The sequence below is a fragment of the Lysobacter sp. H21R4 genome (assembly GCF_015277535.1).
Lineage (GTDB): Bacteria > Pseudomonadota > Gammaproteobacteria > Xanthomonadales > Xanthomonadaceae > Novilysobacter > Novilysobacter ciconiae.
Genome location: NZ_CP063772.1, coordinates 2023141 through 2248050, shown reverse-complemented (window position 1 = coordinate 2248050; position 224910 = coordinate 2023141). Strand labels below are relative to the sequence as shown.

The 224910-nt window shown below is 67.9% G+C and carries 204 protein-coding genes, 10 tRNA genes, 2 other RNA genes, 7 pseudogenes and 2 riboswitches (2 of these 225 cut by a window edge); of the genes and pseudogenes, 130 read left to right on the top strand and 93 right to left on the bottom strand.

What is annotated here, in order from left to right; translation table 11 throughout:
* On the top strand, positions 1-80 hold the 3' end of the coding sequence (gene sufT / locus INQ40_RS10275) for a putative Fe-S cluster assembly protein SufT (RefSeq protein WP_194034136.1). Its footprint begins 478 nt before the window's first position; the window shows 80 of its 558 coding nt (coding positions 479-558); its start codon lies off the left edge, out of view; its stop codon occupies positions 78-80.
* Between the two features lie 73 nt (positions 81-153).
* Positions 154-726, top strand: a complete 573-nt coding sequence (locus INQ40_RS10270) for a hypothetical protein (RefSeq protein WP_194340350.1) — start codon at positions 154-156, stop codon at positions 724-726.
* Here INQ40_RS10270 and INQ40_RS10265 read toward each other — a convergent pair.
* From INQ40_RS10265 to INQ40_RS10250, 4 genes are read right to left on the bottom strand one after another with little or no spacing between them, the layout of a single operon-like run.
* Entirely contained in the window at positions 710-1354 is a 645-nt protein-coding gene (locus INQ40_RS10265) for a uracil-DNA glycosylase family protein (protein ID WP_228481993.1), read from the bottom strand. The two genes, INQ40_RS10270 and INQ40_RS10265, sit on opposite strands and share 17 nt — an antisense overlap.
* Positions 1351-2730, bottom strand: a complete 1380-nt coding sequence (locus tag INQ40_RS10260) for an FAD-linked oxidase C-terminal domain-containing protein (protein WP_194340349.1) — start codon at positions 2728-2730, stop codon at positions 1351-1353. The genes INQ40_RS10265 and INQ40_RS10260 overlap by 4 nt, the downstream gene beginning before the upstream one ends.
* A 19-nt stretch (positions 2731-2749) precedes the next feature.
* Entirely contained in the window at positions 2750-3127 is a 378-nt protein-coding gene (locus INQ40_RS10255) for a YraN family protein (RefSeq protein WP_194340348.1), read from the bottom strand.
* Entirely contained in the window at positions 3114-4472 is a 1359-nt protein-coding gene (locus tag INQ40_RS10250) for a penicillin-binding protein activator (protein WP_194034132.1), read from the bottom strand. The genes INQ40_RS10255 and INQ40_RS10250 overlap by 14 nt, the downstream gene beginning before the upstream one ends.
* 183 nt (positions 4473-4655) lie before the next feature.
* Between INQ40_RS10250 and rsmI the strand changes: the two genes are divergently transcribed.
* From rsmI to lpxC, 17 genes and pseudogenes are all read left to right on the top strand, one after another.
* A complete protein-coding gene (gene rsmI / locus INQ40_RS10245; protein ID WP_194340347.1) occupies positions 4656-5483 on the top strand; it encodes a 16S rRNA (cytidine(1402)-2'-O)-methyltransferase in 828 nt (275 codons plus the stop codon).
* 237 nt (positions 5484-5720) lie between these two features.
* Positions 5721-6099: RNase P RNA component class A (rnpB, locus tag INQ40_RS10240), an RNA gene on the top strand.
* Between the two features lie 402 nt (positions 6100-6501).
* Entirely contained in the window at positions 6502-6948 is a 447-nt protein-coding gene (mraZ, locus tag INQ40_RS10235) for a division/cell wall cluster transcriptional repressor MraZ (RefSeq protein ID WP_193984280.1), read from the top strand.
* Positions 6945-7898 (top strand): annotated as a pseudogene (rsmH, locus tag INQ40_RS10230) (16S rRNA (cytosine(1402)-N(4))-methyltransferase RsmH); the annotation flags it as partial. The gene mraZ and the pseudogene rsmH, both read left to right, overlap by 4 nt.
* Positions 7899-7918: 20 nt before the next feature.
* Positions 7919-8182 carry a cell division protein FtsL gene (ftsL, locus tag INQ40_RS10225; RefSeq protein WP_193987335.1) on the top strand — a complete coding sequence of 88 codons (264 nt, stop codon included), beginning with the start codon at positions 7919-7921 and terminating at the stop codon, positions 8180-8182.
* A 131-nt stretch (positions 8183-8313) separates the two neighbouring features.
* Positions 8314-10119 carry a penicillin-binding transpeptidase domain-containing protein gene (locus INQ40_RS10220; protein ID WP_228482203.1) on the top strand — a complete coding sequence of 602 codons (1806 nt, stop codon included), beginning with the start codon at positions 8314-8316 and terminating at the stop codon, positions 10117-10119.
* A gap of 44 nt (positions 10120-10163) precedes the next feature.
* Complete coding sequence (locus INQ40_RS10215; protein WP_194342519.1) at positions 10164-11636, top strand: UDP-N-acetylmuramoyl-L-alanyl-D-glutamate--2,6-diaminopimelate ligase; 1473 nt, start codon at positions 10164-10166, stop codon at positions 11634-11636.
* A complete protein-coding gene (gene murF / locus INQ40_RS10210; RefSeq protein WP_194340344.1) occupies positions 11633-13063 on the top strand; it encodes a UDP-N-acetylmuramoyl-tripeptide--D-alanyl-D-alanine ligase in 1431 nt (476 codons plus the stop codon). The genes INQ40_RS10215 and murF overlap by 4 nt, the downstream gene beginning before the upstream one ends.
* The gene (gene mraY, locus INQ40_RS10205; RefSeq protein ID WP_194340343.1) at positions 13053-14135 is read left to right on the top strand and encodes a phospho-N-acetylmuramoyl-pentapeptide-transferase; all 1083 of its coding nucleotides are present in this window, start codon (positions 13053-13055) and stop codon (positions 14133-14135) included. The genes murF and mraY overlap by 11 nt, the downstream gene beginning before the upstream one ends.
* Positions 14135-15490, top strand: a complete 1356-nt coding sequence (gene ftsW / locus INQ40_RS10200) for a putative lipid II flippase FtsW (RefSeq protein WP_194340342.1) — start codon at positions 14135-14137, stop codon at positions 15488-15490. Before mraY ends, ftsW begins: the two co-directional genes overlap by 1 nt.
* Positions 15487-16611 (top strand): annotated as a pseudogene (gene murG, locus INQ40_RS10195) (undecaprenyldiphospho-muramoylpentapeptide beta-N-acetylglucosaminyltransferase); the annotation flags it as partial. The gene ftsW and the pseudogene murG, both read left to right, overlap by 4 nt.
* A 20-nt stretch (positions 16612-16631) precedes the next feature.
* Entirely contained in the window at positions 16632-18074 is a 1443-nt protein-coding gene (gene murC, locus INQ40_RS10190; protein ID WP_194342517.1) for a UDP-N-acetylmuramate--L-alanine ligase, read from the top strand.
* Positions 18071-19054, top strand: coding sequence for a D-alanine--D-alanine ligase (locus INQ40_RS10185; RefSeq protein WP_228481992.1), 984 nt, complete (start codon positions 18071-18073; stop codon positions 19052-19054). Before murC ends, INQ40_RS10185 begins: the two co-directional genes overlap by 4 nt.
* Positions 19051-19773, top strand: coding sequence for a cell division protein FtsQ/DivIB (locus INQ40_RS10180; RefSeq protein WP_194340341.1), 723 nt, complete (start codon positions 19051-19053; stop codon positions 19771-19773). Before INQ40_RS10185 ends, INQ40_RS10180 begins: the two co-directional genes overlap by 4 nt.
* Positions 19757-21007: a cell division protein FtsA gene (ftsA, locus tag INQ40_RS10175; protein ID WP_043958191.1), complete on the top strand. Its 1251-nt coding sequence runs from the start codon at positions 19757-19759 to the stop codon at positions 21005-21007. The genes INQ40_RS10180 and ftsA overlap by 17 nt, the downstream gene beginning before the upstream one ends.
* A 109-nt stretch (positions 21008-21116) precedes the next feature.
* A complete protein-coding gene (gene ftsZ / locus INQ40_RS10170; RefSeq protein ID WP_194340340.1) occupies positions 21117-22352 on the top strand; it encodes a cell division protein FtsZ in 1236 nt (411 codons plus the stop codon).
* A 234-nt stretch (positions 22353-22586) separates the two neighbouring features.
* Positions 22587-23504, top strand: coding sequence for a UDP-3-O-acyl-N-acetylglucosamine deacetylase (gene lpxC / locus INQ40_RS10165; protein WP_194340339.1), 918 nt, complete (start codon positions 22587-22589; stop codon positions 23502-23504).
* Positions 23505-23696: 192 nt separating this feature from the next.
* Here lpxC and INQ40_RS10160 read toward each other — a convergent pair whose 3' ends face one another.
* Positions 23697-24155, bottom strand: a complete 459-nt coding sequence (locus INQ40_RS10160) for a DUF721 domain-containing protein (protein ID WP_194340338.1) — start codon at positions 24153-24155, stop codon at positions 23697-23699.
* A gap of 82 nt (positions 24156-24237) precedes the next feature.
* On the opposite strand from INQ40_RS10160, the gene INQ40_RS10155 reads away from it, so the two are divergent.
* The 3 genes from INQ40_RS10155 to INQ40_RS10145 all read left to right on the top strand — a co-directional run bounded on the left by INQ40_RS10155 (position 24238) and on the right by INQ40_RS10145 (position 29043).
* Positions 24238-25071, top strand: coding sequence for a M23 family metallopeptidase (locus INQ40_RS10155; protein ID WP_228482202.1), 834 nt, complete (start codon positions 24238-24240; stop codon positions 25069-25071).
* 159 nt (positions 25072-25230) lie between these two features.
* Positions 25231-27975, top strand: a complete 2745-nt coding sequence (secA, locus tag INQ40_RS10150) for a preprotein translocase subunit SecA (protein ID WP_194340336.1) — start codon at positions 25231-25233, stop codon at positions 27973-27975.
* 75 nt (positions 27976-28050) lie between these two features.
* A complete protein-coding gene (locus INQ40_RS10145; protein ID WP_194340335.1) occupies positions 28051-29043 on the top strand; it encodes a Nudix family hydrolase in 993 nt (330 codons plus the stop codon).
* 122 nt (positions 29044-29165) lie between these two features.
* On the opposite strand, the gene coaE is transcribed toward INQ40_RS10145, so the two are convergent.
* From coaE to pilB, 6 genes are all read right to left on the bottom strand, one after another.
* Complete coding sequence (gene coaE, locus INQ40_RS10140; RefSeq protein ID WP_194340334.1) at positions 29166-29786, bottom strand: dephospho-CoA kinase; 621 nt, start codon at positions 29784-29786, stop codon at positions 29166-29168.
* An 85-nt stretch (positions 29787-29871) separates the two neighbouring features.
* On the bottom strand, positions 29872-30735 hold the full coding sequence (locus tag INQ40_RS10135) for an A24 family peptidase (RefSeq protein WP_194340333.1): 864 nt from the start codon (positions 30733-30735) through the stop codon (positions 29872-29874).
* Between the two features lie 13 nt (positions 30736-30748).
* Entirely contained in the window at positions 30749-32008 is a 1260-nt protein-coding gene (locus INQ40_RS10130; protein WP_194340332.1) for a type II secretion system F family protein, read from the bottom strand.
* A 221-nt stretch (positions 32009-32229) separates the two neighbouring features.
* Entirely contained in the window at positions 32230-33459 is a 1230-nt protein-coding gene (locus tag INQ40_RS10125) for a type II toxin-antitoxin system HipA family toxin (protein ID WP_194340331.1), read from the bottom strand.
* Positions 33456-33758 carry a helix-turn-helix transcriptional regulator gene (locus INQ40_RS10120; protein WP_228481991.1) on the bottom strand — a complete coding sequence of 101 codons (303 nt, stop codon included), beginning with the start codon at positions 33756-33758 and terminating at the stop codon, positions 33456-33458. The genes INQ40_RS10125 and INQ40_RS10120 overlap by 4 nt, the downstream gene beginning before the upstream one ends.
* 97 nt (positions 33759-33855) lie before the next feature.
* Positions 33856-35586, bottom strand: a complete 1731-nt coding sequence (gene pilB / locus INQ40_RS10115; RefSeq protein ID WP_194340330.1) for a type IV-A pilus assembly ATPase PilB — start codon at positions 35584-35586, stop codon at positions 33856-33858.
* A gap of 46 nt (positions 35587-35632) precedes the next feature.
* On the opposite strand from pilB, the gene INQ40_RS10110 reads away from it, so the two are divergent.
* A complete protein-coding gene (locus INQ40_RS10110) occupies positions 35633-35815 on the top strand; it encodes a hypothetical protein (protein WP_228481990.1) in 183 nt (60 codons plus the stop codon).
* A 180-nt stretch (positions 35816-35995) separates the two neighbouring features.
* Here INQ40_RS10110 and INQ40_RS13180 read toward each other — a convergent pair.
* The 9 genes and pseudogenes from INQ40_RS13180 to INQ40_RS10070 form a co-directional block, all read right to left on the bottom strand.
* Positions 35996-36076: pseudogene (locus tag INQ40_RS13180) on the bottom strand (hypothetical protein); the annotation flags it as partial.
* A 58-nt stretch (positions 36077-36134) separates the two neighbouring features.
* A complete protein-coding gene (locus tag INQ40_RS13095; protein ID WP_228481989.1) occupies positions 36135-36461 on the bottom strand; it encodes a hypothetical protein in 327 nt (108 codons plus the stop codon).
* Between the two features lie 57 nt (positions 36462-36518).
* A complete protein-coding gene (locus INQ40_RS13090; RefSeq protein ID WP_228482201.1) occupies positions 36519-36845 on the bottom strand; it encodes a Fic family protein in 327 nt (108 codons plus the stop codon).
* Between the two features lie 464 nt (positions 36846-37309).
* Positions 37310-37600 carry a NadS family protein gene (gene nadS / locus INQ40_RS10095; protein ID WP_194340329.1) on the bottom strand — a complete coding sequence of 97 codons (291 nt, stop codon included), beginning with the start codon at positions 37598-37600 and terminating at the stop codon, positions 37310-37312.
* 2 nt (positions 37601-37602) lie between these two features.
* Positions 37603-37917, bottom strand: a complete 315-nt coding sequence (locus tag INQ40_RS10090) for a type II toxin-antitoxin system RelE/ParE family toxin (protein ID WP_194340328.1) — start codon at positions 37915-37917, stop codon at positions 37603-37605.
* Between the two features lie 146 nt (positions 37918-38063).
* Positions 38064-38360, bottom strand: coding sequence for a hypothetical protein (locus INQ40_RS10085; protein WP_194340327.1), 297 nt, complete (start codon positions 38358-38360; stop codon positions 38064-38066).
* A 164-nt stretch (positions 38361-38524) separates the two neighbouring features.
* The gene (locus INQ40_RS10080; protein ID WP_194340326.1) at positions 38525-39022 is read right to left on the bottom strand and encodes a pilin; all 498 of its coding nucleotides are present in this window, start codon (positions 39020-39022) and stop codon (positions 38525-38527) included.
* Between the two features lie 232 nt (positions 39023-39254).
* On the bottom strand, positions 39255-39815 hold the full coding sequence (locus tag INQ40_RS10075) for a hypothetical protein (protein WP_194340325.1): 561 nt from the start codon (positions 39813-39815) through the stop codon (positions 39255-39257).
* Positions 39776-40129, bottom strand: a complete 354-nt coding sequence (locus INQ40_RS10070; RefSeq protein ID WP_194340324.1) for a hypothetical protein — start codon at positions 40127-40129, stop codon at positions 39776-39778. The genes INQ40_RS10075 and INQ40_RS10070 overlap by 40 nt, the downstream gene beginning before the upstream one ends.
* A gap of 120 nt (positions 40130-40249) precedes the next feature.
* Between INQ40_RS10070 and INQ40_RS10065 the strand changes: the two genes are divergently transcribed.
* From INQ40_RS10065 to INQ40_RS10025, 8 genes and pseudogenes are all read left to right on the top strand, one after another.
* Positions 40250-40507: a type II toxin-antitoxin system Phd/YefM family antitoxin gene (locus INQ40_RS10065; protein ID WP_194340323.1), complete on the top strand. Its 258-nt coding sequence runs from the start codon at positions 40250-40252 to the stop codon at positions 40505-40507.
* Entirely contained in the window at positions 40495-40797 is a 303-nt protein-coding gene (locus INQ40_RS10060) for a type II toxin-antitoxin system RelE/ParE family toxin (protein ID WP_194340322.1), read from the top strand. Before INQ40_RS10065 ends, INQ40_RS10060 begins: the two co-directional genes overlap by 13 nt.
* Positions 40798-41048: 251 nt before the next feature.
* Positions 41049-43643: a type VI secretion system Vgr family protein gene (locus tag INQ40_RS10055; RefSeq protein WP_194340321.1), complete on the top strand. Its 2595-nt coding sequence runs from the start codon at positions 41049-41051 to the stop codon at positions 43641-43643.
* Between the two features lie 503 nt (positions 43644-44146).
* Positions 44147-47347: a peptidoglycan DD-metalloendopeptidase family protein gene (locus INQ40_RS13085; protein ID WP_345776520.1), complete on the top strand. Its 3201-nt coding sequence runs from the start codon at positions 44147-44149 to the stop codon at positions 47345-47347.
* Entirely contained in the window at positions 47341-48126 is a 786-nt protein-coding gene (locus INQ40_RS10040) for a hypothetical protein (RefSeq protein ID WP_194340320.1), read from the top strand. Before INQ40_RS13085 ends, INQ40_RS10040 begins: the two co-directional genes overlap by 7 nt.
* 62 nt (positions 48127-48188) lie before the next feature.
* Positions 48189-48380 (top strand): annotated as a pseudogene (locus INQ40_RS10035) (IS5/IS1182 family transposase); the annotation flags it as partial.
* A gap of 50 nt (positions 48381-48430) precedes the next feature.
* Positions 48431-48919, top strand: a complete 489-nt coding sequence (locus INQ40_RS10030; protein ID WP_194340319.1) for a hypothetical protein — start codon at positions 48431-48433, stop codon at positions 48917-48919.
* A 426-nt stretch (positions 48920-49345) separates the two neighbouring features.
* Positions 49346-49840 (top strand): hypothetical protein, encoded by a 495-nt coding sequence (locus INQ40_RS10025; RefSeq protein WP_194340318.1) that lies wholly within the window; start codon positions 49346-49348, stop codon positions 49838-49840.
* 874 nt (positions 49841-50714) lie between these two features.
* On the opposite strand, the gene INQ40_RS10020 is transcribed toward INQ40_RS10025, so the two are convergent.
* Positions 50715-51818 (bottom strand): M23 family metallopeptidase, encoded by a 1104-nt coding sequence (locus INQ40_RS10020; RefSeq protein WP_228481988.1) that lies wholly within the window; start codon positions 51816-51818, stop codon positions 50715-50717.
* Positions 51800-52936, bottom strand: a complete 1137-nt coding sequence (locus INQ40_RS10015) for a phytase (protein WP_194340317.1) — start codon at positions 52934-52936, stop codon at positions 51800-51802. Before INQ40_RS10015 ends, INQ40_RS10020 begins: the two co-directional genes overlap by 19 nt.
* 127 nt (positions 52937-53063) lie before the next feature.
* Positions 53064-53185, top strand: a riboswitch (SAM riboswitch).
* A gap of 66 nt (positions 53186-53251) precedes the next feature.
* Here INQ40_RS10015 and INQ40_RS10010 point away from each other — a divergent pair.
* The 3 genes from INQ40_RS10010 (at position 53252) to INQ40_RS10000 (ending at position 56762) form a co-directional block, all read left to right on the top strand.
* The gene (locus INQ40_RS10010; protein ID WP_194340316.1) at positions 53252-54307 is read left to right on the top strand and encodes a homoserine O-succinyltransferase; all 1056 of its coding nucleotides are present in this window, start codon (positions 53252-53254) and stop codon (positions 54305-54307) included.
* On the top strand, positions 54304-55557 hold the full coding sequence (gene metB / locus INQ40_RS10005; RefSeq protein WP_194340315.1) for a cystathionine gamma-synthase: 1254 nt from the start codon (positions 54304-54306) through the stop codon (positions 55555-55557). The genes INQ40_RS10010 and metB overlap by 4 nt, the downstream gene beginning before the upstream one ends.
* Positions 55558-55682: 125 nt before the next feature.
* Positions 55683-56762, top strand: a complete 1080-nt coding sequence (locus INQ40_RS10000) for a homoserine dehydrogenase (RefSeq protein ID WP_228481987.1) — start codon at positions 55683-55685, stop codon at positions 56760-56762.
* A 400-nt stretch (positions 56763-57162) separates the two neighbouring features.
* Here the strand turns inward: INQ40_RS10000 and INQ40_RS09995 are convergent, their stop codons facing one another.
* On the bottom strand, positions 57163-58545 hold the full coding sequence (locus tag INQ40_RS09995) for an L-serine ammonia-lyase (RefSeq protein ID WP_194340313.1): 1383 nt from the start codon (positions 58543-58545) through the stop codon (positions 57163-57165).
* A 106-nt stretch (positions 58546-58651) separates the two neighbouring features.
* Complete coding sequence (locus INQ40_RS09990; protein ID WP_194340312.1) at positions 58652-59059, bottom strand: hypothetical protein; 408 nt, start codon at positions 59057-59059, stop codon at positions 58652-58654.
* 74 nt (positions 59060-59133) lie between these two features.
* Here INQ40_RS09990 and INQ40_RS09985 point away from each other — a divergent pair, with 74 nt between their 5' ends.
* The gene (locus tag INQ40_RS09985; RefSeq protein ID WP_194340311.1) at positions 59134-59367 is read left to right on the top strand and encodes a glutaredoxin family protein; all 234 of its coding nucleotides are present in this window, start codon (positions 59134-59136) and stop codon (positions 59365-59367) included.
* Positions 59368-59428: 61 nt separating this feature from the next.
* On the opposite strand, the gene INQ40_RS09980 is transcribed toward INQ40_RS09985, so the two are convergent.
* The 5 genes from INQ40_RS09980 to INQ40_RS09960 all read right to left on the bottom strand — a co-directional run bounded on the left by INQ40_RS09980 (position 59429) and on the right by INQ40_RS09960 (position 63742).
* A complete protein-coding gene (locus INQ40_RS09980; protein ID WP_194340310.1) occupies positions 59429-59872 on the bottom strand; it encodes a hypothetical protein in 444 nt (147 codons plus the stop codon).
* Positions 59873-59906: 34 nt separating this feature from the next.
* The gene (locus tag INQ40_RS09975) at positions 59907-61682 is read right to left on the bottom strand and encodes an N-acetylmuramidase domain-containing protein (RefSeq protein ID WP_194340309.1); all 1776 of its coding nucleotides are present in this window, start codon (positions 61680-61682) and stop codon (positions 59907-59909) included.
* 124 nt (positions 61683-61806) lie between these two features.
* On the bottom strand, positions 61807-62403 hold the full coding sequence (locus tag INQ40_RS09970; protein WP_194340308.1) for a YceI family protein: 597 nt from the start codon (positions 62401-62403) through the stop codon (positions 61807-61809).
* Entirely contained in the window at positions 62403-62984 is a 582-nt protein-coding gene (locus tag INQ40_RS09965; protein WP_194340307.1) for a cytochrome b, read from the bottom strand. The genes INQ40_RS09970 and INQ40_RS09965 overlap by 1 nt, the downstream gene beginning before the upstream one ends.
* On the bottom strand, positions 62981-63742 hold the full coding sequence (locus INQ40_RS09960) for a YceI family protein (protein WP_194340306.1): 762 nt from the start codon (positions 63740-63742) through the stop codon (positions 62981-62983). The genes INQ40_RS09965 and INQ40_RS09960 overlap by 4 nt, the downstream gene beginning before the upstream one ends.
* A 223-nt stretch (positions 63743-63965) precedes the next feature.
* On the opposite strand from INQ40_RS09960, the gene INQ40_RS09955 reads away from it, so the two are divergent.
* Entirely contained in the window at positions 63966-67574 is a 3609-nt protein-coding gene (locus INQ40_RS09955; RefSeq protein ID WP_194340305.1) for a hybrid sensor histidine kinase/response regulator, read from the top strand.
* A gap of 383 nt (positions 67575-67957) precedes the next feature.
* On the opposite strand, the gene hemE is transcribed toward INQ40_RS09955, so the two are convergent.
* The 4 genes from hemE to INQ40_RS09935 all read right to left on the bottom strand — a co-directional run bounded on the left by hemE (position 67958) and on the right by INQ40_RS09935 (position 71118).
* On the bottom strand, positions 67958-69031 hold the full coding sequence (gene hemE / locus INQ40_RS09950; protein WP_194340304.1) for a uroporphyrinogen decarboxylase: 1074 nt from the start codon (positions 69029-69031) through the stop codon (positions 67958-67960).
* Between the two features lie 99 nt (positions 69032-69130).
* Complete coding sequence (locus INQ40_RS09945; RefSeq protein ID WP_194034091.1) at positions 69131-69385, bottom strand: WGR domain-containing protein; 255 nt, start codon at positions 69383-69385, stop codon at positions 69131-69133.
* Between the two features lie 63 nt (positions 69386-69448).
* Positions 69449-70570, bottom strand: coding sequence for a 3-dehydroquinate synthase (gene aroB, locus INQ40_RS09940; RefSeq protein WP_194340303.1), 1122 nt, complete (start codon positions 70568-70570; stop codon positions 69449-69451).
* Positions 70567-71118: a shikimate kinase gene (locus INQ40_RS09935; protein WP_194340302.1), complete on the bottom strand. Its 552-nt coding sequence runs from the start codon at positions 71116-71118 to the stop codon at positions 70567-70569. Before INQ40_RS09935 ends, aroB begins: the two co-directional genes overlap by 4 nt.
* A 123-nt stretch (positions 71119-71241) precedes the next feature.
* On the opposite strand from INQ40_RS09935, the gene INQ40_RS09930 reads away from it, so the two are divergent.
* Both INQ40_RS09930 and pdxH read left to right on the top strand, forming a co-directional pair.
* Positions 71242-71445 carry a dodecin family protein gene (locus INQ40_RS09930; protein ID WP_193984187.1) on the top strand — a complete coding sequence of 68 codons (204 nt, stop codon included), beginning with the start codon at positions 71242-71244 and terminating at the stop codon, positions 71443-71445.
* Positions 71446-71505: 60 nt separating this feature from the next.
* Positions 71506-72108: a pyridoxamine 5'-phosphate oxidase gene (gene pdxH, locus INQ40_RS09925; RefSeq protein ID WP_194340301.1), complete on the top strand. Its 603-nt coding sequence runs from the start codon at positions 71506-71508 to the stop codon at positions 72106-72108.
* 59 nt (positions 72109-72167) lie between these two features.
* Here pdxH and INQ40_RS09920 read toward each other — a convergent pair whose 3' ends face one another.
* From INQ40_RS09920 to proC, 3 genes are read right to left on the bottom strand one after another with little or no spacing between them, the layout of a single operon-like run.
* Positions 72168-72962 carry a cobalamin-binding protein gene (locus INQ40_RS09920; RefSeq protein WP_194342512.1) on the bottom strand — a complete coding sequence of 265 codons (795 nt, stop codon included), beginning with the start codon at positions 72960-72962 and terminating at the stop codon, positions 72168-72170.
* A gap of 11 nt (positions 72963-72973) precedes the next feature.
* A complete protein-coding gene (locus tag INQ40_RS09915; RefSeq protein WP_194340300.1) occupies positions 72974-73450 on the bottom strand; it encodes a DUF4426 domain-containing protein in 477 nt (158 codons plus the stop codon).
* Positions 73451-73493: 43 nt separating this feature from the next.
* Positions 73494-74357, bottom strand: a complete 864-nt coding sequence (gene proC / locus INQ40_RS09910; RefSeq protein WP_194340299.1) for a pyrroline-5-carboxylate reductase — start codon at positions 74355-74357, stop codon at positions 73494-73496.
* Between the two features lie 303 nt (positions 74358-74660).
* On the opposite strand from proC, the gene INQ40_RS09905 reads away from it, so the two are divergent.
* Complete coding sequence (locus INQ40_RS09905; protein WP_043957729.1) at positions 74661-75698, top strand: type IV pilus twitching motility protein PilT; 1038 nt, start codon at positions 74661-74663, stop codon at positions 75696-75698.
* A gap of 58 nt (positions 75699-75756) precedes the next feature.
* Positions 75757-76911: a PilT/PilU family type 4a pilus ATPase gene (locus INQ40_RS09900; RefSeq protein ID WP_193984178.1), complete on the top strand. Its 1155-nt coding sequence runs from the start codon at positions 75757-75759 to the stop codon at positions 76909-76911.
* Between the two features lie 141 nt (positions 76912-77052).
* Here the strand turns inward: INQ40_RS09900 and INQ40_RS09895 are convergent, their stop codons facing one another.
* Positions 77053-77880, bottom strand: coding sequence for an META and DUF4377 domain-containing protein (locus tag INQ40_RS09895; RefSeq protein WP_194340298.1), 828 nt, complete (start codon positions 77878-77880; stop codon positions 77053-77055).
* Positions 77881-77916: 36 nt separating this feature from the next.
* A complete protein-coding gene (locus tag INQ40_RS09890; RefSeq protein ID WP_194340297.1) occupies positions 77917-78534 on the bottom strand; it encodes a DNA-3-methyladenine glycosylase I in 618 nt (205 codons plus the stop codon).
* Between the two features lie 2 nt (positions 78535-78536).
* Between INQ40_RS09890 and INQ40_RS09885 the strand changes: the two genes are divergently transcribed.
* The 3 genes and pseudogenes from INQ40_RS09885 (at position 78537) to INQ40_RS09875 (ending at position 80616) form a co-directional block, all read left to right on the top strand.
* Complete coding sequence (locus INQ40_RS09885) at positions 78537-79103, top strand: YqgE/AlgH family protein (RefSeq protein ID WP_194340296.1); 567 nt, start codon at positions 78537-78539, stop codon at positions 79101-79103.
* Positions 79100-79573: pseudogene (ruvX, locus tag INQ40_RS09880) on the top strand (Holliday junction resolvase RuvX); the annotation flags it as partial. The gene INQ40_RS09885 and the pseudogene ruvX, both read left to right, overlap by 4 nt.
* Positions 79574-79665: 92 nt before the next feature.
* Positions 79666-80616, top strand: a complete 951-nt coding sequence (locus INQ40_RS09875; protein ID WP_194340294.1) for an aspartate carbamoyltransferase catalytic subunit — start codon at positions 79666-79668, stop codon at positions 80614-80616.
* Between the two features lie 127 nt (positions 80617-80743).
* On the opposite strand, the gene gcvP is transcribed toward INQ40_RS09875, so the two are convergent.
* The gene (gcvP, locus tag INQ40_RS09870; protein WP_194340293.1) at positions 80744-83641 is read right to left on the bottom strand and encodes an aminomethyl-transferring glycine dehydrogenase; all 2898 of its coding nucleotides are present in this window, start codon (positions 83639-83641) and stop codon (positions 80744-80746) included.
* 112 nt (positions 83642-83753) lie between these two features.
* Positions 83754-83863: riboswitch (glycine riboswitch) on the bottom strand.
* A 328-nt stretch (positions 83864-84191) separates the two neighbouring features.
* On the opposite strand from gcvP, the gene INQ40_RS09865 reads away from it, so the two are divergent.
* The gene (locus tag INQ40_RS09865; protein ID WP_255524320.1) at positions 84192-85394 is read left to right on the top strand and encodes a multidrug effflux MFS transporter; all 1203 of its coding nucleotides are present in this window, start codon (positions 84192-84194) and stop codon (positions 85392-85394) included.
* Here the strand turns inward: INQ40_RS09865 and INQ40_RS09860 are convergent.
* From INQ40_RS09860 to INQ40_RS09835, 6 genes are all read right to left on the bottom strand, one after another.
* Positions 85391-87397 carry a M2 family metallopeptidase gene (locus INQ40_RS09860; RefSeq protein WP_194340291.1) on the bottom strand — a complete coding sequence of 669 codons (2007 nt, stop codon included), beginning with the start codon at positions 87395-87397 and terminating at the stop codon, positions 85391-85393. The two genes, INQ40_RS09865 and INQ40_RS09860, sit on opposite strands and share 4 nt — an antisense overlap.
* A 50-nt stretch (positions 87398-87447) precedes the next feature.
* Positions 87448-87936, bottom strand: coding sequence for a hypothetical protein (locus INQ40_RS09855; RefSeq protein WP_194340290.1), 489 nt, complete (start codon positions 87934-87936; stop codon positions 87448-87450).
* Positions 87937-88036: 100 nt separating this feature from the next.
* Entirely contained in the window at positions 88037-88303 is a 267-nt protein-coding gene (minE, locus tag INQ40_RS09850) for a cell division topological specificity factor MinE (RefSeq protein WP_194340289.1), read from the bottom strand.
* A gap of 2 nt (positions 88304-88305) precedes the next feature.
* A complete protein-coding gene (gene minD / locus INQ40_RS09845; protein ID WP_194340288.1) occupies positions 88306-89115 on the bottom strand; it encodes a septum site-determining protein MinD in 810 nt (269 codons plus the stop codon).
* A gap of 154 nt (positions 89116-89269) precedes the next feature.
* A complete protein-coding gene (minC, locus tag INQ40_RS09840) occupies positions 89270-90055 on the bottom strand; it encodes a septum site-determining protein MinC (RefSeq protein ID WP_228481986.1) in 786 nt (261 codons plus the stop codon).
* Positions 90052-90657: a GNAT family N-acetyltransferase gene (locus INQ40_RS09835; protein ID WP_193984155.1), complete on the bottom strand. Its 606-nt coding sequence runs from the start codon at positions 90655-90657 to the stop codon at positions 90052-90054. Before INQ40_RS09835 ends, minC begins: the two co-directional genes overlap by 4 nt.
* 169 nt (positions 90658-90826) lie before the next feature.
* Between INQ40_RS09835 and INQ40_RS09830 the strand changes: the two genes are divergently transcribed.
* The 4 genes from INQ40_RS09830 (at position 90827) to INQ40_RS09815 (ending at position 94508) form a co-directional block, all read left to right on the top strand.
* Positions 90827-92023 carry a sensor histidine kinase gene (locus INQ40_RS09830; RefSeq protein WP_194340287.1) on the top strand — a complete coding sequence of 399 codons (1197 nt, stop codon included), beginning with the start codon at positions 90827-90829 and terminating at the stop codon, positions 92021-92023.
* 31 nt (positions 92024-92054) lie between these two features.
* On the top strand, positions 92055-92720 hold the full coding sequence (locus INQ40_RS09825) for a response regulator transcription factor (protein WP_193984151.1): 666 nt from the start codon (positions 92055-92057) through the stop codon (positions 92718-92720).
* A gap of 119 nt (positions 92721-92839) precedes the next feature.
* Entirely contained in the window at positions 92840-94009 is a 1170-nt protein-coding gene (locus tag INQ40_RS09820; protein WP_193984149.1) for an SRPBCC family protein, read from the top strand.
* Positions 94010-94121: 112 nt separating this feature from the next.
* On the top strand, positions 94122-94508 hold the full coding sequence (locus INQ40_RS09815) for a DUF423 domain-containing protein (protein WP_194340286.1): 387 nt from the start codon (positions 94122-94124) through the stop codon (positions 94506-94508).
* Between the two features lie 18 nt (positions 94509-94526).
* Here the strand turns inward: INQ40_RS09815 and INQ40_RS09810 are convergent, their stop codons facing one another.
* From INQ40_RS09810 to INQ40_RS09785, 6 genes are all read right to left on the bottom strand, one after another.
* Positions 94527-95354: a M15 family metallopeptidase gene (locus INQ40_RS09810; protein ID WP_194340285.1), complete on the bottom strand. Its 828-nt coding sequence runs from the start codon at positions 95352-95354 to the stop codon at positions 94527-94529.
* Between the two features lie 59 nt (positions 95355-95413).
* Positions 95414-96802 carry an alpha/beta fold hydrolase gene (locus INQ40_RS09805; protein WP_194340284.1) on the bottom strand — a complete coding sequence of 463 codons (1389 nt, stop codon included), beginning with the start codon at positions 96800-96802 and terminating at the stop codon, positions 95414-95416.
* 1 nt (position 96803) lies between these two features.
* Positions 96804-96983: a DUF4177 domain-containing protein gene (locus INQ40_RS09800; protein WP_194340283.1), complete on the bottom strand. Its 180-nt coding sequence runs from the start codon at positions 96981-96983 to the stop codon at positions 96804-96806.
* Between the two features lie 5 nt (positions 96984-96988).
* The gene (locus tag INQ40_RS09795) at positions 96989-97165 is read right to left on the bottom strand and encodes an Arc family DNA binding domain-containing protein (RefSeq protein WP_194340282.1); all 177 of its coding nucleotides are present in this window, start codon (positions 97163-97165) and stop codon (positions 96989-96991) included.
* A gap of 6 nt (positions 97166-97171) precedes the next feature.
* Positions 97172-98035: an SPFH domain-containing protein gene (locus tag INQ40_RS09790; protein WP_194340281.1), complete on the bottom strand. Its 864-nt coding sequence runs from the start codon at positions 98033-98035 to the stop codon at positions 97172-97174.
* Between the two features lie 157 nt (positions 98036-98192).
* Complete coding sequence (locus INQ40_RS09785; RefSeq protein ID WP_194340280.1) at positions 98193-99128, bottom strand: hypothetical protein; 936 nt, start codon at positions 99126-99128, stop codon at positions 98193-98195.
* 108 nt (positions 99129-99236) lie between these two features.
* Between INQ40_RS09785 and purT the strand changes: the two genes are divergently transcribed.
* Positions 99237-100466 (top strand): formate-dependent phosphoribosylglycinamide formyltransferase, encoded by a 1230-nt coding sequence (gene purT, locus INQ40_RS09780; RefSeq protein WP_194340279.1) that lies wholly within the window; start codon positions 99237-99239, stop codon positions 100464-100466.
* A gap of 45 nt (positions 100467-100511) precedes the next feature.
* Positions 100512-101045: a hypothetical protein gene (locus INQ40_RS09775; protein WP_194340278.1), complete on the top strand. Its 534-nt coding sequence runs from the start codon at positions 100512-100514 to the stop codon at positions 101043-101045.
* A gap of 39 nt (positions 101046-101084) precedes the next feature.
* Here the strand turns inward: INQ40_RS09775 and INQ40_RS09770 are convergent, their stop codons facing one another.
* The gene (locus INQ40_RS09770; protein WP_228482199.1) at positions 101085-102251 is read right to left on the bottom strand and encodes an endonuclease/exonuclease/phosphatase family protein; all 1167 of its coding nucleotides are present in this window, start codon (positions 102249-102251) and stop codon (positions 101085-101087) included.
* Between the two features lie 119 nt (positions 102252-102370).
* Positions 102371-103123 (bottom strand): arginyltransferase, encoded by a 753-nt coding sequence (locus tag INQ40_RS09765; protein WP_194340276.1) that lies wholly within the window; start codon positions 103121-103123, stop codon positions 102371-102373.
* Between the two features lie 163 nt (positions 103124-103286).
* Here INQ40_RS09765 and INQ40_RS09760 point away from each other — a divergent pair, with 163 nt between their 5' ends.
* A complete protein-coding gene (locus tag INQ40_RS09760; protein WP_228481985.1) occupies positions 103287-103982 on the top strand; it encodes an EF-hand domain-containing protein in 696 nt (231 codons plus the stop codon).
* Positions 103983-103988: 6 nt separating this feature from the next.
* Here the strand turns inward: INQ40_RS09760 and INQ40_RS09755 are convergent, their stop codons facing one another.
* The 3 genes from INQ40_RS09755 to INQ40_RS09745 all read right to left on the bottom strand — a co-directional run bounded on the left by INQ40_RS09755 (position 103989) and on the right by INQ40_RS09745 (position 106472).
* Complete coding sequence (locus INQ40_RS09755) at positions 103989-104873, bottom strand: hypothetical protein (RefSeq protein ID WP_194340275.1); 885 nt, start codon at positions 104871-104873, stop codon at positions 103989-103991.
* A 9-nt stretch (positions 104874-104882) separates the two neighbouring features.
* Positions 104883-105782 carry an acyl-CoA thioesterase II gene (gene tesB, locus INQ40_RS09750; protein WP_194340274.1) on the bottom strand — a complete coding sequence of 300 codons (900 nt, stop codon included), beginning with the start codon at positions 105780-105782 and terminating at the stop codon, positions 104883-104885.
* Between the two features lie 102 nt (positions 105783-105884).
* Positions 105885-106472 carry an N-acetylmuramoyl-L-alanine amidase gene (locus tag INQ40_RS09745; protein ID WP_194340273.1) on the bottom strand — a complete coding sequence of 196 codons (588 nt, stop codon included), beginning with the start codon at positions 106470-106472 and terminating at the stop codon, positions 105885-105887.
* Between the two features lie 94 nt (positions 106473-106566).
* On the opposite strand from INQ40_RS09745, the gene INQ40_RS09740 reads away from it, so the two are divergent.
* The 7 genes from INQ40_RS09740 (at position 106567) to INQ40_RS09710 (ending at position 114060) form a co-directional block, all read left to right on the top strand.
* Positions 106567-107121 carry an alpha/beta fold hydrolase gene (locus INQ40_RS09740; RefSeq protein WP_194340272.1) on the top strand — a complete coding sequence of 185 codons (555 nt, stop codon included), beginning with the start codon at positions 106567-106569 and terminating at the stop codon, positions 107119-107121.
* The gene (gene rlmKL, locus INQ40_RS09735; protein ID WP_194340271.1) at positions 107118-109307 is read left to right on the top strand and encodes a bifunctional 23S rRNA (guanine(2069)-N(7))-methyltransferase RlmK/23S rRNA (guanine(2445)-N(2))-methyltransferase RlmL; all 2190 of its coding nucleotides are present in this window, start codon (positions 107118-107120) and stop codon (positions 109305-109307) included. The genes INQ40_RS09740 and rlmKL overlap by 4 nt, the downstream gene beginning before the upstream one ends.
* Positions 109308-109462: 155 nt before the next feature.
* The gene (locus INQ40_RS09730) at positions 109463-110146 is read left to right on the top strand and encodes a response regulator transcription factor (RefSeq protein WP_043957384.1); all 684 of its coding nucleotides are present in this window, start codon (positions 109463-109465) and stop codon (positions 110144-110146) included.
* Entirely contained in the window at positions 110133-111527 is a 1395-nt protein-coding gene (locus tag INQ40_RS09725) for a HAMP domain-containing sensor histidine kinase (protein ID WP_194340270.1), read from the top strand. Before INQ40_RS09730 ends, INQ40_RS09725 begins: the two co-directional genes overlap by 14 nt.
* Positions 111528-111597: 70 nt before the next feature.
* Positions 111598-113004: a glutamate--tRNA ligase gene (gene gltX / locus INQ40_RS09720; RefSeq protein WP_194340269.1), complete on the top strand. Its 1407-nt coding sequence runs from the start codon at positions 111598-111600 to the stop codon at positions 113002-113004.
* 51 nt (positions 113005-113055) lie between these two features.
* Positions 113056-113547: a transcriptional repressor gene (locus tag INQ40_RS09715; RefSeq protein WP_193984111.1), complete on the top strand. Its 492-nt coding sequence runs from the start codon at positions 113056-113058 to the stop codon at positions 113545-113547.
* Between the two features lie 9 nt (positions 113548-113556).
* Positions 113557-114060 carry a GNAT family N-acetyltransferase gene (locus tag INQ40_RS09710; protein ID WP_194340268.1) on the top strand — a complete coding sequence of 168 codons (504 nt, stop codon included), beginning with the start codon at positions 113557-113559 and terminating at the stop codon, positions 114058-114060.
* 7 nt (positions 114061-114067) lie between these two features.
* Here the strand turns inward: INQ40_RS09710 and INQ40_RS09705 are convergent, their stop codons facing one another.
* Complete coding sequence (locus tag INQ40_RS09705; RefSeq protein WP_228481984.1) at positions 114068-116344, bottom strand: TonB-dependent receptor; 2277 nt, start codon at positions 116342-116344, stop codon at positions 114068-114070.
* Positions 116345-116442: 98 nt separating this feature from the next.
* Here INQ40_RS09705 and INQ40_RS09700 point away from each other — a divergent pair, with 98 nt between their 5' ends.
* Together INQ40_RS09700 and INQ40_RS09695 are read left to right on the top strand one after the other, a co-directional pair.
* Entirely contained in the window at positions 116443-116850 is a 408-nt protein-coding gene (locus INQ40_RS09700; RefSeq protein WP_193984105.1) for a MerC domain-containing protein, read from the top strand.
* 135 nt (positions 116851-116985) lie between these two features.
* Positions 116986-117177 (top strand): 30S ribosomal protein THX, encoded by a 192-nt coding sequence (locus INQ40_RS09695; RefSeq protein WP_193984103.1) that lies wholly within the window; start codon positions 116986-116988, stop codon positions 117175-117177.
* 93 nt (positions 117178-117270) lie between these two features.
* On the opposite strand, the gene INQ40_RS09690 is transcribed toward INQ40_RS09695, so the two are convergent.
* Positions 117271-118482 (bottom strand): dipeptidase, encoded by a 1212-nt coding sequence (locus INQ40_RS09690; protein ID WP_194340266.1) that lies wholly within the window; start codon positions 118480-118482, stop codon positions 117271-117273.
* A gap of 78 nt (positions 118483-118560) precedes the next feature.
* Positions 118561-119853 (bottom strand): imidazolonepropionase, encoded by a 1293-nt coding sequence (hutI, locus tag INQ40_RS09685; protein WP_194340265.1) that lies wholly within the window; start codon positions 119851-119853, stop codon positions 118561-118563.
* An 88-nt stretch (positions 119854-119941) separates the two neighbouring features.
* Here hutI and INQ40_RS09680 point away from each other — a divergent pair, with 88 nt between their 5' ends.
* Positions 119942-121279, top strand: a complete 1338-nt coding sequence (locus INQ40_RS09680; RefSeq protein ID WP_194340264.1) for a formimidoylglutamate deiminase — start codon at positions 119942-119944, stop codon at positions 121277-121279.
* A gap of 62 nt (positions 121280-121341) precedes the next feature.
* On the opposite strand, the gene INQ40_RS09675 is transcribed toward INQ40_RS09680, so the two are convergent.
* The 3 genes from INQ40_RS09675 to INQ40_RS09665 form a co-directional block, all read right to left on the bottom strand.
* The gene (locus tag INQ40_RS09675; protein ID WP_194340263.1) at positions 121342-121794 is read right to left on the bottom strand and encodes a hypothetical protein; all 453 of its coding nucleotides are present in this window, start codon (positions 121792-121794) and stop codon (positions 121342-121344) included.
* Between the two features lie 149 nt (positions 121795-121943).
* Positions 121944-125483 carry a transcription-repair coupling factor gene (gene mfd / locus INQ40_RS09670; protein WP_194340262.1) on the bottom strand — a complete coding sequence of 1180 codons (3540 nt, stop codon included), beginning with the start codon at positions 125481-125483 and terminating at the stop codon, positions 121944-121946.
* Positions 125484-125532: 49 nt separating this feature from the next.
* Positions 125533-126084 carry a GNAT family N-acetyltransferase gene (locus INQ40_RS09665; RefSeq protein ID WP_193984091.1) on the bottom strand — a complete coding sequence of 184 codons (552 nt, stop codon included), beginning with the start codon at positions 126082-126084 and terminating at the stop codon, positions 125533-125535.
* Positions 126085-126225: 141 nt separating this feature from the next.
* Here INQ40_RS09665 and INQ40_RS09660 point away from each other — a divergent pair, with 141 nt between their 5' ends.
* Positions 126226-127146 (top strand): cation diffusion facilitator family transporter, encoded by a 921-nt coding sequence (locus tag INQ40_RS09660; protein ID WP_193984089.1) that lies wholly within the window; start codon positions 126226-126228, stop codon positions 127144-127146.
* Positions 127147-127182: 36 nt separating this feature from the next.
* On the opposite strand, the gene rlmJ is transcribed toward INQ40_RS09660, so the two are convergent.
* Positions 127183-128040 carry a 23S rRNA (adenine(2030)-N(6))-methyltransferase RlmJ gene (gene rlmJ / locus INQ40_RS09655; RefSeq protein ID WP_194340261.1) on the bottom strand — a complete coding sequence of 286 codons (858 nt, stop codon included), beginning with the start codon at positions 128038-128040 and terminating at the stop codon, positions 127183-127185.
* Between the two features lie 182 nt (positions 128041-128222).
* Between rlmJ and INQ40_RS09650 the strand changes: the two genes are divergently transcribed.
* The 3 genes from INQ40_RS09650 to mdoH all read left to right on the top strand — a co-directional run bounded on the left by INQ40_RS09650 (position 128223) and on the right by mdoH (position 132611).
* Entirely contained in the window at positions 128223-128873 is a 651-nt protein-coding gene (locus tag INQ40_RS09650) for a GNAT family N-acetyltransferase (RefSeq protein ID WP_194340260.1), read from the top strand.
* A gap of 121 nt (positions 128874-128994) precedes the next feature.
* On the top strand, positions 128995-130599 hold the full coding sequence (locus tag INQ40_RS09645) for a glucan biosynthesis protein G (protein WP_194340259.1): 1605 nt from the start codon (positions 128995-128997) through the stop codon (positions 130597-130599).
* Between the two features lie 80 nt (positions 130600-130679).
* A complete protein-coding gene (gene mdoH / locus INQ40_RS09640; RefSeq protein WP_345776548.1) occupies positions 130680-132611 on the top strand; it encodes a glucans biosynthesis glucosyltransferase MdoH in 1932 nt (643 codons plus the stop codon).
* On the opposite strand, the gene INQ40_RS09635 is transcribed toward mdoH, so the two are convergent.
* The 5 genes from INQ40_RS09635 to INQ40_RS09615 all read right to left on the bottom strand — a co-directional run bounded on the left by INQ40_RS09635 (position 132586) and on the right by INQ40_RS09615 (position 140107).
* Positions 132586-134112 carry a Ppx/GppA phosphatase family protein gene (locus INQ40_RS09635; RefSeq protein WP_194340257.1) on the bottom strand — a complete coding sequence of 509 codons (1527 nt, stop codon included), beginning with the start codon at positions 134110-134112 and terminating at the stop codon, positions 132586-132588. The two genes, mdoH and INQ40_RS09635, sit on opposite strands and share 26 nt — an antisense overlap.
* 14 nt (positions 134113-134126) lie before the next feature.
* Positions 134127-136235: a polyphosphate kinase 1 gene (gene ppk1 / locus INQ40_RS09630; protein ID WP_194342509.1), complete on the bottom strand. Its 2109-nt coding sequence runs from the start codon at positions 136233-136235 to the stop codon at positions 134127-134129.
* A gap of 59 nt (positions 136236-136294) precedes the next feature.
* Positions 136295-137665 (bottom strand): phosphate regulon sensor histidine kinase PhoR, encoded by a 1371-nt coding sequence (gene phoR, locus INQ40_RS09625; RefSeq protein ID WP_194340256.1) that lies wholly within the window; start codon positions 137663-137665, stop codon positions 136295-136297.
* A gap of 29 nt (positions 137666-137694) precedes the next feature.
* Positions 137695-138402 (bottom strand): phosphate regulon transcriptional regulator PhoB, encoded by a 708-nt coding sequence (gene phoB, locus INQ40_RS09620; RefSeq protein WP_194340255.1) that lies wholly within the window; start codon positions 138400-138402, stop codon positions 137695-137697.
* A 133-nt stretch (positions 138403-138535) separates the two neighbouring features.
* Entirely contained in the window at positions 138536-140107 is a 1572-nt protein-coding gene (locus tag INQ40_RS09615) for a M48 family metalloprotease (protein ID WP_228076568.1), read from the bottom strand.
* 275 nt (positions 140108-140382) lie between these two features.
* On the opposite strand from INQ40_RS09615, the gene grxC reads away from it, so the two are divergent.
* The 3 genes from grxC to INQ40_RS09600 all read left to right on the top strand — a co-directional run bounded on the left by grxC (position 140383) and on the right by INQ40_RS09600 (position 142177).
* Positions 140383-140658: a glutaredoxin 3 gene (gene grxC, locus INQ40_RS09610; RefSeq protein WP_194340254.1), complete on the top strand. Its 276-nt coding sequence runs from the start codon at positions 140383-140385 to the stop codon at positions 140656-140658.
* Positions 140659-140720: 62 nt separating this feature from the next.
* Positions 140721-141056 carry a carboxymuconolactone decarboxylase family protein gene (locus tag INQ40_RS09605; protein ID WP_228482198.1) on the top strand — a complete coding sequence of 112 codons (336 nt, stop codon included), beginning with the start codon at positions 140721-140723 and terminating at the stop codon, positions 141054-141056.
* A 113-nt stretch (positions 141057-141169) separates the two neighbouring features.
* On the top strand, positions 141170-142177 hold the full coding sequence (locus INQ40_RS09600; protein ID WP_194340252.1) for an isocitrate dehydrogenase: 1008 nt from the start codon (positions 141170-141172) through the stop codon (positions 142175-142177).
* A 142-nt stretch (positions 142178-142319) separates the two neighbouring features.
* Here INQ40_RS09600 and INQ40_RS09595 read toward each other — a convergent pair whose 3' ends face one another.
* Positions 142320-143075 carry a Bax inhibitor-1/YccA family protein gene (locus INQ40_RS09595; RefSeq protein WP_194340251.1) on the bottom strand — a complete coding sequence of 252 codons (756 nt, stop codon included), beginning with the start codon at positions 143073-143075 and terminating at the stop codon, positions 142320-142322.
* A gap of 146 nt (positions 143076-143221) precedes the next feature.
* Here INQ40_RS09595 and INQ40_RS09590 point away from each other — a divergent pair.
* From INQ40_RS09590 to INQ40_RS09525, 14 genes are all read left to right on the top strand, one after another.
* A tRNA-Pro gene (locus tag INQ40_RS09590) sits at positions 143222-143298 on the top strand.
* Between the two features lie 33 nt (positions 143299-143331).
* Positions 143332-143408, top strand: a tRNA-Arg gene (locus INQ40_RS09585).
* Between the two features lie 61 nt (positions 143409-143469).
* Positions 143470-143546: transfer RNA gene (locus INQ40_RS09580), tRNA-His, on the top strand.
* 38 nt (positions 143547-143584) lie between these two features.
* Positions 143585-143660, top strand: a tRNA-Lys gene (locus tag INQ40_RS09575).
* A gap of 99 nt (positions 143661-143759) precedes the next feature.
* A tRNA-Leu gene (locus INQ40_RS09570) sits at positions 143760-143844 on the top strand.
* A gap of 178 nt (positions 143845-144022) precedes the next feature.
* Entirely contained in the window at positions 144023-145321 is a 1299-nt protein-coding gene (gene tig, locus INQ40_RS09565) for a trigger factor (RefSeq protein WP_194340250.1), read from the top strand.
* A gap of 117 nt (positions 145322-145438) precedes the next feature.
* Positions 145439-146065, top strand: coding sequence for an ATP-dependent Clp endopeptidase proteolytic subunit ClpP (gene clpP, locus INQ40_RS09560; protein ID WP_193984070.1), 627 nt, complete (start codon positions 145439-145441; stop codon positions 146063-146065).
* 205 nt (positions 146066-146270) lie between these two features.
* Positions 146271-147563, top strand: a complete 1293-nt coding sequence (gene clpX, locus INQ40_RS09555) for an ATP-dependent Clp protease ATP-binding subunit ClpX (protein ID WP_194340249.1) — start codon at positions 146271-146273, stop codon at positions 147561-147563.
* Positions 147564-147795: 232 nt separating this feature from the next.
* Entirely contained in the window at positions 147796-150240 is a 2445-nt protein-coding gene (gene lon, locus INQ40_RS09550; protein ID WP_194340248.1) for an endopeptidase La, read from the top strand.
* A 226-nt stretch (positions 150241-150466) separates the two neighbouring features.
* Positions 150467-150739 carry an HU family DNA-binding protein gene (locus INQ40_RS09545; RefSeq protein WP_043957630.1) on the top strand — a complete coding sequence of 91 codons (273 nt, stop codon included), beginning with the start codon at positions 150467-150469 and terminating at the stop codon, positions 150737-150739.
* A 43-nt stretch (positions 150740-150782) separates the two neighbouring features.
* Positions 150783-150857, top strand: a tRNA-Val gene (locus tag INQ40_RS09540).
* 27 nt (positions 150858-150884) lie between these two features.
* Positions 150885-150961 (top strand) — tRNA-Asp (locus tag INQ40_RS09535).
* A gap of 98 nt (positions 150962-151059) precedes the next feature.
* Positions 151060-151136 (top strand) — tRNA-Asp (locus INQ40_RS09530).
* Positions 151137-151321: 185 nt separating this feature from the next.
* On the top strand, positions 151322-153292 hold the full coding sequence (locus tag INQ40_RS09525) for a peptidyl-prolyl cis-trans isomerase (RefSeq protein WP_194340247.1): 1971 nt from the start codon (positions 151322-151324) through the stop codon (positions 153290-153292).
* A 167-nt stretch (positions 153293-153459) separates the two neighbouring features.
* On the opposite strand, the gene INQ40_RS09520 is transcribed toward INQ40_RS09525, so the two are convergent.
* The 3 genes from INQ40_RS09520 to gloB all read right to left on the bottom strand — a co-directional run bounded on the left by INQ40_RS09520 (position 153460) and on the right by gloB (position 156088).
* Positions 153460-154254, bottom strand: coding sequence for an enoyl-ACP reductase (locus tag INQ40_RS09520; protein ID WP_194340246.1), 795 nt, complete (start codon positions 154252-154254; stop codon positions 153460-153462).
* 74 nt (positions 154255-154328) lie between these two features.
* On the bottom strand, positions 154329-155315 hold the full coding sequence (locus INQ40_RS09515; RefSeq protein WP_194340245.1) for a lytic transglycosylase domain-containing protein: 987 nt from the start codon (positions 155313-155315) through the stop codon (positions 154329-154331).
* On the bottom strand, positions 155312-156088 hold the full coding sequence (gene gloB / locus INQ40_RS09510; protein ID WP_194340244.1) for a hydroxyacylglutathione hydrolase: 777 nt from the start codon (positions 156086-156088) through the stop codon (positions 155312-155314). Before gloB ends, INQ40_RS09515 begins: the two co-directional genes overlap by 4 nt.
* Positions 156089-156168: 80 nt before the next feature.
* Between gloB and INQ40_RS09505 the strand changes: the two genes are divergently transcribed.
* Genes INQ40_RS09505 through dnaQ form a run of 3 tightly spaced genes read left to right on the top strand, consistent with a single transcriptional unit; the run spans position 156169 to position 158118 of the window.
* Positions 156169-156903 (top strand): methyltransferase domain-containing protein, encoded by a 735-nt coding sequence (locus INQ40_RS09505; RefSeq protein WP_194340243.1) that lies wholly within the window; start codon positions 156169-156171, stop codon positions 156901-156903.
* Positions 156904-156910: 7 nt separating this feature from the next.
* Complete coding sequence (gene rnhA / locus INQ40_RS09500) at positions 156911-157399, top strand: ribonuclease HI (protein ID WP_194340242.1); 489 nt, start codon at positions 156911-156913, stop codon at positions 157397-157399.
* Positions 157399-158118, top strand: a complete 720-nt coding sequence (gene dnaQ / locus INQ40_RS09495; protein ID WP_194340241.1) for a DNA polymerase III subunit epsilon — start codon at positions 157399-157401, stop codon at positions 158116-158118. Before rnhA ends, dnaQ begins: the two co-directional genes overlap by 1 nt.
* A gap of 27 nt (positions 158119-158145) precedes the next feature.
* On the opposite strand, the gene INQ40_RS09490 is transcribed toward dnaQ, so the two are convergent.
* Both INQ40_RS09490 and INQ40_RS09485 read right to left on the bottom strand, forming a co-directional pair.
* Positions 158146-158850, bottom strand: a complete 705-nt coding sequence (locus INQ40_RS09490; RefSeq protein ID WP_194340240.1) for a PP2C family serine/threonine-protein phosphatase — start codon at positions 158848-158850, stop codon at positions 158146-158148.
* A 136-nt stretch (positions 158851-158986) separates the two neighbouring features.
* Positions 158987-159077 (bottom strand) — tRNA-Ser (locus INQ40_RS09485).
* Between the two features lie 137 nt (positions 159078-159214).
* On the opposite strand from INQ40_RS09485, the gene INQ40_RS09480 reads away from it, so the two are divergent.
* Positions 159215-159622, top strand: a complete 408-nt coding sequence (locus tag INQ40_RS09480) for a DUF6165 family protein (RefSeq protein WP_194340239.1) — start codon at positions 159215-159217, stop codon at positions 159620-159622.
* Here INQ40_RS09480 and INQ40_RS09475 read toward each other — a convergent pair.
* Positions 159598-160683 (bottom strand): glycosyltransferase family 9 protein, encoded by a 1086-nt coding sequence (locus INQ40_RS09475; protein ID WP_194340238.1) that lies wholly within the window; start codon positions 160681-160683, stop codon positions 159598-159600. The two genes, INQ40_RS09480 and INQ40_RS09475, sit on opposite strands and share 25 nt — an antisense overlap.
* 22 nt (positions 160684-160705) lie before the next feature.
* Between INQ40_RS09475 and INQ40_RS09470 the strand changes: the two genes are divergently transcribed.
* Both INQ40_RS09470 and INQ40_RS09465 read left to right on the top strand, forming a co-directional pair.
* The gene (locus INQ40_RS09470) at positions 160706-161455 is read left to right on the top strand and encodes a 3-deoxy-D-manno-octulosonic acid kinase (RefSeq protein ID WP_194340237.1); all 750 of its coding nucleotides are present in this window, start codon (positions 160706-160708) and stop codon (positions 161453-161455) included.
* Position 161456: 1 nt separating this feature from the next.
* Positions 161457-162215, top strand: coding sequence for an MBL fold metallo-hydrolase (locus tag INQ40_RS09465; protein WP_194340236.1), 759 nt, complete (start codon positions 161457-161459; stop codon positions 162213-162215).
* Between the two features lie 30 nt (positions 162216-162245).
* Here INQ40_RS09465 and ffs read toward each other — a convergent pair.
* Positions 162246-162342: signal recognition particle sRNA small type (ffs, locus tag INQ40_RS09460), an RNA gene on the bottom strand.
* Between the two features lie 25 nt (positions 162343-162367).
* Positions 162368-162460 (bottom strand) — tRNA-Ser (locus INQ40_RS09455).
* A gap of 236 nt (positions 162461-162696) precedes the next feature.
* Between INQ40_RS09455 and dnaX the strand changes: the two genes are divergently transcribed.
* The 4 genes from dnaX (at position 162697) to INQ40_RS09435 (ending at position 166079) form a co-directional block, all read left to right on the top strand.
* On the top strand, positions 162697-164595 hold the full coding sequence (gene dnaX / locus INQ40_RS09450) for a DNA polymerase III subunit gamma/tau (protein ID WP_194340235.1): 1899 nt from the start codon (positions 162697-162699) through the stop codon (positions 164593-164595).
* A 121-nt stretch (positions 164596-164716) separates the two neighbouring features.
* On the top strand, positions 164717-165037 hold the full coding sequence (locus INQ40_RS09445; protein WP_043957642.1) for a YbaB/EbfC family nucleoid-associated protein: 321 nt from the start codon (positions 164717-164719) through the stop codon (positions 165035-165037).
* 40 nt (positions 165038-165077) lie between these two features.
* Complete coding sequence (gene recR / locus INQ40_RS09440) at positions 165078-165674, top strand: recombination mediator RecR (RefSeq protein WP_194034014.1); 597 nt, start codon at positions 165078-165080, stop codon at positions 165672-165674.
* Positions 165675-165725: 51 nt separating this feature from the next.
* Entirely contained in the window at positions 165726-166079 is a 354-nt protein-coding gene (locus INQ40_RS09435; RefSeq protein WP_194034013.1) for a histidine triad nucleotide-binding protein, read from the top strand.
* Between the two features lie 15 nt (positions 166080-166094).
* On the opposite strand, the gene INQ40_RS09430 is transcribed toward INQ40_RS09435, so the two are convergent.
* The 4 genes from INQ40_RS09430 to INQ40_RS09415 form a co-directional block, all read right to left on the bottom strand.
* Positions 166095-166580 carry a Slp family lipoprotein gene (locus tag INQ40_RS09430; protein WP_194340234.1) on the bottom strand — a complete coding sequence of 162 codons (486 nt, stop codon included), beginning with the start codon at positions 166578-166580 and terminating at the stop codon, positions 166095-166097.
* Positions 166577-168529, bottom strand: coding sequence for a DUF3488 and transglutaminase-like domain-containing protein (locus tag INQ40_RS09425; protein ID WP_255524251.1), 1953 nt, complete (start codon positions 168527-168529; stop codon positions 166577-166579). The genes INQ40_RS09430 and INQ40_RS09425 overlap by 4 nt, the downstream gene beginning before the upstream one ends.
* A 46-nt stretch (positions 168530-168575) precedes the next feature.
* A complete protein-coding gene (locus INQ40_RS09420; protein WP_194342507.1) occupies positions 168576-169517 on the bottom strand; it encodes a DUF58 domain-containing protein in 942 nt (313 codons plus the stop codon).
* Between the two features lie 75 nt (positions 169518-169592).
* Complete coding sequence (locus tag INQ40_RS09415) at positions 169593-170519, bottom strand: AAA family ATPase (RefSeq protein WP_194342506.1); 927 nt, start codon at positions 170517-170519, stop codon at positions 169593-169595.
* Positions 170520-170673: 154 nt separating this feature from the next.
* Here INQ40_RS09415 and INQ40_RS09410 point away from each other — a divergent pair, with 154 nt between their 5' ends.
* Positions 170674-172602 carry a glycosyltransferase family 39 protein gene (locus tag INQ40_RS09410; RefSeq protein ID WP_194340232.1) on the top strand — a complete coding sequence of 643 codons (1929 nt, stop codon included), beginning with the start codon at positions 170674-170676 and terminating at the stop codon, positions 172600-172602.
* Between the two features lie 26 nt (positions 172603-172628).
* Here INQ40_RS09410 and INQ40_RS09405 read toward each other — a convergent pair.
* Positions 172629-173204: pseudogene (locus tag INQ40_RS09405) on the bottom strand (nucleoside triphosphate pyrophosphatase).
* Positions 173205-173206: 2 nt separating this feature from the next.
* Positions 173207-173569 carry a hypothetical protein gene (locus INQ40_RS09400; protein WP_194036257.1) on the bottom strand — a complete coding sequence of 121 codons (363 nt, stop codon included), beginning with the start codon at positions 173567-173569 and terminating at the stop codon, positions 173207-173209.
* Positions 173570-173737: 168 nt separating this feature from the next.
* Between INQ40_RS09400 and INQ40_RS09395 the strand changes: the two genes are divergently transcribed.
* From INQ40_RS09395 to INQ40_RS09335, 13 genes are all read left to right on the top strand, one after another.
* Positions 173738-174274, top strand: a complete 537-nt coding sequence (locus INQ40_RS09395; RefSeq protein WP_193984025.1) for a YceD family protein — start codon at positions 173738-173740, stop codon at positions 174272-174274.
* A gap of 82 nt (positions 174275-174356) precedes the next feature.
* A complete protein-coding gene (rpmF, locus tag INQ40_RS09390; RefSeq protein ID WP_043957651.1) occupies positions 174357-174551 on the top strand; it encodes a 50S ribosomal protein L32 in 195 nt (64 codons plus the stop codon).
* 211 nt (positions 174552-174762) lie between these two features.
* Positions 174763-175743: a beta-ketoacyl-ACP synthase III gene (locus INQ40_RS09385; RefSeq protein ID WP_193984023.1), complete on the top strand. Its 981-nt coding sequence runs from the start codon at positions 174763-174765 to the stop codon at positions 175741-175743.
* A gap of 120 nt (positions 175744-175863) precedes the next feature.
* Positions 175864-176802 carry an ACP S-malonyltransferase gene (fabD, locus tag INQ40_RS09380; RefSeq protein ID WP_194340231.1) on the top strand — a complete coding sequence of 313 codons (939 nt, stop codon included), beginning with the start codon at positions 175864-175866 and terminating at the stop codon, positions 176800-176802.
* Positions 176803-176848: 46 nt separating this feature from the next.
* The gene (fabG, locus tag INQ40_RS09375; protein ID WP_194340230.1) at positions 176849-177595 is read left to right on the top strand and encodes a 3-oxoacyl-ACP reductase FabG; all 747 of its coding nucleotides are present in this window, start codon (positions 176849-176851) and stop codon (positions 177593-177595) included.
* Between the two features lie 167 nt (positions 177596-177762).
* The gene (gene acpP, locus INQ40_RS09370) at positions 177763-178002 is read left to right on the top strand and encodes an acyl carrier protein (protein WP_036192674.1); all 240 of its coding nucleotides are present in this window, start codon (positions 177763-177765) and stop codon (positions 178000-178002) included.
* Positions 178003-178157: 155 nt separating this feature from the next.
* Positions 178158-179411 carry a beta-ketoacyl-ACP synthase II gene (gene fabF / locus INQ40_RS09365; RefSeq protein WP_194340229.1) on the top strand — a complete coding sequence of 418 codons (1254 nt, stop codon included), beginning with the start codon at positions 178158-178160 and terminating at the stop codon, positions 179409-179411.
* A 62-nt stretch (positions 179412-179473) separates the two neighbouring features.
* Positions 179474-180892: an aminodeoxychorismate synthase component I gene (locus INQ40_RS09360; RefSeq protein WP_194342505.1), complete on the top strand. Its 1419-nt coding sequence runs from the start codon at positions 179474-179476 to the stop codon at positions 180890-180892.
* Positions 180893-180896: 4 nt separating this feature from the next.
* Positions 180897-181817, top strand: a complete 921-nt coding sequence (gene pabC, locus INQ40_RS09355) for an aminodeoxychorismate lyase (RefSeq protein ID WP_194340228.1) — start codon at positions 180897-180899, stop codon at positions 181815-181817.
* Complete coding sequence (mltG, locus tag INQ40_RS09350) at positions 181814-182896, top strand: endolytic transglycosylase MltG (protein WP_228481982.1); 1083 nt, start codon at positions 181814-181816, stop codon at positions 182894-182896. The genes pabC and mltG overlap by 4 nt, the downstream gene beginning before the upstream one ends.
* Positions 182893-183531, top strand: coding sequence for a dTMP kinase (gene tmk, locus INQ40_RS09345; protein WP_228481981.1), 639 nt, complete (start codon positions 182893-182895; stop codon positions 183529-183531). Before mltG ends, tmk begins: the two co-directional genes overlap by 4 nt.
* Entirely contained in the window at positions 183528-184568 is a 1041-nt protein-coding gene (locus INQ40_RS09340; protein ID WP_194340227.1) for a DNA polymerase III subunit delta', read from the top strand. The genes tmk and INQ40_RS09340 overlap by 4 nt, the downstream gene beginning before the upstream one ends.
* A gap of 4 nt (positions 184569-184572) precedes the next feature.
* A complete protein-coding gene (locus tag INQ40_RS09335; RefSeq protein WP_193984015.1) occupies positions 184573-184926 on the top strand; it encodes a PilZ domain-containing protein in 354 nt (117 codons plus the stop codon).
* A gap of 75 nt (positions 184927-185001) precedes the next feature.
* Here the strand turns inward: INQ40_RS09335 and INQ40_RS09330 are convergent, their stop codons facing one another.
* On the bottom strand, positions 185002-187077 hold the full coding sequence (locus INQ40_RS09330; protein WP_194340226.1) for a 3-hydroxyacyl-CoA dehydrogenase NAD-binding domain-containing protein: 2076 nt from the start codon (positions 187075-187077) through the stop codon (positions 185002-185004).
* 232 nt (positions 187078-187309) lie between these two features.
* Here INQ40_RS09330 and rpoE point away from each other — a divergent pair, with 232 nt between their 5' ends.
* The 9 genes from rpoE to recO all read left to right on the top strand — a co-directional run bounded on the left by rpoE (position 187310) and on the right by recO (position 196145).
* On the top strand, positions 187310-187915 hold the full coding sequence (gene rpoE / locus INQ40_RS09325) for an RNA polymerase sigma factor RpoE (RefSeq protein ID WP_194340225.1): 606 nt from the start codon (positions 187310-187312) through the stop codon (positions 187913-187915).
* Entirely contained in the window at positions 187915-188907 is a 993-nt protein-coding gene (locus INQ40_RS09320; protein ID WP_194340224.1) for a sigma-E factor negative regulatory protein, read from the top strand. The genes rpoE and INQ40_RS09320 overlap by 1 nt, the downstream gene beginning before the upstream one ends.
* 30 nt (positions 188908-188937) lie before the next feature.
* Entirely contained in the window at positions 188938-190452 is a 1515-nt protein-coding gene (locus tag INQ40_RS09315) for a DegQ family serine endoprotease (RefSeq protein WP_194340223.1), read from the top strand.
* Positions 190453-190568: 116 nt separating this feature from the next.
* Entirely contained in the window at positions 190569-192362 is a 1794-nt protein-coding gene (gene lepA, locus INQ40_RS09310; RefSeq protein WP_194340222.1) for a translation elongation factor 4, read from the top strand.
* 41 nt (positions 192363-192403) lie between these two features.
* A complete protein-coding gene (gene lepB, locus INQ40_RS09305) occupies positions 192404-193189 on the top strand; it encodes a signal peptidase I (protein WP_194340221.1) in 786 nt (261 codons plus the stop codon).
* Between the two features lie 140 nt (positions 193190-193329).
* Positions 193330-193710, top strand: a complete 381-nt coding sequence (locus INQ40_RS09300) for a DUF4845 domain-containing protein (RefSeq protein ID WP_193984008.1) — start codon at positions 193330-193332, stop codon at positions 193708-193710.
* Positions 193706-194383: a ribonuclease III gene (gene rnc, locus INQ40_RS09295; protein ID WP_228482197.1), complete on the top strand. Its 678-nt coding sequence runs from the start codon at positions 193706-193708 to the stop codon at positions 194381-194383. The genes INQ40_RS09300 and rnc overlap by 5 nt, the downstream gene beginning before the upstream one ends.
* A 73-nt stretch (positions 194384-194456) precedes the next feature.
* Positions 194457-195362 (top strand): GTPase Era, encoded by a 906-nt coding sequence (gene era, locus INQ40_RS09290; protein WP_194033992.1) that lies wholly within the window; start codon positions 194457-194459, stop codon positions 195360-195362.
* Positions 195363-195410: 48 nt separating this feature from the next.
* Positions 195411-196145 carry a DNA repair protein RecO gene (gene recO, locus INQ40_RS09285; protein WP_194340219.1) on the top strand — a complete coding sequence of 245 codons (735 nt, stop codon included), beginning with the start codon at positions 195411-195413 and terminating at the stop codon, positions 196143-196145.
* Here recO and INQ40_RS09280 read toward each other — a convergent pair.
* On the bottom strand, positions 196142-196888 hold the full coding sequence (locus INQ40_RS09280; RefSeq protein WP_194340218.1) for a response regulator: 747 nt from the start codon (positions 196886-196888) through the stop codon (positions 196142-196144). The two genes, recO and INQ40_RS09280, sit on opposite strands and share 4 nt — an antisense overlap.
* 112 nt (positions 196889-197000) lie before the next feature.
* On the opposite strand from INQ40_RS09280, the gene INQ40_RS09275 reads away from it, so the two are divergent.
* From INQ40_RS09275 to INQ40_RS09235, 9 genes are all read left to right on the top strand, one after another.
* The gene (locus INQ40_RS09275; protein ID WP_194340217.1) at positions 197001-199022 is read left to right on the top strand and encodes a hypothetical protein; all 2022 of its coding nucleotides are present in this window, start codon (positions 197001-197003) and stop codon (positions 199020-199022) included.
* Between the two features lie 45 nt (positions 199023-199067).
* Complete coding sequence (locus tag INQ40_RS09270; protein ID WP_194340216.1) at positions 199068-199703, top strand: DUF1318 domain-containing protein; 636 nt, start codon at positions 199068-199070, stop codon at positions 199701-199703.
* A 129-nt stretch (positions 199704-199832) separates the two neighbouring features.
* Positions 199833-201161 (top strand): 23S rRNA (uracil(1939)-C(5))-methyltransferase RlmD, encoded by a 1329-nt coding sequence (rlmD, locus tag INQ40_RS09265; protein WP_194340215.1) that lies wholly within the window; start codon positions 199833-199835, stop codon positions 201159-201161.
* Between the two features lie 3 nt (positions 201162-201164).
* Positions 201165-201683 (top strand): CYTH domain-containing protein, encoded by a 519-nt coding sequence (locus tag INQ40_RS09260; RefSeq protein WP_194340214.1) that lies wholly within the window; start codon positions 201165-201167, stop codon positions 201681-201683.
* A 52-nt stretch (positions 201684-201735) separates the two neighbouring features.
* Positions 201736-202731 carry a beta-N-acetylhexosaminidase gene (nagZ, locus tag INQ40_RS09255; protein WP_194340213.1) on the top strand — a complete coding sequence of 332 codons (996 nt, stop codon included), beginning with the start codon at positions 201736-201738 and terminating at the stop codon, positions 202729-202731.
* Positions 202728-203288 carry a hypoxanthine-guanine phosphoribosyltransferase gene (locus tag INQ40_RS09250; RefSeq protein WP_194340212.1) on the top strand — a complete coding sequence of 187 codons (561 nt, stop codon included), beginning with the start codon at positions 202728-202730 and terminating at the stop codon, positions 203286-203288. The genes nagZ and INQ40_RS09250 overlap by 4 nt, the downstream gene beginning before the upstream one ends.
* Positions 203289-204068 carry an S-methyl-5'-thioinosine phosphorylase gene (locus INQ40_RS09245; RefSeq protein WP_194340211.1) on the top strand — a complete coding sequence of 260 codons (780 nt, stop codon included), beginning with the start codon at positions 203289-203291 and terminating at the stop codon, positions 204066-204068.
* A gap of 102 nt (positions 204069-204170) precedes the next feature.
* Positions 204171-204377 carry a cold-shock protein gene (locus INQ40_RS09240; protein ID WP_043957320.1) on the top strand — a complete coding sequence of 69 codons (207 nt, stop codon included), beginning with the start codon at positions 204171-204173 and terminating at the stop codon, positions 204375-204377.
* A gap of 120 nt (positions 204378-204497) precedes the next feature.
* Positions 204498-206210 carry an acyl-CoA dehydrogenase family protein gene (locus INQ40_RS09235; RefSeq protein WP_194340210.1) on the top strand — a complete coding sequence of 571 codons (1713 nt, stop codon included), beginning with the start codon at positions 204498-204500 and terminating at the stop codon, positions 206208-206210.
* Here the strand turns inward: INQ40_RS09235 and INQ40_RS09230 are convergent.
* From INQ40_RS09230 to INQ40_RS09210, 5 genes are all read right to left on the bottom strand, one after another.
* Positions 206194-208293, bottom strand: a complete 2100-nt coding sequence (locus INQ40_RS09230; RefSeq protein WP_228481980.1) for a TonB-dependent copper receptor — start codon at positions 208291-208293, stop codon at positions 206194-206196. The two genes, INQ40_RS09235 and INQ40_RS09230, sit on opposite strands and share 17 nt — an antisense overlap.
* An 80-nt stretch (positions 208294-208373) precedes the next feature.
* On the bottom strand, positions 208374-208847 hold the full coding sequence (locus tag INQ40_RS09225; RefSeq protein ID WP_194340209.1) for a DUF2946 family protein: 474 nt from the start codon (positions 208845-208847) through the stop codon (positions 208374-208376).
* Positions 208848-208994: 147 nt separating this feature from the next.
* Positions 208995-210440 (bottom strand): MATE family efflux transporter, encoded by a 1446-nt coding sequence (locus INQ40_RS09220; RefSeq protein WP_194342501.1) that lies wholly within the window; start codon positions 210438-210440, stop codon positions 208995-208997.
* Between the two features lie 56 nt (positions 210441-210496).
* Positions 210497-212287, bottom strand: coding sequence for an ABC transporter transmembrane domain-containing protein (locus tag INQ40_RS09215; RefSeq protein ID WP_194340208.1), 1791 nt, complete (start codon positions 212285-212287; stop codon positions 210497-210499).
* 40 nt (positions 212288-212327) lie between these two features.
* Entirely contained in the window at positions 212328-212939 is a 612-nt protein-coding gene (locus INQ40_RS09210; protein WP_194340207.1) for a YigZ family protein, read from the bottom strand.
* Positions 212940-213206: 267 nt separating this feature from the next.
* On the opposite strand from INQ40_RS09210, the gene INQ40_RS09205 reads away from it, so the two are divergent.
* Positions 213207-216044: an EAL domain-containing protein gene (locus tag INQ40_RS09205; RefSeq protein WP_228481979.1), complete on the top strand. Its 2838-nt coding sequence runs from the start codon at positions 213207-213209 to the stop codon at positions 216042-216044.
* Between the two features lie 66 nt (positions 216045-216110).
* Here INQ40_RS09205 and INQ40_RS09200 read toward each other — a convergent pair whose 3' ends face one another.
* Both INQ40_RS09200 and trxA read right to left on the bottom strand, forming a co-directional pair.
* A complete protein-coding gene (locus tag INQ40_RS09200; protein WP_194340206.1) occupies positions 216111-217547 on the bottom strand; it encodes an aldehyde dehydrogenase family protein in 1437 nt (478 codons plus the stop codon).
* Positions 217548-217627: 80 nt separating this feature from the next.
* Positions 217628-218509 carry a thioredoxin gene (gene trxA, locus INQ40_RS09195; protein WP_194340205.1) on the bottom strand — a complete coding sequence of 294 codons (882 nt, stop codon included), beginning with the start codon at positions 218507-218509 and terminating at the stop codon, positions 217628-217630.
* 136 nt (positions 218510-218645) lie between these two features.
* Here trxA and INQ40_RS09190 point away from each other — a divergent pair, with 136 nt between their 5' ends.
* Together INQ40_RS09190 and INQ40_RS09185 are read left to right on the top strand one after the other, a co-directional pair.
* Positions 218646-219275 (top strand): hypothetical protein, encoded by a 630-nt coding sequence (locus INQ40_RS09190; RefSeq protein WP_194340204.1) that lies wholly within the window; start codon positions 218646-218648, stop codon positions 219273-219275.
* A 26-nt stretch (positions 219276-219301) separates the two neighbouring features.
* Positions 219302-219505 (top strand): helix-turn-helix transcriptional regulator, encoded by a 204-nt coding sequence (locus INQ40_RS09185; RefSeq protein WP_228482196.1) that lies wholly within the window; start codon positions 219302-219304, stop codon positions 219503-219505.
* A 52-nt stretch (positions 219506-219557) separates the two neighbouring features.
* Here INQ40_RS09185 and INQ40_RS09180 read toward each other — a convergent pair.
* Positions 219558-220625 (bottom strand): annotated as a pseudogene (locus INQ40_RS09180) (amidohydrolase family protein).
* A gap of 439 nt (positions 220626-221064) precedes the next feature.
* Between INQ40_RS09180 and leuS the strand changes: the two are divergent.
* From leuS to holA, 3 genes are all read left to right on the top strand, one after another.
* On the top strand, positions 221065-223839 hold the full coding sequence (gene leuS / locus INQ40_RS09175) for a leucine--tRNA ligase (protein WP_194342499.1): 2775 nt from the start codon (positions 221065-221067) through the stop codon (positions 223837-223839).
* A gap of 74 nt (positions 223840-223913) precedes the next feature.
* On the top strand, positions 223914-224558 hold the full coding sequence (lptE, locus tag INQ40_RS09170; RefSeq protein ID WP_194340202.1) for an LPS assembly lipoprotein LptE: 645 nt from the start codon (positions 223914-223916) through the stop codon (positions 224556-224558).
* Positions 224559-224560: 2 nt separating this feature from the next.
* Positions 224561-224910, top strand: the start of a protein-coding gene (gene holA, locus INQ40_RS09165) for a DNA polymerase III subunit delta (RefSeq protein WP_194340201.1). The gene runs 694 nt beyond the window's last position; 350 of the gene's 1044 nt are visible here — the first part of the coding sequence; its start codon is at positions 224561-224563; its stop codon lies off the right edge, out of view.

Sequence of the window (224910 nt, the reverse complement as noted above, 5' to 3'; positions counted from 1 at the left end):
ATGTCGAACTGGTGTTTGAGCCGCCGTGGACGCAGCACATGATGTCCGAGGCCGCGCGGCTGGAAGTGGGGATGTTCTGAACACGCCCCACCGGCGTTCACTTCCCTTCGGGCATGATCGGCCCCTGACCCGCTGCAAGGATTGGAGGAGCGCATGCATGCCACGAATGCCCATTTCCCGAACCGGCGAATCGCCGCATTGCTCGCCATCGCTGCGGTGGTCGCGATGAGCGGCTGCGCGGCCGCTGGCGACAATTCTTCCGGCAAGGCGCCGGCAACTGCACCGGCCGGGAGTGCAGCACCGGCAGCTAACTCGCCAGCAAGTGCATCGTCGGCAGGTCCAGCCACGGCGGGTACTGCGGCAGCGGCGCCCGGCGCTTCGGACGGCGCGGCGACACCAAGTCACTTCGATCAGTTGCCGGCGGACAGCCAGTTCCAGCGCTTCATCGTCAAGTACCGGGACGGAACCGCGCCCGGCCGGGACGCCGACGCCGCCCGCGAACGACTGGACGCGATGCAGGACCGGACCGGCATCGAGATGGAATGGTTGCGGCGCCTTGGCGTGCAAGCCGATGTCTTCAAGACCGACCGTCCGCTGGACCGCAAGGCGGCGGCGCAACTGATGGACCGCTTCTCGGCCGATCCGGATGTCGAGTACATTGAGGTCGACGGCGTCATGACCATCCGCACCGGTGTGAAAGTGCCGCCGGTCAAGCCGCTGAAGTAGGGCTGCTCAGCAGCTGGCGGACCTGTTCGCGAAGCTCCGGCAGCACTTCCCCCTCGAACCACGGATTGGCCTTGAACCACGCCACGTTGCGCGGGCTGGGGTGGGGCAGCGGGAGGTAGCGTGGCAGGAAATCGCGCCACTGGCGCATCGTCGCGGTGAGGTTTCCCGGCCGGCTTGGCCCGAGGAAATAGGCCTGCGCGTACTGGCCGATCAGGATGTTGAGGCGGATCTGCGGCAGCAGCGGCAGCAGGCGCGGATGCCAGGTGGCGCGGCATTCCGGCCGCGGCTGTGCATCGCCGGAGCCGGCCTTGCCCGGGTAGCAGAAGCCGATCGGGACAATCGCCACCTGCGTCGGGTCGTAGAAGGTTTCGCTGTCGATCCCCAGCCAGTCCCGCAGGCGCGCGCCGCTGGCGTCATCCCACGGAACCCCGCTCATATGCACCTTGCGGCCCGGCGCCTGGCCGGCGATCAGCAGGCGGGCGCTGCGCGCGGCCGTCAGTACCGGGCGCGGTCCCAATGGCAGGTGGACCTCGCAGATCCGGCAGGCGCGGATGTCGACCAGCAGTTCCTCCAGCGCGCTATCGGTCGTGGTCGCGCGCGGTGCCCGCGGGTCGATGGGATGGGTCACGGCGGCAGCAGCTTGCCGGGATTGAGGATCCCGTCCGGATCGAATGCGGTCTTGATCTGCCGCATCAGCGCCAGGGTGGGCGCGGTGATCGCGGTAGGCATGAAATCGCGCTTGGCCAGGCCGATGCCATGCTCCCCCGACAGGGTGCCGCCGAGCGCGACCGCCAGCGCAAACACGCGCGACATCGTCGCGGCAGCCCGTGCGGCCTGATCGCCGTCGGCCGGGTCATACATCAGGTTGACGTGCAGGTTGCCGTTGCCGGCGTGGCCGAAGCAGACGATGGGCAGCCCGCATTCGACGGAAAGCTGCTGCACGCCCTGGACCAGTTCCGGGATACGCGAGACCGGCACCACGACGTCCTCGTTGATCTTGCCCGGCGCCAGCGTACGCAAGGCGGGCGAAAGTGCCTTGCGCGCGGCCCAGAGCTGCGCCCGAGCGGTCTCGTCGGCTGCGTCGTCGAGCGCGACAAGCCCATCGCCGGAGGCGGCGCGCCGCAACGAATCGATGTCATCGGCAAGGTGCGCGGGATCGCCGTCCGCCTCGATCATCAGCAGCGCCCCGGCGGATTGAGGAAGATCCGCGCCGCCGATTTCGCGGGCCAGTCGCACGGCGCTGGCGTCCATGAACTCGAGCATCGAGGGCGTGACCGGCTGCGCCATCAACCGGGCCACGGCCCGGGCGGCGCTGTCGACATCGCGGTAGACCGCTCGCAGCGCACGCCGCGCCACCGGTGTCGGGGTCAAACGCAGCGACGCCTCGACGATCAGGGCCAGGGTGCCTTCGCTGCCGACCAGCAGCCGCTGCAGGTCGTAGCCGGTCGAGCCCTTGGTGGTGCGCGTTCCGCAGTGGATCAACTCGCCCGCGCCGGTGACCGCGGTCAGCGCCAGGACGTTGTCGCGGCTGGCGCCGTACTTCACCGCCCGCGGGCCGCCGGCGTTGCAGGCCAGGTTGCCGCCGATGGTGCTGAACCCGGCACTGGTCGGGTCCGGCGGCCAGAACAGGCCATGCGCGTCGAGGGCGGTCTGCAGGTCGCCGTTGATCACGCCGGGCTGGACGACGGCGCAGCGGTCACCGGGCGCGATGTCGATGATCCGGTCCATGCGCTCGAACGAGACCACGACGCCGGCCTGGATCGGCACCGCGGCGCCGGTGGTGTTGGTGCCGCGGCCGCGCGCGATCACCGGCACCCGATGGCTGCGGCACGCGCGCACCAGCGCCTGCACCTGCGCGGTGGTGGTCGGCAGTGCGACCGCATCGGGAAGCGCAAGCCGGCGCGAGTTGTCGTAGGCGTAGGCGAGCCGCTCGCTGTCATCGATCCGCCAGGCGTCGCCGAGCAGATCCGCCATCTCGCGCTGGAGTGCGGCAGGCAATGGCATCACGCGCTCCGCGTAGACATCAGCAATCGTCGGCGCGGAACGCGTCGCGCAGCCAGTTCAGACGGGGCGCCGCCGGTTTCCCTTCGGCTTCGACCACGTCGAAGCGGCAGGGCCCGTCGGCATAGCGCGGGTGGCGCTGCAGGAACAGCTGCGCGGCCCGCACCAGTTTGCGCTGCTTGCGGAAATCCACCGAGGCCGCGCCCCCACCGAAGCGGTCGTCGCGGCGGTAGCGCACCTCGATGAACACCAGGGTGTCGCCGTCGAGCATGACCAGGTCCAGCTCGCCCAGCCGGTAGTTGGCATTGGCGGCGACCGGGCGCAGTCCCGCATCGATCAGGTGATCGCGGGCGGCGGCCTCGACCGCCGAACCGAGACCACGGCGGTCAGTTGCCGGCACTGGCCAGCGGAGACGCGTACCCGCCACGGAAGGTCGACCACGCCGGCGTGCGCAGAACCTTGCCGGAAGCATCGATGGCCAGCCCGCCGGTCGCGCCGGCGACATGCGCATCCGGGGATTGGGCCAGCCGCTCCAGGTAGGCGGTCAGCAGCCAGGCGTCGTGTCCGAATGCGAACAGACGTGCCGCCGCGCCGCGCGCGGTCTGCAGTCTTGGGCTGACGCTCGCGGCGGACGGCAGACCGGGAACGTGGCGTCCACTGGTCCAGCTTTCGGCCGGGAAGGCGATGCCGTCCAGTACGCGGTCCTCTTCGGCGTCACCGGTACCGGAAAGCAGTTGCGAGGTCGCCACCAGCGGCTTGCCGGACAGTCCGGCCATCGCCAGGCGCGGCATCAGCTCGCGCGCGGCGGGCCCGCGCATGGCCAGGTAGATCGCATCCACTCCACCTTCCTTTTGCGCGAACGGCGTCAGGTCGGCGATGCCGGCGCCAACCACGTCGGTCACCGTTCCACCTAACTCGGCCAGACGCGCACGCAGCGCGTCGGTGGAACGACGGGCATTGTCGTCACCGGCGTTGATCACCATCACCCGGCGCGCGCCGCGCTCGACGAGCAGGTCCGCGGCCGCCACGCCTTCCTCCTCCGGCGAGAGCGAGAAGCTGACGTTGCCCGCCGGTGGGTCGACGTTGCCCTGGTTCAGCGCGAGCATCGCGACCGGCAGCGAGCCGCGACGAAACAGCGCGTCCACGCCTTCGCGAGAGAGCGGACCGACGATGAAATCGTTGCCGGCGCTGGCAGCCTGGTCGTAGGCGGCCAGTGCCCCCCCGGCAGTGCCATGGGTGTCATAGAACGCGATGTCGGGGCGTCGCCGTGACTCGGCGTAGTAGGCGGTGAGGAAACCGTCGCGCACCGCGGCGGCGGGTGCCGCCATGTCGCCGCTCAGCGGCAGCAGCACGCCCAGCTTGACCGGCGGCCGGTAGCCGTCGCGGTCCGCCGGCGGGCGTCCGTCGGCGTCAAAGCCCCAGGCGGCGCGGTCCATCGGCCTCGGCAGCGCCAGGCCGCGGGCCAACAGCGCCCGCGCCATGTGGTTGTAGAGCGGATCGCCTTCCGGCAGCGCCGCCGCCTGCGCGGCCAACGTGGCATCGTCCAGTTGACCGAGAAGGGCGGCCACCTGCTGCGCGTCGGCGCCGCCAGCGAGCAATGCAGCGGCCTGGCTGACAACCGGATCCACGCGCGACACGGATGGACCGCGGACCGGTTCCATCGTGGTGCAACCGCCGACCAGCAAGGCCGCGGTGGCAAGAGCGAGGAACCAGGCGTGCAGCAGACGTCGAGTAGGAGCATTCATCGGCAAGCGCTCGCCGCGAGGCGGCGTTTACTGTGGAGTTGGGCCGATTCTACCTGTCGCCGCGGCCGGGGAATGTCTGCAGCGTGTGTGGGATTTCCGCCCTCCGCGGGATCGGGCGTGACGGGATCAGGCGCGACCTCCCCAAGGGCGACATCCGCGTCGCGCATCCCTACCATCGGTGCGATGGACAAGCCCGGCACCCTGTACATCGTCGCTACGCCCATCGGCAACCTGGGCGACATCTCCGCGCGCGCGCTGGAGGTGCTGGGCAGTGTCGACGCCATCTGCGCCGAGGACACCCGCCACACCCGCCAGTTGCTGTCCCACTTCGCCATGGAGCGGCCGCTGCTGGCCCTGCACCAGCACAACGAGGAGGCCCAGGCGGGCCAGCTTGTCGCCCGCCTGCAGTCAGGCGACTCCTTGGCACTCGTCTCCGACGCCGGAACGCCGCTGGTAAGCGATCCCGGCTTCCGCCTGGTGCGTGTCGCCCGAGCTGCCGGCATCCGCGTCTCGCCCGTCCCCGGTGCCTGCGCCGCAATCGCCGCCCTCAGCGTGGCCGGCATCGCCTCGGACCGTTTCGCCTTCGAAGGCTTCCTGCCAGCGAAGTCCGGTGCGCGCCGCGAACGCCTGGCCCGTCTCGCCGCCGAGCCGCGCACCCTGGTGTTCTACGAGTCCGCCCACCGCATCGAAGAGTCGCTTGCCGACATGGCCGCGGCATTCGGCCCTGATCGCCGCGCCATGCTGGCGCGCGAGCTGACCAAGCTCTTTGAGACCGTCCTTGATGGCGGCCTGGCTGAACTGCTCGCCCGTGTGCAGGCCGACTCCAACCAGCGCAAGGGCGAGTTTGTTCTGGTGGTCGAAGGGGTCGTCGATGAGGCCGAGTCGCAGCTGATTGAAGGTCGCCGTCTGTACGGCAAGCTTTCCGCCCACCTGCCGCCCTCAGCCGCTGCCAAACTCGCTGCCGAACTCAGTGGCGCTCCCCGCAAAGCCCTGTACGGCGGCGATAGCTGACAGACGCCCGCTGCCGATCGCAGCGTCGCCCGCAATCTGCTGGCTTTGGCCCGTCTTTCGGCCACCGAAATGTCGCAGGGCGCCTGCCGGGTGTCCCGCTCACCAAGCGAATATCGTGGAGCGACTGAGCGGGATTCCCGGCAGGCGCTGTCCCCGCGAATCCTCGCTGAACCCAGGCGTCATTCGGAACCCAACAACGCACCGAAGCACCCACGCAAGCGGTAAACTGCCCGAGGCGGAGTCGGCCAGACAGTCGCGTCATCGCAGCGGAGCAATCCGTCGCGGTGCCGAGGAAAGTCCGGGCTCCACAGGGCACGGTGCCAGGTAACGCCTGGGCGGCGCAAGCCGACGGAAAGTGCAACAGAGAGCAGACCGCCGAACGGTCGGGTGTTCGCAGGAATGCGCGATGCGTGGCAAGGGTGAAACGGTGCGGTAAGAGCGCACCGCGAGTCTGGCAACAGACCGGCATGGCAAACCCCACCGGGAGCAAGACCAAATAGGGACTCATGGCGCGGCCCGCGTCGGGTCCGGGTAGGTTGCTTGAGCGTATCGGTGACGATGCGCCTAGAGGAATGACTGTCCACGACAGAACCCGGCTTATCGGCCGGCTCCGCCACTTTCTTCTTTCCTGGTGCCCCTTGACGGGAAACGTGCCGGCCAGGTCGTGCGCACGGCCGTGGCGCTGTTCATTTAGCGCGGGTCCTGCATTGCAGCATTAAGGCTTTGTGAAGGAGGAGTTTGAACTCCGTTCGCTTGTCCAGAGCGCTGCGTCTCAAAATATGAGACGAAACAACGCTTAGTGGCCAAGACTTGAATTGAACTCTCAAGTGTTCTGCAAGCCATTGATCCCGTTGGTGAATTTGCCCCTGAAAGTCGTTGACATCGCCAGGGGCGCTCCCTAAGGTGGTGATCAGTGGGAAAGCCGGGTTTTTTGTGGTTTTCCTTGGCTGCAGCCGGGGAGCCCCGGTTGCCCGACCGGTAAACCGTCCTCCGAGGCGGGCCAAAACCAGGGTGCGCAATGTTCCAGGGCGAAACCGCCATCACGATCGACGAGAAGGGCCGGATGGCGGTGCCCACCGCCTTCCGCGACGACGTCGCGCGTGACTGTGGCAACCGCCTGGTGATCACTTACAACCCGTTCGAGGTTGGCTCCCTGTACCTCTACCCGGTCGAGGCCTGGGAGCGCGTGCGCGACCAGGTCAACAAGCTGCCCAAGGCCAAGCGCGTCAACCGGGCCATGCAGCTCAAGCTGGTGGGCGCCGCGGCGTTCGTCGAGCTGGACGGCAACGGCCGCCTGACGATTCCCGCCAGCCACCGCGCTGCGGTGGGGATCGAGCGCAAGGCCGTGCTGCTGGGCATGGGCGAGAAATTCGAACTCTGGAGCGAGCAGGCTCACCACGCACAGATCCGTCAGACGGTGTCCGACGATGATCTGAGCGAGGACCTTCTCGACCTGCAGCTATGACGGCCGGTGGCGTGGAGCGGGCAGCGCCCTCCGGCCACCTCCCCGTGATGTACCGGCAGTCCCTGGACGGTTTGCAGGTCAACGGGAAGGGCACGTATCTGGACGGCACCTTCGGTCGCGGCGGGCATGCGCGCGGCGTGCTCGACCTGCTCGGGCCCGACGGCCGCCTGCTGCTGATGGACAAGGATCCCGACGCGATCGCGGTGGCCGAGCGCGACTTTGGCGGCGACCCGCGGGTGTCGATCTTTCGCGGCAGCTTCGCGGCGATGGGCAGCTGGGATGCGGCCAACGCCGGTCTGGATGGCGTGTTCCTTGATCTGGGCGTGTCCTCGCCGCAGCTGGATGTCGCCGAGCGCGGTTTCAGTTTCAGCAAGGACGGTCCGCTGGACATGCGAATGGACCCCGACAGCGGGCAGAGCGCCGCGCATTGGCTGGCCAGCGCCGATGACCAGGAGATCGCCGATGTGCTGTGGACCTACGGTGAGGAGCGCCAGTCCCGGCGCATCGCCCGCGCCATCGTCGCCCGCCGCGCCGAGGAGCCGCTGGTAAGCACCGCGCAACTGGCCGAGCTGATCGCCGCGGTGATGCCGCGCGGCAAACCCGGCTCCGACAAGAGCCGGATCCATCCGGCCACCCGCAGCTTCCAGGCGATCCGCATTTTCATCAACCGCGAGCTGGCCGATCTGGAAGCGGGTCTGGATGCGGCGCTGGACTGCCTGAAGGTCGGCGGCCGGCTGGTGGTGATCAGCTTCCATTCGCTGGAAGACCGCATCGTCAAGCAGTTCATCAACCGCCACGCCAAGGCGCCGCCGTCCAACCGCAGGCTGCCGGTGGAGATCGCCTTCGCCCCGCGGCTGGCCGCCATCGGCGGCGCGCAGAAGGCCGATTACGCCGAGACGTCGGTGAACCCGCGCTCGCGCTCGGCGGTGCTGCGGGTCGCCGAGAAGCTCGCCGTGCCGGAGGCCGCATGATCCTGCGCCTGCTGCTGACGGTGCTGGTGGTGGCCAACCTGGTCACCGCGCTGGGTGTCGTGCATGCGCGCCATCGCCACCGCGTGCTGTTTGTCGAGCTCAACCAGCTGGACAAGGCGCGCGATGAGCTGGACATCGATTTTGGGCGGCTGCAGCTGGAGCAGGCCACCTGGTCGGAGAGCAACCGCATCGACCAGGTCGCGCGCGATCGCCTCGGCATGAAGTTTCCCGAAAGCGAGGAAACCGTGGTGATCCGGCCATGAGCCTGCGCTCCAGCAAGCGCGTGCGCGACGGCGATGCCGGCGGCACTGCGTGGAGCCGTCTGCGCGAGCGTTTTGGCCTGGGCGCCAGGACCCGCCTGCGCGGTCGCAGCAATTACAACATCCGCCATCGCATGGCCCTGGTCGGCGGCGCGCTGGCGCTCTGCTCGGTGGCGCTGGTTGCGCGTGCGCTGCACGTGCAGGTGCTCAACAACGACTTCTACGTGCGCCAGGGCGATGCGCGCTCACTGCGCGAACTGCCGATCCCGACCTCGCGCGGCATGATCACCGACCGCAACGGCGAGCCGCTGGCGGTCTCCACCCCGGTGGATTCGCTGTGGGCCAATCCGCCGCAACTGCTGCAGCATCCGGACCGCATCCCCGAGCTGGCGCAGGCGCTGGGCGTGCCGGCCGATGAGTTGGCCCGCAAGCTCAGCCAGCGCGCCGACAAGGAATTCATGTACCTGGCGCGGCGGATGAACCCCGAGCGCGCCAAGCAGGTCCTCGATCTGGGCGTGCCGGGCGTGTTCAACCAGCGCGAGTTCCGCCGGTTCTACCCGCAGGGCGAGGCGATTGCCCACGTGCTGGGCTTCACCAACATCGACGACCGCGGCCAGGAAGGCCTGGAACTGGCCTTCGACAGCTGGCTCAGCGGCGTGCCGGGGGCGAAGCGGGTGATCCGCGACGGCCAGGGCCGGATCATCGAGAACGTCGATTTGATCCGCCCCGCCGAGCCCGGCCACGACCTGACCCTGACCATCGACCGCCGCGTGCAGTACCTGGCGTTCCGCGAGCTGCGCCACGCGCTGCACGAGGCCAAGGCCTCGGCCGGCTCGGCGGTGGTGCTGGACGTGGACACCGGCGAGGTGCTGGCGATGGCCAACCTGCCCAGCTACAACCCCAACCAGCTCGATGGCGGCGGTGGCGACACCCGCCGCAACCGCGCCGTCACCGACGTGGTGGAACCGGGTTCGACCATGAAGCCGATCACCGTCGGCGCCGCGCTGACCGCCGGCACGGTCAGCCTGGACACCGTGGTCAACACCAACCCCGGCACCATGCGCAACGGCCGCTACACCATCAGCGACTTCCGCAACTACGGCGCGCTGACCGTCACCGGCGTGCTGACCAAGAGCTCCAACGTCGGCGCGGCCAAGCTGGCGCTGGCGCTGCCGGATGCCGGTTTCTACGAGTTCATCCACGGCTTCGGCTACGGCAACAAGCCCGGCAGCGGGTTCCCGGGTGAAGCCTCCGGGCTGCTCGCCGCGCCGGGCCAGTGGAGCGGCACGACCAAGGCCACCATGTCGTACGGCTATGGCCTGTCGGCCACCCCGCTGCAGATCGCCGTCGCCTACGCGGCGATTGCCAACGGCGGCCGGGTGATCGCGCCGACCTTCGTCAAGGGCCAGCGCAACGAATCCACCCAGGCGATGAGCCCGGAAGTCGCGCGTCAAGTGCTGACGGCGATGCAGACGGTCACCGAGACGGGTGGCACCGCCACCCTTGCGGCGATCCTGGGTTACCACGTCGCCGGCAAGACCGGGACCTCGCGCAAGTTCAGTGGCACCGGTGGTTACTCGCGCCAGTACATCGCCCTGTTCGCCGGGGTGGTACCGGTGGAGAACCCGCGGTTCGCGATGGTCGTGGTGATCGACGACCCCGACGCCAGCAAGGGCCACGGCTACGGCGGCGGTGCGGTCGCCGCGCCGGTCTTCAAGAGCGTGATGGAAGGCACGCTGCGCCTGATGGACGTGCAGCCCGACGATATCGAGACCTGGCTGGCGGCCCAGGCGGACGCGCGTGACAAGCGGATTCGCGCCAATGGTGGCAAGCCGCTGGCGGGTGTGCCGGTGCTGCCGCAGGCGGCGCAGGAGCCCGAGCCGCCGGTTTACGAGCCCGCCGACCTGCCGGCGCCGGTCAGCATCGGAGTCGCGCCATGAGCGGCATGCCGAAGCTGCGCGTTCCGCAGGCGAATCTGCGCCGGATGCCACTGGCTGAACTGCTGCCGGACGTGGCCGGGATTCCGGCCGGGCTGGAGATTTCCGGGCTGGTCCAGGACAGCCGCGAGATCCGCGCCGGCGACGCCTTCGTGGCGATCGGCGGATTCGGCACCCACGGCCTGAAATTCGTTGAGCAGGCGCGCGCTGCGAACGCGGCGGTCATCCTGTACGAACCACCCGCCAGCGCCGACACGCCGGCGCCGGCGGATGCGCTCCCCGTGCCTGGCCTGCGCTCGCGCATGGGCGAGATGGCCGACCGCTTCCACGACCGGCCCAGCGCCGCAATGCGGATGGTCGGTGTTACCGGCACCAACGGCAAAACCTCCACGGTCCAGTTGCTGGCCCAGGCCTGGCAGTTGCTGGGCGTGCGCGGCGCCAGCATTGGGACCCTGGGCGTCGGCTTCGACGGTGCGCTGGTGCCCACCGGGTTCACCACGCCGCTGGTGCTCAACGTGCACGAGTTGCTGGCCGGCCTGCGCGACGGCGGCGCCGAAGCGGTCGCGATGGAAGTCAGCTCGCACGCCCTGGACCAGGGCCGTGTCGATGGCGTCCATTTCGACGTGGGCGTGTTCACCAACCTCAGCCGCGACCACCTCGACTACCACGGCGACATGGACACCTACGCGGCGGCCAAGGCGCGCCTGCTGGCCTGGCCGGGACTGCAGTCGGCGGTGGTCAATCTGGACGATGCGCACGGAGGGGCGATGCACGCGGCGCTTCCCGCCAGCGTCAACGCGATCGGCGTGAGTTCGCGCGGCAATGCGTCGGCAGCGGTCCGGGCCGAGGACGTGCAGCTGGACAACGCCGGCGCCACGTTCGAGCTCGTGTTCCACGCGCAGCAGGGCGCGCAGCGCTTCCCGGTGCGCTCGGCGCTGCTGGGTCGCTTCAACGTCGACAACCTGCTGGCGGTCGCCGGCGCGCTCCTCGGGCTGGGGGTTGCGCCGCAGGACATCGCCGCGACGCTCAGCCAGTTGCGCCCGATCCACGGCCGCATGAACCGGCTGGGCGGCGCGCATGGCAAGCCGCTGGTGGTGGTGGACTTCGCCCACACGCCCGATGCGCTGGAGCAGGCGCTCGCATCGCTGCGCGACCACGCCACCGGCCGTCTGTGGTGCGTGTTCGGTTGCGGCGGCGAGCGCGACCGCGGCAAGCGCCCGCAGATGGCGGCGATCGCCGAGGCCGGCGCCGACGCAGTCGTGGTGACCGATGACAACCCGCGCCACGAGGACGGCGACGCGATCGTGGCCGACATCCTCGCCGGGTTTACCGAGCCTGCGGACGCGGTCGTGCTGCGCGACCGGGCCGCTGCGATTGCCCATGCGGTCGGCCGGGCCGGCGCGGACGACATCGTGCTGATCGCCGGCAAGGGCCACGAGCCCGACCAGGACATCGCCGGCGTAAAACACCCATTCGATGACACGCAGGTCGCCCGCGCGGCACTGGAGCGCCGGGCATGAAGCCGCTGCAACTATCCGAAATTGCCCGCATGGTCGGCGGCCGCCTGCACGGCGACGACGTCGTGGTGGACGCGATAGCCACCGACACCCGCAAATTGCCGGGCGGTGGAAACGCGCTGTTCGTCGCGCTGAAGGGCGAGAACTTCGACGGCCACGAGCACGTCGCAGCGGCGGCGCAGGGCGGGGTCGCGGCGGTGCTGGTGTCGCGCCTGCTCGAGGTGTCCGTGCCGCAGGTGCTGGTCGCCGATACCGAGCGCGCGCTGGGCGACTTCGCCGCTGCCGTGCAGCGCCAGCGCAGCGGCCACGTGGTCGCGATCACCGGCAGCAACGGCAAGACCAGCGTCAAGTCGATGCTGCTGGCGATCCTGGAGCGCGTCGCTCCCGCCTACGCCAACCCGGGCAACTTCAACAACGAGATCGGCCTGCCGCTGTCGGTATTGGCCGCGCCCGAAGACGCGCGTTTCTCGGTCTACGAGATGGGCGCGGGCAAGCCGGGCGACATTGCGTATCTGGCGGCAATCGCTCGGCCTGACGTGGTCCTGGTCAACAACATCGCGCCGGCCCACCTGGAGCGGATGGGCAGCCTGCTCGGCGTGGCCGATACCAAGGCGGCGATCTACGACGCGCTGCCGCCGCAGGGCGTGGCGGTGATCAACGCCGATGACGCCTTCGCGCCGTATTTTGCCGAGCGCGCACACGGCCGCCGGCTGGTCCGGTTCGGCCTGGATGCCAGCGCCGATGTGACCGCGCGCGACGTCGTTGCGGGCGTGGACGGCTCGCGTTTCATCCTGGTCACGCCGGACGGAACCGTTCCGGTGACGCTCGCGCTGCGCGGGCGTCACAACGTGCGCAATGCACTGGCTGCCGCGTCGCTGGCCGTCGGCCTAGGCGTGTCGCTGGAGGCGATTGCGCAAGGCCTGCAGGCCGCAGTGCCGGTCGACGGCCGCATGGTCGCCCGGTCGTTGGGCAACGGGGCCACCTTGATCGACGACAGCTACAACGCCAATCCCGGCTCGCTGGCAGCCGCGATCGACACGCTGGCGGCGATGCCCGGCGCGGGCTGGCTGGTCATGGGCGACATGCGCGAGCTGGGTGCCGATGCCGAGGCAATGCACGCCCAGGCCGGACGCCAGGCACGGGCCGCGGGCCTGCAGCGGCTGTTTGCGCTGGGCAGCCTGAGCGCCGCCGCGGCTGCGGAATTCGGGGACGGCGCCAGCGTGCATGCCGACCACGCCGCATTGGCCGACGCGCTGGCCGCCGCGCTGGCGAAGGACGCGCTGGTGCAGGACGCGCTGATACAGGACCAGGGCACGCCGGTGAACGTGCTGGTGAAGGGTTCTCGCGGCAGCGCGATGGACAGGGTCGTGACGGCATTGCTGTCGATGCAACGCCCCACGGGGCCGGAGGACGATACCGATGCTGCTTGAACTGGCGCGTTGGCTCGAGCAACTGGACAGCCTGTTCGGTCTGTTCAACTACCTGACATTCCGGGGCATCCTGAGTGCCTTGACCGCGCTCGCCCTGTCGCTGTGGTGGGGGCCGGCGGCGATCCGCAAACTGGCCCAGTACAAGGGCGGCCAGCCGATCCGCAGCGACGGCCCGGAAAGCCACTTCTCCAAGGCCGGTACACCGACCATGGGCGGGGGGCTGATCCTGCTGACCGTGCTCGCCTCGGTGCTGCTGTGGGGCGACCTGCGCAACAAGTATGTCTGGGTGGTGCTGGCGGTGATGGTCGCCTTCGGCGCCATCGGCTGGTACGACGACTGGATCAAGATCGTCCACCGCGATCCCAACGGCCTCAAGTCGCGCTGGAAATACCTGCTGCAGTCGATCTTCGGGCTCGCGGCCGGTGTGGTCCTCTATATGACCGCCGATGTACCGGCGGCGACCACGTTCTACATCCCGATGTTCAAGTCACTCGCATTCCCGATGGGCGCGGGGCTGATCGTCGTGGCCTATTTCTGGATCGTCGGTTTCTCCAACGCGGTCAACCTGACCGACGGGCTGGACGGCCTGGCGATCATGCCGACCGTGCTGGTCGCCTGCGCGCTGGGCGTGTTCGCCTATGCCTCGGGCAACGCGGTGTTTTCCGAATACCTGCAGATCCCGCCGGTGCCGGGGGCGGGCGAACTGGTGATCATCTGTGCCGCGATCGCGGGCGCCGGACTGGGTTTCCTCTGGTTCAACACCTACCCGGCGATGGTGTTCATGGGCGACATCGGCGCGCTGGCGCTGGGCGCCGTGCTGGGCGCGATCGCGGTGATCGTCCGCCAGGAGCTGGTGCTGGTGATCATGGGCGGCGTGTTCGTCGTCGAGACGCTCTCGGTGATGATCCAGGTTGCCTCGTTCAAGCTGACCGGCAAGCGCGTGTTCCGCATGGCGCCGATCCACCACCACTTCGAGCTCAAGGGCTGGCCGGAGCCGCGCGTGATCGTGCGCTTCTGGATCATCTCGGTCGTGCTGGTCCTGGTCGGCCTAGCCACGTTGAAGGTGCGCTGATGAACGATTCTGCGCGCCAGGCCACTCGCATCGACGACATCCAGGGCCGCCTTGACCCGTGGCTGCTGGCCGTGGTGCTGGCGCTGTCGTCGCTGGGACTGGTGATGGTCGGTTCCAGCTCGATCTCGCAGCACCCCGATCCCTTCCACTACCTGACCCGGCACCTGGTGTTCCTTGCCGGTGGTCTGGTGCTGGCGGTGTGGGCGACGCGAATCGAGTTGCGCACGGTGGAGCGCTACAACCAGCTGATGCTGCTGGCCTGTTTCGTGCTGCTGTTGATGGTGTTCGTGCCGGGCCTGGGCGTCAGCGTCAAGGGCGCGCACCGCTGGATCAACGTGGGCGTGTCGAACTTCCAGGTGGTGGAGGCGGTCAAGGTCCTCTTCATCATCTGGCTGGCGAGTTATCTGGTGCGCTTCCGCGACGAGGTCAATGCGACCTGGATCGCCATGCTCAAGCCGCTGGTGGTCGTCGCCGCGCTGGTCGGGCTGCTGTTGCTGCAGCCGGACTTCGGTTCGTCCTCCCTGCTGCTGGCGATCACCGCCGGACTGCTGGTGCTGGGCGGGGTCAACATGCCGCGGATGTTCCTGCCGGTGCTGATCGGCCTGCCCGCGCTGGCGTTCATCGCCGTGCTTGAGCCGTACCGGATGCGCCGGCTGACCTCGTTCATGGATCCCTGGGCGGACCCGTTCAATTCCGGCTACCAGCTGACCAACGCGCTGATGGCGGCCGGACGCGGCGAGTGGCTGGGCGTCGGCCTGGGCAGCTCGATCCAAAAGCTGTCCTATCTGCCCGAAGCGCATACCGACTTCATCCTGGCGGTGATCGCCGAGGAACTGGGCTTTGTCGGCGTATGCGCGATCATTGCGCTGTACGCGCTGCTGGTGGGGCGCGCGTTCTGGATCGGCCTGCAGTGCGTGGAAATGCGACGCCATTTTTCGGCATATCTGGCCTTCGGCATCGCGCTGTGGATCGGCCTGCAGAGCTTCGTCTCGATCGGCGTAAACCTCGGCCTGTTGCCGACCAAAGGGCTGACCCTGCCGCTGATTTCCTCCGGCGGCTCCAGTGTCCTGATGACCTGCGCGGCGATGGGACTGCTGCTGCGGGTGTCCTACGAGCTGGAGCGGGCCAAGCGCCAGATGGCGCGACTGCGCGGCGACGCGGGGCGCGAGGACCTGCAGGCGGAAGCGGCCGTCAGCGCAGGCGGCAGACCGCATCGCGTCGCCGGACCCACATCCGCAAGCGCGCCCAATCCTCCGGCTGCGGCACCGGTATTTGCCCGCAAGCGCGCCGATGCAGGCCGCGGCACGAGCCGGCTGCAGCAGCGCATCGAGCCGACGCTTGGGGGAATGGCATGAACGCCGCCGTTGACCCGCGTCCGGTGATGATCCTCGCCGGCGGCACCGGTGGGCATATTTTCCCCGGCCTCGCCGTGGCCCGGCAACTGACGGCGCGCGGCGTGCCGGTCACCTGGCTGGGCGCGGAAGGCGGCATGGAAACGCGCCTCGTGCCCGCCCAGAACATCCCGATCGACACCATCGCGGTGCGCGGCGTGCGCGGCAAGGGTGTCACCACGTTGCTGGCCGCTCCGGTCAAGCTGTTGTCCGCCGTGCGGCACGCCGCGGCGGTGCTGCGCTTGCGGCGCCCACGCGCGGTGATCAGCTTCGGTGGCTATGCGGCCGGGCCCGGTGGCCTGGCTGCGCGCCTGGCCCGGATCCCCTTGTTCGTGCACGAGCAGAACCGCGCGGCAGGCATGACCAACCGCGTGCTGGCTCGCCTCGCCCAGCGGGTTTTGACGGGATTCCCGGACACCTTTGCCAACGAGGAAGTGGTCGGCAACCCGGTGCGCGAGGAGATCGTGCAGGTCGCCGCGCCGGCGCAGCGCTTCGCCGGCCGCCAGGGGCCCTTGCGCCTGCTGGTGCTGGGCGGCAGCCAGGGCGCGCGCGCCTTGAATACCGCTGTACCGCAGGCGCTGTCATCGCTCCGCGAGAGCATTGGACCGGTCGAGGTGCGTCACCAGTGTGGCCAGGCGCAGGTCGAGGACGCCGAGCGCCGCTATGCCGATGCCGGTGTGCCGGCGAGCATCGAGCCGTTCATCGCCGACATGGCCGACGCCTACGCATGGGCCGACCTGGTGGTGTGCCGCGCCGGCGCGCTGACCCTGGCCGAACTGTGCGCGGTCGGCGTGGGCAGCGTGCTGGTGCCGTTCCCGCAGGCGGTCGACGACCACCAGACCCGCAACGCGCGGTACCTGGTCGACCGCGACGCGGCCGTGTTGCTGCCGCAGGCGCCTGCCGACGACCTCGCCGAGCGCATGGTCGCGGCCATTGAGAGCATCTGCGGGCGCGATGAGCTGCTTCGCCTCGCCACCGCCGCGCGTGCGCTGGCGCTGCCGGACGCCGCCAGGCGCGTCGCCGACATCGTTCTGGCCGGTTCGGCCGGCCGCGAGCTTCCTTCTTCCCCCCAATCTTCCCAGGAGCCCGCTGCATGAGCAGTACCGTGCGCCGCCGGCTGCAACACGATGGCGATCTGGCCAAGGCCTTCCCGCGCGTCCATTTCATCGGTATCGGCGGCACCGGCATGAGCGGCATCGCCGAGGTGATGTGCACGCTGGGCTATCAGGTGTCCGGCTCGGACCGCGCCGACAACGCCGTGACCCGGCGCCTGTCGCGCCTGGGCATCGATGTCCATCAGGACCACGCTGCCGCCAACGTGCTCGGCACCGACTGCGTGGTCGTCTCCAGCGCGATCCGCGACGACAACCCGGAAGTGGTCGAAGCGCGCACGCAGCGCATCCCCGTGGTCCCGCGCGCCGAAATGCTGGCCGAGCTGATGCGCTTCAAGCGCGGCATCGCCGTTGCCGGCACCCACGGCAAGACCACGACCACCTCGCTGACCGCCAGCGTGCTGGCCGAGGGCGGCATTGATCCGACCTTCGTCATCGGTGGCCAGCTGCTCGCCGCCGGTGCCAACGCCAAGCTCGGCGGCGGCGACTGGCTGGTGGCCGAGGCCGACGAGAGCGACGGCAGCTTCCTGCGCCTGAGCCCGCAGATCGCGGTGGTCACCAATATCGATGCCGACCATCTGGAAAATTACGGCGGCGACTTTGCCAACGTCCAGGCGGCGTTCGGCGAGTTCATGCTGCGGCTGCCGTTCTACGGCCTCGCGGTGCTGTGCATCGACGATCCCGAAGTCGCCCTGCTGGCCGAGCGCACGCCGCGCCACGTGATGACCTACGGCCTGTCGGCGGAAGCCGACGTGCGCGCCGAGGACGTCACCCAGACCGGCGCGCGGATGCACTTCATCCTGTGCCTGCCCGGCGGCGAGCGCTGCCCGGTCACCCTGGCGCTGCCCGGCGGACACAACGTGCTGAACGCGCTGGCCGCGGCCGCGGTGGGCTGGCAGCTGGGCGTGGAGCCGGCCGCGATCGCCCGCGCGCTGGAGGCATTTGCGGGCATCGGACGCCGCTTCAATGTGCTGGCCGACATTGCCTTGCCACGGGGCGGCACGGCCACCGTGGTCGACGACTACGGCCACCACCCCAACGAATTGGCCGCGGTGTTCCAGGCCGCCCGCGGCGGCTGGCCCGAGCGCCGCCTGGTGGTCGCCTTCCAGCCGCACCGCTACAGCCGCACCCGCGACCTCTTTGACGATTTCGCCGCCGTGCTCTCCGACGTCGATGCGCTGATCCTCACCGAGGTCTACGCCGCCGGCGAGGCACCCATCGCGGGCGCCGACGAGCGCGCCCTGGCCCGCGCGATCAGAGCCCGCGGGCGCATCGACCCGGTCGTGATCGGGCCGGTGGCCGAACTGCCCGAGGTCCTCGTCGACGTGCTTGAGGACGGCGACCTGCTGCTGTTGATGGGCGCCGGCGATATCGGCCACGCCGCGCAGCAGCTTGCCCTCGATGGACTCCCCACGACCCAGGAAGGTGACGCGTGAGTACCCCGACTGCCCCGCACATCGCCCCGCAACGCACCACCGATCCGGCCCGCTTCGGGCGGGTGGCGGTGCTGATGGGCGGCACCAGCGCCGAGCGCGAGGTGTCGCTGGATTCCGGCCGCAATGTGCTGGAAGCGCTGCAGTCACGCGGCGTGGATGCCTTTGCCGTGGACGGTATCCCGGCACTGGTCGATCTGGTCCGCCAGGGCGGCGTGGACCGTGTGTTCAACATCCTCCACGGCGGTGATGGTGAAAACGGCGTGCTGCAGGGCCTGCTGGAGGCGCTGGGCGTGCCCTATACCGGCTCCGGCGTGCTCGGCTCGGCGCTGACCCTGGATAAAATCCGCACCAAGCAAGTCTGGCTCAGCCTCGGCCTGCCGACGCCGCGTTTCGTGCGCCTGATGGCGGGCGACGACATGCACGCCGCCGCCCGTTCGCTGGGTCTGCCGGTGTTCGTCAAGCCGTCCTGCGAGGGCTCCAGCGTCGGCGCGTTCCGCATCCTGCACGAGGACGACCTCGCCGCGGCCGAAGCCTTCGCCGCCGGTTACGAAGGCGAGCTGCTGATGGAGCAGATGATTGTCGGCGACGAACTCACCGTCGGGATTCTCGATGACGCGAACGGCCATCAGGCGCTGCCGTCGATCCGGATCGTGCCCGCGGGTAAGTGGTACGACTACCACGCCAAATATATTGCCGACGACACCCAATACCTTTGCCCGGGGCTGGATGGCGAAGCCGAGACCGAGCTGCGCCGGCTTGCGATGGCGGCGTTCACGGCGGTGGACTGCCGAGGCTGGGGCCGGGTGGACGTGCTGCGTGATCGGGACAGCGGCAACCTGTATCTGCTTGAAATCAATACCGCGCCAGGCATGACCGGCCATTCGCTGGTGCCGCAGGCCGCCGCCAAGATCGGGATCGACCTCGCCGCTCTGTGCTGGCGCGCGCTGGAATCATCAATGCGGGAGGACGCCGGCTGGTGAACGCCCTTCTGCGCCTGCTGGGTTGGCTGCTTGCAGTGACGCTGGTCGTCCTGCCGGTGGTCGGCCTGCTCAACGGCTGGGTCGGTGCCGAGCACTGGCCGCTGAGCAAGCTGCGCGCCACCGCGCAGTTCCAGCGCGTGGACGAGACCCTGCTGCGCGACACCCTGATGCCGTTCGCGCGCCAGGGCTATTTCGCGGTCGATCTGGACGCGGCGCGCGCCGCCGTGGCCGCACTGCCCTGGGTCGAGCACGCCGAGGTGCGCAAGCGCTGGCCCGACGTGTTGGAGGTGCACCTGGCCGAGCACGTCCCGTTCGCGCGCTGGGATGACAACCAGCTGCTGTCCGAGCAGGGCCGGCTGTTTCCCGCCGCCAACATCGACATCCCCGCCGAGCTGCCCTTGCTGGGCGGGCCCGACACGCGCATCGACGAGGTGGTCGAGCTCTACAACCAGACGCGGACGATGTTTGCCCCGCTCGGACTGGAGGTGCGCGAGGCCCGCCTGGACCCGCGCGGCAGCTGGACGCTTCGCCTGGACAACGGCGCCGAGGTCATCGTCGGCCGCCACGAGGCGCGCGGTCGCCTCAACCGCTTCGTGCGCCTGTTGCCGCAACTGCTGGCCCAGCAGGCGCAGGTACTGGCGCGCGCCGATCTTCGCTACACCAACGGTTTCGCACTCGTGTGGGCCGACAGCAGGGAAAACCATGAATCGCAAGGGTGACAAACATCTGATCGTCGGCCTCGATATCGGCACCTCCAAGGTGGTGGCGCTGGTGGGCGAGTACAGCCCCGGCCACACCGGCCCGGACAACCCGATCGAGGTCATCGGCATCGGCAGCCACGAGTCGCGCGGCCTGCGCCGGGGCGTGGTGGTGGACATCGAATCCACCGTGCAGTCGATCCAGCGCGCGATCGAGGAAGCCGAGCTGATGGCCGGCTGCGAGATCCGCTCGGTCTACGCGTCCATTTCCGGCAGCCACGTGCAGTGCCGCAACTCGCAGGGCATCGCCCCGATCCGCGACGGCGAGGTCAGCGTGGCCGATCTGGACCGGGTGCTGGACGCGGCCAAGGCGGTCGCGATCCCGGCGGACCAGAAGATCCTCCACGCGATCCCGCGCGACTACGTGCTGGACCATTCGCAGGAAGGCATCCGCAACCCGATCGGCATGACCGGCGTGCGCCTGGAAGTGCATGCCCACCTGGTGGTGTGCGCGCAGTCGGCCGCGGCCAACGTCAGCAAGTGCGTGCAGCGCTGCGGCCTGCAGGTCGACAGCCTGATCCTGGGCGTGCTGGCCTCGGCCAACGCGGTGCTGACCAGCGACGAGCGCGAGCTGGGCGTGGTGCTGGTCGACATTGGCGCGGGCACCACCGACATCGCGGTGTTCGTGCAGGGCGCGATCGCGCACTCGGCCAGCCTGGGCATCGCCGGCGACAAGGTCACCGAGGACATCGCCCACATGCTGCGCACGCCGACCCCGGAGGCCGAGCAGATCAAGGTCCGCTACGCCTGCGCGCTGGCGCAGATGGCCACCGCCGAGGAATCCATCCAGGTGCCCTCGGTCGGTGACCGCGCACCCCGGCGCATGCCGCGCGCCTCGCTGGCGCAGGCCGTCCAGGCCCGTTACGAGGAAATCTTCGAGATGGTCCAGGCCGAGCTGCGCCGCAGCGGCTTCGAGCAGCACGTGCGCGCCGGAATGGTGCTCACCGGCGGGGCCTCAAAGATGGAAGGGGTGGTGGAACTGGCCGAGGAAATGCTGCAGATGCCGGTGCGGGTGGGCATCCCCCAGCACGTCACCGGTCTGGGCGAGGTGGTGGGCAACCCGGTCCACGCCACCGGTGTGGGGCTGCTGCTGATGGGCAGCCAATTCGAGAATCCGCGCCGTCCGGTGATCAACACCGGCCGCGCAGGTTCGCTCTTCAACAAGCTCAAGAGCTGGTACAGCGACCACTTCTGAGCAGCGGTGCACGACAGCGGCGGGCGAGACGGCAGGCAGACGAACAGACGCGGCACGCAACACGAAAGACCACGGCAGCAACCAAAACTAGACCAACGAGGACACGGACATGGCACATTTCGAACTGGTGGAAAACATGGCGCCGAATGCGATCATCAAGGTGATCGGCGTCGGCGGCGGCGGCGGCAATGCGGTCGCCCACATGGTCAGCAACAACGTTGACGGGGTGGAGTTCATCACCGCCAACACCGACTCGCAGGCGATCAAGAACTGCGGCGCCAAGCTGCAGCTGCAGCTGGGCAACAACGTCACCAAGGGCCTGGGTGCAGGCGCCAACCCCGAGGTCGGCCGCCAGGCCGCGCTGGAGGACCGCGAGCGCCTGATGGACGCGCTGGAAGGTGCCGACATGGTCTTCATCACCGCCGGCATGGGCGGCGGTACCGGGACTGGCGCGGCGCCCGTCGTGGCCCAGCTGGCCAAGGAGATGGGCATCCTGACCGTCGCCGTGGTGACAAAACCGTTCCCGTTCGAGGGTCGCCGCCGCATGCAGGTCGCGCTCAAGGGCATCGAGGAGCTGAGCCACCACTGCGACTCGCTGATCACCATCCCCAACGAGAAGCTGATCACCGTGCTGGGGCGCAACGCGACCATGGTGCAGGCGTTCCGCGCCGCCAACGACGTCCTGCTGGGCGCCGTGCAGGGCATCGCCGACCTGATCGTGCGTCCGGGCCTGATCAACGTCGACTTCGCCGATGTGCGCACCGTCATGTCCGAGATGGGCCTGGCGATGATGGGCAGTGGCGCCGCCAAGGGCGATGACCGCGCCCAGGCCGCCGCCGAGGCCGCCGTGCTCAACCCGCTGCTGGATGACGTCAACCTGCAGGGCGCCAACGGCATCCTGGTCAACATCACGGCCGGCCCGGACTTCACCATGGCCGAGTTCGACGAGGTGGGTCGCACGGTGGAGGCGTTCGCGTCCGAGGACGCGACCATCGTCATCGGTACCGTGCTGGACCCCGACATGCAGGACGAAGTGCGCGTGACCGTCGTTGCCACCGGCCTCAACCGCGGTGCCGGCAGCAAGGTCAAGGGTGTCGAAGGCAACCGCGCGCCGATCCAGCTGGTCCGCAACGCCACCACCGGCCAGCCGGAGTTCCCGGTCGACGCGATTTCCTCCTCGTCAGCCTCCTCGTCGGAGTCGCGCGCCCCGTCGGTGCCGAGCTTCAGCAGCAGCCTGCGCGGTGAATCGACCAAATCCGAGCCGGCCGCGGCGACCGGCGCGGCCGACTTCGGTCCCGACAGCTACCTCGACATCCCGGCATTCCTGCGCCGCCAGGCGGACTGACCCGCCTGCCGCCCGTGTAATGCCATCGCTTGAAGCTGTAATGCCGTAGTCCGGTTCGTCTTGGCTCCGCGGGTGTCCTCGCGGGGCATTTGGGCCGGTCGTCCGCCATCAGGCGCGGCGACCGGTCATTTTTCGGCCGTGGTGCACACGCGCTGTTCAGGGCCAATTGATCTGCCTCCAATAGGCTGCGTGGTACCGTTACCCGGTTTTTCCCTCTTCAGGCACACCTATTCCATGCTGCGTCAGCGCACCCTCAAGAACGTGATCCGCGCCACCGGCGTGGGGCTGCACAGCGGCGAAAAGGTCTTCCTCACCATGCGTCCGGCACCCGCCGACGCAGGCATCGTTTTCCGGCGCATCGACCTGGATCCGGTAGTCGACATCCCCGCGCGCGCCGACCTGGTCACCGAAACCACGCTGTGCACCGGGCTCAGCCTGGGTGCGGCCAACGTGCAGACGGTCGAGCACCTGATGTCGGCACTGGCAGGACTGGGCATCGACAACGCCTACATCGACCTGTCCGCGGCGGAAGTGCCGATCATGGACGGCTCGGCCGGCCCGTTCGTGTTCCTGCTGCAGTCGGCAGGCATCGTCGAGCAGGACGCCGCCAAGCGCTTCATCCGCATCCTGCACCCGGTCGAGGTGCGCGATGGCGACAAGTTCGCCCGCTTCGAGCCGCACGACGGTTTCCGGGTCGGCTTCACCGTGGTGTTCAAGCACCCGGCGATCCCCGATTCGCAGTCGCGCGCCGAGGTCGAGTTCTCGACCATCAACTACATCAAGGAAGTCAGCCGCGCGCGCACGTTTGGCTTCATGCGCGACCTGGAGTACATGCGCGAGCGCAACCTCGGCCTGGGCGGGTCGATGGACAACGCCATCGTGCTCGACGAGTTCCGTGTCCTCAACGAGGACGGCCTGCGCTACGCCGACGAGTTCGTGCGCCACAAGATCCTCGACGCCATCGGTGACCTGTACCTGGCCGGCCACGCCATCATCGGCGCGTATGAAGGCTTCAAGTCCGGCCATGCGCTCAACAACAAACTGGTCCGCGCGCTGCTCTCCGAGCAGTCGGCCTGGGAGATCGTCAGCTATACCGAAGACGAGGATCCGCAGGCGATTTCGACCGCGTTTGGCCGCTTGGCGACGGTCTGAGCGTTACTCCCAGTGGCGGTGCAACGTTAGCCGTGCATGCATCACGAATGTGACTGCTTCACGTCTTTTTAATGTTTTCTACACGAATTAACCTCGGGTTTTTAACAAATCCGGGGTTTTTGACCTTTAGGATGCCCCGTCGATGTTCACTTGTTCGTCACGGCGAGACACTCGCAGGACGAATCCAAGCGCTCATCCGGCGTCGTCCGACCCATCGGGGTCGGTGGATTTGAGGGACGCCAGCGCAGCCTCGAGCGATTTTTTCGCGGCCGCGGACATGGTCACGGTTTTCGCGGGTGCCGGAGGGGCCGCTGCGCGCGAAGGAAGGCTTGTCTTGATGACGAGCTCCGCCGCGTCCAGACCCATGGATCGGGCACCCGACATCAGTTCCGGAGCGAGCAGGCGCAGTTTGGCCCGCCACACCGGGGAATCCACCAGATAAACGAGCCTGCCGTGCTCGTGATTCGCCAGCCGCGCATGCGCGGACAGCGGGAACGGCAGGAGTGGCCTTAACCGGCGGTCCAGTTCGTCGAGCCAGAGGGCGCGGCGGAGCGTGTTACCTGCAGGCACCGCCAGCAGCGCATCCAGCGCAGCGGTAGGCGTTGAAGGCGGACGCGTTGACTTGCCCGGTTTTGGTTGGAATTCAGACATCGGACCTATGACCTATCAAGACATCCTAAATAAATCGCGTGGCACCTGGGCCTCACTGGCCCACCGCGCGCTTCAGGCCGCCATGCAGCGCCCGCTGGGCGCCGGCGCGGTACTTCTGGGCGGCGGGCTGATGCTCGGCCTGGGTACAGGCTACGCGGCCAACCACGGCTTGCGCGACCAGGTCGCCCAGCAGCAGGTGCAGATCGACTCGGCCCAGGCCGACGCCCAGCGCGAAATCAATGCCCTCGCCGCACGCCTGGGTGAACTGCAGGCCGAAGCCAACCGGCTCAACGCCCTCGGCAAGCGCCTGACCCGCATCGGCCAGCTGCAGGACGGCGAATTCGACTTCAACGAGCCCGTCGGCGTCGGCGGTGTCGGCCCGGTGGAAGACATGCCCAAGGGCGAGCTCGACCAGGGCCTGTCGGAACTGGGCGAGCAGTTCCGCGCCTCCGGCGAGCAGCTCTCCGTGCTGGAATCGCTGCTGTTCAACCGCCAGCTGGACATGAACGCGGTGCCGTCGCGCGAGCCCATCGAGAGCTACATCACCTCCAATTTCGGCCACCGCGCCGACCCGTTCCGCGGCGGCCGCGCCTTCCACAAGGGCATCGACTTCAAGGCCCAGGTCGGCGATCCGGTGATGGCGGTGGCCGACGGCGTGGTCAGCTTCGCCGGCGTGCGCAGCGGCTACGGCAACACCATCGAGATCGACCACGGCAACGGCTACGTCACCCGCTACGCGCACAATTCGCGCCTCAGCCGCAAGGTCGGTGGCCTGGTCCGCGCGGGCCAGGAAGTCGCCAAGGCCGGCTCCAGCGGCCGTTCCACCGGCGCCCACGTGCACTTCGAGGTGTGGCAGAACGGCCAGGCCGTCAATCCGAAGAAATTCCTCAACCAGCAGTCGCCGCTGCACGGCTGATCCGGTCGCGCGCAGAGGGAGTTTGCGCTGGTGGGTGGCATTGCCGGCGGGCTTGATAGGCGCCCGCCCGCCCCCACGCTAGAATAGGCGTTTACCAAGACAGGGTGCCCCGCGCCCTGTTTTTGTTTCCGCCGTCATGACATCCGACTGGAACCATCCATGCTCAACAACATGCTTACCCGCGTCTTTGGCAGCCGCAATGACCGTCTGCTCCGCCAGTTGCAGCGCACGGTCGTCAAGATCAACGCGCTCGAGCCGGAGATGGAGAAGCTCAGCGACACCGAGCTGCAGGCCAAGACGCCGGAGTTCAAGCAGCGGCTGCAGGACGGCGCCAAGCTCGACGACCTCCTGCCCGAGGCGTTCGCGGTCTGCCGCGAAGCCTCCCGCCGCGTGCTGGGCATGCGCCCGTATGACGTCCAGCTGATCGGCGGGATGGTGCTGCATCTGGGCAAGATCGCCGAGATGCGCACCGGTGAGGGCAAGACCCTGGTCGGCACGCTGCCGGTCTACCTCAACGCGCTGACCGGTGAGGGCGTGCACCTGGTCACCGTCAACGACTACCTGGCCCGGCGCGATTCGGCCTGGATGGGCAAGCTGTACAACTGGCTGGGTCTGAGCGTGGGCGTGGTCTATCCCAACATGCCGCACGGCGACAAGGCGGAGGCCTACGCCGCCGACATCACCTACGGCACCAACAACGAGTTCGGCTTCGACTACCTGCGCGACAACATGGCGCTGTCGAAGGAGGACCGCCACCAGCGCGGCCTGAACTTCGCCATCATCGACGAGGTCGACTCGATCCTGATCGACGAGGCGCGCACGCCGCTGATCATCTCCGGCCCGGCCGAGGATTCCCCCGAGCTGTACATCAAGGTCAACCGCATCGTGCCGTTGCTGGTGCGCCAGGAGACCGAGGAAGGCGAGGGCGACTACTGGGTCGACGAGAAGGGCAAGCAGGTCCACCTCTCCGAGGAAGGGCAGGAGCACGCCGAGCAGCTGCTGCGCGACGCCGGCATCCTCGGCCCGGACGAGGACGAAGGCCTGTACTCGCCGGCCAACCTGGCCGTCGTCCACCACCTGAACGCCGCGATGCGCGCCCACGCCATCTACCAGAAGGACGTGGACTACATCATCCGCGACGGCGAGATCGTCATCGTGGACGAGTTCACCGGCCGCACCCTGGCCGGCCGGCGCTGGTCGGACGGCCTGCACCAGGCGGTCGAGGCGAAGGAAGGCGTGCCGGTCCAGCGGGAGAATCAGACGCTGGCCTCGATCACCTTCCAGAACCTGTTCCGGATGTACAACAAGCTGGCCGGCATGACCGGTACGGCCGATACCGAGGCGTTCGAGTTCCAGAGCATCTACGGCCTGGAAGTGGTGGTGATCCCGACCAACCGCCCGGTCAAGCGCATCGACAGCCCGGATGCGGTGTTCCTCAACCGCGCCGGCAAGTACCGCGCGGTCGCCGCCGAGATCAAGGAAGCCCACGCCAAGGGCCAGCCGGTGCTGGTGGGCACGACCTCCATCGAGGTCTCCGAGATGCTCAGCCAGCAGTTGACCGCCGAGGGCATCCACCACGAAGTGCTCAACGCCAAGCAGCATGAGCGCGAGGCGACCATCGTCGCCCAGGCCGGCCGCCCCGGCGCGATCACCATCGCCACCAACATGGCCGGTCGCGGTACCGACATCGTGCTGGGCGGTTCGGTGGACAACGAGATCGCGATGCTGGAAGCCGAGACCGGCGAGCCCGTCGACGAGGCCACCCGCGCGCGCCTGAAGGCCGAATGGAAGGAGCGCCACGAGGCGGTCAAGGCCGCCGGCGGGCTGCACATCGTGGGCACCGAGCGCCACGAAAGCCGCCGCATCGACAACCAGCTCCGCGGCCGCGCCGGCCGCCAGGGCGATCCTGGTTCCTCGCGCTTCTATCTGTCGCTGGAAGACAACCTGATGCGCATCTTCGCCGCCGACTGGGTGCAGAAGGTGATGGCGCGGATGGGCCTGAAGGAAGACGACATCATCGAAAGCCCGCTGGTGTCCAAGCAGATCGCCAACGCGCAGCGCAAGGTCGAGGCGCACAACTTCGACATCCGCAAGAACCTGCTCGACTTCGACGACGTCAACAACGACCAGCGCAAGGTGATCTACGGCCAGCGCAACGAGCTGCTGGAGGCCGAGAGCGTCCAGGACAACATCGAGGGCATCCGCGAGGACGTCATCAACGCCGCGATCGCCCGCTTCGTGCCGCCCAACTCGATCGACGAGCAATGGGACCTGCCCGGTCTGGAGGCCCTGATGGCGGCCGACTTCAACATGCAGATCGACGTGCAGGGTTTCGTCAACGGCCGCGAGGAGGTCGACGACGAGGCGGTGACCGAGTTCGTGGTGGAAGAGGTCAACCGCCAGGTCGCGGAGCGCGAACGCCAGCTGGGCGCGGAAACGATGCGCATGCTGGAGAAGCACTTCATGCTCAACGTGCTCGACCAGAGTTGGAAGGAGCACCTGGCCCAGATGGACTACCTGCGGCAGGGCATCCACCTGCGCGGCTACGCCCAGAAGCAGCCCAAGCAGGAGTACAAGCAGGAGGCCTACCTGCTGTTCTCCAACATGCTGGAGAAGGTCAAGCACGACGTCATCAGCCTGCTGGCGCGCGTGCGCATCCGCAGCGAGGAGGAGGTCGCGGCGCTGGAGGCGCAGGAGCGTGCGCAAGCCGAGGCCAAGGCCAAGCAGATGCAGTTCCAGCACGCCAGCTCGGGCGGTTACAGCGCCGATGAAGAGGCGGCCGAAGCCCAGCAGGCCCTGGCCCGCGGCGCGGCCAATGCCGAAGTCACCCGCGTCGGCCGCAACGAGCTCTGCCCGTGCGGCAGCGGCAAGAAATACAAGCATTGCCATGGTCAGCTGGTCTGACCCCAGCCCCGACGGCAGTAGATGGCGGATGCCCGGTGCATCCGCCCCGATGAACGCCCCGGCGGTGCATCGAACATGAGCGAAACAGCGCCAACGCGCTTCGTGCGCGTGGTTGCCGGAGTGATAGGCGATGCGCGCGGCCGCATCCTGCTGACCCAGCGCACCGGCGCCAGCGACCTGGGCGGTTTGTGGGAGTTCCCCGGTGGCAAGATCGATCCCGGCGAGAGCCCCGAGCACGCGCTGGTGCGCGAGCTGGATGAGGAACTGGGCATCCAGGCCGAGGTCGGCGAGGCGGTCATCACTGTGCCCCAGCTCTACCCGGACAAGCGCCTGACCCTGGACGTGCGCCACGTGACCCGCTGGCAGGGCAACCCGCGCGGACGGGAAGGGCAGGCGCTGCTGTGGGTGCCGCCGCGCAAGCTCGCCCTCTACCGGATGCCGCCCGCCGACCGGCCGGTAGTCGCGGCCCTGCAGCAGCCGGACCGGTATCTGGTGACACCGGATGTGGGGCAGCTCACTGCCGGGCTGAGTGGTGCGGAGCTGGAGGCCGCGGAGCAGGCGTGGCTGGATGCGCTGGAGCGCACGTTGGCCACCGGCATCTGCCGTGTTCAGTTGCGTTCGCCGACCGCGGATCCGCAGCGATGGGCGCGCATCGCCGCGTCCGCTGTCGAGTTGTGCCGGAGCGCTTCAGCGGAAGTCCTGGTCAATGGCGATCCTGAGCTCGCCGCGCGGTTGGGCGTCGGCCTACACCTGCGCTCGGATCAGCTCGGTGTCTACCTCGATCGACCGGTTGGGGGCGACGTGGCGCTGGCGGCGTCGTGCCGCACGGTGGATCACCTGCGCTCGGCGGAGCGCTTGGGCTGCACTTTCGTGGTGCTGGGCAACGTGAAGCCGACCGCAAGCCACCCCGCCCGGGACGGCATCGGCTGGGAGGCGTTTGCGGCCATGCGCGAGCACGTGTCGATGCCGATCTACGCCATTGGTGGACTGGGAATCGAGGATATGGATGGCGCACGCGCACACGGGGCGCAGGGGATTGCGGCGATACGTGGGCTTTGGGTCGGCTGAGGTACCACGAAGGTCTCGTCAGCGGCCCATGAGCCTCGCCGCGCGTGGCACATGCACATAGCCGGCGGGCTAATTCAGATGGAGCTCCGGCAAGAAGTGCTGCCCGGCGCGTATCCCAATTATCAGCCGGCGACTGCCGCTGACAGCGCGCGATAGGACCGGTCCAGCGCCCCAATGTGTGCATCCAGCGTATCGAGCCCGCGGTCGTTGACGATGATGTCGTCGGCGATCGACAAGCGCTGCGCGCGGGTGGCTTGGGCGGCGATCATCGCATCCGCCAGTGCGGTATCCACGCCGTCGCGCTGCATCAGCCGCGAGTGCTGCACTGCCACCGGCACATCCACCACCAGAATGCGCGCCAGCCACGGATAGGCCGTGCGCCCGCCGCCTTCGGCCAGCAGCGGCACTGCGGCAATGGCGTAGACACCGGCCGCCTGCTCGCACATCGCGCGCACCCTGGTCCGGATCGGCGGATGCACGATGGCTTCCAGGCGCCTGCGCTCGTCGATGTCGCGGAAGACCCGCTCGCGCATCGCGCCGCGGTCCAGATCACCGTCGGCGGTGAGGATGCCGGGGCCGAACGCCTCGACCAGTTCGGCCAAACCGACCGAGCCGCGCGCAACCGCCTCGCGGGCGGCGACATCGGCATCCGCGACGACCACGCCCAATGCCTCGAAGCGCCGCGTGACTTCGCTCTTGCCCGCGGCGACGCCGCCGGTGACTCCGATGATGTAGTGGCTCATGCGGCGCAGGATGTCATGGCGCGGGCTTTCGTGGACAGCGGGGCGGACGACGGACAACGAGCAGCGCCGCCCGCGCGCACTTCCGTCACGCCAGTCCGGAGATCCGCATATACCCGCCGATCAGCTGCTCGCCCCAGAAGAAGATGATCCAGCCGGCGACGGCGAGATACGGGCCGAACGGGATCGGCGTCGCCTTGTCGCGGCCCTTCGCTGCCAGCCAGATCGAGCCGATGATGGCGCCGACCAGCGAGGACAGCAGCACCGTCGGCAGGATGCCAGCGAGGCCGGTCCATGCGCCGATCGCGGCCAGCAGTTTGAAGTCGCCGTGGCCCATGCCTTCCTTGCCGGTGATCTGCTTGAACAGCCACCACACCACCCACAGGCTCAGATAGCCGACCACGGCGCCGATCACCGCCGGTTTGGCGGCGATGTAGAGGTTGTCGACGGCCGCGATCAACCCCAGCCACATCAATGGCAGGGTCAGCTGGTCGGGCAGCAACTGGGTCCGCAGGTCGATGCCGGACAGCGCGATCAGGAAGCAGGTGAACACCATCGCCCCGAAGCCCTGCCAGCCGAAGCCGAAGCGCGCCACGCAGGCCACCATCAACACCGCCGTCAGCAACTCCACCAGCGGGTACTGCGCCGAGATGCGCGTCTTGCAGTTGCGGCAGCGCCCGCGCAGGGCCAGCCAGCTGAACACCGGGATGTTCTCGTACCAGGACAGCTGGTGTTTGCAATGCGGGCAGTGCGAGCGCTCCACCACGATGCCCGGCGGTGGCGGATCGTAGGTCTCCGGCTCGCCGAGGATCTCGCGGCTGTCGCGCTGCCATTGCCACTCCATCCGGCGCGGCATGCGCAGGATCACCACATTGAGGAAACTGCCCAGCAGCAGGCCGAAACCGGCGACCAGCGGGTAGCCGATTCCGGGGTTCTGATCGAGGAATGCCATGCGCTATTTTGCCTCAACCCACCACGGCGCCAAGCTTGAAGATCGGCAGGTACATCGCAATCACCATGCCGCCGACCACCACGCCCAGGAACACCATGATCATCGGCTCCAGCAGGCTGGAAAGCGCGTCGACCGCGTTGTCGACTTCCTGCTCGTAGAACTCCGCGACCTTCAGCAGCATCGTGTCCAGCGCACCGGCTTCCTCGCCGATGGCCACCATCTGCACCACCATGTGCGGGAACAGGTTGACCTGCTTCATCGCCATGTTGACCGAGTAACCCACGGCGACGTCGTCGCGAATGCGGTGCACGGCCTTCTCGTAGACGATGTTGCCGGTGGCGCCGCCGACCGTGTCCAGGCCTTCCACCAACGGCACGCCGGCGCGGAAGGTCACGGCCAGCGTGCGCGCAAAACGGGCAATGGCGGAGTTGTGGATGATCTGGCCCACGACCGGGACCTTCAGGATCATCCGGTCGAGGAAGAACTGGAAAGCGACGGACCGGTTCTTGACCATGATGAACGCGACCACCGTGGCTACCGCGACGATCAGGATCAGCCACCACCACGCCACCATGAACCGGCTCAGCTTGATGATGAGCACGGTGAAGGCCGGCAGTTCGGCGCCGAAGCTGGCAAACACGTCCTCGAACATCGGCACCACGAACACCAGCAGGATCGCGCTGACGATCAACGCCACGGCGACCACGGCGGCGGGGTAGAACATCGCCTTCTTGATCTTGCCCTTCAGCGCCTCGGTGTTTTCCTTGTAGGTCGCGACCGTGTCCAGCACGGTTTCCAGCACACCGGCCGACTCACCGGCGGCGACCAAGTTGCGGAACAGCAGGTCGAACTCGACCGGATGCTTGCCCAGCGCCTCGCTCAGGGACGAGCCGCTCTCGACCTCCGAGCGGATCGAGTTGACCAGCGTCTGCATCCTCGGGTTCTTGTTGCCGCTGGCGATAATCTCCAGCGCGCCGACGATGGGCACGCCGGCCTTCATCATCGTGGCAACCTGCCGCGCGAACACGGCGATGTCCTGCGGCGTTACCTTCTTGCCGGCACCGAAAAGCGGTTTGGGCTTGATCTTGACGACCTTGGGCGTGATCCCCATCCGGCGCAGTTCGGCGCGCACGAAGTTGGCGTTCTTCGCGGTCTGCTCGCCCTTCATGGTGATGCCGCGCTTGTCGGTGCCTTCCCACACGAACAAGGGCGTCGCTTCGGCGCGGCGTGGCGCCACGACGGGTTTCTTGGCGGCAGTGCGGCTGACAGACATAGCGTGTTTCCCCAGTGTCACTTGTTGATTACTGCAGCGCGGCGCGCCGGCATCGGTACGCCATCCCCGGGCAACCCGCCGCCATCCCCGGGCTACGGATCACCGGCACGCGCCCGCAACGTCAAACGGGACATGCCGGGCGCCAGCATATCCTGACCCACCGTGTCGCGATAGCAACGGCGGTCACATACGCCTGATCAGTCCTTGGTCACCCGGTTGATCTACATCCGCCGCCGGTTTGCCTCGATCCGCCCGGTGATGTGGTCGACCGTGCCAGTGCGTACCGGAAATTCCCCGGCCATCACCTTGAAATGCCCGGCGACGTCAACGCATCTGGCGATGATGTCAAGGGCCTCCCGCGTGTCGATGCCAGCCTCGTCTGCCAAGCGCAGCAGGTCTTTACGGGCGGGGGCACGGTCCTCGCCGCAGATGTCCGTCTGGTGCTCTCCCCGGGGGCCTTCGTTGAAGGTCAGGTCGTACGCCGGGGACACCGTCCATTGCCGGTCCTGCCGCAGCCGGAAGGAAAAGTTCTTGGCATGATCGTCACGGTTGTTGAAAACCACATTGAACACGCAGCGCGCATAGCCCTTGGCGACCTCACGCTCGTCACGGGTCATGAACCGGGTCAAGCGGAGCAGGGTGGTGTAGTCGAGCGATGGCATCCGGAAGTCCATGTCCAGCGCGCCGGCGGCGGTATGCATGGGCACGCGCATGCCATCCTCGCGGTCGAACCTCTCCACCCCGAATGCGGCCAGATTGCTGTCCAGATCAAAATAGTGGGAAGCAGGCATCTGGATCCCGCAAGCGGCTGCCAGCCGGGCGTACAGCGCTTCGATGGCGCACACCTCCTTGTGCTCGCTTCCGGCCTGGAACTTGACCAGCCACGGCGTACCGCTGCCTTGCTCCGAATTGGACATGTGTCCGGAGGCCGGGTCGAAGTTCACCAGAACCTTGGGCCGCGCACCTTGTGGTGAGCCGCCCAGCAGAGCCAACTCACGCAATACGTCACCGCTCTCCGTACCTGTTGTGCTTTGCACCTCGCGCACCCGCATTGCGAGCTCGACCAGTTGCACGTCTGCAAGCTCAAGCTCGTCCTCGCTGGCCGGTTCGAATGACAGAGCGCCCATCGCGGTGTCGCCAATAAAGGCGAGGCGGTCCAGCGCCGATATCCGGGCGGGATTGCGTCCTTCCCGGCGGAAAATCCGGTCCATCAGCAGCATGCCCCAGCCATCGGGCAGGGCGTCCGCGATCAGTCCCGGCAGGTACAGCTGATATCCGGGGAAGCCACCGTAGGCCTGCTCGCGCAAGGGCAGGCGCAGAGGGGACAGTTCGAGCCCCTGCTGCAATGCCTCGGCTGAGTACTCGAACAGCACCTGCGTGCCGTCGTCCCCCAGGTGACCCAGGACATAGCGCTCCCCCCAGCCCCCGTAGATCGCGCTGAGCTTTTTCATGGACGCTTCCTTGGCGCGCGCTGCCGGGGCTTGCTGGCCTGCTCCATGCTTTTGAGCGATGTGGCGCGGGTGTCGAGCAGCGGCGCGAGCTGTTCGGACATGCCCAATGCCATCAGCACCCTGATGAACGCATCCAGTGTGGCCTGACCTTCCCGCTCGATGTTGCGTAGGCTGGGCACCGATATGCCCGCCCGCGCGGCCAGCTCGCGTTGCGACAGGCTGCGGGTCAACCGGTGGTGGCGAACCCGCGCCCCCAGTTCGCGGCTGATCTCACCGGGCGTCGCCAAATTAAAGCTCAATATATTGATGCTTAGCCTCAAAAATGGCCCGTAAGATTCAACATATAGCACCTTACAGCTATAGGCGTATTGCGAGGTGTCGCATGTTGACCCCCGATCAGTCCTTGGTCACCCGGTTGACCTCCGCCAGGCTGGTGACGCCGTTGCGGACCTTCATCAGCGCCGACTGGCGCAGGTCGCGCACGCCGGACTTCTGCGCGGCCTCGGCGATCTGCATCGCGTTGCCGCCGGCCAGCACGATGCCCTGGATCTCGTCGGTCATCGGCATGACCTGGTAAATGCCGGTGCGGCCCTTGTAGCCTTCGGTGCAGTCCCCGCAGCCGACCGCCTCGAAGATCCTGAAGTCGGGCGAGGCGATCTCCTCGGCGGTAAAGCCTTCGGCCAGCAGCGCGTGCTCGGGCAGTTCCACCGGGTGCTTGCAGTCATGCAGCCGGCGCGCCAGTCGCTGGGCGATCACCAGCGTCACCGATGAGGTGATGTTGAACGGCGCCACGCCCATGTTCATCAGACGCGCGATGGTCTGCGGCGCGTCGTTGGTGTGCAGGGTGGACAGCACCATGTGACCGGTCTGCGCGGCCTTGATGCCGATCTCGGCGGTTTCCAGGTCGCGGATCTCGCCGACCATGATCACGTCGGGATCCTGGCGCAGGAAGCTGCGCAGCGCGGCGGCGAAGGTCATGCCGCGCTTGACGTTCATCTGCACCTGATTGATGCCCGGCACGCGGATTTCCACCGGGTCCTCGACCGTGGAGATGTTGCGGGTCTCGTCGTTGAGGATGTTCAGCGCGGTGTACAGCGAGACCGTCTTGCCGGACCCGGTCGGGCCGGTGACCAGCACCATGCCGTAGGGGCGCTTGACCGCGGCGAGGAAGATATCGCGCTGGTCGTCCTCGTAGCCGAGCTTCTCGATGCCCAGCTTGGCGGCGCTGCCGTCGAGGATACGCAGCACGATCTTCTCGCCGAACAGGGTCGGCAGCGTGCTGACACGGAAGTCGATCTGCCTGGTCTTGCTCAGGTTGAGCTTGATGCGCCCGTCCTGCGGCACCCGGCGCTCGGCGATGTCCAGCTGCGCCATCACCTTCAGGCGCGCGGAGATGCGCGGCTGCAGCTTGATCGGCACCCTGGCCGACTGCTTCAGCAGGCCGTCGATGCGCAGGCGCACGCGGTACTCGGTCTCGTAGGGCTCGAAGTGGATGTCGGAGGCGCCGCGGCGGATCGCGTCCACCAGCACCCTGTTGATGAACTTGACGACGGGGGTGTCGTCGGTCTTGGCGTCGATGCCGGAGTCCGCCGACAGCTCATCGTCTCCCCCCCCGACGTCCAGATTCTCCAGCCCTTCCTCGTCCTCGCCCATGGCGTCGCCGAGCGCGTCCGCGTTCTCCAGCCAGCGGTCCAGGTGACGCTTGATGCTTTCCTCATCGACCAGGATCGCCTCGACGGTGAAGTTGGTCTGGAACTTGATCTCCGACAGCGCGTGGGTGTTGGTCGGCTCGGAGATGCCGACAAACAAACGGTTGCCGCGCTTGAACAGCGGCAGCACCGTGTGTTTGCGCAGCAGTTCTTCGCTGACCAGCTTGATCGCCGACTGTTGGGGGTCCATCGCCGCGGCATCGAAGATCGGCACACCGAACTCGACCGAGTTCGCGGCCGCCAGGTGCGCGGGCGCGACCAGTCGCTTCTCGATAATGTAAGCGGCCAGCGGTTTGCGCTGCTCGGTCGCGGCGGCCATGGCCTCGCGGGCGGCGGACTCGGAGAGCGCGCCGTCCTGCACGAGGCGGCGGGCGATGCCGGTGATGCCGACAAGGTTGGCAGTGGCTACGGCGTTCATGTGATCCCCTGTGGTTCCGTACGGACAACTTTACTGCAATCGCCTGTTGGCATGGCTGAAGCGTCAGAGGATCATCATCTGGAAAGGTCGCGATACCGCCGCCGGCCTGGCTCGCCACTTCGGCGGCGATGCGGCTTCGTGGCTGTCGCTGCAGAACGCTTACGACCTCAAGACGCTGCCCAACCGCGAGGAGATCGAACGCTCGATCCGCCCGCGCGAGGTGGCTTGATCGGCAATGGGGGCACAGGGGCGCGGATTGCCCGGCGTGGCGCGGATGGGGCGTAGGGCGCAATAAGCGAAGCGCATTGCGCCGCCGGCGTTGCAATGCGACCGGGCCTGAGCCACCCAGTTCGATCTTCGCCGGACGGCCCAGTCTGGCGGCAAATTGCACCAGCATGTCGAGGCCGAATTTTTCCACCTTGCCTCGGCTGAGGCCGGACACGCGGCTCTGGCTGACACCCAGCAACCGGGATGCCGCCGCCTGCGTCATGTTTCGCGCCTTGATCTGCTGTTCAAGTTGCGCGCTTTGCCTTTCTGAAACCTGGGCATCAGCCCCGAAGCAGGTCCATATACGCCTGATAGGCGAAGACCTGCCCCCGCTTCCGGCCCGAGGTCTCCCGAAGCACGCCCACTGCTTCGAGCGCGCTGACCGCTCCCCGGGCGGTGGGCGAGGACACCTGCAAAGCCTGCTGAACCCGGTCGACGGTCAGCTTGGGCATGGTGGGCAGCATCTCGAACAGTCGCATAGCCTGGAGCGTGCTGGCACTCGTGCCGAGTACCAGCTTCCGATCCGCTGCGATCTGGACAGCAATGGCCACGATGCTGTGCTGCGCTTCCTCAGCCGAAGCCTCCACGCCCTCCAGAAAGAAGGACACCCAGGACTCCCAGTCGCCCTCGGTCCGGATCGCGCTCAGGTGGCGGTAATACTCGGTCTAGTGCGCCTTGAGGTATCCGGAAACGTAGATCAGCGGTGCGGGCAGCAGTTGCCAGGCTTCCAGCAGCATCGCGATCAGCAGGCGTCCGATGCGGCCCTTCCCGTCCAAAAATGGATGGATCGTTTCGAATTGCGCATGGACCAACGCGATACGGACCAGTGCTGGAAGCGTCGCGCGCCGCGCGCCGTCCAGGAGGATGCGGTGCGCTTCGGTCAGCAGCCGCACGGAAATCGGTAGACCGTCGGGGGAGCGCAGCTGCTCGCGCGCGAATCGGAACGCCTGAAGGTAGTTGGTGACCTCCTCCACGTCCTCGGCGTTGGTCACGGCCAAACCCGCTTCCTCGTCAAAAACGTCCGATGCGCGGCATATGAAAGATTCCTTGCGTGGCCCTGACTGCAAAGAAGGATACCTTTCTTTACGTTGAGGGTAAGGCAGGAAACCTTTCTTTGTCGGTGCCCTACACCTGCGAGTTTTACCGGCACGGCCAGCTTCTTGAGCGCGGCCACGTGGGGAGTCGTACTGCGTGTGCGTGCCTATGAAGCGCACGTAGACAGCGCGATAGTCGTAGCTGATCCAGGGCGCAGTAAGCGAAGCGCATTGCGCCGCCGAGGTTGCCGTGCGTCAGGCCAGCATCTCCAAGTGCCGTCGCCGCCAGTTCGGTGGACGACGTAGCCAAGGCAGTGTTCAACGTATTAGGCGTGCGGGGGAATTGCTTCCGGCGGGGCGTTGTGTGGAGCGGCGCATTGTCCATGCGCCCTACATGAGAGGGCGGGTGCCGGGGTTCTTTGTCATACCGCCAGCGCTCGCATCACATGCTCGGGGTCTTTCTTGATCGCACGCAGCAGTGCCCGCGCGGGTCCGGTCGGCGCGCGACGACCTTGCTCCCAATTCCGGAGCGTGCCTACGTCCACGTCAAGGATCTTGGCGAAATTCGGTTGCGACAGGCCAGTGACGGCGCGAATTTTCTTGATGTCTACCGCGTCAACGTTGAACTCGCGAGACGCAGCGCGCTCTCCGCGGATGATCTCGCCCGCCTGTTCTACGCTCTCAAGGAGTTCGGCAAAAAGGTTCTTGTTCATGGTCAACTCCACTTCGCGATGATTTGTTTCAGTACGGCCTTTTGCTCGGCGGTCAGGTCGCTGGCTACGTTCTTCGGATAGGCGAATAACAGGGCGATTTGCGAGGCGTTCACGAAGTAGTAGTAGATGACTCGGGAGCCGCCGCTCTTGCCGCGATTGTCCAGCGCGAGACGGATCTTCCGAAGGCCGCCCGTGCCCTTGATGACATCTCCCGCTTCAGGGCTGTCGGCCAGGAGGCGCTGGAACTCGGCGTATCGCTCGTCCGTCACCATCTCGCTGATTTGGCGGGTGAACACCGCGGTCTCGATGAAGATCATGGCGGATAGTACGTCATTGACTCATGGCGGGCAATGGTCATCGATGGAGGTGACGATGCGGGTACTCAGCGTGGTCATTGCCGGAGACGTCTTGTATCGGCCCAGTGCCCATGGCAGCGTAGGAATGGGGATGGCGCCCAGGTCGCTCAAAGCCCGGTTACAGCGCCCTGCTGCCTTGACGAATGCGCCTGCGCCGAAATCATCAGGCCTGCCGGGCCATGCCCGGCGCTTCCCGCGGTCCGCGCACCATAAGTGGCCCGCTCCTCGCGTATACCGTTTCGCGGCTTCGGCGACCCGCCGAGCCGTTGCGAGCTCACCTGGGCGATGATGTCCTTCGCGGCCCTGGCATCGTCAAAGACCGCATGCCCCACCAGCGGCAACGTACCGATGGCCAGATGGGCATCATGGGCGCTGAACACCACGTCGCCGTGGGCCGCGATCATGTCGAGCAGGCGTGCGCCGTTCGCTCAATCGGAGAGGAACCACAAAAAACCCCGGCGGTTGCCGGGGTTCTTGTGTTGCGAGGAAGGCGGGATCGAGTGAATCCGTGCCTGTTATTTCAGGCTTGCCGATTCAAGTGGAAATGTTCTCTGACCCATGTCTTCCTTTACGAACGGCAATTTGCAGGGCGATATTTTTGCGCCAGCGTACCGCCCGTGCTGCACGTCCAGTTTACCTGCGTGCCGGCTGCGGCAGAGGACAAGTTCAGCGCAGTCGTACCATTCGGACCAACTGGCGTAAGGACAAGGGTGTTGTTAGCGGCAGGAACTACTGACGGCTTATAAGTAATCGTGATCACGCCGGTTGAGGCGCTCGTAACGCTGGCGACGTTTTTATTACCTGCTAGGGCCGTCGCGTCCATCAAAGTCGCACCAATCGCGTCACAGGTTGCAACGGAGCTACATTCCATGCTGCCCGGCCCCCGAGACTGAAATGTCTCAGTTGCGGCCAGCTTTAGCGCGGACGCCAGTACTACGCCTTCGGAAACCTTGGACCGAATCGTATAATCCTGATAAGCCGGCAACGCAATAGCCGCCAAAATTGCAATGATCGCAACAACGATCATCAGCTCGATGAGCGTAAAACCTTTCTGTACGTTCTTCATGGTGTTTCCCCTAGGAGTGGTCAGTTTTCACGTGCCGTCTGAGCCGGGCGTTCCGGTCCTCGGGCAGCCGTGCTGGTTGGCACGTGCACGGTAAGCTACGCATTTCCCGTGCCAAGTGTGGTTTTACCGGCTTTGGATGTCGAAACTGAACAACCAGTCACGTTTGGCCGTTGACTCCGGTCTTTGGGGTGACGCGATTGGTCTGTTTTGGCGGACGATGTGACCAAAAGTGTCACCGCTGTGGCGGCTCATCGAGCAGTTGCACGTTGACGCACACCAATGGTGCCGGCTTGAGCCTTCGCATCAGTCGGTCCCACCAACCCTGTGGGTTGCTCTTTCGGTAGAGCGGCGGATGTCGCCGGAGATCTTCGGCCAACGAGCCTCCTTGGCCCATTCCGGTGATCTGGTCTTCCGTGTAGAAGACCTGTCCGGGCTTCAGCAGGCGGCGCGATTCGGCACTGATCCGGTCCATATGGCTGTAGGCGGCGCCCGCCTCAAGCCCTACCACCACGTCCGGCCGGGAGCTGTTGCCAAGGCGCGCCAACGCCAGGCGGGCTTCGCGGATGTCGGAGTGGGCGCGACAGTAGTCATACAGCCAGCGCGCGAATGCAGCTGGATATGCGGCGCGGATCGTCTCGTCGCTGGGCCGGTTCTGGGGAGCACGGTCGCCGGTCAACACGGCGAGTTTGGCGAGCAGTTCCAACGAGCCGTGGGGAATGACGATGTTCTCATCGTCGGAGTCGCTGGTGATGATCACGACGTTGTTGCGGCGCTGCGCGGCGAACCCGAGCAATGCCTCACCGGTGATAATGCCTCACCGGTGATGCTGAGCAACTCGTTGCCCTCATCGTCCGGATCGCCGGGAAGCGAGTCAGCCAGATCGCGGCTGGTGGCGAGATAGAGAAAGGGCTCGTCGCCGTCCTCCAGGTCGAGTACCCCGAGGTGCAATGCGGCGGGGTCGGCCAGATCGTGTGCGCCACGGACGAACAACTGCTGCGCGCAGAGCAGGGTAATGAATCCAGTCACTTCCTCGGTTGTGGGCTTTTGTCCCAGTGCACGCTCACTGAGCTGGAAAAGATTTGGCTCGGGTGTGCTTTCAGGCTGCATTGGACCTCTCCTTGGTTGCTGTTGCTCCGTCTGCGACGCGCAAGTTATCACCATCGGCTTCGCGGTTGCCGTGCGATGCGGGAGCTTGCGCGGTCACGAGTGATACTCTAGTGTCACTCCATGCGTACCGAACTCGTCACCACCCTCAAGCGCCAGGCGACTGAACTGCTCTCTGACATCGCGCGGGACAAGGAGCCCATCCTCATCACGCAACACGGCTTGCCAAGTGCGTATCTGGTGGACGTCGAGAGCTTCCAGCTCATGCAACAGCGGATGGCGGTGCTTGAGGGCATTGCACGTGGTGAGCAGGCGATTGCCGAGAGCCGTGTTGTCACTCATGCGCAAGCCCGGAAGCGCCTCGCCCGATGGCTGAAATAGTCTGGACGGAGCCTGCGCTTGGCGATCTGGATGCGATCGCGGACTACATCGCGTTGGAGGATCCGGTCGCTGCCTCGGAGCTGGTCAAGCGCGTCCTGGCGCATGGCGAGCAGCTGGCCGACCATCCTGAAAGCGGTAGCCGTCCGGCGGAACTGGGGCGTTCGCGGTATCGGCAGGTTGTCGATCCGCCGTGTCGGGTGTTCCATCGCTACGACGGACAGACCGTGTTCGTCCTTTACGTGATGCGCACTGAGCGCCTGCTTCGCAAGGGGCAGCTGACCTCCGTCTGAGCGGGTGTGGGTGTCCTTGGGTGCGAAATAAAGGAGGAGGCACCGGCTTCATCGGTGCCGGGGGACATTCGCACTCAAGGACACTCGCACCCGATGCCCCGGCCTCCCCACAGATGCCACGAGGTGCAGGTGCGGGCAGCGACACCGGCTTGCGCCCGCCGCGCTGAGGCGCCGGTGGTGCTAGTCTGCATCCAGTGCCGCGCGATCGTAACGCGGCCGCTTTGGCTACCTCAAACAATCGGATGGAACCCATGGATACGGATATCCAGTCTGTCGCCCGTGCACTGGCGCGGGTCTCGCAGCACCAACGCCTGATCGAGCTCGACACCGCGCTGCCTGACGCGCTCGTCGTCGAACGCTTCCAAGGCACCGAGTCGGTCTGCGACGATTTCAGTTTCACCGTGGACTGCCTGTCCACCGATGCCTATCTGGATGCCCGCGCGCTGCTTGGCCAGCCGATGGCGCTGCACCTGCGTCTGGCCAATGGCGGCCTGCGCCACTGGCACGGCCACTGCACCCGGGTGATGCCCTTGGGCAGCGATGGCGGCCTGGTTCGCTACCGGCTGATGATGGAGCCGTGGATCGCCTTCCTGAAGCTGCGCCGCAACGCACTGGTGTTCCAGGATCTGGACGCGCTGGGCGTGCTGGAGCGGGTACTGGATGACTACCCGCAGGCGTCGCTGCGCGTGGACGCGACCCAGCCGCTGCCGGTCTATCCGATCACCACCCAGTACCGCGAGAGCGACCACGCATTCGTGTTCCGCCTGCTGGCCGATGCGGGGCTGGCGTGGCGGTACGAGCACGCGCAGGACAACGAGGGCGGCGTCACCCTGGTGGTGTTCGATCGCGACGCGAGCGTGCCCGAAGCCATTGAGCCGACCCTGCGCTTCCACCGCAGCGATGCGACCGAGGCCAGCGACGCGATCCAGCGCTTCAGCGAGCAGCGGCAGACGACGGCCAGCGTTCTTTCCGCCGCCAGCTGGCAGGCCGAGCAGGTGGAAGCGGTGGCCGCCAGCGCGAGTGGCTCTCCCGCCGGACCAAATGCGCCGGTGTTGGAGGCTTACCGTGTACCCCGCAGCGGCCGCTTCGCCAACCGTGCCGACGCCGATCAACACGCCGCCCTGCAACTGGATGCGCTGCGTCTGCCGCAGCGTCTGCACGCCGGCGCCGGCAGTGCGCGCAGCATGGCGGCAGGATTCGCCTTCACCCTGACCCAGCATCCCGACCTGTCCGGGCAGGCGTTCCTGCCACTGGTGATCGAGCACCGCGCCGCCAACAATCTCGACAGCGGCATCGTTGCACTGCTGGATCCGGCTGGCGGGATCGAACGCGGCAACTACCGCAACCGCTTCTTGGCGGTGACCGCCGACACCCCGGTGGTGCCCGTCGCCCGCTACAAGCCGACCGCGCCGGGCATGCAGACCGCGACCGTGGTCGGCCTGCCCGAATCCGCCGTCACCTCCACCCGCGACCATCAGGTGCGCATCCAGTTCCCCTGGCAACGCGGCGCCGCGCCCAATCCCGGCGGCCTGACCGATGCCGGCTCCCGCGCCCACCCGAATGGCCATGCCCCCGGCGATGACACCAGCGGCACCTGGGTGCGCGTGGCCGAATGGGTCGCCGGCCCGAACTGGGGCAGCCACGCCCTGCCGCGCGTCGGCAGCGAGGTGCTGGTGGAGTTCCTGCACGGCGACATCGACCAGCCGGTCATCACGGGCCAGCTGTACAACGGCAAGATCGCGCCACCGTTTGCACTGGCCGACGCCAGCAACCACCCCGGCACCCTGAGCGGGCTGCACGCCCAGAGCCTGGACGGGGGCGGCACCCAGCAATGGGTGATCGACGACGCTCCCGGCCAGCTGCGCCAGCGCCTGCACACCAGCCTGGCCGACAGCCGACTGGAACTGGGCTACCTGATCCACCACGACAACGCGCGTCGCAGCGGCGTGCGCGGATCGGGGTTTGATCTGGCGACGCTGGGCTGGGCGAACCTGCGCGCCGGTCAGGGGATGCTGCTCTCGACCACCGCGCGCCAGGAAGGCGCCTCGACCCAGATGGACGTGACCGAAGCCGTCGCCCAGCTCAAGGGCGCGCAGCGCAGCGCGCAGGCGCTGGATGACGCGGTCGCGGGTGCCCAGGTCGCCCCGTTGTCGGCCAACGAACGCCAGACTGAGATGCTGGCCCACGTGGACCCCGAGCAGGACGGCCGCTACAACGGCGCCGTCAACGGCCAGTCCGCGACCAAACCGTCCGGCGGCGGGCGCGATAGCGGCGCCGACGCACATGCACGTGCGAGTGCCGCGGGCGCTGGAAGCGCAGTGGCGGCCCCGGTCGAACGACTGGCCACCCCGCTGCTGTTTATCGAAAGCCCCGACGCGATCGCCCTGGCCACGCCCAAAAGCGCGCTCGCCCACGCCGGCGGCAACCTCCACCTGACCAGCCAGCACGACACCCAGATCAGCGCCGGTCAGACCGTGGCCGGCGTGGCTGGTGGCCAGGTCGCCCTGTTCGCCCAGCGCGGCCCCATCAAGGCGATCGCCGCCGACGGCCCCGTCAGCCTGCAGGCCCACACCGGCAAGCTGGAAGTGCTGGCCGACCAGAGCGTCACGATCACCGCCAGCGACGAGCGCATCGACGTGCTGGCCAAGGACAGGATCGTCCTGCAGGCCGGGCAGACGACGGTCACCCTGGAAGGTGGCGATATCACGTTTGCGTGTCCGGGCGAGTTCCGGGTCAAGGCGGGGCAGGTGCCGTTTGAGGGTGGGGCGAGTGGTGATATCCGCCTGTCCCTGCCGGATGGGCTGCTGAAGCTCAAGCCCGATCGGATGCCGGATTTCTCCGGCTGACCGTCGACAGTGAATTGCCGTAGACAATAAGAGGGTGCCGGTTTGAACATTCCGAAAATATCGAGTCTCGTTCTGCTGCTGCTTTTCGCGGGCTGTACTTCGCCAGCAAAAAGGGGGGCGCCTGATTGCTCACGCCAGAGCTTCCCGGAGTTCCTCAGTCATTTCTCCGCAGACGTTGCCTTTCAGCGGCAATCAGTTGTATACCCGCTGGTAAAGATGCAGGTCATTGATGCAGAGCCCGAGCCGCGGCCTCATACCACAAGGCAGTCACAGGAGGAAGTTGTATTTCCCGTGATGCCTGACAGAAACACGCGCGACGCCGACGGATTGATGCTTGAGACTGAAAGTGTGCGAGCAACTGATGCAAAAGTACTGTTGTACAAGCCTGATACCGACTACCAGGTCATGTACATCTTCGAGCGAACTGCCTGCTGGCAGCTGACCGAGATACAGGACCGGTCTCTGTAGGCGGATGTATTCCCGTTTCACAAGGATTAGTGAATATGCCTTTTTCGGAAGCAATGGCTCGCGTCTTACCTGCGCGCAATGGTGTCTACGCACATATAACTGGAGAGTACGGTGAAGCTCGTGCCAGTGGTCCACATGGCGGCGTTGACTTCAATTATGTGGGAGGCCAGTCTGGGGTCAATTTGACCCACCCACCCGTGCACGCCCCCATCGCCGGTGAAGTCACGTTTGTTGGCGGACAATACGGCACGATCAAAATTCTCGATGGCGATGGATACAGCCACGAAATACTGCATACCAATACCCAGAGCGTCAGTGTTGGTGCAGATGTAAGTGCAGGCGATCCAATAGGCACCATGGGCGGACGGGGACCGAATGGTGCCAGCCAATATGCACAGCACGTCCATTACCAGATGAAGGATGCAGCCGGAAAACGTGTCAGTCCGCAGGAATGGTGGGACAACCGCCCGTCCTCAATGCCGGTGCCGGCATCTTCCGCTTTTGTATATCCATTCCAAAAGCTGGAAACGACCGAAGACGGAATTCGTAAATACGTCGACGTCGTCGACCCGCAGACCTACTACAGCGCCTTGGCCAGGGCCGAGGACGGGTTCTACCCGATCGGCGCCAACGGGCAATGGCACGGTGGGATCCATTTCGGCAGCCAGACCGGCGCCACGCTGGCGCAGGATGCGGGTATCCGCTGCATCGCCGACGGCGAGGTGATCGCCTATCGGGTCGACAGCAACCATCCCACGGTCGCTTATGACTCCTGTGGCCCGGCGACCTACTCGACCGGCTTCGTGCTGGTCCGGCACCGGTTGCAGCTGCCGCCGGCGCCAAAGAAGAGTGGAGCTGCTGCGGTCAACGGCACCGACAACACGCAAAAGGAAGAGGAGCCGTCGCTGCTTCTGTACAGCCTGTACATGCACCTTCAGCACTGGGAGGGCTACCGGGCCGATACGAAGAAGGCGCGGCCGGCCTATTGGGGTGACGCGGTATACGCGGTAGCCGAATCCGCCAACGATGCCGACCGGGGCAAGAACCCGCATATCCCCGAAGGTGGCATCGGGCTGAACCTGCGCGACGCCGATGGCCAGATCGCCGGGTACGCCCCGCGCGGCGTCAAGCTCACGCTGGGCGCAGAGGGCAAGAAAAGGGGCTATTACGCGGTTACCGGGGTCGTGAGCGGTGAAGTGGTGCCTGCCGGGCTGACCGGCGCGTATGCGTACAAGAAGGAACTGGCAGAGACCACCGCTGACCCTGCCACCGACAGGGTGGTCGTGCTCGACAAACCGATCGGGGTCAAGGCCGGCGACCTGATGGGCCACCTTGGCCAATACCAGCGATATATCGATACCAATCCGCTGGGGTCGAGTTGCAGCGAAAGACCGCTGGTGCAGCTGGACGTATTTACCTGCGACGATGTGGAAGCGTTCATCGCCAAGAGCCGCGAGCGCGCCGGCGAGCTGGACGAGAAACACAAGACCCTGCTGCTTGTTGAGGCCGGGGCGAAGCTTGCGCTTCCGACCAAAGCCGATCAGCGGATTGCCGAAAGCGACGGCGTTGTTTTGGACGCGACGTCACCGAAAACCGGTCAGTGGGCCAAGGTCCGGAAAGGCTCCGTGCAAGTGGTCGGCAAGACCGGCTTGACGGGCTACACCACCGCAAACCGCACCTACAGCAATGGCAATGTGCTTTCGCGCATGGTCGATGCGAGGGGCAATGCGATTGAAGTGGACGCCTACAGCGCGCTCCCAGTGGCAGGCAAGGCCGCCTATACCCAGCGCGAAGTCCTTGTGCCCAGCGGGGGTGCCGTCTGGGTAGAGCGGGGGATGCTTGGCGAAGGTCCGTTGATGACCGGCCGCTCGTTGGAGGCTTGGAGCGCGTTTCCGCTGAGCACGAGTGACACCAAAGGTCCGGAAGCTGCCGTTCCGCGGGTGTTCGCAGTCAAGTCCCTGCAGGAGATCGCCACGGACGCCGACGGCACGCGCTGGTGGCGGGTAGTGGTTGGCACCGTCGATGGAAAAGGGCGCAGCGGATGGGCACGGGAGAAGGGCCAAGCCCAGGTGCGGCTGTGCACACCGTGGGATTGGCCGGGATTTGAGCTGGTCACAGCCGATGACACGACACCGGCGGCTCTCTACGCCAATCACGTGGCCAAGCATCCCCGAACGCCGAAAGACGAACAATCAAAACTCGCCGCAAAAGGTGCCAGCGCCGAAAGCTCGCGACTGTTCACCAGGCTGTATGAACTGATCGATCGGGAAGGCGACAAGAAGCTCGTCGCTACCGAAGTCCGCAGAGCCCTCAGCCAGCCCTGGCTGGCCGAGGCCCTTTCCCGCCTGGTTGTCCGTCACTACAGCGAGTGGGCCGGCCCGATGGATAAGTGGGATGCACTCGACGAGCTGATTCCGGAAGCGCGCAAGGCAGACTGGACGCAGGAGAAGAAGCGGATTGAGTCGCTGTTTTGGTGGGGTGATGTGCGAGAAGTGGGGGGTGAGTTTTCAACACGACCAAAGCCCATGCACTTCCACCCGGTAGGGGTAATTTCCAGCTTCTCATGCGACGGCCGCTGCAACTGCGTGGATGTTGATCGCTTTATAGAGGAGTATCGACTAAAGCACGGCAGCTTCTCAAATTCCACGGGAAAACAGCTGGATGCAACGTCCGAGAATAATCTCAGGCTGCTGGTGGACGGAGTGGTTGACTACCATAGGGTTCATGGGCGCGAATGCTACATTCCTCATATCGCCTATATGCTGGCCACGGCCAGGCATGAAACGTTGTGGGCCGGAACCTATTTTGAATCGCGCGACGAAGGGGGCGGGAGGTCGTACTTCAACAAGTACGATCCCGTTCTTGCGAGTACACAAGCCCATCGGGACCGCGCGTTTTCCAATGGAAATACTGAAGAGGGTGATGGATACAAATACAGAGGTCGGGGGTATGTTCAAGTCACATGGAAAGACAACTATCGCAAGTGTGGTGATAACTTAGGGTTGGACCTGATTGGGAATCCTGATCTAGCACTAGCGCCCTCGACCGCAGCAGGTTGTATGGCCTACGGGATGTACGCTGGAATATTTACCGGCAAGAAAATTACCGCGTATATAAATAAAGCAAAATATGATTATGTTAACGCCCGCAGGGTGATTAACGGGATGGACAAAGCAGAGGTAATTGCGGGGCATGCAGAAATTTTTCAGGCCATTTTGGAAAGAGTGAAATGTTAAAACGTAAGGTTTCTCCAGCGCTTGCTATTGTTCTGCTTGCAGTGGGCGCCCCAATCTCTTGCAAAGAAGGCTCGCCCCGGAGCGGATTTTTGCGTAGCGGCGCGTCTCAGCAAGGTGTGGAAAGTGCCGAGGATCCGCATCCGCGCAAGGGGGGAGGCATTTCCTACGAAGATATAGTCGGCGTTGCAAATGAGCTTGGAATTATAGAAAATCACCCGTCTCTATATACTTACCTCGAAAAGTCGACGGGAGGGGATCTGCTCATAATACAAGAAACATCAGGGTCGCGAAATACATATAAAACTATTACGCCCATAGTCGAGGCGAGCAGTCGAGCCATATATATTGATTGTTCATATGTTAAGTCGGAAGACAACTTGACCCGGGAGGTCCGGGTGGGAGCCTATTGCCGAGGGCAATCGGAAGCGACGCGAGACTCCCTCGAGGATGCGATTAGCGAAAAGCATCTAGTGTACTACTCAAAAAACTATCCGTGGATAGCTCAAGCGGTAAGCATCAGTGGTCGATGCCCCGCCGCGATGGGGATCGAGTTCAGCGGCTACCACATACTGCGTTGCGATGCTGGTAGCTCCAATGAGCTTACGGAGGATATCTCAATCGAAGTTTTTTCTAGGAGTCTTGAGCCTGTCGTTCAGCTCCGGGGGGTTGAATTCGCTCCCAGTGAAGCGGATTTGGCTGATGGTGTTCTGGTGTTCTGGGGATTGAGGGATAACTCTCCACATAGCATTATTCGCAGAGTGATTAAAAAGATGCGCTAGGGAGGTCTGAGCGACTCCTTCGACCCAGGCGACAATAGTCCACCTGAAATGGATGACGATCGATGCAATTGACGTTCGGTGACGTCGAGGGCTTGGGCCAGCGCAAGCGCACGCGCCGGGAGATTTTCCTGGCGCAGATGGACCAGGTGGTGCCGTGGGCAGCGCTGCTGAAGTTGATCGAGCGGCACTACCCGAAAATGGGTCGTCTCGGCCGGCAGCCGTATCCGCTGGCGACGACGTTGCGCGCCCACTTTCCTTAAAGGTATTCCTCATTCCACATCTTCAGGCTAGGCACGCGAGCCGCATGCTGGCGGCAGTCCTGTTTCTGCCGACAGCACTTTTCGGTTGCAACGGCAAGCAAATTGATAACCCAACAATCAATGCGTCCGACGCAACCACATCATCTTCTCTGTTTGAGCAGGCTACTCAAGGTTTTTCGACCTGTGACATGGGTGACCTATTCGTCGATGAACACACGCAAACACCATCCAGTCCGTATCTACAGGCGATAGAAAATTACCGCTGCGACACTTCGGACACCTTGGTCACCTATTGCGTCGACGAACGATTCCAAGGTCTCGCCGTCACTCGTCTGGCGGTTCCCCGCACGACTTTCCCGGTATTCGCACTCTACTTTACAGCGGAACTCGAAATGGCTCGATCGACGCTGATGGCGAAACTCGGAAAGGATTTCCGGGAGTCCTCCGCATCGCAGCTTGGCGCCGCACCGGAGCTCGTCGAGGATCCCGACGATGCATCCGCCTCCGTGCTGATCTGCACCAAAGCTGACTGAGGGGCCAGATATGCCCGCGTACACTCCCGGCCCGCTATTACCCAAAGGCAACCGAACCTTCGGAAGTCGCCGTAACCCCATTATTGGAGTAGTCACCGGGCATGTAGGGAGCGCGCCCCGACGGCTAGCACTAGCGGGCGGGCCGTTACGATGAGCCGGAGGATGGGCATTATACAACGTTCAACCTATTCCGCTTCCGAAAGTGGATATTCCGCGGCACGCTCCAATGCCAACTTTCACCTGTTGGAGAAGATCCATGATCAGCCAATCTGCCAGCTCTAGGATCACCGGACTTGCTTTGGCCCTGTTCCTCCTCGCTTGCTCCGACAGCAGCAGCGGGCAAGCGGAAACCTTGCAGCGCCGATCGGAACTGGTGGCTAGCGCCCCCTTTCCTCGAAGCAATGCGATTCCGAGGGGCACTGCAAGGTGGCACTCGCTGGCAATCAGGAAGCCCTGTCGCTGTGCGAAGGCGGCGCACCGATGCTGTACTGGAATGAAGGGCGAGAGAACTATCTTCTTTCATGCGAATGCAACTGCACTTCCCACGACAACACCGGATGGCTGGTCGATCGCTCCTCTCGCAAGGTCCAGGGTGTGGCGCTCGGAAAAACGGCGGTCGCAGCTGAGTTGGTGGATGTCGATTCCGTGAGCGACATCCTGGCAGCCCATCCGTTCTGTGCAGCGATCGATCCCGGCTCCTTGCAGGCGGCGGAATTCGTCAGTCTGGTCAAGTATCCGACCGGCAACGAAGATTCTGCCTACTGCTTCTCACCCCGAACATTCATCACGTCCAGCGAAGGCGTTGTCATCGAGGACTACGGCAACCAGGTGCGTGACAGCGATGAGGAGGTGTTTTTAGCCACTTCGGCTGAAATAGCAGCAGCCGTGCTGGCTTTGGTAAAACAAGCAGTCGCCGAATGAACCGGTGACGCCCATCCCGCGCCGGGAAATGGCCAGAACAGCGATCGAGGGCGGGTAGAGTCTCGTGCGTATCGCGAAGAGTCACGCCACCAACTTTCATCGCCTGATTGCCCAGAACCCTGCAATTCGAAGCCAGCGGATAAACCGGTCACCCGCTAGCGGTGGTCCCGTTTTCGCAGAAGCGCGCACCATGGATCGAACATGCGTATTCGCAAGCGGAACTCTGGAAAGGTCAGAAAGAGGACGAGATCGGCCAGACGATGAACTATTACTACAAGCTGGCCACTCCAACGGCTACCACACTCAACGACGCTCTGGGCATCACGATCAACGTCAAGGCGAGCGGCAATGAGCGTTGAGCAGTCGTCTGCTTGCTCCGCGGCCATGGTCGCCATCAGCGCGCTGTTGCTGGCCGCTTGCGACGGGGTGAAAAGGGAGCAGCCAGAGAGCTCGATAGTGGCTGTTGCCGTGGCGCCCACTCCTTCTGTGCAGGTAGGAAAAGAGCCCCTTGGGGCGTCGGAATTACAGACACTTCCACTTGTTGGGCCAGTCATCGACTCTCTGCGGTTCACCGACCGCCATGGTGACCAGGCGGTTGTTTTCTTCCGGCTGGCCACGCACGCCGAAGATCCGGTTGACGGAACGGTATCCGACCGCATCGTGCTCTCCGCAGCGATGTACCCCCTGCCCGGAACACCGGCGCCAACAACCGCAAGCTGGCAGCACACTGATGACATCGAATGCGACGGCGTCGACACCGAGTCCGGCTTTTATCCCGATAGCGTCTCTGTGACCGACCTGGACGGCAATGGCACCGCAGAGTTGACGTTCGCGTACCACCGCTTCTGCGGTGGAGGGATTGACCCCCGGGACGTCACCGTGGTCCTGCGCGAAGGCGGGAACTCGTATGTATTGGAAGGACAGACGCGGGTAAGAGTGGGCGATGACCCGCCTTTCGGCGGAGGGTTTCAAATGGATGCTGCATTGAGCGCTGCGCCGCAGTGGTTGCAAGATAAAGTGCTTGCGACTTTTCAGCAGTTGCGAGACGAGCCGGCGGCCGAGTCCAACGCCATTTGAACGTCAGGGAGGCATTTCCGCATGCGCCCCCCTCCATCCGGAACGGCAGCGAGACCAGCCGCATGCCGCGGTTCACCTGCACGGCGAAGTGCAGATGCGGGGCGGTGCTGAAGCCGGAGTTGCCGGACCAGCCGATGTGCTGGCCGGTCCGCACCGGCTGTCCTTGGGCGACAACGGCACCACCTCGCTGCAGATGCGCATACACGGCCATCGTGCCATCGTCATGCAGGACGCGGATGAGGTTGGCGTTCCGCAGCAGTGTGTCGGCCGGTACGGTGCCGCGGTGTTGCGATGCGTTGCTGTTGGTCACATCTAGGTAGCGGTCAAGCACCTGCATCACCACGCCGTCGCGCGCCGCCAGCACGGCGGTGCCGACCGGTACGGCGAAGTCGATGGCGTAGCGGTTCTCGTCGTCGTCGTGACTGAAGCTGCCGGCGAAGCCCTGATCGATCACGACTGGCGTGTCTTTTGCCAGCGGCAGCACGTAGGTCACATCACGCGGCTGTGCGCTGGGGTTGCCGGGCACGCTGTCCAGGATCAGGTCGAAGTCGACCGCACGCGCTGGGTCAGTGGCGCGGAACACCGCGACCACGGTGCTGTCAAGGGCCGGAACAGTGGCGCGCGCGGGCAGGGCCGGTGATGCCACGGTGTTGTGGCGCTGGCGATAGCGCAGCCGCACTTCAATCGGGCCCGGCAAGGGGTTGTCGGCCCAGGCGTGGTAGCCGTCGTCGGTCGCTTCGATGCGGACGCGGGCGGCGACGCTGTCTGCGGCGCTGGCGGCGGGACTTGCAGCTTTGACGGGGATCAGCGAGGCGAGCGCCAGCGCCATTATCACCGCCGTCAGTACCAACGTCGCGCGTACGCCCAGGTGCCGCGCGCGAGTCACCGCGAGCCGGTGCATTCCGCAGCAAGCTCCAGACTGCGGGCGATATCGGCCAGATCGAACGCGCTCACCGATTCGTCGTTGTGCATGGCAAACAGCGCGCCGTGCGGGAAGGCGGCGGTGCTGGCGGCATGCACCGCGATGCCGTCGGACATGGCGGTCGTCAAGCCGCGGAAGCTGCCAGCCGGGGTCAGGTCGCTGCGCTTGAACAGATGGAAGGCGGTCCGCGTCTCGCGCTGGTCGACCGCGACCCAGTAGCCGGTGTCGGGGCTGCAGGCCCACAGCGCGACGCCCTCGGCCTCGGTGGCGAAGGTGTCCTCGGGCAGGCTGAGGCCGGTGAAGGTGCCGGCCAGGGTGTATTCCCGCAGGGTGGAGGCGTCGCGGCCGGTGCTGCCGGGGAAGCGCTCGTCGGCGATCATCAGGCGGTCAAAGGCCGGGTCGCCGGCGATGGACTCCACCACGCGCAGCGCGCCGGGCTCGGCCGTGTCGCCGAACGAACCGAGATAGCCGGCGGTGAAGTTCTCGCCATCCAGCTCGACGTGGAAACGGCGCACGCGCTGGTCGAGCTCCTCCAGCGGCGGCACGATCTCGAAGCGCTTGCCGTACATGAAGCTGTCGGTGACGTACACGTCCAGCCCGCCGGGCGAAACCTCGTTGATCCAGAGGCCGTAAGGGCTGCGCAGCTGGTCCTCGCCGAAGGTGCCGAGCAGAGCGAAATCCGGCAACGCGAGCATTTGCACGCGGTGGTTGTCGCGCTCGGCGACGAAGAGGTGGTCGCCGTGCACGGCCAGGCCGTTGGGGCGCTTGAACGTGCGCGCGGCGTCCTCCTTGCCACCCACGGTCTGCAGCCAATCACCGGTGTCGGCGTCGAACACCATCAGGGTGTGCGCGGTCTTGGCGCTGGCGATCAGCCAGGTGCGGCCGTCGGGCGCAGGCCAGGTCGCGAGCGAGTCCAGTTGCAAGCCGGGATGGGCCGGCGAGATATAGCGCTCGGGCACGACGCGCTCATCCACGGGGAAGATCGCGGTGTCGACGTCGCTCTCAGGGGCCATGTCGCTGTTGCGTTGCAGTCCGGTGGCGCAGCCGGCCAGGGCGAGGAGCGCGCCGGTCGCGGCGAGGAATCGGCAGAGAGTCATGGCGGGCAGTCTAGTGCGTGCACGTTCGCAGGGCAGTGGCGGGTGCGCAACAACCGGATCGCGCAAGGCATCGCTTTATGCGGATAAAGCGATTGACATTGCTAGAAAGCGTGGGCACACTGCCTGCCATCCATCGAGACCGGCAGAGGGACAGGCCCTTTGAAGCCGGGGCAACCCATCGCAGCGAAAGCCGCGAACGGGTGCCAAATCCTGCGGCGCCGCGCTTCAGCGGTGGCCGGAAGATGGTTGCCGGCACGATCCAGTGTGCGTTGGCAGCCATCCCTCGATGGCTCCCCGCCACTTCGGATAGCCCTCATGAGCCTGCAACTCGCTTCGCGCACCACCGAAACCCTTTTCCAGCCCCGCCACGTCGCCGTATCGCGGTTCCCGGCCGCGGCGCGGAAGATGGCGGTGCGCGGCGAGATCGAGGTCCAGCTGGAGATGCGCCACGCCGGCACCCGCGTGGTGACGCTGCGCTATGAGCGCGTCGGCGATCCGTCCTTGCCGGTGCTGTTCGTGGCCGGCGGGATTTCCGCCAATCGCCACGTGGGTGCCAGCGACCAGTTCAGCGATGCCGGCTGGTGGCAGGAGCAGTCCGGCCCCGGCCGTGCACTGGATCCCTCCCAGCACTGCGTCCTCGCCTTCGACTGGGTCGGCGGCGACGGCACGCTGGACGCCGTGATCGATCCGGTCGACCAGGCGACGGCGGTGGTCGCGTTGCTGGACGCGCTGGGCATCCAGCGCCTGAGCGCCTTCATCGGCAACTCCTACGGCGCGATGGTCGGCCTGCACCTGGCCGCCCTGCATCCGCGTCGCGTCGGCCGGCTGGTCGCGATCAGCGGCTTCCACCGTGCCCATCCCTACGCCAGCGCCTGGCGTGCGTTGCAGCGGCGCGCGGTCGCCTTGGGCGCGCTGCAGTGCGATGACAGCCAAGGCGTGGCGCTGGCACGCCAGCTGGCCATGCTCAGCTACCGCACCGCCGACGAGTTCGACGGCCGCTTCGGCGCTGCCAAGGTGGTCAACGGCCGCGTCCAGGTCGCCGCCGAGGACTATCTTGACCACTGCGGCCAGCAGTTCGCCGACCGCGTGGCCGCGCAGGCCTTCGTGCGCCTGTCCGAATCCATCGACCTGCAGGCGGTCGATCCGGAAACCGTGCACGTGCCGGTGACCGTGGTGGCCGTGGCGGAGGACCTGCTGGTGCCGCTGGCCGATGCCTACGACCTGGTCCAGCGCCTGCGCGGCGAGACCCGCCTGCACGTCATCCATTCGCGCTTCGGCCACGACGCGTTCCTGAAGGAGTCGCGCGCGATCGACGGGATCCTGCGCGAGGCTTTGCTCGATGTAGCAGCCGACGCCGAGGCCTGCGCATGAGCGCCGCATCCGGAAGCAGTGCACCCTCGTGTGCGCGTCGGTCCCATCGCAGTACCGCCGCCGTGCGTGCCGGCATCGACCGTGACGAGGCGTTTGGTGCGGTTACCCCGCCGCTGGTGCTGTCGTCCAATTTCAGCTTTGCCGGCTTCAACGACCGGCGCACCTACGACTACACGCGCAGCGGCAATCCGACCCGCGACCTGTTGGCCGATGCCCTCGCCGAGCTGGAAGGCGGCGCCGGCGCAGTCGTCACGGCGACCGGCATGGCCGCGATCACGCTGGTGCTGAACGCGCTGCTCAAACCCGGCGACCGGCTGGTCGTGCCGCACGATGCCTACGGCGGCAGCTGGCGGCTGTTCAACGCGCTGGCGGAGAAGGGCGCCTTCGAGTTGACGACCGTGGACCTGACGTCTTCGCGCGCGCTGGCCGAGGCACTGGCGCTCGGGCCGGTGGTGGTATGGATCGAGACGCCGTCCAACCCGCTGCTGCGCGTGACCGATCTGCGCTTCGTGATCGAGGCATCGCACGCGGCCGGCGCGCGCGTCGTGGTGGACAACACCTTCCTCTCGCCGGCGCTGCAGCAGCCGATCGCGTTTGGGGCCGACGTGGTCGTGCATTCCACCACCAAGTACATCAACGGCCACAGCGACGTGGTCGGTGGCGCGGTGATCGCGCGCGAGCCGGACCAGTACGAGAACCTGGCGTGGTGGGCCAACTGCCTGGGCATCACCGGCTCGCCCTTCGATAGTTTCCTCACCCTGCGGGGCCTGCGCACGCTGGACGCGCGCCTGCGCGTGCACGAGCGCAACACTGCCGCGCTGGTGGACCTGCTCGACGGCCACCCGGCGGTGCGCGCCGTCCACTACCCCGGTCTGGAACGCCATCCCGGGCACGCGGTCGCCGCACGCCAGCAGGACGGCTTTGGGGCGATGGTCTCGCTGGAGCTGGAAGACGGTGGCGCCGGTGGCGAGACCGCGGTACGCGCGTTCCTCGACGGGCTGGAGTACTTCTCGCTGGCCGAGTCGCTGGGCGGCGTGGAAAGCCTGATCGCCCATCCAGCGACGATGACCCACGCGGCGATGACCGCGCAGGCGCGCGCCGCGGCGGGCATCACCGACGGTCTGTTGCGCCTGTCGGTCGGCATCGAGCACGCCGAGGACCTGCTGGCCGATCTGGGCGCGGCGTTGGAGCGCGTCCAGCGTATCCAGCTTGCCCCGTGGTGGGTCGTTTGCGGGTTGACGGTGACGTGAGTCCGCGGTTGAACGCGAGCGTACGGTCCGAGAGGCGCGCGGACACGCATGTGCGCACGGAGACCGCAGCGGGTTCGCAACACGATCGGCGCGTACACCGAACGCCGAGTGAGCCCTCGGCCCGTGTGGCACTGCTCGGAACCGGCAACGTCGGCAAGGCCGTTCTCGACCGACTGGCAGGGTGGGCCGGCACCCCGCGCGGAGATTCGTTGGCATTGGTGCATGCGGGCAATTCCCGCGGCGCGCTGCGCGCCGAACTGCTTTGCCCCGCCGACGTCAGGCACCGGCTCCTGGACGGCAGTCCGTGGCAAGCCGATCCCGCACTGACGAACCTGTCAGGCGTCGCCGAAGCGCTTGCCGGCAATGGTCTGGCCCACCGCATCATCATCGACGCGACCGCGAGCGGCGACGTCGCCGACCACCACGCCCGCTGGCTGGCGCAGGGCATCCACGTGGTGACGGCCTGCAAGCTCGGACTGGGCACGACGCTGGAGCGCTGGCAGGACATCCACGACGCCGCGGCTCACGGCAACACCCGCTACGGCGACAGCGCCACCGTCGGCGCGGGCCTGCCGCTGCTGCGCAATATCCGCGACCTCCAGGCCGGCGGGGACACCATCCACGCCATCGCGGGCGTCCTGTCCGGATCGCTGGCGTGGCTGTTCAACCACTACGACGGCAAGAAGCCTTTCTCGGAACTGGTGGACGAAGCGCGGCAGGCCGGCTACACCGAACCGGACCCGCGCGAAGACCTGTCCGGCGATGACGTGCGCCGCAAGATCCTCATCCTCGCCCGAGCCGCCGGCGTCCCGCTGGCCAGCGACGAGGTGGAAGTGGAGTCGTTACTGGATCTGGCGGGCCGTGAGACGAGGCAAGACGGACATGGCGCGAGAGGCGAGGACCCCGTGGTTGCTCCGCCCCTCGACGCTCTGCTGCAACGGCTCCACCGGGCTGCAGCAGCAAAGGGCGAGCAACTGCGCTACATCGCCCGGCTGCAGAATGGCCGCGCATCGGTACGCCTGGAAACGTTGGACGCGTCGCATCCGCTCGCAAGCGGCGCCGGCACCGACAACAAGCTCGCAATCTGGTCAGACCGCTACCGCGACCAGCCATTGGTGATCCAGGGTCCCGGCGCGGGCGCGGAAGTCACCGCGGCGGGCCTTCTCGACGATGCATTGCGAATCGCGCGCTCAACATTCAACTGACAATTCGCGGGCGCGACCTGCAGACCTTTGTGGCGAATGTCCCCCGTCCTCCGCCTGCGGCAGAGGCCTCCTCCTTTATTTCGCCCCAAAGCTCCGCAGGTCACGCTGATGCTGGGACCATCGCCATGGTGACCAATGGGAGCGAACGCCCTTGGGTGTGAGGTAGAGGAGGAGGCACCGGCTTCACCGGTGCCGGATGACGTTACAACGGGCGCGAGTGCCCTTGGGAGCGAAATAAAGGAGAAGGCACCGGCTTCATCTGTGCGGCAAGCCATTACGAGGGAGCGGGTGCCCTTGGGTGCGAAATAAAGAAGGAGGCACCGGCTTCATCGGTGCCGGATGACATTCGCGCCCAAGGGCACCCGCTCCCGAGCTCCCGTCACCCCGCACCTCCAGCCGCTCAGCACTCGATAACGTTCACCGCCAACCCGCCCCGGCTGGTTTCCTTGTACTTGTCCTGCATGTCGCGCCCCGTATCGCGCATGGTCTTGATGACCTTGTCCAGGCTGACCTTCTGCGAACCGTCCCCGCGCATCGCCAGCCGCGAGGCGTTGATCGCCTTCACCGAGCCCATCGCGTTGCGCTCGATGCAGGGGATCTGGACCAGACCGCCGATCGGGTCGCAGGTCAGGCCCAGGTTGTGTTCCATGCCGATCTCCGCCGCGTTCTCGACCTTGACCGGACTGCCGCCGAGCGCCGCGGTCAGGCCGGCGGCCGCCATCGAACAGGCGACGCCGACCTCGCCCTGGCAGCCGACTTCGGCGCCGGAGATGCTGGCGTTTTCCTTGTAGAGGATGCCCACCGCCGCCGCGGTCAGCAGGAAGGTCCGCACGCCCTCGATGTTGGCGCCCGGGATGAAACGCTCGTAGTAGTGCAGCACCGCCGGGATGATCCCGGCCGCACCGTTGGTCGGCGCGGTGACCACGCGGCCCCCGGCGGCGTTTTCCTCGTTCACCGCTAGCGCGAACAGGTTGACCCAGTCGAGCATGGTCAGCGGGTCCTCCAGTCCGGCGTCCGGACGGGCGGAAAGATCGGCGTACATCGCCGGTGCACGGCGGGTTACCCGCAGCCCGCCCGGCAGCGTGCCCGGCGAGCGGATGCCGCGTTCCACGCAGGACTTCATCGCGTCCCACAACTGGTCCAGGCCGGCATCGATCTCGTCCGCGCTGCGCCAGACCTGCTCGTTGGCATGGATCATCTGGGCGATGGACAGGCCGCTGTCGCGCGCGCGCATCAGCAGCTCGTCGCCGGAGGAAAACGGGTAGGGCACCACGCTGGTGTCGGCGACGATGCGGTCCTCCGCCGCCTCGTCCTCGTTGACCACGAAGCCGCCGCCGACCGAGTAGTAGTCCCGCGTGGCGATCACTTCGCCCGCCGCGTCGTAGGCGGTGAAGCGCATGCCGTTGGTGTGGAAGGGCAGCTTCTGGCGCTTGTTCATGATCAAGTCGTGCTTCTCGTCGAAGCCGATCTCATGGCGGCCGTGCAGGCGGATGCGCTTCTCCCCGCGGATCCGCTCAAGCGTCGCCGGGATGATGTCCGGATCGATCCGGTCCGGCCAATGGCCTTCCAGACCCATCATCACGGCCTTGTCGGTGCCGTGGCCGCGCCCGGTCATTGCCAGCGAGCCGAACACCTCGGCGCGCACGCGCGCGGTGCGCTCAAGATCGCCGTTGTCGACGATCCAGCGCTCGATGAAGCGGGCAGCGGCGCGCATCGGCCCGACAGTGTGGGAGGAACTCGGCCCGATGCCGATCTTGAACAGGTCGAAACAGCTGACGGACATGCGGATCCAGTACTGAAAACAGCGGTGGGTGGGCGTGGCGACCGCTCAGGGTCGACGCTGGTTGGGCTTGAAAAGGTCGCGGCCAGCCGGCGCGCAATCGGCCCGATCAGTCCGCCAGGCGCTGGTAGCTTCCGTCGACGGTGCCGCTGCCGGCGTCCAGCGGACTCAGCGTGATCTGCTTGCCGGCCTCGTCGGCGGACACCTTGAAGTGCCACGCCAGGTTGCTGTCGGCGCCGTTGAGGGCGAGGCGGCAGTCGTCGGCCTGATAGGTCCACGAACCGCCACTGACTTCCGGTCGCTCGTGCAGCCACGAGTCGAAGCGGCGTTCGCCGTTCTGCGTGGCCAGCGAGAACTGCTCGAAGGTCCCCGCGTCGCCGCTGCGCTGCCAGTCGCCGATCAGGGCAGCCTCGGCAACATCGCACGCAGGTGCCTGCGCGGCCGTGGCGGAGGCCTGCTCGGCGCTGCAAGCGGCCAGTGAGAACATCAGCGCGGCGGAAAGAAAAAACCTGGTCACGGCTGCGGAGCCCTCCGGAATGAACGCCTATGATAGCCGCCGCCCCCGGGCCATTGCAGAGGCGCTCCGAGACGATGCAGCTGATCCTTTACCAGCGTGATGATTGCCACCTGTGCGACCTGGCGCTGCTGGAGTTGGCGCGCGCCGCGGTGCCGGACTTTGTGAGCGTGTTCATTGACGAGGATCCGGACCTGGAGCAGCGCTTTGGGGTGCGTGTCCCGGTGCTGCTCGATGTAGACACCATGCGGGAGCTGGCATGGCCGTTTGACGTGGACACCGTCCGGCACTGGCTGTCCGCTGGCGCATGACACGCTTGCCTCGGGCGGGAGTGCGTTGGTGCGCTCCCCGGCTTGTCCTACACCGCCGGGATCAATCGAGCTTGAACAGCGCCTCCGGCGCGCCGTAGTCCACCGCCCACGGCTGCCAGGCCATGTCGGTCGGGCCGATCGACTGGGCGCGAACGACCCATTCGCCGTCCTTCTTCTCCAGCAGGCCGGCATAGACCTGGGAGACAAAGCCGGCCTCGGCCGCCTCCGCCATCGGGGTGCGCGCGTAGTCCACCGGGCCACCGTCGCTGGCCTGCATGTGCGCGTAAAGGAACGCCCACTCGCCCTGAACCGCCAGTCGCTCGACCACGAACTGGACGGTGCGGCCGATCTCCTTGTCGATGGACTCGCGCGCGCTGTCGAGGACGGCAGCGCGCTCGGGGGATCCTGGATTGGGGATGTGCAACGCGGACGGTGTCTGGGCGTGGTTGGTTGGCATGCAGGCAAAACCCATCAGTAGGAACATCAAGAATGACAGGGTTCGCATGCGCGTCTCCTGACGGACCGGTGCGACCGGTCTATCACTTGCGTGGCGGCGTCAGGTACCAGGCGTTTCCGAACGGGTTGCCGTAGCTGACCTTCTGCGGGCCGGAGCCGCCAGCGGTGTTGTTGGAACCGATCAGGGTGATCTTGCCATTGTTGTTGCTGTGCACCAGCTCGACGTGCCCGCCGTTGTTGACGATGGCCACGTCACCCGGCCGCGCCTGCGACGCGGGAACCACCGTCCAGCCGGCGGCCTTCAGCTTCGTGCCCAGTGCCTGCGGGTTGCCGCTGTTGGAACCGGTCACCAGGTTGGTGTGGAAGTTGATCAGCCCCGCCTTTTGCAGGACGGCGGAGACGAAGTTGGCGCAGTTGACAGTGTTGGGGACGCTGGGGTCCATCGGCAGGTGGCCACTGACCTTCAGGTCGCCCGCCCACCAGCCCAGGTACTTCTCGGCGATCCTGGCGGCATCCGAGCTGCTGCCGCCCACCGGCGCGGGGGTATCGACCTTGCTGTCGCCGCGGACGGGGGGATTGCCGGGAGTTCCGGCCGCCGGGGCGCCCACGGCGGGGTTACCGGGGATGTGGACCGTCTGGCCGGGATGGATCAGGTGGATGTTGCGGATCTGCGGGTTGGCCGCGCTCAGCGCAGCCAGCGACACGCCGTGCTGCTGGGCGATTCCGCTCAGGGTGTCGCCGCTGCGGACCGTGTGGCTGGCCGCCGCCCCGCTGCCGCCGGGAATCTTGACGACCTGGTTGGGGAAGATCAGGTCGATGTTGCGGATCTGCGGATTGGCCGCGGCGAGAGCGGAGAGCGAGACGCCGTGCGCCTGCGCGATGCCGCTGAGGGTGTCGCCCGAGCGCACCGAGTAGGTTCCCGTGCTGGCTTGCGGCGCGGTCGGTGCAGGCGCCGTCGGAGCGGTGGGGGAGGTCGGCCCGGTCGACGTTCCGCCGCTGGCCACCGGCGGCGGGTTGCTGCCGGCGTACTTGGCGTAGGCGGCCGCCATCTTGCCGTCGTAGTTGTTCTTGGCGTAGCCGGGACCGTTGTAGCCGCGCGCAAAGCCGGCCCAGTCCTTGTTCTGCAGCTTGCCCTTCAGCCCGGCCGACTCGATGAAGCTGACGAACGCGTCCAGCTGGCTGCCCGCCGAGCTGCGCATCGCATCGACGAACTTGCCGACGCTGTCGTAGCCGACCATCTTGTGGTTGAAGCCCATGATCTGGAATTCGCCCCAGGAGGCCGACTTCATCGCTGCCACCGGGTCGAGCTTGAACGCCTGCTCGAAGCGGGCGTGCTGGTTGGCGCCGCCGGCGCCGTAGCCGCCCGGGGATCCGCTGATGCCCGGATGCGAGCCGTTGAAGCGCCCACCGGTCTCGCGGGCAAAGATGTGGCGCTCAAACAGGATCTTGGGTCGGCCATCGGCGAGGAAGCCGCCGCCGGAGGACTCCACATCCGCGACCGCGCGGACGGTCGCGACGTCCACGCCGAGGGTGTTGGCCGCGCGCTGGTAGTCGGCCATGGTCAGCTGGGTGGAGCCGGCCTTGGCGGCGGTGCTGCCTGCCGCGGCTTTGTCCGCTTGCACCGGGGCGCCGTCGGCACTGCTCTGCGCCTGGCCACCCGGCACCGCGATGCGGTCGCCGGAATAGATGACGTTGGGATTCAGGACCTGCGGGTTGGCGGCCTTCAACGTGGACAGGCTGACGCCGTACTGCTTCGCGATCCCCGACAGCGTGTCGCCGTGCTGGACGGTGTGCTGGCGGCCGCGGCCGGCGTCGATGCGTTGCGGCTGCGCCGCTGAGATTGCACTGAGAACAGTCATTCCCTGATCCTCGCGTTTGGGCGGTGACCTACGGTTGGCGGGTCATGCCTGCATTCCAACACTGCGGCCGGGCGGGGTCACTCGGGGCATCCCCCAGCTGGGGTTTACCCGAGGTTGGCGGCATTCACGGCGCGGGCGTCAGGTTGACCCGGGTGCTGACCGCCACCTTTGCCGGAATCATGCCCACGTCTGCCCAGTCACCGCCGCCGACGCCGAACGCCAGCCGGTCCACGCTGGCGCGCCCGGTGAGCACCGGCGTCGCGCCGTCCTGCCAGGTGAAGCTCAGGGTCACGGGCTGTTTCGCGTCGCGCAGGCTCAGGGTGCCGTCCGCCGCATAGCGGTCCTCGCCCAGATGGCGGAACCGCGTGGCGACGAAGCGGGCCTGCGGGAACAGCTTGCTGGCGAAGAAATCGCTGCCCTGCAGGGTCTGGTCACGCTCGGGGTTGGCGGTGGTCGCGGTCGCCAGCGGAACGGTCACGTCCAGCCGCGCCTGCTCCAGTTGCTGCGGGTCAAAGCGCATCGTGGTGGTGAAACTGGCGAAGTGGCCGGTGAAGATCTCGCCCTCAAAGCTGGAGGCAAAGGTCAGCGTGGAACCGGGCGCCTGCACGTAATCGGCGGCCAGCGCGCTGCTGCTGGCGAAGGCCAGGCCGGCTGCCAGCGACAACGCCTGCAGGAAGGAGGGGCGGGTGGGGAAGCGAGTCGCGCGCACGGTGGTGGTCATCACGGGTTCCGGTTGGAAGAGGGGAGCGGCGTCCGCCGGCCGGGCAGCATCCGCCGCAGCGTGCCGTCGCCGACAAAGTAGTGGTGGTAGAGCGCCGCGCCGGCGTGCATGACGATCAGCAGCGCCAGCACCCAGAAGATCCAGCCGTGTGCGTCGCGCGCGATTTCGCGCACGCCGGTATTGGGGCCAATGAGCTTGGGCACCTGGAACAGGTTGAACCAGCGCAGCGGACGCAGCCCACTGGCGGAGTCGAACAGCCAGCCCGACAGCGGCATGGCGATGATCAGCCCGTACAGCAGCCAATGGGTGACGCGTGCGAGCCACCGTTGCCAGTCCGGGATGCTCGCGATCGGGGTCGGCGCGCCGGCGTACAGCCGCCACGCCAGCCGGACCGCCGCCAGCGCGAGCACGGTCAGGCCCAGCGATTTGTGCAGGTTGAACACCCAGAAGTAGCTCGGCGACTTGGGCAGGCTGTCCAGCGACAGGCCGATGACCGCCATCGCCAGGATCGCCACGGCGATGGTCCAGTGCAGGAACTGGCTTACCGCGCCCCAGCGGTCGGCGGGGTTTCTCAGACTCATTGCAAAGCTCCGGATACGGGTTCGGATTCGGGTTCGGGTTCGGGCGTGAGTTGCGGTTCGGTTTCGGATGGAGGTTCCGGTTCGGGTGGGCGTCCGGCCGCGCGCGAGCGCACCGCTTCGGCCTCGATCCGGATGGTGACCTCATCGCCGATGACCGACGGCCAGGCGGTGATGCCGAAATCGCTGCGGCTCAACACCGCCGTGGCGGAAAAGCCGGCCGTGCGGCGGAAGGGCGGCATCGGATGGCGCTTGACCGCATTGACGGTGACGTCCATGCACAGCGGGCGGGTCACGCCGTGCAAGCTGAGCTCGCCGCATACGCGGATGCCGCCGCTGTCCGAGGCGACGGCGCTGTCGGAGGTGAAGCTGGCGGCGGGGTAAGCCTCCACATCGAGCAGGCGCGGCGCCAGCACCGCTCGGTTCCAGTCCGGGTCGCCCAGATCCGCGCGCGCCAGCGGCACACTGGCCTGCAGGCGCGTGCGCTGCCAATCGTCGGGATCGAAGACGAGCGTGCCGGTGCTGCCGGACACGGTGCCCAGCGCCTGCGAGAACCCGGCATGCGACACCGCGAACATCACCCGGGTGTGCACCGGGTCCAGGTTCCAGGTCGGTGCATCGCGCGCGCTGGCCGGCGCGGCAACGGCGAGCAGGCAGGTCAGCGCAGGAGCGAACCACGAGCAGTCGCCGACGCCGCGCTCCGCCGTGCCGGTCGGGCGTTGCCGATGGCGGGTGGACGGGAAGGAAGATTTGCCGTGCATGCCCCGATTCTAGACAGGTCCAGCGCTGACAGGTCCGTAACAGACAGGACCGTTACAGGCAGGTCCTATCTCGCAGGTCCGATCTGGCAGGACCGACGCCCGGCAGGCCCCGCCATGCGAGCGTGGGCGCGAACGACTTGCCCCGGCCGGCACAATCGTTGAAGGTTCGGCGGGGGAAGGCGCGGGAAGTGAAGCTCGCGCAGGTGCACAAAAAGGGGCTGGGATGCGACACATCATGGCGTGGCTGCTGCTGGTCACCTGCGGGCTGCTGCTGGCGCCGGCCGCGGGCGCGCGCGTGCCCGAGATTCCGCGACTGCGGCATATCGACGTGGCGGCCGGCCTTCCCTCGAGCACCGTCAAGAGCCTGAAATTCGACGCGGACGGCTTCCTGTGGCTGGCCACTACCGACGGGCTCGCGCGCTACGACGGCGTCGGCATGCAGGTGTGGCGGCACGACCCCACCGATCCGACCTCGCTGTCGGCCAACTTCGTCACGCTGGTCCACGTCGATCCGCAGGGTCGCATCTGGGTCGCCCCCGAAGGACACGGTCTGAGCGTGCTCGACAGCGCACACGAGCAGTTCCGGCATTTCCGCGTGGCGACCCATCCGGAGATCGGCAGCGACGACATCTGGGCATTGGTAAGCCACAAGGGCGCCCTGTGGATGGGCGGCTACGGGGGCGGCGTCTCGCGCATGGGCGCCGACGGGGCCATCAGCCGGTTCACGGCCAGCGATGAAAACCCGCGCAGCCTGCCGTCCGACATCATCCTGTCGCTGGCGGTGGATGGGCAGGGCACGCTGTGGGCGGGATCCACCAAGGGCCTGGCGCGCTGGACGGGCAGGGACTTCGAGCGCGTGGCGCTGCCCGGCGCTCAGCCGACGCCGATGATCTATTCGCTGGCGGCCTTCGATGGCCGCCTCTGGGTGGGGACGTCGGTTGGGGTGTTCCGGCTGGCCGCGGACGGCGGGTGGGACCAGCCGGAGTGGTCGGCGATGTTCGAGCAACCCAACGCGGTGCTGAGCATGCTGCCGGGCGAGGACGGCGAGCTGTGGATCTCGAGCCAGCGTCAACTGTGGCGGGTCGCCGACGGGCAGGTGCCGGTGCCGGTACCGGTCGGCGCCAAGGGTCCGGCGATCGCGATCGGGGAGATGGTCAAGCAGGACACCGGCGCGATCTGGATTCCGGTCCCCGGGGTCGGCCTGGGCTATCTGCCGGTTGATTGGCGCCGGATCGCCCAGTTCAGTCGCGACCATGATGGCCTGTCGGCCGACCTCTACAGCGCCATCGCGCCCGCGCGCGAGGGCGGCGTCTGGCTGGGCGGAATGCGCGCCGAGCTCGAGCGGCTGGATCGCGACGGCAACGTGATTCCGGTCAAGCCGGCGATCTTCGAGGCGCTGGAGGGCATGAGTTCCTACGCCCTGCGCGAGGACGCGGCGGGCCGCCTGTGGGTCGGCCAGCGCCGGCAGCTGGTACGGATCGACCTGCGCGGCGGTATCGCGCGCTGGGGACAGGATGGCTCGCGTGATGCGACCTTGCCCGGTCCACTGACGCTGATGGAACTGGCGCCTGACGGAACCCTGTGGATGTCCTTCGCCGGTGCGGGCGTGCAGCAGCGCGAGCCGGCCAGCGGCCGCGTCCTGCGCACGGTGCCGCCCGGGCCGGAGCACGGGCTGGGGATGGGCGACCACCACGCCATGGCCTTTGACGCCGGTGGCGCGCCCTGGTTTGGCGGGGCCGATGGCGTGCTGCGGTGGAGCGCGGAGGCCGGTCGGTTCGAACCTGTGCCGGGCATCGTCGGCGAAGGCCGGGTGTTTGCGCTCGGCTTTGACGGCGCCGACGATGTGTGGCTGCAGCGGCTGTCGGGTCTTGAGCACTACCGGCGCGCCGGCGACGGCTGGACGCAGGTGGCCACCATCGGCGCGCCGCAGGGCATCCCGGCGGTCGAAGGGGCCGGCCTGCAGATCGACCGGCTGGGCCGGGTCTGGCTGTCGACCCCGCGTGGCCTGTACCGGTGGGATCCGGAGGCCGGAAAGAGCCGCCATTTTGGCCTCTTCGATGGCTTGCGCAGCCAGGAGTTCGTCAACCGCACGCTGATGCAGACCCACGACGGGGTGATGGTGTCGGCGCAGGCCGATGGCGGTGTCGTGATGGTCGACAGCCTGGCGGCGGACCCGGCGCCGATCCGCTCGCCGCTGCACTGGGACCGCGTCGAGGTCCGGCGCGACGGGCGCTGGTTGCCGATGGACCTGCTCGGGCCGCTGGCGCTGGCGCCGGGCGACCGCGAAATGCGCGTGCAATTGCGGCTGTTGGCCTACGACAAGCCCAAGGCCAATGCCTACGTGACGATGCTGGAGGGCTACGACCATGCCTGGGTGGACCACGGCGCCGAGGGCGAGCGGATCTTCGCCGGACTGGCGCCGGGCAAGTACACCCTGCGCGCCCGCGCGCACGACGCCGTGGGCAACGAAGCGGCCGAGCAGGTGCTGCACTTCGATGTGTTGCCGCCGTGGTGGCAGACGGGCGCCGCCCGGCTCGCGCTGGTATGCCTGCTGCTGTTGATGGGGTGGTGGACGGTGCTGGAATCGCGTCGTCGCATCGAACGACGCCAGGCGTGGAAGCGCGCCGAACACGAGCGTGAGGTCGCCCATGAGGCCTCGCTGGCCAAGACCCGTTTTCTGGCCACCCTCGGCCATGAGGTCCGCACGCCGATGACCGGCGTGCTGGGCATGAGCGAGTTGCTGCTCGAGACCGCGCTGGATGCCCGGCAGCGAAGTTACGCGACCTCGATCCACCGCGCCGGCGAGCATCTGCTGCGGCTGGTCAACGATGCGCTGGACCTGGCCCGCATCGAGTCGGGCAAGCTGGAACTGGCAGCGGAGGTCTTCGACCTGCACGCGTTGATGGACGAGCTGGCCGAGATGAGCGCGCCACTGGTGGAGGCGCGCGGCCTGGCCTTCGTGGTCGACCGTGATCCCGCTACGCCGCGGCTGGTGCGCGGCGACGCGGTCCGGGTCCGGCAGATCCTGCTGAACCTGCTCGGCAACGCGGCCAAGTTCACCGAGCGCGGCTCGATCCGCCTGGCGGTCGCGCCGGCCGACGCCGGCGGCGTGGTCCTGTGCGTCAGCGATACCGGCCCGGGCCTCAACGCCGAGCAGGTGTCGCGCCTCTTTCGCCGCTTCGAGCAGGCCGACGGCTTGCGCACCGCCGCGCGCTACGGGGGCAGCGGTCTGGGCCTGGCCATCTGCCAGGAACTGGCGGCGGCGATGGGCGGCACGATCGAGGTCACCAGCGCGCCCGGCGAAGGCGCCAGTTTCGCCGTGCGCCTGCCGCTGGAAATCGTGGCCGATCAACCGCCGCACTCCCGCGTGATCGCGCCGCGCGAGCCGCTGCCGGCATTGGCGGACTCATCCCTTCCCACGTCGTCACCCGGCAAGACGGCCCCATCGTCAGCCGACTTGGATCCGGCCGGAAAGGCCGGCCTCTCGCTGCTGCTGGTGGAGGACGATCCGATCGTCGCCGACGTGATCATCGGTCTGCTGCACGGCCAGGGTCACGCGGTCGTTCACGCCGGTCACGGGCTGGCGGCGTTGGCCGAGTCGAGCATGACCCGCTTCGACGCGGCCCTGCTGGACCTGGACCTGCCCGGTCTCGATGGCCTGTCGCTGGCGCGGCAGCTGCGGGCGCAGGGTTTTACCCGGCCGCTGATTGCGGTGACAGCGCGCGCCGACACGGACGCGGAGCCACACGCACTGGTCGCCGGCTTCGATCGTTTCCTGCGCAAGCCGGTGACCGGGGCAATGCTGCGGGAGGCGCTGGCCGCCGCACGCTGAGGGATGCACGGGGGACGAAACCTGCAGGCCTTCCCGGCGAATGTCTCCGGGTCTCCGTCTGCTGACGCATTCGGTGGGCGAGACCTGCAGGCCTTCAGGGCGAATGTCCCCCGGCCTCCGCCTGCGGCGGAGGCCTCCTCCTTTATTTCGCCCCGAAGGTCTGCAGGTCTCGCTTGCGGGCACGCATGCACGCCCGGTCGGCGCTGGAGCCAACCTCAAGCCCGAAAGACGGGTGCGACTGCCCTTGGGTGTGAAATCAAGGAGGAGGCACCGGCTTCATCGGTGCCGGGGGACATTCACACCCAAGGGCAGTCGTTCCCGGCGTGACCAACCCAGCGCTGCCCGTGTCACCAACCCAGCCAGCGCTGATCGGTGTCGAGACCTCAGCGCGCGCTGAGCTCGTGCACCGCCTCGACCATCACCGCGACATGCTCGGGCTTCATGTCCGGCGACATGCCATGGCCGAGGTTGAAGACGTGACCCTCGCGCGAGCCGCCGTTGCCGTCGCGGTAGCTGTCGAGCGCGCGGCCGACATGCTGGCGGATCGCCTCGGGATCGGCGTACAGGGTGACCGGATCCAGGTTGCCCTGGATCGCCACCTTGCCGCCGGTGCGGCGCACGGCATCGGCCAGGTCGATCGTCCAGTCCACGCCCACGCCTTCTGCGCCGGTCTCGGCCAGCTCGCTGACGTAGGCGCCGTTGCCTTTGCCGAACAGGATCAGCGGCGTGCGGTCGGCACCGTGGCCGCGCTCGACCTCGGCGGCGATGCGCTGCATGTAGCGCAGCGAGAACTCGCGGTACATGGACGGCGACAGCACGCCGCCCCAGGTGTCAAACAGCTGCAGCGCCTGCGCACCGGCGGCGCGCTGCGCCGAGAGGTAGGCGATCACGGCATCGGTGGTCACGTCCAGCAATTGGTGCATGGCCGCCGGGTCGTTCATCGCCAGCGACTTGACCCGGGCAAAGTCCTTGCTGCCGCTGCCCTCGACCATGTAGCAGGCCAGCGTCCACGGACTGCCGGAGAAACCGATCAGCGGCACCTTGTTGTCGAGCTCGCGGCGGATCGTGCGGATCGCCTCCATCACGTAGCCCAGGTCGCTTTCCATGTCCGGCACGCCGAGTTTGGCGATATCGGCCGCGGTGCGGACGGGGCGCTCGAACTTCGGGCCTTCGCCCTCGACGAAATGCAGGCCCAGGCCCATCGCGTCGGGGATGGTGAGGATGTCGGAGAACAGGATCGCCGCGTCCAGCGGGAAGCGCCGCAGCGGCTGCAGGGTCACTTCACACGCCAACTCGGGATTGGTCGCCAGGCCCATGAAACTGCCGGCCTGGGCGCGGGTCGCGCGGTATTCGGGCAGGTAGCGTCCCGCTTGGCGCATCAGCCAGACCGGCGTGTGGTCAACGGGCTCGCGACGCAGGGCGCGCAGGAAACGGTCGTTCTGGGGCTGGATGGACAAGGCTGTGGTTCCTCGAAAAGTCGTTGCCCGGGCAGGGCAGGCGAAGCCGCAGGGCGGTGCCGTAATGGAGCGGGGGCACCCGATGCGGGATGGTGGGGTTCAGCGGGGCGCCGCGGCCCCCTGGGTAAACATCTGCTGGAAGCCGCGCTTGAGCTGCTGGTCGCGGGCGCGTTCAAAGGCGGCGATCGCGCTGTCATGGTCCAGGAACTGCTCGCGGCGGACCTGGCTGCGACCGCCCATCACGCCGGTCTCGCGGACCAGCATCCAGCCGCCGAGCAGGTCGGGCTGCAACATCAGCTGCACGAAGCGGGGCGCCTCGGCGTCGTCGGGTCGTTGTTGCATCAGCAGGCGCATGGCTTGATTGTACGGGCTTGCGCTGCCGCCGGCCGGCGTGCACGGGCCGCCGGCCCTGCCTGTTCAGCCAGCCAGCACGGCGAGCACCGTGGCTTCCTCGACCCCTGGCACGACCCGGGCGCGGCCGGCGCCGTCGGCGAGGATGAAGCGGATGCCGGCGGCGTCGGCCTTCTTGTCCAGGCGCATCCGCGCGAGCAGCGCGTCCGGGGCCAGACCTTCCGGAACGGAGGTGGGCAATTCCAGTCGCTGCAACAGCTGCTGCAGGCGGTCGCCGGCGCTGGCCGGGGCGAGCCCCAGCACCGCTGACAGCCGCATTGCCAGGACCATCCCAACCGCCACCGCCTCGCCGTGGTTGAGGCCGCCGCCGTGGGTGCCGGCATAACCCTGCTCGACCTCGATAGCGTGGCCGAAGGTATGGCCGAAGTTGAGCAGGGCGCGGTCGCCGTGCTCGAGCAGGTCGCGACCGACGACGGCGGCCTTGAACGCGCAGCAGCGCGCGATGGCTTCGGCAGTGATCGCCGGGTCGCGCGCCAGCAACGCCTCGGCGTGCGCTTCCAGCCAGTCCAGGAATCCGGCGTCAGCCGGGTCCAGCGAAACGGCCGTCACGCCGTACTTGACCACCTCGGCGAGCCCGGCGCGCAACTCCCGGTCCGGCAAGGTGTGCAGCACGCCGGTGTCGGCGATCACCGCGCGCGGCGGGTAGAACGCGCCGACCAGGTTCTTGCCGGCGGGCAGGTCGACCGCGGTCTTGCCGCCCACCGAGGAGTCGACCATCGCCAGCAGCGTCGTCGGAATCTGGACGACGTCGATGCCGCGCATCCAGCAGGCGCCGGCGAAACCGGCCAGGTCGCCGATCACGCCGCCGCCCAGCGCGACCACCGCCGCGTCGCGGGTGGCGCCCAGTTCGGCGAGCGCATCCAGCACCTCGCCGAAGCGCTGCAGGGTTTTCTCGTGCTCGCCCGGGGGAATGACCAGCCGGGCGATCGTCAGGTCCGGCCGGGCGGCCTGCAGCGCGGCCTGCACTCGGTCGGCGTAGAGCGGCGCGACATTGCTGTCGCTGACGATCAGGGCATGCCGGCCGCGGATCGTCGCGGCCAGCAACGCGCCGTCTTCCAGCAGGTCCGCGCCGATGGAGATCGCGTACGGATGAGCACCGTCGACAGCGACCTTGAGGACCGCGCTCATGCACCGTCTCCGCTGCGCTGCGAGGTCGGCAGTCCGTCCAGGATCCGTGCACAGACTTCCGACGGCGCGAGGCCATCGGTATCGATGCGCAGCTGGGCCACGGCGGCGTACAGCGGGTCGCGCTCGGCCGCCAGCGCGCGCAGGACTGCTGACGGATCGGGTTGTTGCAGCAGCGGCCGAGCGGTATCACCGGCGGCCCGCGCCAGCTGGGTGGCCGGACTGGCGTGGAGGTGGACCACGAAACCACGCCCGGGCAGTAGCGCCCGCGTGCCGGCATCGAGCACCGCGCCGCCGCCGGTGGCGAGCACGACGCCGTCCAACATCAGCAGGTCGGCCAGCATCGCCCGTTCGCGCCTGCGGAATCCCGCCTCGCCTTCGCGTTCGAAAATGGCCGCAATGCTGGCGCCGGCCTCGCGCTCGATCTCCGCATCCGCGTCCACGAGGCGCAGACCGCAGCGCTGCGCCAGTTCGCGCCCGATGCGCGATTTTCCGGCCGCCATGGGGCCGACAAGGATGATGTTGCGCGGTTCACGGACGGGTTCGCTCATGGCGTCGATTGTAGGTCGCCGCGCGCCGGCGTTGCCGGGCTGTTGCATGCCTTTCACAGGAGGCTTGCTAGGGTCGGAGCTTCCGGTCGCATGACGCCAAACCGGTGCAAAGGAGAATCAATCATGTCAGTTGCAAAAGTCATCGAACTCAACGCCGCCTCGGAAAAGAGCATGGAAGACGCGGTCCAGCGTGGCCTGAAGAAAGCCGCTGAATCGGTCAAAAACATCAAGGGTGCCTGGGTCAACGAAGTCAAGGTCGTGACCGACGAGGGCGGCAACATCACCGAGTGGCGCGTCAACATGAAGGTCAACTTCATCGTCCAGTAAAGCGACGCCCGCCAATCCGGACGGGTATGGTCAGCGCCGCATCCGGCCCACAATAGGCGCATGACTACCAACGACCTGCTGGCGGAAGCCAACGCCACCTTTGCCGCGCTGTTCGAACAGGCGCGGCAGGCCGGTGAGCCCGATCCGACCGCGATGAGCGTGGCCACCGCCTCCCTGGGTGCCCGCCCGTCCACGCGCATGGTGCTGCTCAAGCAGCACGACGAGCGCGGATTCGTCTTCTACACCCACCTGGACGGGCGCAAGGGCCGCGAGCTGCAGGACAACCCCTACGCCGCTTTGCTGTTCCATTGGCCGCGGGTCAAGGCCGGCGTGCAGGTGCGTGTCGAGGGCGGTGTGTCGATCGTGGCGGACGAGGAGGCCGATGCGTATTTTGCATCGCGCCCGCGCGGCAGCCAGATAGGCGCGTGGGCGTCGCTGCAATCGGAGACGCTCGACGACCCGGCGACGTTCCACGAGCGCGTCGCGCAGGTCGAGCAGGAATTTGCGGACCGCGAAGTTCCGCGCCCGCCGCGCTGGACCGGGCTTAGGGTCCGGCCGATGTCGATCGAGTTCTGGTACGGCGGCAACTTCCGCCTGCACGAGCGTTGCCTCTACGAATGCGACCCGGCGGGGCACTGGACCAAGCGGATGCTGTACCCCTAGGCGGCCGCGCCCGGCACCCCCTGAGAGGGGCGCGCTGAGCCTTGTCTGGCGCCGTCCTTTCAGACCTGGCGCTGGGCCCAGCCCTGGATGATCGCTTCCAGCGCATCGATGCCATCGGTCAGCGCGGCCGGTCCCGGCTGCAGGATCAGCGGCGATTTCACCTCGTGCAGTTCGCCGTTGCGCACCGCCGGCACATCCTCCCAACCCGGACGTGCGGCCACGTGGGTGGGCTGGAACTTCTTGCCGCACCAGCTGCCGATGATGATGTCGGGCTGGCGCCGCGCCGCCTCCAGCGGGTCGGCAAGGATGCGGTCACGGCCCAGTGACATCATCGCGCGTTCTGGAAAGATGTCGTCGCCACCGGCGATGCCGACCAGCTCGGACACCCACTGGATCGCCGAGATCTGCGGCTCGTCCCACTCCTCGAGATAGACCTTCGGCCGCCGCGGCAGGGTGGCCGCACGGGCGCGGATGTCCGACAGCCGCGTCTCCAGGGTCGTGGCGAGGTCCACCGCGCGATCGCCCGCACCCACCAGCGCGCCAAGGCGCCGGACGTAGTCGATGATTCCGTCGACGCTGCGATGGTTGCTGATCCAGACCTCCACCCCGGCGCGGATCAGGTCGGCGGCGATGTCGGCCTGGATGTCGGAGAAGCCGAGCACCATGTCCGGCTTAAGGGCCAGGATGCGGTCGATCTTGGCGCTGGTGAAGGCGCTGACCTTGGGTTTCTCGCGTCGGGCGCGCGCCGGGCGCACGGTGAACCCGCTGATGCCGACGATCCGGTCCTGTTCGCCGAGCAGGTACAGCGTCTCGGTCGGTTCCTCGGTCATGCAGACGATGCGCTGCGGGCCCATCGCGCGCGCGGTCACTGGGGTTGGAACTCGCGGGTGAACTGCATGGTGTTGCGCGCGCCGTCCGCCAGGGTGATGTCGATCTCGAACTTCAGCGTGTCCGGCAGGCTCACCGCCACGGTGCCGACGTAGTCCATCAGCTCGCCGCTGCTCAGCTCGCGCAGCTCGATGGGGCGACGCCCGCCGCGCAGGTCGCTGACCGTCGCCACCACGTTCGCGGGCACCGAGACCTCCGCGCTGCCCTCGCCGCGACGCAGGCCGACCAGCAGCATGATCTGGTCGTCGGCGCGGCGGATGCCGTACTTCTCGGCGACCAGGCTGCCCAGCATCGCGGTCGGCATCACCGTCGCCCGCGCGGTCACGTCGACGATGGTGACGACGGTGTCCTGCGAGTCGGCCAGCGTCGCTGCCGGGACCGGCGCGGCCGGTTCACCGCTGCACGCGCTCAGCAGGCCCACGCCCAGCGCCATGAAAAACAGGGAGGTTCGCAAGGTCGTGCTCCTGGAAAGCGGATGTCGGGACCGCGGCGCGGTGTCAGTCATCGTTGGCGGCGGACAGTTCGCGGCCACGCGCGGCGGCGGCGGCCACGGCGCGGTCGACCAGCTCGCGCAGACCACCTTGCTCGAACGTCTCCACCGCCGCGTGGGTGGTCCCGCCAGGCGAGGTCACGTTGCGGCGCAATTCCGCGGCTGGCTCGTCGCGCTCGGTCAGCATCCGGCTCGCGCCCAGCAGGGTCTGGTTGGCGAGCAGGCGCGCAGTGTCCGGCGACAGGCCCTGGCGGATGCCGGCCGCCTGCAGCGCCTCGGCGAACAGGAACACGTAGGCCGGGCCACTACCCGACACCGCCGTCACCGCGTCCATCTGCGCCTCGTCCTCGATCCACACCGTCGGCCCGACCCCGTCCAACAGGCGCTCGGCCTGCCCGCGCTGGGTCGGGTCGACCTGCGCATTGGCGAACAGACCGGTCATGCCCGCGCCGATCAGCGAGGGGGTGTTGGGCATCGCCCGGATCACCGCCGCGTCCCCGCCCAGCCAGGTCGAGAGCTGCGTGCTGGACAGGCCGGCGGCGATGGAGACCGCCAGCGGCCGGGCGTTGCGCGCGATGTCCACCATCTCGGCGCATACGGTGCGCATCACCTGCGGCTTCACCGCCAGCACCCACACGCTGGCCTGGTCGACCGCCTCGGTCGCGCTGGCAAACACCTGCACGCCGAAGTCGGCGAACAGCGCCTCGCGCACGGCGGCCACCGGATCAGCGACGCGGACGCGGGCCGGGTCGGCGCCGCGCGTGATCATGCCGCCGATCAGGCTGCGCGCCATGTTGCCGCCACCGATGAAGGCGACGATCGGGGCGGATGGGGAAGTCGAGGGGGTGGTATCGGGGGTGGTATCGCTCATGGAACCTGCCTGTGGTTTGCGGTGATGGCCTGCCAGGGCATCGGGTCACCCAGTGTAAGAGCCTGCGCCGCTGCCTGCCTCCCGCGCAGGCCGACGCGTGGGTGCCGGAGCGCGTCAGGTGCTCCCGTAGCGGACCGCGAAGGCTGTGATCGGGTACTGGATTGACGGCACCGGTCCGGGGCTATACTCCGGGCTGGGGCTATCCGTAACACCATTTGCCTGCGCGCCGTCGGCGGCTGCGGGCGGAGCGGGGCGCGGATTTCCGAAATCAACGGTTCAAATCCGCGGTTCAGGGGAACATGCATGGATATCGCCGAGCTGCTGGCGTTTTCAGTCAAGAACAAGGCATCCGATCTGCATCTGTCGGCCGGCATGCCGCCGATGATCCGCGTCGACGGCGACGTCCGCCGGATCAACATTCCGGCGCTGGACCACAAGACGGTCCACGCGCTGGTGTACGACATCATGTCGGACAAGCAGCGCCGGGACTTCGAGGAGTTCCTGGAAACCGACTTCTCGTTCGAGATTCCGGGCCTGGCGCGCTTCCGCGTCAACGCGTTCAACCAGAACCGCGGCGCCGGCGCGGTGTTCCGCACCATTCCGTCGGAGGTGTTGACGCTTGAGGACCTGGCCACGCCGCGGATCTTCAAGGACCTGATCGACCAGCCGCAGGGCCTGATCCTGGTCACCGGCCCGACCGGCTCGGGCAAGTCGACCACGCTGGCGGCGATGATCGACCACATCAACAAGACCGAGTACGGGCACATCCTGTCGGTGGAAGACCCGATCGAGTTCGTGCACACCTCGCAGAAGTGCCTGATCAACCAGCGCGAGGTCCACCGCGACACGCATGGCTTCAACGAGGCGCTGCGCTCGGCGCTGCGTGAGGATCCCGACTACATCCTGGTCGGTGAGCTGCGCGATCTGGAAACCATCCGCCTTGCACTGACCGCCGCGGAAACGGGACACCTGGTGTTCGCCACGGTGCATACCAGCTCGGCGGCCAAGACCATCGACCGCATCATCGATGTGTTCCCCGCCGGCGAGAAGCCGATGGTGCGCTCGATGCTGTCCGAGTCGCTGCGCGCGGTGATCAGCCAGGCGCTGCTGAAGAAGGTCGGCGGCGGTCGCACCGCGGCGTGGGAAATCATGGTCGGCACGCCGGCGATCAGGAACCTGATCCGCGAGGACAAGGTCGCGCAGATGTATTCGGCCATCCAGACCGGCCAGAACAGCGGCATGATGACCCTTGACCAGCATCTGCAGGACCTGGTGAAACGCGGGCTGATCCTGCGTCCGCAGGCCCGCGAATACGCCAAGGACAAGCGGCTGTTCGATTGACCGGCCGATCCACTGAACGCGCCGCCAGGCCGGGTGCCTGCGGACGGGGGACATCGCAATGAACACGACCCAGAGCACCAACGAGACGATCGACTTCACGTCGTTCCTCAAGCTGATGGCGCACCAGAAGGCCTCCGACCTGTTCATCACCGCCGGCATGCCGCCGTCGATGAAGGTCAACGGCGTCCTGCAGCCGATCACCAAGAGCCCGCTGACGCCGCAGCAAAGCCGCGACCTGGTGCTCAACGTGATGAATCCGGCCCAACGCGAGGAGTTCGAGAAGACCCACGAGGCGAACTTCGCGATCGGGCTGGCCAACGTCGGCCGCTTCCGCGTCAGCTGCTTCTACCAGCGCAACCAGGTGGGCATGGTGCTGCGCCGGATCGAGACCCGGATTCCGACCATCGACGAGCTGAACCTGCCGCCGGTGCTGAAGACCCTGGCGATGACCAAGCGCGGGATCATCCTGTTCGTCGGCGCCACCGGTACCGGCAAGTCGACCTCGCTGGCGGCGATGATCGGCTACCGCAACCAGAACTCGACCGGCCACATCATCACCATCGAGGACCCGATCGAGTTCGTGCACAAGCACGAGGGCTGCATCATTACCCAGCGCGAGGTCGGCATCGACACCGACAGCTGGGAGAACGCGCTGAAGAACACGCTGCGCCAGGCGCCCGACGTGATCATGATCGGTGAGGTGCGCACCCGCGAGGGCATGGACCACGCGATCGCCTTCGCCGAGACCGGCCACCTGGTGCTGTGCACGCTGCACGCCAACAACGCCAACCAGGCGATGGACCGGATGATCAACTTCTTCCCCGAGGACCGGCGCAACCAGTTGCTGATGGACCTGTCGCTGAACCTGAAGGGCGTGATCGCCCAGCAGCTGATCCCGACCCCGGACGGCAAGGCGCGCCGGGTCGCGATGGAGATCCTGCTGGGCACGCCGCTGGTGCAGGACTACATCCGCGACGGCGAGATCCACAAGCTCAAGGAAGTGATGAAGGAGTCCACCCAGCTGGGCATGAAGACCTTCGACCAGGCGCTTTTCGAGCTGTACCAGGCCGGCGAGATCAGCTACGAGGACGCCTTGCGCTACGCCGACTCGCAGAACGAGGTGCGCCTGCGCATCAAGCTTGCGCAGGGCGGCAACGCGCAGACCCTCGCCGCGGGCATGGACGGCGTGGAAGTGGCCGAGATCCGCGACTAGCGGCGACCGGCGCCGACGGGCTGAGAGGGCCGGGTACGCGTTCTCTGCGCACTGTTTTCGTTCGTGATGCGTCGCTGCGCGCTGTCTTCCGCGGTCGGCGACGTCCGTGCGGCCCCGTCGGAGTCGACAGACCGTTGGGGCTCAGGGAGCGACCTGCTCCGACTCCACCACCATGTCCAGCACGTAGGCGACCGAGGAGCCATCCGCCGGCGGATTGGCGACCTGGTAGCGTTTCAGGCGCAGCACCTTGCGCACGCCCGCCTCGTGGGTGTAGCCCTCGATGTCCTGGTACAGCGGTTGCCACTCGCCGGGCTCGCCGGCGACCGTGCCGTCGTCGCGGTAGGTCCGCTCGCGCACCTGCAGGCACTGCTTGTCCGGAATCAGCGGGTGGCTGCACGGCGCGGTTTCCGCCGCGACCTCCATGAACACCTGCTCGCCTTCGCCGGCGTAGCGCGCCGCGGCGGAGGGCTCGCCGGCGAAGACCAGTTTGTCGCCGGCCTCGCTGGTCAATTCCAGGCGGGGTGCTTCCTCGCTGCCGGTCAGACGGATGCGCGGACTGCCTTCGAACCGGCTGCTGACGGCGCGATCCAGTTCGGACAGCTTGGGATCGGCGCAGGCCATCAGCGTCTGCTGCAGCGAGTCGATCTTCAGTTTGTCATCGTCCAGCCGGTAGCCGCCGTTCATCAGGTTGCACGTGTTGCTGATGGACAGCCGCTGGTCGGCGAAGTCCAGTTGAACGGGTCTATCGTCGCGGGCAAACAAAGCATCGATGTGGGCGCCGTAGGCATCGCTCGCCTCGGCCAGCTGCCAGTGGTAACGCCCCAGCGTCGCAGCGTCGACGACCATCGATGCGGCGGCGGGCGTTTTCTGCGCCGCGGCCGGCACCGGCGTGTCGGTTGCGGGAGTTGCCGGTCGTTCGGCGGTGCATGCGGCCAGGGCAAGCGGCAGGAGAAGCAGATGGAATTTCATGGGCTGACTACTCGCGCGGGAGGATTGCGCAGCAGTCTATGAGCCCGAACCGGAACGAGGCGTGCACGGCAATTCGTTTGCCCATGGCGCACCGGCTGCCACGGTGCGCGCGTGAACCGGGCAGTCGCTGCGATGCGCGCCCGGCAGGTAGCCCAGGCTCATCAGGAACTCGCCGGTGATCTCCGGCCCGGTGAAGCGGAACGTCTGGCGAAACAGTTTTACCCACCCGGCCTTGTCCCGGCGGTGCTCTCCGTCCGTCAAATGCGCATCCAGCCAGTGGGCGAAGCCGCCGTGGCTCGCGCGCAGGTCCTTGATCACCTGCGCGTTGTGGATCGCCGCGTTGATCTTCAGCCGGTTGCGGATGATCGCCGCATCGCCCAGCAGGCGGTCGCGGTCGGCGTCGCCATAGGCCGCGACGCGGTCGACCTCAAAGCCCCCATAGGCCTGCTGGAAGGCCTCGCGCTTGCGCAGGATGGTCAGCCAGCTCAGGCCGGCCTGGTTGATTTCCAGGACCAGCCGCTCGAACAGGACGGCTTCGTCGAGCTGGGGGAAGCCGTATTCATCGTCGTGGTAGGGGCCGTGCAGCGGATGGCCGGGTGCGCTGTCGCAGTAGCCGGATGGCGCGGCGGGCACGGGCTGCGGGCTAGAATGCATGCATGGATTCTGGCCCCACACCCCTTGCCAATCAATTGCTGATCGCCCTGCCCGCGCTGGAGGAGGGCGCGTTCGCGCGCTCGGTCGCGCTGATCTGCCAGCACGACGAGGACGGTGCCATGGGCATCGTGGTGAACCGTGCCTCGGAGTACACGCTGGGCGAAGTGCTCGGCCAGATGAGCATCAGCGGAGGCAGCGATGCGCTGCGCGCGCAGGTGGTGCTCGCCGGCGGTCCGGTGCATCCCGAGCGCGGCTTCGTCCTGCATGACGGTGGCAGCCGCTGGGACTCGACCCTGGTGATCACCGATGCGCTTTCGCTCACCACCTCGCGCGACATCCTGGAAGCGATGGCCAGCGGCGAGGGCCCGGCGAACGCGGTGGTCGCGCTGGGCTGCGCGGGCTGGGGCGCCGGCCAGCTGGAGCAGGAGTTGACCGACAACGACTGGCTGACCGCACCCGCCGACGCGGAGCTGCTGTTCGACGTGCCGCTGGAAGCGCGCTGGGAGGCCGCCGCCGGGCGCATCGGCGTGGACTTTGCCCACCTGGCCGGCTATTCCGGCCGCGCATGAGCGGGAGCGATGAGGCGGTATCTCCCGCTGACGCCCTGCCGGCGATCCGCGGCGACGGCAGCGTGCTGGGTTTCGACGTCGGCTCGCGGCGCATCGGTGTTGCGCTCGGCACGCCGCTGGCAGGGCAGGCGCGCGCGTTGGCGGTGGTCGACGTGCACGCTGCCGGCCCGGACTGGGCGGCAGTCGACCGTCTGTATCGCGAATGGCGACCCGACGGGTTCATCGTCGGAGATCCGCTGACCCTGGACGGCGGCAGCCAGCCGGCGCGTGAGCGGGCGCACGGGTTCGCCCGGCAATTGCAGTCCCGCTACCGCCGGCAGGTGCTGCTGGTGGACGAGCGGTCCAGCTCGATGGAAGCGGCGAAGCGCTTTGCCCGCGCGCGCGCTCAGGGCCAGAAACGCCGTCGCGATGCCGTGGCCCTGGACGCCATGGCGGCGGCGGTGATCGTGGACCGCTGGATGGGCGCACCCGGCGATGCGATCGACATCCGCGCGGTCGTGCCGACCGGCGACGATCCCTCAACCGCGTCAGGCACCGCCACGACAGACTCCGGAAAGACCGCATGAACACAGCAAACGACGTGCTCGAGCCTCTGCGCCACCTGCTCAGCCTGGAACATCTGCCGCGCGCACAACTGATCGCTCTGCTGGATCGCGCGCAGTGCTTTGTCGACGGCGAGGGTGACCGCGCCGCGCTGGCCGGGATCGCCATCTGCACGCTGTTTTTCGAAGCCTCCACCCGCACCCGGCTGAGCTTCCAACTGGCGGCGCAGCGACTCGGGGCGGACGTGCTGAATTTCGATGTCTCCACCTCGTCCACCCGCAAGGGCGAGACCGCGCGCGACACCCTGCGCACGATCGAGGCGATGGGCGTGCGGGGGTTCGTCGTGCGCGACAACGAGGATGGCAGCGTGGCCGCCCTGGCCGCCGCCGCCGGACCGGGCACCGCGTTGGTCAATGCGGGCGATGGCCGCAGCCATCACCCCACCCAGGGCCTGCTCGACATGCTGACCCTGCGCCAGGCCAAGGGGGCGGACTTCAGCCGTCTCAAGGTGCTGATCGTCGGCGACGTGAAGCACTCACGCGTTGCCCGTTCCGACCTGCACGCGCTGCGCACGCTGGGCGCCGGGGAAATCCGCGTGTGCGCGCCGCCGACGCTGTTGCCCACTGACGCCACCCTGGCCGGGTGCACCGTCAGCCACGATCTGGACGCCGCGCTGGAGGGCGTGGATGCGCTGATGATGCTGCGCCTGCAGCGCGAGCGCATGGAGGAAGGGCTGGTGTGCTCGTTGGAGGACTATCACCGCGACTACGGCCTCACCGCCAGCCGCTTGCGACACGCGGCGACGGATGCGGTGGTCATGCATCCCGGACCGATCAACCGCGGGGTGGAGGTCACCGACGAGGTGGCCGATGGGCCGCAATCGCTGGTCCTGCGGCAGGTCCGCAACGGCGTGGCGGTGCGGATGGCAGTGCTGGAAACCCTGCTGGGCGGACCGCTGCGTCCCTGTTGATGCTGAACAAAACGAGCACCCACGCGATTCGGTCGGCCCTCGCCTGATGCAGCCTAAGAAGAAGCCCCGCAAATGCGGGGCTTTTTTGGACCGGAAGCCGGTCAAGCGCCGGTAAAAACCAACCCGATCACGACACCATCGGCTCGCTGAACGCCTCGATCTCTCCCTCGTACTCGTTGATCGGCACGCAGGCGCAGAACACGTTCTTGTCGCCGTAGATGTTGTCCACGCGGGCAATCGGCGGCCAGTACTTCTGCTGCCGCAGCGAGGGCAGCGGGAAGGCCGCCAGCTCGCGCGGGTAGGCGTGCGACCACTCGCTCGCGCTGACCTGCGCCGCCGTGTGCGGAGCGTGCTTGAGCGGATTGTCCTCACGGTCCAGCGACCCGTCCTCGATGGCCCGGATCTCCTCGCGGATCTGGATCATCGCGTCGATGAAGCGGTCCAGCTCGTGCAGCGACTCGCTTTCGGTCGGCTCGACCATCAGCGTGCCGGCGACCGGGAAGCTCAGGGTCGGGGCGTGGAAGCCGAAGTCCACCAGCCGCTTGGCAACATCCTCGGCGCTGACGTCGGTGGCCTTCTCCAGCGGACGCAGGTCGAGGATGCACTCGTGCGCGACCAGGCCGTTGCGACCGGTGTACAGGGTCGGGTAGTGCGGCTCCAGACGCTTGGCCACGTAGTTGGCGTTGAGCATCGCGATCTCGCTCGCCCGGCGCAGGCCGTCGCGGCCCATCAGGGTGATGTACATCCAGCTGATCGGCAGGATCGAGGCCGACCCGAAAGTGGCCGCGCTGACCATGCCGACATCGCCTTGGCCGCCGAACGCGCGCGGCAGGTAGGGCGCCAGGTGCGACTTCACCGCGCACGGGCCCACGCCGGGACCGCCGCCGCCGTGCGGGATGCAGAAGGTCTTGTGCAGGTTGAGGTGGGACACGTCCGAGCCCCACTTGCCCGGCTGGGCGAGGCCGACGATGGCGTTCATGTTGGCGCCGTCGGTGTAGACCTGGCCGCCGTGGGCGTGGACGATCTCACAGATCTCCACCACGCCTTCCTCGAACACGCCGTGGGTGGAGGGGTAGGTGATCATCAACGCGGCAAGCCGGTCCGAATACTTCTCGGCGTTGGCGCGGATGTCCTCGACGTCGACGTTGCCGTTGGCGTCGCACTTGGTCACCACGACCTTCAGCCCGCACAACTGCGCGGAGGCCGGGTTGGTGCCGTGGGCGGACTCGGGGATCAGGCAGATGTCGCGCTGTTCCTGGCCGTTGGCGCGGTGCCAGGCGCGGATCGCGAGCAGTCCGGCATATTCGCCCTGCGCGCCGGAGTTGGGCTGCAGGCTGACCGCGTCATAGCCGGTGATCTCCGCCAGCATCGCCTCCAGGCCGTCGATCAGCTCCTTGTAGCCCAGCGCCTGGTCGGCCGGCGCCAGCGGGTGGATGTTGGCGAACTCCGGCCAGGTGATCGGGATCATCTCGGCGGTGGCGTTGAGCTTCATGGTGCAGCTGCCCAGCGGGATCATGGTCCGGTCCAGCGCCAGGTCCTTGTCCGCCAGCGAGCGGATGTAGCGCAGCATCTCGTGCTCGCTGTGGTGGGTGTTGAACACCGGGTGGGTCATGAATTTGGATTCGCGCAGCAGGCCAGCCGGCAGGGCGTCGGCGGTGCCCGCGTCCAGCTCGTCGATGCGGTCCAGGTCGATCTGCACGCCAAACAGGCCGGCCAGCGCGATCACGTCCTCGCGCGTGGTGGTCTCGTCGAAGCTGATGCCCACGCTCGTCGCATCGATCACGCGCAGGTTCATGTGCGCCTGCACGGCGCGATGGTGCATGTCGGCCGCGTCCACGCCGGTCAGCTGCAGGGTGTCGAAGAAGTCGTCCCCGACCGTCACCCCGGCGTTGCGTAGGATGCCGGCCAGGATGCCCGCCAGGCGGTGGGTTCGGCGCGCGATGCGGATCAGGCCATCCGGGCCGTGGTAGACGGCGTACATCGCCGCCATCACCGCCAACAGCACCTGCGCGGTGCAGATGTTGCTGGTCGCCTTCTCGCGGCGGATGTGCTGCTCGCGGGTCTGCAGGGTCAGGCGATAGGCCGGGTTGCCCTCGGCATCGACCGACACGCCGATCAGGCGGCCCGGCATCGAGCGCTTGTAGGCGTCGCGGCAGGCCATGAACGCGGCATGCGGACCGCCGAAGCCGAACGGCACGCCGAAGCGCTGGGTGTTGCCGACCACGATGTCCGCGCCCCATTCACCGGGCGCCTTCAGCAGGGTCAGGGCGAGCAGGTCGACGGCGACGGCGACCAGACCGCCGCGCGCGTGCACGGCCTCGGCCAGTTCGGCGTAGTCGTTGGCGCGGCCGAAGGTGTCGGGATACTGCAGCAGCACGCCGAAGGCGTCAGTCTGGGCCGCATCGGCGTCATCGCCCACCACCAGCTCGATCTCCAGCGGCTCGGCGCGGGTACGCATCACCTCGATGGTCTGCGGGTGCACGCCGCTGGAGACGAAGAACACGTTGCTTTTGACCCGGCTGGAGCGCCGCGCCAGGGTCATGGCCTCGGCCGCCGCGGTGGCCTCGTCGAGCAGCGACGCGTTGGCGATCTCCATGCCGGTCAGGTCCATGCACATGGTCTGGAAGTTGATCAGTGCTTCCATGCGGCCCTGCGAAATCTCCGCCTGGTAAGGCGTGTAGGCGGTGTACCAGCCCGGGTTCTCGAGGATGTTGCGCAGGATCACGTTGGGCGTGTGGGTGCCGTAATAGCCCTGGCCGATGAAGCTGCGGAACACCCGGTTGCGCTCGGCGATCTCGCGGATCCGGGCCAGCGCGTCGACCTCGGTCACCGCGGTGGGCAATGCCAGCGGCTCGGGCGAGCGGATCGAGCCGGGCACGATCGCATCGGTGAAGGCGTCCAGCGACTCGTGACCGACCACGCGCAGCATCTGCGCGATTTCCGTGTCGTTGGGGCCGATGTGGCGCGCCACGAACGCATCGTGATGCTCAAGCTCGCGCAGGGAGAGTGGGGTGTCGTGGCTCATGTCAGGGGTCCGTTGGCTGGGTGCGGTGCGTGACCGCGGGAAGGACGTTCCGCCGTCCGCCTCCTGGCCGACGGACGCTTGCGGGTCCCTGGCTTGCGCCACGGGAATCCCCGCTCGCCCCTCTGTCCTTTTGCCTGAGAGTTTTGGAAGCCGACCCGGTCCGGGTCCGCGCTTCGTGCCCCTTCGGCGCCGGATTCAACCGGTCTCTCCAGAGTGGTTCACAGCCGGTGGTACGGGAGCCTGAACGATTACGGGCGTTGCGTCTTCGGCAGCGGGACGGCCTGTCAGACCGCGATCCGCTTCTCCCACCGGATGTATTTACCTGCGCGAATTATAGGCGATGCAGCACCACCGGGGCGGCAGCCGCCACGGCCCGGACCGCGCGGCCGACACCCTGTTTCCGCGTCGGCACACCGGCATCGCCGCCAACCCTACGCGGAGCACGTCCAGCCCGTACCATGACGGGTCGTTCGACCGCTGGATTTCCGTGGATACATCGCAAAAGCCGGTGAGCCTGGCCCGGCTCACCCTGATATTGGCCGGGCTGTCGATGTTCGGCCCCTTCGCCATCGACACCATCTTCCCCGCATTCCCGGTCATGGGCGCGGAGTTCGGCGCCGACAAGCTGGCGATGCAGCAGACCATCAGCGTCTACCTGGTGGCCTATGCCGTCACCAGCGTCCTGCACGGGCCGCTGTCGGACGCGTGGGGCCGGCGACGGGTGATCCTGGGCGGGCTGGCGATCTTCACCCTGGCCTCCGTCGGCTGCGCGATGTCGACCCGGCTGGACACCTTGCTGGTGTTCCGCGCGCTGCAGGGACTGTCGGCGGGCACCGGGCTGATCGTCGGCCGGGCGGTGATCCGCGACGTGCTGCAGGGCGACGACGCCCAGCGCCTGATGAGCCACGTGTCGATGATCTTCGGCATCGCCCCGGCGATCGCGCCGATCATCGGCGGCTGGATCCTTGGCTGGAGCCACTGGTCGACGATTTTCTGGTTCCTGGTGGTGTTCTCGGCGGTATTGCTGGCGGTCACCTGGTGGCTGCTGCCGGAGACGCATCCGGTCCAGGCGCGGCTGCCACTGGTGCCCTCCCGGCTGCTGCGCGACTACAAGGCGATCCTGATCAATCCGCGTTTCCAGCGCCTGGCTGCCTGCGCGGCGTTCAACTTCTCGGCGCTGTTCCTGTTCATCGCCTCCGCGCCGGCCTTCGTGCTGGACCTGCTGCAACGCAACGGCGAACCTATGGGCCCTGGCGACTTTGGCTGGTTCTTCATCCCGATGATCGGCGGGATGGTGCTGGGTGCGTTCACCTCCGGCCGCGCCGCCGGACGCATCCGCGGCTCGACCCTGGTGGCGATCGGATTCGCGGTTTCGGGCTTCGCGGTCACCCTGGGGCTGATCTTCAACCTGTTGACCGACGCCCCGCAGATCCCCTGGGCGATGATTCCGATCAGCCTGAACGCGTTCGGCATCGCCCTGGTGTTCCCGATCGTGACCCTGGCGATCCTGGAGATGTACCCGCGCATGCGCGGCGCGGCGTCCTCGCTGCAGGCGTTCACGTCACTGGTGCTGAACGCCGTCGTCGCCGGGATCATCTCGCCGTGGCTCAGCGGCAGCGCCCTGCATCTGGCGATCGCGGCTGCGGCGCTGGTCCTGATCGGCTGGCTGTTCTGGCTGTGGGAGTCGATCGCGTCGCAACCGTTGTCCGGCCGCTCGCGCAGCGGGACGCGGGTGCCGGGCGATTCGATCTAGCCCGCAGCGGGCGCCGGCCGCGCGGCGGAAGGCGCCGGAGCGCCCGCTGCCGCGCTCGCCTGCCAGCCGCAGGTCTGTCCTTCGTTCTGCTGCTGCAGCCACTCCTGCAACGGGGCGAAGTACTCCAGCACCGCGCTGGCGTCCATGCTTTCCCCGCCGGTCAGCTCCTTCATCGTCTGCTGCCACGGCTGGCTCGCGCCCTTGGCCAGCATCGCCTGCAATTTCCCGCCCGCGGCCTTGTTGCCGTAGAAGCTGCACTCGTTGAGCGGCCCCGTGTGGCCGGCCGCTTCGCACAGCGACTTGTAGAACTGGAACTGCAGCACGTGCGAGAGGAAGTAACGGGTGTAGGGCGTGTTGCCCGGCACGTGGTACTTGGCGCCCGGATCGAAGAACTCCTCGCCGCGCGCCTGCACCGGCGCCACGCCCTGGTATTTGGCCTTCAGGTCCCACCACGCCTTGTTGTACTGATCGGGCGGGATCGAGCCGTCGAACACGCCCCAGCGCCAGCGATCGATCATCAGGCCGAACGGCAGGAAGGCCACCTTGGCCAGCGCCATGCGCATCTGCGCGTTGATCAGTGCCTGCTCGCTCTGCTGCTGCGCGCTGGCCAGGCCGATCGACTCCAGGTATTTGGGCGTCATCGCGAGCACGATCGTGTCGCCGATCGCCTCGTGGAAACCGTCGTGGGCGCCGGTATGGAACAGCGGCGGCTGGTCGTTGTAGGCCATGTAGTAATACACGTGGCCCAGCTCATGGTAGATCGTGGTGAACTCTTCCTCGTTGGGCTTGATGCACATCTTGGTGCGCACATCGCCCTTCATGTCCATGTCCCACGCGCTGGCGTGGCAGACCACGTCGCGGTCGCGCGGCTTGATGAACTGGGTGCGCTCCCAATAGCTGTCGGGCAGCTTGGCCATGCCCAGGGAGAGATAGAAGTCCTCCGCGCGCTTGGTCATCTGCCGTGCGGAGGCGTCCTTGGCATCCTCGTCCAGTTGCGCCAGCCGGGCGGGACTGCGGTCGCCGCTGTTCTGGGCGAGCTTTTGCCGGTGGATTTCGTTGTAGCGCGCTTCCAGCGCGCCGGTGATGTCCATCGTGCCGGCGTTTTCATACGGCACCAGCAGGTCCCACAGGTTGCTCCAGTCCTGCTGCCACATGTTGCCCATCAGGTGGGCGGGCAGCATGCCGCCGGCAACCTCGCCCTTGTCCTTCCCGTACTTCGCGTCCAGGCGGGTGCGTGCGTAGCAGTGCAGCTGCTCGTAGAGCGGCTTGACCTGGCCCCACAACCGGTCGGTTTCGGCGGCCAGCTCGACCGGGCTCATGTCGTAGCCGGAGCGCCACATCTCGCCGGTGTCGGCAAAGCCCATGGCGTCGGCGCCCTCGTTGACCAGCGCGACGAAGCGCACGTAATCCTTGCGCATCGGCTGGGAGATGGTGTGCCAGCCGCGCCATGCGTCCAGCTGCGCGTCGTAGTCGCGGCTGCTGCGCAGCACGTCCTCCAGCTCGCCCAGCTGGCGGCAGCTGCGCGCGTCGCCTTCGCCAGTGCAGTACTTGCCCGAGCCGTAGGCGCCTTCCATCCTGCTGGCGATGCCGGCCAGCTCGGCCAGCTTGGCCGGGTCGGTGGGCGCCGGCATCGAGGTCGACAGCTTGAGCAGCTGGATCGCGCGCGCCGTCTCCGGCGTCATCTGCTGGCCCTCGAACCGCCTGGACTGCTCGATCCACTCGTTCAGCTGCGAGAGGTAGCGCTCGTTGGATTTGGCCGCCAGGAATTCGGTGTCATCGTTGATGAAGGTGTTGGACAGCCACTGCGGCTTGGTCAGCTCGGGCTGCATCGCCTTCCACTCCGCGTTGATGCGGGCGATGAACTGGTCGGCGTTCTCCTCGGCGGTGGCGGTGGTGCCGCCTGCCGGCGTGGTCGGTGTGGGCGTGCGCGACTTCTCGCAGGCCGACAGGCCGAGCACGGCAATGGCGATGCTCAGCGCGAGGACGGCGCGGATGGGCTTCATCGGGGTCACCTCTGGGTTTGGAGCGCCGCGACGACGCCAATCCCCGAAGGCTAGGTCCCGCGCGCGCGGGGCGCAAGAGTGCGCGTCCGCGGATCGACCAGGCCGCGCGAGGCGAGCCACTGCCACGCGGCATCCGCATCGTGGTGAAAATAGGCGGCCGCCGAACCGAGGCGGAACGTGTAGCCCCACGCGTCCATGTCGGCCAGGATGCGCTCAGCGCCCACGCCGGGCAGCGCATCGCCCAGCAGGGCCTGCAGGACGCAGACCGCGTCTTCTTCCTCGATCGAATCGGTCGCGTCGGTGTGCACCCGGGCGCGATCGGCCGCCGGCAGCACGATCAGGTGGCCGGCCTCGTGCAGCAGCGAATGCACCGGTGTGTCGCCGCGGGCATACACGGTCTCGCCGATCAGTCCGGCCTCCGCGTCGCCCCAATAGCTGCCGGGGATTGGCTCGCCATTGGCCACCTCGACCAGACGCAGGCCGTAGCCGGCCAGCAGGCGCGCCGGGGCCTCGAAGCCGATGTCGGACAAGGTCAGCATGCCATCGGCTTCACACGAAACTGCCGGTGTGGGCAGGGCACCGGCGCATGTCCCGCGACCCGTGTCGGCGTCGCGGGCAGCGAAGGAGCTGCCGCACGCCTCAGCCGTTGGCGACCGCCGCGCTTTCCGGCAGCGAGACCGAGATATCCAGCACCTTGTCGTCGCCCTCGCCGAGCAGGTCGACCTTGACCGCGTCGGCGTCCACGTTGACGTATTTGCGGATGACCTCGAGCAACTCGCGCTGCAGCATCGGCAGGTAGTCCGGACCGCCGCGGGTAGCGCGCTCGTGGGCGACGATGATCCGCAGCCGGTCCTTGGCGACCGAGGCGGTCTGCTTCTTGACCAGCAGGAAATCGAACAGACCCATGACTATCCTCCGAACATCTTGCTGAAGAAACCCTTTTTCTCAGGGGTGATGAAGCGCATCGGGCGGGTATCTCCCAGCAGCCGGGCGACGGCGTCGTCGTAGGCCTGGGCGGCGTCGGATTCAGTGTCCAGGATCACCGGTTCGCCCTTGTTGGACGCGTTGAGCACGTCGCTGGACTCGGGGATCACGCCGATCGTCTTCAGCCCGAGGATCTCCTCCACGTCGGTGATGCTGAGCATCTCGCCGGTTTCCACGCGCTTGGGGCTGTAGCGGGTCAGCAGCAGGTGCTCCTTGATCCGCTCGCCCTTCTCGGCGCGGCGCGTCTTGGAGGCCAGCAGGCCCAGGATGCGGTCGGAATCGCGCACCGAGGACACTTCCGGGTTGACCACCACCAGCGCCTGGTCGGCGAAGTACATCGACAGGTAGGCGCCCTTCTCGATGCCGGCCGGCGAGTCGCAAATGATGTAGTCAAAGCCGTCGTCGGCCAGCTCGTTGAGCACGCGCTCCACGCCTTCCAGGGTCAGCGCGTCCTTGTCGCGGGTCTGCGAGGCGGCCAGCACGAACAGGTTCTCGAAGCGCTTGTCCTTGATCAGCGACTGCTTGAGGCTGGACTCGCCATTGACCACGTTGACGAAGTCGTAAACGACCCGCCGCTCACAACCCATGATCAGGTCCAGGTTGCGCAGACCGACGTCGAAATCGATGATCGCGACCTTGTGGCCGCGGCGGGCAAGGCCGCAGGCGAGGCTGGCGCTGGTCGTGGTCTTGCCGACGCCTCCCTTGCCCGAAGTGACAACGATGATTTCGGCCAAGTTCAAATCCTCCAATTGATGGGGTGGTGCGCAAGGGGAAACGCCGCCGGGTGACCGGCCGATGCTGCGCGCGCGGGGGCGGCGCAGTCCGTGTCACTGCCGCGGGTGGCGGCAGGCGACGTGGCGTCGGGAGACAGCATGAAGGGTTTGCGGGTCATGGCGCGTCCAGCGCGGCCAGGTGGATCTGGCCCTCGTTCAGCCACACCTGGACGGGGCGGCCCCGCAGTTCCGCGGGAATGTCTTCCAGGACCCGGTAATGGCCGGCGATGGCGACCAGCTCGGCGTGGAACTCGCGGCAGAATATGCGCGCGTTCTCGTTGCCCTTGGCGCCGGCCAGGGCGCGGCCGCGCAGCGGACCGTAGATGTGCACGGAACCGTCGGAGATCACTTCCGCCCCTGCGCCGACGCCGGTCAGCACGGTCAGGTCGCGATTGTCGGCGTAGACCTGCTGGCCCGAGCGCACCAGCGGCAGGTGGACCATTCCCGGACCGTGCGCGTCCTCGCGCGGCGACGCCGCTGCCGGCACGGACCCGGTGGCGCGTGCGGGGCTGGGTGCGGGCTCGGCTGCGGCCGTTGCGGTGCTGCCGGCGCTGTCGACGCGCTCGTACTGGGCGCGGAACTTGGCCAGCAAGGGCAGTTGCAGGGCTTCGGCCAGGCGTTCCGTTTCGGTGGTGCCGTAGGCCAGCGCCACGGGCAGCACGCCCGCGCCGCGCAGGCCTTCGATCAGGCTGCGCGCGGTCGCGGTATCGGGCATTTCCGCCAGGCCGCCAAAGTCCAGCACCACCGCCGCGCGTGAGAACAGGTTCGGCGCGCGCTGCACGCGGTCCTTCATCTCGGCCGCAAGGCGCTCCACGTCCAGGCTGCGGATGCGCAGGTTGGCGATGCCCACCTGGCCGATCTTCAGCTCACCGGCGGGCTCGAAATCCAGTGCCGACCTCAATGACCGGTACCGGTGGAGCGCGCGGACAGGGGCTGCACCGGCAGCTGCCGCGCCGCGGCCCACGCCACGTGCGGCAGGTCGCGCCCGTAGGTTGCGTTGACCCACGGGTAACTGCACAGCTCCTTCATGAGCATGGCCGCGCGGATGCCGGTGCCCGGCATGACGTGCTGGCCGACCTCGCGGAAGCCGAAGCTGCCATGGAACAGCAGGACCGGATCGTTGGTGCCTTCCAGGAACACTTCGCACGCGATGTGCGGGTAGCGCAGCTCAGCGTAGCTCTGCGCATCGGCGTAGAAGGCGCGGCCCACGCCGCCGCCGCGACGCCGGCTGGCGACCACGATGCGGTCGATATAGAAGAAGTTCGGGTGGCGTTCGCGGAACCAGCGGAAGTTGCTGCTGTCGTGCTCGGCGTCGCTGCCCATGCCGATCAGGAACCCGGCCAGGGTGCCGTCGCGCTCGGCGACGCGGAAATACTCCGCGGTCTCAAAGAAATGGCGCAGCCGCGCGGCGTCCAGCGGCAGGATGGCCGGACCGGCGGCGTTGTTCAGGGCGAGGACGGAATCCAGTTCGTGCTCATGCACGTCGCGGACGACGATCGACATTCCGATACTCCAGGAGGTTGGTGCGTCATTGCCAGTGTTGCGGCGGCCGATTATCGCATGCACGGACGGGCCGGACACCGCCCCGGAGCGGCGAAAGCGCCGCCGCAGGCCTGTTCAGCAAGCCCATGGATGGCTCCCGCCGGGGATTGGATGCCGGTAGCATGCGGGGATGCTGAGACGCCTCAACCATACCCGACTGCTGCGCTACGCCGGTCTGTTCACCTGGGCGATCCTCGGCTTCTGGCTGGTCACGATCGTGTTCGATCCCTCGACCCTGCAGGGCGGCGCGGACGATCCGGCGTTCAACCTGGTCATCGGCCGCTGGCTGGCGGTGTACCTGAGCTTCGGCGGGGTCTACTGGTGGATCACCCGTTCGCTGGGCCATCAGCGTCGCAACTGGGTTGATCACGTCCTGCTGCTGGTGCTGACGGGCTGCGCGATCGGGGTCAGCTATTTCTCCGGCACGGGGCTGGGCAGCGTGCTGCTGATGGTGGTGGCCGGCCTGCTGCCGTGGCTGCTGCCGGTGCGTGTCGGTGTTGCATGGCTGGTGGCCAGCAACCTGGCGGTGATTCCGGTGTTCGTGGGCGCGCCGTGGAACTTCCCGCCCCTGATCGCGGTGTTGCAATCCCTGTTGTATGCCGGGTTTTCCAGCTTCGTGTTCGTGACCGCGCTGGTCGCCATGCAGCAGGCCCAGGCGCGCGAGGAGCAGCGCCGGCTGAACGCCGAGCTGCAGGCGACCCGGCTGCTGCTGGCCGAAAGCGCGCGCGTAAACGAGCGCACCCGCATCTCGCGCGAGCTGCACGACCTGCTCGGCCACCACCTCACAGCGTTGAGCCTGAACCTGGAGGTCGCCGGCCACCTGACCGAGGGCAGGGCGCTGGAGCACGTCACCCAGGCGCATACCCTTGCCCGGTTGCTGCTGACAGACGTGCGCGAAGCGGTCAGCCAGCTGCGCAGCGGCGGTGCGATCGACGTTGGCGTCGCCCTGCGATCGCTGGCCGAGAACGTGCCCGGACTCGACATCCACATGGACATCGAGCGGCCGCTGAGCCTGGACGACCCCGAGCGCGCGCAGGTGCTGCTGCGCTGCACCCAGGAGATCATCACCAACGTGGCCCGCCACGCCGGCGCCCATAACCTGTGGATACGGCTGTGGCACGAGCACGGGCGTATCCTGATGGACGCGCGCGACGACGGTCGCGGCGCCGCCCAGGTGATCATCGGCAACGGCTTGCGGGGCATGCGTGAGCGCCTGGCGGAATTTGCCGGCGAGTTGAGCATCGATACCCGGCCCCAGGCCGGTTTCCGGCTGCAGCTGTCGCTGCCGGTCTCCACCCAGATTGCCATCGAGGTCGCAACGCCATGAGAACCCCCCCGGCCATAAGAACCTCCCGGCCATGAAAACCACCCGCGCAGACGCTCCGATCCGGGTCCTGCTGGTCGATGACCAGACACTGGTGCGCCAGGGCGTGCGCTCGCTGCTGTCACTGGCCGACGGGATCGAGGTGGTGGCCGAAGCCAGCGACGGCAAGCAGGCGGTGCAGGTGATCCCGCAGATCGCCCCTGACGTGGTCCTGATGGACATGCGCATGCCGGTGATGTCCGGTCTGGAGGCGCTGCAGGCGCTGGCCGCCACCGGCGAACTGCCGCCGACCATCATTCTGACCACCTTTGACGATGACCAGATGGTGCTGGCGGGCATCAAGGCCGGCGCAAAAGGCTACATGCTCAAGGATGTCTCGCTTGAACAACTGGTCGGCGCGATCCAGACCGTGGCCGGCGGCGGCTCGCTGGTGCAGCCGGCGATGAGCCAGCGCCTGTTGTCGGGGCTGGAGCACATGCGCAACGAATTCGTCAGCCTGGAGAAGCCCGATCCGCTGACCGAACGGGAGACCGAGATCCTGCGCCTGATGGCCGGCGGCTTCTCCAACAAGGAGATCGCCAACTCGCTGGGGGTCGCCGAGGGCACCATCAAGAACCACGTTTCCAACATCCTGTCCAAGCTGGGCGTACGCGACCGCACGCGCGCGGTGCTGAAGGCATTTGAGCTGCAATTGGTGTGAAGCGGCGCTAATGGCCTGATTGAGTCATCCCCCGGGGCTGCGGCGGGAGCGGTTTCCTTGTTAGGATTGCCGGTCTGCGCCCTCGTCCCGTTCCGGGTCCGGCCCTGGAGAGAACCTGTATGACCCGTCTGATTGAAGTGTTGATTTCGCTGGCGATCGTTGCCGCACTGTTCGTGATCGTTGGTTTCATGCTGCCTTCGCACCGCCACATCGAGCAGTCGGTCGAGACCAACCGCAAGATGACGATCGTCTACGACACGCTCAACAGCTTTGCCCGGTTCAAGCAATGGAACGTCCTGCCGCTGCACGATCCGGCGATGGACATCAACATCTCCGGTCCCAAGTCCGGCCCCGGCGCGCAGCTCGACTACAGCTCCAAGGAGCGTTCGGTCGGCAGCGGCAGCTGGAAGCTCGTTGACAGCGTCCCCGGCAAGAGCGTGACCTACGAGATCACCAACAAGGAGCCAGGCACCAACAAGATCACCACGTTCAAGCTGGAGCCGACCGGTCGCGGCGCGGTCAAGCGCAATGTGCGCATCACCCAGACCTACGACGTCGATTACGGCATGAACCTGTTCGGCCGTTACGCCGGCATGTATGTCGCCAGCGGTATGGGCGACAGCATGAAGATGAGCCTGGGTCGCCTGAGCAACCTGCTGGCCGCGGTGCCCAACTTCGACTACACCGAGCTGAGCAAGGATGATCCGGCCAAGGCGCCCAGCATTGTCGAGCGCCCGGCCGCCAACCTGCTGCTGGTGAGCACGTCGGTGGAGCGCAACAACGACGTCGTCGAGCGCACCATGAAGAACAACATGCAGTGGATCGAGAAGGTCATGAAGGCCAACAACCTCGTGGCCGATGGTCCGGTGCGGGTGATCACCAACGAGTTCGGTTCGGAGACCTACTCCTTCGATCTGGCCCAGCCGGTGCGCAAGGCGTCCGGTGCCGCCGATGCCAAGTCCGACGAGCCGGACGCCACCGCTGCCAAGGATGCGGAAGCGGACGCGGATCAGGTGGCCGCCACCGACGAGGCTCCGGCCCCGGCCGGCAAGCTGTCGATCAAGCTGGAAGGTCCGGTCGAGCACGTCTATGAGGAGCCTGCCCGCGTTGCCGTGGTGCCGTTCTCCGGTCACATGGCCAACCTGCCCAAGGTGCGCGACGCGCTGCGTGCGTGGGTGCTGACCCAGGGCATGGAGACGGCCGGTCGCCCGTATGAGTCATGGGATGCGGGCATCGAGAAGGGCTTCATCGATGAAGGCGAGTTCCGTGTGTACTGGATGCTGCGCTGATCCGCTCCAGTAACGCCTGACTTCAGAACGCGCCGCGGCTATCCGCGGCGCGTTTTTTTGTCCTGCGGGCGCGACTGCTATCGTCGGGCTCCTTTTTGTGCCGGACGCTGCTATGAATCCATCCACTGCTGGCGCCACGACCGCAGCCGGCCCCATCGCCCTTCGACTGCTGGCCTGCGTGGGCGCTTTGCTGGCCGGCCTGTCGGTTGCCCTGGCCGCCTACGCGGTCCATGCGGCCGACCCGGCTGCCCAGCAACGCCTGCAGTCGGCGGCCTGGTTTGCCTTCGGCCATGGGATTGCCCTCACCGCGCTGGCGCCGCGCGCCGTTCGCCTGCCTGGATTGGCTGCGCTGGCGTCGCTGGCGATCGGCACGCTGCTGTTTTCCGGCAGTCTGGTCGGCGGGCACTTCCCGGCCACACCGACGACGCTGGCGCCGTTCGGCGGTGGTCTGATGATGCTGGGCTGGCTGCTGTGGGCGGTCGCCTCGCTCAGGCGCTGAGCTCGCTGCGGTTTCGCTTCAGGCGCCGTCTGCCCCGGCGGTCCAGCACCAGTGCCAGGGCTCGTAGACGATGCCGTGGGGGTTGTCGCGTGGGTAACTCATGCGAAAGCCGTGATCGGCGGCGTGGGCGGTCAGCCAGGCAAATGCCCCGGTCTGCTCGAAGGATTCCTCCGCGGGAGGTTCGCCGGGCGTGCCGATGTCCAGCGCGCAGCCTGAGTGGTGCTCGCTGTAGCCGGGTGCCGCGTTGACGGTGAGGATTTGGCTGACGGTCTGCCCACGCGCCAGTTTCCGCTGGAAGATGCCGCGCTGGTAATCGTGGCTGCGGTAGCCGGAGACCGCCTCCAGAACGACGTCGTCAGCCAGCGCGGACTCCTGCATGTGTGACCACGCCCGGGCAGCGCCGTGTCGCAGCCACAGGGCGCGGCGATAGCGGTCAAACCCGGCGAAGGCGAGTTCGGCCGGCTCGGCGACCAGCGGCAGGCCGGTGTCCCGGCCGTAGCCATCGTCGATGCCGAGCGCGTCCAGCAGGCGGTGCAGCCGATCCAGCGGCAGCTCGGGCGCGGGCGATGCAAAGGCCGCCGGTGGAGCTCGATGTTCGGCAAGGGCCGCGATGGCCGCATCGATGCCGGGCTCGCGCTGCCAGCCGTGCAGCAGTGGCTTCAGTCCTGCCGGAGTGGCGGCGGCGAGATAACGGCCGTCGTGCTTGCGCCGCAGCACGTGGTGGGCGTGCGCCAGCAGCCGGGCATCGTGGTTGCTGCGGGCCGGCAACAGGCCGTGCGGCCACAGCTCGATGTGGGGGGTGTTGATCAGGGAGGTTCTGATGGGAACCGGAAGTTGTCCGCGCATCCGCTCAGGTTAGCGCCGCCGTTGCGGCGGGCCAATGGGCGTGTGAGTCGGATGCGGAATCAATTCCGCGTGGACTGCTGGTTGATCCATGACGCGATGTCGGCGATCAACCCGGCGTCGACGTGACCGGCCTTTTGATACTCCGCCATGCTGCCGGGACCGCTTCCGGTGATACCCAGATGGTTGAGCGGGGCGTAGTGCTTGAGGGTGGCATTGGCATGCCCCGCCAGGGCGCGTTGCCACAGCTGCCAATCGGTATCGACCACCTGGAAGTCGCGGCCCCCTTGCAGGAGGAGCGTCGGCACGTCGACCGCGAGTGCATCGGCAACCGGGTCGATCGTGTCGAAATCCCGCCAGTAGGAAGCGGGCAGACTGAGCGGGGTGTCCTTGTCCGGCATCGCTTGGCCGGAGCGCACGCGCGCGATCTTGGCATCGAGGTCGTCGAGGAAGGCCTGCTCGGCGGGGAGGATGTCACCGTCGGCCTGGAGCAGGTAGCGGTTCTGCTCGGGCAGGATATCCAGCAGCGGGCGGGCGGGAGCGGCCAACATCACCAGACCGGCGACGGGCGCGCCGGACTGCGCGACCTTGCGGGCGATGCGTGGCGCCAGCATCGCGCCCTGGCTGTGGCCGAGCACGTAGATGCGCGAGGCGTCGATGCCCGGCGTGCCGCGCAGCGCTGCGACGGCGAGTACGGCATCGTTCGTGGTTTCATCATCGACGGTGTAATCGCCGGCGCTGAAGTCCTGCGGCCGCGCCATCGTCCGCTTGTCGTAGCGCAGCACCGCGATGCCCTCGTCGGCCAGCCCGCGGGCGATGTCGAGGAACGGACGGTTCGGGCCAACGGTCTCGTCGCGGTCATGCGGGCCAGAGCCGTGGACCAGGACGACGGCGGGCCAGCCGCTGCCTGGGGACTGGCCTTTTGGCAGCGCCAGCGTGCCGGGAAGGCCGGTCTCGCCGGGGCCGACCCGGAAGGGCTGCTCGGTAAAAGGGGCGTCCGTTGCCGGGGCCGCAGCTTGCGGGGCCGGAGCCGGCTTGACCAGGAACCCGCTGATCTGGCCCTTGTCGTTGATCGCGACCTGGGCCAGCAGTTCGGCCTTCTCGTAATGCAACGGGATGGCCACCATCTGCAGGCCGTTTACGTTGCTGACTCTGGCCTCGCCGCGGCCCCTGGAGGCGCCCACCTGAGCGGGCAGGGACGCCCACAGCTCCTTCAGCTTGGCGGCCGGTACAGCGGCGGCCATCTGCGCATCGAAGCGGGCTTCGGCACCGGCGAAGTCACCCGCATCGAGCTGGTCCAGCAGGCCATTGGCGATGGCGACTGGTCCATTGGCGGTCGGCGCGGCGGCGGCTGGCGTCGCGTTGGCGGAAGGCGGGTCACTGGCCGCGGCAGCGGGTGCCGCAGCGAGGACCAGCGCGGCAAGGACAGCGCACAGCGATCGCAGGTGCATATCAGTTCTCCTTCTTGAGGAAACAACGGATCGGCTCCAGAAAATGCATGTGGGTCACCGACACCAGCTCCCACCCCAGCTTGCCAAGGCGGTTGAGCTCTTCTTCCAGTCGCACCGTCACCGAGCCGCCCAACAGTTTCGGCTTCAGCTCCAGCACCTTATAACTCCATTGATCGCTCATCGCATTCACTCCTTTTTCGCAGGTTTCTTCTTGTCCGGAAGCCGCCCGGCCTTGCACAGGGCATCGCGCAGGACGTACTCGATCTGGGCGTTTACGCTGCGCAGCTCATCGTCCGCCCAGCGCTGCGTCGCCGCGAGGATCTCGGCGTTGATCCGCAGTGCATAGCCTTTTTTCTGTGTCATCGGGACCTAGTACAGCGAGCCGGCGTTGACCACCGGCTGGGTACCGCGCTCGCTGCACAGCACCACCAGCAGGTTGCTGACCATGGATGCCTTGCGCTCCTCGTCCAGCTCGACCACGCCGTTCTTCTGCAGGTCGGTCAGGGCCATCTCGACCATGCCGACGGCGCCGGCGACGATCCGCGTGCGCGCGGCGATCACCGCGCTTGCCTGCTGGCGCTGCAACATGGCCTGGGCGATCTCCGGCGCATAGGCGAGGTGGCTGATGCGCGCCTCGATCACGTTCACACCAGCCGCGCTGAGCCGCTCGGTGAGCTGCTCCTGCAGGTGGTGGGAGATCTCCACCGGATGGCTGCGCAGCGAGATCAGGCCGTTGTCATCGCTGTCATACGGGTAGCTGGTGGCCATCGCCCGCAGCGCGGCCTCGGACTGGATGTGGACAAAGCTCTCGTAGTCATCGACGTTGAAGACCGCCTCGGCCGAATCGACCACCTCCCACACGATCACCGCGGCGATCTCGATCGGGCTGCCTTCCAGTTCATTGACCTTGAGCTTGCCGCTCTCGAAGTTGCGCACGCGCATGGACACCTTGCGCTTGGAATAGAAGGGGTTGTTCCAGCGCAGGCCGCTGTCCTTGACCGTGCCCACGTAGCGGCCGAACAGGCTCAGCACGGCGGCCTGGTTCGGCTCGACCATGTACAGCCCTACCAGCATCGTGAGCACCCCGATCGCGGCGACGGCGGCGATGCCGACGTGGGCGAACTGCTGGGTGCGCAGGCCGTTGATCGCCAGCCAGCCCATGACCAGCAGCAGCGGGACGAGGACCAGCACCACGGGGATGCCGGGCAGGGAGCGGGTCGGGTTCTCTTTCATGGCGGTTCTCGGAAACGGGTCTGTGTTATTGATATCAAAGTGATATCAGAAAGGCAAGAAATTCCTGGCCGGCTACGCATCCGGATTACCGGGTCAGGTGATCAGTGAAGGGGCCCGCGACGCGATCAGCGCTGGCGGTTGGAAGGCCCCAAACCGTTCAGGGCGTGATGCGGTACAGCGGCGCTGGGATGAATTCGCCCGTGGCATACAGGCTCTCGCCGTCGGCCGACCAGCCCAGGGCCTCGGCCTGCGGCAGCCACGGCAGCACGCTGGTGCGTGGCGTTCCGGCGACCGCGCCTGCCCAGTCCTGCTGCGCGCCGCGCGGATACAGCAGCAGGTAGCGGTAGGTCATCACCGCCAGCGTGCGCCGGTCCGGCGATACGGATGCGGCGGTGACCTGGCCGTCCAGACGCGCGCGTTTGGGATTGCGGCGCAGCGTTTCCGGGTCCGGCTCGGGGACGCCGGCCAGATGGCCCACCCGGGTCGCGGTCAGCAGCTCGCGGTCCGGCGGTTGCAGCGGCAGGACGAACAGCTCCGGCGGCTCGCGCTTCTTGGAGATCAACAGGATCTCGCCGCGTTCGGCGTCCACGGCCACCGCCTCGCAGTCGCGGGCGCCATCGGGCCAGCGGAAGGCGATCGACCAGGCCGGCTTCAGCCGGGCGTTGGTCAGGGTCGTCGGCTCCTCGACCACGTGCAGTTGCAGGGTGCGTCGCAGGCCGCCGTTGTCGCCGGTATCGGCGATCAGCAGGTAGCGTTTGCCCTGGAATTCGAACGCATCCATGTCCTCCCAGTCGGTCTTGACCGCGTCTTCGACACCGAACGTGGCCAGCCGACGGCCGCGGGTGCTGACGGCGAACAGGCGCGCCGGATTGCCGCCGTCGTCGTGCATCCACAGCACGCCGGGATGGATGTGCGAGGCAGCCAGGCCGCTGATCTCGTCCATCTGCATGTCCAGCAACACTCCCGACAGGCGGGCTTCGGGGGCATCGGCATCGGCCGCGGTGTCCGGCTGCGCGGTGCAACCGAGCGCCAGTGCAACCGTCAGGGCGATCAGTGCGAGCGGGCGCGGGACGTGTGGCGGATTGGGTGGCATCGGGGAAGGATGGCACGCGCTCCGCATCGGGGTAAGCATCAAGCGCCCAATCCCGGCGCCGAAGTTAGACTGTCCGGTCCTGACTGCCTGACTGGATTGATCGCCGCCATGACCGAGACCTTCGCGCCGCCCGCAGGCAACGTCACCCTGGGCACGCCGCTGTCCCCGGGAGGGTTCCGCGTCCTGCTGCTGGGGTCGGGCGAGCTGGGCAAGGAGGTCGCGATCGAGCTGCAGCGCTTCGGCGTGGAGGTGATCGCCGTCGACCGCTATGCCGATGCGCCCGCCATGCAGGTGGCCCATCGCAGCCACGTCATCGACATGCTGGACGGCGCGGCGGTCCGGGCCGTGGTCGCCGCAGAGCGCCCGGACCTGATCGTGCCGGAACTGGAGGCGATCGCCACCGCGACACTGGTCGAGCTGGAGCGCGAATTCGCCGCCGATGGCCGGCCGACGCGGGTCATCCCGACCGCGCGCGCGACGCAGCTGACCATGGATCGCGAAGGCATCCGCCGGCTCGCCGCCGAGACCCTGGGCGTGCCCACATCGCCCTACCGTTTCGTCGACACGCTGGAGGACTACCGCGCCGCCGCGGAGGCGATCGGCATTCCCTGCGTGGTCAAGCCGGTGATGTCCTCATCGGGCAAGGGCCAGTCGCTGGTACGCGCCGCGGCCGATATCGAGCCCGCCTGGGACATCGCGCAGACCGGCGGGCGGACCGGGGCGGGGCGGGTGATCGTCGAGGGCTTCGTCGACTTCGATTACGAGATCACCCTGCTCACCGTCCGCCACGCGGGTGGGACCACCTTCTGCGCGCCCATCGGCCACACCCAGGTCGACGGCGATTACCGCGAAAGCTGGCAGCCGCAGCCGATGTCGGCGCTGGCACTGGAGCGCGCGCAGGCGATGGCGCGCAAGGTCAGCGACGACCTGGGCGGCTGGGGCGTGTTCGGCATGGAGTTTTTCGTCAAGGGCGACGACGTGTGGTTCAGCGAGGTCTCGCCGCGGCCGCACGACACAGGCCTGGTGACGTTGGCCGGACAGGACCTGAGCGAGTTCGCCCTGCATGCCCGCGCGATCCTCGGTCTGCCGGTGCCGGTGATCCGTACCCGCACCGCATCGGCGTCCTGCGCAGTGTTGGCCGAGGGCCATGGCGTCCCTGAGTTCCGCCGGGTCGACGCGGCCCTGGCCGAGCCCGATACCCAACTGCGCCTGTTCGGCAAGCCGCGCGTGGATGGCCAGCGGCGGGTGGCGGTCACGCTCGCCCTGGGGAACGACGTGGACCATGCCCGCGCCAAGGCGCGCAATTCAGCCGCGCAGCTCAAGGTCACCCTGCGCTGACCGGGCGCGCGGTATCCAGGAATCAGAACAGCAACGGGAGTTTGGATGGAAGACATGAACGGCTACGCGGTGTTCTTTTTCCCGCAGGCGCTGGAGGCATTGGGCGAGGTGATCAAGCCGTTCCTGCGCGAGGGCGCCGCAGGCACGCACGTGGTGTGCCGCGCCATCGATACGGGAGGCGCGATGTTCAAGATGGATCTGGACGGCCAGACGACGGCCGGGGATCCGGTCGCGCTGGAGATGATGATCCCCGGCAGCATGGTCCGCCTGATCGTGTCGGCGCGGATCGAGGAGTCGTTCGGGTTCGGCCCGCGCATCGCGGTTTCTTCGCTGGTGCCCGCAGCGCAGGCGACCGGCGCGGTGCCGGTGGTGGCACCCACTGCAAGCGGCGCGTCGGCGGACCCGGAGCCGAAGCGCGGGAAGGCGAAGCCGAAGCCCAAGACGGCGAGGTCCAAGAGGGCGTCGGAGTCGAGGCCGGAAGTGAACGCCGGGCCAAAAGCGAAGCCCGCTTCCCAAGTGGAACCGAAGGCAAAGTCAAAGCCCAAACCCGCCAGGAAAAGCGCCGCGAAGAAGCCGTAACTCCCGTTTGGCCGCCTCGCCGGTCAGTTATCGCGGGCCTCAGTTAGCGGGCACCAGATCCAGCCACACCAGGTGGTGATCGCTGGCGTCGACGATGTCGCTGCCCGGCTCCCCGCTGGCCGGCCAGAACACGCCGCCGTCGGTGACATGCAGGCCGGTCGAGGGCAGCACGTAATCCAGGCGCAGCGTGCCGCCTTCGGGGCCAAAGTCGCCGGTGTGGCTACGCAGATCGCCACGACGGGCGATGCCGCGCTCGGCGGCGCGTGGCGCGGCACCCGTGCTGCGCGGCACGAAGCGGGCTTTGACGCGCGGGTGGTTAAGCAGTTGCGCGATCGCGCCGGGCACGCCGTCGCCATCCACCGGATCCGCGTTGTAGTCGCCCACGATCACGAAGTTCGCATCGGCCGCCAACCCGCCGCAGCGCCCCCGATCGTCACACAGCCACTTCCGGTCGCCGGTGGGATTGATGTACTCCGACCAGAGCCGGATCTCGTCGGCATTGCGCCGCCCGTTGCGGTCTTCGGGCCCGTCGAACACCGGCGGGGTGGGGTGGGCGGCAAGAAGATGCACGATGCCGTGCGGCGTGCTGATGGGCACGTCCCAGTGCGACTTGGACGACAAGCGCAGCTGCGGCCACACCTGCGTTGGGTACCACGGCGCGCCGGTGGTCGGATCGACCGGCGCGCGCGCGCCCGGCATGGCGCTCCACTTCAGGTGCTGGAAGCTGCGCACCGCGGCGGCGTCGATGGGATAACGCGAGAGCACGAGCATGCCGTACTGGCCAGGATGCAGGCCGTAGCCCCAGGCATCGTTGCCACGGTCGCGGCCGCTGCCACCCACCTCGCCGTTGCGGTCCAGGTCCAGGCCGCTGGGCACGCCGGTATTGACCGGCGCCAGATATCGATACGGGTAGGCGAGCGCTTCGCCTCCTCCGGGCTGCGCCCGGGCCAGGTAGCGCCGCTGGAAGAGGTCGGCGGCGCGCCCGTCGGAGTCGTAGTCGAACTCGTTGAGCAGCACGACGTCCGGACGAATCCGCTGCAGCACCGCGGCGATTTTCTGTGCCTGCGCGTCCTCGCCCCCCAGCTGGCGGATCAGTCCGCCGGCCTCCTCGCTGTACAGCGAGACGTTGTAGGTGGCCACCCGCAGGGGCGTCGAGTCGGGCATGGGGCGGTTGGCCTCCTCGTAGGCCTGCCGGTCGCCGTGCACCGACACCCGCACGCAGCCGCCCACTGCCAGGGCCAGCACCAGCAGGGCCAGCGAGCGAAGCGCGCTTCTCCAGTTCAAAGGGCCATTCGGGCGGAGTCGGGTGCGGGTGCGGCGTGGCGTCATGTGGATTCTCCAGCGTCCATGTCGCGCCAGTTGCGACCGTTGAAACCTTCCAGCGGTCGGAAGCGGCGTTTGTAGTCCATCTTCGGGTGGCCCTTGATCCAGTAGCCCAGATACAGGTGCGGATGACCCTGCTCGGCGGCCCATTGCAGTTGCCGCAGCACCGCAAGCGTGCCCAGTCCGCGCCGGGCCTGGTCGGGGTCGAAGAAGGTGTAGACCGCCGACAGCGCGCCGGGTACGACGTCGGTGACGGCCACGGCCAGCAGCGGTCCCGGTCCATCGGAACCCGGATCGCGCAACTCGATGAAGCGGCCATTGCTCCAGCGTCCGGTCAGGAACTGGTCGAATTCGCTGGGTCCGTGGTCGTCCATGCCGCCGTTGCGATGTCGCGCGCCGAGGTAGCGTTGATAGAGCGCAAGTTGCTCGGGCGTGCGCTCCGGCGGCAGCACCCGCGTCACCACGTCGGCGTTGCGCGCGAGGCAGCGGCGCTGGCTGCGGTCGGGCCGGAAGCGCATCACGGGGATGCGCACCGCCACGCAGGCGCGGCAACCCTGACAGTGCGGGCGGTAGACGATGTCACCGGAACGCCGGAACCCCCACTGCAGCGCCTGTGGATACCAGCGCGGGAGTTGCGGGTCGCGCGGGTCCATGACCAGGTCGCGGGCGATGCGCTGCGGCCAATAGCCGCACGGGTGCTCGGCGGTGTGGAACAGCCGCAGATCGTCGATGTCCTGGCTTTTTTCGCTGCCCATGCCGCTCAGGATAGCGCCGCTTTGCGGCCGCGGGCGCATGGCGCGCGGCGGCAGCGATGCCCACCATGTTCATCTGCGGTTCCGGTCGCGGGTCAACGCCGGTGGGGGTGGCACGTTGATCCCTGCGACCGTGCCGTATTGGCACCGATGCAGGAGAACCCGCATGAAGCACCCAATGATCCGGATGTCCGCCCTCGCCGTGGCAATGCTGGTGGCGGGCGCCGCGCTGGCCGAGCCACAGGCGACGGCGACCGGCAAGACCGGTAACGAAAGCCCCCGCCATGACCGCTGGCTCACCCTGGATACCAACAAGGATGGCGTGATCGATCGCAGCGAAGCGGCCAGCCACCCGCGCCTGGCAGAGCACTTCGACCGCCTGGACAGCAACAGCGACGGCAAGCTGCAGCGCAGCGAATTGCAACGCAAGCACGGCCAGCGCGGGCGCCGCGGTGCCGGTGGTGGTCACCGGTCCGGCGGCATGGGCCATTGGGGTGGCCACGGCGCGATTACCCGCTACATCGCGCTGGACAGCGACGGTGACGGCCGCATCAGCAAGCTGGAAGCAGAGGGCTCGCGACTGGCCGAGCGTTTTGCCGGGATCGATACCAACAAGGACGGCTACCTGGTACGCAGCGAGTTGCTGGCCGACGCCGAGCGCCGCCGCGCCGAATTCACCCGCAAGGCAGACGAGCGCTTCGACCAGCGCTTCAAGCAAGCCGACAGCAATGGCGACGGGCGCCTGAGTCGCGCCGAATACGAGGCGGCCTGGCCGGGCAAGGAAAAGGTCTTCGCCTTCCTGGACGAGGATCGCGACGGTTATCTCACCCGCGCGGACCTCGCTCCGCGTCGCGGCCGCTGACCGAGGTCAAAACCCCATCAGGCCGCGGCTTTCCACGCGTTTGATGACCTTGGTCACCTGCCAGCGGTCGTCCCGGCGGGCCACCTCCAGCGTCAGGTAGGTGGCCTGGCCGCGGTGGTGGTACGCGCTGACCTCCACGGAGCCGTGCTCCGGCGCCGACGGTCGGAACACATGCACGTCCACCATCGTCGCTGCCCGTCCGGTGGCGCGCTCGTAGCTGCCCTTGTCCTCGTCGGGGACCTCTTGGCACGCGGTCGCCGGCACCAATGCCAGCCCCGGCTGCGCGCCTGCCAGCTCGCTGATCAGTGCGGCCGGCGCATCGCCGCCATCCACCCCAAGGCAGGCCACGGGCGTATCCACCTCGCCCAGGTTGGATAGGAATACCGCGCGCGCGACGGGTGCCAATGTCGCCGCAATGGTTCCATCAAACGGCGGCGAGGCAAACTGCGCGTCGACCAGTCTGACCGGCTCCGGCGTGGCCGCCGGCACGGGCGGCTGGTTCAGGGTGTGCATGCCACCGGCGACCACCACCGCCACGATCAGCGCCAGCACGCCCAGCTTGATCCGCAACAGCTTCTTGCGCGCCGGTGAACGCGCCTGTGCCAGTTCCACTTCGCTGCGGAAGGTGGGCGTGGTGTAGCCGTCGCTCGGCCGCGTGGTATCGATCAGGCCGGCCTCGCGGAGGATCTCGCGGGCCAGGCGCTGGTCATCGGAACGCACTACCCAGGCTTCCGATACCGGCGCGGACGGATCGGAATAGCTGAAGGTCCGGCGGCGGTTGCCCTTGTAGGAGCGGCCATTGAGGATGCGCACCTCGATCCCGGCCTGGCGCAGCAGTTCGGCGACGCCTTCGGTGTTTTCCAGCCGGTGGCTGCTGAATACCTTGCGCATGGCGGGGGCTCAGCTCCGCGCCGGGACATGCGTCGCGGCGTCGGAGGCATCGGGTACCACGCGGATCAGGCCTTCCTGCGCCGTGCTGGCGATCAGGACGCCGTCGCGCGAATAGATCTGGCCGCGGGCCAGGCCGCGAGAACTCTGCGCGCTGGGACTGTCGATGGAGTACAGCAGCCAGTCGTCGGCGCGGAACGGGCGGTGGAACCACAGCGCGTGGTCCAGCGAGGCCATCTGCACGTTGGGCTGGTAGTAGCTGATGCCGTGCGGATAGGTCGCCGTGCCCAACAGCTGGAAGTCGGAGGCGTACGCCAGCAGGGCCTGATGCAGGTCAGGGGAGTCGCCGACCCGGTCGGTCAGGCGGAACCACACCTGCTGCTGCGGCGGCCGCTTGGGCGGGTTGAGCTCGTCACGCGGATAGACGTGACGGAACTCGAACGGCCCTTCGCGCGACAGCCAGCGCTGGATCTTGTCGGGCAGCGTGGCCATGACCTTGTCGGGCACCGACGGCGAGGGCTCGATGTCCTCGGGCACGGGCACCGACGGCATCGAGGACTGGTGCTGGGCACCGGGCTCCTTGGCCTGGAAGGACGCCGCCATGAAAAAAATCACCTGGCCGTGCTGGATCGCGGTCACCCGGCGGACCGAGAAGCTGCCGCCGTCGCGGGTGCGGTCGATCTGGTAGACGATCGGCGCCTTGATGTCGCCGGCACGCAGGAAGTAGGCGTGCAGCGAATGGGCCCCGCGCGTCTCCGCCAGGGTGGCGCGGGCGGCCGACAGGGCCTGGCCGAGCACCTGGCCACCGAACACGTACTTGGTGCCGATGTCGCGGCTCTGGCCGCGGAACAGGTTGTCCTCGAGGCGCTCCAGCGAGAGCAGGTCGATCAGCTCGGAAACGGGGGGCGTCATGCGGCGGACCAATACGGGTGACCGGCAATTATAGCCGCCGGTGGCACGTGGCCGGCCGTGCCGGTCGTGCGATACAGGCCGGGCAAAGGCACCGGCCAGCGCTCAGCCGGGCAGCCGTTCCAGCGAAGTGACCGTGAGCACGTCCGCCCACGGGAACCGCGGTCCCGGATCGCGCTTGCGCGGCACGCGCAGGCCGGGATCGTCGCTCGCCACGGCCAGTTCCGTATCCAGGTCCTCGTGGCCGGCGATCCATCGCAGCGAGGGCATGCTGCCGGCCAGCCAGTCCAGCAGCGCGATCAGCGCAGCTATCTGCGCCGGCGGATAGGCTTCGTCCATCGCCTGGTGGCGCGAATCGAGCCAATCGGGGTAGCGCCCGCTGTTGACCAGCTCGATGCCGACCGAGCGCTGATTGACGCCGCGCACGTGGTGGGCAATGCGGTCGAGGTCGACGTACTGGTGGACCGTGCCGTCGCGGTCGATGTAGAAGTGGCCGCTGTTGCCCGTGCCCGATTCCGGATAAACCACACGCTCCCCGTATTCGCGCGCCATGGCCAGGTCGGGCAGCTCCGTGCAGTGGATCACCACCAGGTCGATTGCGACGGGATCCCGCCGGGCCAATCGCGCCTGATAGGGCAGCGGCGCTGGGTGAATGGAGGGGCCGGCAGCGGCGGCGTCAGGCTCGGTGGGCATGGCCCGGATGCTAGCATCGCGGGCCCCAGCCACCGCTGCGCGCGCCGTGCCCGCCACGCCGTCGCCGCCGTGCGTTTTTACTTCCGGATTCACCATGCGCGGACACTGCATCCTTTCCCACGGCTTTGAAAGCGGCCCCGACGCGACCAAGGTCACCGCCCTCGCGCACGCGGCCGCGGAGCTCGGCTGGACCTGCGAGCGACCCGATTACACCGACCTGGACGCCTGCGCCGACATCAGCCCGCTGGGCGATGTGCCGCAGCGCCTGCAGCGGCTGGTGGAACTGACCCGCGCCGCCGCCGCGCGTGGGCCGGTCGTGCTGGCCGGATCCAGCCTCGGTGCGTTCATCTCCGCGCACGCGTCCCTGCAGGTTCCGGTGGCCGGCCTGTTCCTGATGGCGCCGCCGATCCGCATGAACCAGGCGCATCCCATCGATGCCGCCGATGTGCCGCTGAGCATCCTGCACGGCTGGGACGATGAGCTGATTCCGGCCGCGGACGTCGTCGGCTGGGCGCAGAAGCGCCGCGCCCGCCTGTTGCTGGTCGATGACGATCACCGGCTTTCCCGCCACGTGCAGGCCAGTGCCGATGCGTTCATGGGCCTGCTGTCGAGCCTGGAACCGTCGAACGAGCGCGGGGACGCGCAATGAAGTTTTTCGCCAGTTGCGGCAAGGGCCTGGAATACCTGCTGGCCGAGGAGATGCTCGCGCTGGGTTGCGCGCGGGCGACGGCGACCATGGCCGGGGTGAATGTCGAAGGCAGCTTGCTGGATGCGCAACGCGCGGTGCTGTGGTCGCGCCTGGCCAGTCGCGTGTTGTGGCCGATCGCCGATTTCGATTGCGCCGATGAGCAGGCCCTGTACGCCGGCGTGGCCGCGATCGACTGGCCCGCGCAACTCGGCGAAGGCGACACCATCGCGGTCGATGCGCACGTGTCGGGAACCGGCCTGACCCACGCCCGCTTCGCCGCCCAGCGCGTCAAGGACGCGATCGTGGATGTGATGCGCGAGGCCACCGGCATGCGCCCCAGCGTGGATGTGGATACGCCGGATGTGCGCATCAATCTGGTGGTGCGCAAGGACCGCGCGATCGTGTCCATCGACCTGGGCGGTGGCCCCCTGCACCGACGCGGCTGGCGCCAGCAGCAGGGCGAGGCACCGTTGAAGGAAAACCTGGCCGCGGGTGTGTTGATGCGCGGCCGCTGGCCGCAGGTCTACGCCGGCGGCGGCGGGTTGCTCGACCCGATGTGCGGCAGCGGCACGCTGGTCATCGAGGGCGCGCTGATGGCCGCCGACGTTGCCCCCGGCCTGCTGCGCCACGGCGGCTTCGCCCCGACCCGCTGGAAGGGCTTCGACCCGGACGCCTGGCAGTCGCTGCACGATGACGCGCGCCAGCGCGAGCTCGCCGGACGCGCGGCGCTGCGGCCGGTGTTCTTCGGCCGTGACCGCGATCCGCATGCGATTGCCGCCGCGCAGGAGAACGAGGTCCTGGCCGGACTGGCCGGGGTGATCCAGTGGCAAGCCGCCGCGGTGGAAGGGCTGCGCCTGGGATCGATCCCCGTGCTCCCCCGGCCGGAGGTCGACCCGGATGCGAACGCCGCCCCCGGCGGACTGGTGGTCTGCAACCCGCCCTACGACCTGCGCCTGGCCGCCGATCCGGCGCTGTACCGCGCGCTCGGCGATGCGCTCAAGCGCGCGGTGCCGGACTGGCGGGCCAGCCTGCTGTGCGGTGACGCCGAGCTGGCCCACGCTACCGGCCTGCGCGCACTCAAGAAGTACCAGATGTTCAACGGCGCGATCGAGTGCACCCTGATCACCGTTGACCCGGTGGCACCGCAACAGCGTGAACGCAAAACCGGCGAAGAAGCGCCGGCACTGGCCGAGGGCGCGCAGATGGTCGCCAACCGCCTGCGCAAGAACCTGCGCAAGCTGAAGGCCTGGCGCCAGCGCGAGGCGGTGACCTGCTTCCGCGCCTACGACGCCGACCTGCCGGAGTATTCCGCCGCGATCGACGTCTACCAGACCGACGAGGAATCGCCGCGCACCTTCCTCCACGTGCAGGAATACGCGGCGCCCGACGACATTCCCGAACCCCTGCAGCGCCGGCGCCTGAACGAGTTGCTGGCCGCCGCGCGCGAGGTCTTCGACGTGCCGCGTGAGCACGTGGCTCTGAAAACACGTTCGCGCGGCAAGGGCGGCTCCAAGTACGGCCGTTTCGACCAGCGCGGCGAGTACCTGACCGTGCGCGAAGGCGATGCCCGCCTGCGGGTGAACCTGTTCGACTATCTCGACACCGGTCTGTTCCTCGACCACCGGCCCCTGCGCCTGCGGATCGCGGCCGAGGCCGAGGACACCCGCTTCCTGAACCTGTTCGGCTACACCGGCGCCGCCACCATGCACGCCGCCGTCGGCCGCGCCCGCCAGACCACCACCGTCGACCTGTCGCCGACCTACCTGCAATGGTGCGCCGACAACCTGGCCGAGAACGGCATGGGCGGCGCACGGCATCGGCTCGTGCAGGCCGACGCCATGGCCTGGCTGGAGGCCGACCAGGCCGAGTACGACCTGGTGTTCTGCGACCCGCCGACCTTTTCCAACTCCAAGCGCGCGGACGATTTCGACATCCAGGCCAGCCACGTCCGGCTGCTGCGTGCGGCGGTCGATCGGCTGGCGCGCGACGGCGTGCTGTACTTCTCCAACAACTTCCGCCGCTTCCGTCTGGACGAGGCGGCGGTGGCGGAATTTGCCTCCTGCGAGGAGATCAGCGCGCAGACTATCCCGCCGGATTTTGCCCGCAACACCCGGATCCACCGCTGCTGGCGGCTGCAGCGACGCTGACGCGGCGTCGCACGGGTGGATGCCGGCGCGCGCCGTGACGTTGTCCACCGCCCCAGTCTGGCAGAATCGGGCGATCCACCGCGCCGGGCGATTTTCAATCGTCCGTCCGGTTCCGACGCGGCCCCGGCCGGCGTCATCCCACACAGGAAGACTCCATGCGCATCCTCGTCATTGAAGACAACCAGGACATTGCCGCCAACCTTGGCGACTTCCTCGAAGACCGCGGCCACACGGTCGACTTTGCCGCCGACGGCATCACCGGCCTGCACCTCGCCGTTGTGCACGATTTCGACGCCATCGTGCTCGACCTCAACCTGCCCGGCATCGATGGCCTGGAGGTCTGCCGCAAGCTGCGCAACGAGGCGCGCAAGCAGACCCCCGTGCTGATGCTGACCGCGCGCGACACCCTGGACAACAAGCTGGCCGGGTTCGATTCGGGCGCCGACGACTACCTGATCAAACCCTTCGCGCTGCAGGAAGTGGAGGTCCGGCTGAACGCGCTCGCGCGCCGCGGACGCGGGGTCAAGACCCGCGTGTTGACCGCCGCCGACCTGGAATACAACCTGGACACGCTGGAAGTGCGGCGCCAGGGCAAACTGCTCCAGCTCAATCCGACCGGGCTGAAGATCCTGCAGTCGCTGATGGAGTCCTCGCCGGCGGTGGTCACCCGCCAGGAGCTGGAAACGCGGGTCTGGGGGGAGGAACTGCCGGACTCCGACAGCCTGCGCGTGCACATCCACGGCCTGCGCGCGGTGGTCGACAAGCCGTTTCCGACCTCGCTGATCCACACCCGCCACGGCATCGGCTACCGGATCGCCGAGCTCGATGCCGAAAGCTGAGGTTCCCAAGGCGGCGGCGACCGGCGGCCCCGCCCCCAGCCGGCGTATGCGCTACCGGCGGCGGCTGCGCAGCCGCATCATCCTGTCGTTCGTGTTGCTGGGTTTCAGCCTGACCCTGCTGTTTGCGTGGGCGACCAACTGGACCCGGGCGCGGGTGGAGAACCAGTTGATCGAGGATGTGATGAACCGCAACCTCGCCAACGCCGCGCACCAGTTTGAGGTGGACCCCAACAACCGCGAGTTCCCCTTTGACCAGGTCCGCGCCTACGTCTATACGCCCGACAAGTTCGAGTCGGTGCGCCTGAGCCGGCCGGAGTGGTACGCGCTGTCGGACGGCATCACCGGCATGGTCGGCACCGACCCGGACGGTACCGAGTTCGCCTACAAACTGGCCGTGCGCAAGACGCCGCAGGCGTGGTTCTTCCTCGCCTACGACATGACTCCGTCGATGCGCAGCGAGGAGCGGTTCAACCACGCCCTGTACGCGTCCGTGCTGGTGTTCACCCTGCTGTCGCTGGTGCTGGGCTGGTGGTCGGCCTCGCGGGTGATGAGCCCGGTATCGGAGCTGGCCAAGCGGCTCAAGGAGTCAGGCCGCAGCGCCGCTGCCGAGTCCCTGGCCGATCATTTTCCCGACGACGAGGTCGGCCAGCTCGCCGAGGCGCTGGACGACTACGCCGGCCGGCTCACCGAGGTGGTCCAGCGCGACCGCGAGTTCAACGCCGACGTCAGCCACGAACTGCGCACGCCGCTGGCGGTGATCCGCGGCGCGGTCGAACTGCTGCTGTCCAACCCGCAGCTGGACGACAAGACCCGCATGCGGCTGATGCGCATCCAGCGCGCCGAGCAGCAGTGCACCGACCTGATCAGTGCGCTGCTGCTGCTGTCGCGCAACGAGCGCGGCCACGGCGCGACCGACGTCGCCAGGCTGGCGGCGCAGTCGCTGGACGTGCATCGCACCCAGCTGGCCGGCAAGCCGCTGGTGCTGCGGCTGGAGGACAACACCGGCCCGCTGGTGGTGGATGCGCCCGAGGCGGCGGTCGCCGTGGCGCTGGGCAACCTGATCGGCAACGCGGTCAAGTACACCACCGAGGGCGAGGTCATCGTGCGCATGCTGGACGGCGCGGTGCAGGTGATCGATTCCGGCCCTGGCCTCAGCGCCGAGGACGCCGCCGGCATCTTCCAGCGTGGCTACCGCGGCACCCATGCCGGCCACACCCACGGCGGCGGCATCGGCCTGTCGATCGTGCGCCGGCTGTGCGCGCTGTACGGCTGGAGCGTGTCGGTCCAGCCCGGACGCGAGTTCGGGGTGATCGCGACCCTGGCCTTCGACGCGCAAAGCCCGCTGACGGGCGGCGAGGGTACCGATTCCGACGCCGGCTGATCGGCCGGGGAACGGCCGGGGAACGGCCGGCGCGGTACCATCACCGGTCCACCCGCACGAGCCTGACCGCATGACCTGCCGCACCCGCTTTGCTCCCAGCCCGACCGGATACCTGCACATCGGCGGTGCCCGCACCGCCCTGTACTGCTGGCTGGAGGCGCGCCACCGCGGCGGCGAGTTCGTCCTGCGCATCGAGGACACCGACCGCGAGCGCAGCACGCAGGCGGCGATCGACGCGATCCTGCAGGCCATGGACTGGCTGGGCCTGGACTACGACGGTGCGCCGGTCTACCAGACCCAGCGACTGGAGCGTTACCGCGAGGTCGCCGAGCAGCTGGTGGCGGCCGGCCACGCGTACTACGCCTACGAGACCCGCGAGGAACTGGACGCGATGCGCGAGGCGGCGATGAAGGCCGGCACCAAGCCGCGCTACAACGGCGCCTACCGCGACCGGAACGCGGGGTTCCGCGAGGACCCCAACCGGGTGATCCGCTTCCGCAACCCGCTCGACGGCGTGGTCGCCTGGGAGGACAAGGTCAAGGGCCGTATCGAGATCGCCAACAGCGAGCTGGACGATCTGGTGATCTTCCGCTCCGACGGCTACCCGACCTACAACTTCGCGGTGGTGGTCGATGACATGGACATGCGCATCACCGATGTCGTGCGCGGCGATGACCACGTCAACAACACCCCGCGCCAGATCAACATCTACCGCGCCCTGGACGTCGAGGTGCCGCACTTCGCGCACCTGCCGATGATCCTGGACCCGGACGGGGCCAAGCTCTCCAAGCGGACCGGCGCGGCCGACGTCATGGATTACCGCGACGCCGGCTATCTGCCGCACGCGCTGCTGAACTACCTGGTGCGCCTGGGCTGGTCGCACGGCGATCAGGAAATCTTCTCGGTCGAGGAGATGACCTCCCTGTTCGATCTCAAGAACGTCCACGCCAGTGCGTCGCGGCTGGACATGGCCAAGCTGGGCTGGCTCAACCAGCAGTACCTCAAGACCGATGACCCCGCGGCGGTGGCGGTGCACCTGCAGTGGCACCTGCAGCAGGCGGGCTACGACCTGGCCAACGGACCGGCCGCGGTCGACATCGTGTTGGCCCTGCGCGACCGCGTGCAGACGCTCAAGGACATGGCCGAGCGCGCGGCGGTCTGGTTCGGTCCGTTGACCGCCTACGACGAAGCCGCCGTGGCCAAGCACCTCAAGTCCGCCGCGCGCGCGCCGCTGGAGGACGCCCGCGCCCGCCTGGCCGCGCTGGCGGACTGGAATGCGGAGGCGATCAACGCCGCGCTGCACGACACCGCTGCCGCGCTGGAGCTGGGCATGGGCAAGGTCGCCCAGCCGATGCGCGTCGCGATGACCGGCACCCAGGTCAGCCCCGACATTTCCCACACCGTTTACCTGGCCGGCCAGGCCGAAGCGGTGCGCCGCATCGACGCGGCGCTTGCCAGGATCCCGCTGGAGGATTAGACCGGTCGCAAGGGCGCGCTTGCCGCGCCCGTTGCAGGCCGCACCGACGACATGAGCCCTGTCCACGACTGCACCGATCCGCAGCACCACGTCCATGATGGCGACGCCTTCGTGCTCGAGGTGGAGCGATTGTGCGCGCAGCGCGGCCTGCGCCTGACGCCGATCCGCTCCCATGCCCTGCGCCTGATCGCCGATGCCGAGCGGCCACTGAAGGCCTACGAGTTGCTGGACCGGATGAAGGCCACCCACGATGCCGCGGCACCGCCGACGGTGTATCGCGCGCTGGATTTCCTGCTCGAGCACGGCTTCATCCACAAGCTGGCCTCGGTCAACGCGTTTGTCGGCTGCCACCATCCCGGCGGCGAGCAGCACGCGGTGCCCTTCCTGATCTGCGACGGCTGCCAGTCGGCCACGGAACTTGAGGACGACACCATCGTGGAGGCGCTGGAATCCCGCGCGCGCGGGCTGGGGTTCGTGCCGCGGGCGCAGATCCTGGAAGTGCACGGCCTGTGCGCGGAGTGCGTCCGCGCGGCAGGCAGGTAGGCGGCGAACATGCATGCGTCGCTGCGAGCCCTGCGAGAGGATGACCTGCCAGCCGTCTTCGCGCTGCAGACGGAAAGCTACACGCCGGCATTGCGTGATTCGCTTCCGGCATTTGCCAGCCGCCTGCGCATCGCCGCAGGGTGTTGCCATCTCGCCGAGGCCGATCAGCTTGCGATGGGGTACATCCTTGCCCATCCCTGGCTCAGCCGACGCCCGCCCGCGGTCGACACCGTGCTCTCGCCGCCGCCATCTGACGGCCCACGGCTCCTGTACGTGCACGATCTCTCGGTCTCCGCCCGCGCCAAGGGCACCGGACTCGGAGGACGGCTGGTGGACGCCGCCCTGGAGGCGGGCCGGCGCGGCGGCCTGCTGAGCGCCGAGCTGGTGGCCGTGCCCGGTGCTGCCGGGTTCTGGCAGCGGATGGGTTTCCGGTCGCTGGACGTGGCGCCGGACCTGGCGCGCAAGGTCCGGCAGTACGGGGACGGCGCCTTGTACATGGCGCGCGCGCTCTAGGCGTCGCTCAGAAGAACGCGCGCACCCCGAAAGCGATGCCGCGCCCCGGCAGCGGCGCCAGGTCCTTCAGGAACGAGGTGTGTGGGCGGGCTTCCTGGTCGAGCAGGTTGCTGCCGTCGACGAACACCTCCCAGGCGTTGCCCGACGGGGTGTCGCGGTGCCAGGCCAGGTGGGCGTCGACGAGCGTGTAGCCGGGCGTTGTCGTTTCGTTGGTCGCGACCCGGTCCTGCTTCAGGTAGCGCACCGCGCCCAGCGACGCGCGCCACGTGCCGTTGCTCCAGGACAGCTCACTGCCCAGCCGCGCCGGCGCCAGGCGCGGCAGGTTGCCTTGCTCGCTGATCCGCGCCGCGTGCCGGTGCACGTGCCCGCCGTGGAAAACCTCCACGTCCACGTCGCGCTCTCGGCCACCGGACGCGAGCCTGCCGCGCACGATATCCCCGAACACCCGCAGGTCCCACGCGCCACGGTCATTGTCGACCAGCGCGATGGTGGCGTCCGCCTCCATGCCGTGGAAGCGGGCATCGGCCTGGTTCCACAGGCGCACCGGCACGCCACCGTCCAACAGCGCACTGCCGGGGTCGTCCAGCGACGTCGGGCTGGCCTGGTAGATGAAGTCCGCATAACGGATGCCGTACACCGCCGCGCCCAGATCGATGCGCTCACCGTGCCAGCGCAGTCCCAGCTCGAGCCGGTTCGCGGTTTCCACGCCGAGGGTCTCGTCGCCGACCTCCACGGTTCCGGTGGCGACATGCAGGCCGTTGGAAAACAGCTCCTCGGCGGTCGGTACCCGCTGGGAGCGGTCCAGCCCGAGGGAGGCGTGGAACCGGTCGCTGAGCTCCCACTGCACCGCCGCGGACCCGCTCAGCGCTTCGAACTTTCGCGAGCTGGCCCGCAGCGGCGCGAGCGGCTGCGGCACCGCATCGATGGTGTTGCGGTCATGCCGCGCGCCCAGTTCGAACTTGAAGTCGCCGCTGCGGCGCTCGCCGATCCAGAACAGGCCGGTGTCGTTGCCTTCGGTGCCCGGCACGAACGCTTCCGCGCCGACGGCGTCGAACTTCCGGTGCGCCCATTGCACGCCGAACGCGCCGCGCCAGCCGGCCCAGGGCTGGTGGACCAGTTCCAGCCGCGCTTCCTTGCTGCTGTTGTCGAACACCGTGCCGATCGCCTCACCCTCGAACTCGGTGTGGGTGTAGCGGGTGTCGGCGAATTTGATCCGCAGGGTCTCGAACACGCCCAGTTCGTCCAAGCCGGCGCGCACTTCGGTGCGACGCTGGTCCATCAGGATGTGCACGGCGTCATCCCCGTGGGTGTCATCCCCATGGGCGTCATCGCCATGGTCGTGGCCATCGCCCGCGTCGTGGCCATGACCGTCACCATCGTCGTGGGAATGGCCCGGCACGCCGTAGCGGGTGTTGAACAGCGAGTAGCCCACGCCCGCGAAGCCGCGCTCGCCGACCCAGGACAGCCCCAGCGCGCCACTGTCGGTGCGCAGGGCGCTGTTGGCCAGCGTTCCTGAGGTGGCGGGATCGGGAGTCTCGCCCTCGGCGGCCAGCTGGCGGGCGCTCTCGGCAAACCCGGGGATGGCGTAATCGCCGGTCTCCCGGTGCAACGCATCGAAGTGGAACACCAAATGGCCCGAGGCGGAGGTGCCGTCCAGCCGCAGCATGCCGGTCTTCTCGTCGTTGACCGTGCCGGCCCGCAGTTCCGCCCGGCCTTGCAGCGGCTCGTCGGTGGCCGCCTCGGGGATGCGCCCGTCGATCACGTTCACCGCGCCACCGATGGCGCCGCTGCCGTAGAGCAGGGTGGACGGTCCCTTCAGTACCTCGATCTGGTTGGCCAGGAAGGGCTCGATGCTGACCGCGTGGTCGGCGCTGACCGTGGACACATCGCCCGAACCCAGCCCGTCGCTGAGCACCTGGACCCGCGCGCCGTCAAAGCCGCGCACGATCGGGCGGCCGACGCCGGGACCGAAATAGGACGACTGCACGCCGGGCAGCTTATTGACCGTCTCCCCCAGCGAGCTGGCCTTGGCCGCGTCCAGCCGTTCACCGGCGAGGACCTCCACCGGGCGGGCCAGGTCCTCGACCGTGCCGGGCAGGATGGATGCCCGCACCTGGACCGCGCTCAGGTCGACCGGCTCATAGTCCGGATCGTGCGCCTGCATGGATGCCGAATCGACGCCGGCGGCAAACGCCGCTGGCGTGACCAGCAGCGCTGACAGCAATGCACGGGCGAGAAGATTGGGCTGCAACGAAAACGGAGACTTCTGGAAAGCGGGGGACACGGACATCCTGCAAAAGTAGCGGCACGGGATCGGAATGTTATATTATTCCAATCTGTCGGCAAGTCCCCACAAGTCATGCATCCATCGAAGGTGTCCTGATGTCCCCGCGTAACCAGCGTTTGCTCGACCGCCTTGGCGCATCGGGTTCCATCATCTGCGCGGTGCACTGCGCGCTGCTTCCTGTCGCCATCGCGTTGCTTCCGGCGGTCGGGTTGATGAGCCTGGGCAGCGAGCGGTTCGAGCAGGCGTTCGTGCTGTTTGCCACTTTGCTGGGCGTATTCAGCCTCGTCCAGGGCTACCGGAGGCACGGTGTCGCGCGGGCGCTGTGGCTGTTGTTGACGGGCCTGGGTGTGCTCTGGGCGGCGGTGCTGTACCACCCGCTGCACGCCAGCGTTGTACCGCACGCCGTTGCCATGACGTTTGGCGGCACGCTGGTGGGCGTGGCGCATGTGATCAATCTGCGGCTGAACCACGGACACGTGCACGACGCCTGCTGCCACCACTAGGCAGACGGCCGGGCGGACGCCCATGTTAAGATTTGGCGGTTCCCGCGCCACGCGTGGCGCCGGCAGCATGCGCCGGTGATCACGCCTGAGGTGCGGGTTTTTCAATCGTATCAACACCCAACCGGGAGCAAAATCATGGGCAAAGGCGACCGCAAGACCGCCAAGGGCAAGCGCTTCAACTCCAGCTACGGCAACTCCCGCTCGGCCGTATCCAAGGCCGCCGGCACCGCCAGCGCGCCGGTAGCGAAGAAGACTTCCGCCAGCAAGGCCGCGAGCAAGGCAACGACCAAGAAGGTCGTCGCCAAGAAGACCGTCGCCAAGGAATAAACACCGGCGCCATGCCGTTGTGAGCAGAGGCCCCGCGAATGCGGGGCTTTCCTTTTGGGCCGATTGTTTCAGGTGCTCGTGAAACCGGTTGCGCTAGCGGGCACCGGCCTCGATCGCGGCCCAGGTCCGCAACAGGTTGCCGCCGAGGATCTTGCGGATGTCCGCATCGCTGTGGCCACGGGCCTGCAGCCCGCTGATCAGGTTGGGGAAGTCGGCGACCGTGCGCAGACCATCGGCCAACTCGCCATCGACGCCGTCAAAGTCCGAGCCGATGCCCACGTGGTCGATCCCGATCAGCTGCACCGCATAGTCGATCTGGTCCAGCACGGCCTCGATCGGCGTCTGGGGCGCGGGGTGCGCCTGCGACCATTCGCGGTTGAACGTCTCCCGGTCGAGCTCCGGCTTGCCGGCCGCCCGCAGCTCGGCGTTGCGCTGGTTGAAGTCGTTGATGGCGCGGAAGTGGGCCTGCGTGTCGGCCGCACCCTGGGGATCGACGAACGCCGTGCCGAAGGGAATCTGGACCACGCCGCCCTTGGCGGCAATGGCCTTGGCCAGCTCATCGCTGATGTTGCGCTCGAAGTCCGGGGTGAAATGGCGGAACGCGGAGTGGCTGGCGATCACCGGCACCGTGCTCAGTTCAATGGCCTGGCGGGCGGCTTCATCGGAGACGTGGGAGACGTCGACCATGATCCCCAGCCGGTTCATCTCGGCCACGACCTGCCGCCCGAACGGACTCAGGCCGTTCCATTTGCGATCGATGGCGTAGGAGGAGTCGGCGATCCGGTTGGCCGCGCTGTGGGCCAGGGTGATGTAGCGCACGCCGCGATCGAAGAAGAACTGCAGGTTGGCCAGGTCGTCGCCGATGGGCGCGCCGTTTTCCATGCCCAACGGCAGCAGCACGCGCGCGCCCTGGCGCAGACGCTCGACGTCGCCGGGCGAGTGCAGCAGCGCAAACCGGTCGGGATGGCGCTGGACCAGCGCCTCGACCGAGTCGATCATCTCGTTGGCGGCCTGCCAGGCGACGCCGTCCTCGTCCTGCTTGGCCGAGGTGTAGATCGACATGAAACCCACGTCCAGACCGCCGGCGCGGGCCTTGGGATAGTCGAACTCGCGCCCTGGCGCATCGCTACCCAGGTCCATCCAGCGATCGGTCAGCATGCCGGGCGCGTCGATGTGGGTGTCCACGATCACCGCATCCTGGGCCAGCGCGCGGGCGGCGTCGGTGGCGCTCGGCTGCGAGGTCGACTGGGCGAAACCGAGGGCGGGAACGAGTGCGAGCAGCAGGACGGGCAGGGTGCGATGCATGATCTCTCCAGTGGGTCCGCAGGTCTGTGCGGCGGGGGTAACGAGAGCTCGATAGTGCCGTAATCGGGCGGCTCGGCGTTACCGGTGATGCACGCGTTGGCCACCGATCCAGACGCCGCCGGCGAGGTCACCGCCCAGCCAGTAGCCCAGTTCGGCCGGATGGCGGATCTTCCAGCGCACGAAGTCGGCACGCATGCCCACCCGCAGCGCGCCGCGATCGTCCAGCCCCAGCGCGCGCGCAGCGTTGACGGTCGCCCCGCGAAGGCCCTCCTGCGGCGTGAGGCGGAAGTGGGTGCAGGCCAGTTGGATCGCCTGGCGCAGCGACAGCAACGGCGAGGTGCCGGGGTTGCAGTCGGTCGCGATCGCCATGGCCACGCCGTGTTCCCGGAACGAGGCCAGCGGCGGCAGCCGGGTTTCCCGCAAGACATGAAACGCGCCAGGCAGCAGGACGGCGACCACGCCGGCGGCGGCCATCGCGCGCACGCTCTCCTCGCTGGTGTGCTCGACATGGTCGGCTGACAGACCGCCGAATTCGGCCACCAGCGCCGCGCCACTCAAGTCGCTGAGCTGGTCAGCGTGCAGCTTGACGGGCAGATCCAGCGCGCGCGCGGCCTGGAACACGCGGCGCGTCTGCGCCGGCGTGAAACCGATGCCCTCGCAGAACGCATCCACCGCATCCACCAGCCCCTCGGCGTGCAGCCTGGGCAGCCACTGGACCACTTCCTCGATGTAGGCGTCGGCCTGCTCCCTGTACTCGGCGGGCAGCGCGTGCGCGGCCAGGTAGGTGGTGCGCACGCCGATGCCCAGTTCCTCCCCGATCCGGCGCGCCACGCGCAGCATCCGGCGCTCGCCTTCGAAGTCCAGCCCATAGCCGGACTTGATCTCCAGCGTGGTCGCGCCGTCGGCGAGCAGGGCGCGCGCGCGGGGCAGCGACTGCCGCAGCAGCTCGTCTTCATCGCAGGCGCGCACCGCTTCCACCGTGGACAGGATGCCCCCGCCGGCGCGGGCGATTTCCTCGTAGCTGGCGCCCTGCAGGCGCAACTCGAACTCGCGCGCGCGATCGCCGGCAAACACCAGATGGGTGTGGCAGTCGACCAGGCCCGGGGTGATCCAGCCGTCGGTGGTGATGACATCGTGCGCCAGCGCTTCGGGCGCGCGTGGCAGGCCATCGCGCGGACCGACGTAGGTGATCAGTCCGTCGCGCCAGCCGAGCGCGGCGTTGCGGACCTCGCCGTAACCGTCGGCGCAGTCGAGCGTCGCCAGCGACGCACCCAGGATCAGGCCGTCCCAGCGTTCGTTGGCGGCGCCCGGGGCGTCGCTGGCGGCCGGCTTCGCGGCGCGGAGGTCGTTGGTTTCAGTGGAAATCGTCATCCGGTCATTGTAGAGAACACGCCCTTGCCTGCCAGACCGGTCGCCGGGGCGGGTCGCCAGCGCCGCCGCAGCGGGCGACAATCAGGCGATGAACAGCAATGCGACGGCCAGGATCTGGCACCCCGAGGGTTGGCGCGATGGACCGCTGCCGCAGACTGGATCCCGTGCGGGCGAAACCGCGCGACGCCACGTGTCGAGCTCGCCGCAGCGCGTGGTGCCGGGCATCGCGAACCTGCATTCGCACGCCTTCCAGCGCGCGATGGCGGGGATGGCCGAGGCGCAGACCGACCCGGCCGATTCTTTCTGGACCTGGCGCGAAACGATGTACCGCTTCGCCGACCGGTTCACCCCCGAATCGCTCTACGCCGTCGCCGCGCAGTTGTATGCCGAGATGCTGGAAGCCGGCTACACCACCGTGTGCGAGTTCCACTACCTGCATCACGGCCCCGGCGGCAAGCCATGGGCGCACCCCGCGGCGATGTCCACGGCGCTGGTGGAAGCCGCGGCCGACGTTGGCATCCGCATGACCCTGTTGCCGGTGCTGTACATGACCGGCGGATTCGACGGCCGCCCGCTGGAACCGCGCCAGCAGCGCTTTGGCCACAGCGTGGACGCCTATCTGCGGCTGCTGGACACGTTGCGGGCAAAACAGAGCGGGCGCCTGCGCATCGGCTGCGCGCTGCACAGCCTTCGCGCGGTACCGGAAGCGGCGATGCGCGAAGTGCTTGCGGCGCTGCCCACGGACAGCCGGATCCATATCCATATCGCCGAGCAGCTACCCGAGGTCGAGGAATGCCTGCAGCTGCGCGGATCACGGCCGGTGCAGTGGTTGCTGGACAACGCGGAGGTCGACGAGCGCTGGACGCTGGTCCACGCCACCCACCTGGACGACGCCGAACTTGCCGGCGTGGCCAAATCCGGCGCCACGGTGGCGATCTGCCCGACCACGGAAGCCAACCTCGGCGATGGCCTGTTCCGGCTGCGCGACTATCTGGACGCCGGCGGCCGCTGGGGCGTCGGCTCGGACTCCAATTCGTCCGTTTCGCCGGTGGAGGAGCTGCGCTGGCTCGAATACGGCCAGCGCCTGGTCACCCGCCGACGCAACATCGCGGTCAGCGTGGACTCGCCCAGTGTCGGCGAGACCTTGCTGCGCGGCGTGGTGGCCAGTGCATCCGATTCCACCGGCCACCGGCTCGATCCATCCCACGCGGACGTGCTGGTTCTGGACGGCGAGGCGCCGCAGTTTGCCGGCGCCACCGACGCGGACGCGGTGGATCGCTGGATATTCAGCGGCAACCGCCCGCTGGTGCGGCAGGCCTGGGTGGACGGTCGCTGCGTCGTCGATGGCGGCCGGCACGTGGACGCCGACGCGATCGCGGCGCGCTACCGCCAAGCCGTCGCCGGGCTGCTCGCGCGCGAGCGATAGCCCGAACCAGCCCGCCCAGGCCGGAGGCCCCCGGGCAGACGTAGCGCCAACCCGAACTGCGGCTACTGGCCGGCAATCGCCTTGGCGGTACGGCGGGTCGAGAAATCGATGTCTCGGGTCAGCTCGAAAGACTGCTGCAGCTGGTCCTGCGAGGGCGCCTGCATCCATACGTGCGCGCTGCGACCGTCGTCGAGTTTGAGCAGCGTCTCGCGTGCCTCGATCCCCGGCTGCCCGGCCAGTTCGGCCCGGTACCACTGGACCTCACGGCCGCCGATGCTGCCGTTTTCCACCCGGTTGCTGCGCTGCGGCGAGAAGGTCGGCTTCTTGCTGATGTACATGCCGAACGCTTCGGACCCGTCGGCGCGCAGCGCGCGGCAGAAATCCGCGCCGTTGCTGCCGCGGTACTCCCAGGCCAGGCCGGTACTGGCGTCCAACTGCGGGCAGGCGTTGGCCTGCTGTGCGTGGGCGCCACCGGCGATCAGCAACAGCGGCAATAAGAGTGCCGTCTTGTTCATTGGTATTCCCCCTGGTTGCGGAAACGCTCCGCACCGAACGCGCAGTGCATCACCCCGCACTGCTGAACCGACCTTAAAGCACGCCGTGGGGATTGACAATCGCCGGCGGAATTGCTTCGGCTACTGGCGTGGATCGCCCGCCGTGCCAATCACGACGGGGTCAGCGAGATCAGCAGAGCGCGCGCGGCAGCAATGCGCGCCGCGGGCTCGGGCAGTTCCAGGCTGAGGCGCAGCTTGTCGGGGCCGTCCATCCGGTACAGGTTGGGCTGGCCCTGGATCATGCGGATCACCGCCATCGGGTCGACCTTGGGCTTCTCGACGAACTGCAGCCGGCCGCTGGTGGGACCGATGTCCAGTTTGCGCACGCCCAGTTCGGTGGCCTGCAGCTTCAGTTCGGCGATGGCGAACAGGTGTTTGGCCGGATCAGGCAGCAGGCCAAAGCGGTCGATCATCTCCACCTGCAGCTCGCGCAGATCGTGCGCGTCGCGGGCGCCGGAAATCCGCTTGTACAGCGTCAGGCGGGTGTGCACGTCGGGCAGGTAGTCCTCCGGGATCAGCGCCGGAACATGCAGCTCGATCTCCGCGCCGCGCTCTTCGGTGGCGTCCAGGTCGGGCAGCTTGCCCTGGCGGATGCTGCGCACGGCGCGCTCCAGCAGCTCGGTGTAGAGGCTGAAGCCGACCTCGGCCATCTGCCCGCTCTGGTCCTCGCCCAGCAGCTCGCCGGCGCCGCGGATCTCCAGGTCGTGGGTGGCCAGGGTGAAACCGGCGCCCAGTTCGTCCATCGCCGCGATCGCGTCCAGCCGCTTCTTCGCATCGGCGCTGATCGAGCGCGTGTCCGGCACCACCAGATAGGCATAGGCGCGGTGGTGCGAGCGACCGACGCGCCCGCGCAGCTGGTGCAGCTGGGCGAGGCCGAACTTGTCGGCGCGGTTGATGATGATGGTGTTGGCGTTGGGGATGTCGATGCCCGACTCGATGATGGTCGAGCACAGCAGCACGTTGAAGCGCTGCTTCTGGAAGTCCAGCATCACCCGCTCCAGCTCGCGCTCGGGCATCTGGCCGTGGGCGATACCGATGCGCGCCTCCGGCACCAGCGCTTCCAGCTCGCGCTGCATGCGGCCGATGCTTTCCACGTCGTTGTGCAGGAAGTAGGCCTGGCCGCCGCGGGAGATCTCGCGCTGGAACGCCTCGCGCAGCTGGCTGTCGTCCCACGGCACCACGAAGGTCTGCACCGCCATCCGGTGCGCCGGCGCGGTGGCGATGATCGACAGGTCACGCAGGCCCGCCATCGCCATGTTGAGGGTGCGCGGAATCGGCGTGGCGGTCAGGGTCAGCAGGTGGACGTTAGCGCGCAGGGCCTTCAGCGCCTCCTTCTGGCGCACACCGAAGCGCTGCTCCTCATCGACGATGACCAGGCCCAGATCCTTGAAGCGCACATCCTTTTGGAGCAGCCGGTGGGTGCCGATGATGACGTCGATCCCGCCCTCGGCCGTCTTTTCCAGTTCCGCCTTGATCTGCTTGGGCGTCTTGAAGCGCGACAACACCTCCACCTTCAATGGCCAGTCGGCGAAGCGGTCGCTGAAGTTGCGGTAGTGCTGCTCGGCCAGCAGCGTCGTCGGCACCAGCACCGCGACCTGCTTGCCGGCCGCGGCCGTGGCGAACGCGGCGCGCACGGCGACCTCGGTCTTGCCGAAGCCGACGTCGCCGCAGACCACCCGATCCATCGGCTGGCTGGATTGCAGGTCGCGCAACACCGCCTCGATCGCGGCGTGCTGGTCGGGGGTCTCCTCGAACGGGAACGCGGCCGCGAACGGCTCGTACATCGCCCGGTCCAGGTCGACCGCCAGTCCGGCACGGGCCCGGCGCCGAGCCTGGATCTCCAGCAGCTCGGCGGCCACATCGCGGACCTTTTCCTGCGCCTTGCGCTTGGCCTTGCTCCATTGCTCCCCGCCCAGCGAGTGCAGCGGCGCGGTTTCCACCGACGCGCCCGAGTAGCGGTTGATCAGGTGCAGCTGGCCGACCGGCACGTACAGGCGGTCGCCCTTGGCGTACTCGATCTCCAGGTATTCGTTTTTCTCGCCACCGGCCTCCAGCGTCACCAGCCCGCGGTAGCGGCCTACGCCGTGGTCCTCGTGGACGATCGGCGCGCCTTCGGACAGCTCGCCCAGGTCGCGGACGATCGCTTCGGGCTCACGTCCGGCGCGACGCGGACGACGCGGCTGGGTCGCCCGTTCGGGGAACAGCTGGCGCTCGGTCAGCACCGCCAGTGCGGGCGCGGTCAGGGCGAAACCGTCTTCCAGCGGGGCCACGGCGATGGCGAAGCGGGTGTCGTCCGCACTGTCTGCCGGCGCCTTGGTGGTGATCCGGTTGCTGCCCAGAAAGGCCTGGAAGTCCGGCAGCACCTCCGGCTCCAGCTCGGCAGCGCGGAGGATCTCCAGCAACGCCTCGCGGCGGCCGGCCGAATCGGCGGCGATCAGGACCCGGCCCGGATAATGGCCGAGGAAGGACTTCAGCTCGCCGGCGGGAACCTGGTCGCGCGCACTGATCGGCAGCGCGGGCGCCGGCTGGCTGGCCAGCACTTCGGCACGCGCACCCTGCGGATGCGATTCGCCGCAGACCTCGATGCGGGCGCCCTGGTTGAGCCGTTCGCGCAGCGCATCCGGCGACAGGTAGAGGGCGTCCGGCGGCAGCAGCGGTCGCTCCAGATCGTGCCGGCGCTGCTCATAGCGCTCGCCGGTCTGGCGCCAGAACGCGTCCGCCGCCTCGTTGACGCCTTCGCCGAGCAGCGGCAGCGTCGCCTCATCGAGGTAATCGAACAGCGTGGCGGTCTGGTCGAAGAACAGGGGCAGGTAGTACTCGATCCCCGACGGCGCCGTGCCGGCCTTGAGGTCCTGGTACAAGCCGCTGCGGCGGGTATCCAGATCAAAGCGCTCGCGCAGCGCGTCCAGCGCGCGCTTCAGTGATGCCTCGTCCAGGGGCAGTTCGCGCCCGGGCAGGAGTTTGACCGCATCGATCTTGTCCTCGGAGCGCTGGGTCTCCGGGTCAAAGCCGCGGATGGTGTCGATCTGGTCGTCCAGCAGCTCCACGCGGAACGGCTGCGAGGCCCCCATCGGGTACACGTCCAGCAGGCCGCCGCGCACGGCGAAGTCACCCGGGTCGAGCACCTGCGGCACGTGGTGGTAGCCGGCTGATTGCAAACGTCGCTGCTCGGCATCCAGGTCCAGGCGCTGGCCGACGGTGACATCGAAACTGCCGCCGACCACGTGGCGCAGCGGCGCCAGTCGCTGCAGCAGGGTCTGCACCGGCACGACGACAATCCCGCGCTGTAATCGCGGCAAGCGGTTCAACGTGGCCAGGCGCTGGCTGATGATTTCCGGATGCGGGCTGAAGTGGTCGTAGGGCAGCGTTTCCCAGTCGGGAAAGTGAAGCACCGGCAGTGATGCCGCGTCGGTGGCGGGCGGCTCGGGATCGCCCGGCGACGCATTGGCACCCAGCAGGGTATGCAGATCCGCCTCCAACTGCTGCGCGGACTGGTTGTCGCGCACGATCGCCAGCAGCGGCCCCGGATGGGTGGCGGCAGCGCGGGCGATGTGGAAAGCGAGGGCCGAGAGCGACGCCGGCGCGCGCCACCAGGCACGCAGATGGCCCGCTTTCGGCAGCGGCGGAGTGGGGGAGGGGGAGGCAGGCATCAGCCGGCCATTTTAGCCGATGGCACCAGGAGCCGTCCGGGGTCGGGCGTCAGGCCGCTTCGTCCGTCGGGGTCAGTTGCAGGGTGACCCGAACGAGGCCGTCCTGCTGCCACTCGCGCACGAAGCCCAGCGAATCGGCCAGCGAGAGCATCGGCAGGTTGTGCTCGAACACGTCGCCATAGACACGCTCGAGCTGTTTGCCGCGCGCCCATTTCACCAGTCGCGTCATCAGATAGCGCCCCAGGCCCATGCCGGCGATGAAGTGGCTGACCAGGATGGCGAACTCCGCATCGCGCCCGTTGGGGTCGATCGAGATGCGCGCGACGGCGCCGACCAACGCTTCCCCGGGCGGCAGCGGCTCGGCGGCCACCAGGGCGAACTCAGTCTTCGGCTGGATCCGGGTGAAGCGCTCCACCGATTCCTGCGAGAGCTCCTTCATGGAGTGCAGGAACCGCTGGCGGATCTCGTTGGGCTGCAACAACGAGAAACCGGCACGCAGTGGCTCCGCATCCTCGGGACGGATGGGGCGGATCAGCAGCTCCCGCCCGTTGGGCAGGCGCTGGCGTTCGTGCCAAGGCGGGAGTCGTTCACGGGTACTCATGCGCAGATGGTGGCACACGGCATGTAAAGGCCGTATTCATCCACTGATTGCCGGCCCGGCAGCGTCGGTGAGGAGCGCAAAGGCACGCTGCGCATACATTTGCCGATGCTAGACTCGCGATCCTTCAAGCGGAAAGACGCCATGTCCGGAAGTGGAGATTCGACCCGCGCGATCCTGTACGCCCTGTCTGCCAACTTCGCCATTGCCGTGGCCAAGGGTGCGGCGGCGTTCTTCACCGGCTCCAGCGCGATGCTGGCCGAGACCATCCACTCGCTGGCCGATTGCGGCAACCAGCTGCTATTGCTGCTGGGGATGAAGCAGGCCCGCCAGCCGGCGTCGCCGGAGTATCCGCTGGGCCACGGGCGCGAAGTGTACTTCTGGTCGTTCCTGGTCGCGGTGATGCTGTTCACCGTGGGCGGGATGTTTTCGCTGTACGAAGGCGTGCACAAGCTGCGCGCGGGCGAAACCGAGCCCGGCAGCAGCCTGTGGTGGGCGGTGGCGGTGCTCGTATTTGCGCTCATCGCCGAAGGTATTTCGCTGCGGACCTGCCTGCAGGAGGTCGACAAGTCGCGCGGCCACCGCAGCCTGTGGCGCTGGTTCCGGGAAAGCCGTCAGGCCGAGCTGGTGGTGATCTTCGGCGAGGACCTGGCCGCGCTGGTCGGACTGGCGTTCGCCCTGCTTGCGGTGCTGGCAACGATCATCACCGGCAACCCGGTGTGGGATGCGATCGGCACGCTGGGCATTGGCGCCCTGCTGATCGTGGTGGCGGTCCTGGTCGCGATCGAGATCAAGGCCATGCTGATCGGCCAGAGCGTGGACCCGGACCGGCAGCGGCAGATCCGCCAGTTCCTCGACGGCCGACCGGAAATCATCCGAGTGATCAGCCTGATCACCATGCAGCTGGGCAACGAGGCGATGGTTTCGGTGCAGGCGCATATGCGCGAGGAAAAGGACGTGCCGCTGCTGGTCGATCAGATCAACGCGATCGAACTGGCCATGAAACAGGCGTTTCCGGAAGTGCGCTGGAGTTTCTTCGAGCCGGACGTGCGCGCCGGCGTATAAGCGCGGGTGCCCAGCCCGGGGGGCGAGCGGCCGGGCTCAGTCGGCCTGCTTCAGCCACTCCACGCGCCAGGACCCGTCGCTTCCGGCCAGCGCCTTCTGCAGCAGCGGCAGCGCCTCGCGCATCGTGGTGTCGAACTGCCATGGCGGATTGAGCAGCAGCATGCCGCTGCCGTTCATGCGCAGCGGCGAGTCGTCCGGGTGGACCATCAGCTCGGCCAGCAGCGATGACTTCACCGGCAGCGTCGCGGCGCGGCGGAAGAACTGGTTCAGCGACCGCCGCAGCTTGATCGGATACCAGACCGCGTAGCAGGCGTTCGGCCAGCGGACCAGGGCGTCGCGCAGGGCGGCGATGATGGTGTCGAACTCCAGCAGCTGTGCCTCGTAGGGCGGATCGATCAGCACCAGCCCGCGGTTGTAGCGCAACTCGCCCAGGCGCGGCGGCAGCAGGGCTTTCATCGCCTCGTAGCCGTCGCGGGTGTGGGTGGCGACGCGCGGATCGCCGGCAAAGTTGGCCTTCAGTTGCGCGGCTTCCTCGGGCAGCAGTTCGCACACCGCGATGCGGTCTTCCTCGCGCAGCGCGTGGGCGAGCAGCCACGGCGAGCCCGGGTAACTGGTCGGACCATGCTGCGCGCGGCAGGCCTTCACCGCGGCCAGGTAACGGTTGATCGCCGGATGCCGCGGGGCTTCGGCAATCAGGCGGCCAATGCCGGCCTCGGCCTCACCTGTGCGCTGGGCGGAGTTGCTGTCCAGCGCATACAGGCCGCGCCCGCCGTGGGTATCCAGGGCAAACAGCGGCGAAGGCTTGGCGAGCAGCGCATCGCAAACGGCCAGGGTGGTGATGTGCTTGAAAACGTCGGCGTGGTTGCCGGCATGGAAGGCGTGGCGATAGTTCATCCGCACAGGGTATCGCGGTGGCGCGCCTACAGGCGGGCCGGTGAGTCCAGCTCCGCAAATTGCAGCCGGCCGGCCGATGCGACGGCCGTCACGCCTGCGGCTTTACGGCGCGCACACTTTCGTGCGCTACAGTCCGGCGGATGACCCATCGCCGATACCGCGAGGACGATCGCATGCCAGGCATGAATCCGCTCACCGAAGTCCAGTCCCGGCATGAGGGCCATCCCAGCCAGCGCGCTCTGACGGTCAGCTGCAGGACGGGCACCGAGGTCGCTGCTGTCCTGGATGACGTCGCGCGGTTGCGGGCGAACGTGCTGCAGGCGTGGCCGGACCTGCACGATGGCGATGCGCGGGCCGAGCGGGCACGTCTCGAGGGATGGGCCAAGTCCTGGCGCGGCATCGCAGTGCTGGTCATGGACCAGGGGCAGTTGGTGGGCGCGGCCCTGGGGCTGCCGCTGGAAGACGAGGAGGGAGTCGTCCGCGACGCCTTCGAGGCCGCCGGGCGCGCCACTGCGCCGGTGTTCTTGCTGGCAGGCTCGGTGCTGCTGCCGGGCTATCGCGGTCGCGGTCTGGGCCATCGCTTCTTCAGCGAGCGCGAGAACCACGCCCATTCGCTGGGCGGCTTCGAGTCGACCATGTTCATGGCCGTCGAGCGCGATCAGGACGATCCACGACGCCCGCCGTTCTGGCGCAGCAACGAGGCGTTCTGGCGCCGACGCGGTTACGTGCGCAATGACGCGCTGACGCTCCCGCTGAAGGCAGGACCGGAAACCGCGGCGTTCCCTCCAGCACGACAGGTCGCATGGGCCCGCCCGCTGGAGCGCGGCTGCTAGTCCGCCCATGCCGTTGCCCCGGACTTGGTGACAGAGCGGCCGACCGCTTTACCGCGCGCAGTTGCCGAATATTAATGGGGGAGCGCCTAGGCTGGGCGCTTTTCCCGTTTCCGGTATCCGTGTGGACCGTCGTGAACTGCTGATCGCGGGTTTGTCTCTGCCGCTGGCCGCCCTGGCGCGTCCGGCGTCGGCATCGCCCCTGTCGTTCCTCCTGGACGCCGGCGCGCAGGCGGCTGCGCTTAGGGTCGGCACGCCTTTCGGTGCCGAGACCGTTCCCGCCCTGGCGCGGGAGCTGGCGGCGCAGCCTTTCCAGCCGGCCAGCAGTGCATTGCCCGAGGCGCTGCGCGGCATCGGTTACGACCAGTACCGCGACATCCGCTTTGACCCGTCACATTCCCTGTGGCGCGCAGAGGATTGGCCCTTCCAGGCCCAGTTCTTCCATCGCGGCTTCCTCCACGCGCAACGCGTGGAAATTTACGAGGTGGTCGACGGCATCGCCCGGCCCGTGGCCTACAGCCCGGATCTGTTCTCCTTCGGGGCCGCGGCGAAGCCCGACGACGCCGATCTGGGCTTCGCCGGTTTCCGCCTGCATGCGCCGATCAACCGGCCCGACTACTTCGATGAGGTGTGCGCGTTCCTTGGCGCGAGCTATTTCCGTGCCGTCGGGCGCGGCCAACGCTACGGTCTGTCCGCGCGCGGGCTGGCGTTGGGGACCGCCGATCCGGCCGGCGAGGAATTCCCGGTCTTCAAGGCGTTCTGGCTGGAACGCCCGGCGCCGGGTGCCGCGCAGATCCGCGTCCACGCCTTGATGGACAGTCCGAGCGCTGCGGCCGCCTTCACCTTCGTCATCGATCCGGGCGCAGACACGGTGTTCGACGTGAGCATGCGGCTGTACCCGCGGGTGGACCTGGCCCGGGCCGGCATCGCGCCGCTGACCAGCATGTTCCAGTTCGACGCCGGCGACCGCGTGGGGATCGACGACTACCGGGCGGCGGTGCACGACTCCGATGGCCTGGCCCTGTTGAACGGTGCCGGCGAGCAGCTGTGGCGACCGCTGCGCAACCCCGCCTCGGTGCAGGAGAGCCTGTTCCTGGATCGCCAGCCGCGCGGGTTCGGCCTGATGCAGCGCAAGCGCGCATTCAACGACTACGGTGACAGCGAGGCGCGCTACGATCTGCGCCCCAGCGCGTGGGTGGAGCCGCAGGGCGATTGGGGCGACGGCGCCGTGCACCTGTTCGAGCTCCCCACCGCTGACGAGTACCACGACAACATCGTCGCCTTCTGGCGTCCTCGGAAACCGCTGGTCGCCGCCCGCGAACATCGCTTCGACTACCGCCTGCACTGGTGCGACCGGCACCCCTGGAACCCCTTGTTGGCCCGCGTCGAGGCCACCCGGGTGGGCGCCGTGGTGTCGGCGGGGCGGCTGCCGACAGCTGCTGCCGGCGCTGGCGCGCGTCGGTTCGTCATTGATGTGGCGGGCGGCGGCCTTCAGGATGCTGCGGCTGCGGCTGCGGCTGCGGCTGCGCCAGCGCCGCACGCCGAAGTGGACGCCAGCGCAGGCCGCGTTGCCAACGTCGTCGCCCAGCCGGGGGCAGTGGCTGGCACCTGGCGCATCGCTTTCGAGCTTGATCCCGGGAGCGACCCGGTCATCGAGCTGCGCGCGCGCTTGCTGGGCGCGGACGGAACCCCCCTTTCTGAAACGTGGTTGTACCGATGGACCGCCTGAGCACGATGCACTCCTTGACTGAGCCGAACACAGGCGCCACCCGGACCGCGCCCGCCGAAGCCCCGGTGAGCTCGCTGGACATGGCCATGATGCCGCCCGAGGCCGCGCTGGCAATGCCCGTGCAGTCGTTCGAAGACGCCGCGCCTGCCGCCGCGCGCCTGGCCGGGTCGCCGCCGGACATCGTCTGGCGCCGGCTGATCGTGCTTGGCGGAACCGCCGGCCTGACCCTGCTGGCCACCTACCAGCTGTGGTGGGCGATGCGCGGGGGCGGTCACAGCGCGCTGGAGTGGCTCAGCCTGGTGTTGTTCGCGGCGTTGTTCGTCTGGGTCGCGCAGGGTTTCATGAGCGCGCTCGCCGGCTTTGCATTGATCGTCAACGGCTACCGCCGGCGCGACCGGTTGGGCGTGATCGATGCCGGTCCGTTGCCCGCATTGACCACCCGGACCGCGTTGCTGATGCCGACCTACAACGAGGATCCCGAGCGGCTGATGGCCGGACTGCAGTCGATCTGCGAATCGGTGCTCAAAACCCGCCGCGAAGACGCCTACGACTTCTTCGTGCTCAGCGACACCACCCGGTCCGAGGTGCAGCAGCGCGAGCTGGCCGCCTTCCACCGCCTGCGTGACACGCTCGGCGGCCAGGTGCGCCTCTACTACCGGCATCGCCCGCAGAACATCGACCGCAAGGCCGGCAACATCGCCGAATGGGTGCGCCGCTTCGGCGCGGCCTACCCGCAGATGCTGATCCTGGATGCCGACAGCCTGATGACCGGCAAGGCCATCAACCGCCTGGCCGTGGCCATGGAGCGGCACCCGGAAGTCGGCCTCATCCAGACCCTGCCGGTGGTGGTGAACGGCAGCACGATCTTCGGCCGAATGCAGCAGTTCGCCGGCCGCGTGTACGGTCCGGTGCTGGCCCACGGCAACGCGTGGTGGCACGGAACCGAAGGCAACTACTGGGGCCACAACGCGATCATCCGCACCGCGGCATTCGCTTCCTGCGCGGGCCTGCCGGAGTTGCCGGGTTCGCGACCGTCCGGCGGCAGCATCCTCAGCCACGATTTCGTCGAGGCCGCACTGCTGCGCCGCGGCGGCTGGGAGGTGCACCTGGTGCCCGCGCTGGGCGGCAGTTACGAGGAAGGCCCGCCGTCGCTGACCGACATGCTGGTGCGCGACCGGCGATGGTGCCAGGGCAACCTGCAGCACGGCGGCGTGATTCCGGCCAAGGGTCTGCACTGGGTGAGCCGTTGGCACCTGCTGACCGGCATCGGCCATTACATCACCGCGCCGCTTTGGGGCGCCCTGATGCTGATCGGGCTGGTGATGACGATGGCCAGCTCCGGCCTGCAGTGGGACTCGCTGGTGTTCCCGGGCATCGGCTCGGCGGCCGACTGGACCGGGCCCAAGGGCATGGAGCGCTTCTTCTGGGTGTTCATGCTCACCATGTCGCTGCTGCTGGGGCCGAAGTTGCTGGGCTTCATCCTTGCCCTGACCGATCCGTGGGCACGCCGAAGCTGTGGCGGCGCGCTGCGCCTGACCGCCGGCGTGCTGGTCGAGACGCTGCTGACGACCCTTATGGCTCCCGTCACGATGTACGTGCAGTCGCGCGGGGTGATCGAGGTGCTCGCCGGCCGCGACTCGGGCTGGGAAAGCCAGCGCCGCGATGACGGCACGCTGACCCGCGCCGAGCTGTGGCAACGCTACGGCGGCGTCACCGTATGCGGCGTCGTGGGAGCGGCATGGAGCTTCGCGGTATCGCCCTCGCTGATGCTGTGGATGTCGCCGGTGTTGCTGGGCCTGATGCTGTCGATGCCGATGGTGGCGCTCACCGCAGACCCCGAAGCGGGCAGACGGCTGCGTCGCTCGGGCATCTTCCTCACCCCCGAGGAAGTCTCGCCACCGCCGATCCTGACCCGGGTGCAGGGCCTGCGCGGCGGGCTGACGCAACCGGTGGCCGAGTCCGGCCACGAGGCGGGGGGCGCCGGCGTTATCGCGTCTGCAACCGCAGGCTGATTCCCAGCGGCGCGATCTTGGCCGGCTCGTCGTCAAGGTCGGCCTTCAACAGCGGGCGCGCATCGAACCAGCGCTCGTCGAGCGTCAGCGTGAGTCGATCACCGTCGACCTGGGCGTCCAGCCGCGGGATCGGGTCCGCCTCGTGCGCGCGATGGATCAGCACCGCCAGGCGCAGCAACGCGGCGGTGTGCCGCGCCGCCGGCAGCAGGCGGTCGGGCAGGGCGTCGAAGACGTGCTTGGGGATCTTGCGCCGCTGGCTGCGGATCACCGCGGCGAGGAATTGCTGCTGCTGGCGCGAAAAGCCCGCGATGTCGGTGTGCTCGACCACGTAGGCCCCGTGCACGTGGTACCGGCTGTGGGCGATGGTCAGGCCGAGTTCGTGCAGCCGGGCCGCGCGGCTCAGCATCAGGCGGTCGTCGATCTCCAGCTGCCACGCTCCGGCCACCTGGTCGAACAGGCGCAGCGCGGTTGCCTCCACCCGGCCGGCCTGCAGCGTGTCGATCCCGTAGCGCTTCATCAACGCCAGCACGGAGCTGTCGCGGGGGTCGTCATCGCCGCCGCGCTCGAGCATGTCGTAGAGCACACCTTCGCGCAGCGCCGCCTTGCTGACCGCCATGCGCTCAAGCGCCAATGCGTGGAAGGCCGCCTCCAGCACCAGCAGCCCGCCGGCGATCACCGGCCGCCGGTCCTCGGGCAGGCTGGGCAGGTCGATGGTGTCGATGCTGCGCGCGCGCAGCAGTTGGTCGCGCACCGGTGGCAGTGCGTCGGCGAGGACGGAACCCTTGGTCAGCTTCATCGCCGCGCAGACATCGCCGATCGCCTTGTTGGTGCCCGAGGTGCCGATGGCATCGTCCCAGCCCAGCTCGCGGTAGCGCGCGGCAAAGGGCTGGAACGAGGTGGCGACATCGGTCAGCGCGGCATTCCAGCGTTTGCGGCTGAGTTTGCCGTCGCTGAAATACTTGCGGGTGGTCGCCACGCAGCCCAGCTGGACACTCTCGCGCTCGATGGTGTCCAGGCCGCTGCCGATGATGCATTCGGTCGATCCACCGCCGATGTCCAGCACCAGCCGCAGCCGTCCACGCTTGGCTGGCTGGGTGTGGGCGACGCCCAGATAGATCAGGCGAGCTTCCTCGCGGCCGGCGACGACTTCGATGGCATGGCCGAGCGCGCTTTCGGCCGGCATCAGGAAGGCCTGCGGGGACGCCAGCTTGCGCACGGTATTGGTGGCGATCGCCCGCACCCGTTGCGGCGGGATGTCGCGGATGCGCTGGCCAAACCGCGCCAGGCACGCGTAGGCACGCTGGCGCGCCTCCGCCGACAGGCCGCCGCGGGCATCCAGCCCGTCGGCCAGGCGCACCGTCTCGCGCAGCCGGTCCACCACCCGCAGCTGACCGAGCAGGTACTGCGCCACCACCATGTGGAAGCTGTTGGACCCCAAGTCGATGGCGGCCAGCATTTCGCCCTCCTGCAACGGCAGCGGGGTGGGGTGGAGGTCGGTCATCGGGGCAGTTTCGATCATCCGCACAGTTTGGCCAATAACGACGCCTGGGCCGAATGGGGCAGGGCGTCGTCCGCGCGTTCAACCAGGCGGTATTCGCCGCCGGGCTGCAGTTGCCAGGCGTTGAGGTTGTCGTCCAGGTAGTTCTCGAGCGCCTCGTCGAAAACGCGCCTGGCGACCGCGGGGTCCAGGATCGGGAAGCAGGTCTCGACCCGGCGCAGCAGGTTGCGCTCCAGCCAGTCGGCACTCGCGCAGAACAGCTCCGGTGCGCCGTCGTTGGCGAACCAGTAGGCGCGGCCGTGCTCGAGGAAGCGGCCGACGATGGAGCGCACGCGGATGTTCTCGCTTACACCAGGTACGCCCGGGCGCAGGGAGCAGGCACCACGGACGATCAGGTCGATCTCGACGCCCGCCTGCGACGCCCGGTAGAGCGCGCGGATCACCTGCGGCTCGTTGAGCGCGTTCATCCGCGCCACGATCCGGGCCGGGCGTCCGGCCTCGGCGTGGGCGCGCTCGCGGTCGATCCGCTGCAGCATCCCCGCGTGCAGGGTGAACGGCGATTGCAGCAGGCGCTTGAGCGTCATCGACGGCGCCAGGCCGGACAGTTGCTGGAAGATCAGGTGGACGTCGTTGCCGATCTCCGGATGGGCCGTCATCAGCCCCAGGTCGGTGTACAGGCGCGCGGTGCCGGCATGGTAGTTGCCGGTGCCCATGTGCACGTAGCGGCGCAGCTTGCGCCCCTCGCGGCGCACCACCAGCATCATCTTGGCGTGGGTCTTGTAGCCCACCACGCCGTAGACGACCTGCACCCCGGCCTCCTGCATGCGGTCGGCGAAACCCAGGTTGGCCTCCTCGTCGAAGCGCGCGCGCAGTTCGACCACCGCGGTGACGTCCTTGCCGTTGCGCGCGGCGTTGATCAGCGCAGCGACGATCGCCGAATCCTTGCCCGACCGGTACAGCGTCTGCTTGATCGCCAGCACGGCCGGATCCTCGGCCGCCTGGCGCAGCAGCTCCAGTACCGGAGTGAAGGCATCGAAGGGGTGGTGCAGCAACACGTCGCCGGCGGCAATCGTCTGAAACATCCGGTCCATCCCGGGCAGCGCCCGCGGCTGGAACGGTGGGAACTTCAGGTCCGGGCGATCGACCAGGTCGTACACCTGGATCACCCGGTTGAGGTTGACCGGGCCCTTGATGCGGTACACCGCCTCCGCGGCGAGGGCGAACTTCTCCAGCAACAGGTTGACGATCGGTTCCGGGCACGCGTCGGCGATCTCCAGGCGGACCGCGCGCAGGTAGCCGCGGCCGGCCAGCTCGTCGCGCAGCGCCAGGGCGATGTTGTCGACCTCCTCCTCATCGACGAACAGCTCCGAGTTGCGGGTCACCCGGAACTGGTAGGCGCCCTGGACCTCCATCCCCGGGAACAGCTCGTCCACGAAGCTCGACAGCACCGCGGACAGGAACACGAAATCGCTGGCGCCGCCGCTGACGCGCTGCGGCACCTGGATGATGCGCGACAGCGACCGCGGCGCCCGCACGATCGCCAGCCCGCCGCTGCGGCCGAACGCGTCGCGCCCCTTCAACACGACGACGATGTTGAGCGACTTGTTGAGGATCTTCGGGAACGGGTGCGCGGGATCCAGCCCCAGCGGCGACAGCACCGGCATGATCTCGTCGCGGAAATACGCGCGCAGCCAGCGGGTCTGGCGCTTGCTCCAGCTGCCGCGGGCCAGCACGCGCACGCCGGCCTCGGCCATCGCCGGTCGCAGCACGCTGTTCCAGCATTCGTACTGCGCCTCGACCAGGGCGGCGGCCTCGTCGTGGATGCGGCTCAGCAGTGCGGACGGCGCCAGCCCATCGGGCGCCAGCGGGCCGCCCACGTCCAGGGCGTGCTGGACGGCACCGGCGCGGATCTCGAAAAACTCGTCCAGGTTGGTGCAGCTGATGCAGAGGAATTTGAGCCGCTCCAGCAATGGCACCTCCGGGTCCTGCGCCTGGGCCAGCACCCGCACGTTGAACGCCAGCTGCGACAGCTCGCGGTTGAAGTACAGCGACGGATCGTGCAGTGGGCCATCGGCGGCGGTGTCGCTGTAGAGGCCGAGGTCCAGCGGCGTATCGTCGGGCAGCATCTGCTCCAGCTCGACCTGCAACGGCGGCGCCGAGGGTGAGGACGGCCGTTGGGGGGCGTTCATTGCGTGGCCTCGCTGGAAGCAGGGTGACTGGCGCCGGGATCAGGTGGACGGACCCGCGCAGCCGTGAAGTGACAGGAGAACATGCTGCCATCCCCGACCCGGCTGCGCACCTCGAGGCGCGCATGGTGCCGCTGCAGCACGTGCTTGACGATCGCCAGACCGAGTCCGGTCCCGCCACTGGTGCGTGAGCGGCTGTTGGACACCCGGTAGAAGCGCTCGGTGAGCCTAGGCAGGTGCTCGGCGGCGATGCCCATGCCGCTGTCGATGACTTCCAGTACGACCCCGCCCGCTTCTCCGGCCGGCCCGTCCTGGCGGCCATCCTCACGCCGGAACCGGATCAGCACCTGGCCGCGCTCGGGCGTATGCCGCACCGCATTGCCGACCAGGTTGGAGAAGGCGCTGTGCAACTCGGCGGCCGATCCCCATAGATCCACGCCTGCCGTGTTTTCCACCACGATCCTGTGCCTGCCCTGGCCGAGCGCGAGACCTTCGCGGCGCAGCGTGTCGAGCAGGGGCGCCATCGGCACCCGCTCTTCGACCGGCGCACCGTCCGCGGACTCCAGCCGCGACAGCGCCAGCAGGTCCTCGACCAGCCGGGCCATGCGTTGCGACTGGCGTTGCATCTCGCCCAGCATCGGGGCCAGGGCGCGGTGTTCGTCTGGATCAATCATGTCCAGGTAGCCGTGGATCACCGTCAGTGGCGTGCGCAGTTCGTGGGAGACGTTGGCCACGAAGTCCCGACGCATCTGCTCCAGCTGGAGCAGTCGGGTGACGTCGCGTGCCACCAGCAGCCACAGGTTTTCCGAGTACGGGATCAGGCGCAGGCTCAGGCGGACGGCCGGGCTGACCGGTGAGGCGACCTCGATGGTGTCGGCGTGGCGGCCGCTGGCGAGCCATTGCGCCATGGGCAAAGGGTGCAGGCGTGGGACCAGTGGCGCGCCGACATCGGCCGGATAATGCAGTCCGAGCAGCTTGGCCCCCGCCTGGTTGAACCAGCGGATCCGCTGGCTGTTGCGCTCCACCACCACCACCGCATCGGGCAACGCGGCCGCCGCCGCCCGGTAGGCCCGCAGCATCTCCAGCAGACGCCGCTTGCGCAGTCGGCGCTCGCGCTGGTCGCGATCGTGCAGGCGGTCCAGTTCGTCCCAGGCCCCCCGCTTGCCGGCAAGCCGGGGCCAGCGGCGCGCGCCGAGCCGGTGGAGTACACGGCCCAGTTGCCAGTGTTGCCAGCCCAGCATCGCCAGAGCTGCCAGCGCCAGCACGGGCCAGAAGTGTCCGGTCGCCATGCCGAGCACCCCGCTGATCGCCAGACCGGCGACGGTCAGGCCAAGGGTGCGCAGCCAGGCGTTGCGGGCGTCGGGAGTCATGGCCCAGTATCCAACAGGTCCCGCGCGGCTCAGGTGGTGGGGGCGGCGGAGAAGCGGTAGCCCACGCCGCGCACGGTCTGGATCATGCCGTCGAGCGCGAACGGCTCCAGCGCCCGGCGCACCCGGCGCACATGCACGTCCACGGTCCGCTCCTCCACGTAAACGCTGCCGCCCCAGACGTGGTCCAGCAGCTGGGGGCGGGAGTACACACGGTCGGCGTGGGTCATGAAGAAATGCAGCAGGCGATACTCGGCCGGTCCGATCGGGACCGCTTGCTCATTGCCCGGATCACCGGCGAACACCCGGTGGGCAGTGCCATCCATGCGCAGGGCACCGATCCGGATGCTGCCGTCTTCGTCGTCCCCGCGCGCGCGGCGCAGCACCGCGCGGATCCGCGCCAGCAACTCGCGGGTGGAGAACGGCTTGACCACGTAGTCGTCGACACCCGCCTCCAGGCCGCCCACCCGGTCGTCCTCCTCGCCGCGCGCGGTGAGCATGATGATCGGGATGTCGCGGGTCAGCGCGTGCCGACGCCAGCGCCGGGCCAGTTCGATGCCGCTGGTGCCGGGCAGCATCCAGTCCAGCAGGATCAGGTCCGGCACGCGGTCGGCAATGGCGAGCTCCGCCGCCTGTGCGTCGCAGGCCGTCACCGGCTCGTAGTCGCCGCGCGATACGGCGAAGGCGACCATGTCGCGGATCGCGGGCTCGTCTTCGACAATCAGGATGCGTTTTTGCAAGGAAAGCTCGAATGCCTCGGGAGGTAGGGCGGGAATCGCCGCGATCGATCCGGCAGCCCCGATCCGAGCAGTACACCACGGCTTCATGACCGGTTGATGACAGAGCCGAAACGCACGCCGCTCGCCGCTCAGGCTAGCGCCGTTCCAGTACCTCGTCGCGGATGCCCTGACGGTGCAGCTCCAGCACCGTGGGCGTGATCCGGGCGATGCGCGCCTCGATCCGCGCCCGCGCGTAATAGTCCACCTCGGGCCGCTTCTTCAGCACGTTCAACTGCACCAGGGCCTGCTCGGCGCGGCCGCTCAGGAACGCCGCCTCGGCGTAGGCCTCGCCGGCGCGGATCGGCTCGCCGGCGATTTCGCTGGCGCGCGCAAAACTGCGCTGGAACTCGGGATCGTTGGCGGACTGGCCGGCCAGCGGCCGCAGCACTGCCTGCGCGCGCTTGCCCGATTCCAGGTCATCGCGTTCCAGCAGTGCGGAGGCATAGGTCAGGACCACGGCGCGATTGCGCGGCAGTCGCTGCGCGAGCGCTTCAAATCGGGTGTCGGCACTCGCCTTCCGGCCGCTGCGCGATTCCGCCTCGGCCAGGCCCAGGTTGATCCACAGGTCCGCGGGGCGATCTTTCATCAGGCCCTGCAGCAGGGTCACCGCCGCGGGTGCCTGGCCGGCGCGCAGGCGTGCGATCGCCAGGCCGTAGCGCTGCGCTTCGTCCAGTTCGCCGCGGCCGGCGATCTGCTCGTACTCGCGGATCGCCGCCGTCGGGGATTCGGCACTGAACACACGCAGCCTCTCGCGGGCGAGGTCGAAGTAACCGGTGCCCTGGCTGGCGCTGGCCTGGATGACCAGCCCGTCCGGCAACAGCGGGTTGTCGGTGGCGATCGAGCCGGGCTGGAAGCGGCCGGTGCTGGCGCCCAGGCGCGCCGCCCGCTCCTTGGCCTCGCTGATGCGGGTCGTGGTGACCGGGTGCGTCATCAGGTAGTCGGGAATGTCATAGGCGCCGGCGGCATTGGCCCGCGAACGCGCCTGCATGACGAGGAAAAAGTCGGCCATGGCGCTGGCGTCGTAACCGGCGCGGGCCAGGGTCTGCAAGCCGATGCGATCGGCCTCGTGCTCGTTGGAGCGGGTGTAATTGATCTGGCGCTGCTGGGCCAGGCCCATCGCCGACATGATCGCGGCCTGGGTGGCCTCGCCCGACGAGCTGCCGCCGGCCGCCTGGGCGGCGACGATCGCGCCGAGCATGCCCAGCAGGAGTGGCAGCTGGTCGCGCTGCGTGCGTTCGGCGCCGCGCAACACGTGTTGCTGGGTGACGTGGGAGATCTCATGTGCCAGCACCCCGGCCACCTCGTCCTCGCGGTCGGCCGCCAGGACCAGCCCCGCGTTGACGCCGATGTAGCCGCCCAGCGTGGCGAAGGCGTTGATCTGGCGTTCGCGCAGCATGAAAAAGGTGAACGGCTGGGTCGGCCGGTCACTGCTCGCACCCAGCCGGCTGCCCAGCGCATCCAGCCAGCTGTCGATCAACGGGTCTTCCAGGATGTAGTCGTAGTGACGCAACTGCGCCAGCATCATCGCGCCGTATTCCTCCTGCTGGCCCGGGGTCAGCAACTCACCGGCGGACGAGCCGATATCCGGCAGGGAGTCCTGCGCCGGGGCACAGACACTGGCCAGAGCAAAGGTGAGGGCGGTGGTGAGCAAGACGATGCGGCGCAAGTGGAGGCTCCTGGTACCGGTGTTGCAGGGTGGGGCGGTGGATCGAGGATGGTGCGTGCGGCGGCGTTGCGGGTTAATTGCGGTTAACCGCGATGGCGATGATCTACGGCAGGCGCGCCGGGCGGATTAGACTGGACCACACACCGGTTCGGCGTCTTGCGACCCATTAACGCATCTAGTGGCCCGGACGGCGCCGCGAGATACTCGGCGCCTGTCCACCACGACCGGTCATATGACCGCCAACCGCCCCCCGAGTTCACTGCAGGAGAGACGTTTTGACTTCCAACGCGACCCCCGAGATCCTCATCTACACCAGCGCGACCTGCCCGTATTGCGTGGCGGCGGGCAACTTCCTCAAGAGCAAAGGCCTGGAATGGCGCGAGATCCGCGTCGACCTGGACCCGGCCGAACGCGAGAAAATGGTCGCGCTCGCCAAGCGCACCAGCGTGCCGCAGATCTTCGTCGGCGGCACCCACGTGGGCGGTTTCGACGACATGATGGCCATGCATCGCGCCGGCAAGTTCGAGCCCTTGCTGGAAGGCGCGCAGTGAGCGAGGCGGGCGACCGGCCGGGAAGCGGCGCCGCCGAGGGTTTCGCCGACTTCCGCCAGCGCATGAACGACCGCATCCTGGCCGAACCCAACCAGGTCGTGCGGCGGTTCTTCGCCCTCGACACGCAGACCTACAAGGCCGGCGCGCTCGACGTGAAGACCAAGGAACTGCTCGGCCTGGCCGCCTCGATGGTCCTGCGCTGCGACGACTGCATCAGCTACCACGTCGGCCAGTGCCATCAGGCCGGGGCCACGCGCGAGGAGCTGTTCGAGACGTTCTCGGTGGGCCTGGTGGTGGGCGGCTCGATCGTGATCCCGCATCTGCGCCGCGCGGTCGACTTCCTCGACCAGCTCGAGCGGGGCGAGGGCACGGCACCGGCGGTGCATGACCACAGCTGACTTTACCTCCGCGCCGGCCTGCAGGCCGGCCGGCGATCCGGCATAATTACGGGGCTAACCCTTCGGCGCCGCGCAGCACGCAGCGCGCTCCCCCAGCTGGAAGAGAATCCCACATGACTCAGACGATCACGGTCATCCATGGCGACGGCATCGGCCCGGAAATCATGGATGCAACGCTCCACGTGCTTGATGCGATGAAGCTCGACCTGGCCTACGAATACGCCGACGCCGGCATGGGCGCGATGGAGAAGACCGGCGAGCTGCTGCCGGCCGCGACCATGGATTCCATCCGCAAGAACCGGATCGCCCTGAAGAGCCCGCTCACCACGCCGGTCGGCGGCGGCTTCTCCTCGATCAACGTCGAGCTGCGCAAGCGCTTCGACCTGTACGCCAACGTGCGTCCGGCCAAGTCCTTCCCCAACACGCTGACGCGTTTCCCGGCCGACGTGGACGTGATCACCGTGCGCGAGAACACCGAAGGCGCCTACAGCGCGGAAGGCCAGGAAACCGCCGCCGACGGGCAGAGCGCGATTTCCGTCACCCGGACCACCCGCAAGGGCTCCGAGCGCATCGTCCGCTACGCCTTCGACCTGGCACGGGCGGCTGGCCGCAAGAAGGTCACGGTGGTCCACAAGGCCAACATCCTCAAGTCCACCTCGGGCCTGTTCCTGAAGACCGCGCGCGAGGTTGCCGCGCTGTACCCGGACATCGAGTGCGAGGAGATGATCGTCGACAACGCGTGCATGCAGCTGGTGATGCGCCCCGAGCAGTTCGACGTGCTGGTGACGACCAATCTTTTCGGCGACATCATCTCCGACCTGTGTGCCGGCCTGATCGGCGGCCTGGGACTGATCCCGGGTGCCAACATCGGCGCCGACGCGGCGATCTTCGAGGCCGTCCACGGCACGGCTCCGGATATCGCCGGCCAGGGCAAGGCCAACCCGTGCGCGCTGTTGCTGGGCGCTGCGCAGATGCTTGACCATCTCGGCAAGCCCGAAGACGCCACCCGCCTGCGCAAGGCGATCGTGGCCACGCTGGAAGCCAAGGACAGCCTGACCGGCGACCTGGGCGGCACCGGCACCACGATGGGCTTTGCCAAGGCGATCGCCAGCCGGGTCTGACTCGGAAAACTGTTTACGTCCGCTGATGGTATTTCGGACCCGACGGAGCGCCACTGGCGCTCCGTTTTTTTGCCGGGTGTGGCGCCAATGAAAAGGGCGCCGAAGCGCCCTTTTCGTGACTCGTCTCGTGCCAGCGCAGGCCTCAGCGTGACTGCAGCTTGGACAGCAGGCGCAGGAACTCGATGTACAGCCACACCAGAGTGACCATCAGGCCGAATGCGCCATACCACTCCATGTGCTTGGGCGCGCCCTTGGCCACCGCGTTCTCGATGAAATCGAAGTCCAGCACCAGGTTCAGTGAAGCCACCACGACCACCACCAGGCTGAAGCCGATGCCGACCATGCCCGACTCGTGGATCATCGGAATGTTCACCCCGAAGAACCCCATCACGATGCTGGCCAGGTAGACCAGGAAGATGCCGCCGGTCGCGGCCACCACGCCGAGCTTGAACTTCTCGGTCACCTTGATCATCCCGCTGCGGTACGCAAACAGCATCGCGAAAAGCGTGGCAAAGGTCAGCAGCACGGCCTGCATTACGATGCCGTCGTACAGGTGGTTGAACATCGCCGAGATCGCGCCAAGGAAGAAGCCTTCCACCAGCGCGTACAGCGGCGCGGTGATCGGCGCCCATTCCTTCTTGAAGATGGTGGCGAACGCGAGCACCAGCCCGCCGATCAGCCCGCCCCACATGTAGGGAGCAGCGCCGACGATGCCGGCCGGAGTTGAGACCTGGCTCCAGGCGAACGATGCGGTGAGGACGCAGAGCAACAACAGCATGCCGGTCTTGTTGACCGTGCCGTTGAGGGTCATCACGTCATTGCCGCCGCGCACGACGGTGCCGCTGTTGATGTCCAGGAAGCTGGACTCCTTCAACGCCGGATTGCTGCTGCGGATCATGCAAGCCTCCTGGGCCGTAAAAAGTGGATGTCTGCCCCGAGGATACACCGCAGCCGCGCGTTTACCGCTGAACCGTTGACAGTACCCGGGCCCGGCGCCAGAATGGTCGGCCTTTCGCGGCATTGGCGTGCAACGAAGGCCCGGATCGGGGCATAGCGCAGTCTGGTAGCGCATCTGGTTTGGGACCAGAGGGTCGGGGGTTCGAATCCCTCTGCCCCGACCAACAAGTTCCACGGCGTCGGTATGATTTCCACAGGCGCCCGTAGCTCAACCGGATAGAGCACTAGCCTTCTAAGCCAGTGGTTGCAGGTTCGAGTCCTGCCGGGCGCGCCAGTCACCCGCATGTTTTGGATATGATCCTGCTGTCGTTTTGCCTGTTGTCGTTTTGCCTGTGGTGGATGTAGCTCAGTTGGTTAGAGCATCGGATTGTGATTCCGAGGGTCGCGGGTTCGAGTCCCGTCTTCCACCCCACTTTTTCAGGGATTGTGCTGTACAATTCCGCGTGTTCCGGGCCGTTAGCTCAGTTGGTAGAGCAGTTGACTCTTAATCAATAGGTCGATGGTTCGAATCCATCACGGCCCACCAGATAGAACGGGTGCCAGGGATCATTCCCCGGCGCCCTTTTTATTGCCTGGCACCCGCGTTCGCCCCTATCCTGCGATCGCCGTGGCCATGTCCCAGCAAGCGAAAGTGGCGGAATTGGTAGACGCCCTGGCTTTAGGTGCCAGTGCCGCAAGGCGTGGGGGTTCGAGTCCCCCCTTTCGCACCATCGCGGTCGTGATCACTGCGGTGGGAGTGCTGGCCTGGTCGGCAAAAGACTGGCAGCGAGGGGCGGAATCCGCCAGACTATCGCGTTGACCCGCGCCGGGCGCCGCCCGCCGCGGCCCGCCTTGGCCCACCATCAAATCAACGTGCCGTCGGTGTTCGCCGCGGTTGCAGGAGTGGATATGCAAGTTTCGGTCGAATCGCTCGGTGCCCTTGAACGCCGCATGACCTTCAACCTCCCGTCGGACCGCTACCAGAGCGAAGTCGGCGGCCGTCTGCGCGAGATCTCGCGCACGGCGCGGATCAAGGGCTTCCGTCCCGGGCGCATCCCGCCCAAGGTCATCGAGCAGCGTTTCGGCCAGCAGGTCCGTGCCGAGGTGCTCGACGCGCTCGTGCGCGACAGTTTCGGCAACGCGGTGCGCGAGCAGTCGCTGAAGATCGCCGGCAGCCCGGCCATCGAGCCGGCCAGCAACAGCGCCGACGAGCTGGCCTACGTGGCGACCTTCGAGGTTGTCCCCGATTTCGGTGACATCGACGTGTCCGGCCTGAAGATCGTCCGCAACACCTCCGAGGTGAAGGACGCGGACATCGACACCATGGTCGAGAACCTGCGACTGCAGCGCCGCAGCTGGAACGAAGTCGAGCGCGGCGCCCAGGAAGGCGACGCGGTCGAGTTGGAGACCTTCTCCACCGTCGAGGGCGAGCGCATGCCGGCCGAAGGCGCCGAGCGCGGCACCACGGTGATCGGCTCCGGCGGCATGCTGCCGGCCATCGAGGCCGAGCTGAAGGGCATGAAGGCCGGCGACGAGAAGGATGTGGACGTCCAGTTCCCGGCCGATTGGCGCGTGCCCGCGCTCGCCGGCAAGACCGTCGCGGTCAACCTGAAGGTCGGCAAGGTCTCCGAACCGCACCTGCCCGAGGTCGACGCCGAGTTCATCAAGAGCTTCGGCATCCGCAGCGGCGATGCCGAGCAGTTCCGCTCCGACATCCGCAGCAACCTGGAGCGTGAGCTCAAGGGCGCGTTGATGAGCCGCCTGCGTCGCGAGGTCAGCGAGCAGCTGGCCGCGGCGTATGCCGAGGTGGAGATGCCGCCGAAGCTGGTCGAGAACGAGGCGCGCGACATGGCCGCGCAGGCCGCCGAACAGGCACGCCGCCAGGGTCGCAACGCCGAGCTTCCCGCCGACGCGCACCTGCAGTTCATGGACGGCGCCCGCAGGCGCGTGCTGGTGGGCCTGCTGGTGGGGGAAGTGGCCCGCAACAACGAGCTCAAGCTAGATCCCAAGCGGGTCAACGAAACCCTGAACCTGATTGCCTCGACGTACGAAGAACCCGAGCAGGTCATCGAGCTCTACCGCAATGACCAGGACCTGATGCGCGGCCTGCGGGGGCGCGTCATGGAAGAGCAGGTGATCGACTGGATCGCCGAGCGCGCCGAGCACACCGAGCAGCCGCTCGAGTTCGCCGACGCCATCCGCCAGTAATCGATCCGGCTTGCCGGTTCCCGCCTGACGCGGGCACCGGCGGCCCTTGCGTCGTGGCCCGGTCGACCCCACGTTGATTGGGTCAGCCCATGCAATGCCAGCCAAGGTGCCGTTTTGATGGATAAGCAAACAAAAGCCCTGAACCTCGTGCCGATGGTGGTCGAACAGACCAGCCGCGGTGAGCGCGCGTACGACATCTACTCGCGTCTGCTCAAGGAGCGGGTGATTTTCCTGGTCGGTCCCATCGACGACCACGTGGCCAACGTGATCGTGGCCCAGATGCTGTTCCTCGAGGCGGAGAACCCCGAGAAGGACATCAGCCTCTACATCAACTCGCCCGGTGGCGTGGTCACCGCCGGCATGGCGATCTACGACACCATGCAGTACATCCGGCCCGACGTGAGCACGATCTGCGTCGGCCAGGCCGCGTCCATGGGCGCGCTGCTGCTGGCGTCGGGCGCGAAGGGCAAGCGTTACGCACTGCCCAATTCGCGGGTGATGATCCACCAGCCGCTGGGCGGCTTCCAGGGCCAGGCCACCGACATCGAGATCCACGCGCGCGAGATCCTCGCGCTGAAGCAGCGCCTCAACGAAGTGCTGTCGCGCCACACCGGCCAGCCGTTGGAGACGATCGCGCGCGACACCGACCGCGACAACTTCAAGGGTGCCGAGGCGGCACGTGACTACGGTCTGGTTGACGAGGTGCTGGAGCGCCGGCCCGAAGAGTCCATCCAGGCCAGTTGAGTCCAACGCCGCACGGGCTCCCGGGCGATTTGGCGCAAGCTACTGATTTTAAACGATATTGAGCGGCGGGCCCGTGAGTTTTCGGGTCCGCCCGCTGTGCTACCCTCAAACCAAACCACGCCGGAACCCATCGCCCCGTACTCGCGTTCCGCGGGTGCCATGTTCCAACTACAGATGTTCCAGCCAAGACGATCCAGGCAAGCGCATGACCGATGACCGACAGGGCCGCAGCAGCGGCGACAGCAACAAGATCCTCTACTGCTCCTTCTGCGGGAAGAGCCAGCACGAGGTGCGCAAGCTGATTGCCGGTCCGAGCGTATTCATCTGCGATGAGTGCGTCGAGCTGTGCAACGACATCATCCGCGAGGAGCTGGAGGAGAAGGCGCAGTCCGCCCGCAGCCATCTGCCCAAGCCGCGCGAGATCCTCGCCGTGCTCGACGAGTACGTGATCGGCCAGGCGCGGGCGAAGAAGACGCTCGCCGTGGCGGTCTACAACCACTACAAGCGCATCGAGAGCCGCCAGAAGAGCGACGACATCGAGCTGGCCAAGTCCAACATCCTGATGGTCGGCCCGACCGGTTCGGGCAAGACGCTGCTGGCGGAGACGCTGGCGCGGATGCTCAACGTCCCCTTCACCATGGCCGATGCCACCACCCTCACCGAGGCCGGCTATGTCGGCGAGGACGTGGAAAACATCATCCAGAAGCTGCTGCAGAAATGCGACTACGACGTCGAGAAGGCGCAACAGGGCATCGTCTATATCGATGAGATCGACAAGATCTCGCGCAAGTCCGACAACCCGTCCATCACTCGCGACGTGTCGGGCGAGGGCGTGCAGCAGGCCCTGCTGAAGCTGATCGAAGGCACCGTGGCCAGCGTGCCGCCGCAGGGCGGTCGCAAGCACCCGCAGCAGGAGTTCCTGCAGGTCGACACCCGCAATATCCTGTTTATCGTCGGTGGCGCATTCGCCGGCCTGGACAAGATCATCCAGCAGCGCAGCACCGAGGCCGGCGGCATTGGTTTCGGCGCCAAGGTGAAGAGCAGCGACCGCAAGGTCGACATCGGCACCGTGCTGGCCGAGGTCGAGCCCGAGGACCTGGTCAAGTTCGGCCTGATCCCCGAGTTTGTCGGTCGCCTGCCGGTGGTCGCAACGCTGGAGGAGCTGGACGAGGCGGCCCTGGTGACCATCCTCACCGAGCCCAGGAACGCCATCACCAAGCAGTTCCGCAAGCTGTTCGAGATGGAGGACGTGGAGCTGGAGTTCCGCCCCGACGCGCTGGTGGCCATCGCCCGCAAGGCGCTCAAGCGCAAGACCGGCGCGCGCGGGTTGCGCACCATCGTCGAGTCGGTGCTGCTGGACACCATGTACGAATTGCCGTCGCTGGAGGATGTCAGCAAGGTGGTCGTGGACGAGTCGGTGATCGAGCACAAGACCGAGCCGTACCTGATCTACGAGACGCCGTCGGCAGCCCCGCAGAAGGCCGCGTCCGGCGACTGAGCCGACTCCGAAGGACGGATTCGCCGTCCGGGATCGCGATCAGCCACCTGCGCCTGCAAGTGGCTGATTTTGTTTTCGGGGCATGAATTTTGCCCGTACCGGCTGAACAAGCCGCTTGCAACCTTGCCCCATGGCCCCCATAAATCGTGTCATGGCCGGCAATTCCCGGCACCCTTCTTTTTTATGCGGCCGCGCCCTGCGCGGGCGACCGCTTGAACGACCGGAGTTCAAAATGAGCCAATCCACAGACCGCGTGACGAGCGACGAGGGACCCCTGGACCTGCCCGTGCTGCCCCTGCGCGATGTCGTCGTGTTTCCACACATGGTGATCCCGCTGTTCGTCGGGCGCGACAAGTCCATCCGTGCCCTCGAGGCGGCGATGGAAGGCGACAAGCAGATCCTGCTGGTGGCCCAGAAAGCCGCCGAGACCGATGATCCGGGTCCTGGGGACCTGTTCGAGGTCGGCACGCTGTCCCAGGTCCTGCAACTGCTGAAACTGCCCGACGGCACCATCAAGGTGCTGGTCGAGGGCGTGTCGCGGGCCAAGGTCGACCAGGTGGTCGAGACCGACGGCGCGCTGCGCGGGCGCGCGCAGGAGATCCCGGCCGAGATGGATCGCGACGAGCGCGAGATCGAGGCGGTGACGCGTTCGCTGATGAGCCTGTTCGAGCAGTACATCAAGACCAACCGCAAGCTTCCGCCGGAACTGATGCAGACCCTGTCGGGCATCGATGAGCCCGGCCGGCTGTCCGATACCGTCGCCGCGCACCTGGGCGTGCGTGTGTCCGACAAGCAGCGCCTGCTGGAAACCCATGGCATCGGCGCCCGGCTGGAGCAGTTGATCGGTCTGCTCGACGGCGAAATCGACGTGCAGCAGCTGGAAAAGCGCATCCGCGGCCGGGTCAAGGGCCAGATGGAGAAGAGCCAGCGCGAGTACTACCTCAACGAGCAGATGAAGGCGATCCAGAAGGAACTGGGCGAGATCGATGACATGCCCAATGACATCGAGGAGCTGACCCGCAAGATCGCCGAGGCGGGAATGCCGCAGCCTGTGGAGGCCAAGGCCAAGAGCGAGCTGGCCAAGCTAAAGCAGATGTCGCCGATGTCGGCCGAAGCCGCGGTCGTGCGCAACTACCTGGACTGGCTGCTGGGCGTGCCGTGGAAGAAGCGCAGCAAGGTGCGCAAGGACCTCAAGGCGGCCCAGGACGTGCTCGATGCGGATCACTACGGGCTGGAGAAGGTCAAGGAGCGCATCCTCGAATACCTGGCCGTGCAGACCCGCGTGAAGCGCATGAAGGGCGCGATCCTGTGCCTGGTCGGCCCGCCCGGCGTGGGCAAGACCTCGCTGGGCCAGTCGATCGCCAAGGCGACCAACCGCAAGTTCGTGCGTATGTCGCTGGGCGGGGTGCGCGACGAGGCCGAGATCCGTGGCCATCGCCGTACCTATGTCGGTTCGATGCCCGGCCGCGTGGTGCAGAACCTGACCAAGGCCGGCACCCGCAATCCGCTGTTCATGCTCGACGAGATCGACAAGATGTCGATGGACTTCCGTGGCGATCCCTCGTCCGCCCTGCTGGAAGTGCTGGACCCGGAACAGAACGACTCCTTCAACGACCACTACCTGGAAGTCGACCTGGACCTGAGCGAGGTGATGTTTGTCGCGACCGCCAACTCGCTCAACATCCCCGGTCCGCTGCTGGACCGCATGGAAGTCATCCGGATCCCGGGCTACACCGAGGACGAAAAGGTCAACATCGCGATGCGCTACCTGCTGCCCAAGCAGCTCAAGGCGAATGGCCTGAAGGACGGGGAGCTGAAGATCGCCGAGGCAGCGGTGCACGACATCGTGCGCTACTACACCCGCGAGGCCGGCGTGCGCAACCTGGAGCGCGACATCGCCAAGATCTGCCGCAAGGTGGTCAAGGAAATCGCGCTCGCCGGGCCCAAGGCCAAGGCGCGGAAGACGCCGCTGGTGGTCGACAGCAAGAACCTGGACAAGTACCTGGGTGTGCGTCGCTTCGACTTCGGCCGTGCCGAGGAAGAAAACGAGATCGGCCTGGTGACCGGCCTGGCCTGGACCGAGGTGGGTGGTGAATTGCTGCAGGTCGAATCGACCCTTGTTCCCGGCAAGGGCCAGCTGCTGCTGACCGGCCAGTTGGGCGACGTGATGAAGGAATCCGCATCGGCGGCCCTGTCGGTCGTGCGCGCGCGTACCGAGCGGCTCGGCATCGATCTGGGATTCCTGGAAAAGCACGACGTCCACGTCCACGTGCCCGAGGGTGCGACGCCCAAGGACGGGCCCAGCGCGGGCATCGCCATGGTCACCGCGCTGGTGTCCACGTTGACCAAGAACCCGGTCCGCGCCGAGGTTGCCATGACCGGCGAGATCACCCTGCGCGGACGCGTGCTTCCCATCGGGGGATTGAAGGAGAAGCTGCTTGCGGCCCTGCGCGGCGGGATCACCACGGTGGTCATCCCGGAGGAAAACAAGAAGGATCTGGTCGATCTGCCCAAGGCGGTGACGGAAGGCCTGAAAATCGTCCCGGCACGCTGGATCGACGAGGTGCTCGACATCGCCCTGGAACGCCCGCTGGCGCCGCTCCCGCCCGCTGGGCAGGCTGACCTGCCGGCACCGCGCAAGGGCGAGCGCAGCGCGCGGGCCGGGGTCAAGCACTGATCCCGCCGGGCACGCGAAAAAAGCGCCGGATATGGCTGAAACCCGCGTCGTTGCTGGGTTTCAGTCTTGCGCGGTGAAAACCCCACTGGTATAACGGCCAGCAACCGTTTCGCGAAAGCCGGTTTTTCGGCAGGGCGCAGCGGCAAGGTCGATCGAGGAGCTGTCATGTACGCTGGCACTTCGATTTCAAGCACACGCGGTGAAACCGCTCAGGGAGTCAAATTGAATGAACAAGTCTGAATTCGTCAGTGCCGTCGCCGATGCTGCGGAGCTTTCCAAGGCCGATGCATCCAACGCGGTCGACGCGATGGTCAGCGTGATCACCGATGCACTGAAGAAGGGCGACTCCATCACGCTCGTTGGCTTCGGTACGTTCCAGGTGCGCAACCGTGCCGCCCGCCAGGGCCGCAACCCGAAAACCGGCGAGACCATCCAGATCAAGGCCTCCAACAATCCGGCGTTCAAGGCTGGCAAAGCACTGAAGGACGCTGTAAACTAAGCGGCTACCCACCGGGCGGTCGTATTGCCCAGGTCTGAATTTCGGGTGCTTAGCTCAGTGGTAGAGCGTCTCCTTTACACGGAGAGGGTCGGGGGTTCGAAACCCTCAGCACCCACCAGCGCCGGGTTACCAGGTTCAAAAGTGCGGAGTGGTAGTTCAGTTGGTTAGAATGCTGGCCTGTCACGCCGGAGGTCGCGGGTTCGAGTCCCGTCCACTCCGCCAGTTCTACTCCGGTTCGCCAGCCTCGCGGGCGGCCGGTCCGGGCAGCAACGCCCATCCGGCATAACGGATTCGTTGCGGTTGCGGAAAGTTCAAAGCGCGGAGCGGTAGTTCAGTTGGTTAGAATGCTGGCCTGTCACGCCGGAGGTCGCGGGTTCGAGTCCCGTCCGCTCCGCCAGTTCATCCAGAACGCCTGCAAATCGATGATTTGCGGGCGTTCTGCCTTTTCGGCCTCTGGCCACGCGGTGGAAGTGCGGTCTTCCGCTGGCGTTGGCAGTGACAGCAGTCCGGCCGGTCCGGCGCAGGACCCGCGGCGCCTATCCACGGTAAACTGTGCGGCTTCCGCCCTGACCAGACTGCATCATGCTGCGAAAAATCCGAGAAAAGACCACCGGCTGGGTCGCGATGGCGATCCTGGGGATACTGATCGTGCCCTTCGCGCTGTTCGGCCTGGACCAGTACCTCGTCCAGAGCGGCAGCAGCACCGTCGCCTCGATCAAGGCGCCTCCTGCCTGGTGGTCGTCGGCGCCCTCGTTCTGGCCGGCATCGGTGTTCTGGCGTCATGAGGAAGTCGGCACCGAGGAGTTCCGCAACCGCTTCGAGCAGGTGCGCCAGCAGCAGCGTGCCGAACAGGGCGACAGCTTTGACGCCCGCGCCTTTGAAGCGATGGAGAACAAGCGCGCCGTGCTGGACAGCCTGATCGACCAGAAGATCCAGGCGATGGCGGCCCAGGCGGCCGGGGTGACGGTGAGTGATGCGATGGTGATCAACGAGATCCAGCGCATCCCGGCTTTCCAGGTCGACGGACGCTTTGACCCGCAGCGTTACCAGCTGGCGCTGGCCTCGCAGGTACCGGCGCGCACACCGGCGCAGTTCGACCAGCTGGTGCGCGAGAGCCTGGAGCAGGGCCTGGTGATGACGGCGCTGGCGGAAAGCAGCTTTGTGACCGACGCGGAGATGGATCGGTTGATCAGGCTGTTGGGCGAGCAGCGCGATGTCTCGGTATTGCTGGTGCCCGCCGCGGATGCCGGCGCCGAGGCGATCGGCGATGCGGATGTGCAGGCTTGGTACGACGCGCATGTGGCCGATTACCGCGCCCCGGAGCGCGTGACCATCGAATACATCTCGCTGGATGCGGCCGACCTGCCGCCTGTCCCGCCGGCCGACGAGGCCACGCTGCGCCAGCGCTACGAGCAGGAGTCGGACAAGTTCGCCCAGCAGGAGGAGCGGCTGGCCTCGCACATCCTGGTCGAGGTGAGCCAGGAAGCGGATGCCGCTGCCGTGCAGGCGGCCGAGGCGAAGGCGTCCGCGCTTGCCGTACAGGCGCGTGCCGCGGGTGCGGATTTTGCCGCGCTCGCACAGAACAACAGCGACGACGCCGCTTCAGCCGGCGGCGACCTGGGCTGGATCAGCCGCGGCATGATGCCCGGTGCGCTGGAGGATGCGGTGTTTGCGATGTCCCCCGGCGAGATCAGCGACCCGGTCAGGACCGAGTTCGGTTTTCACGTGATCCAGTTGCGCGAAGTGAAGGCCGGAGAGCGCGAGCCGTTTGAAGCCGTGCGCGACACCCTGGCCCGCGAGCAGGAGACCGCTGATCGCGAGAGCCAGTTCAACGATCTGTCCAGCCGTGTCGTGGATGCGGTGCTGCAAAATCCCAGCGGCCTGGCGCTCGCTGCAGAGGCGGCCAACGTCAAGGTACAGAAGCTGGGGCCCTTTGACGCCGGTTCCAATGACGGTATTGCGGCCAGCCCTGCGGTCAAGCGCGCCGCGTTCTCGGAGGTGCTGATCCAGGACGGCACGGTCAGCGACCCGATCGAGGTCGGTCCCGACCACAACGTCTGGATCCGGGTCGTGTCGCACACGCCGGAGGAAGCCCAGCCATTGGCGAAGGTGCGCGACCAGGTGGTGGCCTCCATCCGCGCCGAGCGCAGGGAAACTGCCGCGCGGGAACGTGCGCTTGCCCTGCAGTCGCGGCTGGAGAAGGGCGAATCGCTGGCCGCCCTGGCCAGTGCCGAATCGCTCGCGGAACCCGAAGTGCTCACCGCCGTGCCGCGTGGCGCGCCGCTGATCGCCCCGGGTGTCGCAGACGCGATGTTTGCGCTGCAGGTCAAGGACGGTGGCAAGGCGGTGGGAAGCAAAGTGCTCGACGACGGCCGCATCGTGTTGTTCACCGTGGACAAGGTCACGCCAGGCAACGCTGCCGAGTTCCCGCAGGAGCAGCGCGAAATGCTGCAGCAGCAGCTCGGCCAGGCCGCGGGCATCGACGATGTGCAGGCGCTGATATCGAGCCTGCGCAAGAGCATGAAGATCCGCGTGCTGGAGGAAAACCTCTAGCACGCCGGCACCGGGCGGCAGCGCCCGGTCGCGGACACGAGAAAGCCCGGCAATGCCGGGCTTTTTTCATCGAGCCTGTTTCACAGCGCCTGTTTCACAGGGCCTGTTTCAAAGGGCCCATCTCACAGCGCCCATCTCACAGTGCCCGCTTCCGGGCCTGGTTTGCCTCAGTCGTCGCTGCCGACGCCGCTCATGCCCATGATGTTGTAGCCCGAGTCGACGTAGGTCACCTCACCGGTGATCCCGCGGGCCAGGTCCGAGCACAGGAACGCGGCCGTGTTGCCGACGTCCTCGATGGTGACGGTGCGGCGCAGGGGCGAGGTCTTCTCGAACTGGCCCAGCATCTTGCGGAAGTTGGAGATGCCGGCCGCCGAGAGCGTCTTGATCGGACCGGCGGAGATCGCGTTGACCCGTGTCCCTTCCGGGCCCAGGTTCAACGCCAGATAACGGACCGTGGCTTCCAGGCTGGCCTTGGCCACACCCATCACGTTGTAGTTCTGCAGCGCGCGCACGGCCCCCAGGTAGCTCAGGGTCAGGATCGCGCCGTCGCGGCCCGCCATCAGCGGCCGGGCGGCCTTGGAGATCGCGGCCAGTGAATAGGCGGAGATGTCGTGGGCCACGGCCCAGTTCTCGCGCGTCAGTCCGTCCAGGAACTCCCCTTCGATCGCTTCGCGCGGCGCAAAGGCGATCGCGTGGACGAGAATGTCGAAGCCGTCCCATCGCTGGCCCAGTTGCTCGAAGCAATCGGCAATCTGCTCGTCACTGGAGACGTCCAGCGGCAACACGATGTCGCTGCCCAGCGCGGCGGCGGCTTTTTCAACGCGCGGCTTGAGCTTGTCGTTCAAGTAGGTAAAAGCCAGCTCCGCGCCCTCGCGGTGCATGGCTTCGGCGATGCCGCTGGCGATCGAGCGATCGCTCGCGATGCCGGTGATCAGCGCACGCTTGCCTTGCAGAAAACCCATGGTTGCTCCTCATTGACCAGCGCCACGACCGGCGTGGTCGGGCAACCGGGGTAGTGTACCCGCGCGGTCGCCTTCTAATTGATGCCCAGGTCGGGTGCCAGCAGGCGCACCTGCCCGTCGCCACTGGTCGCGATCGGCCCGTCGCCGAAGACCGGGTTAAGCCGGCCGACCCGCGCCGGATCCTGGCCATGCCGGTCGGCCCAGTCGGTGATGCGCCGGGTCTGCTTGTCCAGCGTGATGGCCTGCAGCCGCGGCGCCGGTCGGTCCATGGCCTTGACCCACGAATCCTGCTGCTTGGCATCGCCCAGCACGCAGGACAGCGCCTGCAGCTTGCGCACGTACGCCTGCGTGGTTGCCGGCACACCGGCCAGGCTGGCCGGATCGGCGCTGCGCGCCTGCTGGCCTCCGCTCTTGAGTGCGCCCAGGATCCGGTACTCGCCGGCGTTGTAGGCCATCGCGGCCAGTCGCCAGTCGCCGGCGAACATGCCATGCAGGGTCTTCAGGTAGCGCACTGCGGCGCGGGTGGAATCCACTGGCGACAGGCGTCCATCGTAGCCGGCGCGGATCGGCACTTTGTGGTTGCGCGCGGTGCGCTCGATCATCTGCCACAGGCCGACTGGCCCGGATGGACTGCGAGCGTCGGGGCGGTAGCCGCTCTCCACGAACGGGATCAAGGCGTATTCGCTGGGCAGGTGTGCGGCGCGCACCGCGTCAAGTACGTAGCCGAACAGCAGCAGGGTATCGTCGCTGGGCGTCGCCAGGCGCTTGGGCGCGGCGGCGAAGTGCTTGCTCCAGCGAGGACTGACGTCACTGCTGCATTCCTGCTCGGCGCGTCCCTGCTGGAACTGGCGGTAGATCTCCAGACCGCGTCGCGGTACTGGCGGGCCCATCGGTGCCGGGGCGGTGGCTTCGGTTGCGGTCTCCGCGACTGCCGGCAGCTCGGGGGTGCTTGCAAGCGGCGCGGATGCCGCCGCGGGAAAGGCCAGCAGCGCGGTCACCGCCAGGGTGGGCAGCATCCGCGCCGCCGACTTGCGGTTGCGCGGCCGATGGCGCGCGCTCATTCGCTGAACCCGTCTTTCCATCGCCGAAGCTCGGCGAACACCTCGACCTCATCGGCTGGCTGGCGCCCGAGGCGGCCAGCGACCGCGGTCTGCACCGCCGGTTGGCCGCAGCGGAGGAAGGGATTGCAGGCCAGCTCGCTTTCCAGCGTGCTGGGCAGGGTGGGGAGGGCATTGTCACGCATGTGTTTGGCTTCCTGGGTGCGGCGCGCAAGCGCGGCATTTTCGGGCTCGACCACGCGCGCGAAGGCAGCGTTGGACAGGGTGTACTCGTGCCCGCAATACAGCCGGGTGGAGGCGGGCAGAACGGCCAGGCGGGAGAGCGACTGGTGCATCTGCAACGGGCTACCTTCGAAAAGTCGCCCGCAACCCAGGCTGAACAGCGTGTCCCCGCTGAACAGCGCACCGCCCCCGGGCACCGCGCAGAAGTACGCCACGTGGGTCGAGGTATGCCCCGGAACCGCGATCACCTCCAGCTCGAAACCCGCCGCGCGGAAGCGTGCGCCGTCCGCGACCACGTCGGTCGCGGTACCGATGCGAGCGTCGTCCGGCGCGAACACGCGCAGCTGCGGCCAGCGCTGCAGCAACTCCTCCACGCCACCGATATGGTCGTGGTGGTGGTGGGTAAGCAGGATGGCGCTTGGCCGCAGGCCGGCATCGGCCGCCGCCAGAACCGGAGCCGCCTCGCCTGGATCGACCACCAGTGCGGTCCCGTCCGTACCGGTGGCGCACCAGATGTAGTTGTCACTGAATGCATTCAGGGCCTGCAACTGCATACGGGGACTCCTTGGGATTGCCCGCGGCATGCAGCAGAATCAGGGATCCGCCGTATTCGACCGAGGGACAACCCGCGACCATGCCCGCGTTCACCTACCACCGTCAACCGGGGAAACCGCCGCCGAGCGCGCTCGGCTGGTTCGAAGGCGCGGCAGGAAACGCGCTTCTGGACAGTGAGGTTGCGGCGGTGGGGCGTGCGTTGGCGATGTGCCCCGCCTTGCCGTGGCTGTGGATCGGCCCGGATGCGGCGCTTGCACCCGACGCCGCCCGCGGGGTCCGCCTGCATCGCACACCAAGTGGGTTTGCCGGTGATCTGCAATGCGACCTGCCGCTGCCGCTGGCCAGTGAGTGCTTCGGCGCGATATTCCTCCAACACGCACTCGATGACGGGCACCAAGTGCAGGACATCCTGGAGGAATGCGCGCGGCTGCTCGCCCCAGGCGGTCGGCTGTGGCTGGCGACACTCAACCCGTGGAGCCCCTACCGCCTGCGCTGGACCGGCGCGGGCCTGCGCTCGAAGGGCACCGGTGCCTGGCAGGCGGCGCTTCGCCGAGCCGGATTCGCGTCCGCCGCGACCCGGGTGCAATGGCTCGGCCCGAGGTGGCAGCCACGGGTGGAGGATTCCGGGATCGGCTTCGCCGACCGCTTCCGCAGCGTGCTGGCGCTCAGCGCGGGCAAGCAGGTGCAGGCGATGATCCCGCCGACGACGCTCCGCCAGCTGCGCTGGCAGGTCGCGCGCTGGCCGCTGCCGCCGGCGGACCGGCGGGTCGATCCGCGGGTCAGGACAAGACCGGACGCGCGCGGTCGGGGATAATGGCGCGATGACTGAAGACACCGGCGCGACCAGGACCCCCACGATTGTCGAGATCCACACCGACGGCTCCTGCCTGGGCAATCCCGGCCCCGGCGGCTGGGCGGCGCTGCTGCGCTGCAAGGGCCGCGAGCGTGAGCTGGTGGGCGGCGAGGCCGACACCACCAACAACCGCATGGAGCTGATGGCCACGATCTGCGCCCTGGAGGCGCTCAGGGAAAGCTGCACGGTGACCCTGCACACGGACTCGCAGTACGTCCGCCAGGGCATCACCACGTGGATGGCGAACTGGATACTCCGCGGCTGGAAGACCGCGGGCGGCGCGCCGGTGAAGAACCGCGACCTGTGGGAGCGCCTGGACCTGGCCACGAAGAATCACCGGATCGACTGGCGCTGGGTGAAGGGCCACTCCGGGGATCCCGACAATGAGCGCGTCGACGTGCTCGCCCGTGATGAAGCGATCCGGTTCAAGCAGGCCGCCTCGGCGAGGCGCGCGTGATGCGTCAGGTCATCCTGGATACCGAGACCACCGGCCTGAGCTGGGAGCGGGGCAACCGCGTAGTGGAGATCGGCTGCGTGGAGTTCGTTGAGCGCCGGCCTACCGGTCGCACCTATCACCAGTACCTGAAACCCGATTGCGCATTCGAGCCGGGCGCGCAGGAAGTCACCGGCCTGACCCTGGAGTTCCTCGCCGACAAGCCGGTATTCACCGACGTGGTGGAGGAATTCCTCGAGTTCATCGCCGGGGCGGAACTGGTGATCCACAACGCCGCCTTCGACGTCGGGTTTCTGGACAATGAGCTGCGCCTGGCGGGCGCGCAGTACGGCTGCCTGGCCGATCGCTGCCGCATCGAGGACTCGCTCCTCCTGGCCCGGCATCGCTATCCGGGGCAGCGCAACTCGCTGGATGCCTTGTGCCGTCGGCTGGGCGTGGACAACGCACACCGGCAGTTGCATGGCGCCCTGCTGGACGCCCAGCTGCTGGCCGAGGTCTACATCGCGCTGACGTCGGGCCAGGAGGAGATCGGCTTCGCCGCGCCGGGGCCGGCGGCAGGCGAGCAGTCGAAGGCGTCCTACACCGCCGACGTGCGCCTGCAGCGCCCGCGGGTGGTGATCCTTGCCGCAGAACTCGCGGCGCACGAGAAGCGCCTGGCAAGCTTACGCAAGAAGGCCGGTCGCGCCGTGTGGGACGAGGTCGCGGAGTTGGCGGAGGCCTAGCGGCCGCGCGGGCGGTTCTGCGCAGACTCAGTGGCTGCGGATCAGCACCGCGGTCACGTTGTCCGAGCCGCCGCCGTCGAGCGCGGCGGCGATCAGGGTGTCGACGCATTCCTGGGCGCTGCGGTCGCGCAGCGCCAGCACCTTGGCGATCTGCTCGTCCTCCACCTCCTCGGTCAGACCGTCGCTGCACAGCAGCAACTGCATGCCCGGCAGCATCTCGCCGCTTACCGTGGCCACGTTGAGATTGCGTGGATCGGTCACGCCCAGTGCCTGGGTGACCACGTTGCGGTGCGGATGGCTGCGCGCCTGGTCACGGGTGATCGCGCCGCTGGCGATCAGTTCCTGCACGTAGCTGTGGTCCCTGGACAACTGCACCAGCTGCCCGTCGCGCCACAGGTAGACGCGGCTGTCGCCGACCCAGGCGGCCTCGAAGCGGCTGCCGTTGACCCGGGCCGCGACCACGGTGGTCCCCATCGGCAGCGCGTCGCGGCGCTGGCGCGAGGTGCGGATGATCTCCTCGTCGGCGATGCGGATCGCATCCACCAGCGGCGTGCCGTCGCGGGTTTCGCGGGCAATCGTTTCGCGTGCCAGGGCGCTGGCGACCTCGCCGTAGTCGTGGCCACCCATGCCGTCGGCGACCAGCCACAGCCCCAGCACGCTGTCGCCGTAATAGCTGTCTTCGTTGAGCTCGCGACGCAGGCCGACGTGGGTCAGGTGTCCAAATTCGATCATGGGGTGATCACGCCGGTGACGTCGTCGGGAGTGTCTTCACATACGTTAACGCTGCCGGGGCGTGCATACGGACACGCAAACGCAACGGGCGGGCACGGCAAAGGGCTGCAGAGGCAGCCGTTGCAGAATGCAAATATGGCGGAGAGGGGGGGATTCGAACCCCCGAGGCGCTATAAACGCCTGCCTGATTTCGAGTCAGGTACATTCAACCACTCTGCCACCTCTCCGGTGAACCGCCGACATCAAGACCGGGGTCGTGGGGGCGCAATGATACGGTGGCCGTGATTCGCGTACAAGCGCCGCGCGCGCCGCCCACGATCCTGTCTGGCGGTAGACTGTCCGCTTTCCTCCCAGCGGGTGCCCCATGTCCGAAATCCTTGTTCCCGTCTCCTTTGGCGAGCTCCTCGACAAGATCGCAATCCTGTCCATCAAGTCCGAGCGGATGACCGATGCGGCCAAGCTGGAGAACATCCACAAGGAGCTGGGCGCGCTGCAGAAGACCTGGATGGAGCACCCCGCCGCGGGCAAGGACGTGGTCAAGCTTCGCGCGCAGCTGAAGGCGGTCAACGAGCGGCTTTGGGTGATCGAGGACGACATCCGGCTCAAGGAAAAAGCCGGCGAGTTCGATGAGGAGTTCATCCGCCTGGCCCGCAGCGTCTATTTCGAAAACGACGAGCGCGCGCGCCTCAAGCGCGAGATCAACCTCGCCCTGGGTTCCAGCTACGTCGAGGAAAAGTCCTACCAGGACTACCGCAACGCCGACCCCGCCTGAGCGCTGGCACGCTCCGAATCGGTGACGAAACGCTCGAAGGCCGCGACGGCATCGGCGACGGTCACCAGGTCCATCACTCCGGGCTGTTCGATCTTGGCACCCCAGCGCAACTCGGCGGCGGGCTTGCCCCGGTAGCGGCGCGCGGCGTCGTCATAGCGGTCCACGCAGTAGCGGCGATCGCTGTAGGGGCCGCTGCGCGCCGGGTTGCTGGCCGCGTGCAGGCCGAGCACCTTGGTGCCCATCGCGTTGGCAATGTGCATCGGTCCCGAATCCGGGCTCATCAGCAGGTCGGCCCGCTCCAGCAGCGCAGGCAGCTGCTTCAACGTGTCCTTGCCGACCAGGTCGAGCGCGCTGCCGCGCATGGACTGCACGATGGCGTCGGTGGTCTGCCGCTCCAGCTCGCTGCGGCCGCCGCACAGGACCACCCGCCAGCCGCGCTCGATCGCGTGGTCGGCGACGGCTGCGTAGCGCTCTGCGTGCCAGTTGCGCAGGACGTGGCTGGAGCAGGGCGAGATCATCAGCGTGCGGACATCGTCTGTGCTCCACTGCGCTCGCGCCCACTCGCGTGCGTCGGCCGGAACCGGCAGGTCCCAGCGGACCTGCTCCTGGCGCAGGCCCAGCGGCTCGCAGAAGCTGCCGATCGCATCCAGCACGTGCATTCCCTGGCGCGCCGGGATGCGCTGGTTGACGAACAAACCATGGCCGTCGCGTGATCGGGCGCGGTCATAGCCGACCCGGGTGCGCGCCGGAACCACCGCCGAGAGCAGGTTCGCGCGCGCGGCGACCTGCATCTGCAGCAGCACGTCGAACTTGCCGCCGGCGCGAGCGTTCAATCGCCGGCGCAGCGCGCGCATGCCGGCGAATCCGGATTTCTTGTCGTACTCGATGAACTCCACCCCGGGCAGGCCTTCCAGCAGGCGCTGCTCCGCCTTGCCGATGATCCAGCTCAGCGGCGTTTCCGGCCATGCCGCCTGCAGCGTGCGCACCAGCGGGACCACGTGGGTGACATCGCCCAGCGCGGACAGGCGCAGCAGGCAGATCGAAGCGGGTGCAGGGGGCATGCTAATTGCTAGACTCCGGGGAATGACGGGGTTCGACTCTGCCGAAGGATTGACGCCATTCCGCGAAGGCAGCGGCTATGGGGCGATTCTGTTCGACTCCAAGCGGGTACGGCAAGCCGAGCCGGAGTGGTTTACTCCGACCTGGTGGCAGCATCAGGCGCGACCGGTGGAAAGCGGCGGCCGCGGCGGGGCCTGGTTCGTGGATGCGCCTTTCGGCCAGGCCGTCCTGCGACGCTACCTGCGCGGCGGGCTGGTGGCCAATCTGAGCCGCGACCGCTATGTCTGGCGCGGCGCCATGAGCACGCGCAGTTTTGCCGAGTTCCGCCTCTCGCGGGCGATGATCGAGCGCGGGGTGCCGGTGCCGCCGCCGATCGCGGCCATGTATCGCCGCGAGGGCCTGTTCTACCGCTGCGCGATCCTGATCGAGCGCCTGCCGGACGTGCGGACGCTGGCGGACCGCGCGATCGTCGCCGGCGATGGTGCGCCGTGGGAGGAAGCGGGCCGGCTGGTCGCGCGAGCGCACCGTGCCGGCCTCGACCACGCCGACCTCAATGCGCACAACCTGATGTTCGATTCGCGTGGCCGCGGCTGGGTGATCGATCTGGACCGCGGCCGCATCGTCATCCCGGCCACGGGCTGGCGCGAGCGCAACCTGGCAAGGCTGAAGCGCTCGCTGCTCAAGGTGCGCGGCAATCGCGACGTGGCCGATGTGGAGCGCGATTTCGAGCGCCTGCGCCGGGCCTATGACAATGTCTGGGAACGGGGCTACTGACGTGGCCTGGGATCTGCGCCTGCAGGGGGTCGGCAACGCCTCGGCGGTCGAGCTGGGCTCGGCCATGGCGACCATCGAGCGCCATGGCCAGCCCTGGCTGACGATCGACTGCGGCGGCGAGGGCCTGACCGCATTCCTGGACCACTACGGGCAAGCGCCGCAGGCGTTGTTCATCACCCACACGCACCTGGACCACGTCGCCGGTTTCGAGCGGCTGTTCGTGGAGGCCTACTTCAACCACTCCCTGCGCGGGCGGATCCGGCTGTACGTGCCGGCCAAACTGGTGCCGTTGCTGCATCAGCGGGTCGGTGATTACCCCAATCCCCTGGCCGAGGGTGGGGCGAACTTCTGGGATGCCTTCCAGGTGATTCCGGTGGGCGAGTCGTTCTGGCACCAGGGCGTGCGTGTGGAGGTCTTTCCCGTCCGCCATCACTGGCCCGATACCGCGTTCGGACTGCGCCTGCACGGAAGCCTGGTGTGGACCGGCGATACCCGGCCGATCCCGGAAATGCTCGCCAGGATGGCCGATGCGGGCGAACTGATCGCCCACGACTGCGCCTTGCACGGCAACCCTTCCCACAGCGGCATCGACGATCTGGAGCGGGAATACCCGCCGCAGCTGCTGGAGCGCTGCCTGCTGTACCACTACGGCAGTGCCCGGGAGGGCGAAGCGCTGGAGGCGCGCGGCTACCGGATCGGCCGGCAGGGAGAGCTGGTGGCGCTGAAGCCGACGACCGCAATGCAGGTCGACGTCGCCTGAGCTGCGCATCCGGCAGCCGAAAAGGTGGCAGCCCCGCCAACTTGCCTCGGCGCCCGCATCAGTCAATACCGTTGCTGCCTTCCGGCCCTGGCGGAGTTTTCGACCTAGCGTCGCGAGGGGCCGACGGGGCCACCATGGACAACTGCAACATCTGGCGGAGAGAGGGGGATTCGAACCCCCGAAGCGCGGTTTAGACGCTTACACACTTTCCAGGCGTGCTCCTTCAACCACTCGGACACCTCTCCGCATCTGAAACGCTTCAGATCCCCGTCGCGACGCCAATCCGGCCGGAACGCAACGAAGCCGCAAAGTCTAGCGCCGCGCGGGCAAGGGGACAAGTCAAATCCTTCTCTGGCCGCGAGGGCCCGGCGCTTGATCCGGGATGGGAGCCCGGGGCGGCGTGGCACAATGGTGGCGCTGCGTCCGTGCCGACCGATTCCGGGGCGCGGGCGTTCCCTGCCGGACTTGCCCAAGGTTATCGATGTCCTATCTCGTCCTCGCCCGCAAGTGGCGACCCAAGCGCTTCGCCGAACTGGTCGGGCAGGAGCACGTGGTCCGCGCCCTGACCAACGCGCTCGACAGCGGCCGGGTGCATCACGCGTTCCTGTTTTCCGGCACCCGCGGCGTGGGCAAGACCACGATCGCGCGGATCTTCGCCAAGTCGCTCAACTGCGAGCAGGGCACGTCGGCCGATCCCTGCGGTGAGTGCAATTCGTGCCGCGACATCGACGCGGGCCGGTTCATCGACCTGCTGGAAATCGACGCCGCGTCCAACACCGGCGTGGATGATGTGCGCGATTTGATCGACAACGCGCAGTACATGCCCTCGCGCGGCCGGGTGAAGGTCTACCTGATCGACGAAGTGCACATGCTCTCGAAGTCGGCGTTCAACGCGCTGCTGAAAACGCTGGAGGAGCCGCCCGGGCACGTGAAGTTCCTGCTCGCCACCACCGACCCGCAGAAGCTGCCGGTAACCGTGCTGTCGCGCTGCCTGCAGTTCAACCTCAAGCGCCTGGACGAGGAGCAGATCGGCGGCCAGGTGGAGAAGATCCTCCAGGCCGAGGGCATCGCGGTCGAACCCGGCGCGGTGCGCCAGATCAGCCGCGCGGCCGACGGCAGCCTGCGCGACGGCCTGTCCCTGCTGGACCAGGCGATCGCCTACACCGGTGGCCAGCTCACCGACGCCGCGGTCGCCACGATGCTGGGTACCGTCCACCAGACCCGCGTGGGCGCGTTGCTGGACGCGTTGGCGTCCGGTGATGGCGCTGCGCTGATGGCCGAGGTCGCCGCGCTGGCGGAGTTCTCGCCCGACTGGGCCGGCGTGCTGGAAGCGCTGAGCGATGCCCTGCACCGCATCCAGGTGCGCCAGCTGGTGCCCGGGGCAAGCATCGAGGTCGACGGCGTGGCCATCGATGCGTTGGCCGCGAAGGTGCCTGCCGAGCTGGTCCAGCTGTGGTACCAGATGGCGGTCAATGGCCGTCGCGACCTCTCGCTGGCGCCCAGCCAGCGCGCCGGCTTCGAGATGAGCGTGCTGCGCATGCTGGCGTTCCGTCCCGCGGGGCCGGAGTCGGCACGCAGTGGTCCGGCGAGTGGCGGCAGTGGTGCGACCGCGGGTGGCATTGCTGCCGGAGCCGGTTCGGCGTCGGGGCCTGCCTCAGCCTCAGCCTCAGCCTCAGCCTCCGCCTCCGCGCCCGAGTCGCTGCTGCCGGCCACACCCGGTCCTGCGCCAACGCCGACGGGTGCGCGCGCTCCCGCTGACACGGGTATTGCCGATGTGCCTGCCGAAGCGCGCCCCGAAACGCCGGAAGCCGCCGGACGGAGCCCGGACACCGACCACTACGACGAGCGCGAGCAAGCCCCGTTCTTCAGCCTGGAAGACGAGTCGGAGGCCGTCGCCGTTGCGACGACTGCCCCCGAGCCGACAGCATCGGTCAGCGAGCCACATCCAGTCCCGCACGCTGCATCCGATGAAGTGCCTGCAGGGGCCGTCATCGCCGATGCCGACGCCTGGCACGCTTGGGTCGTGGCCAGTCCGCTGAAGGGACCGGCGCGCGTGCTCGCCGAGCACGTGGGTTTCATCGCCTGCGAGGGACGCGTGGTGCGCCTGGGTCTGTCCCCGCAAGACGAGTTGCTCAACAAGCCCGTTCTGGTGGCGCAGATCGTCAAGGCGCTGGCCACCTCCCTGGGCGGCGATCCGGAAATCCGCTTCGAAGCGAGCACCGTTGGCGGCGTGTCGCTGCGCGAGCGCAACGACAAGGCCCGCGATGCGCGCAGGAGTGCCGCCGTGGACAGCTTCATGTCCGATCCGCAGGTGCGTGCGCTGATCGCCGGCGGCGCCACGGTGGTGGCCGATTCGATCCGGCCGCGCGGCGACGCCTGATCAGCGGCAACGGGCCGTGCGGCACCGAGCGCAGACCTGGTAGGCGGCCCTTGAGAGCCGAGCGTGCTGCCTTCATCTCTGGTCTGCCGACATCATTCACCCACTTGGACGAGTAAACGATATGCGTGGAAATATTGCCCAACTGATGCAGCAAGCGCAGAAGATGCAGGAAGAAATGCAGCGCGCGCAGGAAGAGCTGGCCAACATCGAGGTCATCGGTAACGCCGGTGGTGGCATGGTCAGCGTGACCCTGACCGGCCGCATGGAGTGCCGCAAGGTGCGCATCGATCCGCAGGCCCTGGCCGATCCGGAGATGGCCGAGGACCTGATCGCCGCGGCGATCAACGACGCCGTCAACAAGGTCAATGCCGCGTCGCAGGAGCGCATGGGTTCGGCGACCGCCGGCATGCAGCTGCCGCCGGGCATGAAGCTGCCGTTCTGATCGTGCTTCGCCCACGTAAACGCCCAGTGCGCCTTCCACGATGAGCTCGCCGCTGCTTGAGCAGTTGATCGAGGCGTTCCGGGTGTTGCCCGGCGTGGGCCAGAAGTCGGCCCAGCGGATGGCCTACCACGTGCTCGAGCGCGAGCGCGCCGGCGGCCAGCGGCTCGCGGACGCCCTGGCCGCCGCGGTGGAGCGGATCGGCAACTGCGAGCGCTGCCGCGACTTCAGCGAAACCCCGGTGTGCCCGACCTGCTCCAGCGCGAGCCGCGACGTCCACCAGCTGTGCGTGGTCGAGTCCCCGGCCGACCGCCTGGCGATCGAGCAGGCCACCGGTTACCGCGGCCTCTATTACGTGCTGCAGGGCCGGCTCAGCCCGCTGGATGGCATCGGCCCGGCCGAGCTGGGCCTGGACCGGCTGGCATCACGCCTGGCCGAGGGCGAGGTGTCCGAGCTGATCGTGGCGACCAACCCCACGGTGGAAGGCGAGGCCACCGCGCATTACCTGGGCCAGCTGGCACGCCAGTACAAGGTGCGCCCGAGTCGCCCGACCCATGGGGTTCCGCTCGGTGGCGAGCTGGAATACGTCGATCGCGGTACGCTTTCCCATGCTTTTGGCAGTCGCAGCGAGATGTCCTGAGCGGCCGGCCGATTCGTCTGGACGTTCCTCTGTACCCAATGGAGTAGTGGCATGACTGACGAGACCATCTTCGGCAAGATCATCCGCCGCGAGATACCCGCGGACATCGTCTTCGAGGACGAGCATCTGATCGCGTTCCGTGACATCGCCCCGCAGGCGCCGGTGCATGTTCTGTTCGTGCCCAAGACGCCGATTCCGCGGCTGGACGACCTCACCCCGGATCAGGCGGCGGTGGTCGGCCGGTTGGTCATCGCGGCAGCGGACTACGCGCGGCGGGAAGGCCTGGCCGAGGACGGCTACCGGGTGGTGATGAACTGCAACGACCACGGCGGCCAGACGGTGTATCAGATCCATCTGCACCTGCTGGCCGGCGCGCCGCTGGGGCGTTTTGGCGTGCCGGGCTGAACCGACCGCTGCGACCTACCAGTAGCCCCACCACGGCCACGGCGCCGGCCGGGTGATGACGTCGACGCGCTCCTGGATCGGCCACAGGTAGATCACGTCGGCGGCAACCCGGGGAAAGCGGTAATCGTACTCACCGATGCGCCGGTTCTCGTAGCCGTCGATGCGTCCGGTGAAGGTCACCTCGCGGTTGGTCTGGAACAGCGCCGGATCGTAGAAGCCGTCGCGGCAGGCGATGAACCGGCCACCGACGTCATCGGTCGCCCAGTAGGGCCGGCCGTAGACATTCAGGCGGGTGGAAATCATCTCGATGCAGGTGCGGTTGGGCTGCGGCTCGACCTTCACGATGCGGCCACCCCAGCGCACCAGGGCGCCGGTGCGGTCGACACTGTTGGCATCGTGGGGCGTGATCTGGGCGAAATCCCCCTGCAGCGGCTTGGGCTGGCTGGCGCAGGCGGCCAGCAGCAGCGTCGCGAGGACGAGCATGGCGTGACGGATCTTCATCGGTGTTCTCCGTTTCCGGGTGAAGCGGCATGCGGCGGTGACGGGCGGTGGCGACGCAGGGACAGTATCAACTGCCGCGACGCCCGTGCGCTGTGGTCGTCAAGCCCAGCGTAGCGCCAATTGCTGAAACGCTGGCTGAGCCGCAGCAAGTCGTCGGCCGGCCCGGGACCGGCATCGGCGACCCGCTGCGCCCATGTCATGGCGGGTTCGTCTGGATTGCGGCCCAGACCGAGCCGTCGATAGCGACGTTCCAATGTGTGCCACGCCCGCAGCACCGGGTCGCGCTGGCGTTCCGCCCGCCGCGACAGCCATGCCATCCACAGCAGCGCGGACAGCGCCGCCAGACCGAACAGCAATCCCAGGCGGACGCCATCCAGGCGCTCGATCCCCAGCGGCCGCAGCAGGCGCGACTGGCGCTCGGCATCGAAGCCCAGCACGAGCTGGTTCCAGCTTTGCCGTAGCCAGTCGGTGGCGTTGAACAGGCGGCTGGCGTCCCCGCCCAGCATCCGCCCGAACAGGCTGTCGGCGCCCGGGCGGCGGTCATCCAGGGTGTCGTAGATGCGTTCGGGTGCGACCGCGGCGGTCGGATCGACCCGGACCCAGCCGCGGCCGTCGAGCCAGACCTCGGCCCAGGCGTGCGCATCGGATCGCCGCACCAGCCAGTAGTCGCCGATCGGGTTGCGGTAGCCGCCGACATAGCCGGTGACCACGCGCGCGGGAATGCCCGCGGCCCGCATCAGGATCACGAAGGCCGAGCTGAAGTGCTCGCAGAAACCCTCCTGCTGGTCGAACAGGAACTCGTCGGCGGCGTGGCGCCCGGCCAGCGGCGTGCTCAGGGTGTAGGCGAAGTCGCTGCGGATCCACTGCATGGCGCGGCGCACGATGGCCTGGTCGTCGCCGCCGGCGTCGCTGCGCCAGCGCGCAGCCAGCGCCTGGGTGCGCGGGTTGGCACCCGCCGGCAGCGCCAGCGCCGCCTGCTGCAGCGGGCCGGCAAGATCGGCCTCGAAGGTCTCTGGCGGGGACGACTGCATCCGCCAGCGCGTCAGCGAACTCAGCGGGCGCGGTGAAAACAGCTCATGGTCATGGCCCAGCCGGGTATCGCCGGGCGCCTCGACGGGGAGCTCAAGCGCGACCATCTGGCGTCGCTCGGTCGGCTCGATTTCGACCTGGTAGTCCCACAGGACGTCGGCGCGGGTCACGGCGGCCGGGGGCAGGCCGGTGGACCGGCGGCTGCGGGACCACGTGCGGCCGTCGAAGTCGGACAGGACCGGGCCGCGCCAGTACATCTGAGAGGTGGGCGGGGTGGTGCCGAAAAATCGCACCCGCAGCGCCGGGGTGTCGTCGGCCATCAGGTCGATCCAGTCGCCCGGCGACATCTCGTCGGACAGTCCGGTTCGTGCCAGCGTGCGTTCCGGAACGCCCCACAGCGGGGTTGCGAGCCGCGGGAACAGCCAGAATGCCGCCAGCGCCAGCGGGAGGCCCAGCAGCACCAGTCGACCCACCGAGCCGAAACGAGCGCGGGTCGTGGTGGCGTCGCGGATGCCCGACTCGATGTCGGTCAGGCGCAGCAGCGCCATCAGGGCCAAGGCAACGCCCGCCAGTCCCAACAACAGGCTCAACGGCCCCTGGTCGAGGAGGAAGGTGGCGAATGGAGCGAACAGGGCGAAGCCGAGCAGGCTTCGCGCGTCGCGAACGCCCCGGGTTTCGGCCGGCTTCATCGCCAGCATCGCGGCGAGGATCGCGCACCCGGTATCGCGGCCGAAATGCGAGCCAGACAGCGCGATGACGGCGGCCAGCAGGGCCAGCGTGAGCAGCAGGCGGACCAGCGCATGCAGCGGCTTGCGCCACGAGAGCGCGGCGACGGCGACCGCGCTGCCACCGACCAGCAGGCCCAGCGGCGACGGCAATTGCATCAGCAGCGGCAACACGCAGGCCGCGGCAGCTGCCATGGTCCAGCGCCGGCTGTGCGGATCAAGGGCCACAACGGGTTTGCGCTCAGCCATCGGGCATCAGCGCCAGTGCGCGCAGGCAGTCGTGACGGTGGCCGGAGCCTTGCGAAGGGCCGATGGCGGGCTGCGCAGGCAGCGTGAGGCGGTAACGGCGGCCGTCGCGTTCGGCCTCGTCGACCCAGCGGGCCAGCCGGCTGATCCTTGCTTCGTGTGGCAGGCCGCCGACGCTGTGCCATTCCAGCACGATATCGGCGCCGGCCGGCTGCTGGTATTCGCGCACCAGCAGGGATTCGTGGCGCGCCGATGGCTTCCACGCGATGGACCGCCGCGAGTCGCCATGGCGGTAGCCGCGCAAGTGGTGGGGATCCTCGCCGCTGGGGTGGAGACGCGCCTTGGCGTCCTCACCGGAGCCCTCGGGCAGAGGCGGGCCGTCGATCTCGGGGCGCGGGTACACCAGCAGGGGAGTCTGCGGCCAGACGTGCGACCACGCCCGGGCGAGGCCGAGCGGATGGCAGGTAGCGATCCGCAGCCGCGGCAGCTCCAGCCAGCCGCGCTGCGACGTCGGGATCAACAACTGCGCCTGACCATTGCCGGGCTGGAGGTCCAGCAAAGCCGGGTCCTCGTAATCCGGATCCAACGCGACCTGGAGGCCGCGCCGCACGCGCCCGTCAGCGGCCTTCGCATGCACGTGCAGCAGCATCATCTGGCCGGCAGGCACGGGTTCGGCATCGATCGCGGTCACCGCCAGTCCGCTGAGCTGCAGCTGCGCGGCGACCAGGCTGGCCAGGCCGGTACCGCCGAGCAGCAGTGCCAGCAGCAGCGCAGGATTGTTGTTGTAGTTCAAGCCGCCCAGCAACATCGTCGCGACCAGGACGGCATAGAACAGGCCGAACCGGGTGGGAAGCACGTAGACCCGCCGCCGGTCGAAGGTGACCGGCAGCGGTTCGGGATCGCGCGGTCGGGTGAAGGTCAGGGCCCAGCCGTGCACCCGCTTGCGGATGCCGCGCGCGATCGGGACTCGCTCGATAGCCGCCGGCGACGCGGCTTCTCTTGCCACCGCTGCTCAGTCCACCGCGACGGCGTGCAGTATCGCCTTGGCCAGCGCCGCGTCACTGCCGGCCTCGGCGTCGGCGACCAGCCGGTGCGCCGCGACTGCGGAAAAGAGTGCTTGGACGTCGTCGGGTCGCACGTGGTCGCGGCCCAGCAGGAGCGCATACGCCCTGGCCGCACGCAGCAGGGCGAGGCCGGCCCGTGGCGAAAGCCCGACGCGCACGCCCGGATGGCTGCGGCTGCGCGCCAGCAGTGCCTGCACGTAATCGATCAGTGCATCGCTGGCGTGCACCCGGTCGACCGCGTCGCGCAGCGCCAACACGTCTTCGCGCGACAGCACCGGCGTCGCCGCAGCGATCAGGTCGCGGCGATCACGCCCGGCCAGCAGCTCGCGCTCGGCCTCATGGCCCGGGTAGCCCAGCGCCAGACGCATCAGGAAGCGGTCCAGTTGGGAGTCCGGCAGTGGATAGGTACCCGACAGGTCGGTCGGGTTCTGGGTCGCGATGACGAAAAAGGGCGCGGGCAGGGCATGGGTGGTCCCATCGACGGTCACCTGTTGCTCGGCCATCGCCTCCAGCAGGGCGCTCTGGGTGCGCGGCGGTGCGCGGTTGATCTCGTCGGCCAGCAGGACCTGGGTGAACACCGGGCCGGGGTGGAACTGGAAGTCGCGCGTCGCCGGATCGAAAATCGACACGCCGACGATGTCCGCCGGCAGCAGGTCGGAGGTGAACTGCACGCGCTGGAAGTCCAGCCCCAGGGTCGCGGCCATGGCGTGAGCGAGGGTGGTCTTGCCCAGACCCGGCAAGTCCTCGATCAGCAGGTGGCCGTCGGCGAGCAGGGCGACGAAGGACAGGCGCACCTCCCGTGACTTGCCCAGCACCAGCCGGTTGACCTGCGTTTGTGCGGCGTCAAGGGATTTACGCAGATGCTCGGGTAGCATGCCCGGCTTCGACACCGCGGCCTCGTGGCCCGGCGTCGGTGTTGATACCGCCATCGTGTTCTCCAGAAATCGTCCCATGTCGCCTGCAGGCGCGTTGGCGGCTGTTGCCGGTCGGCTGCAAGTAGTTCCCCGAGTGTAACTAGGACCCCTGTTGATGCGCGAAACCCCCGCTGTCGATCATCGTCAGTCCGCCGCGGCCGATTACCTGCAACCGCTGCCTGCCGAGCGTTCCGCGTACCGCTGGTTCCTGGTGCTGTTCATCGCGGTGCTGGCGGTCAAGCTGCTGGTTGCCGCACGCCTGCCGCTGTTCGTCGACGAGACCTTTTACTGGCTGGAAGGCCAGCATCTGGCACCCTCCTATTCCGACCTGCCGGGCCTGACGGCGTGGCTGGCCCGCCTGGGCGTCAGCCTGGGCGGCAATACGGAGCTGGGGCTGCGTCTGCCGTTCCTGATGATTGCCGCCGCGGTGCCCTGGCTGGTGGCGCGGGTCACCGCGCGTGAGTACGGGCCGGTACACGGCTGGCAGGCAGGCAGTTTCGCGCTGCTGTTGCCACTGGCGGGGACGCTGGGCCTGTTGGCGCTGCCGGATGCAGCGATGGCGCTGGCCACGGTGCTGTGCATCGACGCCGGCGCGCGGTTGCTGCGGCAGGTCAGCGCCGGAGCCTCCCTTGAGCTCGCGCTGGGCCTGACGATCGGCGCATTGAGCCACTACCGCTTCATCGCCGTGATCGGCGTCGGTCTGTTGGCGTTGTTGCTGGTACGCGACGGCCGCAAGGCGCTGCGTGACCCCCGCGTGTGGACTGCGATCGCCATTGGCGCCGCGGCCTGGGCGCCACTGGTGGCGTGGAACCTGGGCAACGCCGATGCCGGGCTGCGCTTCCAGCTCGTGGACCGGCACCCGTGGGCGTTTCACTGGGACGGCATCCTGTTTGTCGTCATCCAGGCACTGATGGTTACCCCGCTGTTGTTTGCCGCGCTGCTGGCAGCGGGTTGGCGGGGCTATCGGGGGGCGTTGCCGGCATCGCGGTATTTCGCGCTGCTCGGCGGTCTGCTGGTGCTCGGTTTCTTTTCGCTGGGGTTCTTCGCCGACACCGAGCGGGTCAGCTTCCACTGGCCGCTGCCCGGCTACCTGGCGCTGCTGCCGCTGCTGCCCGCGGTCCTGGCCGCGTGGCCGCGCTGGTTGCGTGGCCTGACCTGGCTGACCGCCGGCCTCGGCCTGGTGATGGTGATGGGCTATTACGTCGCGGTGTCAGTGCCGGACCTGCGCGCGCGTGCGGCGGCGGAGAAGTGGTACCCGTCCAACTTCGCCGGCTGGGACGAGCTGGCCGATGCCGTGCGCCTGGAGCGCGGGCAGATGGGTCCGGACACGCGCCTGGTGGCGGGCAGTTTCAAGATCGGCGCCGAGCTCGGCTTCGCCCTGGGCGATCCGCGCATCCCCGTGCTGGACCATCCCTTGAACGTCAAGCACGGCCGTGCCCCGCAGTTGCAGCTCTGGAACCTGGCAGCAGGGCCACGTGAGTCGTGGCCGGCGCAGTTCGGTCAGGCCTGGGCCGACGCGCCGGTGCTGCTGGTGATCGCGTCCAGCGATGTCCAGTACAAGCACCTGCTGGAGCGTTATCACCACCTGTGCGGGAAACTGGGGCCGCTGCCGCCACCGCGGGTAGTGAACGTGGACCACGGGCGCCAGCGCTTCCTGCTGTTCCGCTTCGATTCGTCCATGCCGACCGCAGGCAACTGCACCGCCCCGGCGATGGCGTGGATAGACAGCCCCGTCGGCGGTCAGCGCGTGGCACGCAACTTCGATATCGCAGGCTGGGCGTTCAAGGACGGCGTGGGCCTGGAACGGGTCGAGGTGACCCTGGACGGAAAGCCGGTGGCGGAGGTTGCCTATGGCGCCAGCCAGCCCGGCACCGCCGCGTTCTGGCGCATCAGCAACGATCCCAACCAGCCGCGGGTGGGCTTCAGCGGGCGGGTGGAACTGGGCGCGAATGTCACCACGGGTCGCCACTGGCTGGGCCTGCGCCTGCACGGCGCGGACGGCAGCGTGGAGGCGTGGCCAGAGCAGCCGATCGAGGTGCGCTGAGCCAGTCGGCCCGGTTGCCAGCCGGCTCAGGGAACCGCGAAACCGGCGTCGCGCAGCAGGTCGGCGGTGGCGATCAGCGGCAGTCCGCCCAGCGCGGTCGGATCGCGCGACTGGATCTCCTTGAACAGGCTGATGCCCAGACCCTCGCATTGGAAACTGCCGGCGCAGTCGTAGGGCTGCTCGGCCTGCAGGTAGCGTTCGATCTCATCGGCGGCCAGCGCCCGGAAGCGCACCGTCGTGATGTCCAGTTACTGCAGCCGGCGGCCGTCATCGTGGCGCAGGCAGATGCTGGTGTGGAAGTGGATGGTCCGCCCGGACATGGCGGTGAGCTGACGCACGGCGCTTGCGTGGTCTCCGGGTTTTCCAAGAATGCGGCCTTCGATATCGGCGACCTGGTCGGAACCGAGTACCCAGGCGCCGGGGAAGCGGGACGCGACTGCGTCGGCCTTGGCGTTGGCCAGCCGGCGGGTGAGCGACGCCGGGAATTCCCCAGGCAAAGGCGTCTCGTCGAGTTCCGGCGACGCCACGGTGAACGGCACTCGCAGCCGCTCAAGCAATTGCGCTCGATAGCGCGAGCCGGAGGCGAGGATCAGTGTCGCCACGCTCAGACCTCCAGCATCTGCGCTTCCTCGACCCGTTCCAGCTGCCGCTCGATGCGCTCGCGCGCCTGATCGATCGAGAGGCGGACGCTGTGCAACTCCGCCACCCGTGCCTGCGCGCCCTGCTCACGCAGCCACAGTCGCTGGCGAAGCATTTCCCGCATCGCCTCATGCACTGGATCGGCGTCGCTTTCCCCGGTCACCGCCTCGATCTGTCGACGCGCCGCACGCAGGCGCGCTTCCAGCGCGTCGGCGGAGTCCAGCAGCCGCTGCATTTCCCGATAGCGACGGCGGCGCAGCCCATAGCGGACGGCGACAAGCAGGATCAGCGCCGCGGCGATGACGACCGGAAACAGGAGTGGATTCACGGGCAGCGGGCCAGTCGGGTGAGCGCCCAGTCTGCCGCGCCCGGCTCCCGCGGGGCAAACGCGGACGGCCCCGCCCGGCGGCGGCGTTCCGGCACGCTGTTGCTGCACCTTGTGCTCTCTCTGCATGATTTGACACGCCCCGGCCCGATCCCTAACATCGTCCGGCTTATGTCCGCTGACTCAACCAAACCGTCTGTGCCCGAGTTGCTGGATGCGTGGCGCATGGTGTCAGCGCGGCGCGGGCTTGCGGGACGCGCGCCACTGGCGTCGCTGCCGCGGCTGGCAGGAAGTCTTGTCGATGCGGACGGCGAAGTCGCCTACACGCTGGATTTCGGCAGCGACGAGCTGCAGGTACCGTACGCGGAGCTGCATGCGAAAGCCGAGCTGCCCTTGTTGTGCCAGCGCACCTTGACCCGCTTCCTGTTTCCGGTCGACGTCGTGCAGCGACTCGGTCTGATCCGCCAGGAAGCCGATGAAGCGGCGCTGCCGGAAGGGTACGAGCCGTTGTTGATGCCAGCAGACGGCATGTTGTCTGCGCTGGATCTGGTGGAGGACGAACTGATCCTCGCGATCCCGGTGGTCCCGGTGAAACCCGGTACCGAGGCGATGGAGGCCGACTGGCCGATTCCCGAAGCCGACCTGGAGCGCGTCAATCCCTTCGCCGCGCTGTCGTCATTGAAGAAAAAACCGGACGACCCGAGTTAGAATTACGGGCTGTTCCTGCGATCCGGCCCGGTTTCCGGGCCATCAACCTGCATATTTTTGAGTTTTCCCTGGAGTTAAGACCATGGCTGTCCAGAAGTCCCGCGTTTCCCCCTCCAAGCGTGGCATGCGCCGCAGCCACGACTCGCTGGGCACCAAGCAGTTGTCCACCGACCCGACCACCGGCGAGATCCATATCCGTCACCACGTGACCGCTGACGGCTACTACCGCGGCAAGAAGGTCATGGACACCAAGACCAGCTTCGTCGACGAAGAATAAGTCCTTCGTGACCGCGTGCCGGATCGCCGGCATGCCGATCGCCTCTGGCGCCACCCGGCGCCGGGGCGATTTTTTGTGTCTGTCGTACACGCAAGGCTGAAGGGCGTGATGCGGCCTCGCCGGCGGGCCCACGCTTGCGCCTGCGCCGTCAATCGGGTCTGCTAGCTGGGGGCGCGGTTCTCCGCGTGAAGGCTTCGACCGCGGAGTGGTGATGACTGAACGTATTTATTCCCGCATTGCGGGCACCGGCAGCTACCTGCCGGAAAGGGTGTTGACCAACGACGACCTGTCCAGGATCGTCGACACCAGCGATGAGTGGATCGCCTCGCGCACCGGCATCCGCCAGCGGCATATCGCCGCGGAAGGGGAAACCACCAGCGACCTGTCCTACCACGCCGCGATGCGCGCGATGGAAGCGGCCGGGGTGGAGGCGTCCGAGATCGACCTGATCGTGCTCGGCACGACCACGCCCGACATCATCTTTCCGTCCACCGCCTGCCTGGTCCAGCATCGCCTCGGCGCCAACGGCTGCCCGGCCTTCGACGTCAACGCGGCCTGCTCGGGCTTCGTCTACGCGCTGTCGATTGCCGACAACTTCATCCGTTCCGGCGCGGCAAAAACTGCACTGGTGATCGGCGCGGAAACCCTGACCCGGATGCTCGACTGGACCGATCGCGGCACGTGCGTGCTGTTCGGCGATGGGGCCGGCGCGGTGGTGCTGAAAGCCGATTCGGAGGCGGGCATCCTCAGCACCCACCTGCACGCGGACGGCGGCAAGAAGGAGCTGCTGTACAACCCGGTGGGCGTCTCGGTGGGCTTCAAGCCCGAGGAGCACAATGCCGGCGTCAAGGTGATGATGACCGGCAATGACGTGTTCAAGCACGCGGTCAAGGCGCTGGACGCGGTGGTCGAGGAAACCCTGGAAGCCAACGGCATCGACCGCAGCGAGATCGACTGGCTGATCCCGCACCAGGCCAACCTGCGCATCATCGAGCTCACCGCGCGGCGGCTGGACATGCCGATGGAGCGCGTGATCGTCACCGTCGACAAACACGGCAACACCTCGTCCGGCTCGGTGCCGCTCGCACTCGACGAGGCGGTTCGGTCCGGGCGGGTGAAGCGCGGCCAGTTGCTGTTGCTGGAGGCTTTCGGCGGCGGCTTTACCTGGGGCTCGGCGCTGCTGCGCTACTGAGGACCAGCGCTCCTCGGCGGCGCGCAGTGGCTGGACTGAACCCTACGCCGCAGTACAGACGCCTTGCCGGGATGCTCGCGTATCATAGCCGGCTTTGATTGGTCGGCCGCGGCACACACCATGTCCCCATCCATCGCCTTCGTCTTTCCCGGCCAGGGATCCCAGTCCGCCGGCATGCTCGCGGAGCTTGCCTCGCAGGAGCCGCTGGTCCGGCAGACCTTTGCCGAGGCCAGCCAGGGTGCCGGCGTCGATCTGTGGGAGATGAGCCGCGATGGTGCGGGCGAGCAGCTCAACCAGACCGAATTCACCCAGCCGGCGCTGCTGGCTGCAAGCGTTGCGGTATGGCGCGTGTGGCAGGCCCGCGGCGGTACTCGCCCGGCCGTCCTGTCCGGGCACAGCCTGGGCGAGTACAGCGCGCTGGTCGCCGCCGACGCGCTGCCGCTGGATCAGGCTGCCCGGCTGGTGCGCCTTCGTGGCCAGTTGATGCAGGCAGCCGCGCCTGCAGGTACCGGCGCAATGGCAGCCATCCTTGGCGCGGACGATGCGCTGGTGGAGGAGGTGTGCCGCAGCGTCTCCGGCCGCGAGGTCGTGGTACCTGCCAACTACAACTCGCCGGGCCAGATCGTCATCGGCGGTCATGCTGCTGCGGTCGATGAAGCCCTGGGGCAACTCGCCGAGCATGGCGTGCGCAAGACGATCAAGCTGGCCGTCAGCGTGCCCTCGCACACGCCGCTGATGCGCGATGCCGCCGACCAGCTCGCCGAGGCGATGGAGGGCCTTGATTGGGCGATGCCCACCCTGGGCGTGGTCCAGAACGTCGACGCGCGGACCAACGACTCCGTCGACGCGATCCGTGACGCGCTGGTCCGCCAGCTCTACCTGCCGGTGCAGTGGACGCGCTGCGTGCTGGCGCTGGCCGGGCATGGCGCCACCGCGGTCGCCGAGTGCGGTCCGGGAAAGGTGCTGACCGGACTGGTCAAGCGCATCGACAAGTCCCTTGATGCCCGCGCCCTTGGCGCGCCGGCCGACTTCGAAGCCGCCCTGGCGGACTGGAAATAACCCACCCTTCACCGGCACTGCGCCGGTGCGAGTACAGGATCCCTCTATGAGCCATCAGCCCCTCAACGGCGAAATCGCACTGGTCACCGGCGCCAGCCGCGGCATCGGTGCCGCCATTGCCGACGAGCTTGCCGCCCAGGGCGCGACCGTCATCGGCACCGCGACCTCCCAGGCCGGCGCCGATGCGATTGGCGAACGCCTGTCGGCGGCTGGCGGGCACGGCCGCGTGATCGATGTCGCCGATGGCGCCGCGACGCTTGCCCTGATCGATGCGATCGGCAAGGACATCGGCCCGATCTCGATCCTGGTCAACAACGCCGGCATCACCCGCGACAACCTGCTGCTGCGGATGAAGGACGAGGACTGGCAGGCGGTCATCGATACCAACCTGAGCAGCGTCTACCGCACCTCCAAGGCTGTGATGCGCTCGATGATGAAGGCCCGGCGCGGCCGCATCATCAACATCGCCTCGGTGATCGGCGTGACCGGCAACGCCGGCCAGGCCAACTATGCCGCCGCGAAGGCCGGCATCATCGCCTTCAGCAAGTCGCTGGCCAAGGAGATCGGCAGCCGCGGGGTGACCGTGAACGTGGTCGCGCCGGGCTTCATCGATACCGACATGACCCGCGGGCTGCCCGAGGACAGCCGTGAGGCGATGCTGGGCCAGATCGCGCTGGGGCGCTTCGGCGACCCGGCGGACATCGCGCGGGCGGTCGCGTTCCTAGCCGGACCGGCCGCGGCCTACATCACCGGGGAGACCCTGCACGTGAACGGCGGCATGTACATGCCTTGACAAGTGCATGCCCTGACAGTGCATGTCGTGAACCGCATGCGCTGGTACCGCAATGCCACAGCGCAGGACGCGCGAACCGAAGTGAAAGGGCCTGCCGGATAGTCCGCTGGCCTTCGATTCCACTACACTATTCCATCGAATATCCCGTACGGGAGGAGTGAATACCAATGAGCAGCATCGAAGAGCGCGTCAAGAAGATCGTGGTCGAACAGCTTGGCGTCAAGGAAGAGGAAGTCACCAACAACGCTTCGTTCGTGGACGACCTGGGCGCCGACTCCCTCGATACCGTCGAGCTGGTGATGGCCCTCGAGGAAGAGTTCGAGTGCGAGATCCCGGACGAGGAAGCCGAGAAGATCACCTCGGTGCAGCAGGCCATCGATTACGTCACGACGCACGTCAAGGCGTAATCCGCCCACGCGTTGCGACCGGTCATGGATCGGCGCCTCGCGTCAGGCAATGCAGACCGGGGCCGCATCATGCGGCCTTGTGTCTTTAAACGACCCAGACTTTCCCGGCGCGCTTGCGGGCTCCGTGCCAGCGCGTCGACCAGCGGAGTTGCTCCATGTCCAATCGACCGGCCTCCAGCAGGCGCGTAGTTGTCACCGGCCTCGGCCTCGTCTCGCCCCTGGGCAACGACGTTGCCAGCAGCTGGGACGGCATCGTCAATGGCCGCTCGGGCATTGGCCCGATCACCCATTTCGACACCACCGGTTTCACCACCACCATCGCCGGCCAGATCCGCGACTTCGACGTCACCCGCTGGGTGCCGGCGAAGGATGCGAAGAAGATGGACAGCTTCATCCACTACGGGGTGGGCGCGGCGATGATGGCGTTGGAGGACTCCGGCCTGGAGGTCACCGAGGGCAATGCCGAGCGCATTGGTGCGCTGATCGGTTCGGGCATCGGCGGCATCCTCGGGATCGAGGAACAGACCGCCAAGTTCCTCGCCGGCGGCGCCCGCAAGATCTCCCCGTTCTACGTGCCCAGCACGATCATCAACATGCTGCCGGGCCAGGTCTCGCTGCTGACCGGTATCAAGGGCCCGAACTTCTCGGCGGTGTCGGCCTGCGCCACGTCCAACCATTCCATCGGCATGGCGATGCGCATGATCCAGTACGGCGATGCCGACGTCATGCTCGCCGGCGGCGGTGAGCGTGGCTCCTCGCCGACTTCGGTGGGCGGTTTCTGCTCGATGAAGGCGATGTCCACCCGCAACGACGACCCGACCCGCGCCTCGCGCCCCTGGGACAAGGACCGCGACGGCTTCGTGCTCGGTGACGGCGCCGGCATCCTGATGCTGGAGGAATACGAGCACGCCAGGGCGCGCGGCGCCCGCATCTATTGCGAGCTGGCGGGATTCGGCGCCACCTCCGATGCGTTCCACATGACCGCGCCCAGCGAGGACGGCGACGGTCCGGCCCGCTGCATGACCGCGGCGATGAGCGATGCCGGGGTCACGCCGGAGCAGGTGGGTTACCTCAACGCGCACGGCACCTCCACGCCGCTGGGTGACCTGGCCGAGACGCGGGCGGTCAAGCGTGCCTTCGGCGACCACGCCTACAAGACGATGGTCAGCTCGACCAAATCAATGACCGGACACTTGCTGGGCGCGGCGGGCGGCGCGGAAGCGATCTTCTCGGTGATGGCGCTGCAGACCGGCGTCATTCCGCCGACCATCAACCTGGATGAGCCCGGCGAGGGTTGCGACCTGGACTACGTGCCCAACGTGGCGCGTGAGGCGAAGATCGACGTCGCCATGTCCAACGGCTTCGGCTTTGGCGGGACCAACGGCACCCTGGTGTTCAAGCGGCTCTGAGGAGGCATAGGGCCTTGGCGCTGCAACCGGCGTGCGCGGGTGATGGCTTGGCCGATGCGCCGCTGACCCGCGCGCTGCCGGCCGATATCGATCTGCTGTCCCTGCACCGGCTCGATCCGGAGCGCTACCCGCTGCTGCTGGAATCCAGTGCCGCCGGCACCGCGCAGGGTCGCTGGGACATCCTGTTGGTCGCCTGCGGCGAGACCTTCGAACTGGATCGCGACGGCGTTGTACGCGACCAGACCGGACAGGCAATCGGTTCCGACTTCCTCGACGTGCTGGATGCGGCGTGGCAGCAGCGTCGCGTCGGACACACCGAATGCCCGTGGCCGTTTCGCGGCGGCTGGGCGTTGCTGCTCGGCTACGAGCTCGCCGGCCAGATCGAGCCGGTGCTTGAGCTTCCGCCAGCTCCCGGGGCCGTCCCGGTCGCCCGGGCAGTGCGGTGCCCGGCGGCCGTCCTGCGCGATCACGTGACGGGGGAATGCATCGCCATCGCTGAACCGGGCGCAGTGGAGCTTCTGGACGACCTTGCAGCGGACTTCGCCCGGGTGGCGCAACTGCCGCCGCTGCCGGACTGGGAGATCCCGGCGACCGTGCTTGAAGACGCTCCGTCCCGTTATCTGGATGCGACCGCGCGGGTGCTCGAATACCTCGCCGCCGGCGATGTCTTCCAGGCCAATATCTCGCGCCGCTGGACCGCGGGTTTCGCACGGTCGGTCGAGCCATCCGCGCTGTTCCAGCGCTTGCGGCAGCACAATCCGGCACCCTTCGCCGGCCTGTTTGCCGGGCCAGCCGATGTTGGGGCCGAGCCCGGGACGAGCGGGGCGATCTGGGCAGTGGTCAGCGCGTCGCCGGAGCGCCTGGTGTCCGTGCGTGGCGATGTGCTGCAGAGCCGCCCGATCGCCGGAACCCGGCCGCGCATCACCGGGCAGGATGATGCCGCGCGCATCAGCGAGCTGGTCGGCAACCCCAAGGAGCGCGCCGAGCACATCATGCTGATCGACCTGGAGCGCAACGACCTGGGACGCGTATGCGAGCCCGGCAGCGTCGAGGTCGATGAGCTGATGACGGTGGAAAGCTACGCCCACGTGCATCACATCGTGAGCAACGTGCGCGGCCGGTTGCGTGCCTCGGTCACGCCGGGCGACGTGATCCGCGCGACGTTTCCGGGCGGGACCATCACCGGCTGCCCGAAGGTGCGCTGCATGCAGATCATCGCCGACCTGGAAGGCGAGGGTCGCGGCAGCTATACCGGTGCGATGGGCTGGCTCAACCGCGACGGCGACCTCGACTTGAACATCCTGATCCGCAGCGCGGAGGTGGAGGGAAAGCAACTTCGCTTCCGCACCGGAGCCGGCATTGTCGCCGACTCCGACCCGGGGCTTGAGCTGGAAGAGACCCGGGCCAAGGCGCGCGGAATGCTGCGTGCGCTGGGTGTCTCCGACGAGCCAGTGACGGTGGATCCGGCGGGCGGAGACTGAGCGCATGGCCGAATCCGATACCCTGATTGACGCAGAGAGCGCCGCCGCCCGGATCTTTCGAGGTGCGGTGCGTATCCAGCACGTGCCGACCGACAACCGCGGGCTGGCCTACGGCGACGGCCTCTTCGAGACGATGCGCGGCGCGGGCGGCGTGTTGCCGTGGTGGGAGCGGCACTGGCAACGGCTGCAATATGGCGCCGAGCGCCTGCAGTTCCCCTTGCCGCCCGAAGCACCCGCGAGGGCTGAGGCCGAGCAGTTGCTGGCCGGCGGCGATGGCGTGGTGAAGCTGCTGCTGACACGCGGCAGTGGTGGGCGCGGATATATGCCTCCGCCGCACGCCGAGCCGGTGTGGATCCTGTCGCGACACCCCTTACCCCCGCCGGCGACCGCGCTTGTAACGGTGAGGTGGTGCCGGACCCGTCTGTCGTTGCAGCCCGCGCTGGCCGGCATCAAGCACTGCAACCGGCTGGAGCAGGTCCTGGCCCGCGCTGAAGTGGGGTCTGGTGAACTCGACGGCGACGGCGACGGCGACGGCGACGGCGACAGTGACGGCGCGGCCAGCGAAGGCCTGATGCGCAGCACGGACGGTGATGTGGTCTGCGCCACCGCCGCCAACGTCTTCGTGCTGAACGGCGACCGGTGGAGCACGCCGCTGATCGATCGCTGCGGCGTGGAAGGCACCATGCGCGCGTGGCTGCTCGAACAGGTTGCGGTCGAGCAGCGACGGGTCTCGGTGGAGCAGGTTGAATCCGCCAACGCGGTGGTCCTTGTCAACGCGGTGCGCGGTATCCTTCAGGTCGGCCGGCTGGGCGATCGGTCCTGGGCGCCGCACCCGGCCGTGTCGGCGCTGTGCCGCACGCTGGCCTCTGCCCACCCCGCGTTTACCCTGCCGCCAAGCGGACCCGGTCCGATGGAGTTGTCGTGAGTCATCCCCGCAAGCGCCGGTCCGGCGTACTGGTGCTGTTCCTGTTGTTGGCCGCGCTGGTGGCTGCGCTGGCCGTGGGGGCGCTTGGCTGGCAACGCTACCAGGCCTTCGCTGACGGCCCGCTGGGAGGTGTGGAGGCGGGCGGCAGCATCACGGTGGAGCGCGGTGACTCGCTGCTGAAAGTGGTCGACCGCCTGCGCGCAGCAGGCGTGACGGGCGGTGAGACCTACGAGTGGCAGCTGCTCGGCCGCCAGCTGGACGCCGCGTCGCGCCTGCATGTCGGCGAATACGCGCTGGAACCGGGCACCACGCCGCGACAGTTGCTGGTGGCCATGCGCCAGGGCGACACCATCCGCTACCGTTTCACCCTGGTGGAAGGCTGGAACATCCGCGAGATGCGGGCGGCGCTGACCCGCGCAACGCCGCTGGTCCAGAAGAGCGCAGGGATGTCCGACGCAGAGTTGATGGAAGCGCTCGGCCATCCCGGCGAACACCCGGAGGGACGCTTCCTCCCGGAGACCTACGTCTACGGCCGCGGCGACAGTGATCTGGACGTGCTGCGCCGCGCCTACGCCGACATGGAGCGCAGCCTGGCTGCGGCCTGGGAGGCGCGCGATCCCGACACAAAGCTCAATACACCCTACGAGATGCTGGTGATGGCATCGATCGTGGAGAAGGAATCGGCCGTCGCCGAAGAACGTCCGCAGATCGCCGGCCTGTTCGAGCGCCGCCTGAAAATCGGCATGCGGCTGCAGACCGACCCGACCGTGATCTATGGCATCGGCGAGGACTACGACGGCAACATCCGCCGCGTGCACCTGACCACCGATACGCCGTACAACACCTACACCCGCGACGGCCTGCCACCCACGCCGATCGCGATGCCGGGTGTCGGTGCCTTGCAGGCGGTCGCCAATCCCGCGCCCGGGGACTCGCTGTACTTCGTCGCCGTGGGCGATGGCAGCGGGCGCCACCTGTTCGCCCGCACGCTCGCCGAGCACCAGGCCAACGTGCGCAAGTACCTGCAGAACTACCGGCAACGGGTGAGCGGGATGGATCGCGCCGGGGAGTCCAGGTGACTCTGCAGCTGCAGCCCCGCCTGATCACCCTGGAAGGCGGCGAAGGCGCGGGGAAATCCACCGTGCTGGCGCAGCTGCGCGAGACGCTGGAATCGGCCGGGGAGTCGGTCGTCTGTACCCGCGAGCCCGGCGGCACGCCGCTGGCCGAGCAGATCCGCGACCTGCTGCTCGCGCCCGGCCATGAGCCGCCCACGCCGGAAACCGAACTGCTGCTGATGTTTGCCGGCCGGGCCCAGCACGTGCGCGGGACCATCCTGCCCGCTCTGGCGGCCGGCAGCTGGGTGATCAGCGATCGTTTCACCGATGCCAGCTACGCCTACCAGGGCGCGGCGCGCGGCGGTGACCGCGACTTCATCGCCGAGCTGGAACGGCGCGTGGTCGGCATCGTGCCGGGCCTGACCCTGCTGCTGGACGTGCCGGTCGAGACCGGCCTGCAGCGTGTGCGCGGGCGCGGTACGGCGGACCGGATCGAGTCCGAGGCCCACGGGTTCTTCGATACGGTGCGGCGTGCCTACCTGGCGCGGGCCGACGCGGAGCGCTCGCGGTTCCGGGTGATCGACGCCAGCCGGCCGGCCACGGTCGTGGCAGGCGAGGCCGTGGCCCATTTGCTGACCTATCGGGAGACCCTGCTGTGACCTGTTTCGCGCCCTGGCAGCAGCGCGTGCATGACCGCACCGCGCTGGCGCTGGACAGCGGACGACTCGGGCACGCTCTGTTGTTCTGTGGTCCGGCGCGGCTGGGCAAGCTGGCCGTCGCCGAGCGCCTGGCCAACCGCCTCCTGTGCACCGAGCGGACGGCGGAAGGCGGGGCTTGCGGCGCGTGCCGCAGTTGCCGGATGTTCGCCTCGCGAAGCCAGGCCGATCCGGTCGAGACCCGCCCGGATGGATCGCTGGCGTTTCCGCAAGGTCGCAGTGGCCATCCGGACCTGCTGCAGGTCAGCTTCGCGATCAACGACAAGGCGCGCCCGCCCAAGCCGCGTACGGAGATCGTGATCGAGCAGATCCGCCGCCTGTCCGAACAGATGACGCTCAGCGCCCAGTACGGGCAGACCAAGATCGCCATCATCGATCCGGCCGATGCGATCAACCACGCCGGTGCCAACGCCCTGCTGAAAACGCTCGAGGAGCCGGTCGCGGGCCGCTATCTGTGGCTGGTCAGCGCGCATCCCTCGCGCCTGTCGGCGACCATCCGCAGCCGCTGCCAGCGCATCGAATTCCGCATGCCGCCGCGCGCCGAGGCGTTGGCCTGGCTGCAGGATTCGGGGCGCCCGGCCGCGCTGGCCGAGGAAGCCTTGGATGCTGCACGCGGACATCCGGGATTGGCCACGGAATGGTTGCAGAGCGATGCGTTGGCACTGCGCCGGCAGGTGGCGACGGACCTGGAGCGCGTGGCCACCGGCGAGGCCGGCGTGGTGGAAACCGCGCAGCGCTGGGCCGCGGACGCCAACGCGGACCTGCGCCTGCAGTTCGCCGCGGATCTGGCGGTGGCGCGTGCCGCCAGCGACTTGACCGATCCGGCGCGTACCCGCAGTCTCACCGAGTGGTTCGAGCGGGCCAACCGGGCGCGTGAACTGATGCGCACCACGGTCCGCTCGGACTTGGTGCTGGTGGAGCTGTTGCGGGCATGGCGCGCCGGCGAGTCACGCCGAACCGCTGGACAATCAAGGGGTTAGCAGCATGAGTGCATCGGGAGCCCGTCAGGGCATTGTGTCATTGGCCCTGAAGGACAAGGCGGGGCTCTACAACGCCTACATGCCCTACATCCGCCACGGCGGGATATTCGTGGCCACGCCCAACCGCTACTTCCTCGGCGACGAGGTGTTCCTGCTGCTGACGCTGCCCGAGTCGGGCGAGCGCATGCCGGTGGCCGGCAAGGTCATCTGGGTGACGCCGGCCGGTGCGCAGGGCAGTCGCCCGGCCGGTATCGGCATCCAGTTCAGCGAAGGTGCCGAGGGCGAGACGGTCAAGGGCAAGATCGAGGCGCTGCTTGCCGGCACGCTCGACGCCGAGCGCGCCACCCACACGATGTAGGTTTTGCCGGCGTAGGTTGCGCGCCGCCCGCGAATCCGGTGCGCGCTGCGACCGGCCCCGCGGCCCGACGTTCCGTCAGCGCTGGCGAAGCGCCGCGGCGTCCCAGCCCGGGCGTGGCGCGAAGCGGTCGCCGTGGCGGGACTGGAGTTGACGCAGCCGCTCCAGCACCGACTCCACCCCGGTCTCGCGGATGTATTGGATCGGGCCACCACGGAACGGGGCGAAGCCCGTGCCGAAGATCACCCCCGCATCCAGCAGGTCGGCATCGGCCACCACGCCATCGTGCAGACAGGCGACCGCCTCGTTGAGCATCGGCAGGATCAGGCGGTCGGCAAGATCCTCCGGCGCCTTGTAATTCTCCGGCGCGTCGGGCTTGACCGGCTTGCCTTCCTCCCACTTGTACAGGCCCTGGCCGTCCTTCTTGCCGCGCTTGCCCGGCTCGGCCTGTTCCGCCAGCGCCGCCGGCACCGTGAGGCCGAGGAAGGGTGACAACTCCGCGCCCACGCCTGCCGCCACATCCAGACCGACGGTATCGACCAGTTCGATCGGGCCCATCGGCATGCCGAAGCGCACCGCCGCCTTGTCGATGGCCACGCCGGGAATGCCTTCCGAGAACGCCGTCACCGCTTCGAGCATGTAGGGGAACAGGACCCGGTTGACCAGGAACCCCGGTGTACCGGCCACCGGCACCGGCAGTTTGCCGATCGCCTTGCAGAACGCGGCCAGACGCTGGCGGGTCGCCTCATCGATCCCGGCGTGCTGGACGATCTCCACCAGCGGCATGGAGGCAACCGGATTGAAGTAGTGCAGGCCGGCAAAACGCGACTGGTGTGCCAGTCCGTCGCGCAGTTCGTCCAGCGGGATGGAGGACGTGTTGCTGGTCAGCAGCGCGTCGGCCTTCATCCGTGGCTCGATGTCCGCATACAACGCGCGTTTTGCGTCGGCGTCCTCGATGATCGCCTCGATCACCAGGTCGGCCTTGGCGGCGCCGTCACCGGCGAGATCGCCCTTCAAGCGCGCGGCGACTTCCGGTCGTTTGGCATCCTCGCGAACACGCTTGGCGAACAGCGTGCCGGCGCGGGTCATCGCCGCGTCGATGTAACGCTGCTCGCGGTCGTTCAAGGTGACCTGAAAACCCTTGTAGGCCGACCAGGCGGCGATGTCGCCGCCCATCACGCCGGCACCGATCACGTGCACGTGGCTGATGCCGTGCTGCTTGCCGCCGGTGTTCTTCAGGCGTTCCTGCAGAAAGAACACCCGGATCAGGTTGCGCGCGGTCGGGGTTGAGGCAAGCTTCGACACCGATTTGCGCTCGGCGGCCAGCTGCTTGTCCAGGCTGCCGCCGGTGCCCTTCCACGTCGCCACCAGCGAGTAGGGCGCGGGGTAGTGGTCCTTGGGCGCCTTGCGCGCGACCTGCTTCAGCGTCATCGGCGCGATCACCTGACGCGCCGGCCAAGTGTTGGTCGCCCAGCCGAGAAAACGCTGGCGCAGTGGGCGCTGGTGGCCCTTCAGCGCCATGGCCGCCGCGGCGTCCACGAGCATGGCCTCGTCCACGGTCCTGTCGACCAGGCCGCTGGCGCGCGCCGCCGAGGCCCGCACCGCGCGGCCGGTCAGCATCATGTCCATCGCCGCCGGTGCTCCGATCAGGCGTGGCAGGCGCACGCTGCCACCCCAGCCCGGATAGATGCCCAGTTGCACCTCGGGCAGGCCGATCCGGGTCGAGGGATCGTTGCTGGCGACGCGGTAGTCGCAGGCCAGCGCGAGCTCCGTTCCACCGCCCATGCAGAAGCCGTGGATGGCGGCAACGGTCGGGCACGGCAGTTCCGCGACCCGCTGGAACACCTGCTGGCCGCGCTTCAGGGCGCCGGCGACCGTTCCCTTCTGGTCGAATCCCTGGAACTCCTTGATGTCGGCGCCGGCGATGAAGCCGGTCTCCTTGGCCGAGCGGAACACCACCCCCTTGGGCGGGTCGATCTGGATGCGTTCCACCAGCGCATCGAGTTCGATCAGGACATCCTGGGACAGGGCATTGACGCTCTCCCCGGCACGATCCAGGGACAGGACGAGGACGCCGTCATCGCGGATCTGCGCAAGCCAGTGCTGGCTGCGCAACCCGTCAAAGCCGGGCAGGGGAGTGGTCGGGGGAGCCATCAGGCACCATCCATTGAAGTATGGAACAGGCAGCTATCATCCCGAGGTTGTTTCACCGGCGTCAAATGGGCGGTGCGGTGGCGCCGCCCCGACACACGGGCAACCGATGGCGACGGGGCGCGCTTGCAGGTGGGCCGCGGCGCCCCAACGGTAGACAAAGGAACTTTCTCCCCGAAAGGGTTGTCCCATTGTTCGGCCAAGGCCGAGCTGACCAGGAGTGCCGGCGCGCGGTATGGCCGAGAATGATTTGGACCAGGAACTGGTCAGGTGTGTGCAGCAGGGCGACAGCACCGCATTCGATGCCCTGGTACGCAAGTACCAGCACCGCATCGTTGCGCTGATCGGTCGCTACATCGCCGACTGGAGCGAATGCCAGGACGTGGCGCAGGACGCGTTCATGCGCGCCTACCGGGCGTTGCCCAACTTCCGCGGAGACGCGCAGTTCTATACATGGTTGCACCGGATTGCAGTGAACACCGCCAAGAACCACTTGGTCGCGCAGAAGCGCCGCCCACCGGGTGCGGACATCGATGTCGACGACGCCGAGCAGTTCGATTCCGCGATCCGCCTGCGCGACAACGACACCCCGGAACGTGAACTGATGCGCCAGCAGGTGGAACAACTCGTGCTTCGCGTGGTCGAAGGTTTGCCGACGGAGTTGCGGGAAGCGATTTCCCTGCGCGAGGTCGACGGGCTGAGCTACGAAGAGATCGCCGAAAAAATGGGGTGCCCGATCGGCACCGTGCGCTCGCGGATTTTCCGCGCACGCGAGGCAATTGATCAGGAGCTGCGCCCCTTGCTTGACGCCGTACCCGATTCCCAGGAGCGGAAACACTGATGTCGAACACGCTGATATCGAACACGCTGATGTCCAACAACCACAGTGATGCCAAGGCCGGGGAGCTGAGCGCCCTGTTCGATGGCCAGCTCGGACCCGACGAGACACGATTTGCGTTGAAGCGGCTCGGCCAGGACGCTGCCTGGCGTGAGGCGTGCGGTCGCTGGCAGTTGGCCGGCGATGTGCTGCGCGGTGAGGGTGTCGCCCCGGCGCCGACCGGGTTTGCCGATCGCGTCATGGCGGCCGTCGCGCAGGAGCAGCAGCACGCTCCGTTGTCGCCGTTCCCGCCGCGGCGCGCCGCTGTCCGCCACAAGCCGCGCTGGGTCGGCGGCGCGCTGGCGGCCTCCGTCGCCATCGCGGCCCTGTTCGTTGCCCGACCGATGCTGGACGGTGAGGACCGGTCGGCAGGAGCGCCGACCGGGCGGGAAATCGTCTCCACCACGTCAGGTGCGCCATCGGATGGTCCTGCCGCCGCGTTGACCGCCGGGACCGGTATCGCGTATCAGGACGCAGCGCCGGACGACGGCAGCGCGATCCGGAACGGCGCCGCGGCGGCGACACTGGCCGCTGCGGCGGTCGCCTCGAGCACGCGTGATACGCCACGCCGCGGCGAGCGACGCCAGCGCCTGGCCGCGCGCCCTGTGGCCGGCTCGCGTACCCAACCAGTGCTGGACAATCCCGCGACCGCGCTGGCCAACGCGGATGCGACGGCATCCGGCCCGGCGGCAGCGACCGCCGACGCCCGCGCGCGTCCGTTCATGGCCGACGCCATTGCAACCAGGCCATGGCCGCGCGCTGCGGTTGCCGGCTATCCGGCCAACACGGGAATGACGGTCGGCTTCCACCCCGGCGACGCCGGCGCCGCGCCGATTTCCTTCTATCCCTTCGAGCCGTCCACCCTGCGTCATGAACCCTTGCGCGGCGAGCGCGAGCTGGCGCCGCCGGGTACGCATGCGCTGCCCGAACCTGCCGGCACCGTCATCCGTCACTGATTCCCCGTTCCGTACCACGAGGCCGAACCCATGCCCCATCCGCTTCGCTCGATCGTCCTGCTTGGCGCGCTTGCCGCCACCCTGCCGCTCGCGTGCACCGCGCAACAGAGCCCGGTTCCGGCGCCTACCGCGGTGCCGGTGGCTGCCCAGGCGGTGACCCCTCCGGCGGCGACGCCGATCGTCACCGGTCTGCCGGACTTCAGCCAGCTGGTGAAGCAGGTCGGGCCGGCGGTGGTGAACATCAGTGCGGAGACCACTCCGCGCAGGACCCGCGGCGGCGGCCCACAGTTGCCTGACGGCTTTGAGGAACTGTTCCGCCACTTCGGCATGCCGATGCCCGGTGCGCCCGGCGGTGCCGGCCCGCAGCGGGGCGGCACCTCGCTGGGCAGTGGCTTTGTAATCTCCGATGACGGCTATGTGCTGACCAACTTCCACGTCATCGACGGCGCCGACAAGGTCACCGTGACGTTGTCGGACCGGCGCGAATTCGAGGCCGAAGTCGTTGGCAGCGATGAGCAGTACGACGTGGCCGTGCTCAAGATCAAGGCCGACGGCCTGCGCTGGTTGCGCGCTGGCAGATCCACCTCGGTGGAGCCGGGGCAGTGGGTGGTGGCGATCGGCTCGCCGTTCGGCCTGGATCATTCGGTCACTGCCGGCATCGTCAGCGCGGTTGGCCGCTCCAACCCCTATTCGGGCCAGCAGTACGTTCCGTTCATCCAGACCGACGTGGCGATCAACCGCGGCAACTCCGGCGGCCCGCTGCTCAACACCTCCGGCGAGGTGGTCGGCATCAACTCGCAGATCTTCTCCAACTCCGGCGGTTTCATGGGCGTCAGCTTCGCCATTCCGATCGATCTGGCGATGAGCGCGGTCGAGCAGATCAAGACCACCGGCAAGGTCAGCCGCGGCATGCTGGGCGTCAACCTGCAGCCGATGACCAGCGAGACCGCCAGGGCGATCGGCCTGCCCGACAACCAGGGCGCGATGGTGGCCAATGTCCAGCCCGGCAGCGCGGCCGAAAAAGCCGGGATCGAGCGCATGGACGTGATCCGCTCATTCAACGGCATCGCCATCAAGGACGTCAGCGATCTGCCGCCGATCGTCGGCGCGCTGGCGCCGGGCAGCAAGGCGCAACTGGAGGTCTTCCGAAACGGCAAGCTGCGCTCGATCAACGTGGTGATCGGCGGCGACGAGTCGGCGGCTGCGGCCACGCCGCGCAACAGCAGTCCGGGCGCGCCTGCCAAGCAGGTGCCGGGTTCGAACGCGCTGGGCCTGACCGGCCGCGACCTGGCCCCGGCACAGCGCCGCCAGATGGGCCTGGGCGATGATGAAGGCGTCCTGCTGGCGCAGGTGGAGTCCGATGCCGCACGCGAGGCCGGCCTGCGCCCGGGCGACGTCGTGGTGGCCGTCGGGCGTGACAGCGTCGGCAGCCCGGCGGAACTGGACCGCAGGCTGTCGACAGCCAAGCCCGGCGACACCGTGATGCTGCTCGTGCAGCGTGGTGGCAGCTCGCAGTTCATCGCGGTCACCGTGCCCAAGCGCTGAGTCCGCATTGCTGCCCCGCGTGCCCCGCCGCTCCGGCCTCATAGCCGGGGAGGGCGGTAGCGCTTATGCGATAATCGCGTGTTGACCCAACTGGCCCCGGGCCCATCGCCGACCGCATGCACCTGATTCGCAACTTCTCCATCATTGCCCACGTCGATCACGGCAAGTCGACCCTGGCCGACCGGCTCATCCAGATGTGCGGTGGCCTGACGGCGCGCGAGATGGAGGCGCAGGTCCTGGACAACAATCCGATCGAGCGCGAGCGCGGCATCACCATCAAGTCGCAGTCGGTATCGGTGCCCTACACCGCGCGCGACGGCAAGACCTACCACCTCAATTTCATCGACACGCCCGGCCACGTCGACTTCAGCTACGAGGTCAGCCGCTCGCTGGCCGCCTGCGAAGGCGCTTTGCTGGTGGTGGATGCCGCCCAGGGCGTGGAGGCGCAGTCCGTGGCCAACTGCTACACCGCGGTCGAGCAGGGCCTGGAAGTGATTCCGGTGATCAACAAGATCGACCTGCCGACGGCCGATGTGGAGCGCGCCAAGGAAGAGATCGAGGCGGTCATCGGCATCGACGCCAGCGACGCGGTGGCGATCAGCGCCAAGACCGGCCTCAACGTGGAGGAAGTGCTGGAGGCGATCGTCACCCGCATCCCCCCGCCCAAGCCGCGCGATACCGACAAGCTGCAGGCGCTGATCATCGATTCGTGGTTCGACAATTACCTGGGCGTCGTCTCCCTGGTGCGGGTGATGCAGGGCGAGATCAAGCCGGGCGACAAGATCCTGGTGATGTCGACCGGCCGCTGGCACCTGGTCGACAAGGTCGGCGTGTTCACTCCCAAGCGCAAGGACATGCCGGTCCTGCGCGCGGGCGAGGTGGGCTGGATCAACGCCAGCATCAAGGACGTCCATGGCGCGCCGGTCGGCGACACGCTGACCCTGCTGGCCGATCCTGCGCCGTCGCCGCTCCCGGGCTTCCAGGAAATGCAGCCGCGCGTGTTCGCCGGACTGTTCCCGGTCGACGCCGACGACTACCCGGACCTGCGCGAGGCGCTCGACAAGCTGCGCCTGAACGACGCCGCGCTGCGCTTCGAGCCCGAATCATCCGAGGCGATGGGCTTTGGTTTCCGTTGCGGCTTCCTGGGCATGCTGCACATGGAAATCGTGCAGGAGCGGCTGGAGCGCGAGTACAACCTCAACCTGATCAGCACCGCGCCCACGGTGGTCTACGAGGTGCTGCGCACCGACGGCGAAGTGCTCTCCCTGGACAACCCGGCCAAGCTGCCGCCGGCCAACCTGACCGAGGAAATCCGCGAGCCGATCATCCGCGCCAACATCCTCACGCCGCCGGATTACGTAGGCAACGTGATCACCCTGTGCGAGGAAAAACGCGGCAACCAGATCGGCATCACCTACATGGGCAGTCAAGTCCAGGTCAGCTATGAGCTGCCGATGAGCGAGGTGGTGCTCGATTTCTTCGACCGCCTCAAGTCGGTCTCGCGCGGTTATGCCTCGCTCGATTACCACTTCGTGCGCTTCCAGACCGGCCCCTTCGTTCGCGTCGACACCCTGATCAACGGCGACAAGGTGGACGCGCTGAGCATCATCACCCACCGCGCGCATGCCGATCGCCGGGGCCGGGAGATCTGCGAGAAAATGCGCGAGCTCATTCCGCGGCAGATGTTCGATGTGGCCATCCAGGCCGCGGTGGGCTCGCAGATCATCTCGCGCAGCACGGTCAAGGCGATGCGCAAGAACGTGCTGGCCAAGTGCTACGGTGGCGACATTTCGCGCAAGAAAAAGCTGCTCGAGAAACAGAAGGCCGGCAAGAAACGCATGAAGCAGGTCGGCAACGTGGAAATCCCGCAGGAAGCGTTCCTGGCGGTCCTGCAGCAGGACCACAAGTAGCAGCCGCCAGCGGTCTCAACGACACACAAGAAGGAAAGACCATGCGTTGGTTCGAAATTGCCCTGGTGGCGCTTACCCTCGCCTCCGGGCTGATCTGGCTGCTCGACAAGCTGGTCCTGGCACGGCGCCGCGCCGACTATCGCGGCCTGCTCGATGACGGCAGCGAGCCGTGGTACGTGGATTACGCCAAGGCGTTTTTCCCGGTGCTGCTGGCGGTGCTGGTGCTGCGCAGCTTCATCGCCGAACCGTTCCGGATTCCGTCCAATTCGATGATGCCGACCCTGCTGACCGGCGACTTCATCCTGGTCAACAAGTTCTCCTACGGCCTGCGCCTGCCGATCAGCAACAAGAAGGTGGTTGGCATCGGCGAGCCGCAGCGTGGTGACGTGGTCGTGTTCCGCCCGCCGCACCATCCCGACCAGGACTGGATCAAGCGCGTGATGGGCCTGCCAGGCGACCGCATCGGCTATCGCGACAACCAGGTCTTCGTCAACGGCACGCCGATGGTGTATGAAGAGATCGGGCAGTACGAGGGACGCCGGAATGGTTCGGAGATGACCGGCGCGACGGAGTTGCGCGAGCAGATAGGCGATCGCACGCACCTGGTGCTGGAGCGTATGGGTCTGCCGTTCCGCGATCCGGCCGAGGGCGAGTGGACGGTGCCGGAAGGGCAGTATTTCGTGATGGGGGACAATCGCGACAACAGCGAGGACAGCCGCTACTGGGGCACCCTGCCGGAGGAGAACCTGCGCGGCAAGGCGTTCCTGATCTGGATGAACTTCGACGGCGGGGTGGACTTCTCCCGGGTCGGCGAGCGGATTCGCTAGCAAGGGGACGTACGGCTGTATGCGCGCGGCTGCGGGGCATGAGCGGCGGGGCGGCAGCCGAGGGCGGGCGGCTGCATGAAGCGGGTTTGCGCGTGCCATAGACGGTGCGCGCTGGACAAATCACTGGGGAGCAATTCGACATGAAACGTACGCAAAGCGGCATCACCTTGGTCGGTTTCATCATCGTGCTCGGCGTGGCCGGGGTGTTCATCTACATGGGCATGAAGGTCATCCCGATGTACACCGAGTACTACGCGGTCAAGCAGTCGCTGGAAGGCATCGCCAAGGAGCCGGGCGTGGTCGATGAGACGCCCGCGCGGATCAAGGACATGTTCTTCCGCCGCATGAACATCAATTACTCCGAGAACGTCAAGCCGTCCGACATCAAGGTCGTGCGCAAGGATGCGGGCTACCTGGTCACGGTCGATTACGAGGTGCGCAAGCCGCTGATCGCCAATCTCGATGTGGTCGGCAATTTCAGCACCGAGAAGGAACTGCGTCGCGGTGGTGCCGGGTATTGAGCGTCGCGCGCCGGTGAAGGACCTCATCGGCCACACGTTTGCCGAGCCTGCGCTGCTGGCCCGGGCGCTGACCCATCGCAGTGCGGGATCGCCGCACAACGAGCGCCTGGAGTTCCTCGGAGACGGACTGGTCAACCTGTTCATCGCCGAGGCGCTCTACCGTCACTGGCCGGGCGCTGACGAAGGTGCGTTGACCCGCGGCCGCGCCGAGCTGGTGCGCGAGTCCTCACTGGCGACGGTCGCCCGCGCCCTGGCGCTGGGCGAGCGCCTGACGATGGGGCCGGGCGAGATGAAGACCGGCGGCCATCGTCGCGACTCGATCCTTGCCGATGCGCTGGAGGCGGTCATCGCGGCAATCTATCTGGACGCCGGATTCGAAGCCTGCCGCGCGGTGGTGGTGCCGTGGTTTGCCGAGCCCATGGCCGCGCTGCCGCCGCCGCACAAGGTCGGCAAGGACGCCAAGACCCGCCTGCAGGAGTGGCTGCAGGGCCGCCAGAAGCCCCTGCCGGTATACGAGCTGGTGGCCGAGACAGGCGAGGAGCACGCCAAGGTGTTCCGGGTGATCTGCACCCTGGGCAGCCCGGCGCTGGTGACGGAAGGCGAGGGCCACTCGCGCCGCGCGGCCGAGCAGGTCGCGGCGGAGTCGGCGCTGGCTGCAATAGGCGTCCAATAGGCGCGGTCAGGCGATCACGGTTCAAACCAGCGCCGTTGCCCGCGGTTCCGCCGCCAGCCACTACAATCACCCGATGAACCCTACGCACCGCAGCGGCCACGTCGCCGTCATCGGCCGGCCCAACGTCGGCAAATCCACCCTGACCAACGCGCTGGTCGGCGCCAAGGTGAGCATCGTCTCCTCGCGGCCGCAGACCACCCGCCACCGCCTGCTCGGCATCGCGTCTTTCCCCGACGGGCAACTGCTGCTGGTCGATACCCCGGGGCTGCACCAGGACCAGGGCAAGTCGACCGCGACCGCCATGCACCGCTGGATGAACCGGGCCGCACGCGGGGCGCTGGAAGGCGTGGACGCGGCGATGCTGGTCGTCCGTGCCGGCAAGTGGGAGGACGCGGACACGTTCGCCTATCAGGCGCTGCACCACGCCGGCGTGCCGGTGGTCCTGGTGGTCAACCAGGTCGATCGCCTGAAGGACAAGACCGAGCTGCTGCCGTATCTGGCGAAGGTGTCCGAGGGGCGCGATTTTGCCGGCGTGCACCCGGTCTCCGCGCTCAAGCGCAAGGGGCTGGAGGCGCTGGTCAAGCAGTTGCTCGGCCTGATGCCCGAGCAGGCGGCGATCTACGAAGAAGACGAGATCACCGACAAGAGCCAGCGCTTCCTCGCCGGCGAGATGGTCCGTGAACAGCTGATGCGGCAACTGGGCGACGAGCTCCCGTACGCGACCACGGTCGAGATCGAGCGCTTCATCGTCGACGGCAAGCTGCTGCGGATCGGCGCGGTGATCTGGGTCGAGCGCGACGGCCAGAAGGCGATCGTGATCGGCAAGGGCGGCGAGCGCCTGCGCGAAATCGGCGCGCGCGCACGGGTCCAGATGGAGCAGCTGTTCGGGTCCAAGGTGTTCCTGGAAACTTGGGTCAAGGTCCGCGAGGGTTGGTCGGACGATGAAGCTGCGCTGCGCGCTTTCGGTTACCACGAATAGCCCGCTGCGCCGCGGCCGCAACGGGCACGCGGCGCGGGGACGGCGTCGATGCGCCTGAGTGACGAGCCTGCCTTCGTGCTGCATGCGCGGGCCTGGCGCGAAACCAGCCTGCTGGTCGAGGTGCTCAGCGCGAACCACGGCCGTATCGGCCTCGTCGCCCGCGGTGTACGCGGGGCGAAGCGCCACCCGCTGCGTGCCGCGCTGCAGCCCTTGCAGTCGATCCGTCTCGATGCCGTGCAACAGGGCGAGCTGGCCCAATTGCGATCGGCGGAGGCGCTGGATGCGGCGCCACGCCTGATCGGCGACGCGATGCTGGCCGGCTTCTACATCAACGAGCTGACCCTGCGGCTGACGCCGCGTGGCGAACCCCAGCCGGACCTGTTCGTTGCCTACGCGGTGACCCGCGAACGCCTACGTGCCGAGGCGCCGCTGGCCTGGACCCTGCGCCGCTTCGAGCGCGACCTGCTGGAAGGCCTGGGTGTGGGGTTTGACTGGAGCCAGGACGGCGAGGGCGATCCGATCGATCCGGCCGCACGCTACCGGGTTGATCCGGAACAGGGACCGCAGCGGGTGCTGAGCGACCGTGGCCATGGCGATCGCAGCCGGGCGGCGTCCGGGCGGGGCCTGCTGTGCCTGGCGAGCGACGGCGTGCCCGATCCGGACGACCTGCCCGGGCTCCGCCGGGTCCTGCGCACCGTGCTCGCCCACCATCTGGGGCCGCGCGGACTCAAGTCTTGGGAAATGCTTGCGGGCATGCCCAGCCGCGCACCGGCGCCCGACTAGCTGGCGCGTGCGGCGCTACCGGGCGGTTGCGACAGGGCGTCGCGCGCGGCGTCAACGAAGCGCTCCAGCAACTCCGGACTGGACGGCTCACCTTGCAAGCGCTTCACGAGCATGGCCAGCCGGGCGGCGCCGACGAAACCGCAACTGGCGCGCAGGCGGTGCAGTTCCGCGCCCACCGTCTCGACATTGTCGGCCCGGGCGGCCGCTGCAAGGCGCTCGCAGGCCTGCGGCAGCTCGTCCAGAAACAGGCCGCGCAGGATGGCGACGTGCTCGTCATTGCCGTTCAGCGCGGCCGCGGCGGCGCGATCGTCCCACATCGGCACCGTTGTCTCCGCGGTGCGGGGATCAGTGACGGCGGCGTGCGCCGGAAGGTGCAGCGCGCGACGCACCGCGGCCTGCACTTCGGCCGTTGGCAGCGGCTTGCGCAGCACCTCGATGAAGCCGGCACCGGCCAGTGCGGCGAGTTGCGCGGCATCGTCGCTGGCGGTGTGGGCAATCGCCGGTACGCCCGGACGATCCTCCTGCAGCCGTTGCAGGAGATCACTGCCGCTGCCGTCGGGCAGGGTGGCGTCGACCATCCACAACTCGTAGGTGTTCCGGCTTGCCAGCACCAGCGCCGTCGCCACGTCGGGGGCGACATCGACGTGTGCCGGGGTCGCGCGCGCGGCCGCAGCCAGAAAGGCCGCACTCGTCGGCTCATCCTCCACCAGCAGGATTCGGGGCAGTCCGCGTGGATCGTTCATCGGAATCGCTGGCTCCGCTGGGTATGCTGCAACGATGCTTGGGCCGCTACTATCGCCGCCGCCATCGCCCCTGTCGAACGGCGTCGCCCGACAGCGTGCGCGCGACCGCGCGATGGGTGTACAGGCGCGGTTGTTGCTGGCGCTGGCACTCCTGCTCACGCTGCTCTGTGGCCAGGCGCAGGCGCGTACGCTGACCGCACAGATCGAGCGCATCGATTCGGCGATCGCGGAGCTCGACGAGGTGAGCATCCGATTGTTGTGGCCTGCCGGCGCACCGCACGGTGAATTGCGGCTGCGCGCCAGGCGGATCGATTCGCCCTCGCTGGGCTACCGCTTCGACAACCTGGACTGGCGCTGCCGGCTGCGGCGCAAGGATTCCCAGGCTTGGGCGTGCGACGGCGAGGTCCGCAGCGGCAATGCCGCGCCGATGCAGCTGTCGATTGCGGTCGACGCGATGGATATCGATGCGCAGCTGGCGAGCGGTGCGAGCCGAATTGGTGTGCATCGCGAGGCCGCGAACCCGGATGCGACCCGGATCGACCTGACCCGCATTCCGCTGGTCTGGACCCAGGCGCTGTTGTCGCAGGCGTGGCCGGCGGCGGTGATCGGTACCGGCACGGGTGATGCGCGCCTGACCGTGCGCGCCGTCGACAATCAGCCGCTGCGGATCAGCGGCCCGGTGGCCCTTCATGGCGCTGGCGTGGATACCGAAGACGGCAGCATCGCCGCGGCCGATCTTGATGCGATGATCAACGTCGATGCGCTTTTGGGTGATGCCGATCTGATCCGCTTGGAGGGCCGGCTGGATGGCGGCGAACTGTTGTGGGGGACCACCTACCTGGCGCTGGAGCAACGCCGGATCGATCTGCGCGTGGGCGCCGAGCACCACGACGGTGAAGGCTGGAAACTGCCGGAGTTGTACTGGAATGACCCCGGCATCCTCACCGTGAAAGGCAGCGCGGGGCTGGATACGGACAATGACCTCGACGCGCTGGACCTGCGCGTGCGCGCGCCGGATCTGGCGCCGCTGCGCGACGGTTACCTCAGCGGTTGGCTGGGCATGGCCGGGCTGGGGGAGATGACGTTCGCCGGGGCTGCCGACGGCTCCGTGCGCATGCGCGGCGGCCAGCTGGCCGATGCCGACCTGCATCTGGCGGGCGTGAATCTGGTGGATGCGGACGAGCGGTTCTCGTTCGCCGGCCTGGAAGGGGACGTCGCGCTGTCCTCCGGCGCTGCGGTCAACAGCGCGCTGCAGTGGAGTGGCGGTACCTTGCACGGCATGGCGCTCGGCGCCGCCCGCCTGCCGTTCCGCAGCGAGGGCGGCAACGTGCAGCTGCGCGAGGCCGTGGCGGTGCCGCTGCTCGGCGGAAAGGTTCTGCTCAACCATCTGCTGATGCGACCACCACTGGACGCCGGCGGCGCCGTGCTGCGCTTTGGCGTCGCGCTGGAGGAGCTGGACGTGTCCCGGTTGTCCGAAGCGCTGGACTGGCCAGCCTTTGCCGGCACCCTGAGCGGCAGCATTCCCGACGCCCACTACCGCGACGAACAGCTGATCCTGGACGGTGGCCTGGAGATGCAGCTGTTCGGCGGCCGGGTCGGCGTGTCGGCGCTGTCGATGGAGCGCCCGTTCGGCGTGCTGCCGACCCTGTCTGCCGACATCGTGTTTGACGACATCGACCTGACCGCGCTCACCGGCGCCTTCGATTTTGGCAGCATCAGCGGCAAGCTCGATGGCCGCGTCGCCGAGCTGCGGCTGGTGGGCTGGGAAGCGGTCGCCTTCGACGCGTGGCTGGTCACCGATCGCCACCGCGGCGTGCGCCAGCGCATCAGCCAGCGCGCGGTCCAGGACCTCACCAGCGTCGGCAACGCGTCGTTCGTGAACTCGCTGCAATCGCAACTGATCGGCTTCTTCGATGATTTCGGCTACTCGCGGCTGGGTATCGGCTGCAAGCTGGCCAACGAGGTCTGCACCATGCAAGGCCTTGCACCGGCCGGCGATGGCTTCGTGCTCGTGGAAGGCTCGGGCGTGCCGCGCTTGACCGTGCTGGGTTTCAATCGCAGGGTCGACTGGCCGACCCTGGTCGAGCGCCTGGCCGCGGTCGGCAAGGGAGAGGTGAAAGCGGTGGTCGACTAGCGTACCGTCGGCTCATAATTTCGGGTGCCCCCCCAGGAGACTTACATGCGCCGTTTGATGGGAATTCCGGTTGCCGCCGTGCTGGTCACGGCATGCGTAACCATCAACGTCTACTTTCCCGCTGCCGAAGCACGCGAAGCGGCGCGGGAGTTTGTCGACAAGGTCATCGGTGACGAAGCCAGCTCGACCCCGCCCGCGGACGAGTCGGGCGACAAAAAGGATGGCGGTCCGTCGGCGATGATCGATGGGTGCACCTCGTCCCTGCGCCAACTGGCCTCGCGGGTCGACCTGTACGCGGTGGTGGGGATCGGCAGCGCCCGCGCGCAGTCGCCGGACATCAGCATCAAGACCCCGGCCATCCAGGCGATCCAGGCCAGGATGGCGGCGCGTTTCGACAGCAGCCTGCGGGCCGGCTTTGATGCCGGTGCGCTGGGCTTTGCCAGCGACGGCACCATTGTCGTCCGCGACGCGGCCAAGCTGCCGCTGAAGGATCGCGCCAGCATCCAGCAGGCGGTGGCCGAGGACAATCGCGACCGCAACGCCGTCTATCGCGAAGTCGCCGTGGCCAATGGGCACCCGGAGTGGGAAGGCCAGATCCGTGAGGTATTCGCCAAGCAGTGGGCGGAAAGCGCCCGCAGCGGCTGGTGGTACCAGAGCGGCGGCAGCTGGAAGCAGAAGTAACGCGCCGCCGGGCCGAGCGGCAGCTCGCAGGGCCTGCCATCGCCCGTGCAGGCGGCTGGCCACGTGGCGGCTGCCGTGCCGGCCGCGGCATCTGCGACAATACGCGGCCCCCGGCTGACCTCAGTGCTAGTGGCCCGTCTCGACAAAACCCCGTTTGAAGTGGACATCCACGCCCTGTCTCCCGACGGTCGCGGCGTGGCCCGCCTTGCCGGTGACGTGGTGATGCTGGTGGCGGGCGCGCTGCCCGGCGAGCGCGTGCTTGCGACCCGCACCGGACGCCGGCGCGGCGTCCACGAGGCACGCACCGTTGAGGTATTGCAGGCGGCGGCGGACCGGGTGACGCCGCGGTGCGGGCACTTCGGCACGTGCGGTGGCTGCGCGCTGCAGCACCTCGACGGCAGCAGCCAGATCCTTGCCAAGCAGGCCGTCCTTCTGGATCACCTGCGCGATGCCGCGGGCATCGTGCCGCCCCGACTGCTCGAGCCGCTGGTGGATGCCGCCTGGGGCTATCGACGCAAAGGCCGCTTCTCAGTGCGGCGGGTGGAGAAGAAGGGGAAAACGCTGGTTGGATTCCGCGAGACCGACCCGCGCTTCGTCGCCGAGATCCACCATTGCCACACCGTCATCCCCGAGGTGGGCACGAAGGTCGCGGCACTCGCCGAGCTGGTCGACAGCCTGCACGCACGCAGCGACATTCCACAGATCGAGTTCATCGCCGGCGATGCCACCGCGCAGTTCAATGGCGTGGCGCTGGTCATCCGCCACATGGCGCCGCTGTCGACCGATGACCAGGCGTCGCTGGTCGCCTTCGGCCAGCAGCACGGCTTTGCGATCTTCCTCCAGCCCGGCGGTGTCGACAGCGTCCATCCCCTGTGGCCGCCTGATCCGGCGCTGTCGTTCCGGATGCCGCACTGGAACCTCGAGTTCGCGTTCCGTCCGCTGGATTTCATCCAGGTCAACGCGGGGCTCAACGAACGCATGATCCAGCTGGCGATGGACCTGCTGGACGTGCAGCCCGGCGACCGCGTGCTCGACCTGTTCTGCGGGCTGGGCAACTTCACCCTGCCGCTGGCGCGCCGCGTGCGCGAGGTGGTGGGGGTGGAAGGTGATGCCGGCCTGGTGGAGCGCGCGCGGGACAACGCACAGCGCAACGGCATCGACAATGCGCGCTTCCACGCCGCGGACCTGTCGCTGGACCTGTCCGGCCAGCCGTGGATGGAGCAGGGCTTCGACAAGCTGCTGCTGGATCCGCCGCGCTCTGGGGCAGCGTTCGTGCTGGAGCATCTGCCGCTGGACCAGTTCCAGCGCATCGTCTACGTCAGCTGCCATCCGGCCTCGCTGGCGCGCGACACCGCGTTGCTGGCCGCGCGTGGCTGGAAGCTGCAGGTGGCGGGCGTGATGGACATGTTCCCGCAGACCGCCCACGTGGAGTCCATTGCCATGTTCGAGAAGGCCTGAGCCATGGCGATCGAGATCGAACGCAAATTCCTGGTCATCGGCGATGGCTGGCGCGCGGCTGCGCACGAGGTCGTGCCCATGGCGCAGGGCTATCTCAATGACCTGGCGGCGATGGACACCGGCGCGATGAAGGCCTCGGTGCGGGTCCGCATCGCCGGCGACGCCGCGCACCTGAATCTCAAATCGCTCGAGCTGGGGCACACACGCCAGGAATTCGAGTACCCGATCCCGGTGGCCGATGCGCGCGCGCTGCTGGCACTCTCGGTTGGCGGCCTGGTCGACAAGCGCCGCCACCTGGTGAAGGTCGGCGGGCACCTGTGGGAAGTGGACGAGTTTCTTGGCGACAACGCCGGTCTCGTGGTCGCCGAGATCGAACTGGCCGACGCGGACGAGTCCTTCCAGCGGCCCGATTGGCTGGGGGTCGAGGTGACCGACGAGTCGCGTTACTACAACCTGGCCCTGGCCTCGCACCCGTTCTCGCAGTGGTCCGCGCAGCAACGCGCCGGGGCGGCTGCGCCATGATCCGCATGACACCCGGCGCGAGCCGCCTACCGCTAATTCCCAGGAGTTGCCCATGCTCGTAATCGGCGTTGCCGGCACTGAACTTACCGCGCAGGAGCGCGACTGGCTGCAGCACGAGGGCTGCGCCGGCGTGATCCTGTTCACCCGCAACTTCGCCTCGCGCGATCAGGTGGATGATCTGGCCCGCGCGATCCGCGAGGCCGCGCCGCGACCGCAGCTGATCTGCGTCGATCAGGAAGGCGGACGGGTCCAGCGTTTCCGCCAGGGCTACAGCGCACTGCCTTCGCTGGACGGCCTGGGTCGCGACTACGCGGCCGATCCCGCTGCGGCGCTGGTGCGCGCACGCGAGCACGCATGGCTGATGGCCAGCGAGATCAAGGCCAGCGGCATCGACCTGAGCTTCGCCCCCGTGGTCGATCTGGGACGCGGCAACCGCGCCATCGGCGACCGCGCGTTCGACGCCGACCCCGAAGTGGTCGCCGCGCTCACCGTCGCCTACGTCGAAGGCATGCACCAGGCCGGGATGGCCGCCACGCTGAAGCACTTCCCCGGCCACGGCTCGGTGCTGGAAGACACCCACTTCGACGACGCGGTGGACCCGCGCCCGCTGGAGGAGTTGCGCGCGCTGGACCTGGTCCCGTTCCTGGCCGGCATCAAGGCCCGCGCGGACGCGGTGATGATGGCGCACGTGGTCTATCCGCAGGTGGCTCCCGAGCCGGCCGGCTACTCGCGGCGCTGGATCGAGGAGATCCTGCGCAAGGAGATCGGCTTCCGCGGCGTGGTGTTCTCCGACGACATCGGCATGGCCGCGGCATTCTCCGCCGGCGGCATCAAGCAGCGCGTCGACCTGCACCTGGATGCCGGCTGCGACGTGGTGCTGGTGTGCCATCCCGAGTTGGTGGATGAGTCGCTCAAGGCCGTGGAAGGCCGCAAGCTCAACACCATGGCGCTGACCGGCCTGATCGGCGGCGGCGCGATGGGCTGGGACAACCTGCTCGCCGACCAGCACTACCGCGACCGCCGTGACCGTCATGGAGGCGTGGCGTGAGCGCCAGCCTGCGCGAAGTGTTGGCCAGCGCGGATGTGCTGTTCGACCGCGCGGCGGTGGAGCAGGCGATCGGCGCGATGGCCGATGTCATTCGCGATGATTACACCGACGGCGTGGACACCCGCCCGGTGTACCTGACCGTCATGCACGGGGGGATGCCGTTTGCCTCCCAGCTGGCAATGGAGCTCGGCGTTCGTGGCCTGGACCTGGAGTTCGACTACCTGCACGCGACCCGCTACCGGGGCGCGACGTCAGGTGGCGAGCTGGTGTGGAAACATCGCCCGGCTACCGCCCTGCGTGGCCGCCGGGTGCTGCTGGTGGACGACATCTTCGACGAGGGCCTGACCATGGCCGCGATCGTGGAATGGTGCCTGGCCGAAGGCGCCGTTGACGTGCGCATCGCCGCCCTTGCGGTGAAACACCACGACCGTGCGATCGCGCACCTTCAGGCCGATTACGTCGGCCTTCAGGTGCCGGACCGGTATGTGTTCGGCTACGGCATGGACTACCAGGAGCAGGGCCGCAACCTGCCGGCGATCTACGCGATGAAGGACTGAGTGATGAGCGAATCGATTGAACTGGCCGTCATCGGCGGCACCGGTGTCTACGCACTGGCCGAACTTCGTGGCATGGAAGCCCACTCGCGGGTGACGCCGTACGGCCAGCCGTCCGGACCGGTGCGGGTGGGACGCCTGGGTGGCCATCGCGTGGCCTTCCTGGCGCGCCACGGCGAAGGCCATTCCGTTCCCCCGCACCTGATCAACTACCGCGCCAACCTGTCGGCGCTGAAATCGCTGGGGGCCAAGCGCGTGCTCGCCCTGAACACCGTGGGCGGCATCACTGCCGCTTTCGGTCCCGGCGTGCTCGGCTGCCCCGACCAGTTGATCGACTACACCTGGGGCCGGGTCTCGACCCTTTGCGAGGAGCCCGGCAGCGAGGTCCTGCATGTGGATTTCGGTGAGCCATATACGCCGCAGTTGCGCCAGAGCGTGCTCGCGGCCGCGCGGCAGGCCGGTGTCGCCCTGGTGGATGGCGGTTGCTACGGTGCCACCCAGGGCCCACGACTGGAAACCCGCGCCGAAATCAGCCGCATGCGGCGCGACGGCTGCGATCTGGTGGGCATGACCGGCATGCCCGAAGCCGGCCTGGCGCGCGAGATGGGGCTGGATTACGCGTGCCTGGCCATCGTCGCGAACTGGGCGGCAGGCGCCGGTCCGGATGCCAGCGAGGTGATCACCCTGCAGGACGTGCTCGACAACGTCGCCAGCGCGTCGGCGGGATTGCCGGCCCTGCTGGAGGCGGTGATGGTTCAGCTGGCGAGCGAAAATCCGGGCTGAGAATGGTGATGTTGTAAAGCAGGCGTTCAGTTTGCATACTCGGGGCACCCGCGCTTGCTCCCGCAGCGCGGGTCACCACCCAGCCACGAGGTCATCAAGGATATGCAGTACGGCACTGTGAAATGGTTCAACGACGCCAAGGGATTTGGCTTCATTTCCCCTGAAGACGGAAGCGCGGACGTGTTCGCACACTTCTCCGCCATCAACGCGAAGGGCTTCCGCAGCCTTCAGGAAGGCCAGCGCGTCAGCTACGAGCTGACCCAGGGACCGAAGGGCGCGCAGGCGTCCGACATCACCCCGGCCGAATAGCCGCGCCACGTGAGTAGAAAAGCCCCGCTTCGGCGGGGTTTTTTGTGGGCGTTGACTGTTGGCCGCGGTGCGGGCCGGCCTTGCGCTAGATTGGTCGGCAGGTCGCTACGGGAGACAGACATGGAGCCGTTGCCGCAGGCGCAGGAGTCCGCTGCGCCGTTTGAGACCCACCGGGTGGACAACCAGCCGCCGCCATTCGGCCCACGTGATCTGTGGCGCGATGACGCCGTGCTGCGCGATGCGCTGGCGCGGGAGTTGTCGCTTCTACAGCCGCAGCCTGAGCCGGGATCGGTCGAGGAGGGTCGGCAGGCCATCGCGAGCTACGCCGTGCTCGCCGGCGGTCCGGCTTTGGAGTGGGCCGACGACGCCCACCGCGACCGCCCGCGGCTGCTCAGCCACGACCGCTTCGGCCACCGGATCGACCGCGTCGCATTCCATCCGGCCTACCACTCGCTGATGGATGCGGCGATCCGCCACGGCGTCGCCGGTTGGTCCTGGCGCCACGAGCAGCCCGGCGGGCACGTGGTGCGGGCCGCGCTGAGCTACCTGCACCACCAGGTCGAGCCGGGCACGAGTTGTCCGCTGACAATGACCCACGCGGCGGTGCCGGTGCTGCGACGCGAGCCGGCGCTGGCGCAATGGGCCGAGAAGGCGGCCGCGCCGCTGTACGACCCGCGCGAGGTCCCGGTCGCCGACAAGGCCGGCGTCACCATCGGCATGGGCATGACCGAGAAACAGGGCGGCAGCGACGTGCGTGCCAACACCACCGTGGCGACCGCGTTGGCCGACGGCAGCGGCTACCGCCTGGTCGGCCACAAGTGGTTCCTGTCGGCACCTATGAGCGACGGCTTCCTGATGCTGGCGCAGGCACCGGGTGGGCTCGGCTGTTTCCTGATGCCGCGCGTCCTGGAGGACGGCAGCAAAAATGCGTTCCGGTTGATCCGGCTGAAGGACAAGCTGGGTGACTGGTCGAACGCCTCCTCGGAGATCGAATTGTGCGGCGCGCTGGCGTTTCCGGTCGGCGCCGAAGGGCGCGGCGTTGCCACGATCCTGGAAATGGTGATGCTGACCCGGCTGGACTGCCTGCTCGGCGGGGCAGCGCAGATGCGCATGGCGCTGGCCCGGGCGATCCACCACTGCCGACACCGTCATGCTTTCGGCAAGCGCCTGCTTGGGCAGCCCTTGATGGCGAATGTGCTGGCCGACCTGGCCGTGGAGGCCGAGGCGGCGCTGGTGCTGGCCATGCGGATAGCGCGCGCGGTCGATGCTGCCGAGCGCGACCCGGCCGAGGCCGCCCTGGCCAGGATCGGTACGGCCGTGGGCAAGTACTGGGTCTGCCGACGTGCGCCGGCATTCGTGAACGAGGCGCAGGAGTGTCTGGGTGGCAACGGCTACATCGAGGAGTCGCTCATGCCGCGCCTGTATCGTCAGGCGCCGTTGAACTCGATCTGGGAAGGCAGCGGCAACATCCAGTGCCTGGACGTTCTGCGGGCGCTGCAGCGCGAGCCCGACACCGGCGCTGCCGTGTGGGCGGAACTGGTCGCTGCAGGCGAGGGTGGCAGCGAGTACGCGCAGGCCATCGAACACCTGCGCGCCGCGCTTACCGAAGGGGCAGCGGTGGAGCCCGCCCAGGCGCGCGGGTTCGTGGAGCGCCTCGCCCTGGCGCTGCAGGCCTCACTGCTGCTTCGCGCCGGCAGCCCCGCCGCGCAGGCCTTCTGTCGCAGTCGTCTAGGTGGCGAACACGGCCTGGCCATGGGCACCCTGCCGGCGGGGGTGCCCATGGACGCGCTGATCGAGCGGGCGCTGCCGGCCGGCATCAGTACTTCAGGTTGAGCTTGACCCAGGCCGTGCGTCCGGGCTCGTTGATGCGCACCGGGTCGGCCGGATAGCCGAAGTCGGCGTTGCCGGCCAGGTTCAGGTGCTCGCTGTAGGTGCGGTCAAACACGTTGTCCACGCCGACCGTCAGCTGGGCCAGGCTGTTGAAGCGGTAGCCACCGTTGAGCGCGAACGTCGCAAACCCCGCGCTCGGCCCGAGGTCCTGGCCGACCACGCTGCCCCGGGCCAACGCGATGCGGTCCTGCGAGGCGACGCCGCGCACCAGCGCCCCGAACGACCACTGGCTGTCGTCCCACCCCAGCGACAGGCGCGCTTCCAGCGGTGGCATCTGCGGCAGGGCGGTGCCGACGTCCCGGTTCTTGCCCCAGGAATGGGCGAGCGTGCCACCCAGGGTCCACTGCGCGGACGGCCGGTACTCCACGCCCAGTTCGCCGCCGTGGATGCGCGCGTCCACGTTGGACACCGAGGACATCGGTCCCATCATCCCGGCGCCGCCGTAGCGGAACAGGATGAAGTCGTCGACGCGGCCGGCATAGGCGGACACCCAGGCATCCCAGGTCTTGCTGCGGTACTGCACGCCGACGTCGAGCTGCGTGGTCTTTTCCGTCTCCACGCCGGCGAAGGCGTTGGGCGTGCCGACCGGGCCCATGTCGGGCGAGAACAGTTCCCAGTAGTCGGGCATGCGTTCGGTATGGCCCAGGCCGGCGTACCAGGTGACCGGCTGATCGACCAGGTCCCGCTCGAAGCGGATGAAGCCGGCGGACAGGGTTTCGGTGCGGCTGCTGCCGGCGGTGGGGTTGGGCCGGCCCATCTTGCCGAGTGTGGTGCGCTCGTCGGTCGCCCGCGCGCGGTCGGTGCGCAGGCCGGCAATGACACGCTGGCCCTCGTCGGCACGCCAGGTGCCCTCGGCAAACACGCCCAGGTTGCGGAAGCGCGCGTCCACCGCCCACGGCTGCAGCTGGTAGGCATTGCGGCCGTGGCCGGAGCGGCGCCGGTGGCGGCTGTCCTGCACGTCGAAGCCAGCGGTGACATCGACGCTGTCGCCCAGCCACGTGGCGGCGGCGCGGCCCCCGGTGGTGGCGCGTTCCACGTTGGAGGCCATCGGCATCGGCATCGGACCATCGGGGTTGGGCCGGCGCAGGCTGTAGTTGTCCATGACGTGGTCGGCGCGGTTGTAGAACACGTTGGCCTCGATCGAGTCCAGCGCGCCGGGGAGGTTCTTCTTCTCCAGGCGCAGGCCGTAGCTGTCGCGTTTGAACTGCGAGCCGTCCATGCCGCGACCGGCGTAACGTGCCTCGCCGTCGCCGACGCCGGCGGTCGCTTCCACCACGGTATCGGCATCCGGCGTCCAGCCCAGGGCGAGGTCGGCGTTCCACTTGTTCCACTCCGAGGCCACGGCGTTGCCGTTGCCATCGCGGTAATCGTCGGAGTCGGAGCGGTTGGCGCTGATGCGCGCGTAGCCGGGCTGCGCGCCGAAGGCGGCATCGAGCACCTGGTCATTGCGGCCGAATGAGCCGCCCAGCAGGCTGCCGGCGAGTTTCACCGTCGGCTCGTCGAACTGCTCGCGGTCGCGCGAGAAGCGCACCGTGCCTGCCGAGGCGCCCGGTCCCCACAGGACGGTCTGTGGCCCCTTGACCACGACCAGGCTGTCATAGGTTTCCGGCGACACGTAGGACATCGGGTTGTCCATCCGCGACGGGCAGGCGCCGGGCATCGCGCCGTCGTTGCTGAGCAGGTTCAGGCGCGAGCCGAACATGCCGCGCAGCACGGGATCGCCGTTGGTGCCGCCGTTGCGGATGGCGGTGAAGCCGGGAATGGTCTTGAGGTAGTCGGCGCCGTCGCTGGCGGGAACCGGTTGCCGGGGAAGGCGCGGATCGGTCTCGAAGGTGAGCGCCGACACCGGCCGCGCGGAGGTCACCACGACCTGCTGGAAATCAAACGGCGCGGGTGCGGTCCGGGCCGCGTCGCCGGGCACCTCGGCGTGGACGGGCAGGCACGCCAAGGCGGTCACGATCGCCAGCGACAGGCGCGTGGAACGGGCCCGCGGCATGCGGGAGGGGAAACGGGCATTGCGGAACATGGTCAAACTCCTGGCACCGGGGTGCGCGCGGCCATTGCCGCGGATGCGGGGTCGAGAAGGGGAAACGCGGAGGGCGGAGCTCAGGCCGTGATCGGCGGTCCGCGGGAGCCCAGGCCGGTCGGGTGCCGATCCAACGTCGGGGTTCGGATCGCCGGCACCCGCACCGCGTCGCGCTGCATGGGCAACGCGGCAGGGAGCCCGGGGGCGGGAAGGGCGGTCGTGCCGGCCAGCAGCGGGCAGTACGCGCAGTCGTCATCGGAGCCGTGATGACCGTTGCCGGCAGGCGGCTGGCGATCGCCGGCATCGAGCGTGGAGGCATGCCCGTGCGCCGTGACGAGGGGGTTCTCCGGGCCCCTTGTCTCGCCGCTGTGGGAGGCATGCGCGGCATCGCCCATGACGCCGCTGTTGGCACGCGCCGCCGCGGCGGCAGGCATCGTATGCATCGGCATTGCCGGCTGGCCCGCCAGGCGGCCCAGGCTCGGTACCAGGGCCAGCGCCAGGGTGGCGGCGAGGGCCAGGTGACGCATCCAGCGGTGCAACGGGCGGCTGTTCATGTGCGGCTATTGTCGGTCAGCCGCGTTGCGCCGTGCTGATCCAGGTCAAGTCCAACCATGCTTGCCCGTATGGTTGCGCGGTGCCTCCACGATTGACGTCGTTTTGCCCGGTGGTTGCTGACCCGGAGAGGCTCTGCGGCCACCATCTCAACTCGAGCGGTCCGCCAGCGCGGCGGCGTCCAGGTCGTCCGGTTCGCGATCCGGAGCGGGGTCGGCGATCGGTGACGGTGCGCAGGCCGGGACCTCGGACGGAATGGCGACCGCGCGCGGGTCGGTCGGCAGCATCTTCGCGCTGCGCCAGCGGCCCCAGCGGTAGTACGCCAGCGACATCACCATCGCCGAGGCGGCACTCACCGGGAAACTCCACCACACCGCGTCCACGCCCATCGAGGGCTGCAGCATCTCCGCAAACGGGACGCGCACGCCCCACAGGGCAATGCCGAGGATCACCAGCGGCGGGATCACGGCGCCGGTGGCACGAACCACGCCTGAGACCACGAAGGTCACCCCGAAGAACAGGAAAGACCACACGCCAATGTGGTTCAGGTGGCGGGCGATCTCCATCGAGTCGCTGCCGTCGGGCAGGAACAGCGCGAAGCTGTAGCGATCCAGCAGGATCAACGGCGCGATCAAAGCGCCGGTGAGGAGGAAGTTGTAGCCGATGCCGGTATGCGCGGTGGCGTTGACGCGCTTCCAGTCGCCGGCACCGACGCTCTGGGCGGCTATCGAGGAACAGGCGGCGCCGATCGCCATCGCCGGCATCTGCACGTAGGTCCACAGCTGCAGCGCCGCGCCGTACGCCGCTGCGGTGGCGATGCCGTAGGCGTTGACCATAGTCATCATCGCGATCATCGCCGCCGAGATCAGCACCATCTGCAGGCCCATCGGCACGCCCTTGACCACCAGCGCGCGCAGGATCGTCAGGTCCAGGCGGAACAGGTGCGCGTCCGCGCGACCGAGCCACAAGGGATGCTGCTTGCGCCGCAGGTACAGCAGCATCGCCAGCAGGCTGATGCCTTGGCCAACGACGGTCGCCGTGGCCGAGCCGGCGATGCCCATCTCCGGGAACGGACCGATGCCGAAGATCAGCAGCGGGTTGAAAATCACGTCCAGCACCACCGACAGCAACAGGAAGCGGAAGGGGGTGCGCGAATCACCGACACCGCGCAGCGCCGCGGACACGAAGGCAAACGCATAGATGAACGGCATCGCCAGGAAGATCACCTTCAGGTAGCTCTCCGCCAGCGGCAGCGCGGCGGCCGGCGTGTCCATCAGCCGCAGCAGCGGATCGGCGACGAACCATCCGGTCACCGCCAGGATTACCGACAGGCTGATGAAGAACGTCGCGCTGGTACCCATCACCCGGCGCGCCTGGGCGTTGTCGTGGGCGCCGGTGGCCTGGCCGATCAGGATCGTGGCGGCCATGCCGATACCGAATACCGCGCCGATCAGGAAGAACATCACGTTGTTGGCGTTGGCGGTCGCCGTCAGCGCCGCCTCGCCGAGGAAGCGGCCGACCCAGATCGCATTGATCGAGCCATTGAGCGACTGCGCCGCGTTGCCCGCCATGATCGGCAGCGCGAAGACGATCATCGTGCGGCCGACGGGACCTTCCGTCAGCAGGCGCACGCTCTTGGGCTCTTTCCTGCTCAATCCAGAAACTGCAGCTTGGCCAGGTCGGCGTACAGGCCGTCCTCGCGCAGCAGCTGGTCGTGGGTGCCTTCGGCGACGATACGGCCGTGGTCCATCACCACGATCCGGTCGGCCTTGAGCACTGTCGCCAGGCGATGTGCGATCACCAGCGTGGTGCGACCCTCCATCAGCGTGTCCAGTGCCTGCTGCACGGCGCGCTCGCTCTGTGCGTCCAGCGCGCTGGTGGCCTCGTCCAGGAGCAGGATCGGCGCGTCCTTGAGCAGCGCGCGGGCGATCGCGATGCGTTGCTGCTGGCCGCCCGACAGGCGCGCGCCGCGTTCACCGAGCTCGGTGTCCAGTCCCTCGGGCAGCGCGCTGATGAAATCGCTGGCGTGGGCGGCCTCCACGGCCGCGTCGACGTCGGCGTCGCTGGCTTCCAGGCGTCCGTAACGGATGTTGTCGCGCGCGGTGGTGGCGAAGATGCTGGGTTGCTGCGGCACCAGCGCAATGGCGCCGCGCAGGTCGGCCGGGTCGAAACGGCGGATGTCGATGCCGTCGATGGTGATGCTGCCCTGGGCCGGATCGTGGAAGCGCAGCAGCATCGACAGCACGGTGCTCTTGCCGGCACCCGACGGGCCGACCAGTGCGACGGTCTCTCCGGGATGCACGTGCAGGCTGAAATCCTCCAGAGCCGGGTGGTCCGGACGCATCGGGTAATGGAAGGTGACCCCGTCCAGGACGATGTCGCCACGCAGTGGCGCGGGCAGCGGTTCGGGATGCGCCGGTGCGGTGATGCTGGACTCCTCGGCGAGCAGTTCGCCGATCCGGCCCATGCCGCCGGCGGCGCGCTGCACCTCGTTCCAGACCTCCGCCAGCGAGCCCACCGAGCCGCCGCCGATCATGGCGTACAGGACGAACTGACCCAGGGTGCCGGCGCTCATCCGGCCTTCGGCGACATCGTGAGCGCCGGACCACAGCACCAGGGTGATCGCGCCGAAGATCAACACGATCGCGATTGCGGTCACCCAGGCCTGCGCCTGGATACGCCGGCGTGCGGTGGCAACGGCGATCTTCAGCGCGTCGCTGAAGCGACCGAGCTCGTAGGGTTCACGCGCATGCGCCTGCACTGTGGACACCGCGCCCAGGGTCTCGTTGGCCAGGGTGTTGGCGTCGGCGACCCGGTCCTGGCTGTCACGCGATATCCGCTTCAGCCGGCGTCCCCCGACCACGATCGGCAACACGGCCAGCGGAATGCCGACCAGTGCATACGCCGCCAGGTGGGGGCTGCTGACGAACAGCATCACGATGCTGCCCAGGAAGGTCACCACGCTGCGCAGGGCCACCGACATGCTGGTGGCGATGACGCCGCGCAGCAGCTCCGCGTCCGCGGTCAGGCGAGAGACCAGCTCGCCGCTGCGGCTGCGGTCGTGGAAGCCGGCGTCCAGGCCGATCAGGTGCGAGTAGAGGCGGCCGCGCAGGTCGGCGACCACGCGCTCGCCGAGCAGCGACACGAAGAAAAAGCGCGCCGCCGTGGCGAGTGCCAGCGCGACCGCGACCGCGAAAAGCAGCACGAAGGCCTGGTCGATCGCGCTGCCGCCGCCCTGGGCGAAGCCACGGTCGATCATGGTCTTGAAGGCGACCGGCAGGCTCAGCGTGGCCGCCGACGAGCACGCCAGCGCGATCAGCCAGCCGGCAAACAGGGCGCGGTGGCGGCTGACGAACGGCCACAGCGCCTTGAGGTTGCCGACCGGAGGCTTGGCCACAGCGGTGTCGGAGGGCGGCGCGGGTGCTGCGGAAGTGTCACTCATGCGCGGTATTGTCCGCTATCAAGGGGGGCGAGTCGCGGAATCATCGTGGCTGGTCCGTGTCCGCGGCGAGGGTGGCCAGCCGCGCGCGGTCGCGCGTTGCATCGCGCAGCTGCTCGCCCAGTTCGTCCAGCCGGCTGGCGGGCAGGCGCAGCCGCAAGCGCGCGCCGGCGGCGGTGAATCGCTCGTCCAGCTTCTCGACCCCGTGCGCGGCCAGTGCCGCGTGGACCACGCCGGTATCGGCGAAACCGAACTGGAGCGTGCACTCGACATACTCGATCAGCGGACGCCGCCGCGCGGTGCGCAGGCATTCCGCCGCGCAGCCGCCGTAGGCGCGGACCAGTCCGCCGGCGCCCAGGTTGATGCCGCCGTACCAGCGCGTCACCACGACCACGGTCTGGTCCAGTCCCTGGCCATCGATGGCCGACAGGATGGGGCGCCCGGCGGTGCCTGCCGGCTCGCCGTCATCGCTGGACCGGTACAGCTCACCGATCCGGTAGGCCCAGCAGTTGTGGGTGGCGGCCGGATCGCCGACCTCGGCCACGAAAGCCAGTGCCGCCTCGGGCGAGTCCACCGGCGCCGCAAGCGCAAGAAAGCGGCTGTGCTTGACCTCGATCTCGTGGCTCGCACGACCGGCCAGTGTGTGGTCGCCCATCAGCGGATTCCCCGCCGCCGCGCGCGGGCGGATCGTCGGGCACCGCCCGGTCCACGCAGGCGGCAGTTTGGTTGAAGCGGGGAATGCATGGTGATCAGGGTAAGGCTCGGCCGCCGGACCCGCAAAGTGCGTTCACCGGCGAGGCTCCGCTCCTTTGTTCGGCATTCGGGCCCGCGCCGCGCTATTCTCCGTGCGGCCAAGGGGAGGAGCTGCCGAGTGCGCCACCAGACCACGTCCATTGCGCACGCCCCAGCCGATCCCGTTGCCGTGAATTGGGAGGGAGGCGGCGGGTTGCTGCCGATGATCGATGCCACCCTGCCGCCGGGGTCGCGGCTTCACGTGCGTGCGCGTGATGACCGGTCCACATTTCCGGAACACGGGGCGCAATCGCCATCGGATCCGATCGCCGCGGACACCCATCGCATCGAACTGGACTGGGACGGCGATGAGGGCCCGTCGGTGCTGGTGGTTGAGCTGCCGCACGCCATGACCGCCGCCCAGCGCACGGCGTGGATGGTGCTGGCCCGCCGCACCATCGAGCTGCACCTGGCGGCCGAGCACGCCCGCGCCCGGGTCAAGGAGCTGGAGAAGTCCGAGCAGCTGCAGCAGGCGCTGTACGAAATCGCCGACCTGGCCGGCTCCAGCCTGGAACTGGCCGACATGCTGGAGCGCATCCACGGCGTGGTGGCCCGGCTGATGTACGCGGAAAACTTCTACATCGTGCTGTACGACGATGCCAACCAGGTCTATCGGTTCCTCTATTTCGCCGACCAGCTGGATCCGTTCCTGCCCGATCCGGCGGTCGGCATACCGGTGGACAGCGCGCCCAACAGCCTGACCCTGGCCTTGATCCGCCACGGCGAGGCGGCGTTCGGGTCCTCCGAGGAAGTGCGCCTGCGCCTGGGCGTGCCGCACGACTCGCGCCACGGCCCCGACAGCGACGACTGGCTGGGGGTGACCATGCGCCGCGACGACAGCGTGGTCGGAGCGATCGTGGTGCAAAGCTACGACCGCCCCGGTTGCTACGGCACCGAGGAACAGGCGCTGCTGGTATTCGTCGCCCAGCACATCCTGACCGCGCTGGACCGCCACCAGGCCCGCGAGGAGCTGGAGCGGCGGGTGGAGGAGCGCACCCGCGCCCTGCAGCTGAGCAACCGCGACCTGCACTCGGAGATCCTCGAGCGCCAGCGCGCGGAGAAGCTGCAACGCGCCCTGTTCCGGATCGCCGACCTGTCCATCACCGCCGAGACGCTGGAGATCTTCTACGCCCAGGTGCACGCGGTGGTGAACGAGCTGCTGGACGCGCGCAACTTCTATATCGCGCTGCTCTCGGAAGACGGCGCGCGCCTGGAATTTCCGTACTCGATCGACGAGCACGACATCCACCGGGCCAGTCGCCTGCTCGATTCGGGGATGACCGAGCACGTCATCGCCACGGGCCGCGCGCTGCTGACCGAACCGCACCGCATGACCGGCTTCCAGGGCCGCGGCACCGTCGCCCACTGCTGGCTCGGCGTGCCGCTGTACCGCAACAACATCGTGGTCGGCGTCATTGCCGTGCAGAGCTATTCGCCGGAGATCAGCTTCACCGCCCGCGACCAGGACCTGCTGACCTTCGTGGCCAACCACATCAGCATCGGCTTGACCCGCAAACAGGAGCAGGAACGGCTGGTGCTGGCGCACGCCGAGCTGGAGCAGCGGGTGGACTCGCGCACGCGCGAACTGGCCATGGCCAATGCCGAGCTGCTGGAGCAGATCGGCGAGCGCCTGCACGCCGAGCAGCAGCTGACCCACCAGGCGCGCCACGACGAGCTCACCGGCCTGCCCAATCGCAGCCAGTTGCTCGACCACCTCGGCGTCGCGCTGAGCAAGGCCCACGCCGGCGTGCACTCCCACGCCGGCGAGGGCGCGGGCGGTTTCGCGGTGCTGTTCCTGGACCTGGACCGGTTCAAGCTGATCAACGACAGCGTGGGCCACTCCGCCGGCGACGACCTGCTGGTGGAGGCCGGCCGGCGCATCGTCGCTGCCGCCCGCGAGCACGACCTGGTCGCGCGACTGGGCGGCGACGAATTCGCCGTGCTGGTCAACGACATAGAAGGCGTGCATGTCGCCACCAGCCTGGCCCAACGCGTGCTGCATTCGCTGGGCCAGGCCTATTGGATCGCCGGGCGCGAGGTGTTTCCGGCCGCCAGCGTCGGCATCGCGATGTGGCAGCCGCGCTATCACAGCGCGACCGACCTGCTGCGCGATGCGGACGCGGCGATGTACCGCGCCAAGGCCAGCGGCCGCGACCGCTGGGCGGTGTTCGACGAGGACATGCGCGAGGAGGCGTCGCGCATCCTCGACCTGGAGGCCGACCTGCGCCGGGCCATCAACGGCGACAACTTCATTCCCTACTACCAGCCGATCGTGAGCCTGGACGGGCACCACGTCGTCGGCCACGAGGCGCTGCTGCGCTGGCGCCACCCCACGCGCGGCCTGCTCGCTCCCGGCGAGTTCATCGGCCTGGGCGAGGACAACGGCCTGATCGAGGAAGTCGACTGGCTGATGTACGCGCAGGTGATCACCCGCCTGTCGCGGGGCGTGGACGGCTACGTGTCGGTCAACGTCTCGCCGCGCCATTTCCGCTCGGCGGATTTCGCCGATCGCCTGATGCGCCTGATCCACAACGCCGGCGCCAACCCGCACCAGTTGCGCATCGAGATCACCGAGGTGGCGCTGTTCGACGACATCGGGCGAACCCTCAGCACCCTGCATACGCTGCGCAGCCACGGCGTGCTGGCCCAGCTGGACGACTTTGGCACCGGTTATTCGGCGCTGTCGTGCCTGCACCGCTTCCCGATTGAATGCCTGAAGATCGACCGCAGCTTCGTGGCCGGGTTGACCGGCGAGAAGCAGGCCGAGAGCATCGCCGTGGTGCGCGCGATCCAGGCGCTGGCCGGCACCCTGGGCATCCACACCATCGGCGAAGGCATCGAGACGGAGGCCCAGCGCGACATCCTGTTCGAGCTGGGCTGCCAGCGCGGCCAGGGTTTCCTGCTGGGCCGTCCGGCGCCGCAGATGCGGCAGCCAGAGCTCATCGCGCCGCTTGAGCCGGTTGAGTGAAGCCTCGCGGTTGACGACCGGTTCCGTAGAACCGTCGACTGAGGCCGGTTGACTGCGCCGGAGCGCTCAGGAATCGCGGATCACCAGCAGCCGGGTTTCGGTCATGTCCTGGATCGCGTAGCGCACGCCCTCGCGGCCGAGGCCGGACTGTTTGACGCCGCCGTAGGGCATGTTGTCGACGCGGAAGCTGGGGATGTCGCCGACGATCACGCCGCCGACCTCCAGCCGGTCCCAGGCGCGCATCGCGTGGTCCAGCCGGCCGGTGAACACGCCGGCCTGCAGGCCGAAATCGCTGTGATTGACCGCGTCCAGCGCGTCTTCGAAGTCCTCGAAGGGCTCCATCAGCGCGACCGGCCCGAACGCCTCGCGGCGGTACAGGTCGGCATCGCGCGGCACGTCTTCGAGCAGCCAAGCCGGCAGCAGGTTGCCCTCGCGCGGTCCGCCAACGATCTTTTTAGCCCCCGCCTTGCGTGCGGCGGCGATCCAGTCCTCCACCCGCTTGGCCGCCTCCTCGTCGATCATCGGTCCGATGAAGGTCTTCTCGTCGCTGGGGTCGCCGGCTGGCAGCTTGGCGATGGCGGCCTTCAGTTTCTTGCGCAGCGCCTCGTAGATCGAGGCATGGGCGTGGATGCGCTGCACGCTGATGCAGCTCTGGCCGGACTGGTAATAGGCGCCCGACACGAGCCGCTCGACGATGAAGTCCAGGTCGCGGCCCGGTTCCGCGTCGACGATGCAGGCGGCGTTGCCACCCAGCTCCAGCACCACCTTCTTGCGGCCCGCGCGGGCCTTCATGTCCCAGCCGATGAGGCCGCCGGTGAAGCTGAGCAGGGCGATCCGGTCGTCCTCGACCAGCGGCGCGGCGTCCTTGTTGGAGCAGGGCATGACCGAGAACGCGCCCGGCGGCAGATCGGTCTCCGCCAGGACCTCGGCGATGATCAGCGCGCCGATCGGCGTCTTGGCGGTCGGTTTGAGCACGAACGGGCAGCCGGCCGCGATCGCCGGGGCGACCTTGTGGGCGACGAGGTTGAGCGGAAAATTGAACGGTGTGATGAAGCTGCACACCCCGACCGGCACCTGCCTGCTCATGCCGCGATAGCCGCGGGTGCGCTCGGAGAGCTGCAATTCGATCACCTCGCCGCCGATGCGGGTGGCTTCCTCGGCGGCAACGCGGAAGGTCTCGATCAGGCGGGTGACTTCACCGCGCGCATCGCGGATGGGTTTGCCGGCCTCGATGCACAGCACCTGCGCGAGTTCCTCCTCGCGCTCCTGGAACCGTTTCACGCAGTGCGCAAGCACGTCGCGGCGCGCATCGGGCGGGAACGCGGCCATGGCCTCTCGCGCCTTGCAGGCCGCGTCGATGGCCTGCTCGATGGCCTCGGCATCGGCGAGCGCAACCCGGGTGGCCGGTTTGCCGCTGTATTTGTTCAGCACCACCAGATCGGTGTTGGCTGCAACCGGCTTGCCGGCGAGGTAGTACGGATAGGACTTTTTCAGCGTGGGCATGGGCACCTCCAGTCCTGCAGCATTGCCCATGCCCGGTTAAGGCGCGGTCGTGCGGTGGCGCGTCGCCTTAGCGCGTCGCCTTAGAACAGCAGCGACGACATCCGCCGGCGGTAGCGACCGACCAGCGCGGTGTCGTCGGTAATGCGGAAGGCATCGATCAGCGCCGTACGGGGCAGGCCGCCGTCGAAGTTGCGGTCACGCGACAGCATCTCGATGAACTGCTCCATCGCCGCCTCCGGATTGCCGGCCACGATGTGTCGGGCGCCCAGCAGGTGGCGGGCGCGCAGGTCATCGGGATCCGTGGCGATCGATTGCTGCAGCTCTTCGAGGCTCGGCGCGGTACTGGCCAGTGCAAGGAAGGCGAGGCGGGCGCGCGCATGGACGGTGCGATCGTCGGTCGCCAGGTTGGCCGGCAGCCCTTCCAGCAGGCCGGTGGCCTCGTCGGCCTGGTCGGTCTTGAGCAGGGCGAGCGCGAGGTCCAGCCGCAGCTCGGCATTGTCGGGCGCCTCGGCCACGGCGGTGCGCAGGCGCGCGACCTCGGTCTGGGGGTCGACGGGGACCGGCGCCGCGGCGTCGTCGACCGCCGCAGGGGCTTGGGCCGGTTCCACACCGTGCTGCTTGAGGAATTCGCGGATCTGTCCCTCCGGCAGCACGCCAGGGAAGCCGTCGGCGATCTGGCCGTCCTTGACCAGGAACACGGTCGGAATGGAGCGGACCTGGAAGGCTTCGGCCAGCTGCGGTTCCTGGTCGACCTCGACCTTGGCCAGCTGGAAACTGCCGTGATACTCGGCGGCGAGCTTCTCCAGCACCGGGCCCAGCTGCTTGCACGGCTCGCACCAAGGCGCCCAGAAGTCGACCAGAACCGGCGTCTGCATGGACTTCTGCAGGACATCGGTTTCAAAGCCGGCGGTGGTGGCATTGAAAACGTGGCGGGCGGGCAGGGCGTCGGGCAGTGCAGGCATCGGGCTACTCGCAGATGAAGTTCAAAGGCCTAGATGGTGGCGGCGCAGCGGATTCCAACCGGATGTAAAGCGTAGTTGACATCCGGTGGATTCGATGTAACTTGTAACGTACATTTAGTCCGGTGGAGAAGACACCATGATCGTGAATCGTTGGAGCGGTCTCGGCTTGCTGGTGTCGGCGATGTTTGCCTTGTGGTTGTTGCTCGCCAGCCCGGATTCACTGCTGGGGCTGGATACCGGCCACGTCGGCATGGTGCTGCTGATCACCACCGCGTGGGTCTCGCTGTTCGCCGTCAGCCGCCTGCCGCGGGACGCGGTCGCCGAGGCCGCCTCGCCGGGCGAGTGGAACGCGTGGATCGGCACCGTCTTCATGGCCGCCGCGGTTGCCTATCTGGTCTCGAACGTTGACGCCTTCAGGGCGGCAACCGTCTGGAACGATCCCGTTACGGGCCGGGTCGTGCGCAATCTGGTCGCGTTGCTGATCGCCTGGAGCGTGCTGCGCGGGGTCTTGGCCAAGCGCTGGAGCGAGGCGGTGACGGAAGACGAGCGCGACCGCGAAATCGCGGCCAAGGCTGCGGGTTGGGGGCGTTTTGGGCTGGTCGCGTTTTGTGTCGGTGTAGCCGGGGTACTTGGACTGTCGCCTCAGGACCGTCTGCAGTGGGCCAGTCACCTGGTGATCGCCAACCTGTTGATCCTTGGACTCATGCTCAGCTGCCTGCTCGAATACCTCGGGACGGCCGTCTACTACTGGCGCGACCGGCACTGAGGCGCGACGGCATGGCATCAACGCCCATCCAAAATTCCATCCGCGCGTTGCGGTTTGCCCATGGCGAGATGACCCAGCAGGCCTTGGCCGAAGCGTGCGGCGTGACCCGGCAGACGATCATCGCGCTGGAGGCGGGGAAGTACGCGCCGTCGCTGGAACTCGCGTTCCGGATCGCCCACGCGTTCGAGGTTGGCATCGACGAGGTTTTCCAGTGGCCGCGTACCCCATGAGCAACGCTTAGCGCGCTATCCGACTCGGTAGCAGCTTTGCTGGGCGACCGGGCTAGGCGTCCGGTTGCTTGTAGATCACCCCGTCCTTCATCACGAAGCGGACATCCAGCACCCGGTTGATGTCTTCGACCGGGTCGCCCTGCACGGCGATGATGTCGGCGCGCTTGCCGCTGTCGATCACGCCCTGGTCGTCGACGCCGAGCACCTCGGCGGCGCGGATGGTGGCCATCTGCAGGGCCACCGCGGCCGGCACGCCGGCTTCGGTGAGGTAGACGAACTCGCGCGCGTTGTCGCCGTGCGGACCGACGCCCATGTCGGTGCCGAAGGCCATTTTCACGCCGGACCGGTAGGCCTTGCCGGCGGTCGCCTGGATCAGCGCGCCGATCTTCTCAGCCTTTGGCCGGACGACGGCCGGAAAGTAGCCGTCGATCTTCGCCTTGTCGGCCACGAAGCGGCCCGCATAGATGGTCGGGATGTACCAGGTGCCCTTGCGCTTCATCAGCGCCATCACCTCGTCGCTCATTTAGGTGCCGTGCTCGATGCTGGTCACGCCGGCCTCGACCGCGCGGCGCATGCCTTCCTCGCCGTGCGCGTGCGCGGCGACGCGGTAGCCGTAGTCCCTGGCGGTATCGACGATGGACTGGATCTCGTCGACGCGGAACTGCGGCGCGTCACCGGATTTGGCGTACGACAAGACGCCACCGGTGGCAGTGATCTTGATCACGTCGCTGCCGTCCTTGTACCGCTGCCGCACGGCCTGTCGGGCATCGTCGACCGAATTGATGACGCCCTGGGTCGGTCCGGGCGGGCCGATCAGGTGCGACAGCGCGGAGTTGTAGCCGTTGGTGGGGTCGGCGTGGCCGCCGGTGGTGGCAATCGACTTGCCGGCCGCCCAGATCCGCGGGCCGTCGACCAGTCCCTGGTTGATCGCATCGCGCAGGTGCGGCGCCACCTCGCCGCCGAGGTCGCGCACGCTGGTGAAGCCGGCGAGTAGCGTCTGTCGTGCGTAGCCGACCGCGCGGAACGCGTAGTCGATGTCGTCCAGGCGGAAGCCTTCCGAGTAGCTTTCCGGGCTGGACTGGCTGCCCAGGTGCACGTGCAGGTCGGTCCAGCCGGGCATGCAGGTGTGGCCGGAGAGATCGACGTTGGTGGCGCCGGCGACGCTGGCATTGCCGCCGCTGACGATCCGCTCCACGCGGCCATCGCGCACCAGCACCGTGTGCGGGCCGAGAACCTTGCCGGCGCGGCTGTCGAACAGTTTTCCGCAACGCAGGGCGCTGGCGCCGTCGGCGGCAAGCGCGGTGGCTGGCAGCGCGGCGACGGGCAGCACGGCAAGGGCAAGCAGGGCGCAGGAGAGGCGAGTCGGCACGGCGGTATCCGGTGGCGAGGGTGGGATCGATTGAAGCACGTGCACGAGCCACGCGCGTGGCGCGAAAGTACCGGTGCAAACCGGGTTCGCGGAGCGTCGCGGACGGTCTCCGGACCCACCCGCATGGCGGCAAGGGAGGCGCTGGGTTAGGCTTTCCGGTCCATCTGTCTCCGGTTCCACGCCCGTGCCCATCGAAGCCTCCGCCGACCCCCGCAGCAATGACCCCGGCAGCGCCGGCGGGTCCGGTTTCGAGCCGCACGCGCTGGAGACGGCGGCCCAGCGCTACTGGGACGAGACCCGCGCGTTCGAGGTCGACGAGAGCTCGGCCAAGCCCAAGTTCTATTGCCTGTCGATGCTGCCGTATCCCTCCGGCGCGCTGCACATGGGCCACGTGCGCAACTACACCATCAGCGACGTCATCAGCCGCTACAAGCGCATGACCGGGCACAACGTGCTGCAGCCGATGGGCTGGGACGCGTTCGGCCTGCCGGCGGAGAACGCGGCGATCAAGCACCACACCGCGCCGGCACAGTGGACCTACGCCAACATCGGCCACATGAAGGCGCAGCTGCGGCAGATGGGCTACGCCATTGACTGGTCGCGCGAATTCGCCACCTGCGAGCCGTCCTACTACGTGCACGAGCAGCGCATGTTCGTGCGCCTGATGAAGCAGGGCCTGGCGTACCGCAAGAACTCGGTGGTCAACTGGGATCCGGTCGACCAGACCGTGCTAGCCAACGAGCAGGTGATCGACGGCCGCGGCTGGCGCACCGGCGCGATGGTGGAAAAGCGCGAGATCCCGCAATGGTTCCTGAAGATCACCGACTACGCCCAGGAATTGCTGGACGGCCTGGACCACCTGCCGGGTTGGCCGGACGCGGTCAAAACCATGCAGCGCAACTGGATCGGGCGCAGCGAGGGCCTGGACATCACCTTCGCCGTGCGCGATGCCGTGGGTGCAGAGCTCGATCCGCTGACCGTCTACACCACCCGCCCGGACACCCTGATGGGGGTGACCTTTCTCTCCATCGCCGCCGAGCATCCGCTGGCCGCGCATGCCGCCGCCAGCGACAACGGCCTGGCCGACTTCGTCGCCGACCTGCGCAAGGGCGGGGCGACCGAGGCGGAACTGGAGACCCAGGAAAAGCGCGGGATGGACACCGGCCTGCGCGCGATCCACCCCATCAGCGGCGAAGAGCTGCCGGTGTTCGTCGCCAATTTCGTGCTGATGAGCTACGGCACCGGCGCCGTGATGGCGGTGCCCGGCCACGACCAGCGGGACTGGGAGTTCGCCCGTCGCTACCAGTTGCCGATCAGGATGGTGGTCGTGCCCGATTCGGTACGCGATGCCGTGCGCGAGATCGGCCAGGACCTGGGCCGGCACGCCGATCCTATGGCCAGCGCACTGGGGACGCAGGGCTCGACCGACGCCTATGACACCGGCGCGGCAGTGCAGGTGGTCAGCGACTTCGAGCAGGGTATCGCCGAGCAGGGCGCCTACACCGACCGCGGCTGGCTGGTGAACTCCGGCGAGTACGACGGCATGGACTTCCAGCAGGCCTTCGATGCACTGGCCGCACGGCTGGAAGCGGAGGGTCGCGGCGCGCGCCGGGTCAATTTCCGCCTGCGCGACTGGGGCGTCAGCCGCCAGCGCTACTGGGGCTGCCCGATCCCGGTGATCTATTGCGAGGCCTGCGGCGCAGTGCCGGTGCCGGAGGACCAGTTGCCGGTCGTGCTGCCCGAGGATGTCGAGTTCATGGGCACCGCCTCGCCGATCAAGGCCGATCCGCAGTGGCGCCAGACGACCTGCCCGGGCTGCGGCGGCGCTGCCGAGCGCGAGACCGACACCTTCGACACCTTCATGGAGTCCAGCTGGTACTACGCGCGCTACACCTCGCCCGGCGCGACCGGACAGGTCGATGCACGCGCCAACCACTGGCTGCCCGTGGACCAGTACATCGGCGGCGTCGAGCACGCGATCCTGCACCTGCTGTATTTCCGTTTCTACCACCGTCTGCTGCGCGACCAGGGGCTGGTGGACAGCAACGAGCCGGCAACCAACCTGCTGACCCAGGGCATGGTGATCGCCGAGACCTTCTACCGCGAAGGCGAGAACGGTTCGCGCGACTGGATCAATCCGGCCGAGGTGGAAATCGTCCGTGACGAGCGCGGCCGCATCACCGGCGCGACGCTGAAGGCCGACGGCCAGCCGGTGGTGATCGGCGGCATCGAGAAGATGTCCAAGTCCAAGAACAACGGCGTTGATCCGCGCACCATGGTCGATCGGTACGGCGCCGACACCGTGCGCCTGTTCTCGATGTTCGCCGCGCCGCCCGAGCTGTCGCTGGAGTGGAACGAGGCCGGCGTGGAAGGCATGGCGCGGTTCCTGCGCCGGTTTTGGCGCGAGGTGGTCACCCACGCATCCCAGCCCGACCACCCGCCGGTGGACCCGGCCGCGCTCGACGCCGGCCAGAAGACGATGCGCCGCCAGCTGCACCAGACCATCGCCAAGGTAGGCGACGACTACGGCCGGCGCCACGCCTTCAACACCGCGATCGCCGCGCTGATGGAACTGCTCAACCACGTCAGCAAGTTCAAGGACATGAGCGACCAGGGCCGGGCGGTGCGCCACGAGGCGCTTCAGGCGATGGTGCTGCTGCTCAACCCGGTGACCCCGCACACCAGCCATGCGCTGTGGCAGGCGCTGGGCCATGCCGAGACGCTGCTGGAAGACGTGCCGTTCCCGCAGGTCGACGAGGCCGCGCTGGTGCGCGATGCGGTGGTCATGGCGGTGCAGGTCAACGGCAAGCTGCGCGGCAAGATCGAGGCGCCGGTCGGCATGGACAACGCCGAGGTGGAGAAGATGGCCCTGGCCGAGCCGCACGTGGCGCACTTCCTGTCCGGCCTCACGGTGCGCAAGGTGATCGTGGTGCCGGGCAAGATCGTCAACATCGTCGCCGGCTGAACCCTGCCTTCCACGCCAGTGAGCAGCCGCGCTTTATGCTTGCTGCACCCATCCGCCTCCTTCAGACTGCCTCGATGATCCGACGCCTGCTGCCTCTCGCCCTCGTGCTGACCGTGTCCGCCTGTGGTTTCCAGTTGCGTGATGCACTGACGCTGCCGGCCGACCTTGATCCGGTCAAGGTGGTCTCCAAGAGCCGCTACAGCCCGCTGGCCGATCGTCTGCAACAGTCGCTCACGCGCGCCGGCGCGACCCCGGCAAGCGCGGCGGAACGCAACCCGGCGGTGCTGGAGATCAAGGCCGAGCGCTGGGGCGATACCCCGTTGAGCGTCGATGCCCGCGGCCGTGCGCAGGAGTTCAGCCTGCGCTACGCGGTGGTGTTCGAGATGCGCAACGGCGACGGCACCGTGCTGGTGCCGCAGCAGAACATCGAACTCTCGCGCGACTACATTTCGGTGCCGAACAATTCGATCGGCACCGAAGGCGAGCGCGAGATCCTGGTGCGCGAACTGCAGCGCGAGATGGCCGCCTCGATCCTGCGCCGGATCGACGCCGCCGGCAGCGTGGACACCGCGTCCCAGGATGCCTCCGAGGTGTTCCAGCACACCACCGACGCCGCCAGGGCCGCGATGGACGCCGCCGAAGCGATGCCGCCGCCGCCCCCACCGCCGCCGGTTCCCACCGATGACGGAACCGAGCCGACGCCCGGCTCCCAACCCTGAGCATGGAGCTCAAACCCGAACAGCTGGCCGCCCAGCTCGGATCGGGAACCCTGGCGCCGGCCTACCTGATCGCCGGCGCCGAGCCGCTGCGGGTGCTGGAGGCCGCCGACGCGGTACGCGCCGCCGCCCGCGCACAGGGCATCACGGAGCGCGAAGTCTTCGACAGCGAAGGCAGTCGCGAGCCGGACTGGGATGCGATGGCGGCCAGCTTTGGTTCGCCTGGCCTGTTTTCCAGTCGTCGTCTGCTGGAGCTGCGTCTTCCCACCGGCAAGCCGGGAAAGATCGGAGGCGAGCTGATCTGCCGGTTCTGCGCCGCTCCGCCGGCCGACGTGGTGCTGCTGGTCACCGCCGG

What these genes read in the sequence shown, in the direction of transcription:
- INQ40_RS09765 (WP_194340276.1), bottom strand. Translation starts at nt 103,123, where the DNA reads ATGGGCAGCGAAAAAAGCCAGGACATCGACGATCTGCGGCTGTTCCAC.
- INQ40_RS09715 (WP_193984111.1), top strand. Translation starts at nt 113,056, where the DNA reads ATGAGCCCTGTCCACGACTGCACCGATCCGCAGCACCACGTCCATGAT.
- INQ40_RS09920 (WP_194342512.1), bottom strand. Translation starts at nt 72,962, where the DNA reads ATGGGCCCGCAGCGCATCGTCTGCATGACCGAGGAACCGACCGAGACG.
- INQ40_RS10270 (WP_194340350.1), top strand. Translation starts at nt 154, where the DNA reads ATGCATGCCACGAATGCCCATTTCCCGAACCGGCGAATCGCCGCATTG.
- INQ40_RS10125 (WP_194340331.1), bottom strand. Translation starts at nt 33,459, where the DNA reads ATGAAAAAGCTCAGCGCGATCTACGGGGGCTGGGGGGAGCGCTATGTC.
- INQ40_RS09695 (WP_193984103.1), top strand. Translation starts at nt 116,986, where the DNA reads ATGGGCAAAGGCGACCGCAAGACCGCCAAGGGCAAGCGCTTCAACTCC.
- mraZ (WP_193984280.1), top strand. Translation starts at nt 6,502, where the DNA reads ATGTTCCAGGGCGAAACCGCCATCACGATCGACGAGAAGGGCCGGATG.
- INQ40_RS09260 (WP_194340214.1), top strand. Translation starts at nt 201,165, where the DNA reads ATGGCGATCGAGATCGAACGCAAATTCCTGGTCATCGGCGATGGCTGG.
- INQ40_RS09320 (WP_194340224.1), top strand. Translation starts at nt 187,915, where the DNA reads ATGTCGAACACGCTGATATCGAACACGCTGATGTCCAACAACCACAGT.
- INQ40_RS09595 (WP_194340251.1), bottom strand. Translation starts at nt 143,075, where the DNA reads ATGATCCGCAGCAGCAATCCGGCGTTGAAGGAGTCCAGCTTCCTGGAC.
- INQ40_RS09960 (WP_194340306.1), bottom strand. Translation starts at nt 63,742, where the DNA reads ATGCACGGCAAATCTTCCTTCCCGTCCACCCGCCATCGGCAACGCCCG.
- recR (WP_194034014.1), top strand. Translation starts at nt 165,078, where the DNA reads ATGAGCTCGCCGCTGCTTGAGCAGTTGATCGAGGCGTTCCGGGTGTTG.
- INQ40_RS09805 (WP_194340284.1), bottom strand. Translation starts at nt 96,802, where the DNA reads ATGCACCTGCGATCGCTGTGCGCTGTCCTTGCCGCGCTGGTCCTCGCT.
- INQ40_RS10030 (WP_194340319.1), top strand. Translation starts at nt 48,431, where the DNA reads ATGCTGGCGGCAGTCCTGTTTCTGCCGACAGCACTTTTCGGTTGCAAC.
- INQ40_RS09435 (WP_194034013.1), top strand. Translation starts at nt 165,726, where the DNA reads ATGACTGACGAGACCATCTTCGGCAAGATCATCCGCCGCGAGATACCC.
- INQ40_RS10145 (WP_194340335.1), top strand. Translation starts at nt 28,051, where the DNA reads ATGAGCGAAACAGCGCCAACGCGCTTCGTGCGCGTGGTTGCCGGAGTG.
- mfd (WP_194340262.1), bottom strand. Translation starts at nt 125,483, where the DNA reads ATGCCTGCCTCCCCCTCCCCCACTCCGCCGCTGCCGAAAGCGGGCCAT.
- rnhA (WP_194340242.1), top strand. Translation starts at nt 156,911, where the DNA reads ATGACTGAAGACACCGGCGCGACCAGGACCCCCACGATTGTCGAGATC.
- INQ40_RS09955 (WP_194340305.1), top strand. Translation starts at nt 63,966, where the DNA reads ATGCGACACATCATGGCGTGGCTGCTGCTGGTCACCTGCGGGCTGCTG.
- INQ40_RS09745 (WP_194340273.1), bottom strand. Translation starts at nt 106,472, where the DNA reads ATGCCCACCGAGCCTGACGCCGCCGCTGCCGGCCCCTCCATTCACCCA.
- INQ40_RS10020 (WP_228481988.1), bottom strand. Translation starts at nt 51,818, where the DNA reads ATGCACCGGCTCGCGGTGACTCGCGCGCGGCACCTGGGCGTACGCGCG.
- INQ40_RS10070 (WP_194340324.1), bottom strand. Translation starts at nt 40,129, where the DNA reads ATGCAGCCTGAAAGCACACCCGAGCCAAATCTTTTCCAGCTCAGTGAG.
- mdoH (WP_345776548.1), top strand. Translation starts at nt 130,680, where the DNA reads ATGGCCATGATGCCGCCCGAGGCCGCGCTGGCAATGCCCGTGCAGTCG.
- INQ40_RS09775 (WP_194340278.1), top strand. Translation starts at nt 100,512, where the DNA reads ATGGAAGACATGAACGGCTACGCGGTGTTCTTTTTCCCGCAGGCGCTG.
- pilB (WP_194340330.1), bottom strand. Translation starts at nt 35,586, where the DNA reads ATGAACGCCGTAGCCACTGCCAACCTTGTCGGCATCACCGGCATCGCC.
- INQ40_RS09680 (WP_194340264.1), top strand. Translation starts at nt 119,942, where the DNA reads ATGAACAGCAATGCGACGGCCAGGATCTGGCACCCCGAGGGTTGGCGC.
- INQ40_RS09985 (WP_194340311.1), top strand. Translation starts at nt 59,134, where the DNA reads ATGCAGCTGATCCTTTACCAGCGTGATGATTGCCACCTGTGCGACCTG.
- INQ40_RS09855 (WP_194340290.1), bottom strand. Translation starts at nt 87,936, where the DNA reads ATGCTGACCTTGTCCGACATCGGCTTCGAGGCCCCGGCGCGCCTGCTG.
- INQ40_RS09470 (WP_194340237.1), top strand. Translation starts at nt 160,706, where the DNA reads ATGACGGGGTTCGACTCTGCCGAAGGATTGACGCCATTCCGCGAAGGC.
- INQ40_RS10250 (WP_194034132.1), bottom strand. Translation starts at nt 4,472, where the DNA reads ATGAATGCTCCTACTCGACGTCTGCTGCACGCCTGGTTCCTCGCTCTT.
- INQ40_RS10040 (WP_194340320.1), top strand. Translation starts at nt 47,341, where the DNA reads ATGTTAAAACGTAAGGTTTCTCCAGCGCTTGCTATTGTTCTGCTTGCA.
- INQ40_RS09415 (WP_194342506.1), bottom strand. Translation starts at nt 170,519, where the DNA reads ATGCTACCCGAGCATCTGCGTAAATCCCTTGACGCCGCACAAACGCAG.
- fabD (WP_194340231.1), top strand. Translation starts at nt 175,864, where the DNA reads ATGTCCCCATCCATCGCCTTCGTCTTTCCCGGCCAGGGATCCCAGTCC.
- mraY (WP_194340343.1), top strand. Translation starts at nt 13,053, where the DNA reads ATGCTGCTTGAACTGGCGCGTTGGCTCGAGCAACTGGACAGCCTGTTC.
- INQ40_RS09425 (WP_255524251.1), bottom strand. Translation starts at nt 168,529, where the DNA reads ATGGCAGCTGCCGCGGCCTGCGTGTTGCCGCTGCTGATGCAATTGCCG.
- rpmF (WP_043957651.1), top strand. Translation starts at nt 174,357, where the DNA reads ATGGCTGTCCAGAAGTCCCGCGTTTCCCCCTCCAAGCGTGGCATGCGC.
- INQ40_RS09965 (WP_194340307.1), bottom strand. Translation starts at nt 62,984, where the DNA reads ATGAGTCTGAGAAACCCCGCCGACCGCTGGGGCGCGGTAAGCCAGTTC.
- INQ40_RS09820 (WP_193984149.1), top strand. Translation starts at nt 92,840, where the DNA reads ATGACCCGTCTGATTGAAGTGTTGATTTCGCTGGCGATCGTTGCCGCA.
- secA (WP_194340336.1), top strand. Translation starts at nt 25,231, where the DNA reads ATGCTCAACAACATGCTTACCCGCGTCTTTGGCAGCCGCAATGACCGT.
- INQ40_RS09335 (WP_193984015.1), top strand. Translation starts at nt 184,573, where the DNA reads ATGAGTGCATCGGGAGCCCGTCAGGGCATTGTGTCATTGGCCCTGAAG.
- INQ40_RS09800 (WP_194340283.1), bottom strand. Translation starts at nt 96,983, where the DNA reads ATGAGCGATCAATGGAGTTATAAGGTGCTGGAGCTGAAGCCGAAACTG.
- INQ40_RS10155 (WP_228482202.1), top strand. Translation starts at nt 24,238, where the DNA reads ATGCAGCGCCCGCTGGGCGCCGGCGCGGTACTTCTGGGCGGCGGGCTG.
- ftsZ (WP_194340340.1), top strand. Translation starts at nt 21,117, where the DNA reads ATGGCACATTTCGAACTGGTGGAAAACATGGCGCCGAATGCGATCATC.
- hutI (WP_194340265.1), bottom strand. Translation starts at nt 119,853, where the DNA reads ATGACGATTTCCACTGAAACCAACGACCTCCGCGCCGCGAAGCCGGCC.
- INQ40_RS09235 (WP_194340210.1), top strand. Translation starts at nt 204,498, where the DNA reads ATGGAGCCGTTGCCGCAGGCGCAGGAGTCCGCTGCGCCGTTTGAGACC.
- gltX (WP_194340269.1), top strand. Translation starts at nt 111,598, where the DNA reads ATGACCTGCCGCACCCGCTTTGCTCCCAGCCCGACCGGATACCTGCAC.
- era (WP_194033992.1), top strand. Translation starts at nt 194,457, where the DNA reads ATGAACCCTACGCACCGCAGCGGCCACGTCGCCGTCATCGGCCGGCCC.
- tesB (WP_194340274.1), bottom strand. Translation starts at nt 105,782, where the DNA reads ATGACGCCCCCCGTTTCCGAGCTGATCGACCTGCTCTCGCTGGAGCGC.
- INQ40_RS09300 (WP_193984008.1), top strand. Translation starts at nt 193,330, where the DNA reads ATGAAACGTACGCAAAGCGGCATCACCTTGGTCGGTTTCATCATCGTG.
- rpoE (WP_194340225.1), top strand. Translation starts at nt 187,310, where the DNA reads ATGGCCGAGAATGATTTGGACCAGGAACTGGTCAGGTGTGTGCAGCAG.
- INQ40_RS09660 (WP_193984089.1), top strand. Translation starts at nt 126,226, where the DNA reads ATGTCCGGAAGTGGAGATTCGACCCGCGCGATCCTGTACGCCCTGTCT.
- INQ40_RS09210 (WP_194340207.1), bottom strand. Translation starts at nt 212,939, where the DNA reads ATGGGCGACCACACACTGGCCGGTCGTGCGAGCCACGAGATCGAGGTC.
- clpX (WP_194340249.1), top strand. Translation starts at nt 146,271, where the DNA reads ATGACCGATGACCGACAGGGCCGCAGCAGCGGCGACAGCAACAAGATC.
- INQ40_RS09830 (WP_194340287.1), top strand. Translation starts at nt 90,827, where the DNA reads ATGCTGAGACGCCTCAACCATACCCGACTGCTGCGCTACGCCGGTCTG.
- lepB (WP_194340221.1), top strand. Translation starts at nt 192,404, where the DNA reads ATGCGTTGGTTCGAAATTGCCCTGGTGGCGCTTACCCTCGCCTCCGGG.
- INQ40_RS13085 (WP_345776520.1), top strand. Translation starts at nt 44,147, where the DNA reads ATGCCTTTTTCGGAAGCAATGGCTCGCGTCTTACCTGCGCGCAATGGT.
- INQ40_RS09240 (WP_043957320.1), top strand. Translation starts at nt 204,171, where the DNA reads ATGCAGTACGGCACTGTGAAATGGTTCAACGACGCCAAGGGATTTGGC.
- INQ40_RS09710 (WP_194340268.1), top strand. Translation starts at nt 113,557, where the DNA reads ATGCATGCGTCGCTGCGAGCCCTGCGAGAGGATGACCTGCCAGCCGTC.
- INQ40_RS09755 (WP_194340275.1), bottom strand. Translation starts at nt 104,873, where the DNA reads ATGCGCAAGGTATTCAGCAGCCACCGGCTGGAAAACACCGAAGGCGTC.
- rlmKL (WP_194340271.1), top strand. Translation starts at nt 107,118, where the DNA reads ATGAAGTTTTTCGCCAGTTGCGGCAAGGGCCTGGAATACCTGCTGGCC.
- INQ40_RS09445 (WP_043957642.1), top strand. Translation starts at nt 164,717, where the DNA reads ATGCGTGGAAATATTGCCCAACTGATGCAGCAAGCGCAGAAGATGCAG.
- ppk1 (WP_194342509.1), bottom strand. Translation starts at nt 136,235, where the DNA reads ATGCTGCCCGACGATACGCCGCTGGACCTCGGCCTCTACAGCGACACC.
- INQ40_RS10160 (WP_194340338.1), bottom strand. Translation starts at nt 24,155, where the DNA reads ATGTCTGAATTCCAACCAAAACCGGGCAAGTCAACGCGTCCGCCTTCA.
- INQ40_RS09690 (WP_194340266.1), bottom strand. Translation starts at nt 118,482, where the DNA reads ATGCATCGCACCCTGCCCGTCCTGCTGCTCGCACTCGTTCCCGCCCTC.
- recO (WP_194340219.1), top strand. Translation starts at nt 195,411, where the DNA reads ATGCGCCTGAGTGACGAGCCTGCCTTCGTGCTGCATGCGCGGGCCTGG.
- INQ40_RS09675 (WP_194340263.1), bottom strand. Translation starts at nt 121,794, where the DNA reads ATGAACAAGACGGCACTCTTATTGCCGCTGTTGCTGATCGCCGGTGGC.
- INQ40_RS09970 (WP_194340308.1), bottom strand. Translation starts at nt 62,403, where the DNA reads ATGACCACCACCGTGCGCGCGACTCGCTTCCCCACCCGCCCCTCCTTC.
- fabG (WP_194340230.1), top strand. Translation starts at nt 176,849, where the DNA reads ATGAGCCATCAGCCCCTCAACGGCGAAATCGCACTGGTCACCGGCGCC.
- INQ40_RS09790 (WP_194340281.1), bottom strand. Translation starts at nt 98,035, where the DNA reads ATGAAAGAGAACCCGACCCGCTCCCTGCCCGGCATCCCCGTGGTGCTG.
- phoR (WP_194340256.1), bottom strand. Translation starts at nt 137,665, where the DNA reads ATGACTCCCGACGCCCGCAACGCCTGGCTGCGCACCCTTGGCCTGACC.
- INQ40_RS09225 (WP_194340209.1), bottom strand. Translation starts at nt 208,847, where the DNA reads ATGAACAGCCGCCCGTTGCACCGCTGGATGCGTCACCTGGCCCTCGCC.
- INQ40_RS09740 (WP_194340272.1), top strand. Translation starts at nt 106,567, where the DNA reads ATGCGCGGACACTGCATCCTTTCCCACGGCTTTGAAAGCGGCCCCGAC.
- INQ40_RS09315 (WP_194340223.1), top strand. Translation starts at nt 188,938, where the DNA reads ATGCCCCATCCGCTTCGCTCGATCGTCCTGCTTGGCGCGCTTGCCGCC.
- metB (WP_194340315.1), top strand. Translation starts at nt 54,304, where the DNA reads ATGAGCGCCGCATCCGGAAGCAGTGCACCCTCGTGTGCGCGTCGGTCC.
- INQ40_RS09280 (WP_194340218.1), bottom strand. Translation starts at nt 196,888, where the DNA reads ATGAACGATCCACGCGGACTGCCCCGAATCCTGCTGGTGGAGGATGAG.
- INQ40_RS09220 (WP_194342501.1), bottom strand. Translation starts at nt 210,440, where the DNA reads ATGATCGTCTTCGCGCTGCCGATCATGGCGGGCAACGCGGCGCAGTCG.
- INQ40_RS09480 (WP_194340239.1), top strand. Translation starts at nt 159,215, where the DNA reads ATGTCCGAAATCCTTGTTCCCGTCTCCTTTGGCGAGCTCCTCGACAAG.
- INQ40_RS09945 (WP_194034091.1), bottom strand. Translation starts at nt 69,385, where the DNA reads ATGCGCCTGCTGATGCAACAACGACCCGACGACGCCGAGGCGCCCCGC.
- pdxH (WP_194340301.1), top strand. Translation starts at nt 71,506, where the DNA reads ATGACTACCAACGACCTGCTGGCGGAAGCCAACGCCACCTTTGCCGCG.
- INQ40_RS09190 (WP_194340204.1), top strand. Translation starts at nt 218,646, where the DNA reads ATGATCGTGAATCGTTGGAGCGGTCTCGGCTTGCTGGTGTCGGCGATG.
- dnaQ (WP_194340241.1), top strand. Translation starts at nt 157,399, where the DNA reads ATGCGTCAGGTCATCCTGGATACCGAGACCACCGGCCTGAGCTGGGAG.
- INQ40_RS10260 (WP_194340349.1), bottom strand. Translation starts at nt 2,730, where the DNA reads ATGCCATTGCCTGCCGCACTCCAGCGCGAGATGGCGGATCTGCTCGGC.
- INQ40_RS09875 (WP_194340294.1), top strand. Translation starts at nt 79,666, where the DNA reads ATGAACACAGCAAACGACGTGCTCGAGCCTCTGCGCCACCTGCTCAGC.
- INQ40_RS09275 (WP_194340217.1), top strand. Translation starts at nt 197,001, where the DNA reads ATGGGTGTACAGGCGCGGTTGTTGCTGGCGCTGGCACTCCTGCTCACG.
- INQ40_RS09230 (WP_228481980.1), bottom strand. Translation starts at nt 208,293, where the DNA reads ATGTTCCGCAATGCCCGTTTCCCCTCCCGCATGCCGCGGGCCCGTTCC.
- trxA (WP_194340205.1), bottom strand. Translation starts at nt 218,509, where the DNA reads ATGCCTGCACTGCCCGACGCCCTGCCCGCCCGCCACGTTTTCAATGCC.
- ftsA (WP_043958191.1), top strand. Translation starts at nt 19,757, where the DNA reads ATGAATCGCAAGGGTGACAAACATCTGATCGTCGGCCTCGATATCGGC.
- INQ40_RS09835 (WP_193984155.1), bottom strand. Translation starts at nt 90,657, where the DNA reads ATGTCGATCGTCGTCCGCGACGTGCATGAGCACGAACTGGATTCCGTC.
- INQ40_RS09730 (WP_043957384.1), top strand. Translation starts at nt 109,463, where the DNA reads ATGCGCATCCTCGTCATTGAAGACAACCAGGACATTGCCGCCAACCTT.
- INQ40_RS09650 (WP_194340260.1), top strand. Translation starts at nt 128,223, where the DNA reads ATGAATCCGCTCACCGAAGTCCAGTCCCGGCATGAGGGCCATCCCAGC.
- INQ40_RS10080 (WP_194340326.1), bottom strand. Translation starts at nt 39,022, where the DNA reads ATGAAGAACGTACAGAAAGGTTTTACGCTCATCGAGCTGATGATCGTT.
- INQ40_RS09935 (WP_194340302.1), bottom strand. Translation starts at nt 71,118, where the DNA reads ATGAGCGAACCCGTCCGTGAACCGCGCAACATCATCCTTGTCGGCCCC.
- INQ40_RS09395 (WP_193984025.1), top strand. Translation starts at nt 173,738, where the DNA reads ATGTCCGCTGACTCAACCAAACCGTCTGTGCCCGAGTTGCTGGATGCG.
- INQ40_RS09525 (WP_194340247.1), top strand. Translation starts at nt 151,322, where the DNA reads ATGCTGCGAAAAATCCGAGAAAAGACCACCGGCTGGGTCGCGATGGCG.
- INQ40_RS09905 (WP_043957729.1), top strand. Translation starts at nt 74,661, where the DNA reads ATGGATATCGCCGAGCTGCTGGCGTTTTCAGTCAAGAACAAGGCATCC.
- INQ40_RS09605 (WP_228482198.1), top strand. Translation starts at nt 140,721, where the DNA reads ATGAACGACCGCATCCTGGCCGAACCCAACCAGGTCGTGCGGCGGTTC.
- INQ40_RS09505 (WP_194340243.1), top strand. Translation starts at nt 156,169, where the DNA reads ATGCCCGCGTTCACCTACCACCGTCAACCGGGGAAACCGCCGCCGAGC.
- INQ40_RS09665 (WP_193984091.1), bottom strand. Translation starts at nt 126,084, where the DNA reads ATGAGTACCCGTGAACGACTCCCGCCTTGGCACGAACGCCAGCGCCTG.
- aroB (WP_194340303.1), bottom strand. Translation starts at nt 70,570, where the DNA reads ATGAGCGCGGTCCTCAAGGTCGCTGTCGACGGTGCTCATCCGTACGCG.
- INQ40_RS10090 (WP_194340328.1), bottom strand. Translation starts at nt 37,917, where the DNA reads ATGATCTTCATCGAGACCGCGGTGTTCACCCGCCAAATCAGCGAGATG.
- dnaX (WP_194340235.1), top strand. Translation starts at nt 162,697, where the DNA reads ATGTCCTATCTCGTCCTCGCCCGCAAGTGGCGACCCAAGCGCTTCGCC.
- INQ40_RS09200 (WP_194340206.1), bottom strand. Translation starts at nt 217,547, where the DNA reads ATGCCCACGCTGAAAAAGTCCTATCCGTACTACCTCGCCGGCAAGCCG.
- INQ40_RS09900 (WP_193984178.1), top strand. Translation starts at nt 75,757, where the DNA reads ATGAACACGACCCAGAGCACCAACGAGACGATCGACTTCACGTCGTTC.
- INQ40_RS10060 (WP_194340322.1), top strand. Translation starts at nt 40,495, where the DNA reads ATGGCTGAAATAGTCTGGACGGAGCCTGCGCTTGGCGATCTGGATGCG.
- INQ40_RS10015 (WP_194340317.1), bottom strand. Translation starts at nt 52,936, where the DNA reads ATGACTCTCTGCCGATTCCTCGCCGCGACCGGCGCGCTCCTCGCCCTG.
- INQ40_RS09975 (WP_194340309.1), bottom strand. Translation starts at nt 61,682, where the DNA reads ATGACTGTTCTCAGTGCAATCTCAGCGGCGCAGCCGCAACGCATCGAC.
- INQ40_RS09785 (WP_194340280.1), bottom strand. Translation starts at nt 99,128, where the DNA reads ATGCCACCCAATCCGCCACACGTCCCGCGCCCGCTCGCACTGATCGCC.
- INQ40_RS09995 (WP_194340313.1), bottom strand. Translation starts at nt 58,545, where the DNA reads ATGTCCGTCAGCTGTTTCGACCTGTTCAAGATCGGCATCGGGCCGAGT.
- INQ40_RS10215 (WP_194342519.1), top strand. Translation starts at nt 10,164, where the DNA reads ATGCCACTGGCTGAACTGCTGCCGGACGTGGCCGGGATTCCGGCCGGG.
- clpP (WP_193984070.1), top strand. Translation starts at nt 145,439, where the DNA reads ATGGATAAGCAAACAAAAGCCCTGAACCTCGTGCCGATGGTGGTCGAA.
- INQ40_RS09385 (WP_193984023.1), top strand. Translation starts at nt 174,763, where the DNA reads ATGACTGAACGTATTTATTCCCGCATTGCGGGCACCGGCAGCTACCTG.
- lptE (WP_194340202.1), top strand. Translation starts at nt 223,914, where the DNA reads ATGATCCGACGCCTGCTGCCTCTCGCCCTCGTGCTGACCGTGTCCGCC.
- INQ40_RS09515 (WP_194340245.1), bottom strand. Translation starts at nt 155,315, where the DNA reads ATGAGCGCGCGCCATCGGCCGCGCAACCGCAAGTCGGCGGCGCGGATG.
- gloB (WP_194340244.1), bottom strand. Translation starts at nt 156,088, where the DNA reads ATGCAGTTGCAGGCCCTGAATGCATTCAGTGACAACTACATCTGGTGC.
- INQ40_RS10135 (WP_194340333.1), bottom strand. Translation starts at nt 30,735, where the DNA reads ATGGCATTCCTCGATCAGAACCCCGGAATCGGCTACCCGCTGGTCGCC.
- INQ40_RS10065 (WP_194340323.1), top strand. Translation starts at nt 40,250, where the DNA reads ATGCGTACCGAACTCGTCACCACCCTCAAGCGCCAGGCGACTGAACTG.
- INQ40_RS09895 (WP_194340298.1), bottom strand. Translation starts at nt 77,880, where the DNA reads ATGAAATTCCATCTGCTTCTCCTGCCGCTTGCCCTGGCCGCATGCACC.
- INQ40_RS10055 (WP_194340321.1), top strand. Translation starts at nt 41,049, where the DNA reads ATGGATACGGATATCCAGTCTGTCGCCCGTGCACTGGCGCGGGTCTCG.
- INQ40_RS09490 (WP_194340240.1), bottom strand. Translation starts at nt 158,850, where the DNA reads ATGATCGAATTTGGACACCTGACCCACGTCGGCCTGCGTCGCGAGCTC.
- INQ40_RS09980 (WP_194340310.1), bottom strand. Translation starts at nt 59,872, where the DNA reads ATGCGAACCCTGTCATTCTTGATGTTCCTACTGATGGGTTTTGCCTGC.
- INQ40_RS09930 (WP_193984187.1), top strand. Translation starts at nt 71,242, where the DNA reads ATGTCAGTTGCAAAAGTCATCGAACTCAACGCCGCCTCGGAAAAGAGC.
- INQ40_RS10220 (WP_228482203.1), top strand. Translation starts at nt 8,314, where the DNA reads ATGGCCCTGGTCGGCGGCGCGCTGGCGCTCTGCTCGGTGGCGCTGGTT.
- INQ40_RS09545 (WP_043957630.1), top strand. Translation starts at nt 150,467, where the DNA reads ATGAACAAGTCTGAATTCGTCAGTGCCGTCGCCGATGCTGCGGAGCTT.
- fabF (WP_194340229.1), top strand. Translation starts at nt 178,158, where the DNA reads ATGTCCAATCGACCGGCCTCCAGCAGGCGCGTAGTTGTCACCGGCCTC.
- lepA (WP_194340222.1), top strand. Translation starts at nt 190,569, where the DNA reads ATGCACCTGATTCGCAACTTCTCCATCATTGCCCACGTCGATCACGGC.
- INQ40_RS09700 (WP_193984105.1), top strand. Translation starts at nt 116,443, where the DNA reads ATGTCCCCGCGTAACCAGCGTTTGCTCGACCGCCTTGGCGCATCGGGT.
- rlmJ (WP_194340261.1), bottom strand. Translation starts at nt 128,040, where the DNA reads ATGAACTATCGCCACGCCTTCCATGCCGGCAACCACGCCGACGTTTTC.
- minE (WP_194340289.1), bottom strand. Translation starts at nt 88,303, where the DNA reads ATGGGTCTGTTCGATTTCCTGCTGGTCAAGAAGCAGACCGCCTCGGTC.
- INQ40_RS09810 (WP_194340285.1), bottom strand. Translation starts at nt 95,354, where the DNA reads ATGCGCGGACAACTTCCGGTTCCCATCAGAACCTCCCTGATCAACACC.
- INQ40_RS09430 (WP_194340234.1), bottom strand. Translation starts at nt 166,580, where the DNA reads ATGAAGATCCGTCACGCCATGCTCGTCCTCGCGACGCTGCTGCTGGCC.
- INQ40_RS09760 (WP_228481985.1), top strand. Translation starts at nt 103,287, where the DNA reads ATGAAGCACCCAATGATCCGGATGTCCGCCCTCGCCGTGGCAATGCTG.
- INQ40_RS09795 (WP_194340282.1), bottom strand. Translation starts at nt 97,165, where the DNA reads ATGACACAGAAAAAAGGCTATGCACTGCGGATCAACGCCGAGATCCTC.
- pabC (WP_194340228.1), top strand. Translation starts at nt 180,897, where the DNA reads ATGGCCGAATCCGATACCCTGATTGACGCAGAGAGCGCCGCCGCCCGG.
- lpxC (WP_194340339.1), top strand. Translation starts at nt 22,587, where the DNA reads ATGCTGCGTCAGCGCACCCTCAAGAACGTGATCCGCGCCACCGGCGTG.
- INQ40_RS09825 (WP_193984151.1), top strand. Translation starts at nt 92,055, where the DNA reads ATGAAAACCACCCGCGCAGACGCTCCGATCCGGGTCCTGCTGGTCGAT.
- nagZ (WP_194340213.1), top strand. Translation starts at nt 201,736, where the DNA reads ATGCTCGTAATCGGCGTTGCCGGCACTGAACTTACCGCGCAGGAGCGC.
- INQ40_RS09860 (WP_194340291.1), bottom strand. Translation starts at nt 87,397, where the DNA reads ATGAAGCCCATCCGCGCCGTCCTCGCGCTGAGCATCGCCATTGCCGTG.
- INQ40_RS09865 (WP_255524320.1), top strand. Translation starts at nt 84,192, where the DNA reads ATGTTCGGCCCCTTCGCCATCGACACCATCTTCCCCGCATTCCCGGTC.
- INQ40_RS09520 (WP_194340246.1), bottom strand. Translation starts at nt 154,254, where the DNA reads ATGGGTTTTCTGCAAGGCAAGCGTGCGCTGATCACCGGCATCGCGAGC.
- INQ40_RS09475 (WP_194340238.1), bottom strand. Translation starts at nt 160,683, where the DNA reads ATGCCCCCTGCACCCGCTTCGATCTGCCTGCTGCGCCTGTCCGCGCTG.
- INQ40_RS09215 (WP_194340208.1), bottom strand. Translation starts at nt 212,287, where the DNA reads ATGAGTGACACTTCCGCAGCACCCGCGCCGCCCTCCGACACCGCTGTG.
- INQ40_RS09270 (WP_194340216.1), top strand. Translation starts at nt 199,068, where the DNA reads ATGCGCCGTTTGATGGGAATTCCGGTTGCCGCCGTGCTGGTCACGGCA.
- INQ40_RS10130 (WP_194340332.1), bottom strand. Translation starts at nt 32,008, where the DNA reads ATGTCTGTCAGCCGCACTGCCGCCAAGAAACCCGTCGTGGCGCCACGC.
- murF (WP_194340344.1), top strand. Translation starts at nt 11,633, where the DNA reads ATGAAGCCGCTGCAACTATCCGAAATTGCCCGCATGGTCGGCGGCCGC.
- INQ40_RS09815 (WP_194340286.1), top strand. Translation starts at nt 94,122, where the DNA reads ATGAATCCATCCACTGCTGGCGCCACGACCGCAGCCGGCCCCATCGCC.
- INQ40_RS10010 (WP_194340316.1), top strand. Translation starts at nt 53,252, where the DNA reads ATGAGCCTGCAACTCGCTTCGCGCACCACCGAAACCCTTTTCCAGCCC.
- INQ40_RS09635 (WP_194340257.1), bottom strand. Translation starts at nt 134,112, where the DNA reads ATGACCGACCTCCACCCCACCCCGCTGCCGTTGCAGGAGGGCGAAATG.
- INQ40_RS09725 (WP_194340270.1), top strand. Translation starts at nt 110,133, where the DNA reads ATGCCGAAAGCTGAGGTTCCCAAGGCGGCGGCGACCGGCGGCCCCGCC.
- proC (WP_194340299.1), bottom strand. Translation starts at nt 74,357, where the DNA reads ATGAGCGATACCACCCCCGATACCACCCCCTCGACTTCCCCATCCGCC.
- INQ40_RS09600 (WP_194340252.1), top strand. Translation starts at nt 141,170, where the DNA reads ATGACTCAGACGATCACGGTCATCCATGGCGACGGCATCGGCCCGGAA.
- purT (WP_194340279.1), top strand. Translation starts at nt 99,237, where the DNA reads ATGACCGAGACCTTCGCGCCGCCCGCAGGCAACGTCACCCTGGGCACG.
- acpP (WP_036192674.1), top strand. Translation starts at nt 177,763, where the DNA reads ATGAGCAGCATCGAAGAGCGCGTCAAGAAGATCGTGGTCGAACAGCTT.
- INQ40_RS09330 (WP_194340226.1), bottom strand. Translation starts at nt 187,077, where the DNA reads ATGGCTCCCCCGACCACTCCCCTGCCCGGCTTTGACGGGTTGCGCAGC.
- ftsW (WP_194340342.1), top strand. Translation starts at nt 14,135, where the DNA reads ATGAACGATTCTGCGCGCCAGGCCACTCGCATCGACGACATCCAGGGC.
- coaE (WP_194340334.1), bottom strand. Translation starts at nt 29,786, where the DNA reads ATGAGCCACTACATCATCGGAGTCACCGGCGGCGTCGCCGCGGGCAAG.
- INQ40_RS09885 (WP_194340296.1), top strand. Translation starts at nt 78,537, where the DNA reads ATGGATTCTGGCCCCACACCCCTTGCCAATCAATTGCTGATCGCCCTG.
- tig (WP_194340250.1), top strand. Translation starts at nt 144,023, where the DNA reads ATGCAAGTTTCGGTCGAATCGCTCGGTGCCCTTGAACGCCGCATGACC.
- lon (WP_194340248.1), top strand. Translation starts at nt 147,796, where the DNA reads ATGAGCCAATCCACAGACCGCGTGACGAGCGACGAGGGACCCCTGGAC.
- INQ40_RS09890 (WP_194340297.1), bottom strand. Translation starts at nt 78,534, where the DNA reads ATGCATTCTAGCCCGCAGCCCGTGCCCGCCGCGCCATCCGGCTACTGC.
- gcvP (WP_194340293.1), bottom strand. Translation starts at nt 83,641, where the DNA reads ATGAGCCACGACACCCCACTCTCCCTGCGCGAGCTTGAGCATCACGAT.
- rsmI (WP_194340347.1), top strand. Translation starts at nt 4,656, where the DNA reads ATGGACAAGCCCGGCACCCTGTACATCGTCGCTACGCCCATCGGCAAC.
- INQ40_RS10085 (WP_194340327.1), bottom strand. Translation starts at nt 38,360, where the DNA reads ATGATCGCGGCCCACGGCGACGTGGTGTTCAGCGCCCATGATGCCCAT.
- INQ40_RS09410 (WP_194340232.1), top strand. Translation starts at nt 170,674, where the DNA reads ATGCGCGAAACCCCCGCTGTCGATCATCGTCAGTCCGCCGCGGCCGAT.
- nadS (WP_194340329.1), bottom strand. Translation starts at nt 37,600, where the DNA reads ATGAACAAGAACCTTTTTGCCGAACTCCTTGAGAGCGTAGAACAGGCG.